Source organism: Synechococcus sp. MIT S1220 (genome assembly GCF_047303025.1).
Classification (GTDB): domain Bacteria; phylum Cyanobacteriota; class Cyanobacteriia; order PCC-6307; family Cyanobiaceae; genus Parasynechococcus.
On sequence record NZ_CP138939.1, the window covers coordinates 2,483,839 to 2,714,524 of the forward strand.

234 protein-coding genes, 6 tRNA genes and 5 pseudogenes (2 of these 245 running past the window's edge) are annotated in these 230,686 nt (G+C 51.8%); 112 read left to right on the forward strand and 133 right to left on the reverse strand.

Going from position 1 to position 230,686, the window contains the following annotated elements; all coding sequences use genetic code 11:
• From SIB64_RS12470 to SIB64_RS12480, 3 genes are all read right to left on the reverse strand, one after another.
• Positions 1-1,020, reverse strand: partial view of an iron-containing alcohol dehydrogenase family protein gene (locus tag SIB64_RS12470; RefSeq protein ID WP_413440517.1) — the 5' portion only. 81 nt of this gene lie to the left of the window's left edge; 1,020 of the gene's 1,101 nt are visible here — the first part of the coding sequence; the start codon lies at positions 1,018-1,020; its stop codon lies off the left edge, out of view.
• Positions 1,020-3,581, reverse strand: a complete 2,562-nt coding sequence (locus SIB64_RS12475) for an ATP-dependent Clp protease ATP-binding subunit (RefSeq protein ID WP_413440518.1) — start codon at positions 3,579-3,581, stop codon at positions 1,020-1,022. The genes SIB64_RS12470 and SIB64_RS12475 overlap by 1 nt, the downstream gene beginning before the upstream one ends.
• A 183-nt stretch (positions 3,582-3,764) precedes the next feature.
• On the reverse strand, positions 3,765-4,217 hold the full coding sequence (locus tag SIB64_RS12480) for a GNAT family N-acetyltransferase (protein WP_413440519.1): 453 nt from the start codon (positions 4,215-4,217) through the stop codon (positions 3,765-3,767).
• Between the two features lie 57 nt (positions 4,218-4,274).
• Here SIB64_RS12480 and lysA point away from each other — a divergent pair, with 57 nt between their 5' ends.
• Genes lysA through bioB form a run of 4 tightly spaced genes read left to right on the forward strand, consistent with a single transcriptional unit; the run spans position 4,275 to position 8,311 of the window.
• Positions 4,275-5,654, forward strand: coding sequence for a diaminopimelate decarboxylase (gene lysA / locus SIB64_RS12485; protein ID WP_413440520.1), 1,380 nt, complete (start codon positions 4,275-4,277; stop codon positions 5,652-5,654).
• A gap of 22 nt (positions 5,655-5,676) precedes the next feature.
• Positions 5,677-6,516, forward strand: coding sequence for a diadenylate cyclase CdaA (gene cdaA, locus SIB64_RS12490; RefSeq protein ID WP_413440521.1), 840 nt, complete (start codon positions 5,677-5,679; stop codon positions 6,514-6,516).
• On the forward strand, positions 6,513-7,295 hold the full coding sequence (locus SIB64_RS12495; protein ID WP_413440522.1) for an isoprenyl transferase: 783 nt from the start codon (positions 6,513-6,515) through the stop codon (positions 7,293-7,295). Before cdaA ends, SIB64_RS12495 begins: the two co-directional genes overlap by 4 nt.
• On the forward strand, positions 7,292-8,311 hold the full coding sequence (gene bioB / locus SIB64_RS12500) for a biotin synthase BioB (RefSeq protein ID WP_413440523.1): 1,020 nt from the start codon (positions 7,292-7,294) through the stop codon (positions 8,309-8,311). Before SIB64_RS12495 ends, bioB begins: the two co-directional genes overlap by 4 nt.
• Here the strand turns inward: bioB and SIB64_RS12505 are convergent.
• Positions 8,283-13,694: an Ig-like domain-containing protein gene (locus SIB64_RS12505; protein ID WP_413440524.1), complete on the reverse strand. Its 5,412-nt coding sequence runs from the start codon at positions 13,692-13,694 to the stop codon at positions 8,283-8,285. The genes bioB and SIB64_RS12505 overlap by 29 nt on opposite strands.
• Between SIB64_RS12505 and SIB64_RS12510 the strand changes: the two genes are divergently transcribed.
• Both SIB64_RS12510 and SIB64_RS12515 read left to right on the forward strand, forming a co-directional pair.
• Positions 13,693-14,076, forward strand: coding sequence for a hypothetical protein (locus tag SIB64_RS12510; RefSeq protein ID WP_413440525.1), 384 nt, complete (start codon positions 13,693-13,695; stop codon positions 14,074-14,076). The genes SIB64_RS12505 and SIB64_RS12510 overlap by 2 nt on opposite strands.
• Positions 14,077-14,645: 569 nt before the next feature.
• Positions 14,646-14,870: a hypothetical protein gene (locus tag SIB64_RS12515; RefSeq protein ID WP_413440526.1), complete on the forward strand. Its 225-nt coding sequence runs from the start codon at positions 14,646-14,648 to the stop codon at positions 14,868-14,870.
• Between the two features lie 947 nt (positions 14,871-15,817).
• On the opposite strand, the gene SIB64_RS12520 is transcribed toward SIB64_RS12515, so the two are convergent.
• The 4 genes from SIB64_RS12520 to SIB64_RS12535 form a co-directional block, all read right to left on the reverse strand.
• A complete protein-coding gene (locus SIB64_RS12520) occupies positions 15,818-22,591 on the reverse strand; it encodes an Ig-like domain-containing protein (RefSeq protein WP_413440527.1) in 6,774 nt (2,257 codons plus the stop codon).
• Positions 22,592-22,705: 114 nt separating this feature from the next.
• Positions 22,706-23,029, reverse strand: a complete 324-nt coding sequence (locus SIB64_RS12525; protein ID WP_413440528.1) for a hypothetical protein — start codon at positions 23,027-23,029, stop codon at positions 22,706-22,708.
• A 436-nt stretch (positions 23,030-23,465) separates the two neighbouring features.
• The gene (locus SIB64_RS12530; protein WP_413443017.1) at positions 23,466-26,324 is read right to left on the reverse strand and encodes an Ig-like domain-containing protein; all 2,859 of its coding nucleotides are present in this window, start codon (positions 26,322-26,324) and stop codon (positions 23,466-23,468) included.
• A 380-nt stretch (positions 26,325-26,704) separates the two neighbouring features.
• Positions 26,705-27,121, reverse strand: coding sequence for a hypothetical protein (locus SIB64_RS12535; RefSeq protein WP_413440529.1), 417 nt, complete (start codon positions 27,119-27,121; stop codon positions 26,705-26,707).
• A 1,029-nt stretch (positions 27,122-28,150) separates the two neighbouring features.
• Between SIB64_RS12535 and SIB64_RS12540 the strand changes: the two genes are divergently transcribed.
• Positions 28,151-29,143 (forward strand): rhodanese-related sulfurtransferase, encoded by a 993-nt coding sequence (locus SIB64_RS12540; protein WP_413440530.1) that lies wholly within the window; start codon positions 28,151-28,153, stop codon positions 29,141-29,143.
• A 268-nt stretch (positions 29,144-29,411) separates the two neighbouring features.
• Positions 29,412-30,704, forward strand: coding sequence for a hypothetical protein (locus tag SIB64_RS12545; RefSeq protein WP_413440531.1), 1,293 nt, complete (start codon positions 29,412-29,414; stop codon positions 30,702-30,704).
• A gap of 66 nt (positions 30,705-30,770) precedes the next feature.
• On the opposite strand, the gene SIB64_RS12550 is transcribed toward SIB64_RS12545, so the two are convergent.
• The 3 genes from SIB64_RS12550 to SIB64_RS12560 all read right to left on the reverse strand — a co-directional run bounded on the left by SIB64_RS12550 (position 30,771) and on the right by SIB64_RS12560 (position 32,758).
• Positions 30,771-31,508, reverse strand: coding sequence for a hypothetical protein (locus tag SIB64_RS12550; protein WP_413440532.1), 738 nt, complete (start codon positions 31,506-31,508; stop codon positions 30,771-30,773).
• Between the two features lie 426 nt (positions 31,509-31,934).
• On the reverse strand, positions 31,935-32,093 hold the full coding sequence (locus SIB64_RS12555; RefSeq protein ID WP_413440533.1) for a hypothetical protein: 159 nt from the start codon (positions 32,091-32,093) through the stop codon (positions 31,935-31,937).
• A gap of 254 nt (positions 32,094-32,347) precedes the next feature.
• On the reverse strand, positions 32,348-32,758 hold the full coding sequence (locus SIB64_RS12560) for an AbrB family transcriptional regulator (protein WP_413440534.1): 411 nt from the start codon (positions 32,756-32,758) through the stop codon (positions 32,348-32,350).
• Positions 32,759-33,381: 623 nt separating this feature from the next.
• Between SIB64_RS12560 and SIB64_RS12565 the strand changes: the two genes are divergently transcribed.
• On the forward strand, positions 33,382-33,606 hold the full coding sequence (locus SIB64_RS12565) for a hypothetical protein (RefSeq protein ID WP_413440536.1): 225 nt from the start codon (positions 33,382-33,384) through the stop codon (positions 33,604-33,606).
• A gap of 114 nt (positions 33,607-33,720) precedes the next feature.
• Here SIB64_RS12565 and SIB64_RS12570 read toward each other — a convergent pair whose 3' ends face one another.
• Positions 33,721-34,131 carry a hypothetical protein gene (locus SIB64_RS12570; protein WP_413440537.1) on the reverse strand — a complete coding sequence of 137 codons (411 nt, stop codon included), beginning with the start codon at positions 34,129-34,131 and terminating at the stop codon, positions 33,721-33,723.
• 95 nt (positions 34,132-34,226) lie between these two features.
• Here SIB64_RS12570 and SIB64_RS12575 point away from each other — a divergent pair, with 95 nt between their 5' ends.
• Together SIB64_RS12575 and SIB64_RS12580 are read left to right on the forward strand one after the other, a co-directional pair.
• Entirely contained in the window at positions 34,227-34,529 is a 303-nt protein-coding gene (locus SIB64_RS12575; protein ID WP_413440538.1) for a DUF3104 domain-containing protein, read from the forward strand.
• A gap of 135 nt (positions 34,530-34,664) precedes the next feature.
• Positions 34,665-34,892, forward strand: coding sequence for a hypothetical protein (locus SIB64_RS12580; RefSeq protein ID WP_413440539.1), 228 nt, complete (start codon positions 34,665-34,667; stop codon positions 34,890-34,892).
• Positions 34,893-34,951: 59 nt separating this feature from the next.
• On the opposite strand, the gene SIB64_RS12585 is transcribed toward SIB64_RS12580, so the two are convergent.
• Complete coding sequence (locus SIB64_RS12585) at positions 34,952-36,685, reverse strand: extracellular solute-binding protein (protein ID WP_413440540.1); 1,734 nt, start codon at positions 36,683-36,685, stop codon at positions 34,952-34,954.
• Between the two features lie 5 nt (positions 36,686-36,690).
• Here SIB64_RS12585 and SIB64_RS12590 point away from each other — a divergent pair, with 5 nt between their 5' ends.
• Both SIB64_RS12590 and SIB64_RS12595 read left to right on the forward strand, forming a co-directional pair.
• The gene (locus SIB64_RS12590) at positions 36,691-37,701 is read left to right on the forward strand and encodes a substrate-binding domain-containing protein (protein ID WP_413440541.1); all 1,011 of its coding nucleotides are present in this window, start codon (positions 36,691-36,693) and stop codon (positions 37,699-37,701) included.
• Positions 37,698-38,669, forward strand: coding sequence for a DUF952 domain-containing protein (locus tag SIB64_RS12595; RefSeq protein WP_413440542.1), 972 nt, complete (start codon positions 37,698-37,700; stop codon positions 38,667-38,669). The genes SIB64_RS12590 and SIB64_RS12595 overlap by 4 nt, the downstream gene beginning before the upstream one ends.
• Positions 38,670-38,906: 237 nt before the next feature.
• Here the strand turns inward: SIB64_RS12595 and SIB64_RS12600 are convergent, their stop codons facing one another.
• A complete protein-coding gene (locus SIB64_RS12600; RefSeq protein WP_413440543.1) occupies positions 38,907-39,215 on the reverse strand; it encodes a hypothetical protein in 309 nt (102 codons plus the stop codon).
• A gap of 41 nt (positions 39,216-39,256) precedes the next feature.
• Between SIB64_RS12600 and SIB64_RS12605 the strand changes: the two genes are divergently transcribed.
• Positions 39,257-39,784: a hypothetical protein gene (locus SIB64_RS12605; RefSeq protein WP_413440544.1), complete on the forward strand. Its 528-nt coding sequence runs from the start codon at positions 39,257-39,259 to the stop codon at positions 39,782-39,784.
• A gap of 37 nt (positions 39,785-39,821) precedes the next feature.
• Here SIB64_RS12605 and lipA read toward each other — a convergent pair whose 3' ends face one another.
• The 5 genes from lipA to recR all read right to left on the reverse strand — a co-directional run bounded on the left by lipA (position 39,822) and on the right by recR (position 45,945).
• Entirely contained in the window at positions 39,822-40,727 is a 906-nt protein-coding gene (lipA, locus tag SIB64_RS12610) for a lipoyl synthase (protein WP_413440545.1), read from the reverse strand.
• A gap of 141 nt (positions 40,728-40,868) precedes the next feature.
• On the reverse strand, positions 40,869-41,081 hold the full coding sequence (locus tag SIB64_RS12615; RefSeq protein ID WP_413440546.1) for a response regulator transcription factor: 213 nt from the start codon (positions 41,079-41,081) through the stop codon (positions 40,869-40,871).
• A gap of 194 nt (positions 41,082-41,275) precedes the next feature.
• Entirely contained in the window at positions 41,276-42,655 is a 1,380-nt protein-coding gene (locus tag SIB64_RS12620; protein WP_413440547.1) for a hypothetical protein, read from the reverse strand.
• A gap of 155 nt (positions 42,656-42,810) precedes the next feature.
• The gene (locus tag SIB64_RS12625; protein ID WP_413440548.1) at positions 42,811-45,252 is read right to left on the reverse strand and encodes a DUF6851 domain-containing protein; all 2,442 of its coding nucleotides are present in this window, start codon (positions 45,250-45,252) and stop codon (positions 42,811-42,813) included.
• Positions 45,253-45,366: 114 nt separating this feature from the next.
• Positions 45,367-45,945 carry a recombination mediator RecR gene (gene recR, locus SIB64_RS12630; RefSeq protein WP_413443018.1) on the reverse strand — a complete coding sequence of 193 codons (579 nt, stop codon included), beginning with the start codon at positions 45,943-45,945 and terminating at the stop codon, positions 45,367-45,369.
• A 100-nt stretch (positions 45,946-46,045) separates the two neighbouring features.
• Here recR and SIB64_RS12635 point away from each other — a divergent pair, with 100 nt between their 5' ends.
• On the forward strand, positions 46,046-46,687 hold the full coding sequence (locus SIB64_RS12635) for a hypothetical protein (protein ID WP_413440549.1): 642 nt from the start codon (positions 46,046-46,048) through the stop codon (positions 46,685-46,687).
• 107 nt (positions 46,688-46,794) lie between these two features.
• Entirely contained in the window at positions 46,795-47,349 is a 555-nt protein-coding gene (gene psbP, locus SIB64_RS12640; protein ID WP_413440550.1) for a photosystem II reaction center PsbP, read from the forward strand.
• A 454-nt stretch (positions 47,350-47,803) separates the two neighbouring features.
• Here the strand turns inward: psbP and SIB64_RS12645 are convergent, their stop codons facing one another.
• The 4 genes from SIB64_RS12645 to SIB64_RS12660 all read right to left on the reverse strand — a co-directional run bounded on the left by SIB64_RS12645 (position 47,804) and on the right by SIB64_RS12660 (position 53,427).
• Positions 47,804-48,769, reverse strand: a complete 966-nt coding sequence (locus SIB64_RS12645) for an LCP family protein (RefSeq protein ID WP_413440551.1) — start codon at positions 48,767-48,769, stop codon at positions 47,804-47,806.
• Between the two features lie 67 nt (positions 48,770-48,836).
• Positions 48,837-50,936, reverse strand: a complete 2,100-nt coding sequence (locus tag SIB64_RS12650; RefSeq protein WP_413440553.1) for a cation:proton antiporter — start codon at positions 50,934-50,936, stop codon at positions 48,837-48,839.
• 102 nt (positions 50,937-51,038) lie between these two features.
• Entirely contained in the window at positions 51,039-52,802 is a 1,764-nt protein-coding gene (locus tag SIB64_RS12655) for an ABC transporter ATP-binding protein (protein ID WP_413440554.1), read from the reverse strand.
• A 325-nt stretch (positions 52,803-53,127) separates the two neighbouring features.
• Positions 53,128-53,427, reverse strand: coding sequence for an RNA recognition motif domain-containing protein (locus tag SIB64_RS12660; protein ID WP_413440555.1), 300 nt, complete (start codon positions 53,425-53,427; stop codon positions 53,128-53,130).
• A 5-nt stretch (positions 53,428-53,432) separates the two neighbouring features.
• Here SIB64_RS12660 and SIB64_RS12665 point away from each other — a divergent pair, with 5 nt between their 5' ends.
• Positions 53,433-53,819, forward strand: coding sequence for a hypothetical protein (locus tag SIB64_RS12665; RefSeq protein ID WP_413440556.1), 387 nt, complete (start codon positions 53,433-53,435; stop codon positions 53,817-53,819).
• 28 nt (positions 53,820-53,847) lie between these two features.
• On the opposite strand, the gene SIB64_RS12670 is transcribed toward SIB64_RS12665, so the two are convergent.
• The 12 genes from SIB64_RS12670 to SIB64_RS12725 all read right to left on the reverse strand — a co-directional run bounded on the left by SIB64_RS12670 (position 53,848) and on the right by SIB64_RS12725 (position 70,384).
• A complete protein-coding gene (locus SIB64_RS12670) occupies positions 53,848-54,099 on the reverse strand; it encodes a hypothetical protein (protein ID WP_413440558.1) in 252 nt (83 codons plus the stop codon).
• Positions 54,099-55,916, reverse strand: coding sequence for a DEAD/DEAH box helicase (locus SIB64_RS12675; protein ID WP_413440559.1), 1,818 nt, complete (start codon positions 55,914-55,916; stop codon positions 54,099-54,101). Before SIB64_RS12675 ends, SIB64_RS12670 begins: the two co-directional genes overlap by 1 nt.
• A 92-nt stretch (positions 55,917-56,008) precedes the next feature.
• Positions 56,009-56,365, reverse strand: a complete 357-nt coding sequence (locus tag SIB64_RS12680) for a phosphomannose isomerase type II C-terminal cupin domain (RefSeq protein ID WP_413440560.1) — start codon at positions 56,363-56,365, stop codon at positions 56,009-56,011.
• On the reverse strand, positions 56,365-57,912 hold the full coding sequence (locus tag SIB64_RS12685) for an ATP-dependent DNA helicase (protein ID WP_413440561.1): 1,548 nt from the start codon (positions 57,910-57,912) through the stop codon (positions 56,365-56,367). Before SIB64_RS12685 ends, SIB64_RS12680 begins: the two co-directional genes overlap by 1 nt.
• A complete protein-coding gene (locus tag SIB64_RS12690; protein WP_413440562.1) occupies positions 57,909-61,502 on the reverse strand; it encodes a UvrD-helicase domain-containing protein in 3,594 nt (1,197 codons plus the stop codon). The genes SIB64_RS12685 and SIB64_RS12690 overlap by 4 nt, the downstream gene beginning before the upstream one ends.
• A 204-nt stretch (positions 61,503-61,706) precedes the next feature.
• The gene (locus tag SIB64_RS12695) at positions 61,707-62,501 is read right to left on the reverse strand and encodes a phycobilisome rod-core linker polypeptide (RefSeq protein WP_413440563.1); all 795 of its coding nucleotides are present in this window, start codon (positions 62,499-62,501) and stop codon (positions 61,707-61,709) included.
• A gap of 540 nt (positions 62,502-63,041) precedes the next feature.
• The gene (locus tag SIB64_RS12700; protein WP_413440564.1) at positions 63,042-66,275 is read right to left on the reverse strand and encodes an exodeoxyribonuclease V subunit gamma; all 3,234 of its coding nucleotides are present in this window, start codon (positions 66,273-66,275) and stop codon (positions 63,042-63,044) included.
• On the reverse strand, positions 66,269-66,946 hold the full coding sequence (locus SIB64_RS12705; RefSeq protein WP_413443019.1) for a metallophosphoesterase: 678 nt from the start codon (positions 66,944-66,946) through the stop codon (positions 66,269-66,271). Before SIB64_RS12705 ends, SIB64_RS12700 begins: the two co-directional genes overlap by 7 nt.
• Before the next feature lie 68 nt (positions 66,947-67,014).
• On the reverse strand, positions 67,015-67,359 hold the full coding sequence (locus SIB64_RS12710; protein ID WP_413440565.1) for a hypothetical protein: 345 nt from the start codon (positions 67,357-67,359) through the stop codon (positions 67,015-67,017).
• Positions 67,360-67,468: 109 nt separating this feature from the next.
• Positions 67,469-69,229: a hypothetical protein gene (locus tag SIB64_RS12715; RefSeq protein ID WP_413440566.1), complete on the reverse strand. Its 1,761-nt coding sequence runs from the start codon at positions 69,227-69,229 to the stop codon at positions 67,469-67,471.
• 88 nt (positions 69,230-69,317) lie between these two features.
• Positions 69,318-69,638, reverse strand: coding sequence for an MgPME-cyclase complex family protein (locus SIB64_RS12720; protein ID WP_413440567.1), 321 nt, complete (start codon positions 69,636-69,638; stop codon positions 69,318-69,320).
• Positions 69,635-70,384 carry a pyridoxine 5'-phosphate synthase gene (locus tag SIB64_RS12725; protein ID WP_413440568.1) on the reverse strand — a complete coding sequence of 250 codons (750 nt, stop codon included), beginning with the start codon at positions 70,382-70,384 and terminating at the stop codon, positions 69,635-69,637. The genes SIB64_RS12720 and SIB64_RS12725 overlap by 4 nt, the downstream gene beginning before the upstream one ends.
• Positions 70,385-70,411: 27 nt before the next feature.
• Between SIB64_RS12725 and SIB64_RS12730 the strand changes: the two genes are divergently transcribed.
• The 4 genes from SIB64_RS12730 to grxD all read left to right on the forward strand — a co-directional run bounded on the left by SIB64_RS12730 (position 70,412) and on the right by grxD (position 72,369).
• Positions 70,412-71,167, forward strand: a complete 756-nt coding sequence (locus tag SIB64_RS12730; RefSeq protein ID WP_413443020.1) for a lysophospholipid acyltransferase family protein — start codon at positions 70,412-70,414, stop codon at positions 71,165-71,167.
• Between the two features lie 29 nt (positions 71,168-71,196).
• Positions 71,197-71,730 carry a hypothetical protein gene (locus tag SIB64_RS12735; protein ID WP_413440569.1) on the forward strand — a complete coding sequence of 178 codons (534 nt, stop codon included), beginning with the start codon at positions 71,197-71,199 and terminating at the stop codon, positions 71,728-71,730.
• Between the two features lie 34 nt (positions 71,731-71,764).
• A complete protein-coding gene (locus SIB64_RS12740; protein ID WP_413440570.1) occupies positions 71,765-72,001 on the forward strand; it encodes a BolA/IbaG family iron-sulfur metabolism protein in 237 nt (78 codons plus the stop codon).
• Positions 72,002-72,096: 95 nt separating this feature from the next.
• Complete coding sequence (gene grxD / locus SIB64_RS12745) at positions 72,097-72,369, forward strand: Grx4 family monothiol glutaredoxin (RefSeq protein ID WP_413443021.1); 273 nt, start codon at positions 72,097-72,099, stop codon at positions 72,367-72,369.
• Positions 72,370-72,424: 55 nt separating this feature from the next.
• Here the strand turns inward: grxD and SIB64_RS12750 are convergent, their stop codons facing one another.
• The gene (locus SIB64_RS12750; protein WP_413440571.1) at positions 72,425-72,697 is read right to left on the reverse strand and encodes a DUF6761 family protein; all 273 of its coding nucleotides are present in this window, start codon (positions 72,695-72,697) and stop codon (positions 72,425-72,427) included.
• A gap of 74 nt (positions 72,698-72,771) precedes the next feature.
• On the opposite strand from SIB64_RS12750, the gene SIB64_RS12755 reads away from it, so the two are divergent.
• A complete protein-coding gene (locus tag SIB64_RS12755; RefSeq protein WP_413440572.1) occupies positions 72,772-73,539 on the forward strand; it encodes a response regulator transcription factor in 768 nt (255 codons plus the stop codon).
• Positions 73,540-73,881: 342 nt separating this feature from the next.
• Here SIB64_RS12755 and SIB64_RS12760 read toward each other — a convergent pair whose 3' ends face one another.
• The 6 genes from SIB64_RS12760 to SIB64_RS12785 form a co-directional block, all read right to left on the reverse strand.
• Positions 73,882-74,031: a hypothetical protein gene (locus tag SIB64_RS12760; protein ID WP_413440573.1), complete on the reverse strand. Its 150-nt coding sequence runs from the start codon at positions 74,029-74,031 to the stop codon at positions 73,882-73,884.
• A 27-nt stretch (positions 74,032-74,058) separates the two neighbouring features.
• The gene (locus tag SIB64_RS12765) at positions 74,059-74,583 is read right to left on the reverse strand and encodes a hypothetical protein (protein WP_413440575.1); all 525 of its coding nucleotides are present in this window, start codon (positions 74,581-74,583) and stop codon (positions 74,059-74,061) included.
• 5 nt (positions 74,584-74,588) lie between these two features.
• Positions 74,589-74,867, reverse strand: a complete 279-nt coding sequence (locus tag SIB64_RS12770) for a hypothetical protein (RefSeq protein ID WP_413440576.1) — start codon at positions 74,865-74,867, stop codon at positions 74,589-74,591.
• 71 nt (positions 74,868-74,938) lie between these two features.
• Positions 74,939-76,585, reverse strand: coding sequence for a S8 family serine peptidase (locus SIB64_RS12775; protein WP_413440577.1), 1,647 nt, complete (start codon positions 76,583-76,585; stop codon positions 74,939-74,941).
• A 65-nt stretch (positions 76,586-76,650) separates the two neighbouring features.
• On the reverse strand, positions 76,651-78,207 hold the full coding sequence (gene crtH, locus SIB64_RS12780) for a carotenoid isomerase (protein ID WP_413440578.1): 1,557 nt from the start codon (positions 78,205-78,207) through the stop codon (positions 76,651-76,653).
• A 23-nt stretch (positions 78,208-78,230) separates the two neighbouring features.
• Positions 78,231-78,503 (reverse strand): cytochrome C551, encoded by a 273-nt coding sequence (locus SIB64_RS12785; RefSeq protein ID WP_413440579.1) that lies wholly within the window; start codon positions 78,501-78,503, stop codon positions 78,231-78,233.
• Between SIB64_RS12785 and SIB64_RS12790 the strand changes: the two genes are divergently transcribed.
• Positions 78,502-78,639 carry a hypothetical protein gene (locus SIB64_RS12790; protein ID WP_413440580.1) on the forward strand — a complete coding sequence of 46 codons (138 nt, stop codon included), beginning with the start codon at positions 78,502-78,504 and terminating at the stop codon, positions 78,637-78,639. The genes SIB64_RS12785 and SIB64_RS12790 overlap by 2 nt on opposite strands.
• An 11-nt stretch (positions 78,640-78,650) precedes the next feature.
• On the opposite strand, the gene SIB64_RS12795 is transcribed toward SIB64_RS12790, so the two are convergent.
• From SIB64_RS12795 to SIB64_RS12810, 4 genes are all read right to left on the reverse strand, one after another.
• Positions 78,651-79,016 carry a cation transporter gene (locus SIB64_RS12795; RefSeq protein WP_413440581.1) on the reverse strand — a complete coding sequence of 122 codons (366 nt, stop codon included), beginning with the start codon at positions 79,014-79,016 and terminating at the stop codon, positions 78,651-78,653.
• Positions 79,013-80,395: an FADH(2)-oxidizing methylenetetrahydrofolate--tRNA-(uracil(54)-C(5))-methyltransferase TrmFO gene (gene trmFO / locus SIB64_RS12800; protein ID WP_413440582.1), complete on the reverse strand. Its 1,383-nt coding sequence runs from the start codon at positions 80,393-80,395 to the stop codon at positions 79,013-79,015. The genes SIB64_RS12795 and trmFO overlap by 4 nt, the downstream gene beginning before the upstream one ends.
• A 200-nt stretch (positions 80,396-80,595) precedes the next feature.
• Positions 80,596-80,718, reverse strand: coding sequence for a photosystem II protein Y (locus tag SIB64_RS12805; RefSeq protein WP_413443022.1), 123 nt, complete (start codon positions 80,716-80,718; stop codon positions 80,596-80,598).
• A 120-nt stretch (positions 80,719-80,838) separates the two neighbouring features.
• The gene (locus tag SIB64_RS12810) at positions 80,839-81,402 is read right to left on the reverse strand and encodes a gamma carbonic anhydrase family protein (protein WP_413440583.1); all 564 of its coding nucleotides are present in this window, start codon (positions 81,400-81,402) and stop codon (positions 80,839-80,841) included.
• An 82-nt stretch (positions 81,403-81,484) separates the two neighbouring features.
• On the opposite strand from SIB64_RS12810, the gene SIB64_RS12815 reads away from it, so the two are divergent.
• A tRNA-Lys gene (locus SIB64_RS12815) sits at positions 81,485-81,556 on the forward strand.
• Between the two features lie 470 nt (positions 81,557-82,026).
• Here SIB64_RS12815 and katG read toward each other — a convergent pair.
• Positions 82,027-84,213, reverse strand: a complete 2,187-nt coding sequence (katG, locus tag SIB64_RS12820; protein ID WP_413440584.1) for a catalase/peroxidase HPI — start codon at positions 84,211-84,213, stop codon at positions 82,027-82,029.
• A gap of 116 nt (positions 84,214-84,329) precedes the next feature.
• Between katG and SIB64_RS12825 the strand changes: the two genes are divergently transcribed.
• The 9 genes from SIB64_RS12825 to SIB64_RS12865 all read left to right on the forward strand — a co-directional run bounded on the left by SIB64_RS12825 (position 84,330) and on the right by SIB64_RS12865 (position 90,066).
• Positions 84,330-85,484 carry an NAD(P)-binding protein gene (locus SIB64_RS12825; RefSeq protein ID WP_413440585.1) on the forward strand — a complete coding sequence of 385 codons (1,155 nt, stop codon included), beginning with the start codon at positions 84,330-84,332 and terminating at the stop codon, positions 85,482-85,484.
• 11 nt (positions 85,485-85,495) lie between these two features.
• Positions 85,496-85,569 (forward strand) — tRNA-Pro (locus SIB64_RS12830).
• A gap of 693 nt (positions 85,570-86,262) precedes the next feature.
• Positions 86,263-86,604 carry a DNA-binding protein gene (locus SIB64_RS12835; protein ID WP_413440586.1) on the forward strand — a complete coding sequence of 114 codons (342 nt, stop codon included), beginning with the start codon at positions 86,263-86,265 and terminating at the stop codon, positions 86,602-86,604.
• A complete protein-coding gene (locus SIB64_RS12840; RefSeq protein ID WP_413440587.1) occupies positions 86,601-86,816 on the forward strand; it encodes a hypothetical protein in 216 nt (71 codons plus the stop codon). Before SIB64_RS12835 ends, SIB64_RS12840 begins: the two co-directional genes overlap by 4 nt.
• On the forward strand, positions 86,816-87,019 hold the full coding sequence (locus SIB64_RS12845; protein WP_413440588.1) for a hypothetical protein: 204 nt from the start codon (positions 86,816-86,818) through the stop codon (positions 87,017-87,019). The genes SIB64_RS12840 and SIB64_RS12845 overlap by 1 nt, the downstream gene beginning before the upstream one ends.
• A gap of 150 nt (positions 87,020-87,169) precedes the next feature.
• Positions 87,170-87,352 (forward strand): hypothetical protein, encoded by a 183-nt coding sequence (locus SIB64_RS12850; protein ID WP_413440589.1) that lies wholly within the window; start codon positions 87,170-87,172, stop codon positions 87,350-87,352.
• Between the two features lie 300 nt (positions 87,353-87,652).
• The gene (locus SIB64_RS12855) at positions 87,653-88,270 is read left to right on the forward strand and encodes a hypothetical protein (RefSeq protein ID WP_413440590.1); all 618 of its coding nucleotides are present in this window, start codon (positions 87,653-87,655) and stop codon (positions 88,268-88,270) included.
• Positions 88,271-89,554 carry a hypothetical protein gene (locus SIB64_RS12860; RefSeq protein ID WP_413440591.1) on the forward strand — a complete coding sequence of 428 codons (1,284 nt, stop codon included), beginning with the start codon at positions 88,271-88,273 and terminating at the stop codon, positions 89,552-89,554.
• 185 nt (positions 89,555-89,739) lie between these two features.
• Positions 89,740-90,066, forward strand: coding sequence for a hypothetical protein (locus tag SIB64_RS12865; protein WP_413440592.1), 327 nt, complete (start codon positions 89,740-89,742; stop codon positions 90,064-90,066).
• Positions 90,067-90,109: 43 nt separating this feature from the next.
• Here the strand turns inward: SIB64_RS12865 and SIB64_RS12870 are convergent, their stop codons facing one another.
• Both SIB64_RS12870 and SIB64_RS12875 read right to left on the reverse strand, forming a co-directional pair.
• Complete coding sequence (locus tag SIB64_RS12870) at positions 90,110-91,150, reverse strand: hypothetical protein (RefSeq protein ID WP_413440593.1); 1,041 nt, start codon at positions 91,148-91,150, stop codon at positions 90,110-90,112.
• A 15-nt stretch (positions 91,151-91,165) separates the two neighbouring features.
• Positions 91,166-91,726: a J domain-containing protein gene (locus tag SIB64_RS12875; protein ID WP_413440594.1), complete on the reverse strand. Its 561-nt coding sequence runs from the start codon at positions 91,724-91,726 to the stop codon at positions 91,166-91,168.
• A 375-nt stretch (positions 91,727-92,101) separates the two neighbouring features.
• On the opposite strand from SIB64_RS12875, the gene SIB64_RS12880 reads away from it, so the two are divergent.
• Positions 92,102-92,674 carry a hypothetical protein gene (locus SIB64_RS12880; protein WP_413440595.1) on the forward strand — a complete coding sequence of 191 codons (573 nt, stop codon included), beginning with the start codon at positions 92,102-92,104 and terminating at the stop codon, positions 92,672-92,674.
• Positions 92,675-92,897: 223 nt separating this feature from the next.
• The gene (locus SIB64_RS12885; protein WP_413440596.1) at positions 92,898-93,128 is read left to right on the forward strand and encodes a hypothetical protein; all 231 of its coding nucleotides are present in this window, start codon (positions 92,898-92,900) and stop codon (positions 93,126-93,128) included.
• A gap of 72 nt (positions 93,129-93,200) precedes the next feature.
• On the opposite strand, the gene SIB64_RS12890 is transcribed toward SIB64_RS12885, so the two are convergent.
• The gene (locus tag SIB64_RS12890) at positions 93,201-93,638 is read right to left on the reverse strand and encodes a thermonuclease family protein (protein WP_413440597.1); all 438 of its coding nucleotides are present in this window, start codon (positions 93,636-93,638) and stop codon (positions 93,201-93,203) included.
• Between SIB64_RS12890 and SIB64_RS12895 the strand changes: the two genes are divergently transcribed.
• Together SIB64_RS12895 and SIB64_RS12900 are read left to right on the forward strand one after the other, a co-directional pair.
• A complete protein-coding gene (locus tag SIB64_RS12895; RefSeq protein WP_413440598.1) occupies positions 93,632-93,877 on the forward strand; it encodes a hypothetical protein in 246 nt (81 codons plus the stop codon). The genes SIB64_RS12890 and SIB64_RS12895 overlap by 7 nt on opposite strands.
• Positions 93,878-93,974: 97 nt before the next feature.
• Positions 93,975-94,220 carry a hypothetical protein gene (locus SIB64_RS12900; RefSeq protein WP_413440599.1) on the forward strand — a complete coding sequence of 82 codons (246 nt, stop codon included), beginning with the start codon at positions 93,975-93,977 and terminating at the stop codon, positions 94,218-94,220.
• A 41-nt stretch (positions 94,221-94,261) separates the two neighbouring features.
• Here SIB64_RS12900 and SIB64_RS12905 read toward each other — a convergent pair whose 3' ends face one another.
• Together SIB64_RS12905 and SIB64_RS12910 are read right to left on the reverse strand one after the other, a co-directional pair.
• Positions 94,262-94,543: a hypothetical protein gene (locus SIB64_RS12905; protein ID WP_413440600.1), complete on the reverse strand. Its 282-nt coding sequence runs from the start codon at positions 94,541-94,543 to the stop codon at positions 94,262-94,264.
• Positions 94,544-94,678: 135 nt separating this feature from the next.
• Entirely contained in the window at positions 94,679-95,260 is a 582-nt protein-coding gene (locus tag SIB64_RS12910) for a tetratricopeptide repeat protein (RefSeq protein ID WP_413440601.1), read from the reverse strand.
• A 291-nt stretch (positions 95,261-95,551) separates the two neighbouring features.
• Here SIB64_RS12910 and SIB64_RS12915 point away from each other — a divergent pair, with 291 nt between their 5' ends.
• Positions 95,552-95,776 (forward strand): hypothetical protein, encoded by a 225-nt coding sequence (locus SIB64_RS12915; RefSeq protein WP_413440602.1) that lies wholly within the window; start codon positions 95,552-95,554, stop codon positions 95,774-95,776.
• Positions 95,777-95,924: 148 nt separating this feature from the next.
• Here SIB64_RS12915 and SIB64_RS12920 read toward each other — a convergent pair.
• A tRNA-Met gene (locus tag SIB64_RS12920) sits at positions 95,925-96,004 on the reverse strand.
• A 282-nt stretch (positions 96,005-96,286) separates the two neighbouring features.
• Between SIB64_RS12920 and SIB64_RS12925 the strand changes: the two genes are divergently transcribed.
• Positions 96,287-97,138, forward strand: coding sequence for a hypothetical protein (locus tag SIB64_RS12925; protein WP_413440603.1), 852 nt, complete (start codon positions 96,287-96,289; stop codon positions 97,136-97,138).
• Between the two features lie 228 nt (positions 97,139-97,366).
• Here the strand turns inward: SIB64_RS12925 and SIB64_RS12930 are convergent, their stop codons facing one another.
• The 5 genes from SIB64_RS12930 to SIB64_RS12950 form a co-directional block, all read right to left on the reverse strand.
• On the reverse strand, positions 97,367-98,044 hold the full coding sequence (locus SIB64_RS12930; RefSeq protein WP_413440604.1) for a tetratricopeptide repeat protein: 678 nt from the start codon (positions 98,042-98,044) through the stop codon (positions 97,367-97,369).
• Between the two features lie 273 nt (positions 98,045-98,317).
• Positions 98,318-99,265: a calcium-binding protein gene (locus SIB64_RS12935; RefSeq protein ID WP_413440605.1), complete on the reverse strand. Its 948-nt coding sequence runs from the start codon at positions 99,263-99,265 to the stop codon at positions 98,318-98,320.
• Positions 99,266-100,396: 1,131 nt separating this feature from the next.
• Entirely contained in the window at positions 100,397-100,630 is a 234-nt protein-coding gene (locus SIB64_RS12940; protein WP_413440606.1) for a hypothetical protein, read from the reverse strand.
• Positions 100,631-100,681: 51 nt separating this feature from the next.
• Positions 100,682-100,879, reverse strand: a complete 198-nt coding sequence (locus SIB64_RS12945) for a hypothetical protein (protein WP_413440607.1) — start codon at positions 100,877-100,879, stop codon at positions 100,682-100,684.
• 608 nt (positions 100,880-101,487) lie between these two features.
• Positions 101,488-102,612 (reverse strand): site-specific integrase, encoded by a 1,125-nt coding sequence (locus SIB64_RS12950; protein WP_413440608.1) that lies wholly within the window; start codon positions 102,610-102,612, stop codon positions 101,488-101,490.
• 543 nt (positions 102,613-103,155) lie between these two features.
• On the opposite strand from SIB64_RS12950, the gene SIB64_RS12955 reads away from it, so the two are divergent.
• Positions 103,156-103,443, forward strand: coding sequence for a hypothetical protein (locus tag SIB64_RS12955; RefSeq protein WP_413440609.1), 288 nt, complete (start codon positions 103,156-103,158; stop codon positions 103,441-103,443).
• A gap of 190 nt (positions 103,444-103,633) precedes the next feature.
• On the opposite strand, the gene SIB64_RS12960 is transcribed toward SIB64_RS12955, so the two are convergent.
• Positions 103,634-104,074 (reverse strand): thermonuclease family protein, encoded by a 441-nt coding sequence (locus SIB64_RS12960; RefSeq protein ID WP_413440610.1) that lies wholly within the window; start codon positions 104,072-104,074, stop codon positions 103,634-103,636.
• A gap of 105 nt (positions 104,075-104,179) precedes the next feature.
• On the opposite strand from SIB64_RS12960, the gene SIB64_RS12965 reads away from it, so the two are divergent.
• A complete protein-coding gene (locus tag SIB64_RS12965) occupies positions 104,180-105,157 on the forward strand; it encodes a hypothetical protein (RefSeq protein WP_413440611.1) in 978 nt (325 codons plus the stop codon).
• Here the strand turns inward: SIB64_RS12965 and SIB64_RS12970 are convergent.
• Positions 105,126-105,446, reverse strand: a pseudogene (locus tag SIB64_RS12970) (carboxypeptidase M32); the annotation flags it as partial. The gene SIB64_RS12965 and the pseudogene SIB64_RS12970 sit on opposite strands and share 32 nt — an antisense overlap.
• A 115-nt stretch (positions 105,447-105,561) precedes the next feature.
• Between SIB64_RS12970 and SIB64_RS12975 the strand changes: the two are divergent.
• The 3 genes from SIB64_RS12975 (at position 105,562) to SIB64_RS12985 (ending at position 106,980) form a co-directional block, all read left to right on the forward strand.
• Positions 105,562-106,203 (forward strand): AAA family ATPase, encoded by a 642-nt coding sequence (locus SIB64_RS12975; protein WP_413443023.1) that lies wholly within the window; start codon positions 105,562-105,564, stop codon positions 106,201-106,203.
• Positions 106,196-106,549, forward strand: coding sequence for a hypothetical protein (locus tag SIB64_RS12980; protein ID WP_413440612.1), 354 nt, complete (start codon positions 106,196-106,198; stop codon positions 106,547-106,549). Before SIB64_RS12975 ends, SIB64_RS12980 begins: the two co-directional genes overlap by 8 nt.
• A gap of 119 nt (positions 106,550-106,668) precedes the next feature.
• Positions 106,669-106,980: a hypothetical protein gene (locus SIB64_RS12985; protein ID WP_413440613.1), complete on the forward strand. Its 312-nt coding sequence runs from the start codon at positions 106,669-106,671 to the stop codon at positions 106,978-106,980.
• 55 nt (positions 106,981-107,035) lie between these two features.
• On the opposite strand, the gene SIB64_RS12990 is transcribed toward SIB64_RS12985, so the two are convergent.
• Positions 107,036-107,491 carry a calcium-binding protein gene (locus tag SIB64_RS12990; RefSeq protein WP_413440614.1) on the reverse strand — a complete coding sequence of 152 codons (456 nt, stop codon included), beginning with the start codon at positions 107,489-107,491 and terminating at the stop codon, positions 107,036-107,038.
• Between the two features lie 320 nt (positions 107,492-107,811).
• Complete coding sequence (locus SIB64_RS12995; protein ID WP_413440615.1) at positions 107,812-109,308, reverse strand: hypothetical protein; 1,497 nt, start codon at positions 109,306-109,308, stop codon at positions 107,812-107,814.
• A 390-nt stretch (positions 109,309-109,698) separates the two neighbouring features.
• Here SIB64_RS12995 and SIB64_RS13000 point away from each other — a divergent pair, with 390 nt between their 5' ends.
• On the forward strand, positions 109,699-109,857 hold the full coding sequence (locus SIB64_RS13000) for a hypothetical protein (protein WP_413440616.1): 159 nt from the start codon (positions 109,699-109,701) through the stop codon (positions 109,855-109,857).
• 38 nt (positions 109,858-109,895) lie between these two features.
• Here the strand turns inward: SIB64_RS13000 and SIB64_RS13005 are convergent, their stop codons facing one another.
• Complete coding sequence (locus SIB64_RS13005) at positions 109,896-110,786, reverse strand: hypothetical protein (protein WP_413440617.1); 891 nt, start codon at positions 110,784-110,786, stop codon at positions 109,896-109,898.
• A gap of 412 nt (positions 110,787-111,198) precedes the next feature.
• On the opposite strand from SIB64_RS13005, the gene SIB64_RS13010 reads away from it, so the two are divergent.
• Positions 111,199-111,873, forward strand: a complete 675-nt coding sequence (locus SIB64_RS13010) for a hypothetical protein (protein ID WP_413440618.1) — start codon at positions 111,199-111,201, stop codon at positions 111,871-111,873.
• Between the two features lie 252 nt (positions 111,874-112,125).
• Here SIB64_RS13010 and SIB64_RS13015 read toward each other — a convergent pair whose 3' ends face one another.
• The gene (locus tag SIB64_RS13015) at positions 112,126-112,920 is read right to left on the reverse strand and encodes a transposase (RefSeq protein WP_413440619.1); all 795 of its coding nucleotides are present in this window, start codon (positions 112,918-112,920) and stop codon (positions 112,126-112,128) included.
• Positions 112,921-113,185: 265 nt separating this feature from the next.
• Here SIB64_RS13015 and SIB64_RS13020 point away from each other — a divergent pair.
• The 5 genes and pseudogenes from SIB64_RS13020 to SIB64_RS13040 form a co-directional block, all read left to right on the forward strand.
• Positions 113,186-113,326, forward strand: a pseudogene (locus SIB64_RS13020) (Nif11-like leader peptide family natural product precursor); the annotation flags it as partial.
• Between the two features lie 378 nt (positions 113,327-113,704).
• On the forward strand, positions 113,705-114,376 hold the full coding sequence (locus SIB64_RS13025; protein ID WP_413440620.1) for a hypothetical protein: 672 nt from the start codon (positions 113,705-113,707) through the stop codon (positions 114,374-114,376).
• Between the two features lie 890 nt (positions 114,377-115,266).
• Entirely contained in the window at positions 115,267-115,944 is a 678-nt protein-coding gene (locus SIB64_RS13030; RefSeq protein ID WP_413440621.1) for a hypothetical protein, read from the forward strand.
• Positions 115,945-116,249: 305 nt separating this feature from the next.
• On the forward strand, positions 116,250-116,537 hold the full coding sequence (locus SIB64_RS13035) for a hypothetical protein (protein ID WP_413440622.1): 288 nt from the start codon (positions 116,250-116,252) through the stop codon (positions 116,535-116,537).
• A 12-nt stretch (positions 116,538-116,549) separates the two neighbouring features.
• The gene (locus SIB64_RS13040; RefSeq protein ID WP_413440623.1) at positions 116,550-116,732 is read left to right on the forward strand and encodes a hypothetical protein; all 183 of its coding nucleotides are present in this window, start codon (positions 116,550-116,552) and stop codon (positions 116,730-116,732) included.
• Positions 116,733-116,773: 41 nt separating this feature from the next.
• Here the strand turns inward: SIB64_RS13040 and SIB64_RS13045 are convergent, their stop codons facing one another.
• The gene (locus SIB64_RS13045) at positions 116,774-119,056 is read right to left on the reverse strand and encodes a S8 family peptidase (RefSeq protein ID WP_413440624.1); all 2,283 of its coding nucleotides are present in this window, start codon (positions 119,054-119,056) and stop codon (positions 116,774-116,776) included.
• A 1,219-nt stretch (positions 119,057-120,275) separates the two neighbouring features.
• Between SIB64_RS13045 and SIB64_RS13050 the strand changes: the two genes are divergently transcribed.
• From SIB64_RS13050 to SIB64_RS13060, 3 genes are all read left to right on the forward strand, one after another.
• On the forward strand, positions 120,276-121,292 hold the full coding sequence (locus SIB64_RS13050) for a hypothetical protein (RefSeq protein WP_413440625.1): 1,017 nt from the start codon (positions 120,276-120,278) through the stop codon (positions 121,290-121,292).
• Positions 121,293-121,700: 408 nt separating this feature from the next.
• Positions 121,701-122,498 carry a DUF192 domain-containing protein gene (locus tag SIB64_RS13055; protein WP_413440626.1) on the forward strand — a complete coding sequence of 266 codons (798 nt, stop codon included), beginning with the start codon at positions 121,701-121,703 and terminating at the stop codon, positions 122,496-122,498.
• A gap of 288 nt (positions 122,499-122,786) precedes the next feature.
• A complete protein-coding gene (locus tag SIB64_RS13060) occupies positions 122,787-123,368 on the forward strand; it encodes a hypothetical protein (RefSeq protein ID WP_413440627.1) in 582 nt (193 codons plus the stop codon).
• Between the two features lie 198 nt (positions 123,369-123,566).
• Here SIB64_RS13060 and SIB64_RS13065 read toward each other — a convergent pair whose 3' ends face one another.
• Together SIB64_RS13065 and SIB64_RS13070 are read right to left on the reverse strand one after the other, a co-directional pair.
• Positions 123,567-123,821, reverse strand: a complete 255-nt coding sequence (locus tag SIB64_RS13065; protein ID WP_413440628.1) for a hypothetical protein — start codon at positions 123,819-123,821, stop codon at positions 123,567-123,569.
• Positions 123,822-124,348: 527 nt separating this feature from the next.
• Positions 124,349-124,567, reverse strand: coding sequence for a hypothetical protein (locus SIB64_RS13070; RefSeq protein ID WP_413440629.1), 219 nt, complete (start codon positions 124,565-124,567; stop codon positions 124,349-124,351).
• Positions 124,568-124,703: 136 nt separating this feature from the next.
• On the opposite strand from SIB64_RS13070, the gene SIB64_RS13075 reads away from it, so the two are divergent.
• From SIB64_RS13075 to SIB64_RS13085, 3 genes are all read left to right on the forward strand, one after another.
• Positions 124,704-125,156 carry a hypothetical protein gene (locus SIB64_RS13075; protein ID WP_413440630.1) on the forward strand — a complete coding sequence of 151 codons (453 nt, stop codon included), beginning with the start codon at positions 124,704-124,706 and terminating at the stop codon, positions 125,154-125,156.
• Positions 125,157-125,705: 549 nt separating this feature from the next.
• The gene (locus SIB64_RS13080; RefSeq protein ID WP_413440631.1) at positions 125,706-126,056 is read left to right on the forward strand and encodes a hypothetical protein; all 351 of its coding nucleotides are present in this window, start codon (positions 125,706-125,708) and stop codon (positions 126,054-126,056) included.
• Positions 126,057-126,134: 78 nt separating this feature from the next.
• A complete protein-coding gene (locus SIB64_RS13085; protein WP_413440632.1) occupies positions 126,135-126,392 on the forward strand; it encodes a hypothetical protein in 258 nt (85 codons plus the stop codon).
• Between the two features lie 191 nt (positions 126,393-126,583).
• Here SIB64_RS13085 and SIB64_RS13090 read toward each other — a convergent pair whose 3' ends face one another.
• On the reverse strand, positions 126,584-127,867 hold the full coding sequence (locus SIB64_RS13090; protein ID WP_413443024.1) for a cupin-like domain-containing protein: 1,284 nt from the start codon (positions 127,865-127,867) through the stop codon (positions 126,584-126,586).
• Between the two features lie 427 nt (positions 127,868-128,294).
• Between SIB64_RS13090 and SIB64_RS13095 the strand changes: the two genes are divergently transcribed.
• Entirely contained in the window at positions 128,295-128,993 is a 699-nt protein-coding gene (locus tag SIB64_RS13095; protein WP_413440633.1) for a hypothetical protein, read from the forward strand.
• A 263-nt stretch (positions 128,994-129,256) separates the two neighbouring features.
• Here SIB64_RS13095 and SIB64_RS13100 read toward each other — a convergent pair.
• Positions 129,257-129,832: pseudogene (locus SIB64_RS13100) on the reverse strand (transposase).
• Positions 129,833-130,211: 379 nt separating this feature from the next.
• On the opposite strand from SIB64_RS13100, the gene SIB64_RS13105 reads away from it, so the two are divergent.
• From SIB64_RS13105 to SIB64_RS13120, 4 genes are all read left to right on the forward strand, one after another.
• On the forward strand, positions 130,212-130,508 hold the full coding sequence (locus tag SIB64_RS13105; protein ID WP_413440634.1) for a Nif11-like leader peptide family natural product precursor: 297 nt from the start codon (positions 130,212-130,214) through the stop codon (positions 130,506-130,508).
• A 453-nt stretch (positions 130,509-130,961) separates the two neighbouring features.
• Complete coding sequence (locus SIB64_RS13110; RefSeq protein WP_413440636.1) at positions 130,962-131,603, forward strand: hypothetical protein; 642 nt, start codon at positions 130,962-130,964, stop codon at positions 131,601-131,603.
• 36 nt (positions 131,604-131,639) lie between these two features.
• Positions 131,640-131,852 (forward strand): hypothetical protein, encoded by a 213-nt coding sequence (locus SIB64_RS13115; RefSeq protein ID WP_413440637.1) that lies wholly within the window; start codon positions 131,640-131,642, stop codon positions 131,850-131,852.
• A 20-nt stretch (positions 131,853-131,872) separates the two neighbouring features.
• Entirely contained in the window at positions 131,873-132,049 is a 177-nt protein-coding gene (locus SIB64_RS13120) for a hypothetical protein (RefSeq protein WP_413440638.1), read from the forward strand.
• Between the two features lie 447 nt (positions 132,050-132,496).
• Here the strand turns inward: SIB64_RS13120 and SIB64_RS13125 are convergent, their stop codons facing one another.
• Positions 132,497-132,745: a hypothetical protein gene (locus tag SIB64_RS13125; protein ID WP_413440639.1), complete on the reverse strand. Its 249-nt coding sequence runs from the start codon at positions 132,743-132,745 to the stop codon at positions 132,497-132,499.
• A gap of 3 nt (positions 132,746-132,748) precedes the next feature.
• Positions 132,749-132,997 carry a hypothetical protein gene (locus tag SIB64_RS13130; protein WP_413440640.1) on the reverse strand — a complete coding sequence of 83 codons (249 nt, stop codon included), beginning with the start codon at positions 132,995-132,997 and terminating at the stop codon, positions 132,749-132,751.
• A gap of 56 nt (positions 132,998-133,053) precedes the next feature.
• Between SIB64_RS13130 and SIB64_RS13135 the strand changes: the two genes are divergently transcribed.
• Entirely contained in the window at positions 133,054-133,284 is a 231-nt protein-coding gene (locus SIB64_RS13135) for a hypothetical protein (protein WP_413440641.1), read from the forward strand.
• A 165-nt stretch (positions 133,285-133,449) separates the two neighbouring features.
• Here SIB64_RS13135 and SIB64_RS13140 read toward each other — a convergent pair whose 3' ends face one another.
• On the reverse strand, positions 133,450-134,532 hold the full coding sequence (locus tag SIB64_RS13140) for a calcium-binding protein (RefSeq protein ID WP_413440642.1): 1,083 nt from the start codon (positions 134,530-134,532) through the stop codon (positions 133,450-133,452).
• 47 nt (positions 134,533-134,579) lie between these two features.
• On the opposite strand from SIB64_RS13140, the gene SIB64_RS13145 reads away from it, so the two are divergent.
• Entirely contained in the window at positions 134,580-134,927 is a 348-nt protein-coding gene (locus tag SIB64_RS13145) for a hypothetical protein (RefSeq protein ID WP_413440643.1), read from the forward strand.
• A 27-nt stretch (positions 134,928-134,954) separates the two neighbouring features.
• Here the strand turns inward: SIB64_RS13145 and SIB64_RS13150 are convergent.
• Positions 134,955-135,034: transfer RNA gene (locus SIB64_RS13150), tRNA-Met, on the reverse strand.
• A 75-nt stretch (positions 135,035-135,109) separates the two neighbouring features.
• On the opposite strand from SIB64_RS13150, the gene SIB64_RS13155 reads away from it, so the two are divergent.
• The gene (locus tag SIB64_RS13155) at positions 135,110-135,382 is read left to right on the forward strand and encodes a DUF1651 domain-containing protein (RefSeq protein ID WP_413440644.1); all 273 of its coding nucleotides are present in this window, start codon (positions 135,110-135,112) and stop codon (positions 135,380-135,382) included.
• An 854-nt stretch (positions 135,383-136,236) separates the two neighbouring features.
• On the opposite strand, the gene SIB64_RS13160 is transcribed toward SIB64_RS13155, so the two are convergent.
• The 10 genes from SIB64_RS13160 to SIB64_RS13205 form a co-directional block, all read right to left on the reverse strand.
• Positions 136,237-136,533 (reverse strand): hypothetical protein, encoded by a 297-nt coding sequence (locus SIB64_RS13160; protein WP_413440645.1) that lies wholly within the window; start codon positions 136,531-136,533, stop codon positions 136,237-136,239.
• Positions 136,534-136,786: 253 nt separating this feature from the next.
• On the reverse strand, positions 136,787-137,266 hold the full coding sequence (locus SIB64_RS13165) for a pentapeptide repeat-containing protein (RefSeq protein WP_413440646.1): 480 nt from the start codon (positions 137,264-137,266) through the stop codon (positions 136,787-136,789).
• 130 nt (positions 137,267-137,396) lie between these two features.
• Positions 137,397-137,594: a hypothetical protein gene (locus tag SIB64_RS13170; protein ID WP_413440647.1), complete on the reverse strand. Its 198-nt coding sequence runs from the start codon at positions 137,592-137,594 to the stop codon at positions 137,397-137,399.
• A 586-nt stretch (positions 137,595-138,180) separates the two neighbouring features.
• Positions 138,181-138,252 (reverse strand) — tRNA-Met (locus SIB64_RS13175).
• Positions 138,253-138,534: 282 nt separating this feature from the next.
• Entirely contained in the window at positions 138,535-138,858 is a 324-nt protein-coding gene (locus tag SIB64_RS13180; RefSeq protein WP_413440648.1) for a hypothetical protein, read from the reverse strand.
• Positions 138,859-139,076: 218 nt separating this feature from the next.
• On the reverse strand, positions 139,077-139,574 hold the full coding sequence (locus SIB64_RS13185) for a hypothetical protein (RefSeq protein ID WP_413440649.1): 498 nt from the start codon (positions 139,572-139,574) through the stop codon (positions 139,077-139,079).
• A 114-nt stretch (positions 139,575-139,688) separates the two neighbouring features.
• On the reverse strand, positions 139,689-140,240 hold the full coding sequence (locus SIB64_RS13190) for a rhomboid family intramembrane serine protease (protein ID WP_413440650.1): 552 nt from the start codon (positions 140,238-140,240) through the stop codon (positions 139,689-139,691).
• Complete coding sequence (locus SIB64_RS13195; RefSeq protein ID WP_413440651.1) at positions 140,237-140,518, reverse strand: hypothetical protein; 282 nt, start codon at positions 140,516-140,518, stop codon at positions 140,237-140,239. The genes SIB64_RS13190 and SIB64_RS13195 overlap by 4 nt, the downstream gene beginning before the upstream one ends.
• A 234-nt stretch (positions 140,519-140,752) precedes the next feature.
• Positions 140,753-141,217: a hypothetical protein gene (locus SIB64_RS13200; protein WP_413440652.1), complete on the reverse strand. Its 465-nt coding sequence runs from the start codon at positions 141,215-141,217 to the stop codon at positions 140,753-140,755.
• A 257-nt stretch (positions 141,218-141,474) separates the two neighbouring features.
• Positions 141,475-141,798 carry a hypothetical protein gene (locus SIB64_RS13205; protein ID WP_413440653.1) on the reverse strand — a complete coding sequence of 108 codons (324 nt, stop codon included), beginning with the start codon at positions 141,796-141,798 and terminating at the stop codon, positions 141,475-141,477.
• Positions 141,799-142,464: 666 nt separating this feature from the next.
• Between SIB64_RS13205 and SIB64_RS13210 the strand changes: the two genes are divergently transcribed.
• The 3 genes from SIB64_RS13210 to SIB64_RS13220 all read left to right on the forward strand — a co-directional run bounded on the left by SIB64_RS13210 (position 142,465) and on the right by SIB64_RS13220 (position 148,093).
• On the forward strand, positions 142,465-143,082 hold the full coding sequence (locus SIB64_RS13210) for a hypothetical protein (protein ID WP_413440654.1): 618 nt from the start codon (positions 142,465-142,467) through the stop codon (positions 143,080-143,082).
• Between the two features lie 237 nt (positions 143,083-143,319).
• A complete protein-coding gene (locus SIB64_RS13215) occupies positions 143,320-147,438 on the forward strand; it encodes a hypothetical protein (RefSeq protein ID WP_413440655.1) in 4,119 nt (1,372 codons plus the stop codon).
• 391 nt (positions 147,439-147,829) lie between these two features.
• Entirely contained in the window at positions 147,830-148,093 is a 264-nt protein-coding gene (locus tag SIB64_RS13220) for a hypothetical protein (protein WP_413440656.1), read from the forward strand.
• Positions 148,094-148,261: 168 nt separating this feature from the next.
• Here the strand turns inward: SIB64_RS13220 and SIB64_RS13225 are convergent, their stop codons facing one another.
• Entirely contained in the window at positions 148,262-149,821 is a 1,560-nt protein-coding gene (locus SIB64_RS13225; RefSeq protein WP_413440657.1) for a hypothetical protein, read from the reverse strand.
• A gap of 390 nt (positions 149,822-150,211) precedes the next feature.
• Here SIB64_RS13225 and SIB64_RS13230 point away from each other — a divergent pair, with 390 nt between their 5' ends.
• The gene (locus SIB64_RS13230; RefSeq protein WP_413440658.1) at positions 150,212-150,343 is read left to right on the forward strand and encodes a hypothetical protein; all 132 of its coding nucleotides are present in this window, start codon (positions 150,212-150,214) and stop codon (positions 150,341-150,343) included.
• A 64-nt stretch (positions 150,344-150,407) separates the two neighbouring features.
• A complete protein-coding gene (locus SIB64_RS13235) occupies positions 150,408-151,085 on the forward strand; it encodes a hypothetical protein (RefSeq protein WP_413440659.1) in 678 nt (225 codons plus the stop codon).
• Between the two features lie 211 nt (positions 151,086-151,296).
• On the opposite strand, the gene SIB64_RS13240 is transcribed toward SIB64_RS13235, so the two are convergent.
• The gene (locus SIB64_RS13240) at positions 151,297-151,803 is read right to left on the reverse strand and encodes a hypothetical protein (RefSeq protein WP_413440660.1); all 507 of its coding nucleotides are present in this window, start codon (positions 151,801-151,803) and stop codon (positions 151,297-151,299) included.
• 556 nt (positions 151,804-152,359) lie between these two features.
• Here SIB64_RS13240 and SIB64_RS13245 point away from each other — a divergent pair.
• Positions 152,360-153,211 carry a hypothetical protein gene (locus SIB64_RS13245; RefSeq protein ID WP_413440661.1) on the forward strand — a complete coding sequence of 284 codons (852 nt, stop codon included), beginning with the start codon at positions 152,360-152,362 and terminating at the stop codon, positions 153,209-153,211.
• Between the two features lie 228 nt (positions 153,212-153,439).
• On the opposite strand, the gene SIB64_RS13250 is transcribed toward SIB64_RS13245, so the two are convergent.
• The 5 genes from SIB64_RS13250 to SIB64_RS13270 form a co-directional block, all read right to left on the reverse strand.
• Entirely contained in the window at positions 153,440-154,120 is a 681-nt protein-coding gene (locus tag SIB64_RS13250) for a tetratricopeptide repeat protein (protein ID WP_413440662.1), read from the reverse strand.
• 812 nt (positions 154,121-154,932) lie between these two features.
• Positions 154,933-155,016, reverse strand: a complete 84-nt coding sequence (locus tag SIB64_RS13255) for a DUF1651 domain-containing protein (protein WP_413443025.1) — start codon at positions 155,014-155,016, stop codon at positions 154,933-154,935.
• Positions 155,017-155,019: 3 nt separating this feature from the next.
• Complete coding sequence (locus SIB64_RS13260) at positions 155,020-156,147, reverse strand: DUF1254 domain-containing protein (protein WP_413440663.1); 1,128 nt, start codon at positions 156,145-156,147, stop codon at positions 155,020-155,022.
• A gap of 146 nt (positions 156,148-156,293) precedes the next feature.
• Positions 156,294-157,436, reverse strand: coding sequence for a site-specific integrase (locus SIB64_RS13265; protein WP_413440664.1), 1,143 nt, complete (start codon positions 157,434-157,436; stop codon positions 156,294-156,296).
• Between the two features lie 208 nt (positions 157,437-157,644).
• Complete coding sequence (locus SIB64_RS13270) at positions 157,645-157,995, reverse strand: hypothetical protein (protein ID WP_413440665.1); 351 nt, start codon at positions 157,993-157,995, stop codon at positions 157,645-157,647.
• Positions 157,996-158,151: 156 nt separating this feature from the next.
• On the opposite strand from SIB64_RS13270, the gene SIB64_RS13275 reads away from it, so the two are divergent.
• From SIB64_RS13275 to SIB64_RS13305, 7 genes and pseudogenes are all read left to right on the forward strand, one after another.
• Positions 158,152-158,340: a hypothetical protein gene (locus SIB64_RS13275; RefSeq protein WP_413440666.1), complete on the forward strand. Its 189-nt coding sequence runs from the start codon at positions 158,152-158,154 to the stop codon at positions 158,338-158,340.
• 131 nt (positions 158,341-158,471) lie between these two features.
• The gene (locus SIB64_RS13280; protein WP_413440667.1) at positions 158,472-158,642 is read left to right on the forward strand and encodes a hypothetical protein; all 171 of its coding nucleotides are present in this window, start codon (positions 158,472-158,474) and stop codon (positions 158,640-158,642) included.
• A gap of 1,030 nt (positions 158,643-159,672) precedes the next feature.
• Positions 159,673-160,026: a DUF2834 domain-containing protein gene (locus SIB64_RS13285; RefSeq protein WP_413440669.1), complete on the forward strand. Its 354-nt coding sequence runs from the start codon at positions 159,673-159,675 to the stop codon at positions 160,024-160,026.
• 305 nt (positions 160,027-160,331) lie between these two features.
• On the forward strand, positions 160,332-160,526 hold the full coding sequence (locus SIB64_RS13290; protein ID WP_413440670.1) for a high light inducible protein: 195 nt from the start codon (positions 160,332-160,334) through the stop codon (positions 160,524-160,526).
• 596 nt (positions 160,527-161,122) lie between these two features.
• The gene (locus SIB64_RS13295) at positions 161,123-161,293 is read left to right on the forward strand and encodes a hypothetical protein (protein ID WP_413440671.1); all 171 of its coding nucleotides are present in this window, start codon (positions 161,123-161,125) and stop codon (positions 161,291-161,293) included.
• A 270-nt stretch (positions 161,294-161,563) separates the two neighbouring features.
• A complete protein-coding gene (locus tag SIB64_RS13300; RefSeq protein WP_413440672.1) occupies positions 161,564-161,776 on the forward strand; it encodes a hypothetical protein in 213 nt (70 codons plus the stop codon).
• 339 nt (positions 161,777-162,115) lie between these two features.
• Positions 162,116-162,262, forward strand: a pseudogene (locus SIB64_RS13305) (hypothetical protein); the annotation flags it as partial.
• Positions 162,263-162,278: 16 nt separating this feature from the next.
• Here SIB64_RS13305 and SIB64_RS13310 read toward each other — a convergent pair.
• Positions 162,279-162,476, reverse strand: coding sequence for a hypothetical protein (locus tag SIB64_RS13310; RefSeq protein ID WP_413440673.1), 198 nt, complete (start codon positions 162,474-162,476; stop codon positions 162,279-162,281).
• Positions 162,477-164,532: 2,056 nt separating this feature from the next.
• Here SIB64_RS13310 and SIB64_RS13315 point away from each other — a divergent pair.
• Positions 164,533-164,958 carry a cupin domain-containing protein gene (locus tag SIB64_RS13315; RefSeq protein WP_413440674.1) on the forward strand — a complete coding sequence of 142 codons (426 nt, stop codon included), beginning with the start codon at positions 164,533-164,535 and terminating at the stop codon, positions 164,956-164,958.
• Between the two features lie 697 nt (positions 164,959-165,655).
• Entirely contained in the window at positions 165,656-166,081 is a 426-nt protein-coding gene (locus tag SIB64_RS13320) for an AbrB family transcriptional regulator (RefSeq protein ID WP_413440675.1), read from the forward strand.
• A gap of 729 nt (positions 166,082-166,810) precedes the next feature.
• On the opposite strand, the gene SIB64_RS13325 is transcribed toward SIB64_RS13320, so the two are convergent.
• The 3 genes from SIB64_RS13325 to SIB64_RS13335 form a co-directional block, all read right to left on the reverse strand.
• Positions 166,811-167,020 carry a DUF1651 domain-containing protein gene (locus SIB64_RS13325; RefSeq protein WP_413440676.1) on the reverse strand — a complete coding sequence of 70 codons (210 nt, stop codon included), beginning with the start codon at positions 167,018-167,020 and terminating at the stop codon, positions 166,811-166,813.
• Between the two features lie 35 nt (positions 167,021-167,055).
• Positions 167,056-167,214 carry a hypothetical protein gene (locus tag SIB64_RS13330; protein ID WP_413440677.1) on the reverse strand — a complete coding sequence of 53 codons (159 nt, stop codon included), beginning with the start codon at positions 167,212-167,214 and terminating at the stop codon, positions 167,056-167,058.
• Positions 167,215-167,481: 267 nt separating this feature from the next.
• Complete coding sequence (locus SIB64_RS13335; protein ID WP_413440678.1) at positions 167,482-167,616, reverse strand: hypothetical protein; 135 nt, start codon at positions 167,614-167,616, stop codon at positions 167,482-167,484.
• 394 nt (positions 167,617-168,010) lie between these two features.
• Between SIB64_RS13335 and SIB64_RS13340 the strand changes: the two genes are divergently transcribed.
• Both SIB64_RS13340 and SIB64_RS13345 read left to right on the forward strand, forming a co-directional pair.
• Complete coding sequence (locus tag SIB64_RS13340; RefSeq protein ID WP_413440679.1) at positions 168,011-168,448, forward strand: hypothetical protein; 438 nt, start codon at positions 168,011-168,013, stop codon at positions 168,446-168,448.
• A gap of 187 nt (positions 168,449-168,635) precedes the next feature.
• Positions 168,636-168,890, forward strand: coding sequence for a hypothetical protein (locus SIB64_RS13345; RefSeq protein WP_413440680.1), 255 nt, complete (start codon positions 168,636-168,638; stop codon positions 168,888-168,890).
• Between the two features lie 474 nt (positions 168,891-169,364).
• Here SIB64_RS13345 and SIB64_RS13350 read toward each other — a convergent pair whose 3' ends face one another.
• Positions 169,365-169,532, reverse strand: coding sequence for a hypothetical protein (locus tag SIB64_RS13350; protein WP_413440681.1), 168 nt, complete (start codon positions 169,530-169,532; stop codon positions 169,365-169,367).
• Positions 169,533-169,783: 251 nt separating this feature from the next.
• Between SIB64_RS13350 and SIB64_RS13355 the strand changes: the two genes are divergently transcribed.
• The 3 genes from SIB64_RS13355 (at position 169,784) to SIB64_RS13365 (ending at position 172,250) form a co-directional block, all read left to right on the forward strand.
• Positions 169,784-169,978 (forward strand): LuxR C-terminal-related transcriptional regulator, encoded by a 195-nt coding sequence (locus SIB64_RS13355; RefSeq protein ID WP_413443026.1) that lies wholly within the window; start codon positions 169,784-169,786, stop codon positions 169,976-169,978.
• 101 nt (positions 169,979-170,079) lie between these two features.
• Complete coding sequence (locus tag SIB64_RS13360; RefSeq protein ID WP_413440682.1) at positions 170,080-170,601, forward strand: pentapeptide repeat-containing protein; 522 nt, start codon at positions 170,080-170,082, stop codon at positions 170,599-170,601.
• A 734-nt stretch (positions 170,602-171,335) separates the two neighbouring features.
• Positions 171,336-172,250, forward strand: coding sequence for a histone deacetylase (locus SIB64_RS13365; RefSeq protein ID WP_413440683.1), 915 nt, complete (start codon positions 171,336-171,338; stop codon positions 172,248-172,250).
• A 17-nt stretch (positions 172,251-172,267) separates the two neighbouring features.
• On the opposite strand, the gene SIB64_RS13370 is transcribed toward SIB64_RS13365, so the two are convergent.
• Positions 172,268-172,531, reverse strand: a complete 264-nt coding sequence (locus tag SIB64_RS13370) for a hypothetical protein (protein WP_413440684.1) — start codon at positions 172,529-172,531, stop codon at positions 172,268-172,270.
• A gap of 38 nt (positions 172,532-172,569) precedes the next feature.
• On the opposite strand from SIB64_RS13370, the gene SIB64_RS13375 reads away from it, so the two are divergent.
• A complete protein-coding gene (locus SIB64_RS13375) occupies positions 172,570-173,133 on the forward strand; it encodes a pyridoxamine 5'-phosphate oxidase family protein (RefSeq protein WP_413440685.1) in 564 nt (187 codons plus the stop codon).
• Here the strand turns inward: SIB64_RS13375 and SIB64_RS13380 are convergent, their stop codons facing one another.
• From SIB64_RS13380 to SIB64_RS13395, 4 genes are all read right to left on the reverse strand, one after another.
• Positions 173,134-173,475: a hypothetical protein gene (locus SIB64_RS13380; protein ID WP_413440686.1), complete on the reverse strand. Its 342-nt coding sequence runs from the start codon at positions 173,473-173,475 to the stop codon at positions 173,134-173,136.
• A gap of 64 nt (positions 173,476-173,539) precedes the next feature.
• The gene (locus SIB64_RS13385; protein WP_413440687.1) at positions 173,540-173,974 is read right to left on the reverse strand and encodes a hypothetical protein; all 435 of its coding nucleotides are present in this window, start codon (positions 173,972-173,974) and stop codon (positions 173,540-173,542) included.
• A 296-nt stretch (positions 173,975-174,270) separates the two neighbouring features.
• The gene (locus SIB64_RS13390) at positions 174,271-175,254 is read right to left on the reverse strand and encodes a hypothetical protein (RefSeq protein WP_413440688.1); all 984 of its coding nucleotides are present in this window, start codon (positions 175,252-175,254) and stop codon (positions 174,271-174,273) included.
• A 999-nt stretch (positions 175,255-176,253) separates the two neighbouring features.
• A complete protein-coding gene (locus SIB64_RS13395) occupies positions 176,254-176,838 on the reverse strand; it encodes a hypothetical protein (protein ID WP_413440689.1) in 585 nt (194 codons plus the stop codon).
• Between the two features lie 53 nt (positions 176,839-176,891).
• On the opposite strand from SIB64_RS13395, the gene SIB64_RS13400 reads away from it, so the two are divergent.
• The 4 genes from SIB64_RS13400 (at position 176,892) to SIB64_RS13415 (ending at position 181,463) form a co-directional block, all read left to right on the forward strand.
• The gene (locus SIB64_RS13400) at positions 176,892-177,617 is read left to right on the forward strand and encodes a putative 2OG-Fe(II) oxygenase (protein ID WP_413440690.1); all 726 of its coding nucleotides are present in this window, start codon (positions 176,892-176,894) and stop codon (positions 177,615-177,617) included.
• A gap of 412 nt (positions 177,618-178,029) precedes the next feature.
• Positions 178,030-178,284, forward strand: a complete 255-nt coding sequence (locus tag SIB64_RS13405) for a hypothetical protein (RefSeq protein ID WP_413440691.1) — start codon at positions 178,030-178,032, stop codon at positions 178,282-178,284.
• A 718-nt stretch (positions 178,285-179,002) separates the two neighbouring features.
• Positions 179,003-179,137, forward strand: coding sequence for a hypothetical protein (locus tag SIB64_RS13410; protein WP_413440692.1), 135 nt, complete (start codon positions 179,003-179,005; stop codon positions 179,135-179,137).
• Between the two features lie 157 nt (positions 179,138-179,294).
• Positions 179,295-181,463: a hypothetical protein gene (locus tag SIB64_RS13415; protein ID WP_413440693.1), complete on the forward strand. Its 2,169-nt coding sequence runs from the start codon at positions 179,295-179,297 to the stop codon at positions 181,461-181,463.
• A 1,168-nt stretch (positions 181,464-182,631) separates the two neighbouring features.
• Here SIB64_RS13415 and SIB64_RS13420 read toward each other — a convergent pair.
• From SIB64_RS13420 to SIB64_RS13430, 3 genes are all read right to left on the reverse strand, one after another.
• Positions 182,632-183,396 carry a metallophosphoesterase gene (locus SIB64_RS13420; RefSeq protein ID WP_413440694.1) on the reverse strand — a complete coding sequence of 255 codons (765 nt, stop codon included), beginning with the start codon at positions 183,394-183,396 and terminating at the stop codon, positions 182,632-182,634.
• Positions 183,371-183,604, reverse strand: coding sequence for a TIGR02450 family Trp-rich protein (locus tag SIB64_RS13425; protein WP_413440695.1), 234 nt, complete (start codon positions 183,602-183,604; stop codon positions 183,371-183,373). Before SIB64_RS13425 ends, SIB64_RS13420 begins: the two co-directional genes overlap by 26 nt.
• 77 nt (positions 183,605-183,681) lie before the next feature.
• Positions 183,682-184,407, reverse strand: a complete 726-nt coding sequence (locus tag SIB64_RS13430; RefSeq protein WP_413440696.1) for a LuxR C-terminal-related transcriptional regulator — start codon at positions 184,405-184,407, stop codon at positions 183,682-183,684.
• A 61-nt stretch (positions 184,408-184,468) separates the two neighbouring features.
• Between SIB64_RS13430 and SIB64_RS13435 the strand changes: the two genes are divergently transcribed.
• Positions 184,469-184,921, forward strand: a complete 453-nt coding sequence (locus SIB64_RS13435) for a Fur family transcriptional regulator (protein ID WP_413440697.1) — start codon at positions 184,469-184,471, stop codon at positions 184,919-184,921.
• A gap of 58 nt (positions 184,922-184,979) precedes the next feature.
• Here SIB64_RS13435 and SIB64_RS13440 read toward each other — a convergent pair whose 3' ends face one another.
• Positions 184,980-185,375: a hypothetical protein gene (locus tag SIB64_RS13440; RefSeq protein ID WP_413440698.1), complete on the reverse strand. Its 396-nt coding sequence runs from the start codon at positions 185,373-185,375 to the stop codon at positions 184,980-184,982.
• A gap of 3 nt (positions 185,376-185,378) precedes the next feature.
• Positions 185,379-185,645, reverse strand: a complete 267-nt coding sequence (locus SIB64_RS13445; RefSeq protein ID WP_413440699.1) for a DUF3721 domain-containing protein — start codon at positions 185,643-185,645, stop codon at positions 185,379-185,381.
• Between SIB64_RS13445 and SIB64_RS13450 the strand changes: the two genes are divergently transcribed.
• Positions 185,636-185,923 (forward strand): cell division protein SepF, encoded by a 288-nt coding sequence (locus tag SIB64_RS13450; protein ID WP_413440700.1) that lies wholly within the window; start codon positions 185,636-185,638, stop codon positions 185,921-185,923. The genes SIB64_RS13445 and SIB64_RS13450 overlap by 10 nt on opposite strands.
• On the opposite strand, the gene arsS is transcribed toward SIB64_RS13450, so the two are convergent.
• Positions 185,914-186,861, reverse strand: a complete 948-nt coding sequence (arsS, locus tag SIB64_RS13455; protein WP_413440701.1) for an arsenosugar biosynthesis radical SAM (seleno)protein ArsS — start codon at positions 186,859-186,861, stop codon at positions 185,914-185,916. The two genes, SIB64_RS13450 and arsS, sit on opposite strands and share 10 nt — an antisense overlap.
• Entirely contained in the window at positions 186,852-187,013 is a 162-nt protein-coding gene (locus SIB64_RS13460) for a hypothetical protein (protein WP_413440703.1), read from the reverse strand. Before SIB64_RS13460 ends, arsS begins: the two co-directional genes overlap by 10 nt.
• A gap of 1,235 nt (positions 187,014-188,248) precedes the next feature.
• On the opposite strand from SIB64_RS13460, the gene SIB64_RS13465 reads away from it, so the two are divergent.
• On the forward strand, positions 188,249-189,268 hold the full coding sequence (locus tag SIB64_RS13465) for a hypothetical protein (protein WP_413440705.1): 1,020 nt from the start codon (positions 188,249-188,251) through the stop codon (positions 189,266-189,268).
• Between the two features lie 25 nt (positions 189,269-189,293).
• On the opposite strand, the gene stpA is transcribed toward SIB64_RS13465, so the two are convergent.
• The 3 genes and pseudogenes from stpA to SIB64_RS13480 form a co-directional block, all read right to left on the reverse strand.
• Positions 189,294-190,514, reverse strand: coding sequence for a glucosylglycerol 3-phosphatase (stpA, locus tag SIB64_RS13470; RefSeq protein WP_413443027.1), 1,221 nt, complete (start codon positions 190,512-190,514; stop codon positions 189,294-189,296).
• A 136-nt stretch (positions 190,515-190,650) separates the two neighbouring features.
• Positions 190,651-190,926 (reverse strand): annotated as a pseudogene (locus SIB64_RS13475) (pentapeptide repeat-containing protein).
• A complete protein-coding gene (locus tag SIB64_RS13480) occupies positions 190,927-191,109 on the reverse strand; it encodes a pentapeptide repeat-containing protein (RefSeq protein ID WP_413440707.1) in 183 nt (60 codons plus the stop codon). It abuts the pseudogene before it with no gap.
• A 386-nt stretch (positions 191,110-191,495) separates the two neighbouring features.
• Here SIB64_RS13480 and SIB64_RS13485 point away from each other — a divergent pair, with 386 nt between their 5' ends.
• Positions 191,496-192,833: a Rieske 2Fe-2S domain-containing protein gene (locus SIB64_RS13485; RefSeq protein WP_413440708.1), complete on the forward strand. Its 1,338-nt coding sequence runs from the start codon at positions 191,496-191,498 to the stop codon at positions 192,831-192,833.
• 1,356 nt (positions 192,834-194,189) lie between these two features.
• Here SIB64_RS13485 and SIB64_RS13490 read toward each other — a convergent pair.
• Entirely contained in the window at positions 194,190-194,381 is a 192-nt protein-coding gene (locus SIB64_RS13490; RefSeq protein WP_413440709.1) for a hypothetical protein, read from the reverse strand.
• A gap of 249 nt (positions 194,382-194,630) precedes the next feature.
• Here SIB64_RS13490 and SIB64_RS13495 point away from each other — a divergent pair, with 249 nt between their 5' ends.
• A complete protein-coding gene (locus SIB64_RS13495; RefSeq protein ID WP_413440710.1) occupies positions 194,631-194,921 on the forward strand; it encodes a hypothetical protein in 291 nt (96 codons plus the stop codon).
• A 54-nt stretch (positions 194,922-194,975) separates the two neighbouring features.
• Here the strand turns inward: SIB64_RS13495 and SIB64_RS13500 are convergent, their stop codons facing one another.
• The 4 genes from SIB64_RS13500 to SIB64_RS13515 form a co-directional block, all read right to left on the reverse strand.
• On the reverse strand, positions 194,976-195,203 hold the full coding sequence (locus tag SIB64_RS13500; RefSeq protein ID WP_413440711.1) for a hypothetical protein: 228 nt from the start codon (positions 195,201-195,203) through the stop codon (positions 194,976-194,978).
• On the reverse strand, positions 195,200-196,189 hold the full coding sequence (locus SIB64_RS13505) for a hypothetical protein (protein ID WP_413440712.1): 990 nt from the start codon (positions 196,187-196,189) through the stop codon (positions 195,200-195,202). Before SIB64_RS13505 ends, SIB64_RS13500 begins: the two co-directional genes overlap by 4 nt.
• A 417-nt stretch (positions 196,190-196,606) precedes the next feature.
• Positions 196,607-197,122 (reverse strand): hypothetical protein, encoded by a 516-nt coding sequence (locus tag SIB64_RS13510; RefSeq protein ID WP_413440713.1) that lies wholly within the window; start codon positions 197,120-197,122, stop codon positions 196,607-196,609.
• A 43-nt stretch (positions 197,123-197,165) separates the two neighbouring features.
• On the reverse strand, positions 197,166-197,750 hold the full coding sequence (locus SIB64_RS13515) for a glutathione S-transferase family protein (RefSeq protein ID WP_413440714.1): 585 nt from the start codon (positions 197,748-197,750) through the stop codon (positions 197,166-197,168).
• Positions 197,751-197,807: 57 nt separating this feature from the next.
• Here SIB64_RS13515 and SIB64_RS13520 point away from each other — a divergent pair, with 57 nt between their 5' ends.
• The 7 genes from SIB64_RS13520 (at position 197,808) to SIB64_RS13550 (ending at position 205,210) form a co-directional block, all read left to right on the forward strand.
• Positions 197,808-199,322, forward strand: coding sequence for a hypothetical protein (locus SIB64_RS13520; protein WP_413440715.1), 1,515 nt, complete (start codon positions 197,808-197,810; stop codon positions 199,320-199,322).
• A gap of 71 nt (positions 199,323-199,393) precedes the next feature.
• The gene (locus SIB64_RS13525; RefSeq protein WP_413440716.1) at positions 199,394-200,557 is read left to right on the forward strand and encodes a phosphotransferase enzyme family protein; all 1,164 of its coding nucleotides are present in this window, start codon (positions 199,394-199,396) and stop codon (positions 200,555-200,557) included.
• Between the two features lies 1 nt (position 200,558).
• Positions 200,559-201,140, forward strand: a complete 582-nt coding sequence (locus SIB64_RS13530) for a DOMON-like domain-containing protein (RefSeq protein ID WP_413440717.1) — start codon at positions 200,559-200,561, stop codon at positions 201,138-201,140.
• A gap of 36 nt (positions 201,141-201,176) precedes the next feature.
• A complete protein-coding gene (locus SIB64_RS13535; RefSeq protein ID WP_413440718.1) occupies positions 201,177-202,199 on the forward strand; it encodes a transglycosylase SLT domain-containing protein in 1,023 nt (340 codons plus the stop codon).
• Positions 202,200-202,262: 63 nt separating this feature from the next.
• The gene (locus SIB64_RS13540; protein ID WP_413440719.1) at positions 202,263-202,931 is read left to right on the forward strand and encodes a hypothetical protein; all 669 of its coding nucleotides are present in this window, start codon (positions 202,263-202,265) and stop codon (positions 202,929-202,931) included.
• A 42-nt stretch (positions 202,932-202,973) separates the two neighbouring features.
• On the forward strand, positions 202,974-204,299 hold the full coding sequence (locus SIB64_RS13545; RefSeq protein WP_413440720.1) for an O-acetylhomoserine aminocarboxypropyltransferase/cysteine synthase family protein: 1,326 nt from the start codon (positions 202,974-202,976) through the stop codon (positions 204,297-204,299).
• A gap of 17 nt (positions 204,300-204,316) precedes the next feature.
• Entirely contained in the window at positions 204,317-205,210 is an 894-nt protein-coding gene (locus SIB64_RS13550; RefSeq protein ID WP_413440721.1) for a homoserine O-succinyltransferase, read from the forward strand.
• 14 nt (positions 205,211-205,224) lie between these two features.
• Here SIB64_RS13550 and SIB64_RS13555 read toward each other — a convergent pair whose 3' ends face one another.
• Genes SIB64_RS13555 through SIB64_RS13565 form a run of 3 tightly spaced genes read right to left on the reverse strand, consistent with a single transcriptional unit; the run spans position 205,225 to position 207,109 of the window.
• Entirely contained in the window at positions 205,225-205,821 is a 597-nt protein-coding gene (locus SIB64_RS13555) for a DUF819 family protein (RefSeq protein WP_413440722.1), read from the reverse strand.
• Between the two features lie 43 nt (positions 205,822-205,864).
• Positions 205,865-206,170 carry a hypothetical protein gene (locus tag SIB64_RS13560; protein WP_413440723.1) on the reverse strand — a complete coding sequence of 102 codons (306 nt, stop codon included), beginning with the start codon at positions 206,168-206,170 and terminating at the stop codon, positions 205,865-205,867.
• Positions 206,171-206,230: 60 nt separating this feature from the next.
• A complete protein-coding gene (locus tag SIB64_RS13565; RefSeq protein ID WP_413440724.1) occupies positions 206,231-207,109 on the reverse strand; it encodes an SGNH/GDSL hydrolase family protein in 879 nt (292 codons plus the stop codon).
• A gap of 20 nt (positions 207,110-207,129) precedes the next feature.
• Between SIB64_RS13565 and SIB64_RS13570 the strand changes: the two genes are divergently transcribed.
• The gene (locus SIB64_RS13570; RefSeq protein WP_413440725.1) at positions 207,130-207,723 is read left to right on the forward strand and encodes an alpha-ketoglutarate-dependent dioxygenase AlkB family protein; all 594 of its coding nucleotides are present in this window, start codon (positions 207,130-207,132) and stop codon (positions 207,721-207,723) included.
• Between the two features lie 395 nt (positions 207,724-208,118).
• On the opposite strand, the gene SIB64_RS13575 is transcribed toward SIB64_RS13570, so the two are convergent.
• Entirely contained in the window at positions 208,119-209,066 is a 948-nt protein-coding gene (locus SIB64_RS13575; RefSeq protein ID WP_413440726.1) for an AEC family transporter, read from the reverse strand.
• Between the two features lie 49 nt (positions 209,067-209,115).
• Between SIB64_RS13575 and SIB64_RS13580 the strand changes: the two genes are divergently transcribed.
• Together SIB64_RS13580 and SIB64_RS13585 are read left to right on the forward strand one after the other, a co-directional pair.
• Positions 209,116-209,313 (forward strand): hypothetical protein, encoded by a 198-nt coding sequence (locus tag SIB64_RS13580; RefSeq protein WP_413440728.1) that lies wholly within the window; start codon positions 209,116-209,118, stop codon positions 209,311-209,313.
• A complete protein-coding gene (locus tag SIB64_RS13585) occupies positions 209,303-209,488 on the forward strand; it encodes a hypothetical protein (RefSeq protein WP_413440729.1) in 186 nt (61 codons plus the stop codon). Before SIB64_RS13580 ends, SIB64_RS13585 begins: the two co-directional genes overlap by 11 nt.
• Here SIB64_RS13585 and SIB64_RS13590 read toward each other — a convergent pair.
• From SIB64_RS13590 to SIB64_RS13605, 4 genes are read right to left on the reverse strand one after another with little or no spacing between them, the layout of a single operon-like run.
• Positions 209,472-210,212, reverse strand: a complete 741-nt coding sequence (locus SIB64_RS13590; protein ID WP_413440730.1) for an amino acid ABC transporter ATP-binding protein — start codon at positions 210,210-210,212, stop codon at positions 209,472-209,474. The two genes, SIB64_RS13585 and SIB64_RS13590, sit on opposite strands and share 17 nt — an antisense overlap.
• On the reverse strand, positions 210,209-211,183 hold the full coding sequence (locus SIB64_RS13595) for an amino acid ABC transporter permease (protein ID WP_413440731.1): 975 nt from the start codon (positions 211,181-211,183) through the stop codon (positions 210,209-210,211). The genes SIB64_RS13590 and SIB64_RS13595 overlap by 4 nt, the downstream gene beginning before the upstream one ends.
• Complete coding sequence (locus tag SIB64_RS13600) at positions 211,183-212,073, reverse strand: ABC transporter permease subunit (protein WP_413440732.1); 891 nt, start codon at positions 212,071-212,073, stop codon at positions 211,183-211,185. Before SIB64_RS13600 ends, SIB64_RS13595 begins: the two co-directional genes overlap by 1 nt.
• Positions 212,073-213,134 (reverse strand): amino acid ABC transporter substrate-binding protein, encoded by a 1,062-nt coding sequence (locus SIB64_RS13605; RefSeq protein ID WP_413440733.1) that lies wholly within the window; start codon positions 213,132-213,134, stop codon positions 212,073-212,075. Before SIB64_RS13605 ends, SIB64_RS13600 begins: the two co-directional genes overlap by 1 nt.
• Before the next feature lie 90 nt (positions 213,135-213,224).
• Between SIB64_RS13605 and SIB64_RS13610 the strand changes: the two genes are divergently transcribed.
• Entirely contained in the window at positions 213,225-213,557 is a 333-nt protein-coding gene (locus SIB64_RS13610; protein ID WP_413440734.1) for a hypothetical protein, read from the forward strand.
• A 9-nt stretch (positions 213,558-213,566) separates the two neighbouring features.
• On the opposite strand, the gene SIB64_RS13615 is transcribed toward SIB64_RS13610, so the two are convergent.
• Positions 213,567-215,126 (reverse strand): SulP family inorganic anion transporter, encoded by a 1,560-nt coding sequence (locus tag SIB64_RS13615; protein WP_413440735.1) that lies wholly within the window; start codon positions 215,124-215,126, stop codon positions 213,567-213,569.
• Between the two features lie 32 nt (positions 215,127-215,158).
• The gene (locus tag SIB64_RS13620; protein ID WP_413440736.1) at positions 215,159-216,340 is read right to left on the reverse strand and encodes an FAD-binding protein; all 1,182 of its coding nucleotides are present in this window, start codon (positions 216,338-216,340) and stop codon (positions 215,159-215,161) included.
• Between SIB64_RS13620 and SIB64_RS13625 the strand changes: the two genes are divergently transcribed.
• Together SIB64_RS13625 and SIB64_RS13630 are read left to right on the forward strand one after the other, a co-directional pair.
• Complete coding sequence (locus SIB64_RS13625; RefSeq protein ID WP_413440737.1) at positions 216,339-217,493, forward strand: sirohydrochlorin chelatase; 1,155 nt, start codon at positions 216,339-216,341, stop codon at positions 217,491-217,493. The two genes, SIB64_RS13620 and SIB64_RS13625, sit on opposite strands and share 2 nt — an antisense overlap.
• A gap of 389 nt (positions 217,494-217,882) precedes the next feature.
• The gene (locus SIB64_RS13630) at positions 217,883-218,146 is read left to right on the forward strand and encodes a DUF2811 domain-containing protein (protein ID WP_413440738.1); all 264 of its coding nucleotides are present in this window, start codon (positions 217,883-217,885) and stop codon (positions 218,144-218,146) included.
• Here the strand turns inward: SIB64_RS13630 and SIB64_RS13635 are convergent.
• Positions 218,127-219,770 (reverse strand): GMC oxidoreductase, encoded by a 1,644-nt coding sequence (locus tag SIB64_RS13635; protein WP_413440739.1) that lies wholly within the window; start codon positions 219,768-219,770, stop codon positions 218,127-218,129. The genes SIB64_RS13630 and SIB64_RS13635 overlap by 20 nt on opposite strands.
• A 153-nt stretch (positions 219,771-219,923) precedes the next feature.
• Between SIB64_RS13635 and SIB64_RS13640 the strand changes: the two genes are divergently transcribed.
• Positions 219,924-220,619 carry a response regulator transcription factor gene (locus SIB64_RS13640; RefSeq protein WP_413440740.1) on the forward strand — a complete coding sequence of 232 codons (696 nt, stop codon included), beginning with the start codon at positions 219,924-219,926 and terminating at the stop codon, positions 220,617-220,619.
• 120 nt (positions 220,620-220,739) lie between these two features.
• Here the strand turns inward: SIB64_RS13640 and SIB64_RS13645 are convergent, their stop codons facing one another.
• The 7 genes from SIB64_RS13645 to SIB64_RS13675 form a co-directional block, all read right to left on the reverse strand.
• Positions 220,740-221,963 (reverse strand): mechanosensitive ion channel family protein, encoded by a 1,224-nt coding sequence (locus SIB64_RS13645; protein WP_413440742.1) that lies wholly within the window; start codon positions 221,961-221,963, stop codon positions 220,740-220,742.
• Between the two features lie 2 nt (positions 221,964-221,965).
• Entirely contained in the window at positions 221,966-223,408 is a 1,443-nt protein-coding gene (locus SIB64_RS13650; RefSeq protein ID WP_413440743.1) for a hypothetical protein, read from the reverse strand.
• Positions 223,409-223,501: 93 nt separating this feature from the next.
• A tRNA-Met gene (locus SIB64_RS13655) sits at positions 223,502-223,578 on the reverse strand.
• Between the two features lie 49 nt (positions 223,579-223,627).
• Positions 223,628-224,605, reverse strand: coding sequence for an asparaginase (locus tag SIB64_RS13660; protein WP_413440744.1), 978 nt, complete (start codon positions 224,603-224,605; stop codon positions 223,628-223,630).
• Between the two features lie 19 nt (positions 224,606-224,624).
• On the reverse strand, positions 224,625-225,119 hold the full coding sequence (locus SIB64_RS13665; protein WP_413440745.1) for a CGLD27 family protein: 495 nt from the start codon (positions 225,117-225,119) through the stop codon (positions 224,625-224,627).
• Between the two features lie 28 nt (positions 225,120-225,147).
• A complete protein-coding gene (gene rsfS / locus SIB64_RS13670) occupies positions 225,148-225,501 on the reverse strand; it encodes a ribosome silencing factor (RefSeq protein ID WP_413440746.1) in 354 nt (117 codons plus the stop codon).
• On the reverse strand, positions 225,494-226,129 hold the full coding sequence (locus tag SIB64_RS13675) for a DUF3318 domain-containing protein (RefSeq protein ID WP_413440747.1): 636 nt from the start codon (positions 226,127-226,129) through the stop codon (positions 225,494-225,496). The genes rsfS and SIB64_RS13675 overlap by 8 nt, the downstream gene beginning before the upstream one ends.
• A gap of 118 nt (positions 226,130-226,247) precedes the next feature.
• Between SIB64_RS13675 and carB the strand changes: the two genes are divergently transcribed.
• The 3 genes in view from carB to SIB64_RS13690 are tightly spaced (at most 56 nt apart) and all read left to right on the forward strand, a layout consistent with a single transcriptional unit that may run on beyond the window.
• Positions 226,248-229,571 carry a carbamoyl-phosphate synthase large subunit gene (gene carB / locus SIB64_RS13680; protein WP_413440749.1) on the forward strand — a complete coding sequence of 1,108 codons (3,324 nt, stop codon included), beginning with the start codon at positions 226,248-226,250 and terminating at the stop codon, positions 229,569-229,571.
• A 37-nt stretch (positions 229,572-229,608) separates the two neighbouring features.
• Positions 229,609-230,286, forward strand: coding sequence for a DUF3386 domain-containing protein (locus tag SIB64_RS13685; protein WP_413440750.1), 678 nt, complete (start codon positions 229,609-229,611; stop codon positions 230,284-230,286).
• A gap of 56 nt (positions 230,287-230,342) precedes the next feature.
• A protein-coding gene (locus tag SIB64_RS13690) for an alanine/glycine:cation symporter family protein (protein WP_413440751.1) crosses the window boundary here: on the forward strand, positions 230,343-230,686 show its start. Its footprint extends 1,009 nt past the window's final position; the window shows 344 of its 1,353 coding nt (coding positions 1-344); the start codon lies at positions 230,343-230,345; its stop codon lies off the right edge, out of view.

The following is a 230,686-nucleotide window of genomic DNA, read 5'->3' on the forward strand; positions in this document are numbered from 1 at the left end:
GTGAAGATCGGAGCCATCCCGACAAGCGAAGGCGCAGACCTGCTGCAATTCACGTAGAGAAGCCTCGGCAAGGCCGAAATCTTCAAGGCAGACCGGCAGCCCGAGGGACTGCAGGAGGGGAAGGAGCTGTCGGTGAGCCTGGGCGGCAAGACGATTCGCGCCCAGGCGCTCCTCCAAACGCAACTGCACCAGGATTCCGAAACCCACTTTCTCGCCGTGAAGGGAACTGTGGCAGGCCTCCAGCTGAGTCAGTCCGTTGTGGACGGCATGGGCCGCAACGGTGCGGCATCGGGCACCACCAAGACCTCCCATCACTCCAGCGGTAAGGGCGCAGGCTTCCGCCACCCGCACCCAGGCCTCGCCTGAAGAATTCTGGAGAGCCTCAACACTGTCGATCATCAACTGATCGCGAAGCACCCTGGCCATCTGCACAGCCTGCTGCACAAGACCATCAGGACTGTCCCCGCTGCTAACAGATGCTTCGTACCACTTCGCCAATGCATCAGCAATTCCACTGGCCAGCGTCCGGGCTGGAGCCTGACGCACGAAGGCGTGGTCAAACAGCAGAAGGTCGGGACAACGATCGAGGACAACATCCTCCTGAAAGGCCCCAAGTGGTGTGTACAAATTGGATAACGCTGTCCAGCCAGCACAGGTGGATGCACTGAGTGGAACCGTGATGCAAGCAACGCCAAGGCGATCGGCCAACAGCTTCCCGGCATCAAGAACCTTTCCACCACCGGCGGCGATCACGGCATCACAGGTTGAACTTTGAATTTCAAGTCGCTGCAGATCCTGTTCGCAGCAATCGAACTCCAATAGGCCAACAAGGGGGTCGAGGCCAGCAGCGCGCAGATCGCAATGCATGGCATCACGATGCACGGCTGTGGCGGCGCTACGGCCAAGCAGCAGCGGACGAATGCAAAGGGCTGAAATTCTGTCGAGTGAAGCAGTCCAAGCACCTTCTCCCCTCACCACCGCGGCTGGCGCGATGGTGTGAGAAAAGATCGTGTTGATCATCAGACGCTGGCACCGGCGAGTTGAGGAGTGGCTTCTGCACGACCTTTGTGGCGTACAACCACCTTTTTGTTCTCGTCTACATCCACCTCAGCGTGATCGCCATCCTTCACGCGACCAGACAGCACCTCTTCGGCCAAGGAGTCTTCCAAAAGCCTCATCACAGCACGACGAAGCGGACGAGCTCCGTAAGCAGGGTTGTAGCCCTCCTCAACAAGCCGCTCCTTGAATGCATCGGAAACGGTGAGAGTGATGCCCTTGTCGCCCATGCGACCAAAGACCTCCTTCAGCATGATCTCGGCGATCTCCTTCACCTCGTCGCGACTGAGCTGACGGAACACGATAATTTCATCGAGACGGTTGAGGAATTCAGGGCGGAAGTACTGCTTGAGCTCCTCATTCACGAGGGAACGAATTCGTGTGTACTGAGAATCCTCAGCGCTCTCTCCGGAAAATTCAAAACCAAGGCCACCGCCTCCTTTTTCGATCACCTTCGAACCGATGTTCGAGGTCATGATCACGAGAGTGTTCTTGAAGTCGACCGTCCGGCCCTTGGAGTCGGTCAGACGTCCATCCTCGAGCAACTGAAGCAAGAGGTTGAAGACATCGGGATGAGCCTTCTCAATCTCATCGAACAGGACAACGGTGTAAGGACGGCGGCGGACGGCCTCGGTCAATTGACCGCCTTCGTTGAAACCGACATAGCCCGGAGGCGAACCGATCAGCTTGCTGACGGTGTGGCGCTCCATGAATTCAGACATGTCGAGGCGGATCATCGCCTCCTCACTTCCGAAGAAATATGCCGCAAGCGATTTGGTGAGCTCGGTTTTCCCAACGCCGGTTGGACCAGAGAAGATGAAGCTGGCGATGGGTCGGTTCGGATTTTTCAGACCAACGCGTGCACGGCGCAGAGCCTTGGAGACAGCTTTGACAGCCTCGTCCTGGCCGATCAGCCGCTGGTGGAGGGTCTCTTCCATGTTCAGCAATTTCACAGACTCACTTTCTGTGAGCTTCTGAACGGGCACACCTGTCCAGGAGGCGACGATCTGAGCGATGTCTTCCTCGTTGACCATGGGTGAGCTGTCCGGTGCCTCCGATGGGGTTGACGATTCAGAGGTCTCAGCAGGCGTATCGCCACTTGGCTCAACAGCAGCAGCTGGAACGTCGCTGCGATTGTTCTGCAGAAGGGAACGAATCTGCTCACGCAGTTCGACTTCCCTCTCGCGCAACTCTCCAGCCTTTGTGAAATCCTGATCACGAACGGCGACTTCCTTCTGCTTCTGGACAGAACGCAGCTCCTTATCAACCTCTTTGGCCTCAGGAGGAAGCTTCGAATTCAGCAAGCGCACTCGCGAACCCGCTTCATCGATCAGATCGATGGCCTTATCCGGCAGAAAACGATCAGAGATGTAGCGGTCACCAAGGGTGGCAGCGGCAATAAGGGCGTCGTCTGTGATCTTCAGCCTGTGGTGCTGCTCATACCGCTCGCGAAGACCCTTGAGGATCTCAATGGTGTCGTCGATAGAGGGCTCCCCAACGTTGACCGGCTGGAAACGACGCTCAAGGGCCGCATCACGCTCGATGTGTTTTCTGTATTCGTCGAGGGTGGTGGCACCAATGCACTGAAGCTCACCTCGGGCCAGAGCAGGCTTGAGGATGTTGGCCGCGTCGATCGCACCCTCGGCAGCACCGGCCCCGATCAAGGTGTGGACTTCATCGATCACAAGGATGACGTTTCCAGCGGACTTGATCTCTTCCATGATCTTCTTCAGGCGTTCCTCGAATTCACCTCGATATTTCGTTCCGGCCACAAGGAGTCCGATATCGAGGGTGAGGACACGCTTTTCTTCCAGGATGTCTGGAATTTCGCCCTGCTGAATGCGTTGCGCTAGTCCCTCAGCGATCGCCGTCTTACCGACCCCTGGTTCGCCAATTAAGACTGGATTGTTCTTAGTACGTCGACCCAGGATCTGGATGACCCGGTCGATTTCGTTATGACGGCCCACCACGGGATCAAGTTTGGCTTCGGTCGCCAACTGCGTGAGGTTGCTGCCGAACTCATCGAGGGTCGGGGTCTTGGTTGACCCCTTGGCACCGCCACCGCCCCCACCACCTGCCGTGACTTCGGCGGTCTCACCGAGCATGCGGATGACCTGGGTACGAACCTTGGCGAGATCAACTCCCAGGTTTTCAAGGACCCGTGCAGCTACTCCTTCACCTTCACGAATCAAGCCAAGTAGAAGATGCTCAGTGCCGATGTAGTTGTGGCCAAGTTGACGGGCTTCTTCTAGAGACAGCTCAAGGACCCGCTTGGCCCGTGGTGTAAAGGGAATTTCAACAGCGACAAATCCAGATCCGCGGCCGATGATCTTTTCAACCTCGACACGGGCATCTTTGAGGTTGACGCCCATCGACTTGAGGACTTTGGCAGCAACGCCCGTACCTTCACCGATCAGTCCAAGCAGAATTTGCTCAGTGCCCACAAAATTGTGACCCAGTCGTCTTGCCTCTTCCTGGGCAAGCATGATCACCTTGATGGCCTTCTCGGTAAACCGTTCGAACATCGTTGAGGCCGATGCGTAGATGAAACCACGCTATCAGGGTTAACAGCGTGATGCGATGGTTCGGTCTGTTCGGTCACTCTCCAGTCACAGACTGGGAACACAAGCAGGTAATTATCAATGAACGATCAAAAATGTGGCGTTATTTTTGTTTCCTGTGGGGGGTTAACCGAACACATCAACCCGTCACACTCGGCCCGCCATTGAGCTCAGGTTTAGCCATTTGATCAGGGCATCGCCGCCATTGCTGTAGTAACCGCTGCGGCAACCGGCAGTCCTGAATCCAAAGCGCTCATAGAGCGCAATGGCAGGGTCATTGCTGGCATCCACCTCCAAGGTGGCCTGGGTGGCCCCGTTGAGCAGGGCACGCTCCAACAGAGCCCGCAACAGCGATGCTCCGTGACCCAGGCACCGATGACTCGGATCAACTGCCAGCACAGTGATGTGCAGCTCATCCACCACCAGCCACCCGCAGGCTATGCCGAGCAGCTGATCCGCATCGGCAAGACCGATACAAAGGCGACGGGGATCGACCAGTTCCCGACGCCACTGCTCCTGACCCCAGAGCCCACCGGTGCTGCTTTGATCCAAAGCGATGCAAGCGGCTAGCCAGCTGACATCGAGATCGAATGGGCGCATGGCTGCGGAAAGTCCTGTGGACCGACTTCCTAGATTGCCCCTCTACGCCGGTCCGTTTTGACTCAGACCATCACCAGCCAGCGTCCCTTCGAGGCGAATCGAGATCTCCAGAGTCCCAATCGAAATCTCACTCCGCTGACCACTTGCCTCGACGACAAGGACCAACTCAGCGTTGGAGGCTGTGGGCTCAGCGACCTGGCACAACGATACGGAACACCTTTATATGTCCTTGACGAGACCACGCTTCGAGCCACATGCCGGGCCTATCGCGAAGCGTTGAAACGTCACTACCCCGGCCCATCACTGCCCATTTACGCCTCGAAAGCAAACAGTTCGCTGTTGATGAGCAGCCTGGTGGCCTCGGAGGACTTCGGTCTGGATGCTGTTTCAGCATGTGAGCTGATGACCGCGCTGCAGGGGGGCATGCCTGGCGAGCGAATGGTCTTGCATGGCAACAACAAGTCAGACGACGAACTGCTGCTTGCTTACAACAACAATGTCACCATCGTTGTCGACAACCAGCACGATCTCGACCGACTGGCTGTCCTCGTGCCAGCTGGAGACTCCCCCGCACGCCTGATGCTGCGGTTCACCCCGGGCATTGAATGCCACACCCACGAGTACATCCGGACCGGCCACCTCGACAGCAAGTTCGGCTTCGATCCCGACCAACTCGAGCCAGTGCTGAAGTCTCTCGCCGGTCAAGCGTGGGCCCGACTCACCGGGCTTCATGCCCACATCGGATCACAAATTTTCGAGCTGGAACCCCACCGGGACCTGGCAGCGGTCATGGCCGATGCCCTGAAACTGGCCCGCAGCCTGGGCCATCCGGTTCAAGATCTCAACGTGGGCGGGGGCCTGGGGATTCGTTATGTGGAATCCGACGATCCACCAAGCATTGATCAATGGATTGAGGTTGTTGCGCAAGCGGTTACGACAGCCTGTCGCGAACGCGCGCTCGAGCTTCCCAGGCTGATGTGCGAACCCGGCCGTTCCCTAGTGGCCACCGCGGGGCTGACGCTCTATTCGGTTGGTTCACGCAAGACGATTCCCGGCGTCCGTACCTACGTGGCGGTTGATGGTGGCATGAGCGACAACCCACGTCCCATTACCTACCAATCGCTCTACACCGCTTTGCTGGCAGACCGGCCGTTGGCCGAAGCCGACGAAACGGTGAATCTCGTCGGCAAGCACTGTGAGTCGGGCGATGTGCTTCTAAAGGATCTGCCGCTGCCCACCACCACAAGCGGAGACGTGGTGGTGGTGTTCGCCACCGGTGCCTACAACGCATCGATGAGTTCGAACTACAACCGCATTCCAAGACCAGGCGCTGTGATTGTTCAAGACGGACAGTCAGAGCTGGTTCAGAAACGCGAACAGCCGGATGATCTGCTGCGCCACGACGTCTTACCGGAGCGCTTCAGGGCGGTACGTTGAAAACAGCGGGGGGCGGGACTGAGTGAACGCATTGGCGGGCATTAACCCGCGACTGGTTCTTGTCGTTCTCGATGTCCTCTTCGCCTCCGCTGTTGGTTTTCTGCTGTTTTCAAGGGTCAATGAAGCCAGAACCCTCTGGCTTCTGCGTGGCTACCTGTTGCTGGTGGCCACGGCCTGGTTCGTTCAGCGGTTCGCCAATCTTCCCCTGACTTCGAAGCTGGTCGATGCTCTCGTCCTCGCTTGTTCGCTGTCCCTCGCCATTCTCTGGCAGGGAGAGCTGAGGCGCTTGATGGAATTGCTCGGCACCGGACGGCTTGCTGTTCTCCTGGGCAACCCACAGAAAGAATTCCGGGCAACGGCTGGGACCGTGGCGCAGATCACCGAAGCTGCCGGCAGGCTCTCCCAATTGCGGCGGGGAGCGTTAATCGTTGTGGACCTCGGCAGCGACCTGCGTCCTGAGGACTTTCTCAACCCGGGAATCGGCATCGACGCCCAGCTGAGCCGAGAGTTGTTACTGAACCTGTTTGCCGTCGATACCCCTTTGCACGATGGAGCTGTGCTGGTGCGCGGCAACCGAATCGAAGCCGCCGGCGTGATTCTGCCTTTGTCACGACACAGCGTCAGCCGTTACGGCACCCGCCATCTCGCGGCCCTTGGCATCACAGAGCGATTTGACCGATGCATCAGCATCGTGGTCTCCGAGGAAACAGGAACCCTCTCGCTGGCCAACCAGGGGAAGCTTGAACGGCCGATCACCAGCAGCCGATTGCAGGAACTGCTGCGCGAACTGTTCAGCACAGCCGAAGCCCTGCCACCCGGCAGGCGTAGCGTGGGCAACTCACCGTCTGAATCGCTGTCTTGAGCCGACCACCGGCAGCCAGCACCGACGCAGCTGTCCGTTCCACCTGCCCAACTGAACTGGATCCGCAGCGACTGCCTGCCCATGTGGCCGTGATCATGGACGGCAATGGCCGCTGGGCGGAATCCCGCGGTCTACCAAGGGTGATGGGCCATCGGGCTGGAGTGGAAACCTTGAAATCAACCCTGCGCTTATGCAGCGACTGGGGAATCTCGGCGCTGACCGCCTATGCCTTCTCCACGGAGAACTGGTCTCGCCCGGGAGATGAAGTGAACTTCCTGATGACCCTGTTCGAGCGCGTTTTGCAGAAGGAACTCAAAGCCCTTGAAGCCGAACAGGTGCGCATTCGTTTTCTTGGGGATCTCAATGGGCTGCCGCACAAATTGCAGGAGCTGATCGCCGATGCAACCCAACGCACAGAGGCCAACAGCGGCATCCATCTCAACGTCTGCACCAACTACGGCGGGCGGCATGAACTGGTGCGTGCCGCCCGCCGCCTGGCCGAACAGGCTGCTGCCGGACAGCTTGATCCAGAAAGCATTGATGAAAACCGCCTGGCCGGAGAACTGTTCACAGCGGGAGAACAGGATCCAGATCTCCTGATCCGCACCAGCGGCGAGCACAGGATCAGCAACTTCCTGCTGTGGCAACTCGCTTATGCAGAGATTCACGTCACGGAAGTGTTCTGGCCGGACTTCAATGCCCAGGCTCTAATTCAGGCCCTGAAGGATTATCAAAGCCGTATCCGTCGTTTCGGCGGTCTCGATCCGATCACACCATGACCGTTGCGATCCGCCACGACTGGACAACAGCTGAAATCCAAACGCTGCTGGAACTGCCGTTGATGGAACTGCTCTGGCGGGCCCAAACCGTGCATCGAGAAGCGAATCCTGGATACAACGTGCAACTGGCTTCGTTGCTGAGCGTCAAAACCGGTGGATGCGAAGAGGATTGCGCCTACTGCTCCCAATCCATCCACAACAGCAGTGATGTCAGTGCCTTTGAGGCGCAGATGCAGATTGAGCCGGTGCTGAAACGCGCCAGGGCCGCGAAGGATGCTGGCGCCGATCGGTTCTGCATGGGATGGGCATGGCGAGAGATTCGCGATGGAGCACCCTTCGAAGCGATGTTGGAGATGGTGCGAGGGGTGAGGGGCATGGGGATGGAGGCCTGCGTCACCGCCGGCATGCTCACCGACCAACAGGCGGAACGGCTGGCCGAAGCGGGTCTGACCGCCTACAACCACAACCTCGACACCAGCCCGGAGCACTACGACCGGATCATCACCACCCGCACCTTTCAGGAACGGCTGGAAACTCTTGAGCGTGTTCGTCGCGCAGGGGTGACGCTGTGCTGCGGAGGCATCATCGGCATGGGGGAAACGCTGCGGGATCGAGCCTCGATGCTTCAGGTGCTGGCAACCATGAACCCGCATCCGGAAAGCGTTCCTGTGAATGGGCTGGTGGCCGTGGAAGGCACCCCTCTGGAGGGACAGGACGCCTTTGAACCACTGGAACTGGTTCGAATGGTGGCCACGGCTCGGATCCTGATGCCGCACTCCAGGGTGCGCCTCAGTGCAGGACGAGAGTCAATGAACCGTGAGGCGCAGATTCTCTGTTTGCAAGCGGGTGCCGACTCAATCTTCTACGGGGATGTACTGCTCACCACCGGCAATCCTGACGTCGAGGCCGACCGACAACTCTTGGCGGATGCTGGAGTAAACGCCTCGTGGGCGGAACAGTCACGAGACGCCAATCTCGCGACCACGGCTATACAAACTCAACCAAATCGGCGGTGAGCACTGGGGATGACTCAAAGATTGCGAGCACCCCGCCGTCACCACCCAGGCCACGACCGGGTCCATTTTGGTTGAAGTAGAGCAATCCTGGTTTGGACTGGTTCTTGTTGGCTCGATAAATAAAGTCCACATCTGAGCGTCGCAGCTGATTAAACCGCTTTTTATTGATCGCCACGCCAAAATCTGGTGCTGATTGGAGATCAAAACCCTCCGCTTGAATTTTCAAACGATCAACCAAAATATCAAAGGCCGTAATCAAATCAGCGCTAAATTGATTGTATTTCTGTCTTGACTTCACAAGAACATCATTTCCTGAGGGCTTCGGCAAATCAGGGCCAAGTCCACCTATCGGTGCGGCATCATCAAGAGATGATTCATCAATGTTCTTGATGCTTAATTGAACCCGCCTAGAAGCGATATTACCAAGGGCATCAACCGCAGAAACAGTGAATAGGTAGCGCTGTTGGAGCTCATAATCCGGATCATCGAGCAAGGTCACCGCACCACTGAGGGAATCAATGGAGAACCGGCTAGAATCATCGTCCGCAGAGGCGTCCAAGCTGTAGGTCACTGCCGTTGCATCGCTGGCTTCAGCTTGATAAACAATCAATCCGTCGCCCGAATGCTCAGAAAGCCTTGGAGCCTTCCCCCTCGATACAAATACTGGGGCCTCATCATCAAGATCATTCACCCTAAAGCGCACTTTTCGCGTTGAAGAATTACCAGCGACATCAGTGGCGGTGATGGAAAATGAATCCGGCATATCCTGATCTTCAAAATCAGGATCTGAGAGAAAACGCACGACCCCAGTTTCAGGATTAATCAAAAAATGAATAGAATCATCAATGCCATAAACAACCGGAGATATATCATCGCTCAGAGCGGTGTAAACGATTTGATTATTACCACTATTTTCGTCCAACGCTGTCGACTCCGTGGGGGAGATGAACTGCGGCGACACGGTATCCAATGTGAACGTTAGGGGGTCAGACAAGGGTGAGCGATTATCAGCAAAATCAATGGAACGAACTGTCAGTTCATAGTCTGAATCGTTAGTGATCGGTTCAGAGATAGCAAACACCCAATCACCTGAATCATCCACAACCTGACGCCCAATAGAAGAACCATCAAGAAACAGTTGAACAACCGTGCCAGGTTCGGCAGTGCCGATGAATTCAGGTGTATCGACATTCGTGATTTGATCCGCACCGCTAACCCCAGAGTCGGAAGGTGAGGACATCTGCGGGATAGCAGGTGTGGCCGGAGGATTCGTGTCAGGAATCACCTTGATGGTGTAGGCAGTTCCAAGGGTTTCACCAGCACCTTTTGAATCCTCCACGCGCAGAACAAGCGAATGCGTACCAAGATCCGCATCGGAGGGATTGCCCTCTAAGAGGCCCTTCGAATTCAGACGCAACCAACTTGGCCCCTCCTCGATGGAAAAGGAGAGGGGATCGCCATCGCCGTCAAAGGCCAAATCAGCAATCGACGCTGAATAGGCTTCAGATGCATACGCAGGATCCAACACCCAACTTGTCGACTTCCAGGTCGGGGGCAAATTCGTTGTGCGCTTTCGAACAACACGAAAACCCCAATCAAAGGATTGCTCCGCTGGCGCCTTTGGGGTTAAGGGAGACAATGCACCCATCGAGCGCTGAGTGGCCGGCTGCATAAAACTGCCCCCTTTCCGGTAGCGCCCCGGCATCCCTGAAGAGAAAGTGCCAACATCATCCAGCCATTCCCAAGCATTTCCTGCCTGGTCAAAGGTTCCATAGGGACTGGGCTTGTTATAAAGACCAACGGGTGATAAGCCATCAAAGGTGGAACCAAGAATGTTGGCCTGATCTGGAGGCAGAAGCTCTTCCTGATTCGGGAACAGGTTTAAACCAGGATCTGGACTCTCGCGGTAAAGGGCTGCTTTAACCCACTCAGCATGGGAGGGAAGTGCGTAATCGCCCTGATCAAATGATTGCTGATTGCGCTCAATCACCGCAAATTTATTATCACCTTGGCGTGGCTTCATGGTGTACACACCATCTTCGGTACTACCGGTCGACAGCCAGTTCACATAACGAGCAGCATCCCAGAAACTGACATAGGTCACTGGATGATTGGCCAATTCAGGAACAACCGAGTAGGTGTAATCTCCAGAAACACCATTTCTAACGATCCCACCCAAACCTTTTGACAAATCGGTATCAGCCATCTTTTCGTTATAAAGCTGATAATCATCAACCGATGCAACAGAGCTCAGGAACTGGGCGTATTGTTCATTGGTAACTTCATACGTACCAATATAAAAATCATAATCAGGCAAAGGATCACCAGAGACTGCATCGATGGGAGCATCGACTCCCGGGAGAGCACGAACCAGAACACTTGGCATCACAGGCAAAGCTTCAGCCACCTGAAATGACCAAAGGTCACCTTCGATGATGGAACCACTGGAGGTTTCCGTATCAATCCTCCAGTAATAGGTACGGCTGGGAATCAAATCCTCAGGTGGTATATAAATGTTTTTGGCTTGCGAACTGACCAACGTGAGGTTGCTTGAATCATCACCAAGGTAGACATGATTTAGGACAACATCCTGCCCTTCAAGCCACATCAAATCAGCATCAGGCTTAACAGTGGTTGAACCATTTGGCGCAATCGGGGTCCTCGCTTTCTTTGTACGGTGGCCTGGAATCCAATAGGAATCAGCACCAAATTCATAGGCGCCACTATCGGGGGCATTTCCCTGATAACCGTCAGTGACACCAGGGAGATGCATACCAAAATCAATAAGAGGTGAACCTTCCCGTGGCCTGAAATCAAAATTTTCTGGGTCACGCAACTCTTCTTTGATTAAGGTTGAGCGTATATTTTGATGCTGGCCTGAATTGCTTAAAAAGGAATTGCCAATCGCCTGATTCGGTGAACCAACGCCAAAGGCACCAGGCATACGGTCAAAAGCATTGTTATAGATAGTTGAATTGACATGGCCAAGGCGCCGGTTCTTATCCTTCCCATAAACCGATGGTTTGTATCGACACTCCCACTCCAAGCAACCAGGAGTGGAATCCAAATAACCATAAAACTTGCCACGTTCAGCACTTAAATCGTAGGCGAAATTAGAAACCAATGTGTTATTCATGATCTTGTGCTGATCACCCTTCATTCTCATCCCACGGCGCGTTTGCCTTGCAACATTGTGACGAGCGGTGCCGCGAATGCCAGCGGGGCTTCCATCAAATCGAATGCCATTGCGGCCTGGAGCGTCGTGGATCCAGTTGTAGGCGACCAAAGCTCCTTCTTGAGATGACGCTGGCACCTGAATACCTGAGATATCCCCATCGCCATGGAACGAGTGAATGTGGTTGTATCGCCATACAGAAGAATCACCGATTTTTCCACCACCACCGAAGCCAAAGGTATGAAATGTATTTCTCTCAACATTCATACGAGCAGCCGCGGTGACCCTCAGGGCTCCACGATCGCGAACATTATGCAAATAACTATTCTTCAATTCCAATCCAGGGCCTGCAGCACGCAGAAAACCACTGATGCCATTGGCAAATTCGGAGTTGATAAAACTAATATTGGAATCAGGAATGCTTTCCAGTTCCGGCCGACCTTTCAGGCTGACTGGTTGAATGCGGTTATCATAAAGAGGGCGTTGTCCATCCTTCAACATCCGACCGTCATAGGTTGGATAAAGAAAGCGCATCTGATCAAAATTCAAATTCGTCGATCCATCAAGTTCAAAAACTCCAGTATGAAAGGAGATCCCATTAAAGTTTAAATATGATGAGTTCTCGATCTCAAGTAACAAGTGATAATCAGCATCTGGATATTGATCAGGATCAGCGATATAGGAAGTTGAACGATCCCAGGCACGTGCCTGCAAGTCACTGAGGTTGGGATCCTGCTGATCAGGCAGCCAGACGTAGAGGTCTCCTGATTCCTTGTCGTAATGCCATTCCTGAGGGCGATCCAGAAATCCCAAGTGGCCCTCGAGATGATAATGAAACTGCTTAGTTCCCTGGACAGGTCCATTTTTGGTGGGCCAGAGATCTGCAGTCTCAACAGAACCATCGTTGCCACTGGTCCAGTTGAAATTGTTCAGGGCCTTCTGGCCAGGACTGCGTAGCCACAATTCAAAGTTTGGATCAATATCAAAAGATGATTCACCAGCCTTGTGATTGATAATCTCACCAGAATGAGTCAGGCCAAAACTCTTGTGAGGCACCAGCATGGCGCCATCGACACTGAAGCCAAGATCAGACAAACGTTGTTGACTTTCATAATTGGTATACACATTTGGCAACTCAGAATCAACGAGGCCGAGAGCTCGCGTTCCGTCAATATCCCAGTAACTATCTGGTGTTGCATTTCGGCGATCAGAATCATCAAACCGATCCCATTCCTTCGTGATATTCGGCCAACGAGCCGCTGTTAACATCTGGCCATCCAGATAGAGCTGAGAAACATCAAAATTTAAATTCGTCTTCCAGATGTTGCCGTCATGCTTGATCCAAGGCGTGTTGATCGCCTCAGCACCAGTAATCACAACATCTTCATCATCAAAGCTTTTAAATGTAATCGGAGCATCAACTGCACCATGGACATCTTGAAAACGAAGACGCTCTCGATAAGTACCGCCGCGAATCGCAACAACATCACCCGGCCGAACTACATCAATCGCCTGTTGAATGGTTTTAAACGGCTGAGTCTCTGTTCCCGGAGCCGCATCATCCCCACTGTTGGAAACAACATAAGTGCGAGATGTTTCCACCAGGGATTCAGCGGCAAGACTGAGCTCGGCTGTTGCTGTCGAAGCAGATGTGAACTGCGGCGCGCTGCCATCTACGACCAGGGACAAATCCTCTGATATCGACAACACCGAACCATCCGCATCCAGCTCGCGTACAGAAATGCGATATGCACCATCAGTGAAAGCCGACGCCTCAGGCACACTGAAGCTCCAAATCCCATCACCATCGGTTCGGGTCTCGGCCAACACCGCACCATCAACCAATAGCTCCAGCCGTGCATCAGCACCCGCTTCACCGCTGAGTTGCGGCGTTCTGGTGTTGATCAAACCCTCGCTATCGGAGATTCCGTTCTCTGCCTCGCCGATGAGGAAAGGTGCACTCAGACGCTCAACCGTTGCAGGCTCAGCAGAACCCTGAGGTTCAGAACTATCTGGGAAAGAATCGCCTGAACCGGGATCGCCCAAATCTGAAGCATCTGAATCCGGAACAACTAAATCAGTAGGGTCTGAATCTGGAAGTTCTGAACTAAGAAGTTCTGAATGTGCGGCATCTGCATCAGGACCATCTGACTCCAGCGGTGCTATGGACGGCTCACCTTGTTCATCGACAGGTGCATCCGTTCCCATGACAGATTCATCCTCAGCCACCAATGGATTGCCTGTGATGGAGTCCGGCTCCTCCAAGACGGAGCCCAGTCCAATGACATCGCCCGCAGTATCAGCTTCACCGGTGGGAGCGTCGTCAGAGGCAAAACTCTCCTCGACACTTAACGCACTGATTCCAGCTTCACCATTGAGATCAGGGTCCGGATCGCTGGTCACCTCCCATGTCAGGGACACATCAACGGGCAATTCACTGCGATTGCCCGCTGCATCCGTTGCCGTCACCAGAAATGACACGGATTCCGGCAACTGCCTCGCCATCTCTGCACTCAATCGCACCTCTCCCGTGCTCGCGTCAATCGTTAAACCAGTCAGTGGTGCATCTCCAGACGCCTCAAGCCCATAGGTGAACGCAGACGCATCGGTGGCAACGGCCGAATAAATCAACTGGCTGGCTGCGGCGTCTCGCTCTTCAACCGATGCCGCCTCAAGCGCACCCGAACCACTGGAATCTGCAAGCAACAGACCACGAAAACGGGCATCCCAGCCTGCGAACAAGGCCTTCGACCCCTTCATCCATTTGGAACGCCGTGTGATCGATCCATCGAGATTCACATCCAGCTGACGAAACCGCTCTCCTTTTTTTCGCTGCCCTTGCAACAACACCTGAAAGCCGTCCTTGACCCCAATCGCCTTGATCGCGTCCCAACGTCTCGAGCTGACGCTGGACAGGAACTTTCCAGATCTTGAACGCAACGGCACCACAGCGTCATCCGCTGTGATCAGGTAATCCTTGCGATCATCGACAAATCCATTCCCATCAAGATCAACGATGGGGCCTTGGACCCCATCCACACGGATCACATCACCAAAAATGTCCTCCCAGCCTGATACCAAGGCATCCTCAAGGGATGTCCAGGCAGACTTGGAGTTAATGCGACCGGCTGAGTTAGCAGCCAGCATCCGAAATTGCCCATGCTTGGACCCATCACCCTCAAGGAGAACGTCGAAACCTCGACGATGTGGCACAGCCTGGACAGCATTCCATCGAGGGGAGGAACGATCGGAGTAACGACGCCCCCCCCATTCCTGAAGGAGCAAACCACCATCGTCGGTAGCGAGCGTGTAAAACTTGGCTCCATCAACAAAGCCGTTACGATCCTGATCAGATCCTGGATTGTTCAACGACAAGTTGGATGACATAGAGCCCTCAAGCCATTAACGAATTCTGGCCCAATCGCAAGAAAGATGAAACAGCAGATTGAGCCCGTATGTACGCATTGAAATAAAGCACCAGAAACTATTGCAATCGAAAATAGTTGGGCGCAAGTGAAACTCAGCAAAGCAAGCTTGCAAAAGAACGTCTACAATTAAAACTTCGAACTGCCAATAATTTCGACGTCTTGAACATCATTCTTGCAAAAACAGAACGCATCTTTTCGTCTAATACGACTTGTTGAAAAAGTGCAGGCCAAAAACTCGAAGCCAGCCCAACTGAAACAAGGTCACGGAAAACATATGTCCAATCGCATAAAGGGATCAAACCCTTATCTGAAACAAAGCATATTTACATGAATTGCAAACCAATCGATTTGTGTCGACATCAGCCGTCAAAGGCATCTATGGCCGATCCACTGCAAGAAATAGAAACCAAACAAAGGAAAGCCCATGCATACACATTTAAAGCAGTAACGGCAGCCCCTCTGGCATTTTAGGGCACTACAAGCTCAAACAATAGAAGTAAACCAAAACAGAATGATTGTCCCAAGGCAAGGTCATTGTGACCAACAAACGCAGACAGGATTGAGGATTGGCTGGCTCGACTGACTCGTCCCAGCAACAAATTCCATAAGTGCGATTTCGCCTTCAGCAGTCTCTCCCACGCTCGTCAGCTAAACAAAGAGCTCAACAATCGGATTTTTTAGCTCATTCAAGTGGATTTACAAAAACAACTTTATTTGAATCGTTCAGGTGCCCGTTTCGCAAGATAGATTTTTGAGATTGCTGATGCCATTTAACCGTCTGGTCTTGTAATGCATCTTGTTGTACAAAGATAGCGGGAAAGCCGCTTGTCAAGGCATATATATTCCTCATCAACAATTTTATGAAGTGGGAGTACGACGACTCCCACAACGATCATGGCTAAGTTAACCAATCACTCCGTTGGGTTGAATGATGTCACCAAAAATAGTCTCCCAATCGTTTTTGAGAGCAAAAGGTATTTTTTTCCAACCAGTATTGCCCGTGATCATGCCCGAGTCATCTGTGGACCAAATCAAGAATCTGCCTCGATTCTTTTTACCACTTCCTTTCAAAAGCACCTCGAATCCATCATCCTCAGGCACGGCTTTCAAGATATTGTAGCCCCACTTACGATTTTTCCAATTGGATTTGACACGACCACGACGGTCCGTGATGGGAAGGCCTATGTTGTCATCAAGAATTTGAGATTGGTTCGTACCATCAACTAAACCATCATTGTTCTGATCGGTCGCCGCAGGGATGCCGATGATGCCGTCTGGCTTGATGAGATCGCCGAATTGATCTTCCCATCCATCTGCAACAGAAAAATTAGACGATTTCCACCCGCTGTTTTTTATAATGGCGCCATTTTTATCAGTATTCCATCGTAAAAACATACCCTTCGTACGGGATCCTTGCCCTTTTGATAGAACTGCAAATCCTTGGTCTGTGGAAACCGCCTTGATCACTGTGTAACCGGTCTTTTTACTGCTCGAATGTCCTTTAATCCTTCCAGATCGACTTTTAATTGCAATCCCTGATCCGGCAACAAAAATGAGTGGTTCCCTGAGGCCATCTACCAATCCATCATCATTAGTATCCTCAGCTGGTGGAAGTCCTACATTTCCGTCGACTTTGATGATGTCACCAAATTGGCTCTCCCATCCATTGGAAACTGCGAAATCAGTAGATTTCCAACCACTGCGTCCTGTAATTACACCGTCAGAATTTGTGTTCCATTTCTGATACTTGTCTTGATTCTGTTCTCCATTTCCTTTGAGCAGCAGAGCAAAGCCAGATTCTGAAGGTGCAGCCTGAATGACTTCATAACCAAGCTTTAAATCCTTGAAATTACCCTTGAGTGTTCCATTTTTGGTTCGAATTGGTATGGCTCGCTCCTCATGATAAATCTTTGATTGATTAGTTTCATCAACGATTCCATCACCATTGGCATCAATCACAGGTGCATTTCCAACAAATCCATCTTTTTTGATAACATCACCAAAATAATATTCCCAACCTAGATCTACAGCAGGGCCCGGTTTTTGCCATATGCTTTGTGCAGTGATATTCCCTGATTGATCAGTCCTCCATTGTCGGAATTTGCCAATATGATCGGTACCTGTGCCCTCAGTGAGAATCCGAAACTCATTGCCATCCTCCACAGCTTTGATGATTTTGTAGCCAGTCTTTGCACTCTGATGATTGCCTTTAGGCTCACCACTTTGGTCTCGAATCGCGATAACATTTTCATTAAGGAAGATCTTAGATTGCCCACTACCGTCCAGTAAACCATCAAGATTCAAATCTGTTTCTAGACTGTCATTGACTGGTAAATCAATTAATTGAGCATTAATATTTCCAGCCAGATCCAATGCCTCAATTCGAATTGAATATTTGCTCTTCTTTTCAAAATTAGGATCTGGTATCAGTCTGAGTTCACCTGTAGATGAATCTATAGAAAATAACGATGCATCATTCGTATTCTCCAAGGGAATACTATATGTTAATACTGTGTGATCAGTGGTTTCGACTTGATGGACAACTTGTTCCGCACCACTGTTTTCGTCGATGGCTGGAAGTATTTCTGGCGATGTAAATACTGGGGCTGTCGTATCGATCGTAATGACCAGTGATTGGGAGACTGCCGAGGAAATTCCATTGGCCGACGTTTTTGCCGTAATGGCATAGGTGCCGTCTTGGAACGGAGTATCTTGTGGCACTGTGTATGTCCAGATGCCATCACTCCCTACTTTGGCAGTTCCCAAGGCATTGGAATTTTGAAATAATTGAATTGTTTCACCTGAATTGCCTTTACCAGAGAATGTAGGGGTATTAGTACTGATGATTCCGTCAGAGTTGGATGCACCACTCTCAGATCCTTGATCCAAGATGGGAGCACCTGGCGCCTTGGGCGTGTCAACATCGACAGGTGTAAACACCCATAGATCTCCGGGAATTGTTTTGTCTTCAGTGACTGTATCAATACGCCAATAATATGTTTGTCCTGCTTCTAATGGCTCACTCGGTGTGAAGATATTGTTGCTCTGGTTTCCCTGGAACTGTAAAGCAGATGGATTTGATCCTAAGTAAATATCATTGGATACACCATCACGCCCTTCTAACCAGATCAGATCCGTGTTGATTTTGGCATTTGTAGCTCCATCTCGCGGAATTGGTGTCTTTGCTTTTTTGGTCTGATAGCCAGGAATCCAGTAATTTAAGTCACCATACTCGTAAGCTCCAATGTCAGGCGCACTGCCCTGATAACCATCTGTAAACTCCGGAATATATGTACCGGCATCGATTAATGAGGAACCGGCCTTGGGTCGAAAATCAAAATTATTGATATCGCGTAGCTCTTCAATAAGTAAACGACCACCACGCGAATCCTTCGACATCGAGTTGCCAGTTTTATCGATTGGATTGGCTACAGGAATATAGCTATCCTTGTCTCCTGCATTGTTGTGAACGACTGAATTAATATTTCCGGCATTGCGAATAGAATTTGGATTGTTCGGATATAAAGCACAATACCATTTGCCGTTTCTTTGCATTTGATCAGATGGAGCACAATTACGCCCCTCACGCCAACCATAAAACTTATCTCCACTCACACGTACATCATTATTCGAGTTTTGGAAGGCAATGTTATTAATAACATTATGATGATCGCCTTTAATCCTAAAGCCACGGCGATTATTAAAACTTACGTTGTTGTTAACTGTTCCGCCAAAGCCAGATGGGTCACCATCAAATCGTATGCCATTTCGTCCAGGGAGGTCATGGAACCAGTTGTTCTTAAATGTTGTATTAAAAACTTGGGCTTGATTAACCTGAACCCCAGAGTCATCCCCATGCCAAAAGGGATTGTAAATCCGCATGAGTTCAAATTGAGATGTGGGGTAGTTGCTCTCCTTACCATATTCGTAGTCTTCATAACTTCCCTGGCCAATCCTGCCAATCCCTCCCCAGCCAAAAGTGTGATACTCAAGCCTATTAATGTTGTTGTTGTAAGAGTTCCTGCCAATTTCGAATGCAGCGTAACCTCCTACTTTATTTCGGAAGTAAACATTTTCAAGCGTATTTCCTGATACTCCTTTGCCCCATGTCAGGAACGAGCCCCCATAGGTTGCAATGAACTCACTATCTTTTATGGTTAGGTTGTGATCCATTTCATATATTTCTTTTCCTCGTTCTCCACCGTAGCCCATTTGATTGACCATTGTATCAACACTTTTTCCGTTACTAAAAATGGGGAAGCTGCCAATATGTTTGTCACCTATCATATGGAGGTGGTGGCCTGAATGTATAAACTTTGAATTTTGGATGGTTGTGTCTGTTGTGCGCATGAGATGAATATCTCCGGCCTTGAATGTCAAGCCATCAACTTCAATATGAGATGCATCGGTGATTTCAAGAAGCCTATCCTCTACCCCTGGGTCTCCGTAGGTCTTGTTATATGTTCGGACTTCAATATTTCTATTATTCGGATCGTCCCCATCAGGCAGCCAGACGTAGAGATCATTGTGGAGTGGTTCCCAGACGTAATCCTTCCCGTAACTTGTTTTTACCGGCTTTAATTCGTCACGCATTTCAACATGCCATTCTCCTGGTTGGTCCAAGAGATTGAGATGACTTGTTAAGAAAAATTGCTGTGGGACCGATGATCGAATGGCTCGCCCAGTCCGTCCGCGTTGGTGGTCGTAAGGTTCATGACCACTGGCATAGGGTGAGAGTGTAAATTCGTTGGAATCTGCAGCTTTTTTATCAATCCAGCTGACATGTGCTCCTCCATCGTCGGAGAGCGGAACGAGAACGGCACCATCGAGTTCGATGCTTGGTAGATCATCTCCCTTTTTGATCCAACTGTCTGGATGCCAATAACTGCCGGGTGTTTTGTTGTTCGAATTGGATTCATCATATTCATGCCAGTTTTTTGTGATATTTGGATAACGTGCCCCGGTCAACATCTCTCCATCAAGGAAGAGCTGGGCAGGCCGATCATAAATTTTCGTCTTCCAGATATTACCTTCGTGTCGGACCCACTTGTTTTTGGGTTTTTGTGCTCCGGTAATAATAACTTCTTCACCTTGATAACTTTGAATACGAATGGGATGATCTTTCGTTCCCTGCCTGTGATTGAGAGATATCACTGAATGCTCAAGATTTTTCTTTTGTCCCATCTCTCCATAATCCTTACACTTCAGCTCACCTTTCCCCTGTCCGCGACCAACAAGTCGACAGCCTTTCCTTGGGCGAATAAAGTAATGATGACTGTTGTACTTTCCAGGGGCTAGACGGTAGGTCCCTCCTCGGATGTTCAGAGTGTCGCCCGGCTCACGTAGTTGTTGAGCACCCCATGAGATTGTCTTGAAGGGTTGATCAATCGTTCCAAGGTTGTTGTCGTCACCTTCAGGTGCCACGAAATAAGTATTGGTCTTGAAGGCAGTGATCACTCCATCGCCATTGATCCAATCCCCGCTAAATGTTGACTCCCACCCATTTCGTAGCGCCTCTCCAGGTTGAGTCCAAGGTAAGGTCTTGGTAATTAATCCTTCTTCATTAGTGGTCCAGATGCTGAATTTCCCTCGATGATTTGACCCAGTGCCTTTCAAGAGAAGTTCATATCCGTTGGTTGAAGGGATAGCTTTAAGTATTTGGTAACCCCATCTGCGATTGATTGAATTTCCTTTTGTTACCCCATTCGAACGCGTGATTTTGATTCCAGCACCCTTGTGCAGGATCTGCGACTGATTGGTGCCGTCTACAAGTCCATCATTGTTTTGATCGAGTGTCCCCTTAGCTACCAAGATTTCCGCTTCTGCTGTACTGTTCGACGTCAACTCCGGTGCTTGGGTATCCACAGTCAGTGTCAATATCTCTGAGGGCTCTGACGCTGAATCCTCCTCAAGACTGGTTTGCGCAGAAATAGTGTAGGTACCATCGTCCAGGGCCTCACCACTCTGCACAGTGAATGACCAGTTGCCTTCACTGTCTGCTGTTGTTGTTCCCAGGACTCCTTGTTCTGTTTTCAGTTCAACAGTTGCATTCGCACTAGCGGTTCCGATCAGAGTTGGTGTATTGATGTTTGTGACACCATCAGACTGTGAGTTTCCACTATCTGAATCAGTGTGAAGTGCGAGTGCTGACGGCTTTAAAATATCAAGCGTTTCTGCTTCTGGATCTGCATCAACATCGCTGATATTGTTAATACCTTCATCATTGATCGTTTCTGGATCGTCAGGATTCGGTTCTGAGATTGTTGTGCCTTCAGCAATTTGGGTTGGATTATCTTCGTTAATCGTTTCTGGATCGTCAGAATTTGGTTCTGAGATGGTTGTGCCTTCGGCAATTTGGGTTGGATTATCTTCATTGATCGTTTCTGGATCCTCAGGATTTGGTTCTGAGATTGGTTCTGAGATGGTTGTGCCTTCGGCAATTTGGGTTGGAGTGTCGTCATTGCTTGTTTCGTTGACAATTTCCTCTTCTTTTGAAACAAGGATCTCCTCTGAGTCACCATTAGGTCCGTTGATCACATTGGTAGGTCCATTCTCTTCACCCTCGGATGTTGGTCCATCGTTCTCTCCTAACGAATCATTCGGTTCTGGATCGGATTCGTCTGATGGGTTCACACTCAGGGAACTGATACCGCCTGCGGCACCTGCCCCAGCGTCCTGTTCATTGTCTTCCGTCTTCTCTCTCAGACTCAATGCCACGGTGACGGGCCATTCACTGCTATTTCCGGCTGAATCAGTTGTGATCAAAATGAAGGAAATATCTTTGGGAATATCTGTCAATTTGTCCGCATTAAGGCGCACTTCACCGCTGTCTTGATCAACAGCCAAAACACCATCAAAGCCTTGGCCTTCATCCTTCAATGCATAGGTCACATTGGAGGAATCGTTTGCTGTCGCGGTATAGATCAGTTCACCAACAGGGCTGCCTCCATCTGTGGACGCGGCTTCTACTCCAGCTCTTGAGTTCTTGCCAAGCAAAAGAGTACGAAACTGCGTATTCCATCCAGCAAACAAAGCTTTGGCACCGTTCATCCAGGGTGTTTTCTCTCTCACCTGGCCATCAAGGTTCACATCCAACACTCGGAAGCGTTGTTGTTTGCGACCTCTAGAACCGATCAGCACCTGAAATCCGTCATCGATGCTGATTGCTTTCAGTGCATTCCAGCGCCCGGATGTCCTCTTGGATAGTTTTTTCCCATCCTGGGCTGTCAGAGCAACTGACGTCCCATTGGTATAGATCTGATAGTGAGGATGCTTATCAAGAAAACCATTGCCATCATTATCTGATGCCTTGCCGATCACCCCATCCTTTTGAATCACGTCTCCAAAGATCCGCTCCCACCGCTGAGTGCTGGGATCGTTAGCGGCTTGCCACCCCGATTGACCATTGATCCGGCCATCGGCATTGACCGACATCCAGCTGAATTGTCCTTCCCTCTTTCCTTCTCCCTCGCAAAGCACCCTGAATCCATCCTCGTGCTTCACCGCCTGAATGGCGTTCCAGTGCGGAGTTGAGGTATCGGAGTAGGTACGCCCCTTCCAGTTCTTCAGCGGTAATGCACTGCCGCCGTTGATGGCCAGCTTGTACTGCTTGCTGGAGTCCACCAGGCCATTGCCGTCACGGTCGTTAGGGCCGGAAGCGGAGCGGACATCAGCCATGGTGATCCAGAGTATCTATTAATGCTGGTCGAAAGGCACTGTTCTGTCAGTCCCTGCGCGAGCCCATCAGTCCGTACCTCTCAGGCTTGGTCTTATCATCGCTCTCCGCATCAATCAGCTGAGCGTCTGACGCATCGTCACCAACCGATGCAGCCTGAAATCCACCAACCGAGCCACCAAGAAGCAATCCACGAAATCGCGCATCCCAGCCAGCGAAGAGAGCTTTGCCGCCATTGATCCATGTCGACTGCTGGTGACCTCTCCATCAAGGTCAGGATCTAGACCCCTGAATCGATCCTGTTTTCGACCCACCGAGTGCAGAAGCTCCTCAAAACCGTCTTCAACGTTGATCGCCTTGATGGCATCCCAACGCTTCGAACTCCTAAACGAGAAAGCCTGTCCCGATGAGGAACGCCAGGCCACCGCTTCGTCATCCACCAGGACTGATAAGCCATTCGACCGTCCAAAAATCCATCAACATCAACATCACGGTCAGAATTCAAACCAACAACGCCATCCACCTAAACAAGATCACCAAACACACTCTCCCAACCCCGTTGAACAGCAGAGCGACTGTTCAACCACTTGGAGCAGCCATTGATCCGTCCAGACTTATTAATCTCAAAAATCTTATCTTTTCCTACTTTTACACCCTTACCTCCAAGAAGTACTTGATATCCAGAGCCAATTAAACAACCTTTAAGGCACTTCCAGCCGCAGTTGGAGTCGCCTGGAAACTGACGACCTTTCCAATCGCGAAGAGGAGCGTACCTTCATCCGAAATCAATGCCTATTTATTTGAACTGTGACATATCTATTTTGATCAACCATCGCGAAACGGGATTGATTAATGGTTGGATCAATTCACTCGCCCCTACAACAGATTCCTCAAGTGCGGTTGCGCGTTCAGCAGTTCCTCCACGCTCGTCTCCTCAACAACCATCTCCATGCTCGGCATTGCCGCACTCAGCAGAAGATCCGATCCTCGCTGTTCAATCCTCACATCCTCAGCTCCTTCAATCCGGATCCGATCTCCCTCATCCGCTCTGTAATCAACAACCCGATCGAAACCTGCTGTTAACCAAAACTGATCAGCTCCCGGTCCACCCTTCAGAACGTCGTCACCGGCTCCTCCATTCAAGCTGTCATCACCCTGATGACCGTAGAGACGATCCGCTCCTGAACCTCCCATCAGTGAATCGTCTCCAACGCCACCGCGCACAGAATCAACGCCAACACCACCATGCAACACATCCGCCCCGCCTCGGCCTCTCAAAAAATCATCACCGCCTTGGCCCAATAACAAATCATCTCCAAGTCCACCGGTGAGTGAATCACTCCCATGTCCTCCCCTCAACGTGTCATTGCCAGAACCACCATGGGCACTGTCATCCCCGCTCCGAGCTTTCAATAGATCATCACCTTTGTCGCTCCTTAAGTAATCCTCACCCGAACGACCCACCAGCGTGTCATCACCCGTTCCGCCGTACAGCGAATCATTCGCGCGGCGGCCACGTAAATAGTCATTCCCCTGAGAACCGTGCAGAGCCGTATAGGTCTCACGGCCAACAAGCACGTCATCGCATCGGCTCCCCAGAATCCGGTAACCGTGATACTTGGCCTGCAGGGGTGCGGCTTTGCAGCGGTCCTCGACGGATCGCCTCGACGGAATCGTGATCAGAAGATCAAGGGCGTAGGGATCCTCTCGACTGTCGCTGCTGATCAAAATCGTCAGAGGATGCCGCTGCATCCCGTCCGTTTGAACAGCACGATTTGGCCGATATGACAACAATCCAGACTCACTGATCGTAAATAAATCCCTCGACGAATCGGATCCGATCGCATACGACAAAGATTCACCGGTGACCTCGCGATCATCACCCGTCGCCTTGTTATTTAAATTGACAATGGCCTGACATTCATCTCGCCCTGATCGAATCGCATAGCGGTATTGTTTTCTTTGCGCAGGTGCACGCAATTCTGGGATTGGCTCCTCCAGATCGACAAACAACCGCGATAAAAATGAAACCGCTTCCGATGCTTGCACCTTCAGAGGCGATGCCAGCTCGGGCATAACAGGCCATGGTGTCTGTTCCGATCCGGCAGCTGGATCAGAACCAGATGACGGGCTCGGATTCACCGCATCAACAGGTTCAGGTGTCGGTTCCGGCTGGATCGGTTTGGACAGCTCAGGGGTAAGGGGTCTTAACGAATCAGGCCCGATCGGCTTGGGGCGATCCCGAACCGGCTTCTCTCGTCCTGGCGTGGGACGCGATGGCTTTCCCTTACCAGGAGCAAACGATCCTGGTGACGGGGTTGGAGATGGATCCGGCGATGGGCTTGGATCAGGCGATGGAGCTGGTGGTGGTGGCCGTGTATCAACAGCGAGCGTGACAGTGTTATCAGCATCGGCTGCGTCTTGGTTGGCATTAAGGGCAGCGTTGGAGAAAGCATCATTCCCAACCGAGATCACCCCATTGGCTTGGCTATTCGCCGTTGGGGTGAAAGTGGCGGAGTATGAGGTGGCGGAGGCTGGGTTCCAGTTGGAGAGGGAACCTCCCGTGACGGAGACGTCAGATTCAATAAAAAAATTATTGGAGGGAGCTTCTGAGAGAGTGAAGGTGATGGTGGTCGTATCACCAACGCCCAGGGAGTCATCTTCATCGTCATCGTTGATCGCGATGGTGGGACGGATGGTATTAACAGCGAGTGTGACGGTGTTATCGGCATCAGCCTCGTCGTTATTGGCATTATTGGCAGCGTCTGTAAAGGCATCGTTCGCGACAGAGATCACGCCGTTGGCGTTGCTGTTGGTACTTGGGGTGAAAGTGGCGGAGTACGAGGTGGCGGAGGCTGGGTTCCAGTTGGAGAGGGAACCTCCCGTGACGGAGACGTCAGATTCAATAAAAAGATTATTGGAGGGAGCTTCTGAAAGTGTGAAGATAAATGTGGCAGTCTCACCAGCCTTCAGGGAATCATCAAGATCATTTTCAGAGATAGCGATGGTTGGCCTAATCCCATCAATGTTGAATGTTTTATTGGCACTGAGTGAATTTGGTTCTCCTGGTGTAATAAGAGTATTTGAGCTGTTATTCGCATATCCAGCACTGGACCGAATCGTTCCACTATTAAGCGAAAGAGCTGAGGTCGAAGTGTATCGCAAAGGGTCTGAAGTGTCTCCCTCTTGAACCGTATAAGTAAAATTTAGGTTGCTTGTTCCTGTTCCTGAACTGTAAGCAGCAGTGCGATCTGTGCCCCCCGTTTCCAGCTCGAGTGTTGGAGTGCCACTCGTCGTATTAACATTGACGGAAGAAGAGAAGTTCGCCGTAATTGTGATGGAGCTCCCAATACCAAAGGTGCCGTCAGCGGATGATGAGGTAATGTTGGTAATTGTCGGCCCAATACCAGGGATAGCCAAATCGCTTAAAAAGCCTGTATCGAAACTGGTACCGTTGGCAACCAATAGATCTGTGACAGTATTATTTCCTCCATAAATATGGTTATTAATTCCACTCCCAGATGATCTAAGTTGTTCTGCCTGCGTCATACGCCATGAGCTATCTCCAAACAAATAAACCCGTGTAGCAGAGCTTGAGTCATAGTGCTTGCTAGTATTTCCATTGTTGAGTAAATCTTGAGGGGTAAATATTCCGGAGGTTCCATTATTTTTTGTTGGCATCCGGTAGTTATTGCCATTTTTGTTTTCAATCCAGAGCGCAGGATCAGTTGTCATATTGCCAATCTCTTCTGCATCGGGCAGGTTGACATTGATTTTCAGTGTCGTGAAAACCAGTGAGGCAATATCTGCACTCAAGCCTTTGCCGCCAGATTGGCCGGCACCGATATAAATATTGCCGCCTATAACCGCTGTTGCACCATCACCATTGGCCGTCCATGTTCCGTCAAGATCTTGTGCGCTGCCATCAGCCAAGGAGACTGTTTTGATGCGAAACCGTTGAGCATTGACATCTTCATCGTTCGTACGGCCACCGTTATAATCAATATATAAACCAGTCCATTCGTTTAGAGGAATTGCATTCGTTGATTCAAAACTTAATTTATTTCCAGACCAATCTCCAATACCAAATTTAAGTTTTCCGGCGTTGTCTAATGTTAAATCGACGTGGTCATTACTTCCGGCGACTCTGCCACCCTGCCATAGGAATTGATCATCGCTGTGCGGTGATAAATTTCTACGAAAGACGATTGTGCTCGCCCATGGCTGGCCTCTGTTGGCTGTTTTGCCAATGGCAACGTTGCTTCTGAGGCCAAAGTGAACATGCCTGGCAAGAGGACTCCAAAGAGGGTCGTTGCCTGCTGCAGAAACAAGGTATCCCGTTGGAGCGGCCCCATCAAATCGAACTGCCTTGCGGTATCGCGTTGTGGTAGATAAATTTGTACGTGAAAATTCAACATCAATGGTTTCTCCGTCCAGCTCGATCTGAGCGCGATCGTTAACGTTTTTTGGGATGGGCCGTCTGCCATGGGAGAGATTCCCGGATAAATGCTCGGAAAAAAGACGCCCTTCATCACCGAATGTATCTTGATCACTCAGCAATGCATCAAGATGGTGCCCTAACTCCTCATTCAGGACCCGAATTATGTCTATTGGTAATGCATACCGAATCCAGTCTTCGTTGAGATAAATGGCACGTTTCGACGCTGCATACGCTCCTTGAGCTCCGGTGATGATGTCATCCGGCAAAAGGTGAACAGCTGGCAGGGCGCTGAAGTCGTCATCAGCCAACCGCGAAATAAATTGCTGAAGACGCTTGGCTGAAACACTAGAACTTGGCTTCAACGACATATTAGCCGCTGAAAGCAAACGGCCATCAGAAGCTGAAAGGTGCAGCTTCTGGCGCCAATCTTGGAGTAGCCGATCAAGCTCTATCACAATATATATAGTACTCCTTCGACACGGATTTAACCAAAATTTCGCAAAAGTCTAAAAAAGAGACGGAATGAAGAAAAAAATAATTCCAAGAAGTCGACCCATAGAGCTCAACAAAGCGGAGTCAAAGAAAAAGCCAACACAAACAAAACGCATAAAAAAACCCAGTGGCTCTAGGCCTTTCAAATGAAGATCAAAACGCAGCAGGAAGGAACATAACTGACAACGGCGATAGGCTTGATCTTGATTAGCAAAATCCACAAAAAATCTATACAGTCAAATCAGCAAATACTCGACCAGCAAAGGCAAAGTTCCCTTGAAACCTCAATCGTTGCAGGGGTTTAAGCGGCCCAGAGAAGTCAACAAATTACAAATAATCCACGTAAAAATACAAAAGCAAACGCATATGAGGCTTTGGCCTTATGATTGTCAATGATCAACATCCATTGGAGACATTAACCAATGAGGCTGGCGCCAAACAAACAATGAAGAGCGTAAAGATAGCAGTTAGCGAATCCATAACCTTTCTGCTCCGAAGGGTGCAGCAACTCTTGTCAGACTCTCAATGACTGAACCATCATTGCAGTTTCAAAAAGCAAGCTTGCGTGAGGGGCCCCTCAATCTGTTGAGCTGCATAGAGCCTGGCCTCGGGGTTGATGGGGTTGAAGATGATCGGCGAGAATCAGTTGAGCCAGAGCGGGACGGTTGAGCAACCACAGCATACAAATGAGGCTCTGATTGTGAACAAGAGCATTCTGGTGGCAGCGTTTTATGCCTTCACGCCACTGCGTGACGAGCAGCGTGAGACATTACTAAGCCATTTATCAACCCTCGCCAGCGATAGCGATGTCGTTGGCTCTGTTTTGGTTGCAAGCGAAGGGGTGAACGGAACGATCAGCGGCCCGGAGGCCGGCGTGAATGCTGTTTTGGCTCAGCTCCGCAGCAACTTGAACTTGGAGGAGCATCACTACGCCCGTTTGGAGGTGAAACGCAGTTGGGCCAAGAAGCCGGTGTTCCGCCGCTTCAAGGCGCGGCGCAAAAAGGAGATCGTGACCATTGGCGTGGGAAGCGTGGATCCACGCGCCAGCGTTGGAACCTACGTGGAACCAGACGACTGGAACGCCCTGGTGGATGATCCCGACACACTCGTGATCGATACGCGCAACAGCTACGAAACAGGAATCGGCAGCTTTGAAGGAGCGATCGATCCCGGCACCGACAGCTTCCGGGAGTTTCCGGAGTGGGCCGAGCAGACGCTGCGGCCACTTATGGAGCAACAGTGCAGCAAGCGAATCGCCATGTTCTGCACTGGCGGCATCCGCTGCGAGAAGGCCAGCAGCTACTTGCAGCAGCAGGGCTTCGGGGAGGTGCATCACCTGCGCGGCGGCATTCTCAACTATTTAGAGCAAGTGCCCGCACACGAGAGCCGCTGGCAGGGCGAATGCTTCGTTTTCGATCAGCGGGTGGCCCTCAATCATCAGCTGGAACCTGGAAGCCACAGCCTGTGCCATGCCTGCGGGATGCCGGTGTCAGCCGAGGAACGAGAGCTGCCGAGCTATCGAAAGGGTGTGCAGTGCGTTCATTGTGTGGATCGCTTCAGCGATGCCGACCGTGAACGGTTTGCGATGCGCCAGCGGCAAATGGAGCAGGCGAAATCATAAGAGCATGATCGCTTCAGGATCTTGAACATTTTTTCAGCTTGAAATCACAGAGGCGTCGCAACTTAGTGAGCCTGGCCGATCTTGAGCGGATCACGACAGTTCCCATCGAATTTGAGTCCAAAATCTTGAGCAAAAGACATCAAGACAACCCTACTTATGTAACATACGAACAAATTAAAAACGCAAAAGCTGTACAAATATGGAGGGTCTTTAGTGCGTATCGGTTGATACAGTTCAAGCCTGATGGCGTTTAAACAATAGTGTTGCAATGACAACATCGACTGTGCTTCCTATAGAGAGTGGCTCACTGTTTGATCGAACGTCGTCCTTTACAGCGTTCTTTGGCGATGGAAGCGATGACGCATTCAATTCAGGCAGAGGGCCTCTGTCCCGCGCTACGGGTGGCTTAATTCCCGAAGGTTTTGTTAACAACGGCTTACGTGATTACACCGTTGTTAACGACAACATCATCACCAAAAAAGAGGTCAAGCAGGCGTACAACGCCTGGACCGATGCTCTCGTGAGCATCAGCCAAACCTATGCTGAGGACGGGTTGATCGGTGCAGAAAAACTTGCCAAAAAAGTGATCCGTGATGCCTATGGATATAACTTCGGTGCTGTGGCCTTCAAACCCACATGGGGCGAGGCAATGACCTCATTCCGGCCAACTCGCGAAGGAGCGTTGTCCTATTTCGTTGGTGGGAACAATGCCTACGATGATTTGGGCTTTGGAATCGGCACACATCCACCCAACTCCGATTGCATCACCGGTGAACGGTCACCTTGGGTCAAGTCGAAATTCTATCCCTCTGTCATCCGTCTGGATGGCGATACAGCAACCACGCAAGGTTTCTTGCATACCTACGGAGAGGACGGTTATCACGGTTTTGTCGATAAAACGTTCGCCTATCAAAAGGACGACAACGGCGATTTGCGGCTGATTGCTCACCACTCATCAGCGAATTACGATCCCAGCTTCAAAGCCGAAGACCTCGACAAACCAAAGCTTGAGGTGGTCAAATTTGAAGACTTCAAGCTGGACAACACGATCACGCTCGAGGATGTGGAGATGGCTCAGGATCGATGGATGGGAGCTCTCGTCAGCATCAGTCAAACCAACAAAAACGATGGCTATGAAGCGGCTGTAGAGGAATCGAGTGCTGTGATTGACCTGGCCTACGGCTATCAATATGGTGCCGTTGCCTTCAAGCCGACATGGACCACTGGTAATACAACCTTCCGCCCCGACAAGGAAGGTGCCATGTCTTACTTCATGGGTGGCATCAATAACGAGAAGTACCCAGATGACATCGGTTTTGCCAAGGGAAGTAATAACCCGGGCAAAAAACGCAGCCCCTGGGAATACGCCTGGTACGAGAATTCCGTGGTTCGTCTGAACGGCGACACAGCCACAACCATGGGCTGGGTCCATTTCCAGGACGAAGCAGGAGATAGGTCAATTGTGGACAAAACCTTCGAATTCAAGAAAGATGATGATGGAGAAATCAAGATTGTGACGCATCATTCATCAAGCCCATACAAGAGCGCCTGCGAAGACTGATCGGGTCCATCAACATTGATCAACAAGGGCGGCTTAATGGCCGCTCTTTTTTTGAACATCAATCCTTTAACTGTTCCCCAAAGCATCACGCAAGAGCTGATCCAATTCATCCAGTTCTCGCGCCAGATCAACAGTCATCGGGTCCTGACGAGGGTCACTTTGAGCTTCAAATGCATCTAAGGGATGATCTGGCAAAGCTGGAAGCACCGGTTGCCGCAGGTCCACCTGCATCGCCTGCAGATCACCAGCCACACTCTCGAGATGCTCCGATACCGCCATCACCCGCAGGCTTCCGGCTTCCTTGCCTTGTCGGGCCAGATTGAGATTGCGTTCCAATTGCTGAATCAACCGTTCCCGTTGACGTCCAAGCGCCGATCCCGACTCCCTGCCTAGACGCTTTCGTTCCTGACGGAGACGTTGTTCAAGATGACTCACAGAAAGAAGAGACGATGAACGTTTGGCATGGTCACCTGCATGGAGTTGTTCCAACGTGGATGGCAACTCCTGCACCCGTTGACAGCACAATTGGATGGCCGTCAGGCGCCCCATCTCCTGGGCTTGAAGCAGGCGCTGGCCAGCCTCTTCCGCCACGGCATCAGCACCACCTGCCAATTGCAAACTGCGACGGATCAGATCCGGCAATGTGGCCTCACGCCGGCGGGCCGCAACGACGTATGCAACGAGTGCTGCCAAAGGAAGAGCCAAAAACCAACCAAACGGCAGCACTTTGACGCCAATCACCAACACCAGACCTGCGCAGGCCATGGCGAGGGGATGACGAAGAGGATCAGTCAGAGGAAGCATCGACGACGCAGCATTCAAAGGGTCTTTCAGACCCGATCCTTCCGATGATGACAGTCGGGATCCATTGATGAATCAATGAGACCAATGGATTGGAAGAAACAGCATCGAGCGACAGAGTGATCCTTTGAATTGTTGTTGGTCAGTACAACCACTCAACAGATCACACCGGACGTGCCGAACCAATCGGCGGAAGTCTGAAGTCTTTCCGTGATCAAGGGATGAGAGCTGTTCTTCCCAACCCTCAATCCATACCCTTGATGCATACGTCGTAAGACAGCAATGATTGTTCAATTCAGTGGATCAAAAGCGATGGGAACGTTGATTGTCGAAGGCAAGCACAGACCATTCCGTGCCTTGGCATGTCCTTTAAAAATCCAGACGATTCAAAAACAAGCCACAAGTCGCTGATTCGCGGAGCTTGGAGCGTCAACCGCGACGCTGAAGCATCCATTCCGCTGTTAATGCATCAACGTCACCTTGACGGCCTTCGACAATCAAATCGATCACGCGGTCGCGATACCACACGATGGATGAGTCTCCGGGTGCTTGCCGCCAACGGCTTTCCAATTCATCGGGATCAAGCATCTGAAAACAACACAACAAAGACTGCTGAAATGGGAAGCAGGCAAGACCAGTCCCCAGCACAAATACAACGTGAGAAAATGAACTGCCCAGAGGGGCTTTGCTCAATCACGGCTACAACCCATTGATCTTGGCAACCGAAACGTCTGGCTGTGGCCCACACCGCGGAAACAAGACAACCGTTGATCCTCCATAAAAAAACCCCGTCTTAAAGAGGACGGGGCGCGCGAATTTAAGCGTTTCGTCAGCTTGACGAATCACTCATCAGCATCGCCTTCACTCAGCTCAGGGGCTCCACTGGATTCGCTGTGCTCCGCGGCTTGACCAGTCGGCAGGAGACGAATGGCTTTTTTACCGAGTTTGATCTGGAACTCGTCTCCAGGTTCAAGATTGAGCATGGCGGTATAGGCCTTGCCAATCAGCAGATTGCCGTTGCCTTGAACAGTTGCAACGTAGCTGAGTTTGCGTCCACCTTTACCAATGGCAGCACCACCAGAAGACAGGTTGACGCCCTTCGCTTCAAGCAGAGCCTCGTAGAAGGCAGTGAAGTTAAGGCGTTCGGCGCCATCCTTCTTTTCACTCACATAACCGCAAGCGCGTACCAGGTCAGACTTGGAGACGTCACCCAGGTCCTTCACCTTGTTGAGCAGCTCAGAGCCAGTCAGCATTGATTGTTCCCCATTGGATGACCACTTCATAGTAGATAGTTGTGCAAGTTGTCAACAGAAATCAATGCATCCAATGATTTGTTATGGCCAAAAATCTTGCCGTATACGGAGAGCTGGCGCGCCAATTGAGTGAATGCCAGCTGGAGCATCTATTGGCCATGACATTTCAAAACCCAGTGGCGACAAGCGTTTCCAGGGGTCTTCAGCAAGGCCACGATCATGGTTTCAAAGCGGTAACCTTTCAAACTTGAATCTCAGAGCAGAGTGGCATCGCAGGCCCACCAAATCGCACAAGCGTGACAAGCAGGATCAACAGGATTAGCTGTGCCAGGTAGGGCATCTTTGAGCTCCAAGCATTCCAGCGAGCGCCAACCCAACCAATCAAGCTCTGGGCCTACATCCAATCGAATCGGTCACGATCCCAGATCATCGATCGTTGGCTCAGAAAACGACCCACAACTGGAACTGAATTTCTCGCTGAATACGAATGTGCTGCGATCACGATGTCAAGTTGATCGCCGCACCGAACAAAGCTTGGCTCCCCCTTATCGCGACTAAACGCTTGGGAGAGCAGCAGCGTTTTTTCTTCGTAAGACATTGCCTTGAACTGCTGATTGCAGGTCTTGCCTGCGCTCAAGATGCACATCACAACGTCCCTTCAGCATCAACCCGGGACATCAACGGCTGGGTTTGACGACTCCATCATTGACAGCGGCTTGAAACAGCCCTTTTCATCCCAGGACCTGTGCATGGGATGGGTGAACACCTTTGGTTGCAATAGGGAGCTTCTTCACCAGGGAACGGCTCACCATTCGTTCTTTCTTGGCCCGCTGGAATGCATCGCTTAAACACACTCTCGCTCAACAGAAAGATCAACGTCAATCAAGGGCGGGTAACGCCTCATACACAGTGCCCGACAAACCACTTAGGAGGGACTACACCAGGGTTGTGGTGCCGGTCATTCAGCTGCACGTCTGCCCTGGCGCAAGCATGCATGAAACGGGATTCTGGTCGGGGATGATGCTGAAATTGAAAAAAAAGCCCCCGATGACAGGAGGCAGCATCCGAGAGATCCCCATCACCCGGCCTTGACGAGATTGTAGTGGCATTATTTTTTTCAACTTGAAAAATCCACTACAAGCAATCGGATTTCCATAACGGCTCAATGTTTCATTGATTGACACTTTGCAGACACGTGCAGAGTGATCAGCCATGCAATCGGGCTTATCACCCAAAAACCATTGCAGTAGCAAAACCTGCCAGGTAAATTTCAGCCACCCCATCACCCAGCCAGCAGTCACTGCTGGCTTTTTTGTTGTCCAGACCGTGATTTCAGCACCAGCGGGCGGGAGATCTTGAGTGATCAAATTCACGAAAAAGCCATGGAGCTAGGACAATCTGCTGATTGCACACAGCCTGTCCTGACCTAAAACAAAAGTAACGGCTGCCTTCGGCGGATTCTCGGGGAGTGAGAGACAAACCAATCGCCTGTCTCATCATGCATGCTGTCACCAATGACTCATCCGCACTTCTTGATTTCAAAGAGGGAGATCTGGTGCTCGTGCAACCGAATGGACGATCGGATCCAAACAATTCAACGGATTGGTGGCTGGGATGGATCATCCAAATCGACGCGGCTGACGCCGATGCATCCAGGCCGGTGTTGATTCAAGTTGCAGATTGCGATTCAGGCCAGGTGCAATGGATCCCCATATCGATCTGTACACGCCTCGTTTTGCCCTGCTTCAACAACGTCGTAAGCATGTTCTGACGCTCAGCTGCTTTGCATGCAGGCATGTATCACTATGAACGCCAGGGAAGGATCCCGAGGGTTTAAATTTTTGTAGTAGTTGATCTACAACCAACGTTCACCTCACCGTTTGTGAGGCGCAGTTCGACTCAGGCCATGGAACGGGGACCTGAGCTTGCTTCGGAGAACATTATGTCCACGCTTCGCTATCGCGGTGTTGAACTTGAGCGTCATGGAGTTGCGGGTAGCAGCGCCGCAGTCCAGCTCAAGTATCGCGGCAATCGTGCGTCCCTCAAGCCGGCTCACACGAGCCAATTGATGTACAGGGGCATTGCTTACTCCCACGGCGTGTCCCACCAGGCCATGCGCGAGAACTGGATTTGATCTGATCACCAACGCTCTGACCAGCGCAAGCGACCCAGGGATGGGTCGCTTTTTTGTGTTCAGAAGGACAGCTGCATGTTGTTCATCAGATCGCGAATCGTTTCCGGTGTTCCCTGAACAAATTCACCACCGTTGCCTTCAGCCAAGGCCTGCAGTGTTGTGGCATCAAAATTGCCGCTCTCGCCATAGCCCACACTGAACACTGCAATACGTTCATCACTTTCAAAGCCAGTTCGACGCAGTTCCTGAAGTAACTGATCAAGAGATGCTCCGGCTCCGCTGTCTTGCCCATCGGTCAGCACAACGACAGCACGAATCTCATTGGCCTTGCCAGAGCTGGCCAACCAATCACGACCAGCGAGGACAGCGTTGTGGAGTTGCGTTCCACCATCAGCGACCAAACCGGCAACAAATGCTTGTCCCTTCGCTTTGCTTTCCGGTTTGCCATCCAAGACGACAGGGTTGCGAACCTCGCTGTCGAAATCAATCAGTGCAACGACATCCCGAGTGCCTAATTGATTGAGATACAGCCGCAGACTGTTCTGCAATGCAGCAATCTTCTCTCCATTCATCGAGCCGGAACTGTCCACCACCATCGCAACGCGCGATGGTTTTTTGGCCACATCCAACCAGGCCTGCATCATGGCCTGGACCACCTCAGGCTTGGGTGATCGCAGCGCTTCATAACGCGCCTTTGGATCCACCCCATTGGCTTTGGTGATCTGATTGGACTTCACAGCTGGATTGGCCGGACGTAACCCGATCTCTCCCACAAGACGCTGCACACGCTCTTCCAGGAGGAACGCCATCAACACTTCAGCGGCTTCTCGCTCACGCTCCGACACCCAGGGTGCTTGAGGAAGAATCAGCCGCATGGTGCTGGTGAAGGTGGCTTTCGGATAAACCGCCACGTATTGCTCCTGGCCAGCCGAGCGATTCAAATTGCTGCTGACAACCAACGACTCATAAAGCGATCCGATTGAAGCCCAGAAGGGGCCGTTGTTGACCATCGCTTTGGCCAGACCACCAGTAGAAGCGCCATAGCGGGTGATCTTGCTCTGAATCGCCTCCACCTTTGGTGTGTTGGCGCGAACGTCATCAAGGGTGAGCGATTCAGCGGGTTTCCCGCTCACGGCAACAAACTGAGCCACCAAGGTCTGCAACCCGCTGTTGGAACGGGTTGGAGCCGTATGGACAAATCGAATCGGAAGATCATCTGCGCTCGGATCGAGCTCTCGATGGTTGGTGGCCGTCGTCAAGGTTGTAAAGGGATCTGGCAATCCCTTCAAACCCTTCGCAATTGCAGGTGTTGTCATCAAAACCATCGGAGAGCTAGCGAACGCCGGGCTATCCGTGGGAGCTGGGATCCACTCCTGCTTTGGTTCAATCACCTGAACCTGATAACGCAGCTGGTCCTGTTCCAGGTCTCCATCAAGGGAGATCAAGGTGGGGATGGTGGGGTCATCCACCGGCCGCTGACCACTTTTCACCGCCTGGGCTGTTTCCACCATCTCCGTCACCACATCCCCACTGCCCATGGCGCGGCAGTTCAACCCGATCACCGTTCCATCCGACAGTTTCAACTGCTCCCTCACCACAAGATCAGCGGTCTGGTTGCAAACATCAGACAGAGCGCTGCCAACGAGCGCGGTGACTTCAACTCCAGGGAGAACCTGCCCACAGCTGCTGAGCAGAAGTCCTGAAATTGCCGTGCCGAAAACGAAGAAACGCATCGTGCTGGTCTCGATACCCGCAGTGTGACCGAACCAAGCAAAATCAGTAGTGATTGACATCCAAGATGCCCTTCAACCTCTCCCAGCGGAGGGTTCTATCCCTGGCGATTCTTGCGGCTTCGGTTGCGCTGGCCGCCGTGCCCTGGTCCCCCTTCCGCCGCAGTCTTTCCGTCGCGGTGGGGTCGGAACTGGAGCAGCCGATGCGGGATCTGGAAACCCGTTTCGAACAGGCCCATCCCGACATCGACCTGGTGTGGCGCGTGCAGGGCAGTCAGGACATGGTGAACCAGGCGATGGAGACGAGAGCCGATCGGCCGCGTGTTCTTATTCCTGCCAGTGGTGAACTGCTGCGCGGGCTCGCTGAACGCCTGAGCCGCCAGCAAACCGATACCGGCCTAAGCGATCCCGAACCGATCGCACGGACCGTGCTTGTGGCCGTGAGCTGGCCGGAACGCGCCACAGCCCTGTTCGGAACAGGTCCATTTCGCTGGGCCGCCTTGAAGAAGGCCCTGGAGCAAAGCAACTGGAAAGATCTGGGGGGGCAGGAGAGCTGGGGCAGGTTCAATCTTCGGGCGACGGATCCAGCCCGATCCAACAGCGGCCAATTGGCGATGCTCCTGTGGCTTCGGTCCCAGGGCGGGGATCAGGCGATTGACCTCTGGAGACGCGCTCTTTATCAACCACCACGCTCGACCGATATTTTGCTGCGGGAATTCATTGCAACGGGCCCGAATGACGGAGACGTGGCGTTTGTCTACGAAAGCATCGCCCTCAGCCGGATTGACGAGGCGCGCCAACGCCAAGGTTCTCCATACACCGTCCTGGCTCCAGACCCCAGCTATGAAACAGTCCTGGAGGCTGCCGTGCTGGAAGGGAAGGCCGACGGTCGCCCCGCCGACGGAGTCAGTTTCATCCGCTTTCTGCGCAGTGATGCCCAACAGCAGTTGCTGATGGATTGGGGCTTCCGCAGCTTTGACGGACGACGCCCGGCGAACGCCCAAACCATCCAAGTGCTGCCCTCCCCTGACCAGACGGAACGGGACAGGGGCTTGCGCCTCTGGACAGCGGCCCCATGACGCAGTTGCCTGTCCTCTACAGCTTCCGCCGTTGCCCCTTCGCCATGCGGGCTCGCTGGGCCTTGCTGCAAGCGGGACTGCTGGTGCAGTGGCGCGAGGTAGCCCTGAAGCACAAACCGGCAGAGATGCTCCAGGCCTCAGCAAAAGGAACCGTTCCCGTACTGGTTTTGGGCGATGGCAGGGTGATTGACGAAAGCCTTGAGGTCATGCACTGGGCATTGGCACAGGCTGATCCACGCGGCCTGTTGCAAAACCGCGACAGCGGAACCTTGATCGCCGAGAACGATGGCCCGTTCAAGCATCATCTCGACCGCTTTAAGTACACCGACCGCTACCCCGGCGAGACAACCGAGACCCATCAACGGGCAGGGCTCGCCATCCTCCGGGAATGGAGTCGCCAAATCGATCAGCACGGCTGGCTTTTGAGCGATCGAGCCTCGCTGGCGGATGGAGCCCTTTGGCCGTTCGTGCGTCAATGGCGCATCGCTAATCCTGAAGGGTTCGACCACGACGACCAGCTCAAGCCGTTACGCAATTGGTTGCGGCGTTTCCTAGAAGACCCTCTTTTCGAACGGTTAATGCAGCGTGCTGACCCCTGGGATCCTGCCGGCGCTCAACCGCACTTTCCAGCAGATGCGATCGCGGTGCCGCTAACTCAACCCCTGTTTCATCTGGCCCTTGAGGCCGATTGGCGCACCGCAACCCGAGATGGTGCTTATCGCATCTCGACGCGCGGGCTGAGGCTGGAGCAGGTGGGTTTCATTCACTGCTCTTGGGAAGAGCAGTTGTTGGGCACGTACGAACGGTTTTACAGCGATGCCGGTGACGTGCTGCTGCTGGAGATTGATCCCAAGCTTGTGAACGCACCACTCAGAGCGGATGCAGCTCCTACGGGGGATCTCTTCCCTCATCTTTACGGCGCACTGCCCCTCAAGGCAGTTCGTGAGGTGGCTCCGTTCAGGACTTGATCACCGGATCAAAACAATGCTGCTGGAGGCGAGCGCAAGGCCAAAGCTGCTAATACCAGACAGGGGCAACTCTCAAGCGATACAACCTAAGACAACGCAAGAATTCTTAGGACAGTTTAGGGGTTGCACAACTGCTCAGGGGCTCTATGACGTGTTGGTCGTTTGAGGCCGCTGCACTTGCTCCCCTCTCCATCACGACAGGAACCGACCGCCTGGTCGAGCCGACTCCTCAAGCAATTAAGCGAGCGATGCCCAAATCGCACATTGAGTCAAACAACGGCTCTGATGGAAGCCCATGACATTCGCATGTGCCGCAAATCGGCGAACCGCTGAAACCTGCCTCAACACGGATTCACGAACACAAACGCCGTACGCCTGGTGCTGAAACTGTTCGGCTTTTCCTTCCATGGCAACGCTGATCCAGGCTTGATCAGAAGTGAAGTGCTCCATTGCAGCCTGCGATCCAGCGAACTTGCTGTCCTGCTCCGCACGACCACAACGCTCCGCCATTGACGTCGATTGGTCATGTCGAGGATGGTGTTCCATGGGCGTACACACCCCTCACAACAACAGTCCTGAACTGACCTTTGACCTCAAGACTTGTGCGGCTGGATCAACTGGAAGGGCAAGCCAGGGAGCAGGGTTTGCTGCTTCGGCTCCAGGTCGGTCGTCCACTGGGGTTGTGGAGCCTGCGGTTGGCGGTGGCCAAGCCGATTGGCGATTCCCGCCTGCGCCTGCTTGGCGAGATGAAAGCATGGGCCTACGCCACCAGCCATGGGTTACAACTCGACACCATGCGGGTGCTGCCAAACGGTCCCATCGGCGTTGGTGATCTGATCTGGGCGGCAACAATGGCCTGGGCGATCGAAGCAACCCCATGCCGCTCCGCACGCCTTTTGGCCATTCGTGATGACGACCGGCAGCACCGGCGTTTGGTGCGCTATTTCCATCAACGGGGGTTCAGGTCCGTTCGAGAGGTGGAAGCAGCCCTGTGGGATCTGCCACTGCGGCTGATCTGGGGGGGAGCCGGTGCCTTGATGACGGGCTGCTGCGAGGAGATTCTGCTGCGAATGACAGATCGCTGGAAACGCTCTCGCGCCAGTCAGGAGATCTGATCAACCTCTCAAAACACATGAGGGCCAACGCATAGGTTCAGCTTGGATTGGCAGCGTGATAGCTACTGCGTACCAAAGGCCCACTGCGCACCTGCGCAAAACCAAGATCCTGGGCCACATCGGCCAACCGATCAAACTCCTCAGGAGTCCAGTAGCGAGCTACTGGGATATGGGCAAGCGAAGGCCTCAGATATTGGCCAAGGGTGATGCGCTGACAATCAACCGATCGCAGATCACGCATCGCCTCGATCACCTCATCCCGGTGCTCACCAAGGCCGAGCATCAAGCCGGATTTGGTGGGAATCGAGGGATCCAGATCCCGAGCTGCGGCCAGTAAATCGAGCGATCGGCGGTAGGTGGCCCCGCGACGCACCTCCCTTTGCAGACGCTCCACAGTTTCGATGTTGTGGTTGAAGCAGGCCGGCTGGGCAGCCAGCACCGTGGAAAGCCGCTCGCGCTGAGCGATCAGCGCCTTCTCCGGATTCCGCACACCACCCCAGAAATCGGGAGTGAGCACCTCAATGGCAATCAAAGGATTGCGTGCACGGATCGCCGCCATCGTTGTGGTGAACAGCGAGGCCCCGTGGTCGGCCAGGTCATCCCGAGCGACGGCCGTCAACACCACGTAACGCAGGCCCATCGACTCCACGGCTGAGGCAACACGCTCGGCTTCCTCTTGATCAAGCGCCATCGGTGCCCGGCCTTTTTCGACCTGACAGAACGCACAGCTGCGGGTGCAGATCGATCCGCCCAGCAGAAACGTGGCCGTTCCCGCGGCGTAACACTCGCCGCGGTTCGGACAGCGCCCCTCCTCACAGATGGTGTGCAATCGGTTCTGTTTGACCAGCGACTGCACGGTTTCGAGTTCTGAAGCTGCACCGATCGGGCGGCGCAGCCACTCCGGCAAGCGCTCCGTTGGGGCTATCGCGCTGTACTGACTCATCCGGCCATGGCCCCTAACACAATTCTGGCTCGCGATTCCGGAAGCGCGTGCCCCTAAAAGCAAATACACCCTGGCGTGGTTCACGGCAGAAACCTCGTGGCTTGTGGCTTGAGGCTTGTGGCTTGATCGAGAAACACTCCCTCAGCTGACCAGTTGGCGGCGGATACCTTCAACCGCGCAGGCCGTGCGGTTGCGGGCATTCATCTTGCGGATCAGGGAATGAACGTGATCGCGGGCCGTGGTTTCTGCAATATGCAGCGTTTTCCCAATTTCACGATTGGACAGTCCAGCGCAGATCAGCAGGAGCACATCGCTTTCGCGGGGTGTCAGCGGGGTCACAGGTTCCGGGGGCAAATTGAAGGGATCTCTCCCAGGAACAGCATCTCTTGATCTCCTGAGCAGCGCTGAAGTGCTTCTGAAGGATTCTCTGAGAGATTGCTGAGGAGACTGTCCTGAAAAAAACGCTCAGAAAAAACATCGCGAAGACACCGCCTCCATTCAGGAAGCGGTGCCGATGGCGGAAGCCTCGCTAACCCCGAATCAGATCATCAGATCAAGTTGATCTGCTCTGCGGTGAGGGTTGGAGAGCCTTTGAGGGCTGCAAGCAAGCCACCCTCACCGAAGCCGCCCTCACTACCGTTTTCGTTGTAATAGAGGTTTCCCTTGGGTTGGTAATAGAGGAAATCAACATCGCCCTCGCGTTTCAGCTGTCTGAAATCGCGACGGTTTTCAGCCACACCAACACTTCCATCACCGCCAAATTCATCGGAATCCAGCAGGATCCGATCCCCCTGCCTGGGACGGAAATCGCGGATCTGATCGGCCTGGCGACGGCCGCAGCCATCCGCATCGTTGAAAACGAAACTATCGGCACCTCGGCGCCCGATCAGACGATCCTTGCCAGGGCCAGCCTCGATCAAATCGTCGTCCTGGGTCCCGCGTACCGCCTCACGGCCACGCTCGCGATCGCCGCTGATCATGCCATCGAGCGAGACGTTGTAGCTGGAGAGCTGGAAGTGATTGACGCTGTTATCAACGATGGAATTAAACGAATCCTGAATGGTTGTGTTCGAAAAATCGTTGACGCTGTTGTCTGAGTTATCAACAAGATTCGAAACACTGTTGTCGATATTGATATTGTTCACGCTGTTGTCATTGACCACCATGCTTTGGTTGATGCTGTTATCGACATAGGTGTTATTGGTGGTGTTCTCAGTGATCGTGGTGTTGTTGATGGTGTTGAAGTAAAGCTCAAACAACTGCTGAACCTGGGCAAGGGTGAGCGTGTTGCCACCATTAACCATTTGATCGACTGCCGGATCATCAATTTCATCAAGAACCTCACCGAGATCCTCTGGATCCACCTCAAACTCCTCACCCTCGTAATCCTCCAGTAGCGCCACCAACGCCTCGTCTGGTTGATCCAGCGCCGGAGACTCCGGACTCAAAGCCTCAGCCGGATCAATCCCCTCAGCAACATCCACCTCAACAACGTCGATTGGCTCAGGTGCAATCACCGGCGCCAACGGCTGATCAACAAGCAAATCATCAGCCAAATCAACAGCCACCGGTTCAACCGGCAACACATCCTCCAGTCCGCTGCCGCCAACCGCCTGCTCGGACGGCCCGCCCCCATGCACACCACCCTGGTATGCAAAGTGTTCTGCCGAATGGTCTCCCAGAGGGTTTCCACGATGGTGGTGATGGCCACGGCCGCCGTGGTGACCGCCGCGCCCTCCCCTGCCGCCGCGTCCTCCGCGGGGACGGAACCCAAAACCACCAGCGAAGGCCAACACATCACCTGCCACATTCATCGGCAAACCACTGATGATCAATTCATTGGAGATGGAATCCACCACCTCCTGCTCTTCAATAGAGATTTCCGTTATTTTGGATGAGCGGGAGTGATATTGGCTGCTTTCAGCCATCAAATCAAAGAACGAAGGCATAACAGAACCCGGAAATGCAGCGACAAGCAAACCGCCTGACATCACAAGATTCACAGATAGGAGTGATCAGCACATCCTCAATCTGACGTGGTTGGACAAAAAACACGTCAGATGAAGGGGAGCAAAAAATATGATTAATTCAGAAAATTCTCCACACTTTGGCTGAGATTCAAAGCTGCATTCAATGCATCAGAGGCAGCCAACAATCCATCTGATGCTGTTGTCAATGCACCATCAAGGGTTGACTCAACGCTCTGAATCACCGGCTCAAGCAGATGATTTCGTGCTGCACGTCCTGACCGACCTCGACGACGCGGCCGCCTGCCAAGCTTGGCGGTGAACAACGCCTCACTCGCCTGCCAGGCCACCTCAGCCACCGCCTTCCCCATAGCCCGGGCACGCAGATCGCCATCCTGAATATGGATTCCGCCATACAGGCGTGAACGACCGGCCTCAGCAGCCGCATCCCAAACCGTGTCCCATTGCAGGGAAATCGGTTCGCCTTCGTACTGCTCGAAGGCCAGTGTATCGGTGCTGTAGGACCCGATCAGATCCGGCTGTCCATCACGATCCAGATCTTGCGCGCCGCGGCTGATGCCGTCGTAAAGCCGATCCGAACCGGTAAAGGCCTCCAGCACTGAAGCGGCTGCATAGGAAAACCCGGAATGCCCTGAGGTGTATTCGGGGAAGGCCGGGGTCACGAAAGTGACATCTTGATAGGGCTGCCAGGTGCTGCCGGGAATCATCTGGGTTCCCTGGTTGGGCCCGCCCCAGGCCGCGATCTCCTCATCTGCAAAGAGGTAGCGGATCGCCGTCTGCGGACGGACGTAATCGTGGGCATATTTCGCATCCCAGATCGCAATGCCCGTGTCCATCAGGGCGTTGTTCAAGGCAAAGAACAACTTCACGTCCTGCTCAAGGCCGTGGTCCTCCCGCAGGGCGATGTCTTGAGCGAACTCATTCCAGTGGCCCGGCGGAGTTGAACTGTTGGGGCCATCCGCCCAGTACTCCGCGATCACCTTTTGCTCCGGGGTGAGGGCGGCGCTGAGTTGGGCCACCTCCGTGAACTGGCTCCTATAAGCAGCGTCGTTGCTGCTCACCACTCCATGGGCATCGGTGTAGGGGCTGAAATCGTCGAATTGCGGTGGAGCGACGGGCCTGAAATCACGGCCACTGCTGATCGCAAACGGATCCACCTGCCCCCAGTGGGGCGTGAGCGGCGTTTGGACGTCGTAACTGGAGGGATCCTCCGTCACGATCGGAATACCGTTCTCATCCACAGCTGAGCCATTGGGAACCTTCAGCGGCGTCCAGTAATTGGGATCGAGATCGGGATCATCCGGGTCATTCATCGGTGCATACCCCGAGTTGTCGGCGTAGTCATTCCGGGCGTTGGAGCCATCGTTGGCACGACGACGCAGCACCGTTCGGGCCGCCCGCAGACCAACGCGTGAGGCATGGTTACGACGCCCCCCATCAGCCCCGTAGCCGAGTTGATCCAGCAGCCCGTCAAAGCGATCGGTGTGAGATGGGAACAGCTGGGAGAGGGTGTGATGGGCCGCTGTGCTGACGGCACGCTCCTGGGTGTCCTCCGCCATGCGGCGTCTGGCACGGCGGTGCACGGGTCGGGGATTGAAATAAGCGCCGGCAGCGCCGGCATCGAATGCCGCCCAGGCGTCGTACATCGCGGCATGGGCAAGATGCAGCGACCGGGTGATCACGGTGGGAACGGGCTTGTCCTCGCGGATCGCCTGGAGGGCAAGCTCATTCCATTGGGCCACCACGGTGTTCTGGAGCTCCAAATTCTCCAGCTCCTGGTTCTCCGAATCCGGTGCTGGGAGCGCCGCCTCAGCGCTGGGCGGTTCGGATTCAGGTTCTGACGCCGCCGGCACCGGCTCCAGCAACGCTGGCGCATCAACAGGTGCCTCAGCGACCTGTGGTTCATCCACCGATTGCTCATCAACCGGTGTCAGATCGGCTGGCGGCTGATCAACAGGACCCGCTGGCAGATCGGACGGGCCATCCGCTCCAGCATCGTGCTCTGTAGTGCCGTTTCCTGGGGTATCGGGATCGGCAACAGCGGCACCCTCTTCATTTCGGTTCTCTACAGAACTGCCCTCTCCAGGCGCATCCGCGCCAGGTGCAGCATCCGCGCCGGATCGCCCATTGCTGCCAGAAGCAGATGGCTTGGGGGTCAGCCCCGGATCACTGGTTGATCCAGCCACAGCCGGAGCTGGATTCTGGCCACTGCCGAGCCCTGAGAGCAACGCGTCCTCAATGGGTCTCTCAGCCACCGGTGCCAAGGGCACGGGTGCAGCGGCTTCTGCCAGTTCAGACGCAATCGAAGCCGCATCGATCGCACTGGTGGTGCTGATCGCCGCATCAGCCACGGCCACGGTTCCAAGCTCCGAAGCCGGGCTTAGTTCAGCGGGCTTGGGACTGCCGAACGACAGCTCAACGGCACGCGGCTCTGAGGAACCCCGCAACACGGGTCTGCCCCTGCGCATGACGCGATGGCGACCAGCGCGGCCACCGAACCGGGCATGAAGACCTGCAAGGAGGTTCCGCGCGGGCATCGAATTCGGGTGTTTGCTTCAAAGCTTGCACCGATTCCCAGCATCTTCACACCACCATCTGTCGGGTTTTTCAGTGAACTCTTAGGTTCTTCTCAGGAAGCATTCAACCCTCCTTCAGTCAACGGGTCTGCGACCTTCTAAGGCGCGGCTGAGGGTCACTTCATCGGCGTATTCCAATTCACTTCCCATCGGCAATCCGTAGGCAATCCGGCTGACGGGACAGAACGGTTTGAGCAGGCGTGCCAGGTAGAGGCTGGTGGTGTCCCCTTCCACGCTTGGGGTCAACGCCAGGATCACCTCAGTGATCGATTCCTGGTCGAGACGCTGCACCAGGGGGCGAATGTTGAGCAGCTCCGGACCCACACCATCCATCGGGGAAATCAACCCGCCCAAGACGTGGTAACTGCCGTGGAACTCACGGGTGCGCTCCAACGCCAGCAGATCACGGGAATCAGCTACCACACAGATCAATCCGTTCGCCCGTTCCGGGTTGCGGCAGATCTCACAGAGCGGATCGGCGGAGAGGTGAAAGCAGCGCTGGCACTGCCCAACCTGGCTGCGGGCCGCAAGCAAGGCATCGGCGAACTGCCGGCTCTGCTCCTCCGGTTGGTTCAACAAGTGCAAAGCCAGCCGTTGGGCGGTGCGAGGACCGATGCCCGGTAGGCGTTCGAATTGATCGATCAACCGAGCCAACGGTCGTGTGAAGCCGCTCAGGGATCTGCCGCCAGTGGGCGAAATGTAGGAGTTGCTGCCAGCAGCCGCCCCTTCAGACTGCAGAGGTGTGGAGACATCCATGGCCGACTTACCCCTTCAGAGAGGCGAGGGATTTGAGTTCCAGGTGGAGCACAACTTGCAGAGCGAATCGCAGCAGTTGGCCCTGCAGGAACTGGAGCGGTTGCTCGCATCTGAACGGAACTGGCCGGGATGCTTGGGCACCGTTGGCCCCGATCTGATCGACGCGAATGCGCCGAATCGTTTCATCACAAGAACCCACTGGAGGGATGTGGACTGTTTCGTGGAGTGGATGGTGAGCAGCGAACGGAACCAGCTGCTGAAAGCGATCGAGGAGCTGGGCTACAGCTACTCAGCAGCAACCAATTGGCGGGGCTATGCCTCATGGATTGCTGGAGAAGCGGAGAGTGATCCTCCGCCAACCTGGAAAGTGAATCTGCTGGTGCTGCTCTGCCTGTACCCCACGGTGCTCATCCTCAACAGCCTGATCAACCCGCTGGGGATGGGCTATTCCAGCTCGCTGCTGCTGGGAAACATCTGTTCGGTGGCTCTCACGGGATGGCTGTTAGTACCAGCAGCCCAACGCTGGTACACCCGCTGGCTCAACGGACGCAGCAGTCGGCGAGGCAGCCAGAAGGCCCTGCTCTCGATTGCAGCGCTGCTGCTGCTGAGCTGGGCGATCAGCCGGGGCATTTCGGGCTGAGAGCACGCAACGGAACGCCAGGAGAGAACTTTGACGGGCTTCTGCCTGGGATTTCACAGCATTCAATTCGCACCGGCAGAATGTGGAGCGGAAAACCTTCACCGTCGATGCAGCTGTTTCGCTCCTTTGCCCGCCTGCTCGTCTGCGGACTGCTGGTGTTTGCCTTGGGGGCCTGTGCAGCCGGACCCACGGCCGGATTGCAGTCGTATCAGAGTCCGGACGGACGATTTGCCTTCCTGTATCCCACCGGTTGGACCCAGGTGCAGGTGAGCAACGGCCCGCGGGTGGTGTTCCACGATCTGATCCACAGTGATGAGACGGTGAGCCTGATGATCAACAACGTGGACGACAAGGATGCGCTCACGGATCTGGGCAGTGCCGTAGCGGTGGGTGAACGGCTACGGCGTGAGGTGATCGCCACCGCTGGCAGCGGACGAACAGCGGAGTTGGTGGAGGCGGGCGAACGGGAAGCCAACGGCCACACCTTTTATGACCTGGAATATGCCGTGCATCTCGAAGATCGCGACCGCCACGAACTGGCAACAGTTGTTGTGGATCGAGGCCGGCTCTACACCCTCGCAACCAGCACCAATGAAGAGCGCTGGCCCAAGGTGAAGGATCTCTGCAGCCGCGTGGTGCGCTCGCTTAATCTGCTCGTGTGAGCTTGAGATTTTGAGGTCGGCTACTGGTTAAACCCATAGGGTGAAGTCAATGAGTAATTCGCATTGTCACTGCGAACCTGATCTTTGAAAGGGGAGAGTTCTCCGGCACGATCAATAACCGCAAAATAAAAGATGCTTTTATTCTCTCAAGGGGCAAAGACTTCACCGAAGACTTTGAGCTCGGCCGAGACGGCATTGGCACTACTTAACCTCTCGATCGTAAATTCAAACAAAAAAGTGATGACATGAAGATTATAGGCAATGACAATGTGAAAACCTTGTTCTTAAATATCAACAAGGATGATTTCCTTGCGAACTACCCCAACAACCTCCAAGAAGTACCAGCTGTGGAAATTGATTTAATTTAATCAGCGTCCCCAAACCTCACAACACTGAACATTGCAACACCCCGCCTCGCGGGGTGTTTTTTTATGGCAACAGTCGAGGTTCAGGTTCAGAACATAAACCGTAACCTCTTGCTGCTCGCCTCATTCGCTTCCGCACCGCTGCTGGGCTTCGCAGGCCATTCCGTTTCGAGATAGCTGACGCCACCACGGCTGAACGGCCGTGCTTCCAAACGTTGGGTGTTGAGATCTGTTCCACGCATCGCTCTAATCAAGCCACCCAGCTCCATCAAATTCAGATCGGTTTGCAACTCACGGCCGGCCGCAGCCACCAACTCCGGCAGGCGGATCAGATGTTGTGGCTGCTTGATCCGTTCAAACAAGGCCTTCAAAGCCAGCTGTTGCCGTTCCAGCCGCCCGAAATCGCCGCGGCCGTCATTGCGCCACCGCAGGAACCCCTCCAGATCCTTGCCCCGCAACACCTGCTTGCCAGGTTGCAGATCAATCTGTAGGTCCTGGCTGCGATCCACGTAATAGAGCCGTTTGGGCACATCCAGCTCGATCCCACCCACCAGATCCGCCAGCCTGGCGATTCCATCCAAATTCACCAAGATGTGATGGCGGATCGGGCGATTCATCAACCGCGTCAGCTCCCGTTCCACAGCATCAGGGCCGCCCCGGGCCAGCAGCCCATTGATCTTCAGAGGGCCGAAGTCATCCGCATCGATGTAACTGTCCCGTGGAATCTGGGTGATCGATGTGCGCTCACCCTCCACTCGCACGGTGAAGATCGCATCGGTGTTGCTGCCGCTGGCATCGAGGCCGAGCACCACCACCTCCCGGCCCCCGAAACCGCTCCAGCTCTCGAAGGGATTGATGGGGAGCAGCGCCGGCATCTGGACTTCACCTTCAGGCTGAACAATGCGCGTCAGCGGCGCCGGCATCTGAACTTCACCTTCACGCTGAACAATGCGCGTCAGCGGCACCGACAACAACAACCCACCCACGAGGCCAACCGCTGAGGCGATCCAAACCGAACGGTTCGGCTTAGACGACGAAGAGTTGTGCCACGACATTCCCCAAAACTAGGCAGGCCCCACTGACCAGGCCCCAATTGCCAGGCTCAACAAGGCCAAACGCCCCTCAAACCAAGGGATCGCTGATCACCATCGCCGCGCATGGCAATTGACTGATCAATTTGCTGGTGCGATCGCTGCCGGGAATCGGCAGACCCGCCACCCGGCGGCGTTGGGTGCGCAGGATCACCAGATCATGTTCACAGCTCAGCCGATGGATTGATCCATCGATCCCCGGGCCGCGCACTATCACGCTGTGGAACTTCTCTGCTGCGATTCCTGCCGGCCGCCAACGAATCAACTGCTCTTCCATCCACTGCCGATCCTGGCGGCTGAAGCGGGGATCATGCACATGCAGCAACGTGATCCGGGTGCGCTGGTCTTCCGGAGCCGTGTTCATCACCCGTAGCGCCAGCTCGAACTGCTCCCGAGCGCTCGCGGAGAGATCCTTGATCGGCACCAGGATCCGATTCAGTTCGGCATCCCATCGCCGAGCCAGGTTCACCACCACCACCGGGCAGTGGGCCGTGCGGCAAACGCCATCAACGATGTCGCCCATCAGCCAGGCGCGCAGCTGATCCTGCCGGCCGGCACCGATCAGCAACAGGTCGGCCGCCTGCTCCAAGGCAGTGCGACTCATTCCACCCGCGATGTCTTCATCCAACCGCAACAGCGTGCGGGTGGGCACCGCCAGATCCGCACCGATCGCTTCGGCGGCCGACAAACGCGTGCGTGCAGCCGCCACCGCCCGGTTCAGACCACCGCGGATCTCCTCCAGGCTTGGATTCACCATCGCCAGTGGCAGCAGCAAACCCTCACCCCCGGCTGAACCCCGCACCAGCCGCGAGGCCATGCCCAGCAATCCCTTCTCGTTGCCGGGATTGGCAACGGGCACAACAATCCGCAGCGGCCGTTGCACCACTTCGCTGATGCCGTCCTGCTGCTGGGCCTGCTCACCGAAACTGGTGGGCACCAAACCCTGTGGGGTGTCGTTCAGACGGGTGACCGAACGCTCCGTCAGGATCGGGCCGAGGGTGGCGGTAACCACCATCACCGCCAGCACAGCATTAAGCACCATCTGATTGAGCAGGCCCGCCTGGAAGCCGATGAAGGCGGTGGCGAGCGTGGCCGCCACCTTCGGCATCGTGAGCGACCACATCATCAGAATTTGCGGCCTGCGGTAGCCGAACAAAGCACCGCTGATCCACGAGGCCAGCCCCTTGCCGCCAATCGCTCCCACCAACATCAGGGCCGTGAACTGAAATTTGCTCAGGCTGCGGCCCAGGCTGGCCATATCGAGCAGCAGTCCCAAATCAATGAAGAAGATCGGGATGAACAACACCCCGCCCACAAAGATCACCTGCTCCTTCACCCGGCCCTCCGGCAGCACCGAATTCACCGCCAAGCCGGCCAGGAACGCCCCAACAATCTTCTCCACCCCGGCCAGCTCTGCCCCAAGCGAGGCCAGAAACAACGCCACCAGCACCGCCAAAACCATTCGGTTCTCGTCATTGATGCCACGCATCACCAGCCGTTTGCCCAGCCAGCGGATGCCGAGCACCACCAGCAGGGCAAACAGGCCGATCTTCAACAGCAACAGCGTGATCCCCACACCGCTGAGATCCCCCTTGCCCAGGCCGAGCCCCACAGCCAGCAGCAACAGGGCAACGATATCGGTGAAGATCGTGCTGCCCACGCTCACCACCACCGACTCATCCTTCTGAGCGCCATAGCTGCGCACAATCGGGTAGCCGAGTGGCGTGTGGGTGGCCATCAATGCCCCGAGCAGCAGGCACGACACCGAGGCGAAGCCGGCCATCAGGCCGATGCTCACTCCGGTGGCCACACCGATCACCAGAATCAGCAGGCCGTAGATCAGGGAGCGGCGTTTGACCCGGTTGAACTCCTCCAGGTCGATCTCGAGCCCCATCGTGAACAGCAGATAGACCGCCCCCAGATCAGAGAGCAGCCGCACGGTTTCACTGCCGGTATCCACCCACTGCAGGGCATGGGGACCAATCAGCACCCCCGCCAGCAGCAAACCAACCAGATCCGGCAATCCAATGCGTCGCACCAGCGGTGGCACCGCTGCACTGATGGCCACAAGAATCGCGAACACCCCGAGCGGGTGATGCATCACGTGGCTGACCGAGGCCTCCATCGCCATGACCGGATGGCAGTGCCCGAAACAGCGCTCAGCATGGTCGGCCCGTCAGCTGCGGACAACCGTTGCTTCAGGAAGTGCAAGGGCGCTGGCAGCCAGACCTATTCAGCTGCGTTCGCCCGCCTGCACCTTCCAGAGATTGGTGTAAACGCCGTTCAAGGCAAGCAACTGGCCGTGGCGACCCTGCTCCACGATTTGCCCCTGCTCCATCACCACGATCCGATCGGCATGGCGCACGGTGCTGAGCCGGTGCGCAATCACCAGCGTGGTGCGATCGTGCGTGATCCGCTCCAGCGAACGCTGAATCGCCGCTTCGGTGTCGTTGTCCACTGCGGCTGTCGCCTCATCGAGCACCAGGATCGGCGCATCCTTCAGGATCGCGCGGGCCAGGGCGATGCGTTGGCGTTGGCCGCCGGAAAGCCGCTGACCGCGCTCACCCACAAGGGTGTCGTAACCCTGGGGCAGTTCAGCGATGAAGGCCGCGGCCTCTGCCCGCTCAGCCGCCTGTTCAATCAGCCTGATATCGATTGATTTGCAGCCGTAGGCAATGTTTTCGGCCACCGTGCCGTGAAACAGGTACACCTCCTGGCTAACTAGGGCGATGGCGCGCCGTAAATCCTCAAGCCTGAACTCCTCAATCGGCCGGCCATCCAGCAGGATCCGCCCCCCATCCCGCTCATAAAGACGCAGAAGCAGCTTCACCAGGGTGCTCTTGCCGGAACCGGTGGAGCCAACGATGCCGAGGCTGGAGCCTGCTGGCACGGTGAGATCGAAATGCTGCAGCAGCGCTACCCGCTCTGGATAGGCGAAATCCACAGCCTCGAAGCGCAACTCACCCCGGACCCTCCTCAGCTCAAGCGACTCGGAGCCGCCGCTGATCCCGATCGGGGTGTCGATCAGATCCAGCACCCGCTGGGTTGAGGCCATCGACCGCTGGTATTCATCCAGTGTTCGCCCGAGAGCCGTCAGCGGCCAGAGCAGGCGCTGGGTGATGAACACCAGCACGCTGTAGGTACTCACTTCCAGCTGACCGGACAGCGTTCGAAAGCCGCCGATCAAAAGGATCGCCATGAATGCGAACAGAATCGCGAAGCGGATCAGGGGAATAAAAGCCGCCGACAGTTTGATCGCCCGGGCATTGCTGTCCAGATAGGCCTGGCTTTCCCCCGTCAGCCTCTCCAGTTCAAGGGCTTCGGCGGTGAAACTTTTGATCGTGAGCATGCCGCCGAGATTGTTGGCCAGACGGGACGACAAATCACCGGCCCGGGCACGCACCTCCCGGTAGCGGGGGGCCAAGCGTTTCTGAAACCGCAGCGATCCCCAGAGGATCACCGGAATCGGCAGGTATGCGAACAACGCCACCTCCGGCGCCACCACAGCCATGCCGATGCCAACCACCAGAACCGTTGTGATCAGCTGCAGAATCTGATTGGCGCCCCGGTCGAGGAAGCGCTCAAGCTGATTGATGTCGTCATTGAGCACCGCCATCAGGCGGCCGCTGCTGTCCCGCTCAAAGAACGCCAGCTCGAGCTGCTGCAGATGGTCGTAAGCCTCGAGACGCAGTCGATGCTGCGTGGCCTGCGCCAAGTTGCGCCAAAGAACGTCGTAGAGATATTCGAACAGGGATTCCGCTGCCCAGATCAGAAAGGTGAGCAGCGCGAGCAACCAGAGCTGATGGAACGGGCTTGAGATTCCGAACGCCGCCAGAAGCGAATCCCGTTTCCGCACCACCACATCAACGGCGAGGCCGATCAGCAGCGGCGGGGCGAGATCGAAGAGCTTGTTTAGCAACGAGCAGCTGATCGCCGCCCACACCAAACGCTTCTGGGGGGCGAGATGCCTTAACAACCGCAGTAGGGGTGGCCGCATTTCTGAAGCTTTGCTGAGGGTTGTTTTTGTCACTGTTTCCGCACCGAAATCGGCCCTAGAACGACATCACAACCGAAAGGAGGTGCAATGAGCCGATCGAGGTCGTTCAACCGCTTTCATCGTTACCTTGCACGGCAGAAACGCCGAGGACTACGTACTGTTTTGCCACGTTTCAGAGATGACCATGAGGTGATGGGCTCACCAATCGATCATTCCAAACAAGTTCTTAACCGCTTACTCGGGCAGGAAATCAAACTCGATCTTCAGGAAAGCGAAGTGTGATTGATCTCTGCTCAGGCTCTAATTGATTCCGGACGATCAGTGGTCAGCGGTAATCACCTCGGTATCCACCGCCGCCGCCACCCCGGGGACCACCAGAGCGTTCACGGGGAGTGGCTTTACTCACGCGAATCATCCGTCCCATCCACTCGACGTCCTGCAAGTCGTCGATCGCCTTTTGCTCGTCTTCGTCGCTCTCCATCTCGACGAAGGCAAAGCCACGCTTGCGACCCGTTTCCCGATCGAGGGGAAGACTGCAATTCTTGACCTGGCCGTACTCACTGAAGAGATCGAACAAATGCTCCTGCTCGGCCTGGAACGAGAGATTGCCGATGTAGATGGTCATTGAACGTGGAACCGTTGGAAGCGCTCAGTCGCGTGAGCCGGTTCCGAGAAGGTTCGGAAAGGCCTGATGATCCGGACTTGAACCCACCGACGATACAGGGCAACGGCACGTTTCAACACAAAAAGCGGAAGGGAATTGGAAGGTCTTTCCCGAGCCGCAAGAATCTCGCTCATTGTCAGGAGATCCTGACGAGCTGGAGGCGAATGGAATCTCTGAATCTAAGCACCCTGCACTGGGCCGAAGACGGCGAACTGATCGCAGGCGATCGACTCATTCTTTTGAATTCCCTGGTTCCGCAAAGCATCCCGGACGTTCAGATCGAACTGATCAAAGCGGTCGAGTGCCTCAGCGTTCAACAGCTGGACGTGACCGCCCTGGTGAGCGAGTCCTGACATAGCGCCAACGCCGCTGCGGCTCTGATCAGTAGCCGTAGCGGCGAGCTGCCTCCTGCTTGCAACTGGTCTGTGCCGCATCAAAGCCAGCCCCTTCACCCAACTGATCAAGGAAGCAGCCGCAGGTGAATTCCCCCATCCCGGGTGGCGGCGTCTCACCGGCATCGTTCATGGCTGTCGAGAACGCCACCATGCACATCTTGCGGATCAGATTCTGGTCACCGCTTGCCAGGGCCGGACCGATCACGACCCCCAGCAGAACGGTCAAGAGGATGGGCATCAAGAGGCCTGACTGATCTGCAGCTCCCGGTTCATCACACGGAGACTCCGCAGGTTGTTGAACACATCCTCAGGCATCCCCTTGGGCAGATCGACAAGGCTGTGGTGATCAAAGATCTGGATCCGTCCGATCGAGCGGCCTTGCAATCCCGTTTCACCAGCGATCGCCCCTACCAGATTTCCTGGCTTCACCCGGTCGCGATGGCCGACTTCGACGCGGTAGCGCTGCATGGTGTCCTCCGGCGGCCGGCTGGGGCGCTCCCCACGACGACGGCCGTCGCCACGGTCACGGTCCCGCTCACGGCGCCGACCGCCAGCTGCTGCCTGTTGAATCCACTCCTCATCGCCCTGACAGAGGAACGGCGCCGGGCCGATGGCAAGGCTGAGGGCCGCCAACGCCAGCTGCTCAGCAGGCATCTCGAGTTCGGTGCCGATGCGCTGGATGAGCTCCTGGAGCAGAGCGGTCTCTTCCTCACTGTCGCGCGAGTTGCGCGCCGCATCGCTGAGCCTTGAACGCAGCCGATCGAGCCGACCCTGATTGATCGCTGCATTCCCGGGAATCTCCATCGGCTCAATCGGCTGGCCGGTGGCCCGCTCCATGTTGCTGATGAAGCGCCGTTCCCGAGGCGTGACGAACAGCACGGCCTCGCCACTCCGGCCCGCCCGCCCGGTTCTGCCGATGCGATGCACGTAAGCCTCGCTGTCGAACGGCATGTCGTAGTTGATCACCATGCCGATGCGATCCACATCCAGGCCACGGGCCGCCACGTCGGTGGCAACAAGGATGTCGACGGAACCGCTGCGGAGCCGCTCCACGGTGCGCTCCCGCTGGTTCTGTGGCACATCCCCGTTGAGAACAGCCACTTGATGACCACAGGCCTCAAGCGTTTCAGAAACGGTGAGGGTGATCGCCTTCGTTCGCGCGAAAATGATCACTCCTTCACTTCCACAGGCGTCGAGAACCCGCCTGAGCGCCTCGAGCTTGTGACTCATCGGCACTGTGATCGAGCGTTGGCGGATGCGTTTTCCTTCCCGATCCTTCGTCTGGATCGTCACCTCCGCTGGATCGTTGAGATAGCGCTTGGAGAGTCGGCGAATCTCCGGCGGCATCGTCGCCGAGAACAACACCACCTGACGCTCCTCTGGTAACTGCTCGAGGATCCACTCCACATCGTCGATGAAGCCCATCCGCAACATCTCGTCAGCTTCATCGAGCACAAGACTGCGCAGCTCGCTGGTGTCCAGGGTTCCCTGACGCATGTGGTCCATCACCCGGCCGGGAGTCCCCACCACCACGTCAACACCGCGGCGCAGTGCATTGATCTGGGAGCGGAAATCCGAGCCGCCGTACACCGCCAGCACCCGTAAGTGGGGATGACCAGCCGCATAGGCCTTAAAGGAGTCCGCCACCTGCATCGCCAGCTCGCGGGTGGGCGCGAGAACGAGGGCCTGAGGCTTGCGCTGACCCTCCTGCAGGCGCTCGAGCAGCGGCAGCGCAAAGGCTGCAGTTTTTCCTGTTCCGGTTTGCGCCTGACCCACGAGGTCGCGGCCCAGCATTAACTCCGGGAAGGCTGCGCGTTGAATCGGGGAGGGCTCGTCATAGCCCTTGGTCGCAAGGGTCTCCAGCAAAGCGTCGCTGAAGCCAAATCCTGAAAATCCGGATGGTGCAGTCGCCTCGGGCTCTGCAGAAGGCTCGATCGGCTCAGACTCGCTCGCGATCGCCTTGGTCTCCATCTCCTCCGGCGGAGTCTGTGTCTCTGCACTTATTGGCAGATCGACGGCGCACGAAGATTCCCCTTGCGGGTTCTGTTCGGTCATGTGTGGTAGGCCCAGGCCTGACTGATCTTTGAAATCAGGCTCACAATCTCCCCGCGATCGCAGATCGCTCTCCGGATTGCGCTGCCTACGCTTCAAAGGTTGGCTTCATATTGTAACACTCTCCCGAAATCATCCTGAAGGCGTTCGATGTCCTCTTCGCTGATCAAAGCACCGTGTTGCACTTCAAGAATCACCAGATCCGACTGGCCGCCTCGGGCACGGTGCACTTCCCCCAGCGGAATCTGAAGCATCAGACCCGGCGTGGCGTCGTACCAGGTCTCGCCGCAAAGCAACTGCCCATCACCAGCCACCACCGTCCAACTTTCACTGCGGTGATGGTGACGCTGAAGCGAAAGCTGTTTCCCTTGACGCACGAGCAGCCGCTTCACCTTGTAGCCAGGCGCCTCCAGAAGCTCCTCATACCAGCCCCAGGGCCGTTCAACGCGCATCAGGCCGAACCTGCCGTGACCAGGTCCAGGCTGGCACGGGCTCGTGTGATTGCCGTATAGAGCAGACAGCTCTCGAAATCGCCAGCATCCTGCAACGGCCAAAGCAGCATCACCGCATCCGCTTCACTGCCCTGGGCCCGGTGAATCGTGAGAGCAAGGGCCGGTTCAAGAGAAGTGATTCTCGCCGGATGCAAGCGGCGCAGCAGGGCAGAGCCATCGGCATCGATCACACGGAAGAGCAGGCGAGCAGATGCGCCACGGCCGATCTTCACGCCGAGATCACCATTGGAAAGCCCGAGGTCCGGTTGATTGCCGCCGCAGATCACCGGCGTTCCCTCCGGCCAAAGCATCGGATCATCCGCAGCAGCTGGGCCCAACAGTGTGCGGTGCACGTCCTCCAGGCTCCAGGGGCCCCTCCGGCGCGGACACAGCAGCAAATCACGCTCAAGAAGCTGCATCAACGGCCCCGCAGCCGTCTGAAGAGCAGCATCATCGAGTCGATCCAAATCCGCTGTCAGGGCCATCAGCCCTTGCTGGCGCTGATGCCAGTGATCGCGCACCGCGGTTGGCAGCCGCCGCAGGCTGTTCACCCGATGCGTGACGTTCGCCGTGGGAGGTAAATCTCCCAGTGACCGCCAAAAACAGTCCACCCCTCCCTGCCGCAGACTCACCGCCAGGTCCGCCAAAGCGCCTCGGTTGCGGTAGGTGCGGTTGAGCTGTATCGCAGCCGCTCCGAAACGCTCTCGGATCGCCGGCTCCTGCAACCGCTGCCACACCGCCCCGCTACCCACCGGTGGCAGTTGGGCTGGATCTCCGACCAGCACTAGACGACAGGCCGCTGGCAGGGCATCCAGCAACGCGGTCATCAGAGCAAGATCCACCATCGACATTTCATCGATTACCAGCAGATCCAGCTCCAGCGGCCGATCGCGACGCCGCCGGAACCCCTCAGCACCAGCTTCCAGCCAGCGGTGCAGCGTGAAACAGGGCAGTGGAGCCAGATGAGGGCCCACGGCATCACCAAGCCGTCGCGATGCCTTGCCGGTGGGAGCTGCCAAACCGATGCGGAGATCAGGATGGCGACCCAGCGCTCGACGCAACACCTCCACCACCGTGCTGGTCTTTCCGGTTCCCGGGCCGCCACTGAGCAACAGCACCGGTGCGTGATCGGGAGCCAGCACGGCCGCCTGTTGTTCAGGGTTGAGGTTGTCGCTGGGCTCAGCCACAGCCACTGGCGCCGGGAGGTCTGGTATCGCTCGCGCCAGCAAGGAGTGGAGAACGTCATCCATCGCCTCAAGCCAGCGACGCCAGCCGATCCGCTCTCCCTGCAGGAGCAATGGGGCTTCCGCACCGATGAGCCAACCACTGGCCTCAGCCACGGCACGGCGGTGCGCGGTGAGGGGAAGATCGAGTTCGCCCCGCTCAAGCGCCTCCACCAGCTCCTGAGAGAGAAGCTCCAAATCAGCACTGTTTTGCTCCGGGGCGATACGGCGCAGCAGGGTGCTGTGCAGCGCCTCTGCAAATCCACTTGGCCAGCTGCTGCTCATCCGGCCACACCCTCCAGAGCACGGTCGAGGGCGAGCACCCGTTCCAAGGGAGCCGGCTCCACCAAACGCCCCGGACCCACAACACCATCGCTCCAGCCTTCCCGCCCCGGCATGCCGCGCAGGAAGACGTACACATAGCCCCCCAGATGACACTCGGGCTTGTATCCCGGCAAGCGCCAGCGCAGATGCCGATGCAGAGCAACCAAATAGAGATGGGCCTGCAATGGGTAGTGATGGTGAAGCATCTGCGCGTGCATCGCCCCTGGGTCGTAATGACGGGGACCACAGAGATCGGCCACACCATCGACACCCCGCTCCCCCAGCCAGTTGCTCTTCCAGTCCGCCACCCACCAACGGGCCTGCTGGGGGTCGGGATCATCGGAGAAGACCAGATCGATCGAGCCGGTGAGAAAGCCCCGGCTGTTGATCGACAGACGGCTCAGCAGCTTGAGGTACTCACCACCGAAGCTCGCCTCCGGATTCCGCTGGAACGCCCGCACCAAGTCACCGGTGCGCACATGCTCCACCGGCAGATCAAAACTGAGTTCATGCAGGCGGCGCTCGGGGGTGAGATCGGCCAGCTCAAGGCTGCCCAAAATCCCGCCGAGGGGAGTGGTGAGCACCTGGTTCATTCCCTCCAGCACCGCCTGGGTCCAGTTCTCATCCAGACCGGCATGACGCAACTCTGAACCGATCACCGCTGCCGCTTGCTCCGAGGCCTGGAACGGAATCTGCTCGAGGATCCGGTGCAGACAATCCCCTGCGGCAGCACCCCGGGGAAAAGCAGCTAAGGGGCCTTGTTCAGACCACAACGCCGCATCGGAATCAGCGTCTGTAAGGCTGGCCTCTTCACCCTGAGGATCGCGATCCCGCCCTTGGTCAAGACGAGCCGGATCGAGGGGTGCCGCGATCCAGGCCGAATAGCTCGAACGCCCCCAGCTGCGGTCAATCCGCTGCGGTGTCGCACCGAGCCCGAGGGCCTCCTGATGCAAAGGAGCGATCCAACGCTGCTGCGTCGGCTCCGCTGGCAACGGCACGGCCGTGATCGGTAGCTGACGGATCTGATCCGCCGGACCCGCCTGGCCAAACAACCACCCCTGCAACGGAGGTGGCTCCTGACCTTTGCTTTTGGCCCAAACCAGCAGCAATTGGGAGCGAGCCCGCGTCACCGCCACATAGGTCAACCGTTCCGCTTCAGCTGCTGAGGCCCGCTGCTCCAACTGCGACAACGCGAATCCCTCCCCCCAGTGCCGGTCCAGGGCGATGGACCAGCCCGTCTCCCCCCTCTGACGCCAAAGCGGACCTTTGACCTCCCTTGGTCCTTGCCAGAGATAGGGACAGATCACAACCGGATACTCGAGCCCCTTGCTTCGATGCACCGTCACCACTGCAACGGCACTGTCAGCCAGATCGCTGTGGGGCTGGCGGGCATCGGGGACGGGAATCGGTGGACTGAGGCGCTGACGACGCAGCCAATCCGCAGCACTCGACAAATCCAAGCCCTGGGTGTGCATCGCCTCCTGCACCAACCGGGCCGCCTGCTGCAAATCACCCAGCAGCCGCCCCCGTTCTGAAAGATCCGCCATCAAGCGTCCCTCAAGCAAATCCGACAGACAACCGAGCAATCCCAGCTGCTCAATGCGATCGGCCTGCAAGCGCAAACGCTGTGCCAGCTGATCAAGGCCGCCGTCCTGAGCACCTGAGCGCAACTGTTCTGAAGTCCACCCCAGCAATGGGGAACAGGCCAGCAACCGCAGGCGCCGGTCATCCCCCGGCATGGCGAGGGCATCCAACAGCCACTGCAGAACCTGCGCAGCCTCACTTTCCAGCACATCCCCCTGATTCACGAGCCGAGTGGGTACACCGCGATCGGCAAGCGCCCGGCGCAGAACGGTGGCCTGGTCATGACGGCTCACAAGGAGGCAAAGATCGGCCGGCATCCGCTGCGGCTGATCAGCTAGCAGGCGCACAATGAGATCGGCAACCCGTGGCGGCAGGGCCTCTTCAAGGGCCGTTTTGGTGGAACCCTTCTCTCGCTCGGGCATGGAGAACACCTGCAACGGCCACTGGTTGTCCAGCAGGGTGGGCGCGGGTTCCCTACTGCAGGCCTGGACCACCGTTGCGGAAAGCTCAGAGAGAGGAAGGCCTGGTTCCATTAGCCGATTGAGCCCCTCCATCAAGGGGGCGGTCGTGCGGTGGTTATCGAGCAGATTGTCGATGCGTTGAACCTGCTGCCGGGCCTGCTTGTAGGTGTCCAGATCACCGCCTCTGAAGCGATAGATCGCCTGCTTCGGGTCACCAACCAACAGCAACAAATGGCGCTTAGCAGCACCGAATGCACGATGCAAAAGACGCCACTGCAGCGAATCGGTGTCTTGGAACTCATCCACCAGCACGGCCTTGTAACGCTGACGCAGCGGTTCCAGCCAGCGGGGATTGCCATCGCCTGGATCCAAGGCCGCCAGCAGGCCGGCAAAGGTGATCACCCCTCTGCGCTGCCGCCGATCCGCAAGCTGGGCAAGCCCGCGGCGCAGGGCATACCGCCAGACCCGCTCCACCGGACCATCCCAAAGATCGGCGATCGCCTTCTGCAGCTCGGGCATCGCCAGGGATGGCTCCCTCTCGCCAGCTTTTCGGGCGGCCTTGCACCAGGGTCCGGGGTGAAAGTAATCCCGCAACAACTTCTCTTGCTGCCGGATGCTGATCAGATCCGGCGGCTGCACTTCGGGCTGCTGCTCAAGCCAAAGGGTCAGCTGACCGCAGCGATCGGTGCGCGGTTTGACGCTGTAGGGCTTGGTATCGCTGCAGCCCGAGGCTTTCCATTGCTGCGCCGCGCTGCGAAAGGTGTGTTCCAGTGCGACTCCGTCCCGCCTCCAGAGCTTGCAGAAGCACTCCCAGCTCTTGGTCTGAAAGGCCTGGAGCTGTGGGGCCAGAGGCTGATCCGGGTCGAAGTCGGCTCCATCGATAGTCAGCCTTGGCCATGGATCAGCATCGATCCGCAACAACCCTTGCCGCAGCGCATCCGGGGAGAGTCCTGCGAGGCGCAGACCCTGGAGATGTCCAAAGGGGAGGTTGAGCAACTGCTGGTGCCAGAGGTCCTGCACCACCTCCTGCACCAGATCATGGGAATCGGTTTCCAGCTGGGGCTGCATGGCCGCACCACTGATCAGGGCCATTCGCCGCAGACTGCGCCGACAGAAACCATGAATGGTTGTGATGTCCGCCAGATCCAGCTGCTCGAGCGCGATCAGCAGCCGACTGATCCAGCTCTGCAACTGAGTGGAGCCCAGCGCCGAAAGCCACCAATCGATGAGCACCGCATCACCGATTGGCAATGGTTCCTCGCGCATCAGACACTCCAGACCACGCAGGGCGAGCTGCAGTCGGTTGCCGATGCGCGACCGCAGCTCAGCTGCTGCAGCCTCGGTGTAAGTCACCACCAGCAGTGCATCCACCGGTAGGCCCGACTCCGTGATCAGCCGTAGGCAGAGGTGGGCAAGGGCGAAGGTTTTGCCTGTTCCCGCACTGGCCTCAAGCAAACGCAGGCCCCCTGTGAGCGGGTAGGTGTTGGGGTCGAAGCGTTGGGCCATCGCGGCCGGCTAGCAGCCATTCACAAGGGAATCCACACTCTGACGAGTGGGCGATTGACACGCTTTTCGAGCTGGGCCACAACATGAGTACTGCGACTCATAGCCATGGCACGCCAGCTCACCTCTATCGGACTACTCGGAACAGCGATCGTCTTTCTTTATGTCGTCGCTCTGGTGAACAGTTCGGGGATCTGATTGCGACGATCAGAGACCGAGGAACATCGCGGGAATGCGATCGAGGGTGTGGATGCCCAGGATCTGTGTGGTGACATTGATCATCATCCCGCCGAGATGCGCTGCGCCCACCAGTGCAATCCCCCTCCAGAGCTTCTCGTAATTCGCGGGAGGCTTACCGCCGGACCATCTGGCCGATATTCCGACGTAATCGACACTGGCCGGACGCTTAATTGGCAGGGATGTTCCTGCGGCCAAGTTGTTCAGCAGGATGCTGGATGAGCCCTTGGCCCGATCGCTGCTATTGAAGCTTTGCTCCAAGGCGGCGATACGCACGAAATTCATCATCGACATCCCCCCTGCTGACGTCCAAGCCCGGGCATAAGGAACGGTGTCATCGCCGAAAACCTCGGTGTACTCAGCCGAGTCGACGAGGCTGTCAACAAGAGCGTCAAAACCCGATGCAGCCTGCAATGCAATGCTTCCAGCAACCTCCTCCTGACTGAGGGGAGGGCGTCCAAGCACGTGCTTGTACGTGAGCTCAACACCGCGGTTGGGTGCCACGCCGGCAAAAAAGCGGGACTTGTAGTGATCAGTCTTGGCGAGGCCACGGATGAACTCACGCACACACAAGCGTCCTTCTTTTAATTGCGATTCGAGCTCATCAGAACGCTCATTCGCCATCACATAGCAATTGCCGAAGACATGGCGATAGGCGGCTCGGATCACTACATCAAGCGTGTCGGAATCACTAGCTGAAAACCGATCAAAGGTGACCCGGTGTGGACAATCTTGATGCTCGCGAGGGCCTGTCCCCAAACGCATCTCAGCACACGACTGCCTCAGATAATCCCCATTACTAAGGGCAGCACCCGATGCAGTCCGTCCAGCCGAAGCATAGGAAAGAGAGGCATTTTTGGATTCAGCACCAAAAGACAGTTTCGGAGAAATAGATGCGTTCATCGGAATACGTACAACCTATGGGGCTGATCAGAAGTGGGCTTCTCGCGGAAACTACCCGGCACAAAAGCCAGACGAGCAATTAAACAAAATCGCGTAACAATTAATCTTTAAACTTAATCCAAAGAATATTTATTAATGTTTTAAGTTCTTAAGAAGATAAACATTGGCAGGGATTCATGCATCCCTCTCCCCCACCGCTCCAGTCCAAAACCGTTGTATTTGAGCCTCTCAAACGTGCAGTTTCAGTCTCCCAACTGCTCCGTAATCGCCAGGGTGAGCTCCGAACTGTTACGTCGGATCTTGTTCATCTCCTGGTATTGCAATCATGCGTAGGCGGCAGCCACTGCTGACCTCGACTCGAATTCGATGATGAGGGTGACGGCACCAAGTCAGGGCAGCATGTCAAGGCACGAGGGCCCCGAGCAGCGGCCGATACAAGGCCTCACAGGCCGATTCGAACCCATCGCTGTCCAGCAAGAGATCTGCGTCAGCAGCCAGGCCAAAACAGAGTTGTTGCGAAAGTTTCTCCCGCTCCAAGTCCCAGGTGCGCCGGAACCGATCCAAGCCGGAACCCGGTTTGCGCCATTCATGCCACATCAACGACCAGCCGCTGTTCGGCGGAACAGGCCAACACTGGCTTAGCCCCTGCCGGGCCAAGTGCTGGACCTGCAACAGCTCCGATCGGGCCGTCTCGGGCTCCAGCACAGACCAGGTGAGATGACGGGCTGCTCCATCACCACGGTCAGCGCGTGCCACCACAGCACTACCGCTGAAACAAACCGCGTCCGCACACAACTGCAGATGCTGCAACCAAGCGCGCATCACCCCATGGGCACTGAGCCGCCCGGGTTGCACCACCACCTGCATCTCTCCAGCAAACAGGCGATTTCCATCGCGACGGCACGGCCCCAACTGATCCAGAACCTGCTGGATCGCTTGCCAACGCTGCAACAAACCCCACTCCTCCAGCTCAGCTCCCGCCCCCGCCGGCAGCACCCCCTGGCCTGCCAGATCGTTCCGCCACCGCGGGGGCTCAGCCGATGGGAGATAGGCCTCAATTGCCTTCTCCAGCAATTGATGACGTTGGAGTGCGTCCAGCTCAAGATCCTCGAAATCAAGCACCGCCTCAATGGCTTCGCCGGTGTGAATCCCCAGTTGCCGCAACCAGCTCGCCTGGGGATTCACGAGCCATCGCTGCAGCTCCTCCATCGACACCTGATCAGCGGAAACCACAGCGCTCTCCGCGGACCACCGAAGCGGCAGGGCAAGTCCCAGAGTCTTTCCAGCGACCTCCCGTGGCTGGTCAAGCCAACGCCTTGCCTCCAGTTGGCGTCGATCACAACTCAAAGGATCCCTGCCTTTACCGGAAGAGAAGTTGCTGCGATCCAGCGGATTGGGAGCCGGCTCGAGCACAAGGCCCTCGCAAGCAGTCTCGCCGAGCTGCTGCCTGAGGTCTCCAATCCATTGCTCGACGGGCGCAGCCGGAGGTTGCACTTCCCCGGTTTGCTCATGGCGCCCGCACCAGCTGATCATCAGGTGCTGCCGGGCAGACATCAGCGCTTCGAGCAACACATAGCGGTCCTGATCACTGCAGCGGGGATCCCCAAGCCTGCGTTGATGCTCCAGCAGATGGAACCCCGGACGCTGGTCCCGCCGTGGGAACGCCTGGCCATCAAGGCCCATCAGCACAATCGCCTTGTGGGGAATCGCCCGCATCGGCTCCAGCGCACTGACCGTGAGCGCGCCACTGCGATGCCCGAAGCGCCCGCTGTCGACAGACAAGGCCTCCGACAGCACCTCCGCCGCCACCGTCACATCCAGCTCCGCCTCGAAACCCGCGGCGCGCACCTGCCAATCCGCAAGGGCTGCCGACCAGCTCTGCCGCTCCCAGCCCCAATCACCGCCGTCACCGAACCACTCCTGCAGTAACTCCTGCAACAGCACAACCCAGTCGGAACATCGACGGGGCTGGCGCAAACGCTGGAGCCAACGCACCACCCTGTCGAGCAGGGTCCACCACCGCACGAGGCGCTCCGGGTCCAACGCTTCATGGAATGGAGCCGCTCCGCCTGGTGCCAGCCCATCACGCTGCGGTAGAACCAGGCCGAGCAACCAGCGGTCCAGACACCAGCACAGGCTGTGGGTCTCATCGCCGCCACGCTCCCGTGCATCCAAACCCCAACGAAACCCACTGCGCTGGAGTGCACGGGTGCAGTTGGCCATCTCTTCGCTGCTGAATCCCTGCTGACGCTGCACGGCCGGATTGGCCAGAACCTGCTCCAGGCCAGAGGCGGTAAGCCGTCCACCCGCCAACTGGAGCAGGGCGAGCACAGCCATCGTGAGACCTGGCGAGGACTGCTGGGAGCGGTCGGTCAACCGCCAGGGCAACTCAACACCGATGGCCCCTGTGTCGTTAAGAACCGAGCTAAGTAACGGTGCATAGCGATCCACCTGAGGTGTCATCACCAGCACATCACGGGGCGTGAGATCGGGATCCGCTGCCAACCACTGCAGGATGCGATCACGCACCAGCTGCACTTCCCGCCAAGGCCCCGGAGCAGCCTGAAACAGTAGGGAGCTGTCGTTTGGAAGGCGCTGCAACGCATCAGCCCCATCGGGATCCACCAATTGATGCTGCAATTGCTCCAGGAGGGACGCGGAGCGACCAGCGCTCGCGGCGATGGCGCGCGGATCGAGAAACAAGTCCCCCTCGCGAACCTCCCCCAACTGGCTCTCGCCACTCCCTTCCAGCAACTGCTGATATTCCGCCCCCATCCGCCCCAGACACGCCTCAAGACGAGGAGCCTCCTGCAGCCAAGCCCCGTCAGGGGGGGCGATCCAGTCCTCACCGAGGCGCTGACGCCGGCTACCGCAGCGCTGCCATAGATCACGGCACGGGGTGAGCAGATACACCTGAACATCCACACTCCCCGACAGGGCCTGGATCAGCTGGACCTGCACAGGGGCCAAAGCACTGATCCCAAACATCCGCAGCCTGCTGGGCAGCATGGCTGGATCCACCTGTCCGGACCGCAAGCGTTCAATGGCCTCGCTCACTTGCAACCCAAAGGGTGGCGACGGCAATACGGTGATCAGCTGCCGAAACAGAAGGGGCTGCCAATCCTGCTCCTCAGATTGATGCATAGACGAATTCGATGAATTCGACAACTGCATCCACTGCAAAAGGGTCTCAGGCCTGTACAGCGCATAGTCATCGAACGCATCGGCAATCGCGCGAGCCAACTGCCAGCGATCCCTGCTGAGACGGGATGGATCTGGGTCCCGTCGATCTAGCCAAGTCCGCAGGGGCTGAGCAGCGGGTTGCTCCAGTAACTCCGGCAACAGCTCAAGCACAGACCACACCAATGTTGTGGCGCGCCAGGGATCCTCACCCTGTTCCGGAAGGTCCAGCAAGCGCCGCAGCAATTGCCGCAGACGACCTCCCGGGAAAGGAAATCGCACCAACGAACTGATTCCGTTGGCATGGGCCAGTTGCTCACCCAACCAGCGGCTCGTGGGCCAGGTATTCACGAGAACTTCCACCGTCTCGAAGGGGCCTGGACAGTCCTCGTGAAGCTGGCGAGCCAACAGTGCAGCCAGAACCTCGGCGCGGTTGCTGCGATACAGCGTTAGCAAGCGCTGGATTCCCCTGAGGGAACGGCCACGAGTGATTCAGACCGGTCAGACCGTGGCGAGGGTGAGGTCAAACGCGCCCCTTGCACCTGCACGAGCGCATCGGTTTCTGGGCAAAAGGCAGAGAGCCATCCCCCGTAGATCGCACCGGTGTCCACCATCACGATGTCATTTCTGGATTCCACGTCCGTCAGCGGGGTATGGCCGATCACGACGCGACCGAAGCGGCCGTCATAGTTGTTCCAAAAGGCATCACGAATCGATAAATCTGGCTGCCCCTCACTGTTGAAGCCGGCATGGGTTGCGCTCCAGCCATCAGCTGTATAAACGGAGGGTAGAAGCTCAAAGCGCTTCAGCCACTGACGCGCCAAGTGATCTCCGAGCAGGCGGTAGGTATCAAGGCGCTGAAGTCTGTTGTGAGCGCCAACACCTGCATCCTGCAGGGCATCGATTAGGTCCTGCTCATGGTTTCCGCGCAGCCAGGTGGCACGACCGATAAGAACGAGCTCCCACACCAAATTCATAGAGGCTTCGATCCCATCGCCCCGATTGATCAGGTCACCCAGAAAAACGAGGTGGTCTTGAACCGGTAAAACCCCGAGAAGCGTCTGCAGAGACTGAAAACAGCCGTGAACATCCCCAATGATCCAATGGCGTCTGTGGGGAGCGTCCAAGACCATCGCCGGAGACCTACTGATCTTGGATCGGCGAGGGGCTTTTGTCTTCCAAGTTGATGATTTGATCAGAACAAGCCAAAAAAACGTCGGCGCTGTGACGGCTCCTGCCGGGCATTCGCTGCTGATTGACTGGGGCTGGGCTTCTCCCTCTGGTATCGAGGCTTGGCATCGCCAACCGTGAGCAGAGGATCATTGTTCTTAAACCAGATCCAATCCCGGATCGGGGACGTTTCCGTCAGATCTCGCCGCGTCAGACCCAATCCAAGCTTTGCTGACGCACCCAGCAGGATGTCCACCATGGCGTCTCCATCGGGGCAGGTTGCAAGAGCCTTGTTGGTCTTCTCCGCACCATCAAGCGCCTTGACAAGCAGCGCGATGCGCTGTCTGACAGGAAGTGTGCTCGGGTCCACGTCCAGACCTAATGATGTTTAGAGCTTAAGAGCAAGAATAGAGGGAGCCGATATCGCGTTAGTTCCCTGGCAACTCTTGATAGAGAGTTGCCAGTTGCCGGATAGAACGTCAAACAAAATCAGCGTTTCGGATAGCTTTGTCGAGGGCCGAATCCCGCAAGCCAAGATCAGCTGGAATTTGTGCGATCAATTCGTCGGATCGATCCAATAAACCGTTCTGGTTGGAGTCGTAAACGATCCCTTGCCAGCCTTGCCCATTCTTCTGGCGGTCATCAACGAAATATTGATCAGCTTCACCATGCAATTGCATGGAATCCTGCTTGGGATTGAAGTCAGTGATTACTGCATAATCTTTTTTGCCGTTCTTCTTCTTCTTGCCGTCGTCGTACAAAACACCATCCTCAGTTCCGAGAACAAACGTATCTTTGTCCTTGCCGCCAGTCATTTCATCAATTTCCTTCCTTCCACCTCCTGATTCAGGGGCAGCACCAATAATTTTATCTTTACCGCCACCTCCATCAAGGGTGTCATCCCCAGAGGCACCGATCATCGTTTCACTTTTCTTTGAACCCTTCAACTTGTCCGAAGAGCCCGAACCCAACTCAAGGTCTTTTCGCTTATTGAACTTCTTCGCCAAGGACTTGAAGTCTTTTTTATCCAATTCACTGAATTCGATTTTTTCAAATTCAATCTCAGCTTTTTTGTCAACGTCAGTCCACTTCACTTCACCCCAATCGATATTTTTGCAGTCAGCGTCCTCACCCGCCCAATCGAGCTCCTCCCATTCGACTGATTCCCATTGAATCTGTTTGGCATCGGATTGTCTTCCTTCCCAATCCAGGTCTTTCCAATCCACGGCGCCCCAGTCGATTGCAGTCGCATCGGATTGTTTTCCTTCCCAGTCCAGATCACCCCAATCAACCGCTCCCCAGTCGATCGCTTCCGCATCCGCGTCCGGCCCATCCCAATCCAGATCACCCCAATCAACCGCTCCCCAGTCGATCGCTTCCGCATCCGCGTCCGGCCCATCCCAATCCAGATCACCCCAATCAACCGCTCCCCAGTCGATCGCTTCCGCATCCGCGTCCGGCCCATCCCACTCCAGATCACCCCAATCAACCGCTCCCCAGTCGATCGCTTCCGCATCCGCGTCCGGCCCATCCCACTCCAGATCACCCCAATCAACCGCTCCCCAGTCGATCGCTTCCGCATCCGCGTCCGGCCCATCCCAATCCAGATCACCCCAATCAACCGCTCCCCAGTCGATCGCTTCCGCATCCGCGTCCGGCCCATCCCAATCCAGATCACCCCAATCAACCGCTCCCCAGTCGAAGTTGTCCTCGACGGTGCTGTCGTCCCAGTTCACCGAATCCCAGCTGTAATCGCCCCAGTCCTGGTCGTCAGGCATTGGGGGCAGATACCCATCGTCCGGAGGCAGGAATGCAATGCCTGTTTCAGGATCGATCGCTGGCGGATAACTGCCCTCTGGCAGATCTTCAATGGGGCCATACCCAGTCTCTGGTGGCAGGAATGCAATGCCTGTTTCAGGATCGATCGCTGGCGGATAACTGCCCTCTGGCAGATCTTCAATGGGGCCATACCCAGTCTCTGGTGGCATGGGGGCCACGCCGGTTTCAGGATCGATCGCGGGCGGATAACTGCCCTCTGGCAGAACATCAATGGTGGGGACGTAGGGAGCAGGTGAAGGACTCACCATGGGACCTGGCGTCGGGTAATCCATGGGATCCGGATAACCAGGATCCGGCGTTGGCTCGGGAAGGCTCGGTTCCGGACTTGGTACCGGAGATGGATCTGGCGACGGGGGCGGTGCTGGAGCCGGTGTGTAGTCGTACATCCCTTCGTGAGACATCTGCTCCTCTCGGCTTCTCACCAAAACTTAAGTGCTCTTTATATCAACGACTGCTCTTCGCTTCGCTCAAAAGCCAAATCAATGCATCTCAGAGCTGACTAGCAAGGGGCTCAGGAATCTCAGCCGAGGGCGCCTCGAATTGCCCGGTCACCACATATTCCAGACGCAACTTCAAGAAGGTGATGAAACTGGGATCCGATGACACCACCGCAGCAGTGGGCTGGGGAATGAGTTGATTGAGTTCAGCAAACTGCGGAGCCGACAGAAAGGCCGGTTGTCTCACCAACCAGAAATCGACTGTTTTGTTGTTCTCCGCGTAGTTGCGAAGCCGTTCACGCAGCACCTCATCCAACGGCTCCTCTTCGATCAGAAACCGTTCGCTGGCCGCAATGAAGTGATACTGAGTCATCCAGGCGTCTGTCCAAACAGGGGGTCGAGGCGTGGATTCTGAATCAACGCCTTCATTTCACGCACCGCCTGTTGCAGACCGACGGCCAGGGCGCGGGCCACGATCGTGTGGCCGATGTTCAACTCCTCCATCCCTGGAAGAGCCGCAACGGGTTCCACGTTCTGATAGGTCAGGCCATGGCCGGCATTGACGCGCAAGCCAAGCTGACGTGCAATGACGGACCCCTCACTGAGCCGGGCCAGCTCTTGAGGTTGTTCAGTCCAACCCGCTTCGGCATAGGCACCTGTGTGCAACTCGACCCACTGCGCACCACAGAGTTTGGACGCTTCGAGCTGTCGCCCATCGGGGTCAACGAACAGGCTTACGGGAATTCCAACCTCCTGAAGCTGTGAGACCAGATCGGTAAGAGCCGCTTTCTGCGAAATGATGTCGAGCCCTCCCTCGGTGGTGACCTCCTCGCGCCGTTCCGGCACCAACGTGACCATGTCGGGCCTCACACGCAGCGCGATCGCCACCATTTCAGAGGTCGCCGCCATCTCGAGATTGAGTCGGGAACGGATGGTCTGACGCAGGAGTTCAACGTCCCGATCCTGGATGTGACGACGGTCTTCCCTCAGATGCACCGTGATGCCGTCAGCTCCCCCCAGCTCGGCGAGCATCGCCATGGGCACGGGATCCGGCTCGACCGTTCTGCGGGCCTGACGCACGTTGGCGATGTGATCGATGTTGACGCCGAGACTTGTCATGACGACGACGATGTCGAAGCGGATCCTATGCAGCGCTGGACAAGCGCCGTAAGTTCTCAGGGCCAAAAAATCAGCGTGACGGTGCCAGTGGCCCTCGCCACCCGCGAATCAACGCTTCAAGTTGGAATTGATCCCTTCTGGTCACCCCTTGCGATGCTTGTCACGCAGGACCTGGCCCTCAGGCTTCAGTTCAAAGAGCGGCTGGTTCTGCAGCATCACAATCTGCCCCGCTCTGGTCCGGTGCTGTTGGCACCGACCCATCGAGCCCGTTGGGATGCGCTGATGCTGCCAATGGCAGCAGGCCGACGGGTGACGGGACGCGATTGCCGCTTCATGGTCACGACAACGGAGATGTCGGGTCTTCAGGGTTGGTTTCTGCAGCGGTTGGGTTGCTTTCCTGTGGATCAGGGGCGTCCATCCCTGACGACGCTGCGTCTGGCGATTGATCTTCTGGCTGATGGCCAGCAACTTGTGATGTTTCCAGAAGGGCGCATCCATCGCAAGGACCAACCGATTCACCTGCACCAGGGGCTGGTCCGCTTGGCGGGCCTGGCCCAGAGCCGCGGCGTGCAGGTGCCTGTCATTCCAGTTGGCCTGGGCTACAGCCAGGCACCTCCCAAACCGTTCAGTCGGGCGGCCATCTGTTTTGGCAAACCGATCTACGTTCCCGAAGACCATGGCAGGGAAGCGCGGATCCAGTTCAATCGTGTTCTGGCACAAACGATGCATACGGCTGAACAAGCGGCCCGTGAAGCCGTGGGTCGGCCTTTGCAGTGCCTTTAATAAGCCCGACTTTTTATATTCCTGACACCATGGGTTGTCGCACCCTGCTGATGGCGTCGGCCCTGCTGACCTCCCTGGCCTTCGCCCCCTGTGAAGCCATCGCTCAGGGAGGCGGTGCGAACGACCGGGTCCTTGCTCAGAGTGAGAGCGGCTTCAACCCAGCTGCTGTTCAGGCCCTGATCAACCGTGGTGATGCGGCGGTGGCAGCGGGTGACTTGACCACTGCCAAAAAGGCTTACGACGACGCACGCAAAGCATCCAAGCAGCTTCTGGCGTTCTACAGAGATCTGAGCGGCGCCTTCCGAGGTCTGGACGCACGCATTCCGCGCGAAATGGACAGCAAAGGACGCCTGGCACTGGGGTTGCTTGCTGAATCCAATCTCCGCCTTGCCGCTCTGTTCCGTCTCCAGAACCAACCTGAGGTCGCCGTGCCGGTCCTGGTTGAAGTGGTGAAGTTGATGACGCCCTCCCAACCCCAGGGACAGAAGGCGTACCAAAGCCTGGTTGAACTCGGCTTTGTGGAAACAGAATTCAAGGGAGCATCACCCGCCGGAATCAACTGATCTGTCAACATCCAGTTCTGAGAACGCCCCTGAGATGGTTCAGCCGGACGCGGTCCAAGCCGCCATACAACGTGCCATTCCCGATGCACAAGTGACGATCGAGGATCTCACTGGTGGTGGAGATCATCTTCAGGTGAGCGTTGTATCAACATCTTTTGACGGCCTGACTCGGATCAAACAGCATCAGATGGTGTACGGCGCGCTCCAGCAGGAACTCGCCAGTGAAGCCATTCACGCCTTGGCTCTGAACACCTCAGTGCCCGCAGGCTGACTGTTGCTCTCTCCATTCACTCAACCTTCTGCAAGTCGCCACCAATGGACGCCACAACCCGCAGCAAAATCGAGGAGCTGATTGGTTCCAGCCCGATTTTCGTTTTCATGAAGGGCTCAAAATTAATGCCCCAGTGTGGATTCTCAAACAATGTTGTTCAAATTTTGCACTCTCTGGGGGTGAGTTTCGAAACCTTCGATGTGCTGTCTGACGGGGAGATACGTCAGGGAATCAAAGAATTTTCGAGTTGGCCGACCATCCCTCAGGTTTACGTCAAAGGGGAATTTATCGGCGGATCCGACATTTTGATCGAGATGTACAACGCCGGCGAACTCAAAGAAAAACTTGAGATTGCTCTCGCTAGCTGAAGTCAAAAAAGTCCTTAGGGAACAATTAGCCATGGAATTACTCCTCGGCTAATCCCTAATAACCCTGTGGCCGCCGCATATATAGGGTACTGACATCACCGTCCGGGCCGATAAAGCTTGAAGGATCCATGATCCAGCGGTCGATTAATTGCTCAAGTCGATGCTGCTGTAGACGGTCGAGGGAGCTTGTGCGTCTCAAAGCGTGGAGGTACCCATCGGCGTAAATACGCAACTCGGAAGGCGAGTGGAATTGGCTTGTGAGCTCTTGACAAGCGTCACAAAGGGACTGGAAGTGGCGGATAGCTTCCGGGTCTTCGAGTGACGTCATGAAATGAGACAGCTGCCTCTGTTACCAGCGTGCCAGGAATTTCCGCTTAGCGTAAGCGCGCCTTAGTCAGTGCTGTGACCTCCATCCCCCGCGATCTCACGGCTGACGCCTGCGATCAGAGCCTCACCACCATGACGATGGATAGCTCTGGCACGGGCCAGGAGCCGTCAAGGGTCCTCGTGGTTGAGCCCCACCCCACCCTGCGCACTGTGTTGGTGCAAAGGCTCCGGCAAGACGGCCACCTCACCGCAGCCGTGGGACGAGCCGGCGAAGCCTTGGAGATCTGTCAGGACCAGTCCCCCGACTTACTGGTCAGTGCGGAGATCCTTGAACAGAGCTCTGCGCTGCGTCTTGCCGAACAACTTCGTTGCCCAGTGATCGTGCTTACCGCACGAACCGGAGCAGACCCGGTCGTTGGATTGCTGGACGATGGCGCCGACGATGTGTTGCGCAAGCCCTTCGGCCTTGAGGAACTTGCGGCGCGATGCCGCACGTTGCTGAAACGGGGGCACAGCGGACTGCAGGAGCGCGTCACCGTTGGCCCTCTTGAGGTTCATCTCCTGCTGCGTCAGGTCACACTTCGTGATCAACCCGTTGAATTGAGCCCCCGTGAATTTGCCCTGCTATGCGCGTTGCTGATGCCACCTGGGCTGGTGCGCAGTCGTCAGGAACTGCTCCGCATGGCCTGGCCTCCCTTCAGTGGTGGCCCGCGATCAGTGGACACTCAAGTTCTCACCCTGCGCCGCAAACTCGAGCAGGCCGGCCTGGGAGAGGGCGGAGGCATCACCACCGTGCGACAGCGAGGGTATCGCTTCAGCCTCGACAACTTGCCTGCGGGCTGAAGTGTTCAAGGCTTGGCCTGCTGAAGCAGCTCCTAAAGCCCCTCCTGGAAACGCCTGTGAAGTTCGGCCTGAAATTCAAAACCAATCGAGACTGAATTAGGGATGATCTGAAGCTAAGCATCCACAATTGATTGGTAGCCGGGATCTGAGCAGAGCAGCCTCAGATTCTCAAGCTCGTTGGCACTGAAGTTAGTTTTATAAAGCTCGACAAATCGCTCTTGAACCATTGACCAAGACACCACATCCTCAGCGGTTTGCTTAAATACGGCTTAAATCTCCGCTTTCAGGCTTTCTGGTAAAGCAGCAGTTGAAGATGATGTATCGAATCCACGTTTGAACCCCTTATCCCAGCTGAGGGCGAACCGACGCTTCCGCCTTGATGCAAACCAGAAGCTCTCCGATCAGCGCGTCCATCGATGGCTGGGCAACTGCAGCGGAAAGTGCTGACAGCAGAAGGGCAATTAAACAACATCGACGCTTAAACGCTCGCATCTTTAATCCAACAAACCATCACGTTATTCAAGTCACGATTGTGGACATTCGCCAGAACAATGTTGCAACTTCACCGATCAGCATCAAGCCTGAGAGACACGCCAAAACCTGATACGTCCAAGGGGGAGTGAGGCGACCAATCCCGGTTGTGGCGACGCCACTGTTGGTTTGCAGTAATTGCAAAAAACGATCGAACCTTTCGATCCGCTGAGGTAAAAGTTGATGGCGCAAATCCGCAGACTTCACGTAATACACCGTGCCTCCCTGGCTGGTTCCCACGGGCACGAGGGCTTTGATGTCCTGCCATCGCATCGACCAACCGCGCCGCAGCAACCAGCGAATCCAGGCCGGATAACGCACGGTGATCCCCGCGTCATCCGTTTCAACCTGCTCGCTCAGCAAACCGAATACGAGCACCAGACCAAACACCAAGCCAACGCCCATCCACAACCGAAGCGACTGCGGCGCTAGCAGCGGAAGAGGGAGCACCAAAGCCAGATAAAGACTGAGCAGCGTGAAGCGGATCAGCGGGGACAAACCGAAGCGTTCCATGGTGGTTAACGATCGTCCGGGGAGCCTGGCAGAGGCTCAATCAACGCAGGGGGCAGATAGTCCCCTCCAAAGACCTCGGCTTCACGGCCCTCCCAAAAGCGACCAAGACGCATGAGATCGCCGTGCGCGTCATGAAGCCGCTCCATGTACTCATCGTGGGACAAGTCTTGACGCATCTCTTTCAGCTTTTGAAGCCGCAAGATTTGAAGATTCCAAGGCTTGCTGAGCTCGCCTCTTTGCTCAAAGTAATGCGCGATTTCCTCGGAATTAAATGAGTTGGCCAATACGTTTGATCGTTGCTCCCCAATGCTAGAAAAATCAACGGCTGGCACGTGAAGCCCTGGCATAGTTGATTTCAAGAAATAACGTCACCAACCTGAAGCGAGGCAACCTGTTGCATGGCTGCGAACAAATCAAGCTGGCGGCCTTCATCAACAAAAGGTTGATTAAGAGGATTTTTTGTTGCTGACTCAAGCAAAATCTGCTTCACCTCAGGCGCGGAGAGATCTGGCATGGCTGCCCACACAAGCGCGGCAGCTCCAGACACAATTGGTGCTGCCATTGATGTTCCCAGCATCCGCCCATAAGGATTTGGATCAGAAACGGGAAAGGTGCTCATTATTCCAAATCTCATCAAATCATACACCCGGGTTACATCGAGTTCTTGATCAAAATCATATTCAACTTCAAGTGTTCCACCAGGAGCCAAAATGTCAACAGTTTTTTTGCCGTAGTTTGAATACGGAGCTATTCGGCCGTTAGCGCCAACGGAACCTACAGAAATAATATTATCAAGCTTATGGCCAAGGCTAGCCCAGCCGGCGAAGAACCGATCATTATTTCCAACACCATCCCAATAATAAAGATCACCTTGCTGGCGCGAAGCCTCATTCCCCGCCGAAACAACTACCAATACATCATTATCAGCAGCATAACGAAATGCATCTTCAGCACGAAGATAAGCCTTACGCACTGCCTTGTTGAACCCTTTTTTAGTGTAACTTTCGGGAGAAATTTTTATATTATCTCCTAGAGATATATTAATTACTTTTGCGCCATTGTCAACCGCATAGCGAACGGCCTCAGGAATTTTACGATCAATTTGGTTTGGATCATATACAAGATTCATTAATTCAGCCTGCCAAGCCACACCCGCAACACCAATCCTGTTATTACCTTCAGCACCAATAATTCCTGCCACGTGGGTTCCGTGACTACAAAGCCTCGGAGCAAGGCAGAATTCAGCATTACCAGCTACATCATTTTTCGCACTAAAATTCCAACCGTGGATATCATCATCATAGCCATTTCCATCATCATCATGATCCGGAAGCCCTTCCAACTCTTGACGATTAACCCATAAATTGTTCTTCAAGTCGGGATGGGCGTAGTCAATCCCATTGTCAATAACGGCAACAGGAATTCCCTTGGCACTCGTGCCGTACAACCATGCTTCTGCCGCATAAGTGTCTGAGTTCAAAACCGAGAGTTTTGCAGTAGCTGACTCCTGAAAACTCCCATTAAAAAGATACCATTGCTGATCGAAAAACTCATCATTTGGCACATTAATGCGTGGATTATTTCCATGCTTATAACGAAGAAATTCGAGCGTAAATTTACTTACATCCTCAGCCAAGGGCTTCGTCAAATTTCTTACACTCAGGATGTACTCCTTACCTCGCCTTGCCTGAAAAAAAAGGTTTTCCTGTTTCAGGCCAGCTCGCGTCGATGTCACAAATGGATGTGCACCTTCCTGGAAGAACTCCTGAGCTGTGTAAACCTTCAGATCCGAATCTCGATTCATCCCCTTCAGCCGTACGTATACATCCTGATCGTGTTTACTCCTAAAAGCGAAGTAAGAACTATTCAAACCTTTATTAGCGCCCTGTATTGTTAAAACGCTTGAGGAAGCCTTCGATAAATACTTATTTAAATCATACAGATGCGTTATCCTTTCATAACTTTCATAGTTCAAATCACTAAGCTTCACTTTTGTTGGCATCTCTTCGCTTCACAAACTTGAATCAATCATGTGGATGAATTCAGCAAGAGTCAAGTTGGACCCTCTCATTGCGGTAACGCCCAGGGATTCAGACCCAAGTCAGCCCCGACGCGGTGGGCACAGGCAAACCCACTGAATGCCACAGCGTTAAGACCTTGGCCGGGAAAACACGAATCACCGACGCAGTAGAGATTCTCCACCCCAGTGCGGTTGAAGGGCATCGGCAGGAGACCGGGCAATTGCATGGCCGGAATCGGCCCATAGCTTCCCTGAAACCGACCAAGAAAGCGTCTGTGACTGCGCGGAGTACCGATTTCTTGATGAGCAATCGCCTCGCTGAGGCCCGGAAGAATCGCCTCAAGCCTCTGGATCAGACGTGCTGCATCAGCGCCCTTTTTCTCGCGGTATTGCTTCGGAGATAGCCCATGCCAAGCCTGCATCGAGGACGGCGTGAATGTATGCACGATGTGGTGGCCTTCAGGCGCGAGATCTGCATCCAGCAGCGACGGCATCGACACAAAGATCACGCCCTGCTCGTCCTCCATCTGCTCCCAGTCCTCCAGCAAAAGATGGTGGCAATGGGTGCCCTCCGGGATCAGATCGGCCCGTACCCCAAGATGCATCGACAAAAAGGACGGCGAGGGCACATAGCGACGCCGCCACACCTGTTCCTTCGACGGTGTGTGGGATGCATCAACGAGCTGCTGGCTGGCCGCCCTTGCATCGGGATCAGCATCGGAAAAAGTGTCCCACCGTGTGGCATTGGAAATGACACGTTTGGCACGGATCGTCTGCCCATCGGCCAACTTCACTCCCACGGCCTGGCCGTGCTCAATCAGCACCTCAGTGACCCGAGCTTTGTAGCGAATCTCCCCGCCGTGACGTTCCAACCCCTTGACAAGTTTTTCGGCAATGACCCCAACACCACCCTTTGGATAATTGATGCCACCGGCATGCCGATCCGAGAACACCATCCCCGCGTTGATCATCGGCGTGCGGTCCGCCGGCATCACGGACCAGCAGAAACACTCGATATCAATGAACTTCAGCAGTTGCTCATCCTTGATGTGTTGGCGTGCCACAGCGCCGACGTTGAACGGCAACCAGCGAGCCAAACCAAGGCAGGCCAACGGAGCCTTGAAGAACACCTTCGTTAAGTAGGCAGGGTCCTCCAAGGACAGCAGCGGCATCGCATCCAGGCAGTTGAACACCTGCCAACAGGTGTCGTAGAACCGCCTGATTCCAGTCGCTTCATGGGGGAAACGGGCCGAGAGATCAGCAATGAACTGCTCATAATCCCGGTCCACGGCGATCGTCAGACCGCCGGGCATGTGGTACTCCAATTGAGCAGGGTCGGGAATCGTTTCGCAGTGTTCGCCCACGTCGGCCAGGGCCCTTGTGAGCAGATTCGTATACCCCTTCTGACCGAATCCGAAGATCATCGAGGCGCCTACATCAAAGGTGTAGCCCTTCCGCTTGAAGGCGCCGCCGCTGCCTCCCGGTATCAGGTACCGCTCGAGCACCAACGTTTTGGCGCCTTTAGCCGCAAGCTGAGTTGCGGTCACCAGCCCGCCGATGCCCGAACCGATCACCACGGCATCCCAGTTCTGCTGCTCGCTCATGGCCCAACCTTGACCAATTGACGCTAAGGGGCGGTCTGCTCTTCGGGGTCACCCCAGTGGATCGGAGGCGACATCGTGAGAATCACCTCCGCACGCACCGGTCGCTGCAGTTCCATGCTGCAACGGGCATCGATGTGATGCCGCAATCCATCAATGGTGGCGCTGTTGAGGGGTTCCAACGGATTGATGTACACCACCACGAAGGCGGTCCGACCCAATCGCGGAACTTTGAAATCCATCATCTGGAGGAAGAGACCAGAAAGTTCCTGCGATAACACCTGCCGCGTGCGCTGCATGCCGCAATGCCTGAAGCGGTTCCCTCAGCAGCACAGCACTGACCAGCAACACCAGAAGCGCATCGGTGATCGATACCAATCGCGGAAATGGCGCCAGGACAGCAACCAGCAAATCGATGTCACCGCAGCGGTGTAGGCCGCAACCGGCTAGAGCGTGAGCGGCGCAATCTCCGCACCACGCCACCAGTCGATCAGGGTGCCAAGCGAACTGCTTAGCCCAAAACCGATCACCCCCAGCAGAACCAGAGAACGGAACAGCACATAGAGAGCTTCTTGGCCTTTATATCCGTAGGGCCAGGCGCGATCAGGCGGCCGAACAACGTTGCGACTGATGCGACTGGCGATCAAGGACGACCCTATAAGGACCGCGGAGTACAGACCATCGAGGAGCAGAGCTGAAGAGCCTGTGAGCACATGGGCCAGACAACCAGCCAGCGTCATCACGGCATTGGCCACGATCCCAAACCGGAGCGAACGCTGCTCAATCCCGCGGGCTCTGGCGTCGCTGGTCATACCGCCAGCGGTTGCGAATCTTGAGAATGGATCATCTCCAGATCCGCCAGTGCCCGATCGCGATAGGCGCCATAGCGGGCGCGTTTGTCGCGGATTCGTTCCGGCAGCTCCGGCATCAGGCCGAAATTCGGAGGCATTGGTTGAAACTTTGCCGTGGGGGCCTCACTCACGAAGTGCGTCAGAGCACCGCTCATCGTGGTCAACGGCAACGCGATCGGTGCCATCCCCAGGGCCAGACGAGCAGCGTTCGTCCCCGCCAACCAGCCTCCAGCCACAGCCGCCGCATAGCCCTCCGTGCCAGTGATCTGGCCCGCCGCGAGCAATCGGGACCGGCTGCGAAACTGCAACGTCGGCTCCAGCAACTGCGGCGATTCAAGAAAAGTGTTGCGGTGCATCACCCCGAAGCGAACGAATTCCGCCTTCTCCAGGCCCGGGATCATCTGCAGCACACGTTTCTGCTCACCCCATTTGAGATTGGTCTGAAATCCCACGAGATTCCAGAGCCGTCCATCCTTGTCCTCCTGGCGGAGCTGAACTACCCCATAGGCACGCTTGGCACGGCGTACATCCAGGTCATTCACATCACCCCAGCGGGGATCCCAAAGTCCGATGGGCTTGAGCGGGCCGTAGCGCATCGTGTCCTCCCCACGCCGGGCGAGCTCTTCAATCGGCAGACAACCTTCGAAAAACTTGGCCTCCTCCTTGTCAAAGTCTTTGAGCTCAGCCTGTTCCGCCTCAAGCAGAGCCTGGCGGAACGCCAGATACTGCTCCTGATCCATGGGGCAGTTGATGTAGTCCGCATCCCCCTTGTCGTAGCGGCTGGCCCGGAAGGCAACATTCAGATCAATGCTCTCGCCGTGCACGATCGGGCTGGCAGCATCGAAGAAATGACAATCAGCCCGACCGGTGAAGAGGCGCAAGTCCTCTGCAAGAGGTTCACTCGTTAAGGGTCCAGTGGCCAAGACCGTGATCACGTCATCGGCAGGGAGTTGCCGTTGCTCTCGGCGCTCAATGGTCACCAAGGGATGTTGATCCAGCGCCTCTGTGAGAGCAGCGCTGTAACGACCACGATCCACAGCGAGGGCGCCACCGGCGGGAACAGCATGGCGATCAGCTGTTCCAATTACCAATGAGCCCAACCGCCTGAGCTCTTCCTGCAACAGGCCTGCAGCTCGGTCACTGCTCAGTGCACCGAAGCTGTTGCTGCAAACGAGTTCTGCGAAATCACTGCTGTGGTGTGCAGGAGAACATCGCACCGGACGCATCTCCACAAGGGTGACGGCAACTCCCGCCTCAGCCACCTGCCAGGCGGCCTCGGTACCGGCCAAACCAGCACCAACAACGATCACCTTCTTTCCCGTACAGACACGAGTCGACATGAACGGGCTACCGCCGATGCCTTTTCATCATTGCCGAGGCTTTTGCCCTTCGTCAGGGAAAGGGCTCAACTTCGATTGGGGTTGGATGGAACCGAACAGTGCCTGAGTTCTTTGCAACGAAGGCTTTGCCGATCATCAAGAACCCGTAATCTGCCCTCCTCCGCCAAGGAAGACATTGAGAGGGCGAGGGGCCGAACCAATCAAGCTTGACTTCGTTTGATCAGCATCTGCAGCTGGCCAATGGCTGCACGGCCGATGTTGAAGGCAGCCCAGCTAACCGCTGCCAGAACCGGTGCCACCACAAGAAACAGACGGGCATCAATGCCGAGAACCTGGCCGGTGGTGATCACGCTGAAAGCGGAATAACCAACGATCCCGAGAATAAGGACGAGGCCAATGGCGACTCGGAAGGGGCTCATGGGTGAGGCTGAATTTGGGCGATCTTACGGACCATCCTTCAGATCTGGGACTTCAGAGGATGAAGCTGATCGAATTTGCAGCATTCCGTTCTGCGCGGCATGACGGGAAGCAAGCTTGGCGTAGCGACGCGCGTGAAGACGCTGCTGCTCAACGGTTTCAGAGCTCAATTCACGCTTGGGTTGAGCAGGGATCCCCATCACCATCGTTTGGGGTGGAACGTCCTTGGTGACAACGGAACCGGCCGCCACCAAGGCCCCCTCGCCCACGGCCACCCCATTGAGAACAACGGCACCGATCCCAATCAGGCAACCATCTCCAAGCCTTGCGCCATGGATCACAGCACGGTGACCAACCGTGACGTCGCGTCCAATTTCAACAGGCTGTCCAGGATCACCGTGCAGAACGGCTCCGTCCTGCACATTGCTGAATGCTCCGATTCGGATTGCATCGAGATCACCACGGGCCACTGCGGTAGGCCAAAGACTGCTCCCTTCGGCCATCACCACATTGCCGATCACAACCGCACTCTCCGCAACCCAGGCTGTGGCATCAATCTTTGGTGTTGGCCAAGGGGCTTCAGCGTTCATCAGAAGCGGGTGACAGTCTCCAGTTTCCCGGATGCTCAAGTGATAAATTCATCGTGTGCCGATCAGGCATGCCCAGGTGGGCGGGTCGCTAGCTCAGCGGTAGAGCACTCGGCTTTTAACCGATTGGTCCTGAGTTCGAATCTCAGGCGACCCATATTGATGCAGCAGATGTTCATTCACTGCGTGCTTGCTGAATCCAACTGGTCATAAGAGAGTCCTGTTCTGCGTGGTCGCTTGAATCACAAAAAAAGGTCTCGAACATCCCTGCTGTGCCAATCAACCGTTCATTGCAGTTGGTGTTGCAGCCCTGCGATCCGCTGTTATGACTCACAGGATTCATCGCCGGACAAGCCAAACAAGCGCATGCCTTACCTGATCTTCTTCGTTGTAACTCTGCTTCTGGCTCTTTTTGGTGGTCTGATTTCTCGGGTTGCGGCAGAGGAATACTGGATGTAAATCCGAGGTTGAAGGCGACAGGTTTGAACGATCCGGCCCTCATCGCTCAGGCACTCCCATCAAAGTGCCTGCAGGGTTTATCCGACATCTCTGTGCGTGCGCTGCTCCAGATGTCGGCCCCCATAACTATTCATCCTGGTAGATCGCCAAGTCTCCATTGCGTTCTTGCTAAGTCAGATCAAAGCGATCCAGATTCATCACCTTGTTCCAAGCGGCTACGAAGTCCTTGAGGAAAATCGCTTGTCCTCCCGCTTGGGCATAAACCTCGGAAATCGCGCGCAACTGTGCGTTCGACCCAAAGACAAGATCTGCTCGGGTCGCCGTCCAACGACGCTCGCCGCTTCCACGGTCCACTCCCTCGTAGAGCTGATTTTCCCCTTGAATCGCACGCCATTCGGTACCCATATCAAGCAGGTTCAGAAAAAAGTCGTTGCTCAGTTGTCCACAACGCGATGTCAGCACCCCGTGGGTTGAACCATCCCAATTGGTATTCAGCACCCGAAGACCGCCCACAAGCACTGTCATTTCAGGGGCACTCAGGGTGAGTAGCTGTGCTCGATCCACCAGCAGTTGCTCTGCGGGAACGGCAAGCCCGGAACGCATGTAATTGCGAAAACCATCCGCAATCGGTTTGAGGGGAGAAAACGATGTGGCATCGGTCTGCTCCTCCGTTGCATCCGTCCGGCCAGGCGTAAAGGGAATGACCAGGGGTTGACCGGCTGCTTTAGCCGCCAACTCAAGACCGACACCTCCGCCAAGAACGATCAGATCCGCCAGCGACACCTCCAAGCCCGCCCTGCATTTGGCGTGAAATGTGGACTGGATGGTCTGAAGTGTTCCAAGCACTTTGCTGAGCTGAGCCGGTTGATTCACTTCCCAGCTGCTCTGAGGAGCCAAACGGATTCGAGCACCATTGGCACCTCCACGCTTATCCGAACCTCGATAAGTGGATGCCGAGGCCCAAGCAACACCCACCAACTCTGAAACGGTCAGGCCACTGGCCCGGAGCTCCTGCTTAAGGACGTCGACATCAGCCGCATCAACCAAGTCGTGATTTACGGCAGGAATGGGGTCCTGCCAGATCAACACCTCTTCGGGAATTTCTGGTCCTAAATAAAGTGCACGTGGCCCAATATCACGGTGAGTGAGCTTGAACCAAGCTCGAGCAAATGCATCTGCAAAAGCCTGTTGATCCTTATGAAATTTCCGAGCGATTGGTTCATAGATCGGATCAAATTTCAATGAAAGATCCGCCGTCGTCATCATCGGCGGTGCCTTTTTTGAGGGATCGTGGGCATCGGAAATCAGATGCTCCTCCTTGACGTTCTTGGGTGTCCACTGCCAAGCACCAGCCGGACTTTTCGTCAGATCCCACTCATAGCTGAACATCATCTCGAAATACCCTCCATCCCAGCGCGTGGGATGGGGCTTCCAGGCACCTTCGATTCCACTTGAAATGGTATGCACGCCCTTTCCTGTCTCGAACTGACTGTGCCAACCGAGACCCTGCTGCTCCATGCCCCCCCCTTCGGGTTCAGCACCCACATGATCGGCATCGGCAGCACCATGGGCTTTACCGAAGGTGTGACCTCCAGCCACCAGTGCGACCGTTTCCTCATTGTTCATGCCCATACGCGAAAAGGTGTCGCGCACTTCACGGGCTGATGCCAAGGGATCAGGGTTTCCCTCCGGTCCTTCAGGATTCACGTAGATCAATCCCATTTCAGTTGCGGAGAGGGGTTGTTCGAGATCTCCCTGCTCGTTGTGCCGCTCGTCGGTCAACCAGCTGGTTTCCCTCCCCCAGTGGATATCGGCTTCCGGCTCCCAGATATCAACGCGTCCTCCGGCGAAACCAAAGGTTTTCAATCCCATGGACTCCAGGGCGCAATTGCCAGCAAGGATCATCAGATCTGCCCAAGAGATGCTGGTGCCGTACTTCTGCTTCACCGGCCAAAGCAGACGGCGCGCCTTATCGATATTGATGTTGTCGGGCCAGCTGTTCAACGGAGCAAAACGTTGGTTGCCGTGGCCACCGCCGCCGCGGCCATCAGCACTGCGGTAAGTCCCAGCGCTGTGCCATGCCATTCGGATAAACAGACCGCCGTAATGCCCCCAGTCGGCTGGCCACCAATCTTGTGATTTCGACATCAAGAGATGAAGATCTTGTTTCAACGCCTGAAAATCAAGACTCTGGAAGGCTTTGGCGTAGTCGAACTCTTCTCCGAGCGGATTGGCTTTGGGGTTCTGCTGGTGAAGGATGCTGAGGTCCAGCTGATTCGGCCACCAGTTCCTGTTCTTGGTGCCTCCAGCAGGAGTCACAGCACCGCTGCGGGCGGAAAACGGACACTTGCTCATGAATCAGTCAAATGTTGGCTGGACTTGTCATCAATGTGTTCCTGAAACTTGTCAAATCATTTTTATTCGGTGGATCTCTATGTTTCAAAAAGGTTTAAACGCTGACAGCGATCACCATGCGAAGCGTTGACCTCGCCGTGGTCGGCGGAGGACTCGCCGCTTGCAGCCTCGTTGCCCAGCTCCAGCAACGCCGTTTCCAGGGCACGATTGGATTGGTGGAAGCAGGGCGTGGACCTGGTGGCCGTTCCTCCAGCCGCGAAAGCCGCACTGCTCCTGGCTGGCGACTCGATCACGGTGCACCCAGCTTCAATCTCACAGAACCGCCACCGGATGAACTCCGATCGCTTCTGAACCAAATGGAAAGAGAGGGGTATCTCATCCGAGACGATCAACCGATCGTGGGACTGAACAGCGCAGGCCGCTTCACAGAGGCACCGCAAAACGCTCAACTCGAGGGAAAACGCTTTCGAGGCCAGCCGAGCATGGCCAGTGTCTGCGAGGGGCTTCTGAAGATGGCTGATCCGCTCCTGCAGACCTACTACAACAAGCGGATTTGTTGGCTCGAACGTGACCGCAACCACTGGCATCTATCCACAGACGACAAAGCCTGGACCTTGGCGGCTCGGCGGCTGGTTCTGAGCGGCAATCTGCTGGCGCACCCCCGAGGGAAAAGCCTGATGAGATGGGATGCGATTCCGTTGCGGGCCGCCGTAACGAAAGGATTCGACCCTCAGCTTGATGACGTGCTGAGCTGCGTCAGCGCTTCAAGCGCCAGCATCCGTTGGACGTGCATGATTCAACTCAGCAATACCCAGAGACCTGAGATCACAACGAACTGGCCAGGTCAGATCTGGCTGGATGAAGGAGCTCAGAACCGTTGGCCCGTAGAGCGACTTGTACTGCAGCCTCAACAGAACGGTGGACTTGGGCTGGTGATCCATGGCTTACAGGAATCGGAACCATGCATCACCCCAGAGGGAGGTGGCTCCCCTGCCGAAGCACGCGAAAGGATGTTTCTTGATGCATTGCCGGGTCTTCTTGCATGCATGCCCCGCGGCGAATCCCTACTGAAGGAGGCTCGGTCATGGGGAGTGATGCGCTGGGGCGCTGCACAACCACTTGATAATCCACTGCCGAGCTCACTTCAATGGTGCTCAAGCAGCGCCATCGGTTTCTGTGGAGATTGGATCGACACCCCCGGTTTCGGTCGAGCCGAGGGAGCACTCCGAAGCGCGGTAAACCTGGCAGGGACGCTGACCGCCAACAGCTAAAATCTTTTTACCGGGGAGTGGCGCAGTTTGGTAGCGCGCTTGCTTTGGGAGCAAGATGCCGCAGGTTCAAATCCTGTCTCCCCGATGCGTTAAGAAGTCAGTTCCCAACTGACATTTATACCGCTCCGCAAGGGGCGGTTTTTTATTGCTTCCGCGCAGGCGTGCGCAAAACGTGCGTAAAACCAGCTGACCGCAATCCTTTTTTACGCACGACTTTCCTGGACACCACCTGACATGTGGACAACGCCAGCTAGCGTTTAATCAAGCTCATTTGAGCCTGGACACAGGCAGCCGCATCAGTGCCCCTGGACCGGTGTCTTTCGTCGCACACGTCATTCTTCAGATCAATCTGCTGAAGTGCCGAGTCACGAGCCACCGATAGAAAACTCTCTGGAGTCCTATCTCGACAAGCCGATTGCTTGTAGACCCACATCACGTCTGGTCATACCCAAGGACTGTGATGCTGCGAATGCTCGTAGGTTTGTCAGGCGCAAAACCGCCGAATGTTGTCGTCTTGATGACATGAAGGGGGCAGGCCAAAAGGGCGATCCGTTGAATTTCAAGATCAATGGATTTCTCCGGGCACTTCAAATAGAAATTCTCGAAACTGAAGGATGGCCCTCTGCCAAAATAAGGCAGGAGGCTCGTGATGCCTTACAAGCATCCATGCCAAAAGACTCACCAGAAATCCGCGCCTATTTCGAGCGATTGTGGGGACCACTCAAAAACGCTGTCGTCACAGATCCATCTTGGCCACCAAGCACCAACCGAAAAATCGATGTCGGGGGACATTTCCCAGAACCCGACTGAACAGAACTGCGATTGGGTGAATGAGCCTGAAGCCGCAAAGCTTCTGCTGATTAAAAAGAACACCCTCCGAGCAATGCGTCGTGACGGCAGGCTTGTTCCTGGTGATCACTACATCTTTGCCACTGGAACCCATGGCGGTCCCGTCACTTACAACGTAACGGCAATCCGTGAATCGCTGGCGCAGCGCACCAAAGAAATGGTGGCGGCTGAAGCCAAGCGTCGTGCCGAGGCACAACAGCAACGCCTGCAAGCCGTCGAGACCTACGACGAAACGGGACTGGACAAACCTATCGCTGAGGTGCAGTCATGACCCTTACTGACATTGACGCCCACACCGCTGAGTTAATTGAGGCGGCGGCAGAACTCATGCTTTTAAGTCGCCGTTCACGCCCTGACGGTGGGTTTCACGAATGGCGTTCATTTGCCGCCACGGTATTACCCCTGCTGTTTGAAGACGACCTCAAGGAAGACGAAATCTTTAGCGCCATTGAGACCGCTGCACGGCAGGAGGGCCTCAATTGATGGCTATCCCCATTCGACGCATCGTTAGCGCCAGCAAAGACGACGCACAAACAGTGCTTTCAATCGGGGCGCAATGGGAAAGCCTTCGCGCTGCTTATTGGGGGCATCACGGGCAGCGGGCAAAATCCGATGAGTGCTTTTTAAGGGCACAGAAATACGAGTTAGAGCTAGAGGACTTTCTCGAGCAAAGCAATAACAGGTAGGAATTTCCACCCAACCTTGAAATTAGTTTCCGTTACCAAGTGTCAGCAGATGTTGCTAGCTGTCAAATGCAAATAGCAATACCGAGCTGGCACTTTGACGGGGCAAAATACCTTCTAATCTTTACTTACTTACCTCACTTATCAAGCTAAATGGCTGCCCCAGCTTCGACGACTTACATGCCGCCGCGTGTCGGGCTCTCTTGTGTAATCGAGCCCGAATTACGCCAATTCATTGAGCAATACCGCGAAGATCACGGTTTGCGGTCTGTCGGTGAATCCACCCGTCACCTGCTCACCATTGCTCGCGGTGTAGTGCTCTCAGCCGACGCATGAAAAAAGGCGGGCACCACCCCGCCTCAGGAAAAAACTTGCTTGTCCGATGAATACTAAATCAGGTCGGCTTTCCACCGACAACGCCCACATTCAATCCATCACAAACGCGGCAGCACAACGCCTCGCGGCTGTCCCGTATTACGCCCAACCCTTACCGCTACCGCATGAGCACGACTTCCTTGCGGACGTAAGGGCTGACCTCATATTGGCCGCTGTTATGTGCGCCGTTGCCCGTATAGCCAAACAACGCGGTAAATCATTTTCCGAACAAGTCGAAATCTGGACCACGGAGGTAGACGAATGAATGCCTCAGGTCGCAACAACCCGTGCCCTATATGCCAACGGGTAAAAGACGCTGATTGTCGATGGAATGACACCACCATCCTTTGCCATACAGGCACTGACCTAAAGCCAGGCGACACCCTCACCATCGCCGGGCAGAAATGGGCCTTCATTCATCACCACGGCGGGTTTAGTGGCATCGCAGCTGTCTTCAAACCTCACCGCGACCGCAACCGTGAGAAATGGAAACGCGACCTTCGACGGCCCACACCAAACAGCCCCGCACAACTGCTGGCTATTCAGCAGAAGCGCAGTCAGTGGTCTGACGTTCTTGACCAGTTTTTCGCCGCGTTTGACGCCGCATGGAACGTCCCTGACTTTTATTCAGCAACCCCAGACCAACTAACCGCTGCATTTGCCGCCATTGATGACGCGCAAAACAAAGCAGCAGCCCTGGCACCTCACCTATCCGCCATTTGGCATGAACACCCAGACCTAAAGCAACTACACCGCCTGCGCGTTAAGGCCTTCCTCAAACACATTGCCGATATGGCAGAAGACGTGTGTCGTTTCAAAGAACAAGACCTTGGCACACCTTGCCCCGTGGCTGTTCAAGCAATCGCGGAGGGCCTCTAAATGACTTTCGCCTCAGACCCACCACAGCTCGCTGACGTTTTTGAACTGCCTACCCAAAACGGTGTGGCACAAAACGAAGACGAGCTTTCACGGGCAGAACGCATCGACAATCACGTTCAAGAACTCCTAGACGCTCATCTGACCAACAACGCCAGCGACATTGACGCTGCTTTTGCCGAGCTTTACAGACTTGGCGTGAAAAAAGACCGCGCCATAGAACGAATCCTGATGCTTTGGGCTGACAAGCACCACCTAGACATTTCCACCAATGTCGGCGTTCGTCAAAACGTCAAAGGGCGCGTTATTGGTCAGGCCAAAGAAGGCAAAGGGCTACGGCAACAACTCCCAGGCTTTGGCATCGACAAAGACTTGCATTTACTCGTGTCCGACGCCGCCGCTGGCAAAACCACTGCCCTCTGTGAACTGGTCACGGTGATGACCGCCAGGGATAAAGGCTTTCTTGACCACCAAACTCCAAGGACTGACCCGGACGACGACCCACGCAAAACCGCCATTGTCATCGCGTCCGATGGTGAAGGTTCCGCCTTCTCAATGTGGGAGGACTACCTCAACAGCATTAACGGCCTTGACCGTGGGGCCAACGTCGAAATCTGGGCGCAAGACGAAGACACAGGCGAAACCGCGTGGAACGTCTCTCTGCACAACCTCGAACGCTTAATCAAACGCCTCGCAGAAGGTGATGTGTGCGTCGTTGTCATGGACACCGCAAACGCAGTCTTTAGAGGGGCTGGTATCAACACCGGCACTGGCCCAATTGAGACCTACTTGCGGTTACTTAAACAAATCGTCTGCCGTCATTGCAGCCTCTGGATTTCACAACACACCAACCGCAACAGCGGAAACACCATCAAAGCCATTGGCGGGCATCCCGCTTTTCAGGAAGTCCCCAGCGTTGTTCACCTAATCGAAGTCAAAGAACAGGCAGACGGCCTAAAACAACGCATTTGGCATGTCCTAAAGCTCCGCGGCAGCCCATATAGACGCTTCGCCTACGTGCTAGCCAACGGAGAACTAACAGTGACTGATGGGCACTTTTATCAAAACTGCCGTGAGCAAGTCCTAGTCACACTTCACAGGCAAATATCAGATGGTGGTTTCACTACACCAGGTGAACTCATCCGCCACACAAAACGCCCCCAGCAAAGCATCTACAGCGCATTAAACGAGCTTCGGGCAGCCAAGCTCGTTAAGCCAAGAGGACGCGGTTACAGGCTCACTGCGGCGGGGCAGCAACTGGTGGATTCACTACGCATCGCTTCCTAATGGCCGGCGCAAGAGGACAAAAGCCCGTTTTGCCCCCCTTACAGGTACACACACACATTTAAAAAACAAAACGCCACTTCACCAGTAACAGCAATGCTTTTAGTCCATTCATCTATGAATACACAACAACAGAGAGAGGGGGAGGGGTAAGAGAAAAAACACTTTGATTGCGCCATAATTGATAGATGGGGAAGAAGAGCGACAAAGCAGAAATTGACAGGCGTATTCATACCGTCGTCAGACTGTTGTCATCCACCAAAACATCTAGTTACATCCTTCGATTCTGTTCTGAAGAATGGGGGGTAACTAGCCGACAAGCCCAGACATACCTGCAACGCGCCAGAGAGATCATTAAGGCCGATTACTCAGTGGATCGTGCTGACTTCCTCGGCACTCGACTTGCCCTCCTAGACAAGATCATTCAGGCCAGCATCGACTCCAAGCAGCATTCAAATGCGGTGGGTGCTTTGAAACTGCAAGCGCAGCTGACACGGCTGCTGGAAGGCGGTTGAAGCAGTTCAACAGAAAGTCATGCGAAATAACCGACTTCTGCATTCAGGCATATCTCAACCTATTGCCCTCATAATTCTTCTGTAGAATTACTAGTCGCTCTGTTAAAGAGTCATGCCTTGCTGCGGCTGCAGAATTACTTGGATCGATTAGGTCAAATCTGGCGGTAGAAAGATATTCCAAAAAGTGCTTTGGCTCACACTTTGACCCTCTTCTGCTTTGCCAGCTATGGAAGTCTGCATGGATACTGCTTTCGAGAATCAAGATGTTTTCATGAAGATCCGCAAGATCTGGCCTGCTTGACTTGTTGAACAGGTGATGTCCGTCAAGAGTTAGCTGCCTTCCACGTGCTTTACGAGAGCCCGTCACCTGGCAGGTATCTCTGGCTGCTCGCTTGGCATGCTTAATCGCTTTAGTGATTCGTAAATCAGCACTAGACAGTCTTTTCAGCTCTTTTTTAAAACAGTCCTCAACCACTTCACCGACAGCCGAGACCCAAGCTCGCCTGGATTTGGTGATTGAAGAATTTACTTTCATATCCATGGCAATACTTGCTAGCCCTTTTTGGCTCCATGCTTTTTCGCCGCTCTCATCAAGAACAAAATGTTTTTCAATCTCAAGACCTTCCTGCCCGTAAAGAGAATCTGATTTCACAAGCCGATCAACAGCATTTTTAATGCCAAGACCATTGGTTTGAAGCACCTTGATAGAAGTGCGTCTGTCTACGAACAGCAACTCACCTGAAGCATGAACAATCCCATTAGCTTCAATTAACTCTTGGGTAATTCGACGTGAAACAAGCATCTGCTTGCGCTTTCTTTTTCGGTGAGTAAACATCTCCATAACCCTAGCGATTACTCCTTCTTTATCGCCTTCTAAGCACTTAGCAATCGCCTCAACGCCTTCTTCAGTAAAACGCCGCTCTTGATAATCTCCTGTACTTTGAACAAACTCAAAATGCTCACCCTCGATCAGTTCCCATGGGTCGTCGTCATACTTATCAAAGAAATCGACAGTGTCATAGAGCTGATTGATTCTGATGCCAAGGATTTTGGCAGATTCCCTGTCAGTAAGAAGTTCCCTCATAATTCTATTCCTCAATCAATTCATTAATGCGATCAGCGAGTCGCGCATCTTTTGAAGACGCTCAAAAACTTGTGCATCCCCTCCCATATCGGGATGATGTGTCTTCACAAGTTGCCTAAAGGAATCCTTGATGTCTTCTGTTGTCGCTGTGGAGGAGTTCAAACCGAAGACGTGCCACGGCCTGAAATTCTCAAGGACATCTATTCCGTTGATGCAGGTAGGACCCTTTTTGTCCCTTTCATCGTCAGGAACTGCAATCCATTTTCTATATTGCTTTCTCCAGTCGTCGGTCGTTTTCAAGCCAACTTTTTCTCCAGTAAAAGCCATTGCGAACATTTTATTTTTACGCAGTTCAGTTACTGTCCTGCATTCGAACTTCTCCAAGACAGCTTTTCTCATAGCCGTTGCAGTGAGGGCTTTTGGTTGTGCATGTTTAGGTGTCTTAAAAGGTCCTCGGTTGATCGTTTCTGCGAACATCAACAGCTGATCAGCATTTGGCGAAGCCGAGCTATTAAGGAAATCCCGAATGAGTTTCTCGACTTCAGGGAGAGTTAATTGCTTCCTTCTGGTTGCCATGACTTTTCTCGGTTACTTAAACTGGATTTCGTTTCCAATCCACATTCCTGCAATGCGGAAATAATCTCCATTGTCGCTGGAGGAAATTCTCCAATCTTCGTTGTAATTTGCTTGATCCTGTTCGTCGCAAATCAACTCACTGCATTCAGAATCAGTGGGCAAAGTAATGACAATGAACAACGCGATCAAAAATTCGACTGCTTCCATTGGTGGCTTTTCTTTTACACCAATAAGTTTCTTTCATTGATTCACTGCGGACATCCCCCGAACAGGTGATCTTTGCAGCTTCTCCTATCCCCCTTTTGAGGGATGTCATTCTAGATAGGTATATCGATGATTGGTTCATAGTTAAAACTCTCTTTTCAGGGCTTACCAATGACATTTCAAGTTGGACGAAGAAGGGGCAGCGTCTGGGATGACGTCAACACCATTGATGGAATCGTGAAAGCTGCCCGCTTCAACCTCACTGGCAAGACCGAGCGTGACTTTGAGATGCTCTTCAGTGAGCGAGTCCGTGCCAATGCTGACCGCCTCAAAGGCAAGATCATCAGTCAGGTGGACAAGGAGACTCACGTTCAGAGCGTTTACTGCTTCGGCAAAAAGCACAGGCCTGATCTGACAATCAATGACGATGGAATCGCAATCGAACTAAAGTTCATAAACAACAGTCTCAATGGTATAAAAGAAGCTATTGGCCAGAGCATCTTTTACCGAATCCGCTATCGCTTTGTAGTCAATATATTTGTCATCTCTGAGAAGCATAAGGACGTTTACTTAAAAGCTGCCAATGGCGAGGAAAAAGACTTAGAGGAAATCCTAAAAAACCTCAGCATTGACAATAACATTTTTAGCTATATCGTACCTGCTTTCACTCCAGGATCTAATGTCAAAACATGCCTTGGATTCAACGACATCAGGACATCTATTCTCGCAATGGCTATGTGTTGATTATGCTGACCTATCTCCCAAAAAAACCTCACCAAAACCCTGCCATCAATGACTGAAGTTTTTTAGTCAGTCCTTGCCCGATCATGCGATCATATCAGTAAATGTCATATGGAGATCTACTGGAAATCCCTCTATCGATGTCCAAGAACATGATAGAGGGATTTCCAGTAAATCTACGTATGGCTCTTGCATGCGTCAGAATCGTGGCCTATGGATTTTCCAGATGCAATTGCTGCTAGCAACTCTGCTCTCCTTAGCTACATTCGCCTTCGTGATCGTGAATCACGGTGCGGGGGATGGTGTTGGCACTGCTTGGACGGCAGATGGTTACACAACACACATCGGATCAAGAGTCCCTCCTGTCGAGGCCAATTGCATGCATATCGATGAGATCACAACAGATGAAGGCAAACAGCTGAGTGTCTATGCCTGCCCAACGAAGCATCTGGGCTGAAAAGATATATCTCTCAGACGAAAGCTGATGCATTTTGCGAATATGCAAAACACGAATAAAAAAAGACATCAGTCATCTAGTCCATGGGCATTGATGGGCGTATTTCCAATAGATCTCAGCGTGCCCACTCGCCACCATTGACTGCTGCACATTGGTCCCATTCAAAAACAGTTCTGCAACTGTGCGTCCATAGCGATCCTTTTTAATTCTGCGGATACCCACCGTTTGGTTCATCACCATTCCGTTGAGGTGGTATTTCGCTGCCATGGCAGGAGCTGGCTTGGCGCGCTTTCCCCGCAATTCAGGGGTATCGATGCAAGCAAGACGAATCTTCTCGCCAGTAAACGTCGTACAGGTATCACCGTCATAACAGTCTCGAATTTTCACCGTTGGGAGAGCTTCAACGGGCTTCGCAGATCCCAGCAAGAGGCCAAGAACAACCAAGACGGTTAAACCAAAAGCTGAGTAAACCGTGTTCCGTTGAAATCCTGTTGATTGCATCAATGCCATGGCCCCATAGCTACGAGATGGATAGTTACTCAAGACCGATGCACCGTTATCAGGTCTTTTACTGCGAGCTGCCCGACGGTGCAGCAGGTTACAAACCGATTCTCGCTGAAGACGCCTATGAAGCTAAACAAATTGTGGAGCGACTGCACCCAGGAGCTGTGATGGCATCCCTGGATGGAGAGCTAACGGATGGCGAGACCACAAGAAAGCTATTTCTTCATTGGCTAAGCATGGTTTAAAGATGGAAATGCACTGGCCATATTGCATCGATGCACATTCCGATCAGTGCTGAAACAATTCACGTTATATCGTGCTGCTTGAATCCATGAATCACGTTTGAATACTGCATCCAAGCCTGAACCAGAGTTTGCTGCTGTATGTCCATTCGGTGACGATCTAAGGACGATTGAAAGCCTGAAAAAGAAACCTAAAAGCCGAGAACCACGGGTCAGATTCACCGTTGATATGTCTGAACGTATGCACGCAAAATTACGGGCATTGTCGGCTGATAAGAACGTGCGAATGACCAAGCTGGTGCGGATGGCAGTTGCTGACTTGATCGCTCGACTGGAAGAAGACTGATCAAAAATTCTGCTCAGCAATTAACTTTTCGATAGATCAGTTTAATTCACCTTGGATTTGTATATCCAAACAGGTGGAGGACATTTATTAACCACGTGTGATTTCTCTGGATAATCTTCGATTGGTAATTTACTGTAAATACAATAACGGTAATGCAAGACTTTTTCCTCTAAGAATTCCATTTCTAATTTAAGAGAAATCCTATCGGGTGCATTAACTTTTTCTGCGGCACGGAACCGATATATCGCTTCAATGAGCTCGTTTTGTGCATCCTGAAGTTTGTGCTGCGGGGTAAACGAGTCAAAATTCTTACGTAGCGACATCAGAAGTCCAGATCTGTATAATGAATCATTCTTTTACTATGGCACAGATATTTGCCCTGGCTACTCATAAGTAAAAACCCGCCATTGCTGACGGGGGAATGCCTTGAAAGAGTTGAAATCAGACAGCATCAGATGTCAGCACTCATTTCTTACCCATTCAATCGGCCTGGTATCCCCTAGATCTACCGCTTTTTTCCAGTCCCTACAGGAGCCCTTCAGGTCACCCACTATTCCTAAAACAACTCCACGGTTGGTGTAGGCTTTTGCATAATTGGAATTGATTTGAATTGCCTTTGTGTAATCAGATATAGCTCCCTGATAATCTTTTAATTCATACTTGGCACCACCTCGATTGTCGTAGACGCCTGCATCGAGATCGTTAGGGTAGTACTTGATCGCTTTTGTGTAATCAGCAATTGCACCTCGATAATCTTTTAAGTCGTGTTTCACAACCCCACGATTATAATAAGCATCTGCATATTTAGGATCAATTTCGATTGCCTTAGTCCAATCAGTAATAGCTCCTTTTAGATTTCCACTTTTTGCTTTATCAAGCCCTGAATTGAACAGTTCAATTGCAGTCTGTGCAAACGCTGCCTGTGTCGTCAGCAACCCTGCGCCAATTCCAACGACAGGTGTCAGCCCTAACAGCAACGGGCGTCCTATTGGCATGAACAGGGCTAAGGCAGCAGCAAAGGCAGTTGTAACGCGAGTCATCCTGAGAGCTGCATGACTAGCCCATCTCTAGCCCTTATTGACGATCACTGTCTGTATCTGATCTGCAAACAGAAAACCCCCGCCATTGCTGACGGGGTAATTGGTTTGGCTTGTTCTGCCGGGGGATTGATCAGGAACCACACATCCTGCCCTGCCTTTCCCAATAGGGATTTTGTATGGCTTTCAGTTCAGCAGTTGAACTTCAGGCTCCCCGGCGTCTAAGTCACACCTCAACAAGCGTAAAGACTGCAGTGTGGTGTGTGGTTTGTGTCTTTGGGGTCTCCCCCGCCGATGCACACACCATCTCCGGAATCACCGGACCAGTTGATGAGCTGCGTCAAAGGTGCCTGTGATGTTGGTCACAGAGACCAAAACCCCTTTCATAGGCGGTCTTTCCACGACCCCCACTACCCCAAAGTGGTGCGCTACCCGGCCAGCCAAAGCTCAGCCGGTAGAGCACCTGCATGGCATGCAGGGGGTCAGGTTCGAACCGTCGATAGCCCTGCTCCAGGGTGATTTTTTCGGTACTTCACCCTCGATAGAAACGGAGAGGGTGGGATTCGAACCCACGAGCTCAAGCGCCCGAGCGGGAAGGACCAACCGGTTAAAAGCCGAATGGTCGACCTCAGGGTTATGAATCCTGTGCTCTAACCAGGCGCCTGATTCCAGCGGAGCAAGATCTGAACTTTCGACCTTCGGGTTATGAGCCCGACGAGCTATCGGACTGCTCTACCCCGTCGCTGGTTCTGTCTGAGTTCGTTTATTAGGAGTTGATTGATTCAATTTCTGCCCGCGCCGATTTCTTTCGGCGTGGTGCAACCTTCCGCAAATCCAAGGCGATTCGTGAAATGGTAAATATGGTGTGGCTGGGGAGTTCATATCTCTGACTTAAAAACCCCATATGTTGTCGACAACATATTGAGAGAGTTTTTCCTTTGGAGAGGAGTCTGTTTCGGCAGGTGATATAAATGATATTCTGTGGCACTTATGGTGTAGCTTGGGATAGCACACGTTATTTTTAGAGAAATGTTTTTTATCCTGCGATGTCTTGGTGTTTATCTTCTACTTTTTGGTTTTCCCTCTCTTTTTGCGGAACCATCAGGTTTGCCCCTCTTTGCGGCAGAGTTGGAGAAACATGAGTCGTTATATGATAAAAAACTTGCTGAGCTTCCTGAAATTAAAATTAAATATTCGGGAAGCCCACAAGACTTAATTGATTTCCTCACAACTTTAATTAAGATCGATCCTGAGCGTTCGGAGGGATATGTCGAACGAGCTGAAATTTATAATATAATGAATCAATATGATCGTGAATTAGAAGATCTTTCAATCGCTTTGACCCTGGAGCCTGAGAATCTAGATCTCTTGGAGTCACGAATCGCAACCAGCAGTTTTTTGCACACAGTAGCTCTAGAGAATACTAAGTACTTGGGTGGCTATCCAAAACACAGGGCAGAGGTTTATGGACAGGCGGTAATCCTTGATCGTGATCGTTTATCTGAATTGATGCCTGAGGATGCTCATAATGTTTATGAACGCGGCAAGATCAAAGTTCTGATGGGTGATGTTAATGGTGGGATACAAGACTTCAATCTTTCTATTGAGCTGTTTCCTTTTCCATTCGCTTATATGTCCCGATCAGAGGCTAAGGAGCAGCTTGGTGATCTACAAGGTGCTTTGAGTGACTATGTCGTGCTGTTGGCGGAATCTCCAGAAGATATTTACTATTATTTACAAGTTCAAAGAATCAATGTCTTGCTTGGAGATCTTAAGTCGGCTTGTAATATATACAACCAGGCCATTAAACGCTTTGGGAAAGATGTTCAAGGCTATCCAAACTTGATCCTTGTTGATCCTAACGATTGCAAAGCTGTTTAATTGGTGGGCACGAGTTCCTTTAGTAGTGAATGAGATTAACTAAGAAACCTCACCTTCTGGACGGCATATTGAAGTTGTGATTAACGAGGCGTCCCTAGCAGTGCGTGGCTTCTCCATCACTAGCCTTCATCAATGAGCACTGTCTGCGTCTGGTCTGCAAACACAGAAACCCCGCCATTGCTGACGGGGGAATGCCTTGAAAGAGTTGAAATCAGACAGCATCAGATGTCAGCACTCATTTCTTACCCATTCAATGGCATAGGTATGTCCGAGATCGGCTGCTTTTCTCCAATCAGAGCAAGCGCCTTGTGGATCACCCATGAATAATTTATTGGCGGCACGACCGCTATAAAAATATTTATTCAGAGGATCAATTTCTATCGCCTTTGTATAGTCATCAATTGCCCCTTTGTAATAATATAATTGACTCTTGGCAAACCCACGCAAGAAATACCAATCCGCATCGTTAGGATTGATTTCAATTGCCTTGGTATAATCAGCAATAGCTCCTTGATAATCCTTTAAATCGTCCTTGGCACCACCACGATAGTAGTAGAGATCCGCATCGCTAGGATTGATTTCAATTGCCTTGGTGTAATCAGCAATAGCTCCTTGATAATCTTTTAAATTGCGCTTGGCAAGCCCACGATTTAAATAGGCACTGGCATACTGAGGATCAATCTCAATTGCCTTGGTGTAATCAGCAATAGCTCCTTGTAAATCTCCACGTTCAAATTTTGCGACACCTGAATCGAACCAGTCTTGAGCACTTTGTGCAAAGGCTGCCCTTGTCGACAGCAGAGCTGCGCCAATTTCAACAACAGGTGTCAGCCCTACCAGCAACGGGCGTCCTATTGGCATGAACAGGGCTAAGGCAGCAGCAAAGGCAGTCGTGACACGAGGCATCCTGAGGGCTGCATGGCTAGTCCATCTCTAGCCCTTATTGAAGATCCCTGTTTGTATCTGATCTACAAACACAAAACCCCAGCCATTGCAGGCGGGGCTGATGTCCTTGTGAGTTGTTTTGTCGGGAGATCGATAGCGATATATCAACGCCGCTCTTCAGGTTTCCCGAATCGAACGGGAACAAAGATCAAACCGGATGACAGGGATAAATAGCTACCAAAGAAGATTAGTTTGACTGTGCTCGGAGGCTAATATTAATTAGCATAATAGAAATTATCTACGCAAGATAATCGCGTCGACAATATCGTCAGCAGTGATGGCTGTACCTTCCATTGATATTGTGGTGTTTCCTCTCTTGCCAAGATCAAGAATAAAGCCGGAACCCTTCGGTAAAATTCTAAGATTGGCCATATCCTTACTCCGCATCAGAAGTCGATCGCCTTCAGATGGATCGAAATCGATGATGTTGTGGTCTGCATCTTTTAGTAAACCGAAACGATCTGCACCTCTACCTCCCGATAAGTTGTTAATTCCTGGGCCGCCCATCAAAAGGTCATCTCCATCTCCTCCTATAAGAGTGTCGTCACCTTTGGCACCGTAGAGGCTATCTTTACCATCACCTCCAGACAAGGAATCGTCTCCTTGGCCACCACTTAAAACATCAGATCCATCATCTCCGAAGAGCAAGTCATCACCCTTGTAGCTATAAATTTTATCGTTACCATCACCACCTAACAAATTATCATTGTGGTTGGCGGATCCATGCATGTAATCGTCACCACCAAAACCATGAATCTCATTCTCTGCTGCATCTGTGCCTTGAATAAAATCGTCACCGTCCCATCCAGCCATGGCCCAGAAGTCAGTACTTGCCTGAGGAGCTGCAATCCAGTAATTAACAAATGAACGAGAAGATAGCGGTTCGTTTAAAGAATTTTTTGCCGACAAAAGTGTATGGTCACCCAAGCCAAATATATCTTCTAGAGGATTATCGTTGGACATGTCCAAGTAGACCCCTTTGTTCTGGATAAGGCCTCGTTTCGCCACATACTTTTTAAAGCCTTTTAAATTTGTGCGAACCTTGAATGGCATGCCGTTTTCAAGAAGCTTTAAAGCCATCGATCCAGCAATACAAATCTCTGTTACTGAAACATTAGCAAGCTGATGACTTGGAGCTGAATTTTTAAACTTACCAATAGATCCTGAAGGCATACCACCCATCTAAGCTAGTATTCATGTACTTTCAAAGGAGTGGTCATGGCTGAGGGCTGGTTGATTCATCAAGAAGGGTTAGTCGCCAGGTTCCCCTCAACAAACAACCTTCACCATTGCTGACGGGCTTAATTGTGTGAGTTGTTTTGTCGGGAGATCGATAGCGACACATCCAACGCCCCCTGCTTTTCCCTTGCGGGTCTTGTATAGCTTTCAGCCATCATCACTTGGTCTCAGATATTTATTCGTATGGGGCAATGCCGCTTGATCACTACCCTCGCCCTGTCATTCATCACCTCCTGAATCACACTTCGATCTTTAATAAGTCCCCCGAGTCATCACATAATGCCAACCCAAATTCAGCCATCGTCACGCTCTGCGCTAACCGCACTGTGTCGCCCTTTCGGGGATTCATGGCTGGCAATCCTTTAAGTAACCTTCAAACATATTGATTACTTGGTAGTAAGGGCTTTCCTCATCAAAAACATTGAAGTGTGCAGTCACTCTTTTCAGTGGATCTTCAAGCATGTAAGTGACAATCCATTGGGAATCTTTGCTCTGATCTAGGTATTTCAAGAGAATTTTAGCTCTCTTTGTAGCTTCCTCCGCGCATAGTCTTCCTCTGTTTATGTCTACTGAGTTTCTTCGATATTCTCTTCGATGACGAGGGGGCAAACCCAAGCAACTAAAAATTATTCTAAAAAACTTGTTGACGTAGAAATTCCGATATGGACCTTGGTACGTGCCCTTGTATGGACCTTGGTAATCAATAACATTGTTCAGAGAAGATAAAATCGCATTTCGACCCTCCTGGTGGTGCAAGATTAACTCTCTAATGATTCTGAATTCTTTGCCTAGGGGGTGTTTGTTCAGCATTTGATTCACATATGGGCGCACATAATTCATGTGGAAGTCATCCAATTATTTAATCTAACTCATTGTTTAGTAGTTGTCACCAAACCTCGGACACTTTCACCATCGCCGTTCTGCCTTCAGATCACATCACCCATGCGGGGGATCTTGCTTGCTGATCGTTCCCCTATTTGGGTGAATTGCACCAAGCAATAAAAAAACCCGCCATTGCTGACGGGCATATGTTGCTTTTAACAGAAAAAATCATTTGAATATATCAATAAATTTTCATTCATCACCATTCATGCCTTGTATACCTGCCTCTTTTCCTGCATCGTAAGCAGCGCGATCCCAGCTCTTGCCTGCCGCTATTCCTCCTGCCCATTTGCCATAAAATACGGCTATATTTTTAGCATCATCGTATACTTTGCCGGCAATATCTCCAAGACTTTTCTCGCTTTTACCTCCGGCAAGAGTGGCCAGCTCATCAATAGTCAGTTCGGCTTCAGTAAAGTGGTTCATGATTAAAAGAATGAAATAAGTTGTGAAAAAAGATTGGCTAAATAACTAAGGCTATTTGGGTCGTTGAGGATCATTAGCATTAAGAGATGACTCATCTTTAAAGAGCTGAGGCATTGGCCATTTGATGTCCTTAAAAATGTCTCCCAAGAGAAAAAAGTCACGTTCGGTGCAACCTTTTCCGTCAGGTCCCATCTGAACACCACCAGCGAGAATCCTCAATTGATCAAGGCTTAGTTCCGTGTTGTTCATTGTGTTGAGTGAAGTTATGGAGGTCGCCCTCCGTAAACACAACATCGCCAGTTCTCAGCTAACTCTCATTAATCTGGCTCACAGCAACTTGTGATCTTGCTCACAGCGTCTTGAGGTTTGAATTGTTCTGCCAAGAGATGGATAAGCCACTCACAAGAGCGCACTACTTTCCCCTGACGGATATTGTATTGCTTTCAGCTATCAATGGGGTCGGCCTTCTCGGCGTTGGATGAACCTATAACGACTGGTATGGCGTCCGGGCCGATGATCTCAGGCAGGGATAGCTGTGATTTTAGAAGGATCGAAGATAGATATATAAGTGAATTGAATTAGTAACCTCGGTTTTGGACTTTGAAGCCGGGATTTTGCTTGCGTTGCTGCATCTTTTAATGGAATGCAGAAGGGTAGTTCTGGCGCTGACGTTGGGTCTCCAATTGAGCGTTCTTATGTTGCAGTCGTAGATGGGCTTGTCTCTCAACTGCTGATCAGCCAAGGGGTTAACTATGTGCAAACGTTGCGCTAGGCCCATCTTTCCATCGGCAAGGGCGGCCTTCCTCTTTGCTGATTTTTAAATCGCTGAATTAGTCGAGGTCTACGGACAGAAGTAATCAGATGTTGACTGCCGCAACGATGTCTGCGGTGGCATTGGGTTTAAACCGCGCGTAGCTCTTCAGATGTACCTCAATGGTGTGGCCCATGGCCTCGCTGATGTTGGCGATGGGCACGTTGGCGGCGTGCATTTGCTTGGCATAGCGATGGCGAAAGGAATAAGGCGTGAGTTGCTCGCCCAAGCGTTTTGCCTCGCCCCGTAGTGCCATCCAAACCTTGCGACGGCGTAGGTATTGGTTAAGGGCTTGCCCGCCATCACCATCGCGGTTTAAGGGCGGCAGTTGTTCGCCTAACTGAAGGCGGGCCTGCAACTTCCAGTCAATAGCGGTGCCATCACCATCACGCAGGAAGAGGGGGTGAAGCCTGCGGGGTTCTGTTTTGGCTCCTTTGGTACCACCCATTGATTTTTGGTAGATGGTCCACAATTCCGGTCCGCTTACGCCGTCTTTGATGACGAGGTGCCGCAATTCCTCAGGACGTAACCCGTAGACGGCGCAGAGCTGAATTGCAAACCGCCAACGGGCATGCAACTCGCCTCCAGGCAGGTTCTCGAGCAACTGAAGGATTTGCGAATCGCTGAGGGGGTAGCCAATCCGCTTTGGTTTCAACGTTTCTGGAAGCGTTGCAGGAGGGAGGTAAATGCTCTTGAGGTAGCCCCTTCTCACAGCCCAGTTCAGAAAGCCATAGAGCTTTTGGCGGCTCGTCTGACGCATCCGTGAACCTTGTTCCCATTGCGCAAGGCAGACCATCGCCAATGCCACGCCATCAACCGGTGGCTTGCCTTCAAAGCAAGCACGCAGATTTTTCAGAACTGGCAGGTAGTTGTATCGCCATGTTGTGTCGCCAGCGTTGGGGACGAACTCCCGATATGTCTCAAACAGCTTGTTGAAATCCAGCTTCTGATGACTGCTTGAGGTGTCGGCTTTCTGTGCTGCAGCAGCAAGGGTGATCTGACCACCGTTCCACCGCTTGAAGATCTGCTGGATGCGAGGGAGGGCTGAACTAGCTCCCTCTTGAGACCAGGGGTAGATCAACATCACCGAACCATGGTCTTGAACCTCAAGGCGCATCCGCCCACGGGCATTGCGTACCTTCCATCCCGCGCCACAGGAGGTGCGGACCAAATCTCGAAATGGCTTGATCCAAGGGGCTGCATCGACTACGCGCGGCAAAACGACAAAGGCATCTCGCTATGCCAAGTGTGCGCATAACGTGCGTAAAACGCAAAATACCTGCCAACACCTGCTGACAGCTCACCACTTAGAAGCATTGCCATAACAGAGTCACAGACTGAGAAAAGCCAGGAAACGACTCAAGGGATCTCTCGCTTTGGGAGCAAGATGCCGCAGGTTCAAATCCTGTCTCCCCGATGCCTTAAGACGTCAGTTCCCAACTGACATTTTTACCGCTCCGCAAGGGGCGGTTTTTTATTGCTCACGCGCACTTGTGCCAAAGCGGTGCCAAAAGGCCATGGGTCAGCGGATGGTTTTGGCACGTCTTTCCCGGCACTAGTTGACAGGAATTGGCACTTTTACAACACTTGTATCGACAAAACGGATTCAGAGGTCGGTCACTTCAATTCTTCGTCCGTGGGGTCGAAGCGGCTTTCCCCGAGTTGTCGTGTAACGCCTGAGTCTGACGGGGAGGAAACCGCAGAAACTCAGTAGATGACTTCAGCTTCAAAGCGAATCAGGAAGCTGCACTATCGCGGCGACCTCATCTCGTCAACCCAACTTGCAAACGCCCGTCAGGCCAAGACTAATGCCTCTCGACAGGCTGTTGCCAACAACGCCCAGCGCCTTGCTGAGTCCTTTGGCATGAGCCCCGAAAAGGCATTGGCATCGGTGGACAAGCGCCGCAAGTGGGAGAAACGGAATAACTGGACAAAGATTCACACGGGACGCCATCATAATCAGCATCCAAATATCGATGCCCTTGCTAAAACCACTTCATAGCCTCTCTCCTATTACTGAGCCTAGAACAAGTAATGTCTCGTGAGCCTGTATACAGTGGGGGCCAAGCCTCAACCTCTTCGATCATTTCTTAATCGCCTTCATCTGCAAGCTCAGATCCATCAATAGTCTCAATAGTGCTATCACAAATCATCGGAGGAGCCACAATCAAGTCAGCTTTAAAGCTATCCATCTACTGCTGGTTATTCACATCATCTAATTCATCTTCAATAACTAATTGAGGATCACTGATAATCTCTTGGCTATTGGCAACTGGCATAACCTCAGTTGTGCCGCTTGGCACTTGAATAACAATGATAGGGTCCTGAATTTCGTTGACAGCTTGAGGAGGCTCAGGGAGCAGAGGAACATCAACATCATCCACTTCAAAAGGTGTATCATCTAAATCATTCCAAAGACCTTTCCTCTTCTTACGAGCCATATTCTGAAACTTTATCAATTTATCTCCATCACATTGAAAGGCATACTTTTCATAGATTTCAGCATACCCTTTCCTAACCATCATCAATCCAATATTCTTCTTACCATTTTGCTTGAACACTTCTGCGACTGTTCTTCCATATCGATCAATATCATGTTCTTGTATTTTTACCTTCGAGCCAAGCCGCAGCATGGCAAGGCGGTGGACAGCGCCGGGATCCTACGAGTAGGAGGCATGTTTGGACAGCACAGCAGACATCGCCCGTGCTAGCGAGCAGCAGGAATTGAGACGCGAAGAATGAAAAATTTGCCGATCTGGAGCGCCGCAGAGGCCCGGGTGTTCCTCCAAGCCATGAATGAGGTGGGCAGTTTCGGCGGCATCGCACCATTGGAGCCCATCACCCTGGAAATGATGCAGGCGATTCAGAAGCATGTTCTGCATTCCGATGTCGACATCTCTGAGCTCGAGATTTTGCATCCACCTGCCTATCCGGCCCTCCTTCCAGATCAGACAAAACGGGAGCAATTGATCCAGATTCTGGTCTTGATGCCCTACGCCGACATGCGCGTGGACCCCAAGATGGTTGCTCTCATCGATGAGTTTGCTGAATATCTTCAGGTCAGCCTGAACACCCTGAAGGATCTACATCAGGTTAGAGACAACCATCTTAAACGCTTACTGTTTGATTACACACGTCGTGCCCTGACTGATTTTCTAAGCCTTGATTCAGCACCAAAAGTTGTCAAAGGGATAGCCGCTGTTATACATCAATCTCTCGGCGACCCTATTCTTGCATCCAAATATCAAGCGCTGGAAACCTATCCGGAAGGCAGCCTTGGACACACGATCTTTCATTGGTATCGCGACAGAAAGTGGCCTCTGCCCGGCGAAAAGAAAAGCAGTCCTGAGCTTCTGGTGAATCATGACTGTTGTCATATCCTAGGAGGTTTCAATACAGACACCAAGGGTGAAATGGATGTCTCAGCATTCACAGCGGGTCTATTCCCTGACGGATTCGGATTCGAATCACTGATGGAAGTGATCCTGGATTTTCATCTTGGAAAAGCTTTCACCACTGTCGGAGACATTATTCCTCCAACCACTGGAGCTTTCATACCAGAAGAAGTTTTCGAAGGGTATGAACGTGGGCTTGCCTGCAACACCAACCTCATTAAAGATCTGGATTTTTGGGCTGTCGCTGACCAACCCGTCCAGGAGCTACGGGAGCGTTTCGGGATTCCCGCTATCGCAGGCCCCTTACTGCTTCAACCCTGACGGGCTCGGGAGCAATGGCAAGGGCTTCAAGTTTCGATCCCAAATAACGCAAGAACGCTGCACTGTTGAGTGGAGCGTCACACACACGCTGAACAAGACTTTCAGCATTGAGGCTTCTGCCGATTGGATGCACATGAATTCTGAGCCAGTACAACAAGGGCCGAACATCACCAGCCGTCACATGCTCCTCGGGTGGGCCGATCTGATCCGCCATCGTCTCACTCAACTGAGCGCTGATCAAATGTCCCAACAGATGCGAGGGGAAATAGCCAAATAAACCCTCGCTCCATCGGAATCAGGTTTTAAAAGGCGTCACGGTGTTGCACCGGGGATGGACTAAAGGCGTAACCGTCGATGGCTTGGTTCAGCAACTATTTGCTGAACTTTCCGCCTGCAATTCTTCAGTGATTATCGGCTCACTAAATCAGAAGGGAGGCGCTGGAAAGTCAACCACCGCAGTGCATCTCGCGCATAGGTTCCAGCTGAAGCAGGGCAAATCGGTGCATCTCGTGGACCTTGATCCACAAGGCACCAGCTCTTTCTGGTTGCAGGCATCAGATCTGGGAATCGAACACACGTTCCTTGCCGCCGATTCAGACGTTGTTCTGGAGCAACTCCCGGCAGTCGCCGAAACGGCTGATGTGGTCGTGGTGGACGGCCCTGCAGGGCTCTCCGATGCAACCAGAGCCGTTCTGCTCCTTGCTGATATGGCCTTGATTCCGGTTCAGCCCTCCGGTGCGGATGTTCGATCTGCTGTTGATGCAGTCCGGTTGGTTCAACAGGCCAGGCGGATCCGCGGGGGCCTCCCTGATGCGCGGTTGTTCATCAGCCGGGCAACGCGTGGAACAAAGCTCTTACAGGAGGCCCGTTCAGTGTTGATGCAGCTTGAGGGCATCCCGTTGCTGGATACAGCGATCACACAACGGCAGATCGTGGCTGATGCGTTCGGCCAGGCCACCAGCGTCCTCAATGCGAAGACCGGGCCAGGGCTGGAAGCCGGAAATGAATTCAACCGTTTATTCAGTGAGGTCTTCCCAAATGGCTGAGAAGCGCAAGCCGATGATGTCGGCTGAGGAATTGGAATTTCTCGGCAAGAAAGACAACGGTTTTCAGAAGGCTGCCAAACCCGCTGCTGCTGCGAAGAAACCTTCAAAACCTCAACCAGACAAGGTTGATTCGGATCCGGTTGATCCATTTGACGAGGATCTAGGAACGATCGAAAGCCTGAAGAAGAAACCCAAAAGCCGTGAACCACGGGTCAGATTCACCTTTGATATGTCTGAACGTATGCACGCAAAATTACGGGCATTGTCGGCTGATAAGAACGTTCGAATGACCAAGTTAGTGAGGATGGCAGTTGCTGACTTGATCGCACGGTTGGAAGAGGATTGACTAAAACCCCCGCCATTGGCTGATGGGTACTCAATCAAGTGCCAGAATTGGAATTCCAGATTAGATTCGTGAACAAAATAGTTGAGGTGATGAAAGGAATGAAAACATTGATCCCATTCTTGGCTGCCCTCCCTTCTCTCTTCTTTGCTACTACTGCTTTTGCAGATGAGTGTGAGAAAGGTTCGTGCAGAACAGCATGTGATGAAGATGGTGGATGCATTTATCTACATATCAAATCAATTAATTATCCCTATGTTGTTTTTACAACAACCTATGAAGGACACAAGAGCGAAGTGGATTGCTCACAATTTAGATTGAGATATATCAGTGATAATGGTTCAAGAACCTCTTGGGACTTATCACAGCCAGATTTTATAAAACAAGCAAAGATGTCTACTGCTTGCCACATAATGTTCCATCACCGAAATTGAGCGAGGTTCTAATGAATCTACAGGTTTCAATAAGCATAAACACAATGAGGGAGAGTCAGATGAAATCGTTAACGTCATTATTTAGAATTGTCGTTAGGCCTTGATCACTTTTAACAAGTACATCGCTGCCATCTTGCTCAAAGCTGACGTTGGTCAGATTTTTACCGATAGTGAAGCTATCACCTTCGCTAAAGTTGAAGTCCTCGACGATACTATTCCCTGAATTAATAAAGAACCTATCGGCTCCAGAACCACCATTGAGTCTATCGTTACCATATCCGCCGTTAATAACATCGTCACCGATGCCCCCGTAAAGATAATCATGTCCAGCTCCGCCGAAGAGTACATCATCTCCTGCGCCAGCCCTGATGGTGTCATTTCCCTGATCTGCAACGATCAAGTTATTACGTCTATTTGTTTGGATCAGATCGTCCCCTTGAGTCCCGCGGAAAAGACCTCTGCCTTTCGCCATCTTTTTTCCTGTATAGAAAGGATTAGGTTGAAAAGTCATGATTGGAAAGTGGATGTTTGCATTGCCTTGAGCTGTGTTGCCCTCGACATTCACAAGATCACAGCCGTTTTGGTGAGAAGTCCTATTCCTCTGTGGTGTGGATGAAGCGTGTTGGTGGTGAGTTGCTGGTGAAGCGGCAACGCTTTACTCAAATCCACTGCAGGACAATGGTTCCGATAAAAACCCCGCCTTGCGAGCGGGGTGAATGTTCTGCCGGGGGTTTGATCAGGAACCACACATCCTGCCCTGCCTTTCCCAAAGGTGGGTGTTGTATTGCTTTCAGTTAGGTGTTTGAACTTCAGGCTCCCCGGCATTTTCATTCAGAAGAAGTCAACACTAATGAGGGACAGGTCCTGGTCAATCTCGATTTCAGCGATGGCACCACCGGAGCCAAAGCCTTTCTTGGCTCCACTCGCATTGTGATACAGAACGCCTGCTTGAGAATTAAAGATGAATTCGGAGTCTGTTCTACCCATCTTTTTGGCTTGCCGACCATTCTCTGCAATTGACATTGACCCTAGGACTTCTTGAATCGCACGAGGGTTGATTTTTCCAAGTCGATCGGTCAGCGCATTGCCAGTGAATTCATCTGTATCGACATGATCTTGATCCCAATCAATTCGAGGATTAAAGCCCTTCAAGCCATTGTGTTCGCCGTTATAGCCTTGTCCTTTCTTTCCATCTGGGCCATAGTCAATTCGAGGGTTAAAGCCAATAAGTTCGTCGTGTTCGCCATTATAGCCTTGCCCTTTCTTTCCATCTGGACCGTAGTCAATGTCACCGCGGAAGCCGCGAAGACCATCATGTCTTCCGTCATAATCACTGGTGTCACCGTTATCATTCATTGGATTATCCATTACTTTAGCTCTAATAGTTAAGGGATCGTCAGACGCATCACTCTCGCTCTCATCATCACCAAATAACCAATTCACAAAATCATCCCATAGGCTACTCTCGCCATCTTGATTGGTGTTTTGGTTGTTATTGTTATCAGCTTCACCTTCAGCTTGATTCGGTTCATCCTCTACCTCGTAGTCGTCTCCAAATATTTCTTCATCCATAGCATCTTCTTCTTCCCGCATCTTGGTCAGATAATCCGCAATGCGTTGCGCTTTTTCCTCGTCGCTTAACTCTTCATCCTCGCCATCTTGTTGCTCGTTATTGGAGGGCACGTCAAAGTTCAAGGAATCATCAAATGAGCCTGAATTGCCTGTGCCTGAATTGCCTGTAACTTCAAGGTAATACGTATATTGAGAACTTTGATTGGCTTGATTGTTGGATCCTGGGTTTTGTGAAGTGACAATTCCAGCTCCGAGTTCAGCTGAAGCTTCAATTGTCGTATCTTCAGAGAAATAGTCAGCGATCAGGCTCTTGCCCCAGCTCCAGGAACCACCAATCACTGATGCCGTTGCGATACCTATAGCAGCTGTTGCTAATACAGGAGCAGACGAGCCAAGCAAAGCAGCCGCTGCCAAGCCTCCTAAATAATTGCCTCCAACGGTGAGTGCAACATCTTCAGCAAAATCTAAGTAGCCGTCTCCCCAGAAACCCTTTTCCTTGTCCTTTGAGACTTCAAGTCCTTCATTCAGCACCAATCCTGCAACGGACTCAATTGCAAGTTTCGTGCCCTCATAATACTTACCGTATTTTGTCCTTTTCATGGCGACCAATGCATCGTCCAGGATTTCGGTCGCTATTGATGCTCCAGTTCCATTTAACGCGCCCCACCCCGTAGGTGCCCAAAAATTGCTTTCGCTTGATTCTTCCTTGGCAGGTGATGTTTTTTTGTCTGAGGATTGAAAAGAGTTTTTGGACATTGTTCTTAGTGGTGTGTGGTTTGTGTCTTTGGGGTCGTCCCCTGCGATGTACACACCATCTCCAGAATCAACGGATCAGTTGATGACCTGCGTCAAAGGTGCCTGTGATGTTGGTCACAGAGACCAAAACCCCTTTCAAAGGCTGGTCTTTCCACGACCCCCACTACCCCAAAGTGGTCGCTACCAGGCCAGCCACAGCTCAGCCGGTAGAGCACCTGCATGGCATGCAGGGGGTCAGGTTCGAACCTTCGATAGCCCTGCTCCAGGTTGATTTTTTCGGTACTGCACTCTCGATAGAAACGGAGAGGGTTGGATTCGAACCCACGAGCTCAGTTGGGTGATAGGGATTCAGCCGTTTTCGGAGACGGTGGAAGCAGCAACTGAAAACTCATGACCAAGGACGACCTGATCAAGCTGGCCATGCCGGCATCGATCGCATTGCTGGCAATTTCAGTGTTCGCCGCTCCGATGATCGTGAAGGCTCAGCTCCAACCCGGCAATCTCATCAAGGTTGCGCAGTTCGGCACTTGGTCGATGTCGTGCGATTAAGCCCTGCCAACCCGGTTTGATCCGGGTGAGGCACCGCCTCAGGCAAACGGTTCAACCCCGGCAAGGCGGGCAACCAACTGCTCCCTCACCTCGGCTTCGATCGACCGTTGGCGATCCAGTAAATCCAGATCCATCTCTGCCGCGATCGACTCCCCAACGATCTGCTGCAACAGGTCAGGGGGGAGCGCTTCGGCCTGCACCGTGATCTCGTCATCGAAATAGGCCTTGCGTTTGTCTGTTTTCTTCGGTGGGGAGGTCTGTAGATCGAATTGGCGTTGTTGATCCGGGGTAACGGCAATTCGTTGCAGGATCAGCTCACCGCCCATTGCGGTGCAGAACGCCCCAACGTCTTCATTGAGAACGTTCCAGAGGGTCTCGCCGCTGGGGTCGTAATCACCAATGTGAAGCACTACCGCTGGTTTGTCCTGGCCTGCATAGAACCGAGCCAGATCATGCTTTGCAGTGACTGAATCAAAGCCACCGCCGGATCGGACCGTGACTCCATAAGGACCAGCGACACGGGCCAGCATCGGAACCATTCCACCGGCCTCGCAGATCACCTCGACGTATCGCGGCTGGACGTCCCAGGGGGAAAGCCGCATTGATTGCGCCCAGGCCTGGCAGGTCCGCAGAAAATCATCACCGCTACTGAACAGCGATGGGGCCTGGATGTGATTGCCGTCATCGCGGATGTGATCGAAGGGGATCACCCCGCCACGCCGGGCTAACACCAACATCTCTTGCAGACGGCTGTAGGCGTTTTCAGTCTTTTCGTAATCAAATCGACCCACAAGTCGATAAAAGATTTGCCGGCAGGTGAGTGGGAGCTGGTCGCGATATTCGGCCAGCACTAGATGCACTTGCTCGAGCAGCACCGCTTTGCTGCGTGGCCGGTAACCGTTGATGAATCCTCGAGGTCGCTTGGCCATGATTCAAGCCTACCCCGGCTGGCCGGGATAAGCAAGCAATTCAGCCAGATCCATTTGCAGGACTGGAGGATTTACTATTTAGTTATCAAGGTGCGCAAAAATATAGGTCAAAGATAATTTCTCTTACCTAAACCTATTATAGCACTTAAAAGTTAAGAATAGGTTAATATCTGATTAAGGTTTGGTTAATATTTGGTTGAGGCAAGTATTGCTCTCTTTTCTCTAATCCTCGCCACTATTTTACACCTAAATCAAGATCTGACAACTAAGCATTTACTGGCCTCTCCGCTGTCAAACCAGACAAGCTGATCGTCGCAATGATCGTTACGTAATCAGCAGTGCAGCATCGGGAACGGTCTTCAGGCTGGATCACTGAAACTAAGCTAGAAAAGCTTATTGCGTATTAATCGTCATGGCTAAAGGGCACGACCACGACCATGGCGAAGTGGTTGTTGAGTTCTCAGCCAAGAGACCGGCCAAACTCAAAACCCTCGATGCTGATGCCCTGATCCTTGTCGATGGCGTCGAGGACGGATCCTTCGCAGTTGCTTCCAGCAAGAAGGAACTCAAGCAGCTGATGAAGTCTGATGCGGATGTGGTCTACGACGAGAAGAAAGGCAAGCTCTACCTCAATGCCAACGGTGAGGAGAAGGGCTGGGGCAAGAAAAAGGTGGGTGGCTTGATCGCCCGGTTCAAAGGCAAGCCTGAATTGAGTGCTGAGCAGTTTGAGGGGATGGAGGCATTTGATGCTGTTACGGGCGACCATGATCATGAGCACGGCCATGATCACGAGCACGGTGTTGACACCAAAGAGCAGATTGCTGGGTATCGAGAAACACTGACGGATTCAGAAGAAGCTGAATTGTTGGTTGTTTACTACACCAAAGGATTACAGAAAACACTCAAGCGTGTGATCAAGGATGGCAAGAAAGAAGGTTATGTTTTTGAGCGTGATGAACTCGCAAAAGAGTTGGACGAGATGAATAACGGTGGGGCATTTGATGATATTGAATTAGATGCAGCAGCGATGGAAGTACTGTTCTCCCAGGGTGGTGAGCAGGAGCAACAAGCTCCAGGGGAGAGCTAAGGCGAGATTGAATTGGTTTGTAGCTCCCACCTAACCCCTAACAACCTAACCACCCAAGACCCTTGCAGCAGGGGGGTTTAATTTCTTTAATCTGGCCAATAATCCCCCAAATCAGCTTTCAATACCTGGCACCACTGCCAACAAAATAGTCATAGCTGTCACCCGCTCAGTCGCCTAATCCATCCACCGAACAACGCAAGGCACAGCAAAACAAGCCTAAGTATCTTTAGCCCTACATCGACTCATATTCCCTCAACGCAACTGCCAAAACCTTCGCTCTCGATCGCCATCACGGATTCCATTCGCCCGTCGAAATCTCACCGCAACTTGATGCCACTCCTCTGGGATTTGATTGAGGCGACAATCAAAGGCAAAAGGGAGTTGCTGTTGCCCTGGCGAGACACGCTTGCTCTTGCTTCTGTTGCTGCCGCTGCTCTGAACCAATCGCTTCAGCATCCGTGAGCCCCAATGGCACTTAGCCCCTCCCTTGGAGTGATGGCGATACGTCTGGCAGAACCGCTCATATCGCCTGGAGCATCCCTTCAGGCTTGATGCCAGTTGCAGGAAACTTGGGTGCCACTCGCTGATGCCATCACACGCCAACCTTCCGTAATGCCCATAATTGGAATAGGGGTCATAAAACCCTTTTCTGATTCCTGCTGCCTTTGGATTGGCGTGGATATACCGCAACGTATTCAGCACTCGTTTGTGGTCTTTAGCCGCAATCGCAGTGGCGTAAGTCCGAGCCTCCCAGAAGTGCCCGCAACGACCCGATAAACGATTGAGTGCCATCGCTGAATACCAGCCAAACCAATGCATCAGCTTTGGCAATTCACTTGCATCATCAGGACGTAGAAGCAAATGCAGGTGATTTGCCATCAAGCACACGGCATACAACCTATGGGGCACCCTGGCTTGTGCCTTGGCGAGCACTGCTAGCAGCACATCCCGCCTCAATCCCTTGGCAATCAAAAACTGACGGCTGTTGCACCTCAAGGTGATGTGAAACGAATAGCCCTGCGGAAGCTGGCGTGGTGAGCGTGACATTGCGGCTGCTCAGGCTGACACTTTCAACTTGATGCTCTGCCCTTAGCGGTCTTAGCGTTTCACCAACCTGCAACCCACTAATTCAGGTCCCACCACCGCCGCTGGATGGTAGAAGAAAGAGTGAGGCAGGGCTGGGGAATGCTTGGTGATGGACTTGGTGGCTGTGAAAGTGGCTCAACAACAGAACTTGCTGACTGGTGTTACGGCAGGAACATCACCTGACAAATGATATTGCTACTTACAGCACATACACCCTCCATCAACATTGTCAGAAGAACAACTACAAGCCTTTCTAGAGAAGGTCAAAGACGACACTGAATTACAGGAGAAATTCAATGGCGCAGCAGATACCGATGCAGTTCTTGCAATTGTGAAAGAGGCTGGGTTTAGTATCTCTACTGCCGACTAGGAGTGTGGAACGAATTTGTTGAAAACTCCTGGCGTTGATCCTAAATGCTACAAATCAAATCAAATACTGGAATTCCTGGCGATGATCCTAGAACGCGGTTGGTAATCATCTATGCCGTGACTGAAATATCACAACAAAGGCAGAATATAATATTAGAAACCTGAATCGCCTGCCGCCACAGTGGATTCTTATTGCTTAAATAACCTGACTAATCCCAGAAATCAGCCTTCAATACCCGGCACTATTTTGCATTCAGCCTCGCTCTTTAGGCGGGGTTTTTGATGCGCTGATCAACTATCAACAGCAAAAGCGTCACTATCCTCAGGCTGGATCACTGTAACTAAGCTAGAAAAAGCTTATTGCGTATTAATCGTCATGGCAAACGAGCACGACCACGACCATGGCGAAGTGGTTGTTGAGTTCTCAGCCAAGAGACCGGCCAAACTCAAAACCCTCGATGCTGATGCCCTGATCCTTGTCGATGGCGTCGAGGACGGATCCTTCGCGGTTGCTTCCAGCAAGAAGGAACTCAAGCAGCTGATGAAGTCTGATGCGGATGTGGTCTACGACGAGAAGAAAGGCAAGCTCTACCTCAATGCCAACGGTGAGGAGAAGGGCTGGGGCAAGAAAAAGGTGGGTGGCTTGATCGCCCGGTTCAAAGGCAAGCCTGAATTGAGTGCTGAGCAGTTTGAGGGGATGGAGGCATTTGATGCTGTTACGGGCGACCATGATCATGAGCACGGCCATGATCACGAGCACGGTGTTGACACCAAAGAGCAGATTGCTGGGTATCGAGAAACACTGACGGATTCAGAAGAAGCTGAATTGTTGGTTGGTTTCACACTGGAGCCCAGCAAAACACTCAAGCGTGTGATCAAGGATGGCAAGAAAGAAGGTTATGTTTTTGAGCGTGATGAACTCGCAAAAGAGTTGGACGAGATGAATAACGGTGGGGCATTTGATGATATTGAATTAGATGCAGCAGCGATGGAAGTACTGTTCTCCCAGGGTGGTGAGCAGGAGGGCAGAGGTTTTGCTGTCTCTTGAATTTGAGTACCTCTTTGGACAGGATGTGGAGCAGGAACAACCGCTTGATCACCCCCGTCAGCAATGGCGGTATGTTGATAAACTGATTAACGGCGATCGCTTCGAGGAACGGTGCATTGGAGATGCTGAATCAACTAACTCGACTGCACCTGAAGCCGCGGCTGATAGGTTCGTGCTCTAAGCCGATGTAACTTTGAAGCTGGTTGCATCGTTAAGTATGTTCAAGAGTTCCCATATTTCTCAGAGCTACCCAATACGTAAAGAAGTCGAGACAAAAAGCCATGCCTACTTACAACCATAGCTGGAATCTGATCTAACAACCACAAAGAAAGACCATACCCTCGACCAACGGTTACCGACAGCCCTTGTCCCAAAACAGATGGTAAGAGACCTATTCAACCATTCTGAGATGGGAATACTAAGCCTTAAAAGGTACGATCAGAAGTAGAAAGCGGGATGGGGACAAGCAGTATACTGCTGATATGTAGTGAGGGCTCAAACATCCTTTTGGTTTTACTAGGACATATGCACAGACGCCTCTATAAGCCTCTTTAAAAATCTCCAATGTATTTTAGTTTTCAGGTATAGATGACTGCACAAGCCCCACCCCCCCCCAAGCTCCTGACAGTGGAAGGAACGGAAGAAAATCTAGAGCATTAAAGACAACAAATCAAAGAATAGTTGCCTACAAAAAACCACTTCTTATAAGCGTCACTCGCTAGATTTAGTGGAGTTGGTGGAGCTATTTTACAATTCATCTAGCACGCAGATATAACAAATGGGCTTTCTTTGGTTTCCAAAGCTTTTTTCAATTCAATTCCATCGATTTAGCAAAGATTTCAAATTTCAAACAGCTGTAGATTTAGGACACAGCACAAAGAGATTAAGCGATGCCTCAACTTTATGGTCATTCAGTTCACACTCACCCCAAAGGCGATGCAGATCTCGACTACCTTAAAGAACAAGACAGCCAAGGCTTGTTAGTCAAATCAACCGACTCCAAAGCGACCTTCGATCTATCCTTGGCGGACGACCTTGACTATTACTATCTTGATGACAATATCTTAAAAATTTTTATCGATAAAAAAGCTACAATAGGTACCGAGAAAATCAGCAGGAATGAACTTAAGCACATTAATAAGCAAATTAAATCTGTCAAAGATTTAATTGAATTCGACATCAAAGTTGTCAAGAACGCAGCCAAGGCTGATATCGGTATGGCCAAGTTCAATAATATGGTCGATGATCTTGGTGAAGACAGTGTTGGGGCCTGGGATCCTGTTGACAACTTCGATCTGGGCCTTCCATCGATCTGTTGGGAAGACACCATTATCAAAAATGATAAGAAGCTCGCCAAGTTCGATACCAAGTCCACGATCTCTCACGAAATTGGACACATATTCGGACTTGAACACCCCTTGACCGACTTCTTCGACGATCATCCAAATACGATTATGGGTGGCGACGAACTCATTGAAAAAGATGGACCCTTCTTGACGAAGCAAGATCTCAATCTGATTGCTCAAGGCTGGGATGTCTATGAATCGAATCCCAACATCTATGGCTGATGTTGACTTTCCAATCAGTCGTTTACCCCGAAGACATGGCGTTTTAAGGATAGATGACCTGAGCTTGTGGCCCTGGAGGAGTGATTAGCAGTGGACAGGGGCACTGGTACCTTCTTTGCCCCCAGCGAATACATAGAGGCTAGAAGATCTAAATATTCATCGACTTGGGTTAATACAATGGCTGAGTTCAATGCCAAGAAGATCTCCAAGACCACAGAGATTGATCCTGATCCCAGCTACAGCGATTAAGGCGCTGAGGGAGGATCCTTCGCGGTTGCCTCCAACCATAAGGAACTCAGGCACTGATGACGTTTGATGTGGACATCGTTTACGACGAAAGCAAAGGCAAGCTCCTCTTGAATGACAACGGCACAGCTCAAGGCCGGTGCAAATGGAAGGTTTCTGGGATGATCGCCAAGTTCAGAGAAAAGCCAAAACTGACTGCAGATCACTTCGAAAGTCTTTCAGCTCACACCGGGTCCGACACCAGTGCAGGTGGTAGCAAAAGTTCTGGTAGGAAGGATGATGACACTAAAAAGCAGATTGCTACTTATCGAGAAACATTGACGAATTCAGAGCAAGCTAATTATTAGGTTGGCTACACGTTGAAGCTAAAGAGAACCCCGAAGCATGTGATCTATGAGAGCAAAAAGGACGACTCTGTTTTCGATCACGACGAACGAGCAGATGAGCTTGAAGAGATGAACAACTGTGGTACTTTTGCTGATATTAAATTAGATGCTGTAGCGATGGATGCGATGCTCCCCCAAGGTAGTGAACAGGAGTAAAAGGGGAAGGCGGGTTTCTAATTCTGCGCTACGTATCTTATTCAAAGGAAGACACTCCAGGCATGATTTATAGCATCATAATCACTGCTTGTTATGCCAACGTTGTCTGCAATCTCATTTGATAGTGGCCAAGCTGCAATCGAATCCTCAAATGAATAAATGCCTTTTGACTTCTCTGGCAAATATGCTACTCCAAGTGCCATAGCAATTTCAAAGGCCGCATTGTAATGATTAAGTACATTATCTGTTGGCTTAGAGCTAAAATCAAAACCCGCCGAAAGCCCCCAAGACATCTCATTGATGCCAACATATTGAGATTTTTTACTAGCTCCAATCACAAAATCTGCCTTGGCATGAGATACACTATCAAAGTTCAAAATTGTATTTTGATCCAACAACTTAAATGTATTTTCAATATATTGAAACAGGTCCCGATCCATAGACGCATGATTTTCATGCAATCCTTTGTGATCAATAAAAATGTTTATCTTAAAATCTCTGCCTGATTTTTTGAATAAATACTTTGCAGAGTTTGTATCGCCAACATGTTGATCCAATGGTATTGATCGGTTAGGGCTCGAGCTGATAGAGCTGCTCTTTCTGCTAGCTACCAACGAAATCATACTTTCACTCAGATTTGGTTTATCTATAATATTCACCAATAAGCTACTTTCTTTACCGCTATCACTCCAACCTTTGCTTTCTTTGTTTTGATTAAAGTAAAGATTGCCCGAACTCCGATCATAAACAAGGTCAGAGTTTGTCTCAGACTGTTTTTTAAGATTTTTCTTATTATTAGCCTGAGAAAACGAGAAGGTATCCGAAGTGAAGCCTGGCAAAACTTTTCGATGAATTAATATTTTATCGCCTTGACTTGCGTTGAATTGGATTAAAGATGGAAAATCACCTGATTCGGAAAAATTATTTTTATTCACTTCAAACAGATCTTCGGTGGCGGTGCCATAGAGAAATTTATATCTGAATTGCTGATCATTAATAGTAGAACTATCTTTCATTTTGGAATTATATTTGCCTGCGATTTTAACTGCCAGGTCAATTGCTAAATACCCAGATGATTTAACAAATCTCTTGAGCGATTGATCCTTGGTAGAAGTTTCATCTAAAATCCATAGGATATCTTCGGGGAGTAGATTTTTGTTCTTCTCTAACATTAATGCTACTGCTCCAGACACAATTGGAGCTGCCATACTTGTTCCAGGCATTCCGCCATACAAACCTTTATCGCGTGGCAAGGTACTGAATATTGTTGTCTTATTGCTAATGGAGGATCCTCCAGGGGCAGCAACTGAAACTAGACTGCCAAAATTAGAATAGTCTGCAATGCTTCCTTCATCAGTTATCGCCGCAACTGATATAAAACCAGGTACCTCGGCTGCAAAAGCCGCTGGCAAGCTTAAACTATTGAGATCATCAGAATTATCATTCCCAGCTGAGGTTATCAGAGTAACCCCACGATCAACTGCATAATTCAATGCATCAATATATCCTCGATACAAATCAGGAGACAGTTCCTTGAATCTCTCAAGAGTAGCAAATGGAACCGTATATCCAATTGACATATTGATAACATCTGCACCATTGTCTACTGCATAATGAATTGCTTCAAAAAGATCTTCACTGTCATATTTCGTGTTATCCCCAAAAATATCAAGTGACATCATATTAACGTCCCAAGTAAGGCCAGAAACGCCAATATCGTTGTTTCCTTCTGCGCCAATAATACCTGCCACATGCGTGCCATGTTCGCTTGGAATGACTGAAGGAATATTCTCCACAAAATTCCAACCATTTATATCATCGATAAATCCATTCTTATCGTCATCAATCCCATTTTTGGGAATTTCTTTTTGGTTTGACCAGATATTATTAACCAAATCCGGGTGCTCCACATCTATACCACCATCAATCACTGCTACTGTGATATTCGGGCTAGCTGATTGTCTTTTCCAAGCCTCAGGTGCACGAATATCAAGATCTAATAAACCTAAGCTTTGACCTGTGTTCAGTAGGTGCCATTGAGAATCAAATAATGGATCATTTGGAAGTTTCATTGTTTGAGCCAAATATTTTGCATCAAAACTCACTTTATATTTTGAAGGCAGCTCTTCACTGGAGAATGAATTCATATGCTTAAGCTCCAACAAGTACTCGCCTGAAGATAATAAGGCAAAGATATATTCATCTGTATTTCCACTATTCGCAGACTCGGAGATATAACTCCAATTATTTTTTTTGTTGTTAAATTTCCATAGATTTATGTCGATATTGTCCTGCATGTTCCATACATCAAAGGCAATAGGCACCCGACTGCTATCTTTTATACGAAAGATATATTCATGGACCTTATGGGGAGACAGCGTGTCTTTGAATTGGATATACTTTCCTGACGGTATTAGCTTAAGATTTTTCGTGAAAGAAGTAGAAAAGTTCTTTGCCAATCTCTTAATGAATGTTTCTTAACTCAGTGTAGCCTGTCATCGACTGCTTGCAAACTCAGCATCGGATACATGTTGACCTCTTATTCGCTTCCGAGATCATATACTCTCATATGCAAGATGTAATCCTTCAACTGTTCTAGATGCAGCCAAAAAAACCTAAGCAATAGAGCCGCGCGCATTATTGCCCACTTCGCTACCAACTTTATCCTTATTATTTGCTTCAAGAAAATTATCCACTACAGAATTTTGGGATAGAGTTATTCTAGGGCGTTCGCCACTCCATATCTGTGAATGAGAACTCGAGCCTGCCATTAAGGGCAAAGCATGGCAAGTTTTCAAAGCGCACGAAGAGCTGATCATTTAACACGGTAACGTCATATTTCAGAGGCTCAAATGACGTCACTACAGAGGGGAGGAGAGGTGCGACGTGTTGATAACTGATAGGGGTGACAATGATTTCACTATTAGCTTTGGAGATAACCGCATCACTGATTCCAACATCGGTGAGGAGTTGGACCAACTTGTCCACTACTCAAGAGATTAAATGATTGGCTTAATGGTGAAAATCTACCTACATGATAGTTGCTTTTAGTTACAGCCAATAAAGGTTAAAACCAATATTAAAATACAAATTTAAAACGAATAAATCATCAGCGAAGGCAGCAGAGATTACGTGGAATAAGCTATTGCTATCTTGAGCTGTAAGACTTTGGTTTCAGGCGGAGGCCTTGATTTCCGGTTTGCCGCAAATGATCAATTCATCAGGCTATAGACGAGAATGCATTGAAAATTTAGATAGTGGCTGTATGTTTGGATAGAAGATTGTTGACTGTTCAACGAACCTAATGATTTGCAATAACAATGACTCTAATTATGTTTCTCAATCGAATCATATCAATTATTTGTTAGCTTATGCTATGAATCGCAATAATCAAGAAGAGGGTCTCGAATCCACCGGTCAACTATTCCCCAGAACCATATGAATTATTTCAACTGCAGACCTTTCGTCGTGTCGGGCAGTCTCGCTCAACCTAATGTAGAGGGTAGGGCTTGATAACATTCACTAACAACAGATTAACCAAAAATGGTTAAGCATTCCGCCAATATTGAGATGATTCATTTCAAGACAGCCCGCCAGTGGAAAGGTCTGCTTTCACCGCTACTTCGTAATTATCTGGACGAACTTGCGCCAGGGCCGACATACAGTGAAGGGGATGTGATCGGCTGGTCTCTCAATCTTCAAAAAAACGGTAACCAAAGGGCTTCAAGTGATTGCGGCGTACTACTTGCAAAATTAATCACATCCTTCAACCCTGAAGGGCAAAAAAGAACTCTTCTTAGTATTTTGTGTATCTCTATTGGAGGTGAATGCGATAAGTCTGAAATTGGTTTCCTTTTTTTGGAACATATAACCAATTTCAGCAAAACCATGTCATGGGATGGTTTTCATATTGGGTGTCCAATTTCTGGCTCGTATAGTCAATTCATTCATTCGCTAACCGGAAATACAGGTCATTGGATGAAGTACCCCGGGGAAATTGTTGTTACGCTTTCCAACCTCAAGAAAGTAGGACCTCTGTTAAAAAGACTGGAAAGATCCACAAAACGAATGCATCAGCCAGCAAAATGGTCGATCGAATCTTACAGCATGATTGAACTTGATCAATGGAAAGAACGAGTTAAGTATTCTGAGCAGAACGATTTCGGTGTCCCATGGAATCCAGAAGACGATTCTATCATTTGGAAACCGTCTGTAAAATACAGCAGAGTTCTAAAATCCAATGGGCAAATCATTGGATGGTTAATATGCCATTTCATATCAAAGGATTTGCTGCGCTACGGAAAATTATGGGTTGACCCTGGCTGGGAATCAACGGGTGCACCTTTAGCGCTTCTTTGTGATGTAATACGGTCAGCACATTTTAAACACTTTGATGAATCATCCAACATCCATCAAACTGGTTCACCAGTGAAAGCAGGTTGCTTCATCTCTCATCCCACAAATCAACGTCTACATCGTTTGATGACCCAAAAATTCAAGCCAGTTTGCGATAGTTGGATAGAATTGAAAAATTACTTCCAGTATTTTGATCAAGTTTGATCAAAGAGCTGAAAGTAAACGCATTACTAATTGGACAACATTGACTGATAAGGTGATTGTCGAGATACAACAAGACACCGATTACAGAATCATCTTGAAACCAAACGAGCCAGTGATTCTTGCACTGATGTAAGAGTTTTATGGCAAGGTTGCCAACAAACGCTAGACACTTCCAAGTCTTGGGGAAGTGAATAGTAGAGTAATAATATGCTGAGTAAGAAACGGGTATCAGCCTATATCAGCTTGACTCGTCGAACTGTTGGCCCAAAAAATATCTTAGGTTGTTTCAGCAAATAATTACCGATTCATTGTTGCAGGGATTTGTGTCAAGTAAAAGACATTTACTTATAGCTATAGAAACATGTCGAATGCTTGCGGTCCGCCTCTGAACATCTTAATGAGCTAAAATTGGACAGTATTGATATTGTCATGGCACAAGCTTTTTGGTCGTCCAAGCGTATACGGGTTAAGTCAGGGCAAAAAACGAAACTCAGAGGAAGCAATTCTCCTGATTATTTGATCGGTGGTAAAAATAAAAACATACTGCTGGGAGGCCCTGGAAGTGACATTCTAGATGGAAGAGGCGGGAGTGATACGTTGACGGGAGGTCGGGGAGCTGATTATTTTGTGATTAGTGAGGGTGATGATGTTGTCACTGATTTCAATTCGAATGAGGGGGATCAAATTGTTCATACAACACATGATGACATCATCAGATTTCCTTACAGTGGAGGAACTTTGTTGACGACAATTCAGCGGGATATCTACACAATAATTGAAACAGTCAGCCCAAGCGAGGTTTCTATACATTCGCAACAGAGATTAAAGCCTACTTTTAAAGTTGTTTTTGCAAACGGGAAAAAGATCAAGCTTGAGTCGGCTAATACTCCATTTCAGCGATCACTTGGCATGATGCAAAGAGAGCCACTCCCCAAAAAAAGAGGGATGATGTTCCCCCTCGAAAAAATTGATCAGGCTTCTGTCTATATGTTTAATTGTTTAGCTCCTTTGGATATTGTCTTTTTGAAGCAGGGGGCCATCGTTGGATTGTCGGAAAAGACGCCGATTTGCAAAAAATCCGACCCGGATCTTTGTCCCCTTTATGAATCGCCTGAAAAGGTTGACCATTGGCTTGAGTTTCGCGAAGGAACAATCCAGAGAATGGGTTTGGCGGTAGGTGATCTTGTTGAGATATCCCCGCTTTAGTCATTTCTTCCCACGTTTTGCTGGACTGCTGAATAATTGTTGGTGCAATCAAACTTGGATCTTTGGTGGTTACTAAGTTTCTCTTTTAGTTGGTTATTGTTTGACTTTATAAAACCTACAGCTGTTTCCCGAATGCCCTTTTTTGCTGCAGGCCCGCGATTGTGATGTGATCGATCCTGCTCGCTGGAGCTGACTTTGACGTCGATCTGATTCAGATCGGTTATCTCTGAGTCTGCCGTTGCTGCAAATCTCATGTAACCGGCTCATCATGGACATCGTGTTGAAAGCATGAAGTCCTTGTTCCGTTGCCGGCGACGGCTGATCGGTCTGCTCATGGCCAGTGTGCTCGCAGTGGTGTGGCTGCCTCTGGTCAGTCAGGCTTCACTGCTGGACCTGGTTCCTCCCTTACAGCAGCAGACGGACCTTCCACCGAGTGGAGATCAGACGATGGAGGGCCGCTACGAACTCGCAAAGGTCCGCATCCTTGGAGTGCCGGCCATCAGCATTGCCAGTGCAATTCCTCTGGGAGGCAATGAAGGGATCGCCGCCTCAACCAGGGCACGGGTCATTGAAGGCAATTTAAGAGCGTTGTACGACCCAAACCAGCTTTGCAGTTTCAGTGAACGGGGCAGCGAATGGATGCTGGATTCCCTGCTCAGCACCGAAGGCCATGTCTGCACCGCCGGCCAGCGCCTTAGAGTTTGCATTTTGAAGCCGTACCCATCACTTGGTGATGTCGGGAGTAAGGCTGAAGCTATGGATGATACGAATGAATACTTGTACTCATTCCTTACTGCAACAACTAATGCAAGCGCAGAGAAACAGCTAGACGCTCTTGAGCTGATGCACACAGAATGGTCAACTGCTTGAGTGACGAACAATGAATGACGTTAATCAACAGGCAACAGTTGAGGCGTCAACTTTTTCAGGCTTGAACACCGAAAACCATCTAGAAAGCCATTTCTTGAATTGATCATCATGACTAAGGGGGGCACAACAAATGGTGAAGTGCTGCTGGAATTCTCAGCCAAGAAACCCAACAAGCTGAAAAGCATGGGCACCAATACACTAATCCGAACCAAAGCCCTTTTTCACGACTTCAACAATCTTCTTTGGTTGTTTGCTGGTCTCTGTTGGTTGGAGTGAACCATCCTTAAAGATCCGGCCTTCTAGCCAGACCGTGATGGCATAGACGAGCAGAAGTGCTGGGACGAGAACAAGCCACTCATTTTCAAATTGATATGGAATCTGCCTCACCCCAAAAACGGTCAGGTATCCAGTCGCCAGCGTGAGGATCAGGCATCGTATCGAACCAGACTTCAATTTGCTTCGCGGCGTCAGCAGTCGTATTCAAGCTCAGATCGCTGCTGCCGCTTCAAGGCATCAGCATCTTTCATCTGAGATTCTTCGTAGGCAGATGAACCGTAAATCGTCGATGGCACAAAAATCTTTTGAGACCGAAGGGTGGCGATTCGTTTGGCAAGTAGATCGAATGACCACTTGGCGACTGAAAGGACTTTGCTCATGAGGGCCCTTGACTGCTAACCATCTGATAGCGGAACTAATAGATTCAAGCAACGGCACACATACCTGTTCACACTTTCTCAATGATCGAATACTTAATCCAATGGTTGCCAACGACTTAAGAATGAATGGCTTGCTCGATCAAGTCGCAGATCGTTGCAGCAAGATGTTTTAAATGATGCAAAATACCAAATCAATTCAGGCACATATGAGACTTTGGGAATCAATGCCAGAGCACCATCTCGAAAAAAACGATGGCTTCCATACTCAAGATCGGTTGCGACGTTGCTCAGACTACGGCTACACGGAGAGGACGGCATGCACGATCAACCCGCAACATGTCCGGACAATGGTGTAAACCCGGGTGCCATTCTTGTGTAGACATAAAGCACGAAAACAAAGCCATATGCAATAATTAAAACTGAAGACTGAATCCTCAACCAGAACTTATCCCACTTGTAGGCCAACTGCAATAACTGCTGAATACAAAAGAGCAGCGCATAAAGGGTGATCGAGAGCTCGGCAGCAACTTTAAGCCGCACCAACGTTAAAGCATGAATGACAAAATTTGCAATCGCTGCGTAGGCAATGATAGAACCTATTTGGAATTGATATGAGTCGTTTACGCTTTAGATCTTTCTTGGCATTCTCACCTGATTGATCAAGATCGAATCTTACAGCATGAACGAACTTGATCAATGGGAAGAACGAATTTATTATTCTGAGCAGAACGATTTCGGTGTACCATGGAATCCAGCTGACGATTCTATCAATTGGAAACCATCTATAAAATACAGCAGAGTTCTAAAATCAAATGGGCAAATCATTGGGTGGTTAATATGCCACGATATATCAAAGGATATGCTGCGCTACGGAAAACTATGGGTTGACCCTGGTTGGGACTCAACGGGCGCACCATTAGCGCTTCTTTGTGATGTAATGCGGGCAGCACATTTTAAACACTATGACGAATCTTCCAACATTCATCAAACTGGTTCACCAGTGAAGGCTGGTTGCTTCATCTCTCATCCAACAAATCAACGGCTAAATCGTTTGATGACCCAAAAATTCAAGCCAGTTTGCGATAGTTGGATCGAATTGGTGAATTACTTTCAGTATTTTGATCAAATTTGATCCAAGGACTGAAAGTAAGCGCATTAATAATTTTACATTATTGAGGGACAAGATGATTGTCGAGATACAATAAGACACATATTACAGAATCATCTTGAAACCAATCAGGTTAGTGATTCTCGCACTGATATCAGAGTTACATGGCAGGGTTGCCAACAAATGCTAGAAAATTACAACACTTTGAGGAGAGGATAACAGTGAAATAATAAGCCAAGTTAGAAACGGGAATCAGCCTATACCAGCTACAATGGAATAAAGAGATGCAGCCAAAGTTATTCGGAAAGCAATCAAAGCTAAGATACCAGTAATATAAAAAATACGACCTACGATAGATAAATCAACGGAATCGCCTTAGATCAATTGAAATAAAGAATCAATAGAGATTGCGATTAATGCATTAACAATACCAGCGTCGAAAATGCAAGTGGATCAACAGAGAAAACAATCTCAGAATCATTTTCCATTAAACAGACTCATCGCGAAGAACCGGCATCAATGGAGAAATTGTATTGCTGATGCTATGGATCATGCTCAATATCTGCAAGATTCATGGCTGCCGAAAGAATGAACGGCAAGAGACATAGCAATACCCATGGCGATGCAAGAGGCCGGGGCGAGAAGAAAGTGGGTGAATTGATCGCCCGGTTCAAAGGCAAGCCAGAACTGAGTGCTGAGCAGTTTGAGGGGATGCAGGCATTTGATGATGTTACGGGCAACCATGATCACGAGCAAGGCGACTATATAAAAGAGCAGATTGTTGCTTATCATGAAACACTGACGGAATCAGAGGAAGCTGATCTGTTGTTTGACTTCACATTGGAGCCCAGCAAAACCCTCAAGCGTGTGATCAGGTCCGATTCGGCATCGTCTACGACGAAAGCAAAGGCAAGCTGCATCTGAATGGACACGGCACAGCCAAGGGCTGGATTGCCAAGATGATGTGCGGCTTGCTCGCCAAGTTATAAAGGCAAGCCTGAGTTGAGTATTGAGTACCTTGAAGTGGTTTCAGAGCACAACAATGCAGCCTCTACTGATGGCAGCAAAGGAGATGACATCAAGGATCAGATTGTATCCTTGCGCGAGGGCTTGAGTGATGCGAAGTTCTCAGAGCTATGTGGCGAGACATTGATTGACCCCAAGAAGGGACTCAAAAGCGTCGCTAGGGTTGGTAAGAAAGAGAGCTACAAGTTCGATAAAGCTGAACTGGGCGCTGCACTTGATGAGATGAATGAATGATGCAGGCGCTTTCTTCATTATGGACTTGCATGATTCATGACCTAACATCTCCGATTGGAATGGGTGGAGTTCTTCGGTAGTCTGATGGTGGTGCTTCTTGAATTAAGTACACTTTTCTTAGCTCTCTGTCTCAAGTCTTAGTCTCTAATCCACATTATTGCCTTTTCGACATATCACCTCATTTTTAGCTTTTAGTATTTTGATTTGATTGACCACGCTTCTCTTGCGACATGTTTGATCCTACTGTGGTATTGATCATGCGAAATGAAATCGTGAAGACGGTTATCCATATTTCTTTTGTGTGCATTATCAAAAAGACTTTTTATTGAATTTGAATGATTTGCAATTTTTAAGCGTGCTGCAAAAGATCGCATGTTCTGCAGTAGAAGCGAATATAGATAATTTGTATTTAGATTGCTGTCAGCATGCTGCCATCGAGTAGCGATCCCTACGGATGTGCTCGACAAATTTTCCACAGAGTGGTACCACCATTGTGGTACCAAAAGCACGTCTCCAGGGCCTAACGTTGCTGAATAGCGCGGGCAATGAAATACAAGCGGAAACTTTTCATAGTGCTCGTCGGCAAGAGGAAATGGCACGGCACTGCCTTGGAATTCATTCATGCTTGTTAGGGCAGGGTAAACAAGATGTGTGTAATTGGGATGAATTAGGGTCCACCTCTTTTCGCCTTCGATCTGGTAAAAAACATTGCAGGATGGTGCGCAATGTAAGGGTGAGCCACTGCCCTGAAATGCTCCTAGATTAAGGTCAAAAACTTCCTTGCATCTCCAATATTCAAGAGTATCTTTCATTAAAGCTAGGCTTAATCCGGCTTCAAAGTCTTCATGGTGCAATATTCTGGCGCAATTGTGGGCGTAAAAGCTTAATCTTTCGCGCCTGATTCTCCCCAAGAGGCTCAAAGGTGCCTTAAAATTTTCACCAGTAGAATCTGTAAAAATGATTTCACGATTTCCATGCGACTTGATAAAGTAATCAAGATTCCATTGTGAGGCTGCGTGAGGAAAGTTTTTTATTATTACAGGCCTCTCTTTGCAAAGAAAATTGTCCCTTAACTCCTTTATTGTATTAGAGTTATAATCCCATTGCGGCAATGGCTCGGGGTTTTTCTTCGAGATATTTTTCAGGGTATAGACAGTTAGTCGATTCAAGCTCTTTGCCGCTAAGGATCGCAAAAGTTTGTTGTTGTGCGTAATTCCCCTGACCAGAAGTATAAAATTAAGGGTCCTTATCGAGCTTGCTGGAAGGCTGATCTCAGATGGACTTGCAGGAAAATCGCTGAGATGTTTTTTTAGTATAACGTTAAGCCCGAAGCAGCTTTTGAGCCACGTACAGGCAAATTTCTTTGTGATGTAATAAGAACTTATAAATTTGAATATTTTTATTGCGAACCAGGCTTTAATTCTCTTCATTCTTGATTTTTCAGAATTTATCCAGCAGTTTACTCGAAAAAGCATGGTCAAGCAAATGGGTTACATTATTGGTAGTGCGTGTTGTCTTTTCGGAGCTTTCTAGTTTTGAGGTGGGCTGGTTTATGGATCATGGCTGCTAATGCCTTAAATATAAGCGTGTGTTGTGCGATATGTCGGCATCGAATTCAAGTTCTTTGGATACATCGGTTCGCTTTGGTCAAGGGAAGATGAATTAGTTGGATTTGGCTTTAAAAAGAACCAGTTCACGATGGTCTCGACCAATTAGTAGTGAGCATTATCTAACTCCTCCGTTATAGATGTTATGCCCCATTGTAAAGCGGTGTTTTTACAGGGTCACTTAACCTGAGCTTCTGGCACTGGAGACAATCAAGAATCGAATCATATATCGGCATTGCCTTATACCGCCAGCGAATAGATTGCAGCTAGAAAGAATTCTCTTGCATTGATCGTCATGGCAAACGAGCACGACCACGACCATCACGGTCATGACCACGGACACGACCATGCTGAGGAGGTGCTGGAGTTCTCAGCCAAGAGACCGGCCAAACTCAAAACCCTCGATGCTGATGCCCTGATCCTTGTCGATGGCGTCGAGGACGGATCCTTCGCGGTTGCTTCCAGCAAGAAGGAACTCAAGCAGCTGATGAAGTCTGATGCGGATGTGGTCTACGACGAGAAGAAAGGCAAGCTCTACCTCAATGCCAACGGTGAGGAGAAGGGCTGGGGCAAGAAAAAGGTGGGTGGCTTGATCGCCCGGTTCAAAGGCAAGCCTGAATTGAGTGCTGAGCAGTTTGAGGGGATGGAGGCATTTGATGCTGTTACGGGCGACCATGATCATGAGCACGGCCATGATCACGAGCACGGTGTTGACACCAAAGAGCAGATTGCTGGGTATCGAGAAACACTGACGGATTCAGAAGAAGCTGAATTGTTGGTTGGTTTCACACTGGAGCCCAGCAAAACACTCAAGCGTGTGATCAAGGATGGCAAGAAAGAAGGTTATGTTTTTGAGCGTGATGAACTCGCAAAAGAGTTGGACGAGATGAATAACGGTGGAGCATTTGATGATATTGAATTAGATGCAGCAGCGATGCAATCGCTGTTCTCACAAGGTGGTGAGCAGGAGCAGATGGACGGTGCCGAGAGCTAAGCAGGAACGAAGCGTCCAGACAGGAAGTTCAAAGCTCCCACCTAACCCCTAACAACCTAACCACCCAAGGCCCTTGCAGCAGGGGGTTTTTATTTCTTTAATCTGGCCAATAATCCCCCAAATCAGCCTTCAATACCTGGCACCATTGCCAACAAAATAGTCATAGCTGTCACCCGCTCAGTCGCCTAATCCATCCACCTAAAAACGCAAGGCACAGCAAAACAAGCCTAAGTATCTTTAGCCCTACATCGACTCATATTCCCTCAACGCAACTGCCAAAACCTTCGCTCTCGATCGCCATCACGGATTCCATTCGCCCGTCGAAATCTCACCGCAACTTGATGCCACTCCTCTGGGATTTGATTGAGTCTGATGTCAAAGGCAAAAGGGAGTTGCTGCTGTCCTGGCGATACACGCTTGCTCTTGCTTCTGTTGCTCCTACTGCTCTGAACCAATCGTTTGAGCATCTTTGAGCCCCAGTGACACTTGGGTGCTGTTTGGCGTGATGGCGATACGTCTGGCATAACCGCTGAATAGGGGTCATAAAACCCTTTTCTGATTCCAGCTGCTTTGGGATTGGCGTGGATGTAGCGCAACGTATTCAGCACGCGCCTGTGGTCTTTAGCTGCAATCGCGGTGGCGTAAGTCCTGGCTTCCCAGAAGTGACCGCAGCGACCCGATAAATGATTGAGTGCTATCGCTGAAGTCCAACCAATCCAATGCATCAATCTCGGCAGCTCGCTTGCATGATCAGGACGCAGCAGCAAATGCAGGTGATTAGCCATCAGGCACACCGCATACAAGCGATGTGGAACCTTCTGCTTCGCCTTAGGGAGCACAGGTCACAACACATCACGCCGCAAGCCTTTGGCAATCAAGAACTGACGGCTATTGCAGCGCAAGGTGATGTGAAACGAATAGCCCTGCGGAAGCTGGCGTGGTGAGCGTGACATTGCGGCTGCTCAGGCTGACACTTTCAACTTGATGCTCTGCCCTTAGCGGTCTTAGCGTTTCACCAACCTGCAACCCACTAATTCAGGTTCCACCACCGCCGCTGGATGGCAGAAGAAAGAGTGAGGCAGGGCTGGGGAATGCTTGGTGATGGACTTGGTGGCTGTGAAAGTGGCTCAACAACAGAACTTGCTGACTGGTGTTACGGCAGGAACATGACCTGACGACTGATATTGCTACTTACAGCACATACACCCTCCATCAACATTGTCAGAAGAACAACTACAAGCCTTTCTAGAGAAGGTCAAAGATGACACTGAATTACAGGAGAAATTCAATGGCGCAGCAGATACCGATGCAGTTCTTGCAATTGCGAAAGAAGCTGGGTTTAGTATCTCCACTGCCGACTTGGAGAAGGCTCAATCAAAACTTTGGTTTAGTATCTCTACTGCCGACTTGGAGTGTGGAACGAATTTGTTGAAAACTCCTGGCGTTGATCCTAAACGCTACAAATCAAATCAAATACTGGAATTCCTGGCGATGATCCTAGAACGCGGTTGGTAATCATGTATGCCGTGACTGAAATATCACAACAAAGGCAGAATATAATATTATAAACCTGAATCCCCTGCCGCCACAGTGGATTCTTATTGCTTAAATAGCCTGACTAATCCCACAAATCAGCCTTCAATACCCGGCACTATTTTGCATTCAGTCCCGCTCTTTAAGCGGGGTTTTTGATGCGCTGATCTACGAGCAACAGCGATAGCGTCACTATCTTCCAGCTGGATCACTGTAACTAAGCTAGAAAAAGCTTATTGCGTATTAATCGTCATGGCAAACGAGCACGACCACGACCATCACGGTCATGACCACGGACACGACCATGCTGAGGAGGTGCTGGAGTTCTCAGCCAAAAAACCCAGCAAACTCAAATCCCTCGATGCTGATGCCCTGATCCATGTCGATGGCGTCGAGGCCGGATCCTTCGCGGTTGCTTCCAGCAAGAAGCAACTGATGAAGTCTGATGCGGATGTGGTCTACGACACCAAGAAAGGCAAGTTGTACCTCAATGCCAACGGTGAGGAGAAGGGCTGGGGCAAGAAAAAGGTGGGTGGCTTGATCGCTCGGTTCAAAGGCAAGCCTGAACTTTCAGCAGACCACTTCGATGGTCTGACAGCTCATGAGAGTGATTCTGTGATTTCTCGTGTGATTTTTCCTGGTAATGGTGAGTTCGATGAGGGGTTATATCAAATGCAGGACGGTACCCTCCTGTTTGCTGAGCCGGATCTCGATCCCGGTGATTCGCCTTTTAATGATGAGGTGATCTATGGAAAAGATGGTAAGCCTCTCGATATTCCAAATGTTGTTGGAATTTATCCGATTAGAAGCGGTTTCTCTTTGGTGCAAGTTGATGATAAAGGTAAATATATCGAACAGGGTTTCAAGTACGGCAGGAAAGGGCCACAACCTTTCGGGAAGCCGAGGAAAATTAAAAGTATTGATAAAACTGAAAAGAGGATTCAATTTGATATCAATAACGATCAGAAAATCGCCGGTCAGCAGGTGGGTGGATCAGGTGATGCATTTTCCGACGGACCGAGCCTTCGGTCCATCAATCCGATTGATGCTGAGGCATTAATCGATCCACTGGCCTGAGTTCAGTTCTCTGGCGAAGAGTTAGGCGATGAAAAAATGTCTGAGCTTTACGGCGATACGCTGATTAACCCCACAAAAGGACTCAACCGCATCGTTAAAGCAGGCAAGAAAGAGGGTTATTCATTCGATAAGGATGAACTAGGTACAGCACTAGATGAAATGGATCAAGCCATAAGAAAAGCCCAGCAGGCGACCGGGCTTTTCATAGGCGGGGATACTGAAAAGGATCTATATCTGACGCCCTTCTAATTTGCCGATCCTCAGGCACAATGAAGGACATGACAAAGGATAAAAACCAGATTCTTGCCCATGCTTCTTTGGTCGCATGGGGCGATGGCATCCAAAAAAAGAACCCCCGCGCTCCAAAAGCACTAGGGGTTTCTTTGTCGCATCAGTTGGTCGGACTGGTTCAGTTGTTGGAAATAGTGTCTGAATCAACCGGCTGAACAGGCATGTTGTGCCGGTGCCAATCAACCAACGCTTCAACCATTGAGCCAACTGAACGCCGTTCTTTACGCGCCAGTTCTGTGACCCAAGCAAAAACCTCAGGCGTGAAATAGATCGATGTTCGTCTTGTTGGTTTTGAGAAGTGCTGGCGGCTCATGGGGTGAATGGAAATAGTCATTTTGAGGAATGATTTGGAGAATTTCCATAATGATATTTTCCATTACGGGAATTTTTGATAACAGATTCAAGCCAATCTTGCTGTTTTTGATTCCAACGAGAAATCCTAATTTTGGGGCAATCTTCAATATCATCATTTTCATTACATGATTCAAGGGTTTCTCGAATTACCTTAAGTAACTCTTCTAAAGTAAGATTTTGACCTATAAATTCGTAATATCTGTCACCTCCAATGTCCCAAGTTGGTGCGGGTTTAGTGGAGTTAGTAATTAGATAGGAAAATCGTTAGTACGGTTAGGTTCAGCCTTTTCTTTTTTTGGCTGTGATTGGGCGATGCAGAGCACATAATCAGGATCAGAATCCTTTTCTTTGAAGCCGTTCGGGAAAATCATCAGACGAGCACCACCGAAGCTGCCCGCCAGATAGGTTTTGCCTCCCTTGCCTTCATTGCGCCAGAGGCCACCAAGGCGCACCAGGCTGTCAGAGTTTGGGCCATTGCTGTTTCTTGAAAATGCCATAGGTCACTTTTCAGGGGTCATGGTTGGTTCTTCAAATGAGATGGTCCATCTGATTTCTGAATCGCCACGTGATTTTTTCGAGAGAATTTCACGCTGAAGAAATTGATACGCCTCAAGCTGCGTTTTGAAAAAGGCTTTGCGCTCACTACCGCTAATCATTCGGTTAGAGGCACTCATCACCCACCAGCGAACGCAAGTCTGCTTTTTGCTTGTCGGTCGAATCACTCTGACCGGACGAGCTTTCTGCTTCATTGATGCGCCCCACTCTCAAGCGCGTAGGCCATCTTTGAGACCTTTTTCATGTGGAGATGGAGCTGCAGAGCGTCGTGATACGCGGAAAGCAGCTCTTCTGGGATCTGGGTTGGATCTTCGATGCAGGCGGTTGCGATGAGGCCAGCGAGCTGCTGAGTCGCACCGTTGATATGTCTGAACGTATGAACGCAAAATTACGGGCATTGTCGGCTGATAAGAACGTGCGAATGACCAAGCTGGTGCGGATGGCAGTTGCTGACTTGATCGCTCGACTGGAAGAGGATTGAATAAAAATCCCGCCATTGCTGACGGGGCTACTGATCGGTGTTGGTCTGCCGGGGGATTGATCAGGAACCACACAACCTGCCCTGCTTTTCCCTTAAAGGGTTTTGTATGGCTTGCAGCTGGAGCCTTAAAGGGACACCCAAACATCAGGCGCCCCGGCAGTATCTTCAACACCAAATACCCCTGCTGCAACCTGAAGCAAAGCCATTCACTGCAATCTCAGCAAAGTGGGTTTCGGTATAATTAAAAATACGATCTAATCCTGGCTCATTTCCACCAAAGGAGAACAACTGGCGTGAGCTAATTCCAACCTCCCCCATTGTACCTCTGACTTCAAGAATATCGATATTAGTTACGCCACTTCTAACGAAGATCTTCCCTTGGTCCAGATCTTCCCTGACATGTAAATCGAGATTTTCAAATGTGTCAGGAAAGACAATTGTGTCCCAACCATTCCCAAAATCTTTGATGGTATTTTGATGGAAGTGCATCAGTGGATTGCCTCCGAATACAAACACATCTTCACCTTCTCCGCCGGTCAAAATATCATCACCAATTCCTGCAACAAGAATGTCCGATCCTTTGCCTCCGAAGAGTTTGTCGTCATTCTGCCCACCCATCAAGATGTCCCAGCCTTGGCCCCCATAGAGGAAATCGTTGCCCTCATTTCCTTCAATGAAGTCATTACCACCGGCTCCGTAAGCAGCATCGCTGCCACCACCAGCTTTGATGTAATCGTGATCTGAATCATGTGTGTAGCTTCCCCCTTCAAGGAACGCTTGCGTTGCTCCAAAGATATAACTATCTTGGTCGTTTCCAAAAATGGCATCATTACCCCTAAATGCCTGAATGGTTAATGATGAGCCTCTGAAATTCCCGTGGTAGTTGGTGCGCGTGGTCTGGCTGCTCACATAGATGTGGTTGTCTTCATAGTTACCGAAACCCAAGTCACCATCCTCAATCATGACCAAGCCCATGCCATTAAGGGTTGTGTCGTTATGGTGATGGTTGAGAGCAGTTTCGACGTGTAAGAACTTCAGCTCCGCAAATGAATAGTCCGTCGTAGGGATAATTTTCAGTTCTTGATCTTTGTATTCGTTGTAAATCTCAAGTGCTTCGGTGCCAGCCCATTTCTCTTGAGCATTTTTTTCACCAAGTTCTGGATTATCTGCCTCTTTGATATCTTTGATAATGAAGCGGATGGAATCAATCGTTACTGGGTCGAGTTCGTTGAATAGTGCGTTGGACATTGTTCTAAGGAGTGTGTGGTTTAGGTCTTTGGGGTCGTCCCCCGCCGATGCACACACCATCTCCGGAATCACTGGTCGACTCGATGACCTGCGTCAGCAGTCCCTGTGAGGTTGATCACATGGGAGCAAAACCCCTTTCAACGGCTGGGCTTTCCACGACCCCCACGACCCCAAAGTGGTGCGCCATCTGGCCAGCCACAGCTCAGCCGGTAGAGCACCTGCATGGCATGCAGGGGGTCAGGTTCAAACCGTCGATAGCCCTGCTCCAGGTTGATTTTTTCGGTACTGCACCCTCGATAGAAACGGAGAGGGTGGGATTCGAACCCACGAGCTCAAGCGCAAAAGCGGGAAGGACCAGCCGGTTAAAAGCCGAATGGTCGACCTCAGGGTTATGAATCCTGTGCTCTAACCAGGCGCCTGATTCCAGCGGAGCAAGATCTGAACTTTCGACCTTCGGGTTATGAGCCCGACGAGCTACCGGACTGCTCTGCCCCGTCGCTAGTTCTGTCTGAGCTCATTTTACTTAGAAACGCTGAACTACTCCACGATTCAGTTGGCTGGTGGCCAAGCTCCAGCAATGCCGAACAAGAACCGCTCACTGCGGCCACCAGAGGAGAAACCCAATGGCGTGGGATGGCTGGTGAACGATCAACAACAGCTGGTGTGTCAGTTCAGGCCCGATACACCATCAGCCCATGGCCAGTGGGTCGCAGTAAGGACTTATCGATGGGTGCCACCTCACCCTCCAGTGCCACAAACACGGAGGCGAATGCTGCGCCACAACGCGATTGAGGCATGGCAATCAATGCTGAAAACGGGCTGGCGGCGATGCGCACCTCCACTCCGTTGAACAGCGAGCCCCAAGCCAGCGGAGCCTTAGTAGAGCGCAGCGATGGGACGTTCTGACTTCAGCGGCTGTTTAGACCCAAAAAAAGGTCAGCCAGCCAGCCACTTCCTGAAGGCGTTGGCGCTATAAAATAGCGAAGCCATTGGCATACTCCAACAGTTGGCGATCTGTCGCTTCTGAACAATGGTTTTGGACATAGATCCCCACAAATTTAATGATCCTGTTGCTCTGCAGGTGGACTGTTCACCTATTGAAGATGAACTATCAGCACTTCGCTTGAAACGTCGAATACATAACAACTCTCCCACTCTCACTTTCAATATAAATTATACAGTCCTCATTGGCTGTAGTTTGGTGATCATTTTTTTTGGAGGAACACTCATTACGTTCACAATAGGATTTATATCATTAATCATTCAGGTAGATTTTTATAGCATATCACAAGCTTGGATTGGATTTCTAATCATCTGTGGAATGTCACTGATATTTCTCTTTATGAGCATCAGAGAGCTAAGGCGGCAAAGAACGAAGAAATCTAGCTTTGACCTCAGATCTGGTCATTACATGCAGGGAGGACGTTGTTATCCAATCAACAAGATTCACGCTTTGCAGTTAATCACCAGAGTTGATCGCGGTCCGAGGAGGACTATTGTTGCGCATGAATTAAATCTGATCCTCACGGATGTAAGACGCCGCAACGTGAATGATCATGAGAACCTTAAATTGATACGCAAACAGGCCTGCATCCTTGCTGACTACCTAGAAATACCCATCTGGGATGCAGTTGACGAATGAAAAGCCCCTGCAATAAAAAACCCCGCACTTGGCGGGGCTCGATTTAAGAATCATTCAACGACTTACATCCAACGCATCATTGAATCGGTAGGTATGTCTGCCATCTGACTGACATAGTCAGGTCCTGGAAGGTAGGGACCTGGAGAACCACCACCATTCATGACATCTTTTAAAGTCAGGGGCTTAACAGGCTTGATCTCTTTTTTCTTTAGCTTGGGCTTTTGGAGTTTCGCATATGGATTCTTTGGCGCTCCACTACCGCTGACTCGGCTCAACTGAGACAGGGTGAGTTCAGCATTCATCATTGATCTTTGTTGAGGTGAAGTGAAGTGGAGGTCTCCCCCCGATGCATTCATCATCTCCGGATCCAGCGCCTGACCCGATGACCTAGCTCAACGTTTGCTGTGATCTTGATCACAGAGATGCGCAGGCAATAAAAAACCCCACCATTGCTGACGGGGTTGCAGATCAATCCCAGTCAAGTACTTCCTTCAGCAGTTCGTAGGTACGCCCACATTCAGGGGTGCTGCGTAACTCGTCGGTTTTCACAATGCCGGAAGGTGTGGCCTTGATTCCTTCGCCTTGGACCACCAGCCCAGCAGAAATCAGAGTTCAGCGAAATTCACAGCTATCTCGAATAATGTCACCATTCGGCAGGGTGGTATTCAACAAACAGATTCCATAAGGCTGATCAGCCATGACCTTGCTGTAAAAGCTGGCATCCACCTTCGCCCCGCGCAGATCAGCACCCTCAAGGGTTGTAATCAACCCCACATTGGCCCCTCGTAGATCAGCTCCACGAAGGTCTGCATCGGTAAACCAAACATCATGCAGATTTGCTCCACGAAGATCTGCACCTCGAAAGTTGGATGATCGAGTAAAAAAGGTATGTCTGAGATCAGCACCACGCAGATCCGCTCCCTGCAGGTTAGTGGTGAGCATGTACATATTGCTGAGATTGGCTCGGCGAAGATCAGCTTGCGAAAAATTGGAGTCAATAAAACGCTTATCGCCCATACTCACTGAATTGAAATCAATGCCTTGCAAGTTGCACCCCGGACAAGTCATTGGCAATTCAGAGGGTTGGGCCATCGCTGCAAGCGGCACAAAGCACAGCAATGCTTGGCTGGTTAGGTGAATGAATCGTTCCAGCACAATCCTTCTTATCGAGCTACAAGAGATTAATCAATATCAGGGTTTTGTCATCACGTCAGCCGACTGCTCAGCCGGTAGAGCACCTGCATGGCATGCAGGGGGTCAGGTTCGAATCCTCGATAGCCCTGCTCCAGGTTGATTTTTTCGGGGCTGCACCCTCGGCATAAACGGAGAGGGTTGGATTCGAACCCTCTCCTTTCGGGTTATGAGCCCGAAGAGCTACCGGACTGCTCACCCCGCGCTGCAGAACAGGTCTGAATTTCAACGTAGCAGAAGGGGCTTCAGCACACTGGTGGCCTGCAACGTCTCCACCCTGTCTTCAATATCGTTTGCCACGCCTCGATGGCGTTATGGGCCCAACATTCATCTAACCACCGGTTGTCTGTTGCCCCGCAGGGGTCTGGTCTTCAGCTCGATCTATTTAGCACCCGCCAAGGGAAGTAAATAATGGAAACAAACGTTGTCAACATTTACAGCGTTTTGAAGCGGCATGAAGCATCTGCCTTGTCCTTAACCTTTCTCCCGTTATAAACTTTCTTTGTATCCCTATCGATCAATATTGAAATGTCTGGATCTCCTTCAAGTTCAAGGACAAAGCGACTTGGAGTTAACTCGACGAGAATAAATTCAGGCTCGCTCACATAACCGTCTGACAACTTAACCTGTTTAACATTAACCTCCGACAAATTGGGGTCGATAGTCCAAACACTCCGATAAGTGCGTCCTGGACAGTACATCTCAAACGGCTCATTAGACTTCAGGTCATGAGCAGAGTCATGCCCAGTGCTGCATGATGCAAGTGCTAGCAGCGATATAAGGGGCAGTAGCTTTCTCATATCCTTATAGTGCGCTACCGAGAGCACTGGCTCCTTGAACTCCCGACCTTCGGGTTATGAGCCCGACGAGCTACCGGACTGCTCTACCCCGTCGCTGGTTCTGTCTGAGTTCGTTTATTAGGAGTTGATTGATTCAATCCCGGCTAGGCGGGCGACCAACTGCTCTCTTACCTCAGCCTCGATCGCCCGTTGGCGATCCATTAAATCCAGATCCATCTCTGCCGCGATCGACTCACCTACGAACTCGGATATAAGGCAGACGGTTCGGGTGTTCTTCAAAATGAGTTGATTTCCCCTCTCAATATCCCCACAAACCTTGCCTCTCTCCCACTAAAAGGTGGGTGTAGATATTTAGAGATTAATTTCTGATTACTTTGGTATGCCCAGTTCTTCTAGAACCGCTAATTTCTCATATGTACTTTCTTTGCCATCTTTGATTCTCTGCCTTTCGCGTTCAAGTTTCTCTCTTACATGTTCACCAGCCTGTTCTAGCGCTTCCTTTCTCATGGCGTATAGATATTCCAAGATTGTTTCTAGTTTGCCAAACTTTTGGAGTTCAATACACATCTGGACTATCTCGACCAAATTCCAATGATTATCATCCAATCCATCATGTGTTGAATATTTCATTCCACCAACTGGTTCAACTCTGTCTAGGTTTCTACATCTCCACTCAATTTGAGCAATCTCCATTGCCAAACGTTCGCTAGAACCTGAATCAGTTCTGCCTCATTTGCCTTTGACTGAGCCAAGAAAATATTCTCCCATTAGCTGATAGTCTTGGAATCTAAACCTTACAGCATTATTGCACGACATGGAGAAAACTTTGCATTTACTGTGCTTACATCTTCACCCGTTAGCCATGCCAAACGGGCTACAAATAGCTATGTTATTTTTACCAGCAAAAGCAATTAGATCCCGAATTTATAGTAATAAACTCTATAGGCAACGTTGTTTATATGATTGCCATCGCTTTTGAATAACGGTTGTACACAGTTGTTTCCATATATATAGCCGTAGCTTGCTGGACGACTTGCAATATTCTCAGGCTCATTTCCATATCCATAACCCACTGCCGATAGAACAGGTCCACCTGATGATCGCCAGTGCATTAAGAAAACACCGTTATGGCAACCATTCATCGAACTTGGAAAACCATAGATCTGCTCCCATTTATCGTTTCCATATGTACGGAGCTGTCCTGTCTCATTGATTGGCTTACCCCACCAGGAATAGCCTTGTGTTCGGATATATCCATCAACTACAGCTGATCTCAGGCTTGGTAGATCTTCTTTGCTATTAGCTGGGTAAGCACGCGGAGGATAAAATTCTCTTGGCCATTTCCCTGCTGCATGGACTGATACGGCCAGAAGGAGAGTTGTGCCTAGTAATCCAGCAAGTAATTTCACTTTGTCGTTGTCACTGCAGATACTGTGACACGTCACACTCCCCGCCATTGCTGACGAGGAGTGGAGTGTGAGGTTTTGTCGGGAGATCGATAGCGACACATCCAATGCCCCTCATCAAGTTTTCTTGTGCTCTTCGCGAAACATTCCTAATGCTGCAAAAACCCCACCCGTGAATCCCGTGAAGTGTCCGATCCAGCTAACCCCTGGCGGCGAAACCCAAGGAAGAAGTGTTGGCACAAAGTGCGAATAGGTAGCAAAGGCAAAAACGGTCAATGCAACGGAAAGAGGTCGGCGCTCCGCAATACCAATGACCAGTAGGTAACCAACCAAGCCATAAACAACGCCTGACATACCGTGCCCGCCGCGCGGCCAAAAGAGCAGTCGGAACAAATTGAAAAACACTACGCAGCCCCATACGGCCACATAGTGGCTCAACCCATTTACAAGGACTAGATAGCTAAGGGGTAGAAAATAAAGAGTGTTGCCAATTAAATGCCCCCAATCGGCATGGCTAAATGGAGCAGTCAAAATCCCCCAAAGCGGCCCGCCAGGCTGAACAGGTAGATTGCATGTACCGCCACAAATAAACTGGTCAATTATTTCTTGTATCCATGCACTCCCAACCAAGATAATTGGCAGCAGTAGCTTTAAATGAATATTCTTCATCCGTTCTTCCTTCTTCCCACTGCGTAACCAATCAACAACCCGCTGGCAGCTCCAATACTTCCAGAAGTTAATACGGTGACCTGGTGCTTTTTGAGTTGGCTCGCAAACCCAATGGCAAGCCCCAAGATAACAAGCATTCCTGCACCTGTTAGCACCGCATCAAGACTTTGGTTTTTAGTTTGTTGAGTAATCTCACCATGGCATACTTTCTTTACGTCAGCTCTAGCTTTATCCATTTCTTGCTGAAGCTGTTGAATGTCCTTTTTGGGATGATTCATTGAAATAATCTTGCTTGAAGGTTTCCTCCCGATGCACATACCATCGCTGATTCACTTTCAGATTCCATCACCCATCCGGGTGATCTTCCTTGCGAATCGTTCCCCTATTTGGGTGAATTGCACCAAGCAATAAAAAAAACAGTACTTGGTGTGGCTGTTATCCCTATGAGTTGTTTTGTCGGGAGATCGATAGCGACACATCCAACGCCCCCCTTCAAGCTTGCCAACACACTGTCACCAAGGGCTGAAACAACTCATTGATGCACCATCTGCGCGTCGCAATTGTAATCGTGCCCCACGATGTTCATTCAAATCCCAAATATTCCCACCATCGTCGCGATAAGAGCCGTTTGCCATTCGCACAAAATTTGTTGTACCCCCATCTCCCCAATTAATCCAAATGTTGCCCATGGCTCCATGCACTTCCGCAGATTGAACGATGGTTTTTCCGGAAGTCTCTTTAAAAGTACAGTTTCCTTTGGCTTCTGCAGAGCTGGTAGCAACAAAAGAAGCGCCGATAACAGCAGAGGCGGCAGCGATTGAAGTGAATAGTTTCATTTGATTGATTGGATGTGAGGAGGTAATTCCATTCGTGACCATAACTTCAGAGAGATGAATTGAAATTCCATCACATAAGCGGGTGATCTTGCTTCCTGATCGTTCCCCCAGAAGTTCTAAAGGCTCACCCCCAAGTGCCAAGCCACCAGCCTGTCTCGTTCATCTTCATTCAGGAATGGGGCAAGCCAATCCAGAAGCAGCTCCTCCACTGCAGGCTTACCAAGGTCTTGCACCCCGCCACACAATCAACGCTTGAACTGTCAGGGGCATTGGCTCTTAGTGCCGAGACCAGTTCATTGAGCAGGAACATTGCGTTGCGGGCCGATGGTCACGGTTCAGACGTGACTATCTGAAGTGTTCCACTCTCTGTTCAGGCAACAAAAAACACCGCCATTGCCTTAGTAATGACAGATTCCGACTTGAGTCCGAACAAGCCGGGTATCATCCGCACCTCCTACCCAAGCGCCACCTTTGTCTTCAAGAAATTCAAAGCGCTTTGGCTGGGGACGAGGGAAAAACTCCCAACTCGTCTCACTCTCTTTTAAAACCTCGTTAAATATAAATAAGCCATTTTCCTCAAGTTCCACATAACATTTAAAACTTGTTCCTGGCTTTGGCCACCAAGACTGTTTAAGTCTTGACTCATAATCTTGTTCAGGCGTTACGGCAATTGCAGGCGCGACTGCGATCAACAAAGCTCCAATGGTGGATAGGTATTTCATGAATTCAAGTTCGTGGAAAATCCAAGGTTGATTTCATTATATCCTCCACTCTGATAGGCTCCATGTGATTTCTAGGTGCTGAGCTTCTCTTTCATAGCAAGCAATCTAGCCACTAGAAAACCCCGCACTTGGCGGGGCTGCTGTTCGTGTGAGTTGTTTGGTCGGGAGATGGATGGCGACACATCAACACCCCCTGCTTTTCCCTGTCAAGGGTCTTGTATAGCTTTCAGCTCGAGTGTGAGGAGACGCTCCAGCATCAGGGTTACCGACGAGTTCTCAAAAAGCTTCCTTTCCGCAGTTTCAAGCATCAATTTGAATAGCGATGCTCTCTCTGAGCATCCCAAATGTCTGAACGCCTATCCAAGCGCCGCCTAAATTCAGACAACGAAACAGATGGGTCATACCCCCGCCTAACATCCCGTTCTGCGGCTCGTTGCATGCGATCAAGTTTTTTTTCCACGATGTCACTGAAAACCTTGGCTGATGTCATAAGCGGGGCGACCGCGCACACCTGAGCCGTCGACGTCTTCTTGATCGCGGTGCTGTTAGTAATGGCCAACGAATGTATGCAGTGCTACTCTGATGGAATAGAAAACATTAAGAAAGATAAAGGAGCTACTTGCCGTCATTCGGCTCTTCGCATAATGAGGTAATTACTGTTAAAAAATGACAGACACAAAACCTACGATATTAGAGGTTACAAATAACTCAGATAATAGTCCTGGTGAGTCAGTTATTCCCGGTAGCTTAAGGGACGCTATCAATAAATCACAATCGACAGACGGTGGCAAATATAACATTAGATTCAAAGTTCCAAGTGGAAGTGAAGGCGATCCACTTCTTGGAACTGGGTATTTTACAATTAGGCTAAAACAGCCATTGCCTAATATTTATAGGAATGAAGTTTTATTCAACCCAGAGAATGGCCCTGTTGCTTCAGTAACTCTTCTTCCTGGTGAATTTAAAGACAGTGTTAAGACGCCTCAAGCTCAAATACAAAATGAATCTTCTGGCATAGGCGATCCAAGTGGCAGTTTAATGTATATTGGTGATGTAAACCTAATTCATGATAATCAATTATCAAAATCATATAGCGGACAGCCTCCGGTAGTATCCATCAATAATTTTAATTTTGTAAAAAATATTGCAAAAGGTGGCACGGGAGAAAGAGGAGCTGGTGGTGCTGTGGGTGTAGGAGGAGGAATAACATTCTCCGCAGGACACTTGACAATTAAACGATCGATTTTTCAGGATTTAATTGCTCAGGGTGGAGGAGTTTCTTAACCGGCGAAGGGAGCTATCATCGTTCCACAAGGTGTACCTACAGAAAAAACTGATGACGGCAATGAAACGTGCTACAACAACTTCTGGAGTAGTGAACGTCCTAGCGTAGGTTTTTGGGATGCTGACTATACTGCAGCGGAGCGTGGAGGAACAGCTACGTCTCCGTCGATCCCATATAGAAAAGGAAATGCTAATGGTGGATCTGCTGAAACTGATTACGTTAGAATCTATAATCCAATGGGTAGTACCCCAGGATTAAGTGGAAGTTTTACAAGATATTCATATACAAACAAGGGCTTTAGCTTTAGTTATGACAACGCCGCTTGCGAACAACATTTTTTAGGTGGCAGCTTAACAACACAAAATAGTACCAAGGGGGAAACACCAGTTCAACCAACAACATATAGTGGAATATATGGAGGAGGTGGAGCAGGGGGCAGTGGTGGTGGTGCCCCAGGCCTTAGGCCGCCAGGATGGATAGGGAGCAGCGTAAATAAGACAAACGCTAATGCTGGTGAAAATCCAAACACCTGGTTTAGCGTTAAAGGGCAAGGAGGTCCGGGTGGTCTCACGATTCACGGTGGTGGATCTGGCGGAACAGGTAATAGTGGATATGCTCATACATCTAATGCCGATCCCTCTACATTAACTACTTGGGGCGGGGGCACTTATGGAGAGGGCGGCTATGGAAAGGGTGGTGCGATAGCTATTATTAACAGGGGAGTTGATACAAAATTAACACTTCAAGGAGTTGATTTCTTTAATAATGTCTCTTATGGCCGTGAAGACCCAGATTCCGGATGGGGACTCTGGAAAGGCCCGGCTGGAAATAATATATATGCAGAGACCAATAAAAATCTAGAAAAAGCAAAAGTCTTTATTTATGATACATATTCTGAAGTAGACCAACAGCATAAAGCCCTTGTTACTTTGACAAGTGATGGAGATGTGGAATCTACATTTATGCCTGGCTACCAACTGTTTAATACTGGCGGTAAAAGCATAAGTAATGATCCCGACCAGCCCAAAGACGGTGTTTTAGAAGGCGCTCAATATATTCAGTTGACTAAAGATCAAGTGATCAACAATGATGATGCAAAACCTTACCTTTATGGCGTATCAACGCCAAGAGTTAAAACTGTTGCAGACATTAGAGATTACAATCTTAGAGGCATTGATGGCAGATCAGATGTTTTTGTAATTTCAGTTGAAGATTCTTCAAATTGGGTCGGTGTTACTTCAAATTTCAATGATCCTCAGAATCCTTTTAATAAATTATGGCGCGCTGTAAATCCTGATCAATCATCCAAGTTGCAAAAACAGCTTTCCGAAGTACAAGCGAAACAATTTGCAGCTGAACATTCCCATGCAAGAATTGGAGATGTACTTAAGAACATTTTTAATCCCGAAAGTATTGCCAAAGGCATTACTGGTGCGGCAATGGGATCATTTTGTTCATGGGGTGCAATCGGCTGTGCGGGTATAAATGTAGTAGAAGATAATTTAAATTCCTATATTTTTGATGGCCTTGGTGGACAATCAAGTGATTACGCAAATACTATTCAAGAATTGCAGGGAAAACTCGATGACAACAATAAGAAGCAAGCAGATTTAAAGAAATACTTGAGAGAAAATAGTGCTGCAACGATTGGAAGTGTTAACATTACTAAAGAGCGCTCTCCGGTTGTTATTGAAAATTTCGAGCTTGGCAAGGATACACTTTCAATACCTTCCATTGACGATCATGGAATCATTCTTTTAAATCAGCAGGTTGACGGGAACGATAGGAGTAAAGATATTTTGAGTTTTTCTTATGATAAGCAGAATAATGATCTAGCAGGTTTCCTTAAACTACAACTATCAGATTCTTCTTATGATAAAGCAGCCTCTAATAATGTTGACTGGAAAAGTCTTGTCACGCAAATGTTCATTAAAACGGATACTGATTGGACGCTGACCAATAGGAATTTGCAGAAAATAACCATCAAGCGTCCAGGAGTTCGCGATGGTACATTAGTAGGCGATACAATTCATGTAGATAGGTCAGATAATAATTTTATTCCCAAGGATGATCCAGCTAAAATTTACAGTTATGGCGGAGATGATTATCTTATCGGGAGCAATGGCAATGAATTGCTCGTCGCTGGAGAGGGGGATGATATTGTTTTGCCTGGTTTTGGTGAGGATACGGTTTCGGGGGGGTATGGTATAGATTCTGTGAGTTATGCTGTAACCAAACAGGCTGTATCAATCAAGCCATCCGATGTTGAAAATACACTTTCAGTTTCTAAAATAAATACTTCTACTGATGTTACTGAGAAAAAGAGGGTGTCATCAAACTCAGTACGAAGATTAAAAAGAAACTTAGAATCAAATGTCATATCTTTACCGTCCAAAAAAACTAGCCTAAACGAAAATTTATCGGTCAATTTTGAGCGGAAGGATTCTTGGGTTGGATCAACAATTGTAGGTCTATCTATTGAAAATATTTCCAACGAAACTTTGAAACCAGGTTGGTCTGTTTCATTCACGAGTGATTCAGAACCTAAAGACTCATATTTTTCAAACATCCAACTTGAAAAGAAACAAATTTCAGATGATAAATGGCAAGTCATTTTAACTGCTCCAAATGATCTCAATAATAGTAGTTTAGAGCAGGGCTTTACGCTCCAAGGGGAATTCCAGCTTTCTGATGACTTTCAATCGACCTCGGATTTAAATTTACATTTATCAGATTTGTCCATAAAAACTTCAATTTCAGATCCTTTACAAGAATCACCTGATGAAAATATAAATACTTCCCAACCTGCAGACTCTAATAATCCTTCTCAGCAGGATCCAGTCGACAACACACCTGCAGACTCTAATAATCCTTCTCAGCAGGATCCAGTCGATAACACACCTGCAGACTCTAATAATCCTTCTCAGCAGGATCCAGTCGATAACACACCTGCAGACTCTAATAATCCTTCTCAGCAGGATCCAGTCGATAACACACCTGCAGACTCTAATAATCCTTCTCAGCAGGATCCAGTCGATAACACACCTGCAGACTCTAATAATCCTTCTCAGCAGGATCCAGTCGATAACACACCTGCAGACTCTAATAATCCTTCTCAGCAGGATCCAGTCGACAACACACCTGCATCATCAGACACATCTACTGCAGATCCAGAACAAGTGTCACTTCCTCCTAGTTGGGTGCAAGAAAGCGAGTTGAATACATCTATCAATTCTGTAGAAACTTTTGAGCTATGGTCTAAGAGTAGTGTCGATTTATCAGACTACCAAAATATTGATCAAGATAATAATCTGTTGCCTATTCTCGTTAAGGCCGGTGCAGGATCAACGATAGTTGGTTCTAAGGCAGATGATAAATTCGTTATATCTCACAAAAAGGCATATAACTCCGAGGATGCAATTCAGAATGGTAGCGTGTATGATTTGAAAACAGTAGTAAGAGGCAATGAAGGCTGGAATAAGCTAATTTTTAATTTAGAGGATGCTCCGTCTGGCACTAATTTTACTTTCAAAAAAATTGCAAACACTGAATACCAAATTTTTAATGGAGATTCAATGATAATTGATGCTTATGATGTTGACAAAGTCGTTAAGAATTGGACAGACGGTGATGATTATATTTCTGGGGATTCTTCAAATGAGAAAGGTCGAGTTGCACAAAAAAGTGTCAAACATAAAATGAGAGCGCAAAAACAAACAACAAAGTCGGAATTGGTCCAGGCAACATCATTTGTGCATGACTTAGGAGATGGTGATGATTACTTCAAGGTTGATGCTAATGAACAAAAAGTTTTTGGCGGTAAAGGTGATGATATGCTTATAGGTCAAGGTGCGAATGAATTGCTTATTGGAGAAAAGGGTGATGATACTATCGTGACAAAAGGCAGGTTTGATTTGGCAGTAGGTGGACGTGGGGATGACTTATTGGTCGCTAAAGGTAAACAAAATTATTTGGTTGGCGGAGCTGGGGATAACGTTTACGATTTATCAAAAAGCAAAGGGAAGAGCTATGTCATTGTTAGAAATGGCAACGACTCAATACAAAGCTTTGATCCGGAGATGGATAAAATAGTTTTTTCTGGTGTTAAGCGAGATTCACTCAAAATAGCCAGAAACAATAGAGATCTTAAGTCTTTGATGGATGACCAAAAAATTAAAATTATATCACACAATGGTAAAATTTACTACAAAAACAAAAGAAGACATTCTTATTCAGTCGTCAACGTAAACATCCTTGGCAACGAGACTCTTGATGAAAATTCAATACTTAATCGGCGCCAGTTTACCGATAAATCACATCAAGAATGGGTCTACGAAATGAGCGATTATATTTGATTTACCTAAATTCAGGATTAAAGCGTCTTGAACTTCTAGATCTTTTTTACAAGTGTCGATAACTTAAATTTTTATTTATTTGTCATTGATCAAAAAAAATGCTTTCTGTTCAGTACATTCTGGTAAGGAGGTAGAGGCATTTTCTGTACCTGAGCATCAAGGCCTAAGGCAGCTCTCCTCCCCTTTCAGTTCTTCGATGACCCAGTCCATGACCTGGTGGGCCAGGACCATACCTGCTTAAGTTTCTGATCACTATCCTTGTCTGATCGGCATAGGTAAGTAGCACAGCACGCTTGGCGATGTCCTTCAGACTCTTCTTCGGACTTGAAAGGGGCAAACCAGTGCAGAAACAGCTCCTTCACTGCTGGTTGTGTCATCAGAATTTGCGCCAGTGACGAGCATCACAGGACGCGTTGACTTACTTCAGCACCTGGGTACGACGGCACAGCGAGGGTGCAGTCACCGGAGAAACACCACCATGGACCGCAACAAGAACATCAACTGCCTTTGCAACCTGCTCGAAGCTTTGAAGCAAACGAGCGATGTCACAGCGCGCTTGCGAATCTGCCAATCGATTTACGTCTACGGGATTGTTGATGCTGTTCTGACTGAGCGCGTCAACCTGCTGCCGGAAGCTTCATTCGCATCCCGTTGAGGCAACTGTCATTGAAAAAGACCCCGCCATTGCTGACGGGGCTACTGATTGTTGTTGGTCTGCCGGGGGATTGATCAGGAACCACACAACCTGCCCTGCTTTTCCCTGAAAGAGTCTTGTATGGCTTTCGGTTCATCGAATGAACTTCAGGCACTTCGGCTTTACGAATCACATTGAAAGTGTGTCTGCTGCCATCGTTTCAATCAAGAAATCAGAGACTACATTCTTATTGGTGTCCATGAAGCCGGTGACGACTTGTACCATATCTACCTCATTCTTTTTGGCAGAAGAGGCCTTTGAATATCCGTCAAGATCAAAGAAGAATTGGAAATCACCATGCTTGTTTTGTCGAGCTCCAGAGATGATGGCGTCATCATGTCCTGTTTCTTGCAATTGTCCGAGGACAGTATCTGCTTGGAAATCCATAATTTGATCATAAATCTGCCTTTTCATCATTCCTTTCAATGACTTTGCATTAGGTCCATTGACCCCCCAATCATCTTCAGGGTTAGGCAAATAGTTGTCATCAAATCCACCACCCGAATCTCCAAAGCCTCCTTTTTTGGGAGGTAGTTTAAAGAAATTCCACCTAATATTCCCTTCAGTACCGCCAGAATTATCTGTAGGACCATTGACAGGATCACAGCCATAATCATCATCACTGTTAATACGCGAACCTAAATCCCACGGTCTTGGTCCATCGGGCCCATCGCCATTGTTGCTGTCAGGTGATGGCCTATAGCCCTGACTAGAGCCTGGGTTTAAAATATCAAAGTACTTGCCCCCAACATCTCCAGGGGGTTTAGCTGGGATCTTAGGTCCATCAGAAGAGTTTTGATCCTCCGGATTTGTTGATGAATCTCCACCGAGATCTCCCCGGTAGTTATCAATGCTGCACTGTCTACCCCAATCTGTGTATTCCCAGTCTGTGCAATTACCATCACTTTCGGCCTGTTTATCTGGTCCAGGATCTTGATCTTGTCCTCCTGATCCGCCGCCAGGATGAGTGCCGCCTTCAGAATTAACTGGTGGTGCACCAAGCTCATATCCGTACCCTGCTCCACCGTTTGGTTCCCCGTGTTGACCAGTTGTTGAATCTGTATTGGGATTTGTAGTTGGATTGTCTTTTCCATTGCCTGCAGTAGAAGAATAATTAGCGGTATTTTCTTCATTTGGAGTACCAAAAAATTTGTCTTTAAACCAGTAGTAACCATATCCCAATCCGGCCGCTACTCCTGCTCCAATAACAATTGGAGCTGCCGCAAAGCCTCCAGCAATACCCACACCAGTAACAATCGCGTCAGCTAAAAGGCTTGAGCCAATAGTTACAGCTAAATCCTCGCCAAAATTGTCATTCTCTTCTTCTACAGACGATTGCCATCCCTCGCTAGCAATGTAGCCTGTGCCAATTGCCACAACAGTTGAAATAAGTTTTACTTTGCCAGTTGAAGGAACGCTGCTAACAGAGAAGGCTCCTGCCGTATTGCCAATCGCTCCGTTTAATGTTCCCGTCGCCATGCTGTAAAGAGCACTTGCAGTTGCACTTGTTTTTGCCTGCTCGGTTTTGGCATCACCTTTTATATGGATGGGTGGGAATTCAATGTCTGACCCACTATCTGGCTCAATAAAATAAATATCGTATTGATTCTTTCCTGATTTTGAGCCGGTAATTATGGCTCCACCCATTTCAATGTCTGTGGATGAACCTGGTTGCTGTTTTGGAGCCATGGGCCTGAGAAGTCTGTTGATTGGATGTTTGGGGTCGTCCCCCTCCGATGCACACACCATCTCCGGAATCACTGGCTCACTCGATGACCTGCGTCAACAGTCCCTGTGAGGTTGGTCACAGAGACCAAAACCCCTTTCAAAGGCTGGTCTTTCCACGACCCCCAGTACCCCAAAGTGGTGCGCAATCTGGCCAGCCACAGCTCAGCCGGTAGAGCACCTGCATGGCATGCAGGGTGTCAAGTTCGAACCTTCGATAGCCCTGCTCCAGGTTGATTTTTTCGGAGCTGCATCCTTGACATAAACGGAGAGGGTGGGATTCGAACCCACGAGCTCACCTGAGCTCCAACCAGGCGCCTGATTCCGGCATAGCAAGGAGACAACAGCCATGTCGTGGAACTGCAGCACCTGTTCAGGCCTCCTTACGACACACCACCAGCTGAAACAGCCCATCGATACGACCAGCTCACACCACATCAATTCTTTGGTGCAGGCGACGTCTCCCACTACAGCTGTTGGTCATGAGCTGCAAGCATCAATCAATCACACTGAATAAACTAAAGATAGTGATCGCCAAACTGCGCTAAACATGCTGCAACAACTTCGAGGTTTATTCAAAGACAGACGCGAGTTTTTTGACCTAAATACTCTTGATGACCCCGTAGCCCTGAAAACACGTTGGAGTCCGCTTGTATCCGGCGGAAGCAGTTTCTGTACCCACCGGCTGTTGTCAAGTAGGGGCATCCAGGCCATCAACAGCCCAAGCACTTCATTACAAATGCAAGTGTCCCCCGCCGCCAAGTTATTTTGTTTTTTATTTATCAGCATAGGAATTGTCTTTTCAATAATGTTGACGAGCTTCTTTAACGAACCATCTACAGTCACCAGCGGAAACATGCCTCCTGCGATAGTCCCCTTTTTCCCCCTACTCTTCTCAGTCTTCGGGGCTGGATTATTGTGGTGGTTGTATCAAAAAAATGTTCTATTCAACAAGAATGAAGGAATTTACACCAGCAAGGGCACAAATTTCCCTCTCAACGAAGTACATGCCATTCAGCTGATCAGTGAACGCGTGGCAGGATCAGAAAATTCGTACTACAGCTATGAGATGAACCTGGTTCTCAACAACGCCGAACGATTCAACGTTACAGACCATGGATCCTTTAAAGCGATTCGTCACGACGCTGAGAAGCTTGCCAGCTACCTGAGCATCCCCGTTTGGGACTTAATTGATCACCATGTTCAAACATTTTCACCATGGAAATAATCAACATAGACCAAAATTAACCCCAATCCAAAGGCATGCCAATAAAGACTGAAATGACGCATAAAGCAACTAACAAAATTTTAAATTACAATATTCGATGCTTTTATAATTGTTTGATTAATCAATCCATCGCCTAGCAGTTTCGTCTACAGTTCTTCTAGAATCAACCAAAGAATTGGCTACGCTTCCTCTTCAAGAACAAACTGATCAGTCATCGAGTGGTCAGGTTCGAAACCCACCCTGTTGTCATTGCACGGAATACTTCAGCTAAAGCTTGATTTGCAACTTCGATCTGCTCACCGGCTAATTGATCGGCCAATTGAATTTCAGAAAATAACTGCAAATCAAAGTGGATGATCGCCAGTTTGCTCATTGCTTCCGCATAAGGATCACGTTGCTCTGGCTCGGCCCTTTTCCGCTTGGAATTGGCAGCCAACACCTTGTCGGCTTCGCGGATCGCAAGTTTGGGATTGGCCTCTCTGGCATCGGAAAAAGCCTGTTCGTTCCACCGCTTGGCGATGGTCATAAACCGCCCTGCATTGCGTGGGGACAGATCGCAATCGGTTTGCAACCAGTCGCCCCATAAACGGCCCGCTGCTTTGACTGCAGCCTTGGCTTCGATCAATAGATCACCAAGGGTTTTGGCACGATCTAGAGCGACGGCCTCCGGCGCCAGAGAGCGGATCTGTTGCGAATAGTGGTTAAGCGTCTTAGCCATAAACCCATCATACCTTTTCCGCCACGCGTGGCAAATAATTGCATGGATTTAACAGGCTGCGCACTTGGCATAAACGGAGAGGGTTGGATTCGAACCCACGAACTCAAGCGCCCGAGCGGGAAGGACCAACCGGTTAAAAGCCGAATGGTCGACCTCAGGGTTATGAATCCTGTGCTCTAACCAGGCGCCTGATTCCAGCTGAGCAAGATCTGAACTTTCGACCTTCGGGTTATGAGCCCGACGAGCTACCGGACTGCTCTACCCCGTCGCTGGTTCTGTCTGAGTTCGTTTATTAGGAGTTGATTGATTCAATTTCTGCCCGCGCCGATTTCTTTCGGCGTGGTGCAACCTTCCGCAAAATCCAAGGCGATTCGTGAAATGGTAAATATGGTGTGGCTGGGGAGTTCATATCTCTGACTTAAAAACCCCATATGTTGTCGACAACATATTGAGAGAGTTTTTCCTTTGGAGAGGAGTCTGTTTCGGTAGGTGATATAAATGATATTCTGTGGCACTTATGGTGTAGCTTGGGATAGCACACGTTATTTTTAGAGAAATGTTTTTTATCCTGCGATGTCTTGGTGTTTATCTTCTACTTTTTGGTTTTCCCTCTCTTTTTGCGGAACCATCAGGTTTGCCCCTCTTTGCGGCAGAGTTGGAGAGACATGAGTCGTTATATGATAAAAAACTTGCTGAGCTTCCTGAAATTAAAATTAAATATTCGGGAAGCCCACAAGACTTAATTGATTTCCTCACAACTTTAATTAAGATCGATCCTAAGCGTTCGGAGGGATATGTCGAACGAGCTGAAATTTATAATATAATAAATCAATATGATCGTGAATTAGAAGATCTTTCAATCGCTTTGACCCTGGAGCCTGAGAATCTAGATCTCTTGGAGTCACGAATCGCAACCAGCAGTTTTTTGCACACAGTAGCTCTAGAGAATACTAAGTACTTGGGTGGCTATCCAAAACACAGGGCAGAGGTTTATGGACAGGCGGTAATCCTTGATCGTGATCGTTTATCTGAATTGATGCCTGAGGATGCTCATAATATTTATGAACGCGGCAAGATCAAAGTTCTGATGGGTGATGTTAATGGTGGGATACAAGACTTCAATCTTTCTATTGAGCTGTTTCCTTTTCCATTCGCTTATATGTCCCGATCAGAGGCTAAGGAGCAGCTTGGTGATCTACAAGGTGCTTTGAGTGACTATGTCGTGCTGTTGGCGGAATCTCCAGAAGATATTTACTATTATTTACAAGTTCAAAGAATCAATGTCTTGCTTGGAGATCTTAAGTCGGCTTGTAATATATACAACCAGGCCATTAAACGCTTTGGGAAAGATGTTCAAGGCTATCCAAACTTGATCCTTGTTGATCCTAACGATTGCAAAGCTGTTTAATTGGTGGGAACGAGTTCCTTTAGTAGTGAATGAGATTAACTAAGAAACCTCACCTTCTGGACGGCATATTGAAGTTGTGATTAACGAGGCGTCCCTAGCAGTGCGTGGCTTCTCCATCACTAGCCTTCATCAATGAGCACTGTCTGCGTCTGGTCTGCAAACACAGAAACCCCGCCATTGCTGACGGGGAAATACCTCAAAAGAGTTGACATCAGACAGGATCAGATGTCAGCACTCATTTCTTACCCATTCAATGGCATAGGTATGTCCGAGATCGGCTGCTTTTCTCCAATCAGAGCAAGCGCCTTGTGGATCACCCATGAATTCTGTACTTAAGGCACGATTGCTATAAAAATATTTATCCAGAGGATCAATTTCAATTGCCTTTGTATAGTCATCAATTGCCCCTTTGTAATCCTCTAATCGACTCTTTGCAGACCCGCGAGAGTTATATAAACCCGCGTCGTTAGGATCAATTTCAATTGCCTTTGTATAGTCCTGAATAGCTCCTTTGTAATCCTTTAAATTTTTCTTGGCATCACCGCGATAGAAGAAGTAGAGATCCGCATCGTTAGGATTGATTTCAATTGCCTTGGTGTAATCAGGAATAGCGCTTTTAAAATCTCCTGATAAACTTTTTGCAAACCCACGACTGTAATAGGAATCTGCATACCGAGGATCAATCTCGATTGCCTTGGTCCAATCAGCAATAGCTCCTTGTAAATCTCCACGTTCAAATTTTGCGACACCTGAATCGAACCAATCCTCAGCAGTCATTGAATAGGCTGCCTGTGTCGTCAGCAACCCTGCTCCTATTCCAACAGCAGAAGTAAGCCCAACCAGCAACGGGCGTCCTATTGGCAATAACAGGGCCACGGCAGCAGCAAAGGCAGTTGTAAGACGAGTCATCCTAAGGGCTGCATGGCTAGTCCATCTCTAGCCTTTATTGATGATTCCAGTTTGTATCTGATCTACAAACACAAAAACCCCGCACTTGGCGGGGCTGGTAACCGTGTGAATTGTTTTGTCGGGAGATCGATAGCGACACATCCAACGCCCCCTGCTTTTCCCTTTTGGGTCTTATATTGCTTTCAGCCTGTAGGCATCAGGCTTCCAAACATTTTTTAATAGCTTTGATAGTTCATGTAAAAATTGAAATTGGCCTTGCATCCTCATTTCTCCATCTTCCCGGACCTTCGCCTGGTTGAAAAATGTCGACTCCCCTCCATACAATAGTTCCCCCCTCTTCCTTGCATTGATATTTGAATTCTTTCGCGTCATCTGCTCGAACATAGCTTATCGAAACAATGTCTGCTGTAACTTGACCGGTAAGCATGATGTTTGGGTCTCTACCCATAACATCATCAACTAGCTGTTTGCAGTAATTCGTTAGGTCAGCACTTGAGACGGATTGGGTCGAGCACGCAGATGCGGCTAATACGAGAAAACCGAAAGCAACAGCCTTAGAGACACTATTAATCATTTGGTTGATACAAGCTGTGGGACTCTCGCCTCGTAAACACACCATCGCCGTCCCAGCGGGGAATCACATCCCCTATTCAGGGGAGTAGTTGGTGAGAAAAAGCTGAGATTGGTAGATGTTTCCCAACAAGTCTGAGCATCCATCCATCCCCCATCTGGTTAGAGGCTCACGCCCAGGTGCTAAACAATCGGCCTGTCCTTCTCTTCTTCAGTCAGAAACGGGGCAAGCCAGTTCAGCATTACCTGACTGGTGGTGAGCAACGACGCCAGCCTGTTTTGAGCATCTTGTGCCAGGCCTCCATGGCGTTATGCCGAAGCGTCAATTTTTAATTAACGTCAATAGCAGATTGTATTTCGGGAACTTTCCAGCTCCCATCAAAGTAAGGCTCTTGCGGAGAGTAGATCCGCAGAGTGGCATTTGCACCAGGGTAAATTTCTAGAAAATTTTCTTTTGTTGAATCTTTTCCGAAATTGAGCACATAGCTTCCTTTGTCGTCCTTCTTCGCGAAGGAGCTATTGATATTGTAATTATCTCCTTGAGCAAATCCATCTTTATCGTAAACAGTTACTGACCAAAAAGCATTATCAGCCATAGGGACATCTTTCAGTGTAAGCGTCAAGTCTTCGCCAGAGTCAGGGATGGAGATAGAGGGATAGACAGCTCCTTTTTTAGTAAGTGCTCCCCACCCAAAGGCAACCCCCATATTTCTCATCTCAGGACTGATCTCGCCTTTCTTGCCGAACAATTCTTCGGGATTAATACCTTTAGCCTCTTTCTCTTTTTGATAATTTGATCTCATTCTAAGCATTTGGTCCCTGTCCCAATTCTTTGTTTGCACGAATTCGCCGCGATCCTGTTGGCGAATTTTAATTTCATCTTGAATCACTCCAACTCTCTTGATATCAGCGGGGTCCTGCATATTTACCTGGGTACGAATGATGACATATGCGAAGCGGCTTCCAACCATTTCTTCTGTGATCTCGTAGCTTCCAGGCTTGCTCGATTCCAATGGAATCCAGGAATCTGCGCTAATGACTTCCAGGATTTGCAACCGATCGGAGGCTGGCAAGGATATCGTTGCTGGACTTTTCAAGTCAACAACAGCCATTGAATACAGTGTATCGAAGTTCGCTCTCAAAATAGTTTTATCTTGTGGATCCATTGCCTTGCGAAGATGCATGAAGACTCCCATGCCGTCTGAACATGTGGCCTTGGCAATTTTTTGAACATAATCACCAAGAATTATTTCCGTTTCAGCAAACGCATAGTTGTCAGCATTGATAATGGCTGTCGTTGAAGTTTCTTTTTTAAAGGCAGGTTTGATATCGGAACAATTTGAGGGCGTACTGCCAGCAAAAACAGGAGCATTGGCACTCATTGCCAAAGAAGCTCCAATGAAAGTGACAAAACAGACAGTAGGCACAATGAGGTCCTTTTCAATTTTTAATTTCATTTACTTTGTTCTAGTAACCCAAGTGTTCTAGGAGCAGAACCCACTTTTGCCAATAACATTTTGGCAGCTATCACTACCCGGTTTCTCTGGCGGGGGATTAGTGGCGCGGTCCTTGCTTGGCATGGGGTGGAGTCTGGCTGAGTCAACTAGGCGTTGACTGCTGCCACAAGGGCAGCCGTCGCGTTGGGTTTGAACCGTGCGTAGCTCTTGAGGTGAACATCAATGGTGTGGCCCATGGCCTCGCTGATGTTGGCGATGGGCACGTTGGCGGCGTGCATTTGCTTGGCGTAGCGATGGCGGAAGGAATAAGGCGTGAGTTGTTCGCCTAAGCGTTCTGCCTCGCCCCTTAGTGCCATCCAAACCTTGCGACGTCGGAGGTATTGGTTGAGGGCTTGCCCGCCGTCACCATCGCGGTTTAAGGGCGGCAGTTGTTCGCCTAACTGAAGGCGGGCCTGCAACTTCCAGTCAATGCCGGTGCCGTCACCATCACGCAGGAAAAGGGGGTGAAGCCTGCGGGGTTCGGTTTTGGCTCCTTTGGTGCCACCCATTGATTTTTGGTAGATGGTCCACAATTCCGGTCCGCTTACGCCGTCTTTGATGACGAGGTGCCGCAATTCCTCAGGACGTAACCCGTAGACGGCGCAGAGCTGAATGGCGAACCGCCAGCGGTAATGCGTTTCACCTTCGGGCAGGTTGTCGAGCAACTGAAGGATTTGCGAATCGCTGAGGGGGTATCCAATCCGCTTTGGTTTCAACGTTTCTGGAAGCGTTGCAGGAGGGAGATAAATGCTCTTGAGGTAGCCCCTTCTCACAGCCCAGTTCAGAAAGCCGTAAAGCTTCTGACGGGAGGTCTGACGCATCCGTGAACCTTGTTCCCATTGCGCAAGGCAGACCATCGCCAACGCTTCACCATCCACTGGTGGTTTGCCATCAAAAGCCCTGGCGCAGTTGCGGAGTACTGGCAGATAAAAGGACTTCCAGGTGGTGTCACCAGCGTTGGGTACAAACGGCCGATACTTATCAATCAACCAATATGAATCCAGCTTCTGATGACTGCTGCTGGTGTCGCTGGATATCGCCGCAGAAGCGAGGGTGATGCGACCACTGTCCCAACGTTTGAATAGCTGCTGAATAAACGGGAGGGCTTGAGTTGCACCCCGTTCGGACCAGTCGTAATTCAGCGAGTGGGTGCCGTGTCCTGGGACGTTGAGGCGCATCCGTCCACGGTTGTTGCGGACATACCAACCATCGCCACAGGTGATTTTTACCTGACGTCTAAAGGGCTTCACCCAGCTCTCTTGCTCCGAAAGACGAGGCAAATCGACAGAGGCATGTTGCCACCCAAAGTGAGCCAAAACCGTGCCAAAAACGTCAAGTATCTGGTGTCACCTCTCGACACAGCATGGCATCAGAACAAAGGCACATCAAAGGCTAGGACTGATTTCTTCCAGTCAACGACTTAAAAACAATGTTGATTGGGAGCATGATGCCACAGGTTCAAATCCTGTCTCCCCGATGCCTTAAGACGTCAGTTCCCAACTGACATTTATACCGCTCCGCGAGGGGCGGTTTTTTATTGCCTGTTGGCTTTATCGCTTCGACGAAGCTGGCTTGTTTGAACCCTCTCGGGCTCGCAACCCAACCGTCAAGGATTCGAGCCCTGCCATCTCTGCTCAGTTTTCCGCCGCTGAGCATCGGGTAGACGCGCCAGTTACAGGTGCTCGCGAGCGCACCACTCTGGGGACGTGGGGCTCGTGGATTCGCTGTTCTCAGCCGCTCTGCTGCATCACACCAGATCCTCGCCAACAACCCGCTGCTTCCACACCACAGAGGGATAGAACAGGCCACCAAACGGGCTGAGATCTTGTGGATGTCGAGGACAAAACAACCTCACACCACACACAATCACACCACTTTCAATCATGGCCTTTTTCACCGAAACAAATCCACTGTGGGAAGCATCAAACTTGCACCTTGGATTCTAACCCAACCCAACCTCAAAAGGTGCTTTCAGAACAGAAAGCGCAACAGGAAGTTAAAGCAATTAAACAGTCAAATCAAACTACTCAGGGGCTTAAATTACCAAGCGATAGGAAAGGTCATTATAAGACAATCAACAGCAATGAAAAAGAGGAGGCATATAAAAAAGTCGTTAATGATCCGATGACAGAGACCTACCGCAAAGAAGCCTAGGAGCGTGACAATCTGATGTTCCGAGGTGATGATCTAATTAATGGAGACCCTTCTATGAGCAGAGGTAAGAAATAGGTTTTTCCGAAGCACAGGATAAATTAGGAACAGAATCCTGCTCTGGATTTCTCTTTATGCGAGAAGACGGTGAGATCGTTGGAATCTTGCCATTGATGTCTGATTTATTTTGTCCTGTGCTGAACTTACCAATTGGTCCTGGACAATGTGGCAATGAACCAACTCTGGATAATGAGTTTGGTTTCACTCCTGCAATGGGAGAAATGGAGACCGCAAATGTTGTATGAGTACGATCAACGAGTCATTCAACACCAATTAATGCCGTCAACCCTTAAGCAATGACGGGGTTTTTGGGTGTATCTCGATCACAGGAATCTGAAGCCAACGCGAAGGATGAACAGAAAGCGCGCGCACTGCATAATCGATACTTTGAGACGCTACAATCATGACTTGAATGCACATAAATACCAAACCAATTATTGTCCAGTTGACTACAGGAAATATTCGCCACTTTCAAATCATCGACTGAGGCAAGGGCATCCAAAATAGGATTTCACACTGTCAACATCATTAAGCATTCGAAGGGCGCAGACGTTTCGTCAGAGCTGATGATTCAGCACTTACTCATGGTCCAATATTCACTTCTTCAATACGAAGAGAGCTCCCTCTTAAAGCTGTAGTCAGCAACCAACAAACCCAAACCCCCATTCATAATCTCACAGCATCCACATAGACAATCAAAAAAGGAAAACTTTCACAAAAGAGAAGAGTGAATCAATCGCTAACATATAGGTCGCCAATCATCTCAGAACCATTTGGTTAAAATCCCAAAAAGCCGGGACCAGACTAAACCAAAGCCGTACGCTAAAAGCAGAAGATTTCACATTGCTTTTTAGGAATGAATAATCGGATGTTAAAATTAAAAAAAACCGAGTATTCACCATCCAGGCAAATTGAGCAATGAAATTTGAGTACAACTCGATGGAATAAAATTCACAGCAATTTTGGCGATCACGGCTACAGCTAGCTGCCCCAAGACACAACTAATCAATGCAACATATGCGAAATAAACGAGAAATGAAAATTTTAAGACTGATGATCAACGTCCGTTCGCCACTGCGTCTAGACATCAAGGCAACGATGAGACTGGTTCAGCGCGAAACTCAACCTGGCACCAACTGTATTTCTTGGCCGCCAAAAATAACAAAGCAGAAATCGATGCAATCATGAACAGCGGCAATATAAAACAAAAAAAGTATCAAAAAACACGTAACCTTTGGAAATACATGGGAAAATCAACGGAATCAATTTGGTCTAATGAAAAACATACGCCTAGCTCTTTACGCACTTCTCTCAGCGGCAGGTGTTGGATGGCCTTGGTACTTCATCTATCAATTCATTGGAGAAACGGAACAACTTGGACTCACTGATCCAATCGAAATCATCAATCTATTTTCAGCTGGAGTTTGGGCAAATGCGTCGGCAGGATTTATTGCAGCAGATCTCACACTCGTACTCATAGCAAGCTTTTTTTTCTACGCAGCCGAGGGAATACGATTGGGAATGAAACGCTGGTATCTATACATTCCAGCCACATTTATGCTTTCTTTCGCATTTAGTTTTGGGCTATTCATGTTCAACAGGGAACGGCTGATAACGAATGAGAACTAATCAAACGGATGCAAAAATCGTGGATCCATCTGATCCAAAGCATTGATACACGACCCGGGAAGGAAGCATTGAAAGGAAAAGGTCAGCTTTGCGATACATATAAGCGATTAAGCACTCATGTTTTACGTCATAAATTGCAGCAGCCAATACAAAGCTTTCCGCAATAGATCACAATTGCTTTATTATAATTTAGAAAAATTGAACCGAATTCACTCAATAAGTTAGAGCCTAGATTCTCAACGTTAAAGGTCACAGTTCCCTCACATCATTGATTAAAGTGTTTAGAGTTAATCTAAAGCCATGCCATGGCACGAACAGACGAAAGAGAAAGGCGATATGAGATGGCCATAAAACTGGTAGAAGCAGAAAATCTTGTTCATGCTGAGCGCCTAAACGGACGAACGGCAATGTTGGGCATTGCGATCGGCATCGCAACTGAAGCACTTACAGGTCGTAGTATTCTCAATCAATTAGCCAATGGATTGTTTGGCTTCAATTAATCAGTCTCAAGTACTATCCCATGTGAATTAACAACAGCAAATAAGATAAATAACATGTGCCGGGCAATTGCATATCGCCCCTTAATCATAAGAGCAAATATTTGAGTTTATCACAACTTTAAACTTTCACTGTCCAACCAAGACTTACAAGCGAAGAGCATGGCTCAACTAAATGACAAAGAATCAATAGATCTACGGACATCAAATGGCCCCAGAAAACAACCAAGCATTATCAACGAAATGTCGCCCAAGAAGATCCTTAAAGAAAAATCCACAATATTAAAAATCACACGCGAAGAAGTGGGCAGCACATGGCACTCAAAAGTTAATCATTGACTTATTGACTTATTGACTTATTGAAAAATAACGGCAAAGAGCATCCATCAAACCAATACAATCAAGGCACAACAAAGATTTAAATGACCAAAAACATTAAGCAGCAAAGTACTACCATTCAATTGCTCTTTATCGCAAAAACCGTCAAATAATGAAAAACTCACAAGCAATACACTTAAAAGAATAGAATGATCTGACAGGCTGGGAATTAGACCATCAAACCGCCATAATAGTTTGGCCTGGAAGTCAGCATCTCGATCATGAACATCATCCTTGGTATCACACTTGGCAATCTCGAATTGGATCCCATTACAGCCTCTATTCTTGGTTTTGCAACGATTTTATTTTTAGGAAGTTTTATATTTATAGCTCGAAATAATGACATGAAAGGAGCTTTGATGTCACTACTACCTAAGCGCAATAAAAACTAAAAAAGAACTGCGCATTGATATTTAGCTGAAGCGATAGCTGAATATGATATCAATCAACCAACAAAATTTAATCAATCAATTGGATCGAAACACACCAAACCATCTAACAGTTCTCCACAACTGAACTTAAGACCATTCACAAAAAAGAAGCAATTGAACATCGTCAGTCTCTAGAAACATGTTTGTCTTATGAAGATATAGGATTCAACAAGAGACCCAGCAGGGTAGAATAACTAAATATTGATTTTAGAACTACTGAAAGGAAAATCTATGAGCTTCAAGGAACTCGTTGCCAGCTACGACAAAGGTGAAACAAGCTTCGAAGAACTGATCCTTGAAATCAGGTGCGAATCATGTTATGTATCTGTTTATGATGAGGTACAGAAGCAGCTTGGAACAACAAACAAAACGCTTGAAAGTCTGGCAAAAGAATTTCCCACACACCATATGAAGCTCGTCAACGAGCGAGGGCTTGACTTTTAGGTCGACAAATTGAACAGGGCCATGATCTAGATGAGAATTCTTCATCCCCTTAATCCACAGAGGGATACTTTAAAATGTATATTGGTTAAACCATAACAGAATTAAACACTAAGAGCGCATGTCAGAAAAAGTATCATGTAAAAATCAAGTTTGTATCACTCTTGTTTTTGTTCTAAACTCTTTAAGATGAAAGTTCATCCCCTACTCACATATCTGCCAGTTCTAGAAATCCCCCATAAAGGTAATGCAGTAAAGCAGGTCGGTCAGAACTGATCTATGACAACGGAACTGTAAAATTGATCCATACAAACACTTGATTAATCCCGCGCATGTAAGTCATGCGAATGCAACGTTGCCATCCAAATAGCCATCGACAAAGATGAACATTTGTACTGTTCTCAGCCTTGCGCGGATGGCCACGCAGGACTTGAAGAGTGCTGTAGCAGCTGTAAATACAGCAGAGAATTAAAGATCAAAAACTTCTGAACTGTAAAAATACAGTTCAGTCGTCTTTAAATTTTTCAACCGAAGAGTCAATTAAACCTTGTGTATCGGTATTTAATGAAGCAATGACAAAAAATACAACAGACACAACACCAGTTAGCAAGATGGCAAAAGCGCTCAAGTTGCTCATTTCAAGATTTCCGTACTGGAAAAGGAAGTACATCGTCGTTACTGCATGGTGACTGATGTTCATCATTCTGATTTAAGGCTCTGCACACCCCAAACATGCTTGCATGCAGCAGAAAGAAGGGAACTGGACATCTGTGGAGTGGAGCACATGGCAGAAGAACCGAACAGAAGCGAACAGCAAAATGCCCCGGGATGAACCGGGGCATTAAGCAGTCCTTGGACGGGATGAACTCTTTCTAAACCTTTTACGGAAGAATTGCGAACCATTACGACAAAGCCTGATCAAAAGCTACATCGAAGGGTCCATCTGCCCCAGACCTACAAACCTGGAGCAGATGTGCATTAGACCCGTCGATCCCGTCCAAGGACGACAACACGATCATGACTCCGCAATCGCTTATTGAAAGTGATAAACGTTCGCAATAGGCGTAGCTTTTGGTCATTTGTCCGAAATCCTGCTGCAACTGCGACGCACCCGTTGCCAGCAGGGAAGTAAGGCAACGAACAAAAGGTCGTGGCTGGCCTGCCATCAAGCAGAAGAAAGCCTCACATCAGCGTCATAGGACGTTGCAAGGGACCAAGCATTGACTGTGAGATATCGAGTTTTGAGACAACTGGTGTGGTACTGGGCCGAATAAATCTGCAAAGAGAAGTGATTCCAGAACGAAGAATCGCCGGTGCTTTGTCGGGGCCAGTGATAAAAAAAGATTGAAAGGGTCTTAAAAAGGAACCAACAACAACTTGTAGAGATTGCAAAGCGGTCAAAAAAGATCAAGAGGGGGTCAGAAGTAGATGTGATACAGAAAAAGCGAATTGGAAATCAACCTATAAGAATGAATCCATCCAACTAGATCATTTTCTCAAAAAACAAAACGACAGGCCGACCAAGACCATGTATTCATGAAAATCTTAAATCATTTCATGCCAATTGCAGAAGCACATAGACCAACACATTACAGAGCAAAGCAAAAAAGTTCCAATGACATTTTTAATTCGTGGCAAGAGCATGAAACACGTTAGCGAAGCTATTAAGGGGACGAATCATCAGGCGACACCTGGCTAGATAGTTTCGAATAGAACACGTCCTGAGGTCACAGACAATTAGTCAAATCAATACAAAGAGGATTGAAACAGCAAATCAAAGCCAAGTCCTCTCTCCATTAATGACAGGACATTAGCCATGAATTTTAAAAGATTATTTGTTCTCAGATTTCAAAAAGAAGGTACCCTCATGTTTCTAAGCCAAAATGACTTTCAAGTAAGAGTCAAACACATGGCTGATGCTTGGGCCCAAATGGATCGACAACACAGCTGTGATGGAGAGCAAAATGCCCCGGCATAAACCGGGGCATTAAGCAGTCCTTGGACGGGATGAACTCTTTATAAACCTTTTTGGGAAGAATTGCGAACCATTACGCCAAAACCTGATCAAAAGCTACGTAGGAGGGTCCATCTGCCCCAGACCTACAAACCTGGAACAGATGTGCATTAGACCCGTCGATCCCGTCCAAGGACGACAAAGACATTATGACTACGCAACGGCTTATTGAAAGTGATAAACGTTCGCAATAGGCGTAGCTTTTGGTCAATCGCGGAACTTCCGCCCTTAAGTGACTGGCAAAGCAGAACCATAGAAATCATCTTGAGAGGTCTAAAGCGCAAGGAGTCTCAAAATGTGCCCCAGCATATGGACATTCCCTCAACCACGCGCTTGAAAGAACGAGAGGAGAATACAAGGCTGCAATCCAACCCTTGCTTGATCCGATCCAAGACCGAGGTCATGCCAAAACATCGGAATTGAGACAAATGGGAGCTTGACTCAACAAGTGCAACAACGAACGACAAATGATGCAGCAATGTCAGATAAAAAACCAACAACGAATGCATCTCTTTTAAAATAGTCCTTACAACATCGCCAAGATGATCCCATCCCGACGTCCTCTCTCTGACGGTCCTGACGAACACACCACTCCACGTCAATGATGTTGTACAGCCTCATCCCTTATCCGACACACGAAGCCCAATAGAAATGGACGGAGCGACCGCCGAACAGCACTGGAATAATGTAACAGTAGATACGGCATGGCGCTTTTCGTCTCTCGATAATTAGGGAATATTGAATCATGTCAATGCGTCAATTCCTCGCTTCTGTCATCGCCTTAGCAATTTTTGTGCTAACGCCAAATATTGCCATGGCAGAGCCTGTGAACGTCACTGAAATGTTCACATCATCAACTACAATTGATGGTGATGCATTCAAGTATCCCTCTGGCAAAGCGGAGATGCGACTGGTTCGGGTTGCATTTGAAGAAGGGGCTACTTTCCCCATGCACACTCACGCGACTCCACTGCTGGGCTACATCGAAAAAGGCCAGCTAACTCTGGCTAAAAAAGATGGATCAAGCGAAACATTCAAACAAGATGAGTCCTTCATACTTGGCCCGAAGACACCAGCCCATACTATGGGAAACTCAGGTGACAGCGATGCAATCATGTGGGTGACATTCGCAGCGGCAAAGGGCATCCCAAATCTTGATCTTGCATCATAAATTTCTTAAAATCATTTATTAATTACAAGAAAATCATTTGGCTGATCAATTTAATTATTGGTCGGTTTTTTTATTCCAAGTCATATCCACTAGTTCAGGGGAGATGTCTCGCAACATTCACTAGCCAACTAAAATCGAAGCTCCGAAACTCTTACCACTTGCATCAAGACTTGATAAAAACAATAATAAGAGAAGAAAAACTGGCATGCGAATTTATCAGAACCAACCAATGGAAACATAAATGCATCTTTCAAACATATTGAAGCAAGCATTAAAGAAACAACGTTAAAAAATTGATCTTGTCGTAACACACAAGAATTATTGAGAGTGGGATGGCAAACATTTCTTTATCGATTGCAAATCAAGCCAACCCTGAAACATCAATTTCATATCGAGAAGGCAAAAAACTTATAACAGACGTGTATAGAGGAGCCAAAAACGTTCAACACGTAGGCTTCGGCATGGAGAAGATTTCAATATGGATAAGGGAATTGCATTAAAATGTGTCAAGAAGGAAATATGACATCAATTTAATTTTCAGCTGGGAGACTGGTCTGTCCCGTACGCCACATGTAGCGGTTTCCACGCAAAAAAGCGGCGCTTTCATTGAGAATACGCCACATATAGTGTCAAAAGCTTGCCAGAAGGGCATTATTTGTGTCAGTTTTAAATAGACCCACATCACTTCACTTATCCCATGCTCACCGGAGCCGACCTACTGAACCGAGTCAAAGAGCTTGGAGATTGCGCCAAAACTGACCTGGCCCGGGGTTGTGGATACGTCGTCACCAAGAAAGACGGTTCTGAACAAGTCAAGTTCACAGACTTCTACCTGGCGCTTCTGGAAGCCAAGGGTGTGTCTGTTGGGGGGACTGGTGCAGGAATTGGTAAAGCCGGACGCAAGCTGTCCTTTAAGGCAACCGTTCAGGGAAACGGCAACCTGTTAATCGGAAAGGCTTACACTGCGATGTTAAATCTTGAACCTGGTGATGAATTCGATATCAAGCTAGGAAAAAGAGCGATTCGTCTCATACCAACTGGATCTGCAGCCGCTCATAGCGAAGGAGCAGAAGGTGTTGAGGATGGTGGAGATGCGAGTCAGGAATCTGCAACTGAAGACTAGTCTTCCGATCAAAGGTAACATCGATACATTGGGTCCTGAAATTCTCAGGCCCTTTTTTTTGTTGAGCCAAGACCCACATTTCAACAAATAAAATCACAGCGCCATTAAGCCACCTGCCAAAAACATTACAGGCCGTCCTAGGTTTGTGAAAAAATCTTGAGCGGAGATCAATCAAACAGATCCAATCAAAACCAAAGATCATATAAATATGATCTTAATTAAAGACGTGAATTCAAACAAAGCACTCACAAAGCAACCAGAGAAAATAGAAAGTGTGATGAACAATATGATTTCCATGGAATCAGTCCATCTGCATTGACTGAAAACACGTCAATTGAATCAGTCACTTCGTTGTTGATCTGCTGAAAACTCATATCGGCACGCATAAAAAAGCCACCATTACTGGTGACTTCAGCTTATTCAGGAGACAAGAAAAATTTATCAAGATATGGATTCATACCATTAATACAGCCGTAGCATTGGCTGAATATTTCATGAGAATCGATTAAAAAGTAAAGCTCTACAAAAAAGCAGATATTATCAACACTGACGAAGACCTACAGACAAAACCCAACTTAAATACATCAAAGCACTTTGTGACAAGTCAACCCAACCAAGAACTTAAGCAGCACAATTGACCTAGCGGAAAAAAAGACTAAAAGATCCATCAACATCAAAATCAATCAACAGGCTTAGAAAAAATATTCCAAAAGATTGTTTGATCATTCATTAGCGCACAGGTGGGGAACAACGTCTCCATCCTGTCTTGAGCATCGTTTCCCATTCAGCTAACGCATGGTGACGCAACATGCGACGTCGTGATTGTGGTATCGGATAGTCCGGTTTTCTCCAATGAAATGTACGAATAGTGACCCACTCTTCTTGAGCGGAAGCCCCTTCATGTCGAAACTGGCAAACCAGCTTCTGCTGATCACTCAAGAGCCAGCCTTCCCCGGCCGAGTGACCAAAAGGAGTTAACGGGTTGATGGAGCCAGCTCCTGGGAATCGGTTTCGGCTTCAGAACGGAGAAAGCGTCGATGCTGGGCGGAGTCGTAACCAGTCAGATCAATCGGGCTGGATCGAAACCGCCATGGTCTACTCTCCCTTAGGGGAGAAAGATGGCGCTGGGTCATTGGTTCAGAGTTTATGGATCTCGCGCAGTGAACCCTTTTAGGAGCCCTTTGGCGTAACTACACAATCGCACACTGCGAGCTAATGGGGGGGGGCATCAGGCCAGATCATGCTCAAACTGAAACGAAGCTGGTTAGGCCACCCTTACGAAGTTTAGCGGAATCAAAGAGGGGAAAGGCAAAAAAACGGACGAAAAACCCAAATCATGAAAGCCATCAAAGGAAAGTATCAGGACATTTTCAACTGGAGTGGAATGCATGAATCGAATATCATCTATCACTTTGAATTAAAGAGCGATCAATATTTCGATTGATTGCACAGCCTTCATTCCAGAGACCCCGGCGCGCCAGGCAGGCAATCGCATAGCAAAACAAAAATCCTTTATCGATAATCAATCGCACCATCGATGGAGGTCAAGTACAGCAAGGGAGCATATAACTCTTTAATTGAATTCGTTAATTTCAAGTTACGAAGATCTCACTCGAGATTTTTGAATCAAAAATCTTGACTCCTTCGCAGAATAATCCTACGGTCAACAAACGCTTTTATCGCCATGCGCTGGATCCCCACTGCTTTGTTCATATTCTCAACTCTGGGTCCCGGAGCCTCAGCTGCGATCTTCACCGTGAAAGCAGGAACGATCTTCTATTCGCAACCAAAACAAAGTGAAAAATTTCGCCTTGACCTTCCAGAAGTTCGTGTTCATGTACCACCCCTCCGCGACAGCCTAGGGTTCTGCCAATTCAAATTGATATACAAGCGTGCTGACCGAGGCAATCCCCAGCTCCCTAGCCATGGATGGGCGAGATGCGTGGCCACAGATCAATTCATTTCTCAATGACATGTCAACGACCAACTGTCTTCATGCTGGTGAGAATGCTCGCAGCCACAATCACCCTCTTTGACATCGTCGCTACTGGTCACGCCGATAGCCAACCCAAGGCAACAAAATGCTTTGTCAATAAGAAGCTAAACATCTGCAGCGTGACAATGGCAGGAGACAATCTTGAATTACAGGTTGGCAACACTCAGAAAATCAGTGTTGAGCGACGTGGACACTGCATAACGCGGCGCCAGAATGGTTTGATCAGCAAAAGCTGCAACGTCAAGCTCGGCTTGGAGAATGATTTTGTCTATGGCTTGATCGTCCGAAGCAGCACGACAGGAATCACGATCAGCTCACCACGCCTTGAAATAAAAATTCCAGAATTCAAATTCTCAGCGGAAGGCATGTAACACCTATACACAAATAGTGACGAATCAGTCAGTGCTCCTGGCGCTCGATAAGCGAGAATCATCATTAGGGGCTTGAGACACCCCTCACACACGGACGTAAGGCTCTTGGCTCAGCTGAGAGCCTTTTTTTTGAGCAAGGGGAGCGACCGTTCCCAACATGAGACAATTAAGAGATCCTTAAGAGGTCATGATGGGGAGCTTTGATTCCGCGCTTGATCAACAACAGATCCGCCATGGCTATTCATTGCTGGAATTAATGGAGAATCTTGATCATGAAATTGAATATCTCAATAGGAAGCGCATTGGTGCAACCGTAAATGAAGAAGAAAAGGAACGAATTACACGTGTCAAGAGAAGCCACTTGCGTAAAATCCAAGACTGCATCCAAGAGCTCGAAAGCAGTGGCTTCAATCAATGGCTAATGGAACGACAGCTCGCTTAATGAATAAGAAAAGGATCAGAAACGTCAAAAAACGAAGTTAATCCTCGCTGGGGAATCGTTTTTCCCAGACCATAAGAAGAATCACGAACACACCTCCAAAGACGAGAAACGGAGTCAAAATTGTAAGGATTGACTGGGAATCCATCAAGAAAAAGCTTTAGAATCTAAGTTAACATCAATACTTAAATATCTCATCATATGACAACAAACAACACATTAATGAATAAAAGAACCGGAAGCGGTCAAATCCGAGACCAAGTCAAGCCCGGCAGAGTGCGCCGTGATGGTCAACTCATCTCGTCACATAGACAATTAATATGAGATAATTCGATCATAAACGTTTTTCTATAGATAAAAATGAGCCCATGGCAAGGATTGCCCCCCATAAATGAGCCAATAAAATGATCATAATCCTAAAACTATTGAGCATGAAAGCTCATCATTGTGAGGAGAATCAACACTGAATCATGATCGTCAATCTTGCGAGAGGAGAACATGTAAATCATCCAAATCAATTTGCATGAGTCGCCGATAGATTACATCGAAATCATGATTTAAATGCAAATGACTCATCGAGATCAGCAGGAATTCAGAGGCCATCATCCTCAATTGTTGCTGCTGATTTCTAGAAAGCTCTTCCATCGCAATCGCTTTGCAGTAATCAAATAGTCACTGATCAAAGCTGAAAAATCCTCACCCGAATGGGGGGTTTTTGCCAGTCTTGCTTCATTTCAGATGACCTTACTCTCACCCAAGTGGGTGACATGGCCTTGGGGTTAAGCGTGTGAGGAAGATCACACAAGCCTGTGATCCTGATCAAAGCTCAATTGAATCAGGTCGATAATAATTATCAAAGAACAAAGTTGATTCCTAATTGAGTACCAATGACCATGATGAATTTATCTCCTCGGGAAAAAGATGTCCTGCAGCTTGTCTGTAACGGCATGTCTAACCGTGAAATCGGCCTGAACCTCCATATTGCCGAAAGCACTGCGCGTGGCCATGTGTGCACTGTGATTCAAAAACTAAACACTCGCAATCGAACTGCATGTGCCGCCGAAGGGATCAGGCGAAAGCTGGTTGTATGAACAGTTGAAGTAATCAATTTTCAATGACAACTTAAAAATAGAATCAACTACACAAGAATTGGTAAGAAAAAGTCAATTTTTTAAACCTCGAAAGCGACAACATGGTTATTCTACCTACAGGTATCGCACTTTTACAAAGGGCTAAGCCAACATGGCATTCAATCAAAAAAAATAAGCTGGGAAGACAAATTAGTATTTGTGGTACCACACTTCTGATTGTCTTAGCTACAAGCAATAGCGCCATTGCAAATCCCTTCAATTGTGGGAATTGCAATCTGAAGCGCTTTGACCTTTCTTCAAAACAGTACATTGGTGCGAAACATGCCAATCTGGAGGGAGCAGGTCTACGCGCAGTCAGAATGAACGGTATGTTTTTCACCAACGCAAATCTCAGAAATGCCAATCTGCGTGGCGTTACACCGATCAAAATTAGCCTTGAGGGGGCAGACTTAAGAGGTACCAAGGTAGACCCAAATTTTTTTCCGCCACGACACATTCTCATCAGACACCATTCTTCTGAATGGGAAGCGAGTCAGCAGCCAAAAGGAGTCAGCGCCTTTAAGGAAAATGAATTACATCACATCCAGATGCCAGCTGACCTCAAATCAGCAATCCAAATTTAAAATCGCCTTCAACGATACCTTCACGACTAATTCACGCATTAATGATTTTTACGTCGGTCAATACATGGATGGCACAGGAGTGTTTTACATCGCAAACAATGACTTCAGCAATGCATCCCGTATTCCAATATCTAGCATCCAAGATCAATTCTTCAGCGATATTAAGCGAGTGAAGGGTGAACCTATCTACAAATTCAACATCCGTGCTGGCAATGGAATGAATGTACCGGTTACTCGCTATCGTCTACAACTTCGAGACCCCAGAAGCCCACAAATGAAAGCAATTGATCGCTGGATTGACAAGATCAGATAACCATCTAAAACAACATCCCATGAGAGGATTAACAAACTTAAAAACAACAACAATCAGAATTCGGCTAACAGGTAAAATAGTGATCTATTATTGATATCGATCGCCATTTGATTCAAACTTGGATGAGAAGCGCCTACGGAGAACAACCAACGGCGAAGCTGCGATTATGGCTTCCGCTACCACTGATTTATTTGCTCGAGAAGAGTGATAACGCCGAGAAATAAGCGCACTGAGAAATGATTGCGCTTTGAATCGCGTTGCCAATTGGCGGCACAACGCCGGCTGCGGTTCTTAATCTTTCCTAGAGGCATGACCGCGACAGCCTGCTGCATCGATGCTCCTAGATCTCTGCCTGCTGCATGCAGCCTTGAAATCCTGCAGGTTCGCCTTCAGCTCATAACAGCGCAAAACGGAATCCCTAGTGCCGCTCCCCGTTGTCTACCACCCGCTTTACTCGGCACCACTGCCATCAACGCATCGGTTTCCGATGGCGAAATTCAGCATGTTGCATGCCCTGCTTCGCAACAAGCATTGGATTAACGAAGACCAAATCCATACCCCGATCAGCATTCCCAGAAAGGACCTCGAACGGATCCATCAAAGGCACTACCACCAAGCTTTCAGCTCAGACCAACTCAGTCGCGCCGAACAGCGCCGTATCGGTCTGCCTGCGACACGACCGCTTGTGCAACGCACTTGGATCGCCGTCGGCGGGACCTTAATGACAGCACGACTGGCACTGGAGAGAGGGATCGCTGCTCACCTTGCCGGAGGAACCCATCACGCCCACCCTGCCTTTGGTAGTGGGTTCTGCATTTTCAATGATTGTGCTGTAACGGCTCAGGTGCTTCTCGATGAAGGCGCTGTTGATCGAATTCTGATTCTTGATCTAGATGTTCATCAAGGGGATGGAACTGCAGCCTGCTTCCGGAATGATCCCCGCGTCTTCACGGCGTCCGTTCATGCTGCCAGCAATTTCCCCCTGCGCAAAGTTCCCAGCAACCTTGATATCGCTCTTGAGGATGGCACCAATGATGCTACATATCTTGAGTTCATCGCGGATCGTCTTCCTAATTTGCTGGATCAGCTCAAGCCGCAGTTGGTGCTCTACAACGCAGGGGTTGACCCGCATCAAGACGATCGATTAGGGCGCCTCGGCCTCACTAATCAAGGTCTCTTGATGCGCGACCGGCTGGTTCTTGATGCATGTCTGCGACGCATGATTCCGATCGCGACGGTGATCGGAGGAGGCTACGACGCGCTTGAACCGCTTGTTGGCCGTCACGCCATCGTGTTTCGGGCGGCGAGCGAACAAGCTCGTCTCTACTCGATTTGATGACGATTCACCCCGACTCAGACCTGGCAAGCCATGTTCAGACATGCCGTCAACTGTCGGTTGCGATGGTCCATGAGTGCTGTCAACCATGATGCAGCTTCGACCGGTGCAATGCTGCGATCCCTTAATCCATCGCAGATCACACGATGCAGAGATTCATCACGATGGTTGAGGGCCATTCGCTCATCAAGCGCCAGAAGATCCGCAGGATCACTGCATGCCCTCAGGTCGGCAATCACACGTTCATTTCGTCCAGCTGCCATAGCGGTTGAGGAAGCCATTACATGTCCATCGTGACAGTCAAGATTTTTCAACGGCCATGACAATTCCCATCTGGAGACAACGCCTGCGAGCAGCCCAGAAACGGGAAGGAGCCGTTGCCCAGGCTCGCTGGGTTCAACTGGCGACGGTCAGCCAAAATGGGAGCCCACGGGTTCGAACTCTGGTCTTCAGAGGTTGGATTGACGAAACGCAAGTCGAACTGTTTAGTGATGCCCGCAGCGATAAATTCAGCGAACTGAATCATCAACCTGAAGCCGAAATCTGCTGGTTGTTCCCAAAAGCAAAACAACAGTTCCGCTTGCGTGGTGTGATTGAAATCCTTTGCCCCAGAAGTGATTCAGTCGCTTGCGATCAGGCCTGGAGAAATCTGACGCCCCGCGGCCGTGCCGTCTGGACCTGGCCACAACCTGGAGCGCCCTTCATTGGGAATGACTCCATGGCCATCAACGTCGACGACAACCACCCCTTGCCCGACCATTTCAGAATTTTGCGCCTTGCCACCCTTCGCGTGGAGTTATTGGATTTGAAAGGAGATTTTCACCAGCGCTTGCTCTGGACGCGATCCAATCAGATCTGGATTGAAGAAAGACTCAACCCCTAATTACCACCAACGTTCCACACGTCCTACCGATGGTTTGCCTGGATCCGATGGAACGGTGACGACCGAAAGCGTCTGCTGCTCTCGGACGTAGTCGTAACGGCAAAACCCCACTCCACTGCCCGAACATGCACTCAGACTGGCCAGAGAAACGCTTGCAATAGCTCGCTCCTGTGGAGATGGAGTCTGTTGGGGAGCTGGTCGCCAGCCATCAGCGATCAGATATCGATTGGCCTCAAGAATCGTTTGACGCTGATTCAACTGAGGTCGCGGCAATGCATGAACCATCGCACTGTTCAGGCTTAAAAGCGCCGCAGAGACGGCAATCGCAACGGAGCGTCCCATATCGAGTCTCGTCTATCTACGACTTAGCTATGAATCTCGAAAGCGACCACGTCACGCAGAACCATCAACGGGCAGCCGGCCCTTGAGGACTCAACAGATCCTCGGAATAGGAAATGGTGAAGCCCATCTCCCCTTCCCAGGCCACCGAATAAGTCCAGTACCCAGTCTGAAGCTCTCCCGAAGGGAGACGCATTGGAGCAACCCAGCAGGGAGGGGCAGCATCGATGACACCTCTGCGATCACCACGTTTGTTAGTGACAAGATCTCCCTTTTTGAAATGCGGCCGTGGACATGGACGCTGCTGAAGAGTGAGTAGCTCAGAATCTTGATCCACCCCTTGAGATCCGCCGACGCCCTTTGGAGACGATGAATCGACAGCTTCAGCTGGCGACGAATCGCTGTCATTGATCAGGGTGGCGGTGGATGGCAACCAACTTGGATCAGGCAGCGCACCCTTCAGAAGATGGCCGATCGCACGACCTCGACCGATACCGTACAAAGCGCAATAGGCATCCAGACGCTGAATAACATCCGGCTTGAGCCAAACCTGAACTGGCCGCGCTTTCGGCTCTCCGTTTGAACGAAAACGACCGCTGGTGTCTCGGGAGGGAGGGGATGAGATAGCTAAGTGGTGAAAGGGAGAGGGACAGGATGAAGGAGGGAACGGACAAACAATTTCTTTCTCCTTAGCCCATATCTAAGGTGTTCCTGCATCATCGGAGTGATCTGCGCAACATTCATCTGTTGTGTGCTCCTAAGAAAGCAGTCCAAGAGGACTCGATTCAGAATTGAGCTTTAACTCCCAATGAAGCTGGCAAGAGGTTGAATCACGATGGCAATGAGCAAGCTAACGACCAGTCCAATGAACGCTTTAAAAAGATCATTTCCGAGCACCTTACTAAGACTGCCGCTTGCATGATTCGCAAAAACATATTCAAATTCTTGTTCCTTAATACGAAGAGCAATTTCCCGCCCCCCAAGCAAACCAAGGAAGACCCAAGTCGTGCTGAGGGGAAATGTCGAAAGAAACGCTCTATAAAGCAAACAAAGGCCAAAAAAAAAGTCAATCACCGTCGCCGATCGGAGATCAGATGTGTTGGTCTTCGAGCGAAGCACTGACTGAATCGGACCACCACCATTCGCCACAAGAAAACAAAGACCTACACACAAAATCAATGTACAAAACAACATTGAAAACAAATTCATTGTGCGAGGAAGAAACACAAAGATATTTGCCAGATCCTGAACCAACCACATGCTCCAGAGGAAACCTGTCGAGCACCACTGCAACAAATACCAGACTCGGCTTAAATTATGGTCCTCCAATGTGCTGCGATAAACCCTCCGCTCCAAGAGCCACATTCCCAGCCCATAGGCAGCCAAACCAAAGACAAAAGCAAGGCAATAGCCGCAGAAAGAACTTGTTATAAGTTTGTCAATATTGCCAGGTTTAAATGACGAAAGAACCAGGAAGGAGGTGCTTACAGGTGCTCCCCACTGGGTGAGAACAAGAACAGCAATCGGGGGAAGAACGTAGACCCATGAAAAATCCTCAGGAAGCGGAAACTCCCGACCAGGAACAGTAAGGCGCCCCCAAGCCGGATCGCCCCCATTCAGAAACCAACCCAACAAGAGGACAATGATCGTGATGCCACAGACAAACGCCATCTGCACCAGCTTGGAAGTGCGTTGCCTGTTCGAAGAGAGATAGGTACCCAGCGTCTGCAACGAATCATTGGCGACGACTGAGTACGCCGCCAGAAGAAAGCCGATCGCCATCCAGATGTTCATATCGGCCATCATCAAAAAGAAGGTTTGGTCATCGATGATCTAGTACTTCAAACAACGCATGTCGGTGCTGCAGAAGACCTCGGGTGGGTGCATTGCTGTCACGATGATTTGCAAGAACGCAGTGGAATGATCAACCACAGCACAATGGAGACCGCCCCTGAAGCTACCAAGAGAGAGAATCTTTGGCACAACCCACATCCTTCCCACAAAGTCTTCCACAACAAAAGCACAGGAACATCCACAATTGCCGCAATCCCATCCCAAGATCAATTCGGACAACCCGCTAAAAACAAATCGTGCTCGGGCAGTACTGTTGAAGGAGAATCAGTCGGGTCCACTCTGGAACAGAATGATCTCTAGCAGCTTCTTTAGCGTAAAGCATCATGACTGCATGAAAGATAAAAGCACCAATCCTAAATCAATTCCCAAAGAGGGTTAAGACAATTGCCTCATAAAACCAACCAAACAAGAATCGTGAAAAGTCCGCCATAAAACCGCAATTCATCATGAAAACATTTCGGCCTTTCATTTCCATGTAACACCGGGCGTTCAGTTCGGGCGGGCTGGTTGAGTTCAGTCTTCAATAAAGTCGACATAATTTTCCTAGCGACACTCTCAAGATCACTGATTATTGGGTGAACATCGGTATCCCGCTGCGGTGAAAATCGGCTGGATCTCCTGTGAAAATCGGGTGAGATTCAGTGGCACTCCCGTCCGAACACTCCAGCAGGGCCAAGTTCATCAATCAAAGCCAAATCAGTGCGAGTACTGGCCTCCTTACAGATCCCGCAACCCGTAGAGCAGCTCTCCGTCGATTCAGACAATCAACCTCAGCCATCAGCAAGGTTCAATTGGCTGACCAACCAAGCTCCATCTGTGAGAGAACAAGGGGTCACATATCAATTGGACAGCGCTGAAGACGCAAGGGCTTGAGACCGTTTTCAGGACAACTTCTTGATCCACGGAACGGAACGGAACGGAACTGAGTCAATTCAGGACCGTGAGTTGAGCCAATCCAGATTCCCTCACCCATGCAGCAAGTGCCTCAATGGCATCACGGTTTGGAATGCAAAGGCAACCAGTTCCGGGATAGCAGCGATGGATCCCTAGGGCGCTTCGGGTGGTCGAGAACCGAGGAAGAAGATCAAACCAGAGATCCTCGCCCCAGGGTTCCGGTTGACCCAGGCTGTAAACACCCGGAGGCAATGGGGATGCATTGCCTGGGGTCCAGAACCGATCAACCTCCTGCCGTGCGGCATGACCGCTCACTGCGTCCCAACTGACGATCACCTCTCCATCCCCATGAAGTTCCACTGTCCATAAGCGGTTCCCGCCTTGGTCAAGCTCCGATGTACGCCGCGCTGTCAAGCGCAATGTGGCGAGGGAGCCCGCATCATCTTTTGGCCCCGTTGCCTCTGAAGCGGCTGGGATCAGGGACGGACGCTCCCGTACCTGAACAAGCTTCAGTTCAGATTGCACTGAAACACGTTTTGTGGGTTCCCCGCGTGATGCGCATCCGCTCAACAGAAGGCCTATGAGAAACAGCACCCGGGGCACCATGACGATCGGCATGAACGACGTACCCACTTTGGTGCTGGCACGATGAGTTGCAGTGCAGAAGGCTCATGGACGTTCTCGATCTCTTCCCCCGATCGATCCTTAAGGGAACGCTTCCGACCCCGCTCCTTGAAGCGTTGCTCAAACTGGCTGGCGGTGTGCTGAATCGACCGAAAGATCATCCTGATGCCTCACGCAAACTGGCAGGCCAGCTGAGCGAACAGCGTGAACTCAGACGCGATCAACCGGGCATGGAAACCCTTTGCGCTGAACACCTGCTGCCGGCTTGCCACCGCTGGATTCGTCACGTCGTTGATCGACAGCCGCCTCAAGGACGGGGGCCATGGGTGGAAGGCCGCTATCACCTTCAAATGATTGATCTTTGGTTGAACTGTCAGCGTGCTGGGGATTACAACCCGATGCATACCCACGGAGGCAGTTTTTCTGGGGTGATTTTTTTAAAAGTTCCCCCTCAGATCAAGGCATCAAGTTTCGATGGCCAGCTTTGTTTTCATGGGCCAGAGGAGTGGCATCTTCAGTCATTTCGGATGGGGATGGCGGAATATATGCTGCCAGTTCCAGGGGAGTACTTCGTTTTTCCGGCTTGGCAGCCCCATTCCGTGATGCCCTACCGCGGGGAGGGGGAACGCTGGTCAATCGCCTTCAACGTGGTGGCTGTTCCAGGCCAGCCCAATCTTCCCTCCAGCGCCGATCAAACCAGTAGTCGTCGACCCGCACGACAACCTGCCAACGTTTCATTGTCTTCGCAACGTCAATCCGCGAAGGGTTTTTAATCCGATTGCCTGACAACAATGAACCGCGCTGAGCGAATAAAAGCACCCGTTCACAATTGAACATGGCAGCCAAGCGCAACGAAACGACTTCGGTCAAATCTGATCAATCCGCCCTCACACACAACTTTTAAAGCAACGCGGCTACTCCTACAAGCTGATCATTACGTCAAAGCTCAACAAGCCAAGCCATCACACGATTGTGCAGTCAATCGTTACACTCTCATTCGCTTCTAACAGGGGAAATCAGTCGTGCTCCAGGCTTAGGTAGAGCAAGTAATTTAAAAGCGAGATGAATTCAAGAACCATATTGATTTTTACAATGCTCTTCCAGGCTTCGCGTTCACCCAGATGAACCCATCTGACCGATTGCTGACCTGACGGAACAGGCAATAAAATGCAGTGAGATTTGTTGATGAGACACGTGGACGAGCCCACCGCCTTGAGCCAAGCGACGCAACTGGCCGACGCCATTGAAGATCTGGCAGAGAAACTCGTACCGGAAGTGATTCGCGCAGCACGGAAAACAGAGCAGGGGCGTCGTGATCTTGATCGAATGGAGTACGCCCTTGGCACCATTGGTAAAGCACTGATCCTTACCGATTACGCCATCGACCAAGAGAAAGACATCGACAAACTCAAAGCATTCCGACAATCCCAGGCAAACTGAGACGAAAACAAAGTCACAGCAAGAATACTGGCTTGGTAAAACGTTTTGTCTACTGCTGTGAACATGGCACCATTTGCCGAATCAAGCTGCCATGCAGAACAGGCTTTTAGTTCCAACACAATTGATCTGCAGATCTAGGAAAAACCATCGATCAATCCCTATGAAGAATGGAAGGTTGGAAATACGTTCAAGAAGCCAAACAGGACCCTCTAAAAGCTCTTGCCAATACCGAGGAGATACTGCCAGCTTGAGAGGTTCGGTCTTGTCACAACACCACTGTTCAAAAACCGCTTAGGCAGCGTCCAAGACAGGATAAAGCAAAATTTGGAAACTCAAGGCAAAAGCTTATGCCGCAAAAAGAATCAACGTAGATCGATGCCAAGCCAGAAGATAAAAAATTAAGCCCTCTTACAAGACTTTCTATGCCAATTTGATAAACATTTAGAAGCAAAAATAAATCAATAAAAACAGCCTATGTGCACTAGTTAATACAAGTCTAGTCATCAAGAACAATCAAAACTGTCGACAGCACAACGCCGACATCACGGTCTCCAACATTGTCAATACCTCTAGGTGCTCCAGCTTTTTCTGTACATGCGTGAGCTTGGGCTTTTCATGAGGTGCACATCCAGCAACAAGAGCCGCAGCTTCGGAAGCCTCAGCCTTAACAAGCTTGATACAGCGGTTTTAGCCCGGCATCTAGGGCATCCTCATCCCTGTGGTTTCACTGCTTCCCGAGGGAAAGGGCAGTCTGGGGATGTTTCAGTGCCCGTCTTGTCCTGTCTCTGCTCGATTCATGGCTCAATTGATCAAGCCTGATGCTGATGCTGATGCTGATGCTGATGCTGACTGAAGTAAGCAGATTTTGGCATCGAACAACAGGCAAGACCCCCAGCAGTATGAAGAAACAATTTCGCTAGCGAATCTAATCAAGAGGTTTTCTCCCTCCTAGCCCAATTTGATCTAGTCTATAGAAGCTAGATCAATGAACTAAACGTACCTAAATCCCAATGTCGAATAAAAAGCAACCTGTTAATGATTTCCAGCTTACACTCAACAAAGACTCTGTAAAACAGGGAGGTTCATTCAAATCCTTCCTCGAGTCATCAAGCTCGTATGCAGACGATGAAGTGTTCTGGAGCTTGTCAGGAAATGACATTTCACAAGAGGATGTGGTCGGAGGAAAGCTACAGGGTAAAGCAACACTTAAAAAGGACGGATCATATAAGCATGTTTTTGAAGTAGCTAACAACAATGAATTAAACCAAAATACTGAGCTCAGCGTTAGCTATTACTTAGACCCGATCTTTGCAACTCCAGTCGCGTCGAGTTCCATTGAAATCATTTCTACACACTCTGATCCAAATAATGACCCATCAAAACCCTGGCTGTTAAGACCTACACGAACACAAGTCAAAGAAAATGTTTCAGTAGAGTTTCTAATTCAAAACGGGGAACCCGGGAAGACAGTCTTTTACAAACTAAGTGGAAGACGCATTGATCAAGATGATTTTAATCTGTCTTATGCACGCATGTATGGCCAAGCAAAAATTGACCCAAGCGGATCAGCAAATATCCCGATGATGGTTCGTGCTGACCACAAGACAGAAGGGGAAGAAGAAGTTACTATCACCATTTATAAAGACAATTCTTACAAAAAGAAATTATCTTCTGCAAAGATACCAATTCTCGATACATCAATTCAAACACAGGAGCAAGGCCCTACAAAAACAAAAAAACCTTCTGGGAAACAGCCTGTTTGGAGCGGCAAAGAAAAGAATGGGAGCTGGTTCACTCTTTCCCCAAGTCGCGTCGACATTCGAGAAAACACATCAACCCGTACCAGAATTGATTCGAATAGCAAAGGTGGAACTGTTTTGTATTACAACGTTAGCGGTAAAGGTATTGATCAAAATGATTTCGACCTAACATACGCCAGAACATCAGGCGAAGTAATTTTCAACAGCAATGGCGCTGCTTTCATACCGCACTTACTAAGAAATGACAACAAAACTGAAGGGATTGAACAGCTAACAATCTCTTTATATCGTGATAAAAAGTTTAAAAACAAGGTTGCTTCCACAACACTACCAGTACTTGACACTTCGGTTCAAACCTCTGAACAAGGTCCAACAAAATCAAGTGCGCCCAATACCAAACAACAACAGTGGAGTGGCGGAGTACTGGGGGGAAGCTGGTACACACTATCTCCAAGCCGAAGTGCCTTTCAACGCGGAGAAACAGTATCAACTCGCGTAGATTCTAATTCTCTACCTGGCGAAATACTCGATTGGGAACTTACTGGTTCGGACATTAGTAGCAATGATCTTGATCAATCAGCAGGAAGTGATGGAATGAAAGGCACAACTGAAATTTCCAAAAACGGGTTTTCGTCGATTCAACATATTTTCAAATCAGACAATAACACTAGCACTAACACCGAAGCAACCATTAACCTTTTCAGGAAAAATAGCAAGACAATAGTGGCAACCACATCATTCCCATTAATTGCCACGCCACCCGAAATCGAGCCCAACAAAATCACCATTCATGAAGGAAAGTCTATGAAATTCAAGGTTTTTGTAAGAGGGGTTCCTTCTGGGGAAAAGGTTTATTGGGACGCAACCGGAGTGAATATTACAGACAGCGATTTTTTAGGTCCGCGCTCTGGAGTCGTCGTGCAAGATTCCTCACAAAAATTTCAATTGAATTTTGAAGCATCCAAAGATTTACTAACAGAGGGAACAGAGTTCTTTAAATTAAATATTTACACTGAACCTGGGCGGACCAACTTAATAGGATCATCAGACGTGATTACAATTGTCGACTCATCAACAACACCAGAACAAACCTATGAAGTGGAGTCGAATGCTGAAACAGTTCAACAAGGAAAGGGATTCAAAATGAAAGTTAAAACAAAAAATATCGACCCTGGTGATATCATTCATTGGAAAGGTACTGGTCCAGCAGCGGATGCAAATATCGCCTATTTTGAAGATACTGGTCTAACCAGCGGGTCCATGGCCCTAAACAATGAGGGAAAAGCAACCCTACAGTTCAGAACAACCAAACAAAGCATGATAAACAGCTCTGCTGCATTCAACTTTGCACTATACGAAACTTCCAATTACATCACTCCCATCAGCGGCACGGCCAGCATTACCGTCCTGGCGAATTAATCAATGATCTCCAGGGCAACAAAACACCGACTCTTTCTAGCCTTGATTTAATGATTTTGGATGGAATTATTAATCTATAACAGGTCAAATTTTACCTCTAAATTTTCTAATTTTTCGTTTCCTTGGTCCTTCTTCTATTGTATGGGAACTCAATTAATTGACCTCAATAAAGACTTCAAGGATGAGGCCATTCATTAAACCAAACCAAGGCTTGCTACATAGGGATGCAACATCTCATGCAATGGAAATTTTGATCACACAGCGTTCAATATACATTTTAATGTAAAGACGATTGGATTGACAAGGCAGGTCCTGCAAACACAAAAAGGTTGACTCTACTTACGACAGCGACAGAAAAACAAGCGAGGCTGAACAACCAATTCTTAGATCCAATTGATACTCTTTTGAGATTTAAGGCCGTGGAGGCTTAACTTTGAGCCAAACTTTTGCCCCCAGGGCATGAATACTTAATTCAACTCAAGACTACAATCTTCCATCGCATACCATGCACTTTGAGTGAATCTTTGCCGTACCCTTTCTGCTTTCCTCCATCTTCAAGTGCTAGTTTCGTCAGCTCCACTGCATCTTTGCGAGATACTTAACCCTCTTTACGTAGACCGTAGACCGTGCTTACTTGCACTTGGCCTGCAAGATATTGGCAGTTTTTATTATGCGTGCTTTTACTACACATTTTCTTGGCAGCTTCTTCGTATTGATTGCCACCTGCAGCTACTGCAAAAAGCAGCATGTGCTTCACAGTAGAAATACTCGCGATTGGCATTTCATATTTTAATTAGTTCTAACTCAATGCATGCGTCAATATTGATAGCCCTGCTGCTGCTTCACGCACCTGAGCAGCATCTCTAAGGCCATCCATACAAGCAGCACTACCGTTGATGATCTCTTCACCCCAAGGCAGGCAAAAAGAACCCTGTTATTTACATCTACTCCAAAACATCGTCCACAACCTCACCAGCAATCAACAGGGAACAGAACGCTCAATGAGCCTCACTGCAAATATTGAAGCGAAATTCTCTTCATACTCAATATCCATTTTGTCTATTGCATCAGCCTTTTTAAGGGCAGCAGGTGATGCTCCTGACTTGAAATCCGAGTCAACACGAAGAAAAAAGACTTTTTACAGCTCCAGACGAACTGTTGGCCTCAGTCAGTCTGCTGGCCAACGCAACAGCGCATGGGTTAAGGCGCCGCTTCGATCAATCTGGATCAAACGTCCTCCAGGATCCCCGGCGCGATTTACAGGACAAGATTGAACATGTTCAAATCCAATCAAGGTGGAAGGACATCCCAAAAGTTGAACGTCTGGGCGTTCTGGCCAGAACCCCTGCCAATGCTGGTGCACATGTCCGAAAAGGATGCCGATCAACGGTCGACAGTTGATCAGAAGATCTCTAAAAGGCCCGTTATCGACCAAGTTCATGGTGTCGAGCAGTGGATGTCCGATCAGCAATGGGGGGTGATGCAACGCGATCACAATTGGCATCGCTCCGATACTGGGGTCGTTCAAGCGCTCCCTGAGCCAATCGAGCTGTCGCTTGCCCAAATGGCCAGCGGATCGTCCACTGCAGTGGCTGTTCAGCAACAGGATCCGAACCCCATCCATCAGCATCTCGCCGGGTGCCGTGGTGCAGTGACGTCCAAGAACACAATTGAGAAGGAAGGGATGGTCGTGATTTCCCGGCAGAACCCCCACAGGACAGCTGAGCTGTCGCCGCAATTCAACCTCCAGACGCCTGTATCCACCCCAGCTCTCGTCTTGACAGAGATCACCCGTGATCAACACACAATCAGGCTGGTGGAGGGTTGCCTGCTCGAGCGCCCGCTTCCAATGCCTGAGCGCTGGACACCCCCGCACCAAACCTGCATCCGATGCCACCAGATGAGGATCACTCAGTTGGAGGATCTTCATCATCTTTCGGTAGCTGCTGCCAACCACTCATCCAACGTGTGCGGTCCTTAAGTTCTGTCCAAAGCACCCGTTCCCGCTGAGATGGCGCCAGGACCGGTGCCAATTCCACCCAGCGTGCAGCGCCTTTTCCACCTTGCATCACCAGCTCAAAGTGGCGATAGCCCGCCACCGGCTGCTGACTGGTCCATGCGCTGGGAAGAGGGTTGGTCATCGCGGGATGGGACGGCTTGGCGGCTGGGTCATCACCGGGAGCAACGGCAGTTTGTTGGGCATCAAGTCGTCACCTCGTTAGGGAATCAGGGAACCGCCGTGGCGAATCGCAAACACTGCAGCCTGCGTGCGATCACGAACGCCAAGTTTGCCGATCACCGCACTGACATGGCTTTTCACCGTTTCTCCAGAAACAATGAGCTGATCAGCAATTTCGCGATTGGACAAGCCTTCCGTCAGGGCGGTCAACACATCGCGTTCCCGCTCTGAGAGGTCCTGAATCAACCGAAAAGCACGTTCATCATCGGGGCTGGCCTTCCGCGCCAGCTCCCTGATCGACTCCGGGTAATACACACCCCCGGCACTGGTGCACTGCAAAGCCATAAAGAAATCCCCACGCTTGCTGCCAATCGAGGAGATGAACATCACTCCATCTGCACCGGCTTCTAGAGCCTCATTCACCACAGCAGCGTTCTCACGACGCAGAAAGATCAGCGTTCGCGTCCCAGCGTCTAGGGCTTTCACCGCCTTCACCAAGGCGATCCCGTAACCCTGTTCAAGATCTTCGGTAAGAAACACCAGATCCGGTTTGAGACGGCGAACCCGTTCCAGCCCCTCGTCCGCAGTGGTGACGGAGCTGAGCAGGCGACTCCAGATTGGAACAGCGAGGCTGAAACTCCCAAGGGTCAGCTTGTCTCCCATACAGGCGACGATCGACGAGCTCCCCAGCAAACCTTCCACCTCCTGTATCCGGCCATTCCGTTGTCCGGGTTGAAGGTTGAGATCCACAAGCCACAACTCCACTCCAATGGATGGTAGTGACTCTCATTAGTGGTTACTGTTGAGAAGAGTTGACCGGTTCTTGGTGTCGAGTCCTGCGCCCCCAGTCAACGAAAACGGAACCTTGCAGAAGGGGCTCCACCAGGACGGCCGTCGCCTGACCCCACAACGCAAGCGAGTTCTGGAATTGTTTGAACGGTTGGGGACCGGCAATCACCTCAGTGCAGAGGACGTGCACCAACAACTGGTGCAGCTGGAGATGAAGGTGTCACTGGCAACGGTGTATCGCACACTGCGCCTGCTCGCCGACATGGGTTTTCTGCAGGAACTGGAGCTGAGTGAAGGCGGCCGTCGTTTTGAACTGAGTGGGGATGGTCACCGGGAGCATCACCATGTGGTCTGCATCCGCTGTGGCCGGACAGAGGAATTTGAAAGTGAACCGGTTCTTGCCGCTGGAGCGAAGGCTGCTCAGGGATTCGGCTTCAAATTGATCGAATCAACGCTGAATGTGAGAGCCATCTGTCCCAACTGCCAATAACAGGACGTCCCTAATTTCAGATGTTTTGTTTGATTTGTGACCCACAGCCGAGCGCAGCTCAGGGATGCTCCTCACAGGGCATCCAGTAGCTGCCCATCTGATGAGCACCCTTACAGCCCAAAGCTTCAGCTTGCTTAATGGCTTCTTCGCGTGTCGGGTAGGCCAAATAGCGGCGATCAGTGCCCTCAAGCTGAATCAGCCCCATGCTCATCGGCCCTGCGGTAATCACTCCCATGGTGTTCACCCCGACGGAGAACAGTCCCATTCCAACGATCGAGCCAGTGATCACTCCCATGGCCACCACCCCAATGGAGATCACACCCATCGGAACGATGCCGATGCAGATCACACCCATCGGAACGATGCCGATCGAGACGGTACCCAGTGGTGCAATCCCGATTGCCAGACGCTTCGGCTTCGAACCGCAGTGCCCTCCCGTTTCTGACTGACTCATGGCTCAGTGCTTGCTTGAGCCATCTGCAAAGCCATGTTGGTCGCACACCATCCACATCTCGCCCATCTGGTGCGCACCACTGCATCCAAACCCTGGCGCCGCAGCCTCTGCTTCTGCCTGGGTTTTGAACATCGCCTGCTTGGGTTTCGAGGACGGCTCACCGGCAACAGCCGCTCCAGAAACACCAAACAAGAGCGCTGTCAAAGCGGACAGTTCACGCATGTCCCACAAAAGCGCTAACGGGATTCCATCATGACGGTATGGGCCCATCACCTCCCAACGGTTGGCACGACGTGCTCGTCTTCACGCCGGAGCAGTTCGAGGATGCACTGGAAGCCGTCCTAGCTGTGCGTGAGCAACACACCGTAGTTCTCAACCTCAGCCGCATGGAACCCGATCTGGCACAACGCACAGCAGATTTCGTTTGTGGTGGTGTTCATGCCCTGGACGGACATCAACAGCGCATCGGTCACAACGTGTTCCTGTTTGCCCCCGCCTCGGTTCAGCTCGCCTGGCTCACCCCAACCCCACCTGACAATCAGGACTGAAGCGCACCGCCGCAACTGGACCCAGCACCGGCCGTGCAGCCGAAACAATGCCGAGCCGTGCGGATTGGTGCACCCTCGATGCGTGTGTTGCTGTCCAGAAGATCCCTGAGATGCCGAACAGGGCCCATCAGCGGCAGATCAAGCTGTTGATTGAAATCACAATCAAAAAGATTGCCCCGCCAATCAACACTGATCAACTCACGACACATCACAGCGCGAAGATTTTGAGGGTTGTGAGCCTGTTCAAGCAGCGTCTGGTAGGCATCAAGCTTTCCCTGATGCTGAAGAGAGCGCGCGAAACGTTTGATCGGCATGTTGGCCAAGGTCAGCAAACGATCGAAGCGCACCCCCAGTTGGGCGAGCTCCCGCTTGTAATCCTCTTCAAGCGGCCCCTGAGGAGGAGGCAAAACAGCGGTCTGAGGGTTGTAGACGAGGTGCAACTGCAAACGGTCGTTCCCAGCTCCATAACCGAGAGCATTCAGTTGACGTAGACCTTCCAAACTTCGATCAAAAACTCCATTCCCACGCTGTTGATCAACGTTGGCGGAGCTGTAACACGGCAATGAGGCGATCACGGTGACGCCTCTCTCGGCCAGAAACTCAGCGAGATCTTCATGCCCCGGTTCCGTGAGGATGGTGAGATTGCAGCGATCCATCACTTCAACCCCCAGATTGGATGCAGCATCAACGAGCTGTCGGAAACCGGAATGAAGTTCTGGAGCTCCGCCCGTGAGATCCAAGACCTGGATCTGCTGTGTGCGCAGCACAACAGGGATCAGTTCAAGCGTGGCCGGATCCATGCTTTCGGTCCTCCAGGGGCCGGCATTCACATGACAATGGGAGCAGCTCTGGTTGCAGCGATACCCGAGGTTGACCTGCAGGGTGCTGAGGTTGGACCTCTGCAAAGCGGGAAAACCTTGAACCGCCATCAAAGGCATGAAGAGGGGTTTGGATCGTTGCGGGTCAGAGTCTGGAACTTAAACGGCCAGATCTGAATCCGCAGCTTGAACTCAATCATCACTCCGGCCCGATAGCCGGTCAACAGCTCAGACCCGCCTGGGAGTGTCGCGCCATTCAGGAGTGGGTGCATCGCTTCGCCGCGATGCCCAGGAGGGGTGAGTCTGGCTCCAAAATGCGAGGCTCCTGCATCAGCACAACCAACAAACGTTTGCGCTCAAAGCGGAGAAACAAACAAGAACAATTCGATCGAGTCACACGTTTCGACTCACATCCGAAGTTTGCTTCCAAAAGACGAATCAAGACATTACCGACGACTCAATAATGGCTGAATATCCGAATATAATACAACAGAGCAACGATAAAATCACTTTTTGAATGAAAATAGAAATGAAGCACCCCTCAACCGCTTTTGCCAGCTCTATCGCAGCGGTCGTCTCCTTCGCGCCTGAAGTCACTGCCCGCTGTCCGCTTGGCTTTACAGGCTGTGCGGGTTCTAACTATTGCGTTCCAGAGAAACAAAATGATCGGAAGATATGGCTTGAATACAGCAACGAACAGAGTCTCCTGGGCTTGACCGACGTCAGCCCATGCATCTCAGAACAACAGCGCATCAGATTAATTGACAACTACATCATGTACTGCAGAAAAAGCAAGCTTCCCCATCTGTACAACTAGTCTCCCAGATCCTCACAGCATTGGGGCAGAGCTTCTTTCAGCGCAGGAACCCACTCCACAGAATGCAGACAAATTGCTGCATGCAAGCCTGAAGCGGTGATACGTTGACGAGTGAAGCCAAGCAAAAATGCAAGAAACAATGGATTGCAGAAAACGATAGAAGCTCAGCCTAAATACACCGAAGTCCATTGACATCTCAGTTTTGCCCAATACAGACATTGAAGACAGCATGGCGGCGGCCTTCTTGTGCATCTTTGCGCTCATTAATGCAAAAGCAGAGCCCCGAAAAAAATGCATCAAAATGTAGACATTCATAAACGCGATCAACCACAAGAAGTCTCAAACAATTCCTGCTTTCATTGTCTTTGATACTTACATAAATTTCCCCATGACTTCCCGAAAAGCATTCACTATTCTGATCTTCACCGCAAACATGCGTGAATGCTCGAGGCCTCGGCCTGAGAGTCTCGTCTTACCCATCAGCCCATCACCAAAAAGGTGGTGATCGATACAAATTGCCGGTGAACAGTGTGATCTTTACGGACATGGATCGCGAGACACGATTCTTCCCTCTTTTGCTTTGTTCGCTTCATCCATTTCTTACAAGAGAAGACCATCCACACGCACGATTGCGTTCAATCTCTTCATCCTTCAGACTGATTCGGTCTTTTTGGCATCACCTTCTTCGCCTTGCGCTTTTCTCGCCTGGTGTGCGCGTGTCTGGCCTGTGGATGCCTGGGGGGAGCGACGGCCTGGTGGATTCACGCCGATGCTGAGCGAAATGGAGCCTCACCCATCGCGCTGACGGAGCTGCTCCCGGAACCGGAGCCGGAGCCGCCACCACCGCCACCATCAAAAGAGGAGTTGGTTCAGTTCCAACCCGATCAAACGCTTGAGCTGATCAGGGACGACGGCACCACCACAACGATCGGTTACCACAGCGCCATCGTTGATCCCCGTTGGGTCTCCATCGAATTCTTTGGGGGCTGGAATCGAGAGATGGAAGCCAACCAGGATGCGAAAGCACTCCTATTCACCTCTGGCCCCACCTTCGCTCGCGGCTTCGGGAATGGAGATTTGGGCATGGTGCTGCACGGTGATCTGATGATGGCGAACGGCACCTGGCGCGCTGGCAATCTCACGGCTGCCCGGCAGCGGGCCTGGGTCGGAATCAGCAAAGACGGAAACCTGGAATTCGGCTATGGCCCGCTTACTCCCGAGCTGGAGGAGGAGCTGGAACTGTTCATCGGCGGTCTGCACGCCTTCACGAACACGATCAAGGCGCCGCCCAGCTCCTATGAGGGGGTTTACGGCGAGATGAATCTCGCTGATGTGCGGATCATTTACGGCCTGCGTCGCGACGGAAAACTTGAACTTGTGGAGACAGCTGATGGGGTCTACTTCCCTGACCTCAAACAATTTGTGGATCAAAAAGGGTTCCTGGCCTCCTATCTGCCGGATCACGCTTCCAAATCCCGGCTAATCATCCCCGGCAAGCGCCATTGGAGTGAAGAGCAGGCTGTCTGGGTCAGCGGGGGCAAGCCTTCCATCACCCAGATGCCATTTCTGCTGAAAATCACCCCTTCAGCGGAATGGACAGCGCAGCAACCTGAGGATCTCCTTGACGCTCCGGCAGATGAACCGATGGGGGATGAGGCGAACGATCCGTTGTCCTCCCAGAGCAGCCGATCCGGCGTCAACAACAGCTGAACGCCAGGACGCCCCCTGTCACCGATCAAACAGGCCCCTGGGCGAGGGGGCGTCGTCGGGCCAACTCCTTGAACCAGCTGACATAGGCCCTGGGTCCCTCCGGCATCACCACATCGAGCTTGAGGGGATCGTCGGGATCGGTCACACCGGCATAGCGACCATCCGCAAGGTTCGGCCGATCCACTTCCCCATGGCTGGAATCCACCAGAACCACCCGACTTCCCTGACCCGACCAAGCCCCTATCTCTTGAAGCAATCTGAGAAAACCACGGTCACTGCCGCCCCTCAGCCAGCCTGAGCCATCCGAAGCGGCGGTTGACGTCACCGTGTCTCCGACACCAACAAGCATCGGAATCTGCTCTGCGGGAATCGTCGTCTTCACCAGATCCAGAAGATCCGCGTGGTTGCGTGGAGCATTTCTGACATGGAAATCGTCACCCAGAGGCGCCTTGCCCCACCGGGCTGCGATGCGGCGATTCAACAAAACCAGCAGCCCTGCTTCCTTCAAAGAGCCCGTGAGCATGAACTGGATGTCGGTTGAACCGACATCGCCTGGCTCCGCAGGTTTGAGTCGTTCATGGCCATCAGCATCACGCCCGAGATTCGGAGCCACGTGCAGAAAAAAGGATTGATCGAGCCCTTCAACTGCCGCTTCGCTGAGCAGCTGGTCCATCACCTGCTGAAGCATGTCCTGCAAAGCCCGCTGACGATCGACGTCATCTGGAACCAGCGAGAACACTCCGTTCAGGTTGATCGTTGGCGACACCTGGGTATCGAGCACAGCCGCATGGGCAACCTCCCGCAGCTGTTGCTCCTCACACTCGGGAAGGAACTCGGGCAAACGCTGCAGGAACAAATCCTCCATCCTCTCTGGTGCCTTGGCCAGGTATGCCATCTCGTTGGAGGTGACCCCAGGATGGCTGAGCTGGCCATAGCGATCCTGTAGCTGAACACCACCTGCAGCCAGGCCTGGAAGATAGAGGCCATCGCGTGCAGGGCGACTGACATCACCGAGCGCCTGCTCCACCAGGCGGTTCACACCCCGGCGCCCTTCGTGTTCGCCATTGGTGAGCACAACAAAGCACTCTGCCAACAGTGCAACAGCCTCCACATAGCTCCGATCGATCTGGCGGGTCAACGGATCCTTGACCAGCTGCATGCAGACCCCGTCCAGGTCCTGAACGATCAACAACTCTGGGACATCAACAAGATCGTTCAGGAGCTGTTCAGGTGTGAAGCGGGCCACGAAGAATGGGTCAGACAAGCAGAGGCGTCCGAGACGGTTCGCCGCGAGCAGTGTTGCGCGAAATGGGCTGATCTTGAGGTCGTGATGTCAAAGACAGCCGCTTCAAGATGTGGGAAGGCTGAAGCCGGCCTCGACCTCAGCGAAATTCACAACTCGCGACAGCTCTGTCGCCATTCGGCAGGGTGGTGTTTCCCAGGCAAATGCCGTAGGGCTGATCGTTCAAAACAACGATGTAGAAACTCTCATCCACTAAGGCTCCCCGCAGATCCGCGCCCTTAAGCGTGTGAATGGCCTCAACGTTCGTTCCGCGGAGATCAGCCCCCCGAAGATCAGCATCGGTGAATCAGACGTGATTGAGATTGGCTCCACGTAAATCTGCGCCTCGAAAATTGGAGTGACTTGTAAAAAACAATTAGCTGAGATTGGCTCCACGTCGGTCGGCATTGGCGAAATTGGAATCAATGAATCGCTTCTCACCCATCACGGCAGCGTTGAAATCAAGGCCACGAAGGTTGCAGCCTGGGCAACTGATCGGCAGTTCAGATGTCCCAGCGATCGCCATGAGGGGAACCAGTCCCAACATGACTGGAGTCATCAATTGAGTGAATCGTTCCAAAATATTGAACAATTCTTTTACAGGATCGCTTGTTAACACTTAAGCTCACAACGCGCGTGATCATCACCAAAAGACGGAACCAGATCGAATTCCTTCCAAAATGCGCGAATTGAGCCTCATCACTTTTTCATGAAAAAAATCAGCTTGAAATCGGCCTTGAGAACGCAACATCTGAGCCATTCAGTCAGCAATCCATGGCGACAAATCTCCCCTCACAACGACCAAGACCAGGCCTGAAATTAATCCAATTCCAAAACAACGTGACCACCCGCCCATGAGCTGAACGCGAAAGGAGCGCAACGGGCAGCGGGATGGTCCGCAGCAAATGACAAACCTCGCGATCATGGGTTCTTTGCGGTCACCTGATGCATCCCACCTGGACCGAGCAGTGGTGGCCTGTGGCCTACCTGCAGGACCTGGACCAAGCGAAGCCAAGCCGCTTCACCTTGCTGGAGAGAGATCTGGTGATCTGGTGGGATGTTGCAGGGGGTTGTTGGCGCGTGTTCCCCGATGTGTGCCCGCACCGACTGGTGCCTCTCAGCGAGGGCCGCATCAATGCCGAGGGACTCCTGGAATGCCCTTACCACGGTTGGAGTTTTGACGGAGAGGGACAATGTCACTCGATCCCCCAGGCCAACCAGAACACCCGTCCGAACAGTCGACGTTCCCGGTGCGCCAGTTTGCCGACGGCTTTAGGGCAAGGCCTCTTGTTCGTATGGATGGGAGCCCCCGATGCCGCTGACCCAGCGCAGCTGCCGCTGGTTCCCGTCCTCGACGAGAACCCGAAGAGCTGGACCATCCAAGACACCTTCCGCGATCTGCCGATGGATGCGGTGACACTGCTGGAAAACGTGCTCGATGTGAGCCACGTGCCCTTTACCCATCACAAGACGGTGGGCAAACGGGAAAACGCCTCACCGGTGGAGGCATCAATCATCCGAGAGAGCGCTGAAGGCTTCGAAGCCTTTTGGGAGGAGGGCCCGCGTCGCGGCAAACTCGGCTCCCAGTCCACAACCTTCCGTGCCCCGCAGCTGATGTGGCACGACCTCACCGCCAAGGGCTTCGCCAGGATTCTGACTGTTGTCTACGCCGTGCCGATCCGCCGAGGCGAATGTCGACTGTTCGCCCGGTTTCCCTTCCAGTTCGAATCAGCCGCACCACGACTTCTGATCGGCCTCAGACCCCGATGGCTGCAGCACATTGGCAACCACAAGGTGTTGGAAGACGACCAGATCTTCCTGCACTGGCAGGAACGGGTTCTGGAGGCCTCCGGTGGAAGCGCCGCCGCAGAACGCGCCTTTTTTCTTCCCACCAGCTCCGACCGCTACGTGAGCGCCCTGCATCGCTGGCTTAACCAGAACGGAGGCGAACCCTTCGCGGGACGACCTCTGCCGGCCAGACAAGCAACAGAAGTGCTCATGGATCGCTACCGGAGCCACACCCAGAACTGCCGCAGCTGTTCTCAGGCACTCGAACGCATTCGTCAGATCAGACCCTGGCTGTGGGGAGGCCTCTGGGGATCGGCAGCAATGGTCGGCTCCGACTCCCTGAGCTGGACTGGCCTTGGCCTTGCCGCACTCACCGGGCTAGCACTGATCCAAACCGCACGATGGCAACAGGGACTCACGACCGGCAATGGGCAGGCGCCGCGCAATCAAATTGTGCGATCAACCGCCTTGAAACGGGACGCCGTTGCCCCTTGACCGACTCTCCTTAGAAATCGAAAGGCTGCATGACCAATGTGAAGCCTGTCATTGCGCATGCTGGAGACGCTTAAATACCATTGCCTCCACAATTAAAAATGGTTTTGCACAGACTTGAATGCAGCCATCCTTGAAAACTGCAATATCACTTTTTTACAAATTTAGATACCCTCAAGTTGGAATACTTTCTCAATCTCACGCACTTATTTGTTCGCCGATCCGCAAATGCATGAAAGCTCGCCTAAGACTTGAAAGCTGTCAGATAGAGCGCTGCTCCCGTCGAACAGATATGCATCCGAACGGTTAGCCGTTCGGATCACCTGCTGACCAACCAGTGCTTTACAGCGAACTACCGCTTTCTCAAGCGAGGACGCCTTCCCAATGGACAGCAGATGAAACTGAGGCGCGAGGGCTGGAGGCGGGCCTAAGCCGCCTCAACCCAAGACTTAACCGACGCGCCTGGAGTTAAGCTTTATTAAGCATTGTATTCACTGATACCAAAAAATCCCTTTGTTACTGATTTTTCATGAAAGACCGTAAACAGGTGCGTGCGAAAATCGATTTACGTAAACGTTCTAAATGTTGGAATTACTGATTCCCTTTAGATTCTTTGGAGCGTTGCTCGTGGGCTCTGCCCTACTTCCGATGGCTCAGAATCGCAAAGAGCTGGCTCTCCTAGGTGGAACCTTTCTTTTTGGTCTAGGCACCTTGGAACTCTGCCTTCGATTTGGTGGCTTTTAACCCGAGCAGACGACAACATCTGCTCGAAATCACGGCGGCTGCGCCTTGATTTGTGTCTGTTGCCTAAGGCAACGGCGTCTTCTGCCAGAGCAACATCTCAAGAAACGCTGCGAACACTTGCGTAGGATGTGTCAGCGCATGGAAATCGCGCGAGAATTTATTTGATTCACCATAGAAATGTCAGAGATACGGGAGGGGAAAGCGATCTTTTGGCAGAGAGCAAACCATCGCCAGTCCTTTCGGTTTATTGTGTTGATATGGTTCGGCTATCTTTACTATTTTGGAAATATATTCCTAGGTCAACTACATCCTTACCGCTAGTGCCGCTTTTCATTCAGGCAGCATATTAAGTTGACATTTTATTTGCTAGAAACAAGACACTTGTGAGGGTTATCTTGCTTTCAGCTTTCTTTAGCTACATAGTTTATAGCGCGTTTGCTTGCTTTGATGTGAGCCACGCTGAAATCTATTTCGTCTTGACTTCAGCCTTCTACTTTTTTAGCTCGCGTAAACATGATCCATCATTAGATCAATCCGTTCGAATGCCGATTCTCCAAGATCAAAATAATCTATAGCCTTGCAACCAGGCGTTACCTTGATGCATTTACGAAGGATTTAATTTACTTCACTAGCATTCTGTCCGACTATCTGTGAGGCTCTTTTTTCAAGGGTTATAATGACATCACTTAAAAGCACCTTCTTTACAAAAAATACAAAGTCATTGTTTAAAGCATGTCCAGTCCTTTCATTGTAATCATTGGCTTTCAAAAACTTGGCATAGCCAGCCTTCTGTGATTGTTTTTTCATCTATCAAGTTGTTCTTTGTATTTTCGGTATTATCTTATTATTAGGATAAATAATTCGAACCAAACTACGATGATTATAGGCAGGCAAGCGGGGACATTCGATGTCCAGGCATCATGCCTTGTGCGCTTGTATTTTTAGTTGTCATTTGATATTGAAGATACGCTCATAGAAGAGTCCCTCCTCTTCCTGCAAGACCTATAATACCGAGAATTAAACTAATCTCCAACATTGCAATTAACCAAGCGAACAATGAAAGTCAAAGCTTTTGCCATTGCAGGTGCGTTATCAGTCCTCTCGATCGCTGTTTGCCAGAGCGCAAAAGCTCAAGCTCCATACGAATTCTGGTATGCGTATTCCGGTGGCGCTTTCGCAACATTATGTGACCTACATATGAACGACGAAATTTCAACGAACACCCTGCAATTAGTTCAGAAGAACTTCATGGGGAATGGTGCGGGCCACCCCGCAGCCAAGAAGGAAGCAGTCAACGCTGTTCTGGCTCAAGAAGTCTTCAAGGATTGCCCATTGCGTCGTTATTGATTGAGCGACCAGCCATCTCTTTCATCTCAGCTACTCCAGTCTGCTCATTCAGGTTTATAGTGCTAGAAGCTTTTGTTTCCAGTCGAGGGCATTGTCCAGGGTGTTATCAGAAATATTTAGTTCATAAGCCAGAGCGCCCCGATATTTCCTTCCGTATTGGCTGTCACGAATGGTGACAAGGATTATCTCAAGGATTGCAAAGCGACCTTCTTCAATCTGCCGTGCTGAACAGCTTGCAAATCTCAATCCTGATCTGATTTGCCAGAGGACAGGGCGGCTCATATAGTTTCAGCTTTAGATAGGTCAATTTTCCCTTTTAACCTCACGGTCTCAAATCCATCGCTGTCATAGATGTAGGTTTTACCTTTCTTAATTTCCCAATCAAAATTTGAACTTAAGCCTGTTATATCAAGCCTGTCATCCAGCACCTTGAAGTCTTTAATAAATGCCCAGTAGCCTTTTTTTATCACGAATGTATCTCTGCCCTTTCCCCCCTTAATAACATCAAATTTGCCGCTGGTCCAAAGACCGGGGTCAATCAAATCGTCACCTTTTTTACCATCAATCTTATCCGCACCTCCGTCGCCTGAAATATTGTCGTCTCCGTTAGTACCAATGAGTTTATCTTTTTTTGGAGTGCCATTAATATCTCTCGGACGAGCTTCAGGACTCGAGAAAAATGGCTCACCATAGAGGTACTTTATGAGCTCTGTGTCAAAAGCATAAAGACTGTTTCCACCCATAAATGGCTCCTTAGGTGAACACTTATCCTCCTGAACGCTTTGAATATTATCTGAGCAGATAATATCACCCAATCCAAGTATGTTTCCTATCTCATGAATAATAATCTTACTCTGCAGGTCCGGAGATTGATCCAAAAGTTTGTCCGCATTCAGCTTGACCCGTCCCGCCTCGATATACCCTGTTGAAGCAGGAATTTTGCGAATGAATACTGCAAAATTATTTCCAGTGTCGGAAGATGTTGCAAAGGTAATATCAGCGTTGTTTCCCTGATCCGTTTCAACAAAATAGATGGATTCAAGCGCCTCATCCCACAAATAAAATGCGTGAGCTATTTGATCATTAAATAGCTCGATCCTGCCGTCAACTGGAACAAGTTCACCCTTGAATAAAAGCTCACTATCGGTGGTGCTCCATTCGATTCTCCTGGGAACACTGTAATCTTTTGTATTCCAAATAGCAGGCATACCATATCCCTGAAAATCGTCATAAAACAGGTCGTTAAGATCACCGAATGCAAAGGACAATTTACGATTTCCAAGCTTCTACAAGCATATTGGCCTAAAAGGCGTCGTCCCTTAATACAACTGTTTTTGTTGTATTTTTTGTAAATTATGGCTAAATCTAGCAGTGATCACACCTCAACAGCGCATTGAATCTCTGCTGACGTTCAAGCCCAATCTTGAGCTGATTCTTTTTTGCTTCAGCATGGATTTCATCAGCTTTGACAACTCATGAATTGGAGCTGATAGGACCACGATTCACCCTTCTCAATTCACTAGGCACAGGCAGGAATCGTCACGTACCAGCCTGAGCGACCTTTCCTCTGTTTGACCTGCATGACCTAATTGCATCACAAGCCTTGCGGCTAGATGACGTCAAAACCCTAGACATGGATTGGTGTCTAGATGTATGGGAGGCCGATCAACGCTCGTCCGGTTTGATCAGAAGCCGATGCGCGTGCCGACCTTGCCATCAATTCCAACCTTGCCTTCCACGTCCACGTCCACATCACCCTTGACCGTGACCGGTTCCTTCACAACCACCGAACCATCCACGGACACCGGAGCCTTCAGATCAACAGCGATCGGCGTATCGCTGGCGGAGACACGGGCATGGGCATCCACCGCACCACGCACCTGAACCGGTGTCGTGATTTTTTGCACCGTGATCGGGCCGCGAATCGTCAGCGGAGCGTCATTGGCGATCTGCACCTGTTCCTTCACGCCCACCATTCCCTCAACGGGAAGGGGCTGATCCGCGCGAATCGTCAGCGTCGGCGGCATCACCAACCGATCAACATCCAGCCCACCCTGGATCCGGATTGGGATGGGTTGGCTTAAAAAACGTATCGCTACCCAGGCAATCACCAACGCTGAGCCAGACAGCACAAGACTGGAGATCAACAGAGCTGCAGGCCATCGATAGGCCATTAACAACTCGGAGCGGTTGTAAGCCATGGCCTGAACGCTTTGAACTGCATTACACCGTGAGTTTGCCCGCTCAGTCCATGCCCATCACCTTGCGGTAAGCGGATCGCTGTCGGGTCGATGTGATCAGGGCCTGAATCGATGGATAGGGACTGAGATCCTCCTGGGGGAAAAAGATCGGCAGATAAGCCAGATAGGCACTCACTGCACAGTCAGCGGCCCCCCAGCGGTCGCCCACCAATGGCCCTCCCGACGCCATCTGGCGATCCAGCTCCTGCATCAAACGCGGGAACTCCCGCTCGCGATTGCTGGGCACAAACAAAGCGATGGCGAGCGTGGCATTGGCGAAAAGAAGCCACTGCGCTGTCAGTGAGCGTTCCGCAGCACTGCGTTGTTCACCACTGTGATGGTCTTCGAGATGCTGCAGGATCGCGCCGGACTCAAACAATTTCAGCGGCTGCCCATCCAACCCTGAAACACTGTCATCCTCAAGCGCAGGCAGCTTGCCGAAGGGATTGACGGCCAGGAAGTCGGGCTGGCGATTGCCCTGCGCCGCCAGATCGAGCATCACCAGTTCATAGGGGATCCCCTTTTCCTCCAGGTACCAACGGGGCATGGACACCCTCGTTTTGGGAGCCCCATACAACGTCAATGTCATCGAGCCGGCGCATCGCCTGTTCAGTCTCACCTCAACAGGGATCCGTAGGCTCTCTCCATGCTCAATTCCTTCTTCGATCACAGCCTCGACCCCCAGGCGATCCGAGAGAGGGTTCTGGAGGTCGAGTCTGGAAAAGTCGGGTTTTACAGCGTGGGGCTCTACCCAGCCTCACTGGCCTACAACTGCGCTATGCAGAACGAAGCCGGCCGACTGATGCTGGCCGCTCGACCGGGTCGAGAACTGCTAGGCGCCTTCGACGATGAAACCCTGGCGACCATGGATCGGGGCCACGTGGCAACAGTGCTCGAGATGGGCAGCCATCTCGTCGAGGGGGAGCGGGTCTCCAACCTGCTGGCCGATCTCATCCTCAACTGTGAGCTGGTGCTGCTGAGCGCCAACAGCAATCACGTTGAGGAGGATCTTCTCGAGGCGTGCCGTCTGCGGCAGGAGCTCAACCGCCCCCAGGTTGTTCTTGCCTGCCTTGCAGGATCGTTTAACCACGATCCGATCAGCAACAGCGCCTACGTGCTCTGTGAGAAGCAACCGAGCCTTGCTTTCTTCTCAGGGTTTCACCGCCATGGCGCCCTACGGAATCCCTTCGACAGCTTCACAGCGAACTTCTGCCATCCGGACGCACTCACAGCCATGCTCGGCGCACAGCTTCTGGATCGTCTGTCACCCAACATCCAGGTGTCCGCAGGCGTCCACAACGTTGAAGGGCAATACATCAAGGCGGCCAAGAACATGGCGTCGGTTTTCGCTGGATTCGTTTACGCCTTCCACCAGGACAACCCCGGTGTCCTTCCCACAGTGCTCACCCTGTTGTTGAACCAGTGTCTCGACCAGGCCGCAACAGTATCGATGGCCCGACGCGATCGCCAAAAGCTTTACCACCGTCAGCCGATTCCACTCACGGAACTCGGCTACGCGGTTCCAAGAATTGAAGCGACCCTAGTGCGGGACGGCGATTTCGAAAAAGTCAGGGACCACACGTTTACGCAGCTCACCGCGATGGTTGCTGATGTACGAGGCAGCATGATGCTGCCGGTGTCAGGCCGGCCGACCCGAAATTTCCAAGCCGGCCAGGTGCTGGCGCAACAGATGTGTGAGCACGGCCGCTGCCCCAACTCTATGGAGGAGCTCGAAGCGTGGTGTGAAGACGCAGGCTTGCGCAAGGGGGCCCTGGAAGGCCTCAAGGCTCTGCGGTATTGGCCCCAGATAGCGCGTCGGTACGCGATTCCCGTGCATGACTGTTCGATGGTGAACCTGCTTTACATGGCGGTTTACGGACGAGCGAACGTCAAAGAGACCGCCTATGAGGTGATGACCAAGAGCCGGGAGCTGTCCAATTACTGCCAGGAATCGGTGCGGCCAACCCACAGCCGTCGCTATGCGGAGGCTCTGCAAAACCTGGAGATCCCTGAAGCCCTCGATCTTGTCGTCAATGCTGTGATCGCCGACAACGCCCGTCGCGCCATGCGCTGCGACATGGATTTGGACGAGATCGACCAATCGGGAGTGCCGGTCTATCTGCAGCTGATGAATGCAATCGAGAGCAAGCTGGACACCTGAGTCGCCTGCTTTTCCGCACACCAAGCTCTGGTCTCGACAGCGACCACCGGCATGGTTCTGAAATGAGATCGATGCGACTGCCGATGACTGAGGCTCTCGAAGCCATCGCCGATCGCTTTCATCCCCGCGAACGCATCACGGCGATTCGTTCTCTGGGGTCCGGCAATGTCAACGACACCTTTCTGGTAACCCACAACGGCACATCCAAGGACAGCCGCGGGGTTCGGGGAGCCTTTGTGATGCAACGCTTGAACACCCAGGTGTTTCACAGGCCCGAACTTGTGATGCAGAACCTGATCGCCCTGAGCTCCCATGTGGAACGGAGACTGGCCTCTCCACCCCCTGAGCTGCACGGTCGTCGCTGGGAGATCCCGCGCGTGGTGCGCTGCCGGCAGGATGCCCATTGGGTGGAGCATGAAGGCCAGTTCTGGCGATCGATTTCCTACATCGGCGCTGCCACGGCAACGGATGTGATCCGCAACGCCGACCATGCCCGAGAAGTGGGCTATGGACTTGGAATGTTCCACAGCCTGATCAGCGATCTTCCCGCCGATCAACTTGCCGACACCCTCGAGAATTTCCACGTCACTCCGGTCTATCTGCAGCATTACGACGCTGTGATCTCCGATCGAACGATCGCTGCAGACAACGAGGCTCTGCAACAGGCCTGTGATTTTGTGGCCTCACGCCGAGAGGGCATCGACGTGCTGGAGGCGGCGCGGGCGCGCGGTGAACTGAGGCAACGACCGATCCATGGAGATCCCAAGATCAACAACGTCATGATCGATGACGTCACCGGCCAAGCCGTTGGCCTGATCGATCTCGACACTGTGAAGCCGGGGTTGGTGCACTACGACATTGGAGATTGTCTGCGCTCCTGCTGCAACCCCGCCGGGGAGGAAGCCAAACTTCCGCAGGATGCACACTTCGACATCGCTCTGTGTGAAGCGATCCTCACCGGCTATCTCACAGTTGCCCGGGGCTTTCTGAGCGACTGGGATCTCCATTATCTGCCGGACTGCATCCGGCTGATTCCACTGGAACTCGGATTGCGCTTTCTCACAGATCATCTCGAAGGAGATGTTTATTTCCGGAGCACAGCACCGGGGCATAACCTTCATCGCGCCGCCGTGCAGTTCCAGCTGACTCGCAGTATCGAAGCCCAGATGCCCGCCATCCGCTCACTGGTTGATCGTCTGACCAGGGAGCTCAACCCTCAAACGGCCCAGGTCTGAGATGGCCCGTCCTGCAGTGATGCTGCGTCAGGCATCGCGTCTGCTGTCGTTCGAACCAGACGCCTTCCCCGGCATCCGCGTCAGCGGCGAGATGATCTGGAACTGCGATGGATGGTTGGAACTCAGCTACGGAATTCTGATGACCGCTTCGGGTGGCATCAGTGATCTCCTGCTCCCGAGTGGATTGTTCGATGGTCTGCAGTCTGGGGGTGAAAGACGGGATGAACTGTGGACTTCAACCTGCTGTGAAGCCTTCATCGCCCTTCCGGGTTCCGATCGTTACTGGGAAATCAACTTTGCACCCAATGGCGATTGGGCGGTCTATAGCTTTGAGGGGTACCGCCGCTCCCAACATCCGCAGGAGCTCAGCTCAGCGCCTCAGGTGCGATTGCGCCGCTGGCATCACCAGGTTCGTCTCGATGCCCGGCTGCCCCTGCGCCCCTGGTGGCCCGCGGGAGTTTGTCCCGAGCTAGCCCTCACCTCAGTCCTGAATCTGCGCACCCATGGGCTGAACTACTGGGCGCTACGCCATGGGCCAGATCATCCCGATTTCCATCTCCGTTCCACCTTCCTGCAACCCTGATCGCTTTAAGGTCAGGCGTCAAACTCCTCTCCCTCAATGCGAACGCGGCCCGGTCTGCTGATTCCAGGAGTGGTTCTCGGGCTTGGACTCACCGTTGCTGCCCTGGCGGGTTTCCGCGACACAGCATTCCAAACAACCATCACGCGCCCGATTGCGACTGGCCTCGAGCCAGATCAGGCATCTCAGGACAAAACGCTCCATAGCAGCGCGTCCTCACCGATCCTGCCCTTCCGCAGCGACCAGCCGAAGACGGCAGCTGGCCGACGCTACCCGGTGGTGCCGACCAATCCGCAAACGGCGGCAACCCTCCTCGCTGCCGTGGAGATGGCACTGCGCGACCCATCCACACCGGACCAGGACCTGCCGGATCTCGGGCATCAGCAACAGGTGATCTATCGGGTGTTGTCGGCTGACATCCGCCGATCTCAGCTCGTCCTCGCCGCTCTACCCGAGCGCTGGCGCAGCGTCGCCGAACGTCACCTCGCAGCACGCAGAGAGTTCCTGCGCATGAGCCGCGGCCGACGACCGACTCGCCTGCCGGCCTGGAGGATCATCCAACCCGAACCCGCTGATCGGCTGCTTCAGCACTACCGCAAAGCCGAAGCGGCGACAGGAATCGAATGGGAAGTGCTGGCGGCAGTGAATCTTGTTGAAACAGGTATGGGCCGAATCGACGGCATCTCTGTGGCCAATGCTCAGGGACCCATGCAGTTTCTTCCGACCACCTGGGCCGAATCGGGAATCGGGGAAGGCAACATCCGTGACCCCCACGATGCGATCCAGGCAGCAGCCCGTTATCTCGTGCGGCGAGGTGGTTTACGCGATATCCGTCAGGGACTCTGGGGCTACAACAACAGCGACTATTACGGCAAGGCGGTGTTGCTTTACGCCTCGCTGATGAAAGAGGACCCGATGGCCTACCGCGGGCTTTACCACTGGGAGATTCATTTCAACGCCGACGCCGGTGATCTCTGGTTGCCCATTGGCTACAACCAGCCTGAGCGAATCACAGTGACCGAATACCTTCGGCTCAATCCCGCCAGTGCAGCGCCCAACTGATCCCGTTCGAGCCATGGTTCAGCCGCCAACTACGCTGCAAAAAACGTAGGACCACTGCAGCGCGTGCCCAAGGAAACCTCCCATCGCGGCGATGAACTCAAGACCCTCGGCTGGTCTGAGCATGACGTCAGCCGTTACGTCGAGCTTTGGGAATACCGCCAACGCTGGGGTGCCATGAACCTGGAGCGGGAGGATCGCCAGTTCCTGAGGAAGGCGGAACATGCTCTGCCTGCGATTCCCACTGGCCGGGCCGCTGCCAAGAAGGCAATCAACGAGAAGACCTACTACAAATGGATTCGCTTCCACCTCGATGCCATGAAGGCGGCAGAAGCCGACATGGCCCTCGCTGAAGGGCAGGAGGGAGCCTGGCCCGTTCTGCTGGAGGTAGAGCTGCGGCTGCTCGATCATTACCAGCCTGTTCTCGGACTACCAGACACGCTCAAAGCCAAGGCGATTGGCCCGGTGCGCGAAACCCTGGCAACCCAGGCGGCCGCTCTTGGAACGACGCAGCCCTATGACTTCCAGGCCGCACTGAATGAACTGAAAAAGACAGAATCCAGCCGATGGCGACACTTGCGTGATAACGATGGCAGCGACCGCACCTACCCATTGCTCAACGCCGAAGCGGTTCCGGGTTTCCGCAATGAGGCCCATCGTGAAATTCAAGCGGTAATGCGGGGAACCTTTCCATCACTGGCGGAAACGGAGAAGGAGGAGCTTCCAGAGGAATGAACCACGGTTAGAACGGAGACAACGAGGCCCCGACACAGCCTGATGTCCTTGCATTTCGAGACCCTGCAGCTGCACGCCGGTCAGTCTCCTGATCCCTCCACCAACGCTCGGGCGGTCCCGATCTATCAGACCAGTTCCTATGTGTTCAATGACGCCGAACATGGCGCCAATCTGTTCGGCCTGAAGGAATTCGGGAACATCTACACCCGTTTGATGAACCCAACCACGGATGTCTTCGAGAAGCGGGTTGCCGCTCTTGAAGGCGGTGTGGCAGCCCTTGCCACCGCCTCAGGCCAGTCGGCTCAGTTCCTGGCGATCACCAACTGCATGAAGGCCGGAGACAACTTTGTTTCCACCTCTTATCTCTATGGCGGCACCTACAACCAGTTCAAGGTTCAGTTCCCACGCCTGGGCATCGATGTGCGCTTTGCGGAGGGAGACGATGCTGAGAGCTTCGCGGCACAGATCGATGCCAACACCAAAGCGATCTATGTCGAAGCGATGGGGAATCCACGGTTCAACATTCCTGATTTCCAGGCGCTCTCAGCTTTGGCGAAGGATCGAGGAATTCCTTTGATTGTCGACAACACGCTGGGTGCCGCCGGTGCCCTACTGCGACCGATCGACCACGGTGCCGATGTGGTGGTGGAAAGCGCGACCAAATGGATCGGTGGCCATGGCACCAGCCTCGGAGGAGTGATTGTGGATGCCGGAACGTTCAACTGGGGCAATGGGAAATTTCCACTCCTCAGTGAACCCAGCCCCGCTTACCACGGACTGGTCCATTGGGACGCGTTCGGATTCGGGAGCGATATCTGCAAAATGCTCGGCGTTCCAGATGATCGCAACGTCGCTTTCGCCTTGCGGGCCCGGCTGGAAAGCCTCCGGGACTGGGGCCCTGCGCTGAGTCCTTTCAACAGTTTCCTGCTGCTTCAGGGTCTCGAGACCCTGAGTCTGCGCGTGGAGCGACACACCGAAAATGCCATGGCCCTCGCCACCTGGCTCAGCGAACATCCGGCTGTCGCCAATGTCAGCTACCCAGGCCTGCCGGATGACCCCTACAACGCAGCTGCTAAAAAGTACCTGACGGGCCGTGGCATGGGATGCATGCTGATGTTCTCCCTTCATGGTGGCTATGACGATGCCGTGCGTTTCATCGACAGCCTGAAACTCGCCAGCCACCTGGCGAATGTTGGCGATGCGAAGACGCTGGTCATCCACCCCGCCTCCACCACCCACCAGCAACTCAGTGAGACCGAACAGGCGTCTGCTGGTGTGACGCCAACCATGGTTCGGGTGTCCGTCGGTCTCGAACACATCGACGACATCAAAGCCGATTTCGAACAGGCCCTCGCCGTTCTCACCTGAATGCCGATGCTGCCGTCATGGCACTGATTCTTCCTCGCAACTACCACAAGATCGCGGCGGTTGAACGCAACCGGATCTCCTGGATTGAGCCTGCTCAGGCCGAACGCCAGGACATCCGGCCCCTGCGCATTGGCATTCTCAACATCATGCCGCTGGGGAAGCAGTACGAATTCAATCTGCTCCACCCCCTCGGGCTATCTGTTCTGCAAATTGAGCCCATCTGGATCAAGCTCAATTCCCACGCCTATCGAAGCTGGGATCAGGACCACCTGAACACGCTGTACATCAGTTGGGATGAGGCGCTAGCCAAGGGGCCTTTGGATGGCCTGATCATCACAGGTGCTCCCGTGGAACATCTGCCGTTTGAACAAGTCAATTACTGGCGCGAACTTGTGGAGCTGGTCGAGGAGGCACGGCGCCAGTGCGCCAGCACGCTTGGGTTGTGTTGGGCTGGTTTTGCCCTGGCTTATCTCGCTGGGGTGGACAAAGTGCCGTTTGATCAGAAGCTTTTTGGGATCTACCCCATGCGCAGCCTGGTCCCAGGCCATTCCCTGATGGGAACCCAGGATGATCGCTTCGTCTGCCCGCAGAGCCGTTATGCGGGACTACGGGATGCCGATATGGAATCCGCCCAGCGCCAGGGACGACTACGCCTGCTCGCGCATGGTGAACAGGTCGGCTACACGATCTTCGAAACACCGGACCAGCGACAGCTGATGCACCTTGGTCATCCGGAGTACAACGTCGGCCGCCTGAGAGCAGAGATGGAGCGTGACCAAGCGCGTGGAGATGTACCCCCTCCTGAGAACTTCAACCCCGATCAACCCCAAACACTCTGGCGCTCACATCGCAACCTGCTGTTCCAGCAATGGCTTTGGTTCTGCTACCAGCGGGTGAGTTTTGGCCAGTGACACCTGAGCTTCGCTTAGAGCGCGGAAAGCACGGCCGCAGCCATCAATCCGAGATAGGTCCCTAGCAGATAACCCAGTAGGCCGATGGCCACACTCGGCAACGCCAGAGCCCCACGCCCCATGGATGACGCCAAGGCCAAGGCTGTGCTGGGCCCTCCGATGGCGGCCTGGGATGCCACAAGGGTTTCTGCCAGAGGCCAATGTCGCCAACGCCGCAGCCCAAATACTCCGATGCCGTGAACTGCCACAACAACAGAGGCGTACGCGAGCACAGGCCACCCCTCCCCCAACAATCCAGCCAAAGGTGAACTGAGGCCGATGACCGTGAACACGATTGCCGCAGCAAACGGAACCACCAACCGGCGCGCATCGGGCCACAACCGCCGCAGATCAACAGCCAACAGCAACTGCGTAATCGCCAATGAGGTCAGGGGGCCACTGATCCAGCCGCTGGCCTCGTCGTCTGGCTGCCAGCCGAACAAATTTGTTACCGAGAAGCCAATCAAAAGCACCACCATCGTGGTGCCGAGTTGACGTCCAAACTGGAATCGCTCGCTGATCCACCACCCGAGCACCGTCAGAACAACAACCAGCACCAGGGAAACGAACATCTGCATTCGCCAGGCACCCCGATGGTGACCTCAACTGCTGCGATCAACCAGAGACAGGCACCGGAATGTCGTTGCCTTTGACGACGACTTCAGGACGCTGGGCATGCTTGCGGTTCAGTTCACGCTCCAGGGAAGCGACTCGCCGTTCACGCAGGCAATGTCGGCAACCGCCAAGGGTTTGCAAATGCTTTTCAGGAGTGATGCAGATCACCTGAACAGGGTGTTTGCGACAGCGGATCTTCACTGGGCTTTTGTAGCTGCGCCAACGGATTTCGCTGTAATCGAATTGATCGCCAAAACGCTGACGTGCCCGTTTCAGGAATTCATCCTGTGTGATGCGTGCTCCCATGGCAAAACTCTATGAGTGATTTCACTGAGCCCGGCGGCCTCCTTCATCCCTCGTCACGGATCAAGCGAAGCCAAAGCTGTTGAGCTGCTCCATAGCGATAGGAACCGCAAGCTCCGCAATGGCGCCGCTGGTCTGACTGGTGGGATGCAGGCCATCCAGGAGAACGGGATCGTCAACGGAACGCCACAACGCTTGCCCATCAAGAACAACCACAGAGAGATCATCGGCAAAGGCCTGTGACAAACGGCGCTGGAGCTGCGAACTGACAGCATCAAGAAGATCAAGCACGCCTTCAGCAGAGGCGTTTTTGACCTTGGACGCCAGCTTCTGGGCCCGGGTTGTTGCGCTGATCGGCATCGCACCGAGAACAACAACCTCATCGACCAGTCCTGTGATCTGGTCCACAGCACGCTGGATGTTCCTGCTGATCGGACGGCTGATTGAACGCATCAGCCGTTTGTCGTCGCGCCGGCGCCGCGTTGAAAGCGCACGTTCGAACGGCTCCAGGTTTTCGAGGGCGGTGAGCAGATCATTGCCGCCGGCCGACAGGAGCACATCCACATCCGAGCCTGCCCGATAAAAATCGGCGCGGCTCTTCATCGCCTTCACCTGAGATTTAAGGCCGATCCCGATGTTGAATCCAAGAAACGACTGGCTGGGCTCCGTATCGGACCGCGCTCCACCATGGGCGTAATTGTGAACGTCTGCCTGCCGTGCCGCATCGGTCGACAACACATTGAACAGCTGGCTGTCACTGGGGTCTCCACCCATACGCGCAACCAGACGTTCCCCCAGGACGGGCCCATCCGATGCACGAACGTGATCTCCTTTCGCGTACATCGGATCGGCAAATGGCTCCTCACCGGTGATCGCGAGCAAGGACGCAATGTTGCCCGCATCCATAAGGCTTGCCCCCAGAATCACCAGCGTTGACGTCATGCTGCGACCGCAGGAACTCGATGCAGTCTGACGATCTCCAGAACCTGCCTTGGACCTTGCACATCGGATGGATGCCACCGCAGCGGGCAGATCGGTTGCGCGCGAAGCTCAGAACAGCTCTCGACTGGCAGCAGCCTTTGGTTCAGGTGTACGGCAAACGGCACGCCGTTCCCAGGCTCACCGTTTTTCTCGCTGACCAGGGGATTCAATATCGCTACAGCAGCACACTCCATTGCGGCGAAGGCTGGCCGGAATGGTTCGAACCACTGTTGCAACAAGTCGGTGAAGCCAGCGGGACCCGCTTCAACGGCTGCCTTCTGAACCTTTACCGCAATGGAGACGACCGCATGGGCTGGCATGCGGACGATGAAGCTGAGATCGATCAGGCCAAACCGATCGCTTCGTTGTCGTTGGGAGCGACGCGGGATTTCTGCCTGAAACATCGGGTCGATCCACAACAACGACAGACGCTCCCCCTTGCCGATGGCGATCTTCTGATCATGCATCCGGGCTGCCAGCAAAACTGGATGCACGGTGTGCCGACCCGCCGACGGATCAGCACACCACGGATCAATCTCACCTTTCGTTGCTTTCTCCGGTCCAATGCTCACTGAACTGGAGCCTCAGTGCGTCGATCAACTCCTGCGCCAAGGTCCCAATAAGACCGAGAAACACATTCCAGGCTGATCCCAGCAATGATAACGCCTACTTTTAACAAAGATCACAACCTGTCCAAACGATGCACCTGGACAAATTCTCTACATCAAACAACGTGATTGATTCGATAACCGAGAACTGTTAACGCAGCAATCAACAAAAGAATTCCAAGAGAACCAAAAACATCAACCTGACCCATCCCTGCCTCCATGCCCTACACAACCAATGTAACGACAGCTGAACCACTGTCACAAGGCGGAATCCCGACCAAGCAAAGGCTTCTTAACAAAAATTATTTACTTTGGTAAAGGTAATGCCTTTCCGTTGGCTAGTTTTTATATTTCAGTTGCAATTATAACTGAATAGCAACAAGATCTTTCAGCAGATAACCCCAAAGGGGCGAAGTCAAGACAGCAAATATTGTGCTCCAGAACACAAGCCCCGCTGCAATCTCTTGATCACGATTCACCGCCTCCGCAATCAGCAGTATTGAAATTGCTGTTGGGGCTGAACCTTGCAGGGTGAGCGCTTGCACCATCAGTGGGTTCAACCGCAGCAGCAGACCGATCAACAGCAGCAGCAACGGGAACAAAACAAGCTTGCTGATCAGAGCCGGAAGCAGGGAGCCAAGACGCCCGGTCACGCTCCGGTTGCCACGGGCGAGGCTGCCGAGCCGCATGCCAACCACCGCGAGGGCCATCAGGATCACCAATTTGGATGGCCACCAGAGAATCTGAGTGATTGGATCACTCCACGGCGTGGCCTGAATCAGCAGCGCACCGATCAGTCCAGGCAAGGCAGGGCTGCTGCACAGGCCTGCCCAGACCCGTGACAACCAACGGCCGTCATCGCTGGCACCTCCACCGCTGATCAACAGTGGACCAATGCTCCAGGCCAGAAGCGTGGCCCCAAGGTCGTAACCGATGCTGATGGACAGAGCCTCAGGCGGGAGCAAGGCCAACGCAACAGGCACTCCGAAATAAGCGGTATTGCCAACACACACCCCCAGCTGTTCACAAGGACCCGCCAAGCAACGCCGCGCATAAGGAATCGACGAGCTCAGCAGAACGGTGATGCCAATGGTCAACGCGGCTATCACAGCAGCAAGCAGCACGTCTGAACTCAGCCCCCCCTTCAGGAGGAGTCCCATCACGCTCACCGGGATGCCGTAGCGCACCAGGGGCGCAGCCACCCGCCCAGACAAACCGGGGGAGCTCCCGCCGACCCAGTAACCGATCAACAAACAGGGCAACAGCTCCAGGAGCAGCGGAAGCAACAAACCCACCAACGTGACCGACAACTTTAAAGACGATGTGCCAGGCTTTGCACTGTCCCAAGCAGGCGGTTAGATGCTGACGAGTTCAGTGCGTGGCCTTCGGATCCTTCAGCTCCGTCGCGGCCTTGATCTGCGCCTCGAACAGCTCAGGATGCAATTGGCGGAGCAGGTGCAGAGTCTGCCGATCGGGAACGAAAGCTGGTTGGACACCGAACGGGAACTGGCTGCTGTTGAACAGGCCCTGTCACGCATTCCAGCCCGTGAAGCCTGACCACGAAGACCAACAAACCTTTCACCTTGCCCGCACAGATGGTCATGAAGACCAGATGACCCGTCGTCGATTCCTCAGCTACGACGAGGCCTACGACGTTCTCGAGCGCTATTACGGCGACTTCTGCTGCTCGGATGATGAGCGGGTCGACTACAACATCACATCATCTGACTGAGAAACCTCCGACTTCGCTCTTCCCTGGCGCTGGTGAAGAAGGTCTGGGGATCAGAGGTCTCGACGACCTGACCCTGATCCATGAACATAACGCGGTCCGCCACCTCACGGGCAAAGCCGAGCTCATGAGTGACCACCACCATTGTCATTCCCCGTTTCGCTAACTGACGCATCGCATCCAGCACCTCCTTCACCCGCTCGGGGTCCAGGGCACTGGTGGGTTCATCGAACAGCATCACCTCCGGGTCCAGAGCCAAAGCCCTGGCGATGGCAACGCGCTGCTGTTGTCCGCCGCTCAGTTGCGCGGGGAACTTATGGGCCTGCTCACCAATGCCCATCTGATCCAGCAGCGCGATGGCCCTCGCCGCCGCATCAGGCTTGGATCGCTTCTGCACCTTGATCGGCGCCAGGGTGATGTTCTCGAGAATCGAGAGATGGGGAAACAGGTTGAACTGCTGGAACACCATTCCAACCCTGCGCCGGATCGCCCGAACCTGCCGCTCTTCATGCGCTGCGTCCAAGCGAACGCCGAGCACATCAAGCTCTCCGGAATCCAGGGTCTCAAGCCCGTTGAACGTGCGAATCAAGGTGCTCTTGCCGGAACCGGAAGGGCCCATCACCACCAGCACCTCGCCGCTTGTCACCTGCAGGCTCACCCCATCCAGGGCACGCAGCCCCGGGGTGTAGCTCTTGACGAGATCACTGGCAAGGATGGCGACGGTCATCGGCTTGAACGAACGGGATCGAGCTGGAATTCCAGGTGACGGGCCAGCAGAGCCATCGCCGTGCACGCCAGCCAGTAAACCGCAGCCAACCAGAGATACACCTCGAGATAGCGGCCGATGAAGGCCGGATTGGCCAGCAGACTGCGGCTGATACCGAGCAGTTCCACCAGGCCGAGAATCGCCATCAAACTGGTGTTCTGCAAAAGACCAACCGCCTGGTTGGTGAGTGAGGGAAGAGCGATCCGCAGAGCCTGGGGGAGGACCACAAGCTGCAGGGTCTGCACGGGCGACAGCCCCAGCACGGCTGCGGCTTCCCGCTGGGTGGGCGGAATCGCCTGCAGCCCTCCGCGCACATCCTCTGCGATGTACGCCGCTGCAAACAAGGCGAAGGCCACAACCGCCCGCAGTACCCGATTGATCTCAAGCCCTGGCGGCAGGAACAACGGAATCAGCAGTTGTCCAAAGAACAGAACCGCAATCAACGGCACAGCCCGCATCAACTCGATATACCCAGCGCTGCTCCAGCGCAGCACCGGCAGATCACTACGGCGGCCCAGAGCCAGAAGGATCCCCAGTGGCAGAGCCAGAGCGCCGCTGCCTCCCGTGAGCAGGAGTGTGAGCGTGAGACCGCCCCAACTGCGCGTTCCCACCGGCAGCAGACCCAGACCTCCTGCCAAGAGCCAGAGCCCCAGTGGTGCCATCGCAATCCAGGCAAGCGGCAACCAGCGGCGAACCCAGCCACGCTTCGGACCAACGAGGGTCAGCAGCGTGAGCGTGATCAGAACAGCCATCCACAACAACGGACGCCAGCGTTGATCCGCTGGAAAACTGCCCACCGCATACAGCGGCAGATTTGTGGTCACCACAGACCAGTCGGCGCCGACCAGCAGCCAGTGCAACAGCGACCAGCCGGCCCAACCGATGAGAGCCAATATCAGCAGGGTGATCGAGCGATCCAACCAACGGTTCATCAGCGGCTCCTGTTCAGACGACCCAGCACCGCACTGTTGAAGGCGGCCATGCCACCGCTGATCAACAAATTCAGCAGAAGAAAGCTGAGCAAGAGCAGCAGGAATCCCTCTATGGCACGGCCCGTTTGCGTGATGGTGGTGTCACTCACTGCGTAGAGATCGGCATAACCCACGGCAATCGCCAGGGTGCTGTTCTTGGCGAGATTGAGGTATTGGCTCGTCAGCGCGGGGAGAATCGCCGGCAGCGCCTGCGGCAGGACAATCCGACGCAGCCCGAGGCCTTCTGCAAGCCCAAGGCTGCGGAAGGCCTCCCACTGGCCTCGGGGCACCGCATTGATGCCACCACGAACGATCTCGGCAATGGATGCGCCGGTGAAGACAGTGAGGCCGACGAGAACAGCGCAAAATTCAACACTGAGATTCAGGCCAAGCAGCTGGATGCCCTGATTCGAGAGCTTGATCAAGCCCCCCATCGGTGCGGCAGGAAGCCCCAGAAAGGCAACGAAATACCAGAACAACAGCTGCAACAGCAACGGCACCTGGCGAATCAGCGCCACGTATCCACCAGCCAGGCTGCTCAGCAGACGGTTGCCGCTGCTGCGGGCTGCACCGGCAGCCACTCCCAAAACGGTGGCGAGCACCAGGCCAGCCACAATCACCTTGAGGCTGTTGAGCCAGCCGATGGTGAGAGCCCAGAGGTAACTATCGGAAGGCGTGAACGGCAGCGCTGATTCGGCCAGTGCAAAGCCTGCTGGCCGAGCAAGCCATCCGAACCCCAAACCGAGGCCGGTGCGGATCAGATTCACCGCCAGATTGTTGATCAACAACCCCAGCAAAGCGAGCAGCGCAATGCTGATGCCGAGCTGGATAAAGAGATTGCGGCGCCGCATCAGGTGAATGGCGGGGCAATCATCAAACCGCCGTCTTCCGCCAGCCGATTGGCGCCACGGGGAATCGCCACTTCGGTGTCTGGACCGAGATGGCGGTCGTAGATCTCGCCATAGTTCCCCGTGGCCCGAATCGCCTTCACAACAAAGTCATTGGGCAGTCCGAGCTTGCTGCCAAGGTCACCATCCACGCCCAGGAACCGCCGCAACGCCGCCTGGCTGGGATCCGCTTCCGCTTTCTTCACCATGGCGTCAACATTCGCCTGGGTGATGCCCCGCTCCTCCGCCTCGATCAGGGCATAAACCACCCAGGTCATCGCATCGGCCATCTGCTGATCGCCGCCCACCACACCAGGTGCCAAAGGCTCCTTGCTCAAGCGATCAGCCAAGATCACGTGCTCTTCAGGATCTGCAAATCCAGACCGCGCCGCCGCCAGTTGAGAACGATCGGAGGTCATCGCGGCACACCGACCCTGGAGGTAGCCCCCCACCACCTGGTTCAGGTCCTGATACTTGATAGGGGTGTAAGGCAATCCGAGAGCCGCGAATGCGTCATTGAGGTTCTGCTCAGTGGTGGTACCAGAACCCACGCAGATCGCCTTGCCGCTTAAGTCCTGCAGGGACTGCACGCCACTGTCTTTGGGAACAATCAATCCCTGGCCGTCGTGAAAGACCACGGGAGCAAAGCTGATTCCGTTGCCTCCCGCTGCATCACGGCTCAGCGTCTGGGTGGTATTCCGGGACAGCAGATCGATCTCTCCAGAACGCAGAGCTGTGAAGCGCTCCGGCGCGGTCAATGGGCGATATTGGACCTTGTCGGCATCGCCAACAAATGCAGCGGCCATCGCGCGGCAGATGTCCACATCCAGGCCTGTGTAAGTGCCTTCCGGACTGAGAAAACTGAAGCCGGGAATCTTGCCGCTGACGCCGCAGAACAATTCACCGCGCTGCTTAACGAGATCCAGCCTCGAGGTCTCCGTGGTTCCGAGGCTGGCACAGCTTCCAAGCAGGGTGACCAGCACGCCAAGGGCCCCGAACAAGCTGAAATGTCGGCAAAAGCGCATGCATCTGGTACAGATCGACTGGGATTTTCCCAGATCCTGAAAAGACCAGGACAACATTCCTAATCTCTATTGAATTTCAATCGATCGTTGATGTCGATCGCCGCGGCGCTCGCGGGTGTGCTTTTTACAGCCCTGTTCACCCTCTCCCCGGCCGAGGCTTGGCAGGAGAGTGATCGACAGGCATACAACAACAAAATGGCTCTTCTCAAGGTTTTGTTAGACGGAGCCAAACATCGAGCCACAGACAGCGGTGATCTCGAGACCCTTTGCCTGCTAATGAGCATCGGCAACGATGTCACCCTGCGCTATGTGCAACTCAATCCTGATGATCAGCAAATTCAGAAGCGACTTACCGGCATGCGGGATGACCTGACCGTGTGTCTGGCCTTGCTTTATAACCCCGCCATGCCGCCCAAGCGCTGAATGAACTTGTCAGGCATGGGCAGTTTCCTGGCCGCCAATGCGCTCAAACAAATCCAAACTTTCCTCATTCAGACCAACGAGCTCCACGAGGGAACCACCCGAGCGGAACTTGCGCATCACCTGATCGAGGGCAGCGACACCGCTTTGATCCCAGATGTGGGCACCTGACATATCAATGGTGATTCGCTGCGGATGATCATGCAGATCAAACCCTTGCACGAAATACACCTTGCTTACAAAGAAGAGCTGACCGGTGACGCGATACAACCGTTCATCCTCATTGGGATCAATGGTCTCCACATGAATCACCTTGGCGACTTTTCGGCTGAACAGGATCCCGGCTAGGGCTACACCGGCAAGCACGCCGAGGGCCAAGTTATGGGGAGTGGTGAGCATGGTGACGGCAAAGGTCATCAGCATCACGGAGGTATCGCTCTTGGGAATGCGGCGCAGGTTCCGCAGTCCATTGATGTCTGCGGTGCTAACGGCGATGCTGATCATGACGGCCACGAGGGCTGCCATCGGGATCTGCTTAAGCCAGGCACCGGCAAGCAGGATCATCGCCAGGAGGCTGACACCTGAAAAAAATGTGGAGAGGCGGGTCCGGCCACCGTTCTCCACGTTCATCACCGACTGCCCCACGAGAGCGCAACCGGCCATACCGCCAAACAACGAGGAGACGATGTTGGCCACCCCCTGCCCTCGGGCTTCAACGTTTTTGTTGGTTGTGGTGTCCGTCTTGTCATCCAGGATGTCCTGAGTGAGGAACGTCTCCATCAGCCCCACAAGGGAAATGGCCATGGCAGTGGGCAACACCATGCCGAGGGTGTCGAGGTTGAACGGCACCCCTGCAGGGCCAAACGGAAGGCTGAACGTGGGCAGTCCATTAGGCAGGGTGCCAAGACTGCTCACTGTGGGGATGTCAAAACTGAATCCCACGCTGATCAACGTGAGCACGACGATCGCCACAAGTTGGGAGGGAACGACCTTGGTGAGCCGCGGCAGTCCATAAATGATCACCAAGCCCAGCAGCACCAACCCCCAGACGACGGGGATCTGAGCGCCGTGGGGAAGAAGATCGGCCCCGTGGCTTCCATCGCCGGCATGCAAGTTGAGTCCCAGTTGGGGCAACTGCGCCTGAAAAATCAGCAGCGCCAGTGCATTGACGAACCCGCTCAGCACCCCCTGGGGAACGAAACGCATCTGATAAGCCAAGCGCAGCCAGCCCCAGAGGATCTGCAGGACACCCGTCACCAGGCCGGCCACCATGAGGTACTGCACCCCCAGGCCGGCACCCTTCGCTTCACCTGCCGCCACCAGACCTGTCATCAACAGGGCTGTTGAACCCGTGGCGGAGGTGATCATCGCCATCCGACTTCCCACCACCGCAATGGTGAGGGACAGACAGAATGCTCCGAACAATCCGACCTTGGGATCCACCCCAGCGATGCCGGAGAAGGCAATCGCCTCTGGAATCATCGCGAACGCCACAACCAGACCAGAAAGGAGGTCTTTGGTAGGGCTGGAGAACCATTGGTTCAACAACGATGGACTGGACCGTTTGGCCATGACGGCACGTCGCGGGCAGCGGCGACCGTAGATCAGAGGGAGGGAAGGTTGCCTGCTGGATCCCGCTCCCGTTTCAGGGTACGCAACTCAGGCAGGTACGCACCGAAAGCCTGTTGAAGGACGCGCTTGTGCCAGGGCAGATGTTCATGCAGCTGGGCCAGATGCACACCCGGACAGATGGGGGATAAGAGCGACCAGACCTTCTGAAGCCAGCCAAGACTGCTTTGCCGCTGATCAGCATCGCCGGCGGCCCATGCAGCTGTGATCCATGGCTTCCAGACAGCATCGCGATGGATGAAGGCGCTAGCTTGCCATTCAACCCGTCCAGTCTGACCACCGAGCTGCTGGCCAGCCAAGCTGCAGGACGGATGGGGCCGCTCACGCATCAAGGCAGTCAGCTCGGGCAACACCTCTCGCCATCGGGGCGCTGCAGCCGGTCCGAGCAAGCCCAGAACCTCGCTATGGATGCGGGTGTCGTTTGCAGACTGACCGCCGAGGGGAGGCAATTGATGCTGACCATCAATCGCATGGCTGCCCTGGAATGGCTCCTCTGACACCTGCAGCAGATCAACGGTGGCGTTGTATCGCCAAGACCACTGCAATGAACGACTGTTTGGCCAGGCTTCCGCTTCAGCGATCCAGACGGGCAACTCCGTAAGTTCAATCGTGTCTTGACGGATCCAGAGGGGTGCCAGGGGCCATGTGGCCAGTGTCACATGGGTGATGACTGCAAGAAACGGAGCAGCTCCACAAAGCCCTCTCCACTCTCGATCAACCGATGGTCGGAGATTGAACGACTCTCCGTTTCCCCAGACCCCCTCAATCTGCGTCAGCTGATCAATCGCTAGGCCATGGCTGCGGCTGAGTGGCCCGACACCTCCAGTCAGCACGTAACCCACCCCCGGCAAACAGGACAGTCCAGCCCCAACGGTGCGGCCTCTGGCGGCGAGATGGTCCAGAACAGAGCTCATGCGACACCCTGCAGCAATCCGGATGGCGCCCTGCTCACCCAACTCCATCTCCTGAAAGCCTGGTCGCATGTCCAGGGTCCAGTGGCCGGGCGCTGCACACCGAGTTGTGGTGCCACCACTACAGACCAAGAGAGGTTTCTGTCCAGTCCAGTCACGCAGCAGTGCCGGCAAGGTGTCCCATGTGGGAGCGATCAGGCCTGCGGCGGCAGCATCCGCGGCAAGGGGATTCAACAGGTCAGCCATGGTGCAGCCAGTACCAGCTCGCCGAATAGGATCTGACCATTCGATCAGCGAACACACCCCTTTGGCAGCATTCAGCACGGATTGCCCCGATGACCGCCTCGGTGTTTTGATCTGCGGCCACGGCAGCCGAAACCGTCTTGCGGTGGAAGAGTTCGCCCAGATGGTGGACTCGCTCCGGCCAAGGCTGCAACCTCTCCAGGTGGAACACGGCTATCTGGAGTTTGCCCGGCCGATTCTGAGGGATGGTCTCGATGCGCTTCGCGCCAAGGGTGTGACCCGTGTTCTGGCCATACCAGCCATGTTGTTCGCCGCTGGACATGCCAAGAACGACATCCCTTCCGTTCTCAACACCTACACCGCCGAAACGGGTCTGACGATTGACTACGGCCGGGAATTGGGGATCGACCGATTGATGGTGGCCGCAGCAGGAGCCCGGGTGCGCGAAGCGCTCACTCGGGCCAACGACGATGTCCCAAAAGCTGAAACGCTGCTGGTGGTCGTGGGTCGTGGTTCATCGGATCCCGATGCCAATTCCAACGTCGCCAAGGTGACGCGGATGCTCGTGGAGGGCTTCGGGTTCGGATGGGGTGAAACGGTGTACTCGGGCGTGACATTCCCACTGGTTGAGCCTGGTCTTCGCCACGTGATCCGCCTTGGATTCCGGCGGATCATCGTTGTTCCCTACTTTCTCTTCACAGGGGTTCTGGTGAGCCGGATTCGCCAACACACCCAGCGCGTCGCCGACGATCACCCGGACGTGGAGTTCCTCTCAGCCGGATACCTGGGAGACCATCCGCTGGTGGTCGATACCTTCCGGGAACGCGTTGAGGACGTGTTGCGAGGTGACACCGCGATGAACTGCTCCTTGTGCAAGTACAGAGCCCAGGTGCTGGGGTTCGAACAGGACGTCGGACGCGTTCAGGAAAGCCACCATCACCATGTTGAAGGCCTGGCCGAGAGCTGCACTCTCTGTGAACTGGAGTGCACCGGTGCCTGCCAGCCCGACGGCATGGCTGCCGCCCATCACCACCAGCACAGCCACGAGCATGCCCATAGCCACGGGCATGGCCATCACCATCCTCCCTATCCACACGCGGACCATCCGCTCGGCCCTTCAACCCTCGGCTCGTCAGACCTCCCTCAAAAGCCTTAAGAGAATCCATCGATCTCACCCTGCGATACCACTCGGTCTTGGGTCGGACCCATGGGACTCCCCCTGATCAGATTTTTTTATCACTTGATCGACCCAGGGGTTTTCAGGTCGTTTTCCACAGACCTGCACCCCTTTTCCACAACGTCTCGATCAACCCCTCCCCTCAAGACATGAACTTGTGAAGATCGGGCCATCCCTGACAAACCCCTTGACAGGCATGAGGGTGATCACCCAAGAGCAAGCGAAGGTTGCACCTTGACATCAAAACCTATTGCAGCGCAACGAGTCTCAAATCAAGAATTCATCAGAGCCTTGCAATCTGGCCGCTTTGACGTGTCCCCTGGTTCTGTGGCTTTCTTGGGGAGGGATCGGGTTACGCCAAGACGCTTATGGATCGAAATCATCTGGAGCGATGCCATGACGTGGGTGTCACCACGCAAGGCGATTGCACGCCTGCCTACGTCAGCCTCGAGGCAGAAATTCCGGAGGTTTTGTACCGAGGGATGAAGGAGTTCATCGTCAACCATCCGAACTGGGACCAGTACCGGGTGATGAGTTCAGCCCTGGCCCACTTCTTGTTCCAAAACGGATGCGGAGAACGCGCCGTCACAGACCACTATCTTGACGATCTCTTCATTCGGCCGGAGAACTGAGCGCGATCCGGCAAGCCCGGCGCGACACCGCCATCATTGTCAAAGTTGGACTTTGCCAGGCCGATGTCGGCCAACAAGCTCCATCAACCACCAGCACATTCGGAGCACGCCAGAGTCGGTTGTAGGGGTCGAGAACGCTCGAGAGTTCAGATGAGCCCATCGGAGCACCCCCCAACTCGTGGATGTAATAACCAGGCGGAGCCGCGCCAGCGGCCAGAGCGATAGCTCCCTCCAGAAAAGGCTCGATTAAGGGGAGATGGAACAAATCCTTGATGGGAAGGGCCCGACCAGCTGCTGCATCAATGCATGCATGCATGGTGCGACGCATATGACGCACCATCGCCAGTTCGTTCTCTCCCCAGCCACAGGCGATATGAGGCACAGCGAGTCCCCATCGATCGACCCGACTGCTTAAACAAACGCGGTTCTCTGCACGGGGGAGCACCTCTCCATGACCGATCAAGAACCCAGTGCTGCTCGATGGATCGCGCTTAAGCCATGACGGCGGATCAAAACGGCTGATCCCCCCCCAGAGTCCGTAACCGCCTTGGAAGTCTGGAGAATCCAGCACTCGGCCAAAGGGAACAAAGAAACTTCCAGCACCACTCAGCGCAGGTTGCGGCTGATCAGGGGCCACCGCCAGTGAAAAGAACTGACTGGTGGAGACATGATCCATCAGCCGGGTACCGAGCCTTCCGGATGGATCGATCAATCCGCCGGGCTGTTGATCCTCCCTGGACCGCAGCAGCAGCGCCAGAGACTGAATCGTCGACGCGCAGATCACAATCCGATCAGCCTCGAAGCAGTGGCGACTGCCGCTTGTCTGGTCAACCGTGATCACACCGGTCGCGCGGGCAGCATCAGCGGACATGGTGAGACGATCGACCATCTGATCGCTGAGCAGGGAGACACGCCCCGTAGCCAGAGCGCGGGGCAATGTGCTGCCGCGACTGCTGGATCGCGGCCATGGGCCGTCCTGCGCAGGGTTATGGGGTGCGAATCCTCTGGAATGAATCAAGGAGAAGCCCAGACGTTCCCGAACGGCCGCGGCGAATTGAGATTCGGCTTCGGTCAACGGCAACGGACCGGTGCCCTCGCCATCCGGCAGCTGCTCGAGCCCATCCCGAGAACCATGGATGGCGAGGAAACGCTCCAAAAAGGAGTAGTGCGCGTTCAGATCTGAGGAGCGAATCGGCCAACTGGCCCACTCCCCCTCCACCTCGACCCCCGCGAAATCTTGATCCGAGAGGCGGAGCGTGATGCCGCCCCAGGTGAGGCTGCGGCCTCCCACCTGCCAGCCGCGGGTCCAGAGGAAGGGGCGATCTGGGGGATGGTCGTAAGGATGCTGCTGCTCATCGATGTACAGGCGCGGATTGGCCTTCCAGTAGCCGGGATGCTGGGCCTGGCGTCGATGGCGGCCGCTGCTGATGCCTGCGATGCGACGCAGCATGTTGGCCGGCGCGGAGCCAATGGCTTGCGTACTGGAGAGATCAGGCCCGGCTTCAATGACAAGGACTGTGGCGCCTCCCTCTGCCAGGGTCATCGCAGCAACACCGCCACTGGCACCTGAGCCGACCACAATCGCGTCCCAGTGTTTCTTGAATTGCTCCGGTCGGCCGGCCATGGATCGGAGAGAGTTCGAGCAACCATCTCCTGACGGAGATCGCTGAATTCAATCAGATCGATCGTGGAGCGCTCAGGTGATGAACATCGGCCTCAGGCTCAGCAACAGAATTGAACAACACAGCTAGGGTGATTGGACTGCAAATGTCTACCCATGACAGATGGCGAGACAACGATTCTGATTGCCGACGATGAAGCCAATATCTTGATGCTGTTGGAAATGGAACTACAGGCAGATGGTTATCAAACAATCTGCTGCAATGACGGTTCGGAAGCTTTGGCAAAGATCAGAGAGATGCCGCCGTCTGTCGCACTGCTTGATTGGAATATGCCGATCATTAGTGGGTTGGATGTTTGCAGACGGTTGCGTGATACGGGAAGCTCTTTGCCAGTGATCATGATCACGGCACGGGATGAAATGGACGACAAGATTGCCGCACTGGAATCTGGGGCGGATGACTTCATCTCCAAGCCATTCAACATTCGTGAAGTTCTGGCGCGCGTGAAAGCGTTGGTGAGACGCAGCTCACCAACCACAAGCGACGTGATCACAGCGAAGGAACTAAGTCTTAATTGTGCCGAAAGACGCTGCACTTATCATGGCCAAGACATTTCATTAACGGTGCGTGAGTTCGACCTGCTGGAATGCTTTATGCGCAACCCCAGGCAAGCACTCAGCCGGGGTCAGCTCATCCAGAATGTGTGGGGTGAGGACTACTTTGGCGACGACAATGTGGTCGACGTTTACGTTCGATATCTGAGAAAAAAACTGGAGTCAACCCATCCAGACAGAATCATTCAGACCGTTCGCGGCATTGGCTTTGCTCTGCGCTTTGAGCCTGTCGAATAAGCGAACCTTGAAGACCGAACATCCAATCATCTGAACATCCAATCAACTGAACATTCAGATATGCCCACAGGCTCGAACTCTTTTCTGCTGGGAATTAAAGCTATTTTTTGCAGACTGGCTTCAATCAGTTCTCTGTCGCCTCGAGCTTTGAATGATCTGCTTGGGCAGGGGAACTTCAATATCATTGTCTTTGAAACATGTCCATACAGCCTGTCGCACACTACTTGTAGCGGTTAGGCTTTTCAGTGGGTCATCAAGAAAATACCTCAAACTATATTCAATACTCAATGCATTTTGATCAACAACAAAAGCAGTCACTGTAGATTTCTGGCAAACGCCTTCAATCGAACCAGGAATGCTTTCTAAAAGCTCAATAATATGATCAGGCTGGTAACAGGTTGCTGTATAGATTCTGATTTCACAACGTCGCTTACGGCCAAGCCTGCTGTAAGAGACTGTTTGATTCGAAAAGAATTCATTGTTTGGGATAAAGAGCTCTGCATTATCTCTCTGTCTCCACAATCGTGCTGCACGTGGAGACAATGCCTCAACGCGACAAGCATCGCTATCAACAACGATAACATCACCAGGACGGATCGAGCCCTCGAGCATCAACCAAATTCCACTAATGAAATTAGCAGCAAGATCACGCAATCCAAAGCCAAGGCCCGCCGAAAACGAAGCCAAGACAGTGAGCAATATTGTTGACCTAATACCCAACGAGACAAGAATTAAAACAAACACAACAGCGACAAAAATATAACCAAACAAGTTTGCAATGATCTTCGCCGATTGAGCCGTCGATTGAAGGACGATACGAGCGAAAAACGAAACAGCAGCATCAACCAAAGGCAGAGAAATAATCGCAGCGTAGATCAATCCAACGGACCTTACTAATTCAGCAATTGACACAACACGAATCTCCCCCTCGCCAACCTTATAATCCCAAACTTTAATACTCCAAAGTGGCTCAAATCCACTGGCTTTAATAATTAAAATCAGGGAAACAACGATGACAGCCGGCCGGGCAAACACCGTCATAAAATGCCTAATGCTTAAGGCTCCAAAGATTTTACCCGCTAAAATTTCACTCAGAGCCAAAATCGATATTGCGCCCAAAATGGCACCATTCACCACGAGAAATCGATTGGGCAAAGCGAACAAATAAATGGCCCCAGCCAATGCAAAACTGGACAAACAACCAAATGGGATGAGATATCCAGAAGAGATTTTCCTAAAATAAATGCGATGCAAAAGCGGCACTAAGCCATACAAGCTAATGAGAAATAGAATTTGAACGTAGAGCTCAGGGCGCTGAAGAACAGAAGAAATATAGTTCAGCATTATCACTCTCCCGAATCGTCTTGCAATACATGTTCAGGATCAAGCTGATGCTCAACTTCGGCATCCATACGAGCAGGGAGTTTTGACAGACGACTTCGAAGTAAACTGACATACTTGCGAATTACTTCTTCATCAGTCTTAGGCTGTGAAGCAAAGAAATCACTAAAGAATTCATGATATTCCATATTCACCCTATCATCCCTAAGCAACGTCGATGGCAAAATATTTCCATGGGAAGATGCATCAAGAATTGCTTCGATGTCTCGAAACAATTCCAACTCAGCACGTTCATGCAATTCAAACTGTTCTAAATCAAGATACTTAGAAAGCTCGGAAAATTTACCATTATTCCTCAACCAAAAAGAGGAGTCAATCAACTGATTGATCCATTCAAAAGCATACTTCTGTTGGCCCCTCGAACTCTGCCGACCCATACTCACAACCATCACATTTGGATTGCCAATCGCTGGAACTCCTTCTTTCACACCTGGCAACAAAGACACCATTAAGTCCGACCCCATGGTGCGATCGAGTCGCTCTATGGAACTATTCCGGCAGGGCATCCAGCCGATCAGTCCATTCTCAAAATCTTTTAATCGCTGGTTACCAAATCCGCGATCGTAATATTTTTTTGACGGCTTTACTCTCCACTTCACACTTTCCTCTGGAGTTAAAAGTTCATTTTCTTCACCTCGAGCATTTCTAGCAAACTCAATAAAATTTGGGATTATTTTCTCATCAAAAGAATAATCATCCGCGAAAATCATCTTTAACTCTTCCTGGTTAATTTCGCCAAACGCACTTCCGAAGTAAGAAAATTCAGACCACCTCATCAACACAGCCTGAAAGGGTGCCTTGAGCTCAGCAGAAGGGAGTTCAGCAAAGCTGGCAGGCATTGACTGAATTAACGTCTTGTTTCCACAGGCGTATTGGCTCTCAATAAAAACAGGAAGTGAATAGTAAGTGTTTTGCTTAACAGATAATATGCCGGCAACAATTTTATAGCGCTCACTCCAAGGCAAAGGTTTTTTGATTTCAAAGGGTTTTAACATCTTTCTGGCTCTCATCTTCCTAGCAGTCAATTCCGAGGACACAATCAAATCAGGCCCCAAGCCATATTGATTGCGTTCCTCAACCAAATCAGCAAGCTTGCTTTCCGGCAAAGCACTTAAACGAACATCTGCGTTTTCAAGCCACCTAGGTACTTTTTGAAGGATTATCTCTTTCGACACATCAAACTGCTCGTTTTGTGCATCGTCTTTGGCAAATCCAGGGATGCCCACATAAACAGTAATGACCGGCCGAATCCCCATTGGATTTATCGCTTGGCTGCAACCTGTCAAGGCAAGGCAAGGAAGGCAAGCCAAGATCCAACAAACTGAGGGCCGAAATACGATTTTTTGGAGACGAGTCTGGATTGTTCTGACCAGCACCGCGTCAGCCATCCAATTGCTTGGACCTTAGACAGATGATGACGACTTGTCCGTCAACGTCGACAAAAAAAAGCCGCGGAAGCGACTTCTTAGAACGATAAAAGTTGGTGGCGGGGGGGAGATTTGAACTCCCGACCTTCGGGTTATGAGCCCGACGAGCTACCAGACTGCTCTACCCCGCGGCAGCTCAACGATCATACACAGCGGTGTCGCTAAACACACTGGGATAGATCAACTCTGCTGGAACTGCAATGCACCATTGACCTCCAGATGCACGCCAGGATTGACGATCAACACCTGCTCCTCAAGTTCCTGCAGACCCATCGGCGTCAGCCATTCGAGCTGATGCAGCAGATGCAAGGCGACAGCCTGCTTGGCACGGCGGGAACCATCCTCCACTTTGATCGCAACACCGAGTCCCTCACCGATCCGGCTGAGGCACTGAATTCCCTCGGCACCACCTTTGCTGAGCACTTGCCCATGGCTGCGGCGCATTAATTCGGTATCAAACCTGCCCTCCCCTGCGATCAGATCGGGATGGGCCAGCATCGCGCGACTGATCTGTTCGAGTTCGGCATGGCGCGACGCCCCGAGATGGGCATACAGCAGTGCCATCTGAGCCAGTTGAAGCCGCAAGGTTGGTGCTCCGCAGTCATCACGCGCTGCCACCAGCTCCTCAGCGGGCAATCCCAGCAGCTCGGCAACGCGGCGATTGATTTCCACCTGCACAGGATGCTCGCTCTGCAGATAGGTCTCCAGAGGCCAGGCCATCTTGCGGCTGGTGGCCAGAAACGCCGCATGTTTCCCAGAGCAGTTGTGCTGCAATGGACTTTCAGCATTCAGCGGGACTGGACATTGCAGCTGAGAGGTCTCCAACTCTCCCTTCCACAGCAACTTGAAGGCCTCGCGCGCATGAACATTGGTGCCGGCATGGGAGGCACAGCTGATGGCGACGCCTCGATCCCCCACATCCATTTGATCAGCCGCCCCGCTGCTCAGGAATGGCAGGGCCTGAAATGGCTTTAACGCCGAACGGATGAACGTTTCATAGCCCGGATCACCCGCACACATCAGCACCCGGCCGCGTCCATCACAAACCACGGCATGCACCCGATGCACCGACTCGCTGATGCAGCCGCGCCGCAAAGTGACCTGAAGCGGCGGCGTACTGGAGCGCGGTCCGGCATTGAACCCGGAGGAGAGGGTCATCCTCGTTTGCGACCTGGCTTCAGAGAGCCTGACAGAGGCTTGAACCCACAAGAATCACACCGGTCGCCAAGGCCATCGCCCGAGCCAAGCGCCCCAAGATTGGTCGCACTTCGTGCCGTGCAACCAGAAGATCACGTTCTCGCCAGGAGAGCGGTTTTTCCCAGGTCTGCCCGTCGTACCAGCCGGATTCTTCGTAATCCACGCTTTCCGACAGCAGTCGTTTCATCACATAGGTCCAGCCCAACCACTGCCGCATCAGGAGAAACAACGGCAACACCACAGCCGCCACACCACCTGCCAACACCAACCTCAGCGGGTCACGGCTGAGAACGAGGCTTCCGCTGGCGACCAGCGTGCTGACGGGCAACATCATCAACCAGCTGATCAGCAGACTCCTCAGAAGGGATGGGGACGTCCCAGCCGGCCATGAAAAGAACCAGGACTGTGAGAGTTGTTGAAATTCGTCGAGGGGACGTTGCTCAGGCGGAACGGGACAGACAACGGTTTCGACCATGGCTTCAATCCAGAAAACCGCGTTGTGTTCAGTCCGAACTTAGAAACGAGCGGATCTCACCGTGATTCCAGAACGCCTCAAGGTCGTAATAGCCCCGTTCTCCAGGCTGAAGAACATGAACAATCAGTTCGCCGTAATCGAGCAGGGCCCAGCGTCCTTCATTGACCCCTTCCTTGCGCAGCGGAAGTCGCTCCGCTTCCGCTTCCAGCCGATCCTCAACTGACCCGGCAATCGCCCGGACCTGCACATCTGAATTGCCTCCAGCAATCACCATCCAATCGGCAAGGCTTGAGACCTCATCAACCCGGATCAAACGGATATCCGTGGCCTTGCGGTCGTCACAGGCATCGGCGGCAAGCTCGGCCAGCTGATCACTATCCATAAACATTCTCACTGGTCACGGAACTGCGGGACCCTTCCTGCTGTGCCATTTCAGCCCGAGCCTTGCTGGCACTCTTGCGCAGCGCCTCCAGACGGTCTTCATAAAAGCTGCGGCGCCGTTTCTTCCGCGTCTGCTCCACAAGTTCCTTCAAAGCACCACCGAGGCTGCGATAAGCATTGGGGACGCTGTAGCCAAAGCGGCAGGCCAGATCAATGGCTCGCTCGTCAGCGCTGATGGCGTCCTGCAACCGTTTCTCGGAATTGTTCTTCAGATACAGCCGATATCCGGCGAATCCAGACAAGCCGAGGGCCATAAGCAGAAGCAACCCGTCCTGAACCCAGAGTTCGCCGATCGCACCGCCCAAACCAATCGCCAGAGCTGCCATCTCCCAACCATCCCGTGGGATGGTGTCGTTCTGGATGCGACCAACCTCGTGCCAGAACAGCAGATTGCGATGGTCGAGAGCCAATTGATCCCAGTGATCCAGGTCAACCTGGATCTCCACCTCATCGCGACCGATCTCCTCAAGGGTGATCAGTGGGGGCTCGACCGCAGCGGCGGACTCGACGAACACCCAGCTCTGCATCTCCGGTGGCAGCAGCCCCTTGAGGCGCTGGAGCTCACTCATCGCGTCCTGATCAGATCACTGTCTTAACGGTAGCGAGGCCACCAAGCAGAACCGCATGGACAACAGACCGTCGCAGCTGCGTGGGAAGCTGATTGGGTTTGGCTGAACACGAGCGCTCATGCCACGGCGGACCGATCTGAATCGCATCCTGCTGCTGGGATCTGGGCCGATTGTCATCGGTCAGGCCTGTGAATTCGACTACTCAGGCACACAGGCCTGCAAAGCACTGCGGGCCGAGGGATACGAAGTCATCCTGGTGAATTCCAACCCCGCGTCGATCATGACGGACCCGGGGATGGCAGACCGGACCTATATCGAACCGCTCACACCGGATGTCGTGAAGCGGGTGATCGAGACCGAGCGACCCAATGCTCTGCTGCCGACCATGGGCGGGCAGACAGCCCTCAACCTCGCCGTCACCCTTGCTGAGAACGGAACACTCGAACGGTTCGGGGTCGAGTTGATCGGCGCGGATCTCAAAGCCATCCAGAAAGCTGAAGATCGACTGCTGTTCAAGCAGGCCATGGAACGAATTGGGGTGAGAGTCTGTCCTTCGGGGATTGCTTCATCCATGGAGGAAGCGGAAGCCGTTGGCGCCGCAATCGGCAGCTTCCCAAGGATCATTCGCCCTGCCTTCACCCTTGGTGGCAGTGGTGGTGGCATCGCTTACAACCCTGAGGAATATGTCGCGATCTGCAAAAGCGGTCTTGAGGCGAGTCCCGTCTCACAAATTCTGATCGAACAATCCCTGCTGGGCTGGAAGGAGTTCGAGCTGGAGGTGATGCGCGATCTCGCCGACAACGTCGTGATCGTGTGCAGCATTGAGAACCTCGATCCAATGGGCGTGCACACCGGTGATTCGATCACCGTTGCACCGGCGCAGACGCTCACCGATCGCGAATATCAGCGACTGCGTGATCAATCGATCGCGATCATCCGAGAGATCGGCGTGGCCACCGGAGGCAGCAACATTCAGTTCGCCATCAACCCTGCGGACGGAGAGGTTGTGGTGATCGAGATGAATCCCCGGGTGAGCCGTTCATCCGCGCTTGCCAGCAAAGCCACAGGGTTTCCGATTGCCAAGATCGCTGCCCGCCTCGCTGTTGGATACACCCTCGACGAAATCCTCAACGACATCACCGGTAAGACGCCGGCCTGCTTCGAGCCAACCATTGATTACGTGGTGACGAAGATCCCACGCTTTGCCTTTGAAAAATTCCGCGGTAGTCCTGCTGTGCTCACCACATCGATGAAATCGGTGGGTGAAGCGATGGCGATCGGCCGCTGTTTCGAAGAATCGTTCCAGAAGGCGATGCGATCCCTAGAAACCGGTTTGTCCGGCTGGGGAGCGGACCGCCCAGAACCTGATCTCACCGACAGCGAGATCGATCGGCTGCTGCGAACACCATCACCTGAGCGGATCCTGACCGTGCGGACCGCCATGCTGCGCGGGCGCAGCGATGCGACCATCCATGCCCTCAGCAGCATCGATCCCTGGTTCCTCGCCAAGCTGAGACTGCTGATCACAACTGAGCAGGAGCTGTTGAGCAATCAACGCCTAGAAGACCTCGATGGCTCCGCACTACTGACACTGAAACAACGGGGCTTCTCCGATCGGCAGATCGCCTTCACAACCGGGAGCGATGAACTCAGCGTGCGGAGTCATCGACATGCTCTTGGTGTCCGCGCAATTTTTAAAACAGTCGACACCTGCGCTGCAGAGTTTGCCTCGACGACGCCGTACCACTACTCGACTTACGAACGGCCGCTCCAGCGGATCAACGAGCGAGGCGATCTGGTCAACCTGGCTCCGGCAAATGAAGTGCACCGGGTCAACACCGGCCGGAAAATGATGATTCTGGGAGGGGGGCCTAATCGAATTGGTCAAGGAATCGAATTCGATTACTGCTGCTGTCATGCCTCATTCGCAGCACAAGACCAGGGCCTGACCAGCGTGATGGTCAACAGCAATCCCGAAACGGTCTCAACCGACTACGACACAAGCGACAGCCTCTACTTCGAACCCTTGACGCTTGAAGATGTTCTCAACGTGATCGAAGCGGAGCGCCCCGATGGCGTTGTTGTGCAGTTCGGCGGACAAACCCCTCTGAAACTCGCCATCCCCCTTCTGCGCTGGCTGAACAGCGACGACGGACGCGCCACCGGCACTCAGATCTGGGGGACATCGCCGGAATCGATCGACCGCGCTGAAGACCGTGAACAATTCGAATCGATCCTGAGTGATCTCGACATCCGCCAGCCACGCCATGGGCTTGCCCGCAGTGAAGAAGAGGCCCGGGCGGTGGCCTCCAGGGTGGGCTATCCGGTCGTGGTACGTCCCTCCTATGTGCTGGGTGGACGGGCCATGGAGGTGGTTTTCGATGAAGCTGAGCTCAACCGCTACATGCATGAAGCGGTTCAGGTTGAACCCGACCACCCCGTCCTGATCGATCAATACCTCGAGAACGCGGTTGAGGTGGATGTGGATGCATTGTGCGACCACACCGGTACGGTCGTGATCGGTGGCCTGATGGAACACATCGAACCTGCGGGGATTCACTCCGGGGATTCGGCATGCTGCCTCCCGGCGGTCTCTCTCGGAGAGCATGCCCTGAACACAATTCGCGAGTGGAGCAAGGCACTGGCCCTCGCTCTCGAAGTGAAGGGCCTGATCAATTTGCAATTCGCCGTCCAGCGTGACCTGGATGGACGTGAAATCGTCTACATCATCGAAGCCAATCCGCGGGCATCGCGAACGGTCCCCTTCGTTGCCAAGGCCACGGGCAAGCCCCTGGCACGCATCGCCACACGGCTGATGGCCGGTGAAACCCTGACCGAAGCAGGGCTGTTGCAGGAACCTCAGCCACCACTGCAGGCGATCAAGGAGGCTGTGCTCCCGTTCAGGCGTTTCCCTGGTGCCGACACCGTGCTCGGACCTGAAATGCGCTCAACGGGTGAAGTAATGGGTTCCGCCGACAGCTTCGGCATGGCCTATGCAAAAGCGGAGCTGGGTGCTGGCGAAGCTCTTCCCACCAGCGGCACGGTGTTTCTCTCCACCCACAACCGTGACAAGCCGGCACTGGTCCCTGTGGCAGCTCGGTTGATCGAACTGGGGTTCCAGGTGATCGCGACCACCGGTACAGCCCAGGCGCTGCGCGATGCCGGACTCAAAGTCCAGTCAGTTTTGAAGGTGCATGAGGGTCGTCCCAACATCGAAGACCTGATCCGCTCCAATCAGGTTCAGCTGGTGATCAACACCCCGATCGGTCGTCAGGCCGCCCATGACGACAAATACTTGCGCCGTGCCGCACTGGATTACGCCGTTCCAACCGTGACGACCCTGGCGGGTGGCCGTGCAGCAGTCGAAGCGATCGCAGCTCTGCAGCAACAATCCCTTCTCTCCATTCATGCACTTCAGGACATTCATGCTCAGCGGGTCTGATCGGTAGGGTTGAAAGCCTTTCCTGTGCTGTCCCGCTGTGACCGTTTCAGCCTCCCCTTCCAACGCGGCAAAGCCCGGCAGCGATTGCAGGGATTCCTTCCGGCGTGCCTACGAGAACCGCTACACATGGGCTCCCGGTTTTGGTGGCTACACGGGCCGTTGCATCTGGGAACAGGATGATCGTCGAGTGGAGGGCCGTTTTCAAGTTGGAGCTGATCTGAAAGCAAGCGTTGAGGGCATCGACGATCCCGACGTGTTGAAGGCGATGAATTCACAACTTTGGGAGGTGGCGATTCACCGTGTTCGCCGCAGCTTCGAACAGACCCATGGCTCGAACACGTTCACCGCTGGCGAGACAGATGCGGTGGGAACCGAAGTGATCATCGGCGGAAAAGGCGAAGGGGATCGCTACCGCATCAAGGACGATGTCGTCACGATGGTTCACCGCCACATCCACGGCACCGTCGTCACCATCTACACCACTGAGGTGACTGACACGGGGGCTGGCTACCTGAGCCACACCTACACGAGTCAATACGCCGACCCAGCCACGGGAGACGCGCGCGGTGGACGCAGCAGCTTCAAGGACACCTTCACTCCCCTGCCAGGAGAGGGACCCTGGGTTCTATCAGAACGGGTGATCGCCACCGAAGCCCACGGCGACACACCCGCCGGCTCCCAGACCTTCCGCTTCGAAGATCTCGAAGCGCTTTGAGATGATTGCCGGCGCCTGCCAGCTGTGAGACCATCCGCGCAAGTTGCGCTTCAAGGATGGACGGTCTGGAACAGGCCATCAAAGCGGTCAATGGGCCAATCAACAGCGTTGTCTGGGGTTGGCCCACTGTCATTTTGATCGCCATCACCGGCATCGTTTTGATGATCGGCTTGCGGTTCATGCCCCTGCAGCGCCTGGGGTATGGCGTCTCAATGATGTTCAGGCCCAGCGAGGCTGGGAACGACGGTGAGATCACTCCCTTCCAGGCGTTGATGACATCGCTCTCGGCGACGATCGGCACCGGAAACATCGCCGGAGTTGCCGGCGCGATCGCCGTCGGTGGTCCAGGTGCTGTTTTCTGGATGTGGGTGATCGCCATCTTCGGGATTGCGACAAAGTA

Coding starts and splice junctions, on each gene's coding strand:
- SIB64_RS13480 (WP_413440707.1), bottom strand. CDS start 191,109: ATGACTCCAGTCATGTTGGGACTGGTTCCCCTCATGGCGATCGCTGGG.
- SIB64_RS12785 (WP_413440579.1), bottom strand. CDS start 78,503: ATGCAGCGCACGCGGCAGGTGTTATCGCAGGAACTTTCTGGTCTCTTC.
- SIB64_RS13645 (WP_413440742.1), bottom strand. CDS start 221,963: ATGCTGAACTATATTTCTTCTGTTCTTCAGCGCCCTGAGCTCTACGTT.
- SIB64_RS12915 (WP_413440602.1), top strand. CDS start 95,552: ATGCACACACCATCTCCGGAATCACCGGACCAGTTGATGAGCTGCGTC.
- SIB64_RS13215 (WP_413440655.1), top strand. CDS start 143,320: ATGGGTAGTACCCCAGGATTAAGTGGAAGTTTTACAAGATATTCATAT.
- SIB64_RS12535 (WP_413440529.1), bottom strand. CDS start 27,121: ATGAAGGGCGTCTTTTTTCCGAGCATTTATCCGGGAATCTCTCCCATG.
- SIB64_RS13390 (WP_413440688.1), bottom strand. CDS start 175,254: ATGGCGATCGGCTTTCTTCTGGCGGCGTACTCAGTCGTCGCCAATGAT.
- SIB64_RS12740 (WP_413440570.1), top strand. CDS start 71,765: ATGGTTCAGCCGGACGCGGTCCAAGCCGCCATACAACGTGCCATTCCC.
- SIB64_RS13665 (WP_413440745.1), bottom strand. CDS start 225,119: ATGGTCGAAACCGTTGTCTGTCCCGTTCCGCCTGAGCAACGTCCCCTC.
- SIB64_RS13450 (WP_413440700.1), top strand. CDS start 185,636: ATGGGCCCATCACCTCCCAACGGTTGGCACGACGTGCTCGTCTTCACG.
- SIB64_RS13190 (WP_413440650.1), bottom strand. CDS start 140,240: ATGAAGAATATTCATTTAAAGCTACTGCTGCCAATTATCTTGGTTGGG.
- SIB64_RS12670 (WP_413440558.1), bottom strand. CDS start 54,099: ATGCCCATCCTCTTGACCGTTCTGCTGGGGGTCGTGATCGGTCCGGCC.
- SIB64_RS12530 (WP_413443017.1), bottom strand. CDS start 26,324: ATGACAACTGATCCTGCGCTCTGGATTGAAAACAAAAATGGCAATAAC.
- SIB64_RS12810 (WP_413440583.1), bottom strand. CDS start 81,402: ATGAACGCTGAAGCCCCTTGGCCAACACCAAAGATTGATGCCACAGCC.
- lipA (WP_413440545.1), bottom strand. CDS start 40,727: ATGAGTCAGTACAGCGCGATAGCCCCAACGGAGCGCTTGCCGGAGTGG.
- SIB64_RS13495 (WP_413440710.1), top strand. CDS start 194,631: ATGAAAGTCAAAGCTTTTGCCATTGCAGGTGCGTTATCAGTCCTCTCG.
- SIB64_RS13555 (WP_413440722.1), bottom strand. CDS start 205,821: ATGTTCGTTTCCCTGGTGCTGGTTGTTGTTCTGACGGTGCTCGGGTGG.
- SIB64_RS12590 (WP_413440541.1), top strand. CDS start 36,691: ATGCCCTTCAACCTCTCCCAGCGGAGGGTTCTATCCCTGGCGATTCTT.
- SIB64_RS13110 (WP_413440636.1), top strand. CDS start 130,962: ATGAAGTCTGATGCGGATGTGGTCTACGACACCAAGAAAGGCAAGTTG.
- SIB64_RS12965 (WP_413440611.1), top strand. CDS start 104,180: ATGAAAAATTTGCCGATCTGGAGCGCCGCAGAGGCCCGGGTGTTCCTC.
- SIB64_RS13595 (WP_413440731.1), bottom strand. CDS start 211,183: ATGAACCGTTGGTTGGATCGCTCGATCACCCTGCTGATATTGGCTCTC.
- SIB64_RS13310 (WP_413440673.1), bottom strand. CDS start 162,476: ATGATGAACATCAGTCACCATGCAGTAACGACGATGTACTTCCTTTTC.
- SIB64_RS13060 (WP_413440627.1), top strand. CDS start 122,787: ATGAAGTCCTTGTTCCGTTGCCGGCGACGGCTGATCGGTCTGCTCATG.
- SIB64_RS12510 (WP_413440525.1), top strand. CDS start 13,693: ATGACAGATTCATCCTCAGCCACCAATGGATTGCCTGTGATGGAGTCC.
- SIB64_RS12560 (WP_413440534.1), bottom strand. CDS start 32,758: ATGCTGACTGGCTCTGAGCTGCTCAACAAGGTGAAGGACCTGGGTGAC.
- SIB64_RS12545 (WP_413440531.1), top strand. CDS start 29,412: ATGACAACATCGACTGTGCTTCCTATAGAGAGTGGCTCACTGTTTGAT.
- SIB64_RS13295 (WP_413440671.1), top strand. CDS start 161,123: ATGAACATCATCCTTGGTATCACACTTGGCAATCTCGAATTGGATCCC.
- SIB64_RS12875 (WP_413440594.1), bottom strand. CDS start 91,726: ATGGCAACCAGAAGGAAGCAATTAACTCTCCCTGAAGTCGAGAAACTC.
- SIB64_RS13135 (WP_413440641.1), top strand. CDS start 133,054: ATGGAGCTGCAGAGCGTCGTGATACGCGGAAAGCAGCTCTTCTGGGAT.
- SIB64_RS12865 (WP_413440592.1), top strand. CDS start 89,740: ATGGGGAAGAAGAGCGACAAAGCAGAAATTGACAGGCGTATTCATACC.
- SIB64_RS13145 (WP_413440643.1), top strand. CDS start 134,580: ATGCACACACCATCTCCGGAATCACTGGTCGACTCGATGACCTGCGTC.
- SIB64_RS12995 (WP_413440615.1), bottom strand. CDS start 109,308: ATGTCCAAAAACTCTTTTCAATCCTCAGACAAAAAAACATCACCTGCC.
- SIB64_RS13280 (WP_413440667.1), top strand. CDS start 158,472: ATGCGAGAAGACGGTGAGATCGTTGGAATCTTGCCATTGATGTCTGAT.
- SIB64_RS12825 (WP_413440585.1), top strand. CDS start 84,330: ATGCGAAGCGTTGACCTCGCCGTGGTCGGCGGAGGACTCGCCGCTTGC.
- SIB64_RS13580 (WP_413440728.1), top strand. CDS start 209,116: ATGCTGACGAGTTCAGTGCGTGGCCTTCGGATCCTTCAGCTCCGTCGC.
- SIB64_RS12720 (WP_413440567.1), bottom strand. CDS start 69,638: ATGACTCAGTATCACTTCATTGCGGCCAGCGAACGGTTTCTGATCGAA.
- bioB (WP_413440523.1), top strand. CDS start 7,292: ATGACCGTTGCGATCCGCCACGACTGGACAACAGCTGAAATCCAAACG.
- SIB64_RS13395 (WP_413440689.1), bottom strand. CDS start 176,838: ATGCCGATCGTCATGGTGCCCCGGGTGCTGTTTCTCATAGGCCTTCTG.
- SIB64_RS12540 (WP_413440530.1), top strand. CDS start 28,151: ATGATCGGCGAGAATCAGTTGAGCCAGAGCGGGACGGTTGAGCAACCA.
- SIB64_RS13330 (WP_413440677.1), bottom strand. CDS start 167,214: ATGACCCAGCGCCATCTTTCTCCCCTAAGGGAGAGTAGACCATGGCGG.
- SIB64_RS12725 (WP_413440568.1), bottom strand. CDS start 70,384: ATGACAAGTCTCGGCGTCAACATCGATCACATCGCCAACGTGCGTCAG.
- SIB64_RS13015 (WP_413440619.1), bottom strand. CDS start 112,920: ATGTCACGCTCACCACGCCAGCTTCCGCAGGGCTATTCGTTTCACATC.
- SIB64_RS13160 (WP_413440645.1), bottom strand. CDS start 136,533: ATGATGAATGCATCGGGGGGAGACCTCCACTTCACTTCACCTCAACAA.
- SIB64_RS13590 (WP_413440730.1), bottom strand. CDS start 210,212: ATGACCGTCGCCATCCTTGCCAGTGATCTCGTCAAGAGCTACACCCCG.
- SIB64_RS13350 (WP_413440681.1), bottom strand. CDS start 169,532: ATGGAAGAGCTTTCTAGAAATCAGCAGCAACAATTGAGGATGATGGCC.
- SIB64_RS12735 (WP_413440569.1), top strand. CDS start 71,197: ATGGGTTGTCGCACCCTGCTGATGGCGTCGGCCCTGCTGACCTCCCTG.
- SIB64_RS13205 (WP_413440653.1), bottom strand. CDS start 141,798: ATGAAATACCTATCCACCATTGGAGCTTTGTTGATCGCAGTCGCGCCT.
- katG (WP_413440584.1), bottom strand. CDS start 84,213: ATGAGCAAGTGTCCGTTTTCCGCCCGCAGCGGTGCTGTGACTCCTGCT.
- SIB64_RS13500 (WP_413440711.1), bottom strand. CDS start 195,203: ATGAGCCGCCCTGTCCTCTGGCAAATCAGATCAGGATTGAGATTTGCA.
- SIB64_RS12980 (WP_413440612.1), top strand. CDS start 106,196: ATGGCTGAGAAGCGCAAGCCGATGATGTCGGCTGAGGAATTGGAATTT.
- SIB64_RS12845 (WP_413440588.1), top strand. CDS start 86,816: ATGGCTATCCCCATTCGACGCATCGTTAGCGCCAGCAAAGACGACGCA.
- SIB64_RS12880 (WP_413440595.1), top strand. CDS start 92,102: ATGACATTTCAAGTTGGACGAAGAAGGGGCAGCGTCTGGGATGACGTC.
- SIB64_RS12695 (WP_413440563.1), bottom strand. CDS start 62,501: ATGCGTTTGGGGACAGGCCCTCGCGAGCATCAAGATTGTCCACACCGG.
- SIB64_RS13675 (WP_413440747.1), bottom strand. CDS start 226,129: ATGAGTGAGCTCCAGCGCCTCAAGGGGCTGCTGCCACCGGAGATGCAG.
- SIB64_RS13340 (WP_413440679.1), top strand. CDS start 168,011: ATGGGCGAGATGCGTGGCCACAGATCAATTCATTTCTCAATGACATGT.
- SIB64_RS12685 (WP_413440561.1), bottom strand. CDS start 57,912: ATGAGCAGCAGCTGGCCAAGTGGATTTGCAGAGGCGCTGCACAGCACC.
- SIB64_RS12790 (WP_413440580.1), top strand. CDS start 78,502: ATGCCGCAATGCCTGAAGCGGTTCCCTCAGCAGCACAGCACTGACCAG.
- SIB64_RS13565 (WP_413440724.1), bottom strand. CDS start 207,109: ATGACGTCAACGCTGGTGATTCTGGGGGCAAGCCTTATGGATGCGGGC.
- SIB64_RS12795 (WP_413440581.1), bottom strand. CDS start 79,016: ATGACCAGCGACGCCAGAGCCCGCGGGATTGAGCAGCGTTCGCTCCGG.
- SIB64_RS13320 (WP_413440675.1), top strand. CDS start 165,656: ATGCTCACCGGAGCCGACCTACTGAACCGAGTCAAAGAGCTTGGAGAT.
- SIB64_RS13125 (WP_413440639.1), bottom strand. CDS start 132,745: ATGGCATTTTCAAGAAACAGCAATGGCCCAAACTCTGACAGCCTGGTG.
- SIB64_RS12910 (WP_413440601.1), bottom strand. CDS start 95,260: ATGACTCGCGTTACAACTGCCTTTGCTGCTGCCTTAGCCCTGTTCATG.
- SIB64_RS13080 (WP_413440631.1), top strand. CDS start 125,706: ATGGCTGCCGAAAGAATGAACGGCAAGAGACATAGCAATACCCATGGC.
- SIB64_RS13375 (WP_413440685.1), top strand. CDS start 172,570: ATGACAATTCCCATCTGGAGACAACGCCTGCGAGCAGCCCAGAAACGG.
- SIB64_RS13300 (WP_413440672.1), top strand. CDS start 161,564: ATGAGCTTCAAGGAACTCGTTGCCAGCTACGACAAAGGTGAAACAAGC.
- SIB64_RS13035 (WP_413440622.1), top strand. CDS start 116,250: ATGACGTTTGATGTGGACATCGTTTACGACGAAAGCAAAGGCAAGCTC.
- SIB64_RS13030 (WP_413440621.1), top strand. CDS start 115,267: ATGCCTCAACTTTATGGTCATTCAGTTCACACTCACCCCAAAGGCGAT.
- SIB64_RS13545 (WP_413440720.1), top strand. CDS start 202,974: ATGTCCTTGCATTTCGAGACCCTGCAGCTGCACGCCGGTCAGTCTCCT.
- SIB64_RS12660 (WP_413440555.1), bottom strand. CDS start 53,427: ATGACCATCTACATCGGCAATCTCTCGTTCCAGGCCGAGCAGGAGCAT.
- SIB64_RS13460 (WP_413440703.1), bottom strand. CDS start 187,013: ATGCACCCACTCCTGAATGGCGCGACACTCCCAGGCGGGTCTGAGCTG.
- SIB64_RS12940 (WP_413440606.1), bottom strand. CDS start 100,630: ATGAACCACTTTACTGAAGCCGAACTGACTATTGATGAGCTGGCCACT.
- SIB64_RS13360 (WP_413440682.1), top strand. CDS start 170,080: ATGGTTATTCTACCTACAGGTATCGCACTTTTACAAAGGGCTAAGCCA.
- SIB64_RS13660 (WP_413440744.1), bottom strand. CDS start 224,605: ATGACCCTCTCCTCCGGGTTCAATGCCGGACCGCGCTCCAGTACGCCG.
- SIB64_RS13075 (WP_413440630.1), top strand. CDS start 124,704: ATGAACGAACTTGATCAATGGGAAGAACGAATTTATTATTCTGAGCAG.
- arsS (WP_413440701.1), bottom strand. CDS start 186,861: ATGCCTTTGATGGCGGTTCAAGGTTTTCCCGCTTTGCAGAGGTCCAAC.
- SIB64_RS13525 (WP_413440716.1), top strand. CDS start 199,394: ATGCGACTGCCGATGACTGAGGCTCTCGAAGCCATCGCCGATCGCTTT.
- SIB64_RS13260 (WP_413440663.1), bottom strand. CDS start 156,147: ATGAAATTAAAAATTGAAAAGGACCTCATTGTGCCTACTGTCTGTTTT.
- SIB64_RS12935 (WP_413440605.1), bottom strand. CDS start 99,265: ATGGGTGGTATGCCTTCAGGATCTATTGGTAAGTTTAAAAATTCAGCT.
- SIB64_RS13245 (WP_413440661.1), top strand. CDS start 152,360: ATGTTTTTTATCCTGCGATGTCTTGGTGTTTATCTTCTACTTTTTGGT.
- SIB64_RS13615 (WP_413440735.1), bottom strand. CDS start 215,126: ATGGCCAAACGGTCCAGTCCATCGTTGTTGAACCAATGGTTCTCCAGC.
- SIB64_RS13400 (WP_413440690.1), top strand. CDS start 176,892: ATGGACGTTCTCGATCTCTTCCCCCGATCGATCCTTAAGGGAACGCTT.
- SIB64_RS13425 (WP_413440695.1), bottom strand. CDS start 183,604: ATGACCAACCCTCTTCCCAGCGCATGGACCAGTCAGCAGCCGGTGGCG.
- SIB64_RS13180 (WP_413440648.1), bottom strand. CDS start 138,858: ATGGAGATTGCTCAAATTGAGTGGAGATGTAGAAACCTAGACAGAGTT.
- SIB64_RS12595 (WP_413440542.1), top strand. CDS start 37,698: ATGACGCAGTTGCCTGTCCTCTACAGCTTCCGCCGTTGCCCCTTCGCC.
- SIB64_RS12645 (WP_413440551.1), bottom strand. CDS start 48,769: ATGTCGTGGCACAACTCTTCGTCGTCTAAGCCGAACCGTTCGGTTTGG.
- SIB64_RS13000 (WP_413440616.1), top strand. CDS start 109,699: ATGACCAAGGACGACCTGATCAAGCTGGCCATGCCGGCATCGATCGCA.
- SIB64_RS13570 (WP_413440725.1), top strand. CDS start 207,130: ATGCAGTCTGACGATCTCCAGAACCTGCCTTGGACCTTGCACATCGGA.
- SIB64_RS12835 (WP_413440586.1), top strand. CDS start 86,263: ATGTCGGGGGACATTTCCCAGAACCCGACTGAACAGAACTGCGATTGG.
- SIB64_RS12870 (WP_413440593.1), bottom strand. CDS start 91,150: ATGAGGGAACTTCTTACTGACAGGGAATCTGCCAAAATCCTTGGCATC.
- SIB64_RS13440 (WP_413440698.1), bottom strand. CDS start 185,375: ATGAGTCAGTCAGAAACGGGAGGGCACTGCGGTTCGAAGCCGAAGCGT.
- SIB64_RS13225 (WP_413440657.1), bottom strand. CDS start 149,821: ATGGCTCCAAAACAGCAACCAGGTTCATCCACAGACATTGAAATGGGT.
- SIB64_RS12520 (WP_413440527.1), bottom strand. CDS start 22,591: ATGGCTGATGTCCGCTCCGCTTCCGGCCCTAACGACCGTGACGGCAAT.
- SIB64_RS12860 (WP_413440591.1), top strand. CDS start 88,271: ATGACTTTCGCCTCAGACCCACCACAGCTCGCTGACGTTTTTGAACTG.
- SIB64_RS13210 (WP_413440654.1), top strand. CDS start 142,465: ATGACAGACACAAAACCTACGATATTAGAGGTTACAAATAACTCAGAT.
- SIB64_RS12890 (WP_413440597.1), bottom strand. CDS start 93,638: ATGGCATTGATGCAATCAACAGGATTTCAACGGAACACGGTTTACTCA.
- SIB64_RS12585 (WP_413440540.1), bottom strand. CDS start 36,685: ATGTCAATCACTACTGATTTTGCTTGGTTCGGTCACACTGCGGGTATC.
- SIB64_RS12885 (WP_413440596.1), top strand. CDS start 92,898: ATGCAATTGCTGCTAGCAACTCTGCTCTCCTTAGCTACATTCGCCTTC.
- SIB64_RS13005 (WP_413440617.1), bottom strand. CDS start 110,786: ATGGCCAAGCGACCTCGAGGATTCATCAACGGTTACCGGCCACGCAGC.
- SIB64_RS13600 (WP_413440732.1), bottom strand. CDS start 212,073: ATGCGGCGCCGCAATCTCTTTATCCAGCTCGGCATCAGCATTGCGCTG.
- SIB64_RS12550 (WP_413440532.1), bottom strand. CDS start 31,508: ATGCTTCCTCTGACTGATCCTCTTCGTCATCCCCTCGCCATGGCCTGC.
- SIB64_RS13290 (WP_413440670.1), top strand. CDS start 160,332: ATGGCACGAACAGACGAAAGAGAAAGGCGATATGAGATGGCCATAAAA.
- SIB64_RS12905 (WP_413440600.1), bottom strand. CDS start 94,543: ATGTCGCTACGTAAGAATTTTGACTCGTTTACCCCGCAGCACAAACTT.
- SIB64_RS13605 (WP_413440733.1), bottom strand. CDS start 213,134: ATGCGCTTTTGCCGACATTTCAGCTTGTTCGGGGCCCTTGGCGTGCTG.
- trmFO (WP_413440582.1), bottom strand. CDS start 80,395: ATGTCGACTCGTGTCTGTACGGGAAAGAAGGTGATCGTTGTTGGTGCT.
- SIB64_RS12945 (WP_413440607.1), bottom strand. CDS start 100,879: ATGAACAACACGGAACTAAGCCTTGATCAATTGAGGATTCTCGCTGGT.
- SIB64_RS13635 (WP_413440739.1), bottom strand. CDS start 219,770: ATGGCCGGCCGACCGGAGCAATTCAAGAAACACTGGGACGCGATTGTG.
- SIB64_RS13490 (WP_413440709.1), bottom strand. CDS start 194,381: ATGAAAAAACAATCACAGAAGGCTGGCTATGCCAAGTTTTTGAAAGCC.
- SIB64_RS12650 (WP_413440553.1), bottom strand. CDS start 50,936: ATGGCGATGGAGGCCTCGGTCAGCCACGTGATGCATCACCCGCTCGGG.
- SIB64_RS12600 (WP_413440543.1), bottom strand. CDS start 39,215: ATGGAACACCATCCTCGACATGACCAATCGACGTCAATGGCGGAGCGT.
- SIB64_RS13140 (WP_413440642.1), bottom strand. CDS start 134,532: ATGTCCAACGCACTATTCAACGAACTCGACCCAGTAACGATTGATTCC.
- SIB64_RS13285 (WP_413440669.1), top strand. CDS start 159,673: ATGAAAAACATACGCCTAGCTCTTTACGCACTTCTCTCAGCGGCAGGT.
- SIB64_RS13370 (WP_413440684.1), bottom strand. CDS start 172,531: ATGGCTTCCTCAACCGCTATGGCAGCTGGACGAAATGAACGTGTGATT.
- SIB64_RS13620 (WP_413440736.1), bottom strand. CDS start 216,340: ATGGCTGACCTGTTGAATCCCCTTGCCGCGGATGCTGCCGCCGCAGGC.
- SIB64_RS13095 (WP_413440633.1), top strand. CDS start 128,295: ATGGCAAACGAGCACGACCACGACCATCACGGTCATGACCACGGACAC.
- SIB64_RS13610 (WP_413440734.1), top strand. CDS start 213,225: ATGTCGATCGCCGCGGCGCTCGCGGGTGTGCTTTTTACAGCCCTGTTC.
- SIB64_RS13130 (WP_413440640.1), bottom strand. CDS start 132,997: ATGAAGCAGAAAGCTCGTCCGGTCAGAGTGATTCGACCGACAAGCAAA.
- SIB64_RS13355 (WP_413443026.1), top strand. CDS start 169,784: ATGAATTTATCTCCTCGGGAAAAAGATGTCCTGCAGCTTGTCTGTAAC.
- SIB64_RS13640 (WP_413440740.1), top strand. CDS start 219,924: ATGACAGATGGCGAGACAACGATTCTGATTGCCGACGATGAAGCCAAT.
- SIB64_RS12990 (WP_413440614.1), bottom strand. CDS start 107,491: ATGACTTTTCAACCTAATCCTTTCTATACAGGAAAAAAGATGGCGAAA.
- SIB64_RS13345 (WP_413440680.1), top strand. CDS start 168,636: ATGATGGGGAGCTTTGATTCCGCGCTTGATCAACAACAGATCCGCCAT.
- carB (WP_413440749.1), top strand. CDS start 226,248: ATGCCACGGCGGACCGATCTGAATCGCATCCTGCTGCTGGGATCTGGG.
- SIB64_RS13165 (WP_413440646.1), bottom strand. CDS start 137,266: ATGGCCCAACCCTCTGAATTGCCAATGACTTGTCCGGGGTGCAACTTG.
- SIB64_RS13010 (WP_413440618.1), top strand. CDS start 111,199: ATGGCTAAAGGGCACGACCACGACCATGGCGAAGTGGTTGTTGAGTTC.
- SIB64_RS13380 (WP_413440686.1), bottom strand. CDS start 173,475: ATGGGACGCTCCGTTGCGATTGCCGTCTCTGCGGCGCTTTTAAGCCTG.
- SIB64_RS12895 (WP_413440598.1), top strand. CDS start 93,632: ATGCCATGGCCCCATAGCTACGAGATGGATAGTTACTCAAGACCGATG.
- SIB64_RS13485 (WP_413440708.1), top strand. CDS start 191,496: ATGCATCCCACCTGGACCGAGCAGTGGTGGCCTGTGGCCTACCTGCAG.
- SIB64_RS13025 (WP_413440620.1), top strand. CDS start 113,705: ATGGCAAACGAGCACGACCACGACCATGGCGAAGTGGTTGTTGAGTTC.
- SIB64_RS13405 (WP_413440691.1), top strand. CDS start 178,030: ATGAGACACGTGGACGAGCCCACCGCCTTGAGCCAAGCGACGCAACTG.
- SIB64_RS12715 (WP_413440566.1), bottom strand. CDS start 69,229: ATGTCTCACGAAGGGATGTACGACTACACACCGGCTCCAGCACCGCCC.
- SIB64_RS13195 (WP_413440651.1), bottom strand. CDS start 140,518: ATGAATCATCCCAAAAAGGACATTCAACAGCTTCAGCAAGAAATGGAT.
- SIB64_RS12555 (WP_413440533.1), bottom strand. CDS start 32,093: ATGCTTGATCCCGATGAATTGGAAAGCCGTTGGCGGCAAGCACCCGGA.
- psbP (WP_413440550.1), top strand. CDS start 46,795: ATGCAGCTGTTTCGCTCCTTTGCCCGCCTGCTCGTCTGCGGACTGCTG.
- SIB64_RS12680 (WP_413440560.1), bottom strand. CDS start 56,365: ATGCGCGTTGAACGGCCCTGGGGCTGGTATGAGGAGCTTCTGGAGGCG.
- SIB64_RS12760 (WP_413440573.1), bottom strand. CDS start 74,031: ATGCGAGCGTTTAAGCGTCGATGTTGTTTAATTGCCCTTCTGCTGTCA.
- crtH (WP_413440578.1), bottom strand. CDS start 78,207: ATGAGCGAGCAGCAGAACTGGGATGCCGTGGTGATCGGTTCGGGCATC.
- SIB64_RS13650 (WP_413440743.1), bottom strand. CDS start 223,408: ATGGCTGACGCGGTGCTGGTCAGAACAATCCAGACTCGTCTCCAAAAA.
- SIB64_RS13510 (WP_413440713.1), bottom strand. CDS start 197,122: ATGGCTTACAACCGCTCCGAGTTGTTAATGGCCTATCGATGGCCTGCA.
- SIB64_RS12515 (WP_413440526.1), top strand. CDS start 14,646: ATGCTTGGACCCATCACCCTCAAGGAGAACGTCGAAACCTCGACGATG.
- SIB64_RS12580 (WP_413440539.1), top strand. CDS start 34,665: ATGGAACGGGGACCTGAGCTTGCTTCGGAGAACATTATGTCCACGCTT.
- SIB64_RS12955 (WP_413440609.1), top strand. CDS start 103,156: ATGACTTCAGCTTCAAAGCGAATCAGGAAGCTGCACTATCGCGGCGAC.
- SIB64_RS12505 (WP_413440524.1), bottom strand. CDS start 13,694: ATGGGAACGGATGCACCTGTCGATGAACAAGGTGAGCCGTCCATAGCA.
- SIB64_RS13420 (WP_413440694.1), bottom strand. CDS start 183,396: ATGATGAAGATCCTCCAACTGAGTGATCCTCATCTGGTGGCATCGGAT.
- rsfS (WP_413440746.1), bottom strand. CDS start 225,501: ATGGATAGTGATCAGCTGGCCGAGCTTGCCGCCGATGCCTGTGACGAC.
- SIB64_RS13445 (WP_413440699.1), bottom strand. CDS start 185,645: ATGGGCCCATACCGTCATGATGGAATCCCGTTAGCGCTTTTGTGGGAC.
- SIB64_RS12960 (WP_413440610.1), bottom strand. CDS start 104,074: ATGCTGCGGCTTGGCTCGAAGGTAAAAATACAAGAACATGATATTGAT.
- SIB64_RS12675 (WP_413440559.1), bottom strand. CDS start 55,916: ATGACCGAACAGAACCCGCAAGGGGAATCTTCGTGCGCCGTCGATCTG.
- SIB64_RS13050 (WP_413440625.1), top strand. CDS start 120,276: ATGGTTAAGCATTCCGCCAATATTGAGATGATTCATTTCAAGACAGCC.
- SIB64_RS12635 (WP_413440549.1), top strand. CDS start 46,046: ATGGCCGACTTACCCCTTCAGAGAGGCGAGGGATTTGAGTTCCAGGTG.
- SIB64_RS12620 (WP_413440547.1), bottom strand. CDS start 42,655: ATGGCTGAAAGCAGCCAATATCACTCCCGCTCATCCAAAATAACGGAA.
- SIB64_RS13415 (WP_413440693.1), top strand. CDS start 179,295: ATGTCGAATAAAAAGCAACCTGTTAATGATTTCCAGCTTACACTCAAC.
- SIB64_RS13530 (WP_413440717.1), top strand. CDS start 200,559: ATGGCCCGTCCTGCAGTGATGCTGCGTCAGGCATCGCGTCTGCTGTCG.
- SIB64_RS13120 (WP_413440638.1), top strand. CDS start 131,873: ATGAAGGACATGACAAAGGATAAAAACCAGATTCTTGCCCATGCTTCT.
- SIB64_RS13515 (WP_413440714.1), bottom strand. CDS start 197,750: ATGACATTGACGTTGTATGGGGCTCCCAAAACGAGGGTGTCCATGCCC.
- SIB64_RS12840 (WP_413440587.1), top strand. CDS start 86,601: ATGACCCTTACTGACATTGACGCCCACACCGCTGAGTTAATTGAGGCG.
- SIB64_RS13115 (WP_413440637.1), top strand. CDS start 131,640: ATGTCTGAGCTTTACGGCGATACGCTGATTAACCCCACAAAAGGACTC.
- SIB64_RS13155 (WP_413440644.1), top strand. CDS start 135,110: ATGCCGAACAAGAACCGCTCACTGCGGCCACCAGAGGAGAAACCCAAT.
- SIB64_RS13335 (WP_413440678.1), bottom strand. CDS start 167,616: ATGGTGCGATTGATTATCGATAAAGGATTTTTGTTTTGCTATGCGATT.
- SIB64_RS13560 (WP_413440723.1), bottom strand. CDS start 206,170: ATGGGAGCACGCATCACACAGGATGAATTCCTGAAACGGGCACGTCAG.
- SIB64_RS12850 (WP_413440589.1), top strand. CDS start 87,170: ATGGCTGCCCCAGCTTCGACGACTTACATGCCGCCGCGTGTCGGGCTC.
- SIB64_RS12475 (WP_413440518.1), bottom strand. CDS start 3,581: ATGTTCGAACGGTTTACCGAGAAGGCCATCAAGGTGATCATGCTTGCC.
- SIB64_RS12730 (WP_413443020.1), top strand. CDS start 70,412: ATGCAGCGCTGGACAAGCGCCGTAAGTTCTCAGGGCCAAAAAATCAGC.
- SIB64_RS12930 (WP_413440604.1), bottom strand. CDS start 98,044: ATGCCTCGTGTCACGACTGCCTTTGCTGCTGCCTTAGCCCTGTTCATG.
- SIB64_RS12690 (WP_413440562.1), bottom strand. CDS start 61,502: ATGGCCCAACGCTTCGACCCCAACACCTACCCGCTCACAGGGGGCCTG.
- SIB64_RS12925 (WP_413440603.1), top strand. CDS start 96,287: ATGTTTTTTATCCTGCGATGTCTTGGTGTTTATCTTCTACTTTTTGGT.
- SIB64_RS13090 (WP_413443024.1), bottom strand. CDS start 127,867: ATGCTTTTTCGAGTAAACTGCTGGATAAATTCTGAAAAATCAAGAATG.
- SIB64_RS13240 (WP_413440660.1), bottom strand. CDS start 151,803: ATGGCTAAGACGCTTAACCACTATTCGCAACAGATCCGCTCTCTGGCG.
- SIB64_RS12750 (WP_413440571.1), bottom strand. CDS start 72,697: ATGACGTCACTCGAAGACCCGGAAGCTATCCGCCACTTCCAGTCCCTT.
- SIB64_RS13520 (WP_413440715.1), top strand. CDS start 197,808: ATGCTCAATTCCTTCTTCGATCACAGCCTCGACCCCCAGGCGATCCGA.
- SIB64_RS13625 (WP_413440737.1), top strand. CDS start 216,339: ATGGTGCAGCCAGTACCAGCTCGCCGAATAGGATCTGACCATTCGATC.
- SIB64_RS13235 (WP_413440659.1), top strand. CDS start 150,408: ATGCTGCAACAACTTCGAGGTTTATTCAAAGACAGACGCGAGTTTTTT.
- SIB64_RS13535 (WP_413440718.1), top strand. CDS start 201,177: ATGCGAACGCGGCCCGGTCTGCTGATTCCAGGAGTGGTTCTCGGGCTT.
- SIB64_RS13315 (WP_413440674.1), top strand. CDS start 164,533: ATGTCAATGCGTCAATTCCTCGCTTCTGTCATCGCCTTAGCAATTTTT.
- SIB64_RS12655 (WP_413440554.1), bottom strand. CDS start 52,802: ATGCGGCCACCCCTACTGCGGTTGTTAAGGCATCTCGCCCCCCAGAAG.
- SIB64_RS13250 (WP_413440662.1), bottom strand. CDS start 154,120: ATGACTCGTCTTACAACTGCCTTTGCTGCTGCCGTGGCCCTGTTATTG.
- SIB64_RS12625 (WP_413440548.1), bottom strand. CDS start 45,252: ATGCCCGCGCGGAACCTCCTTGCAGGTCTTCATGCCCGGTTCGGTGGC.
- SIB64_RS13630 (WP_413440738.1), top strand. CDS start 217,883: ATGGATCGAAATCATCTGGAGCGATGCCATGACGTGGGTGTCACCACG.
- SIB64_RS12480 (WP_413440519.1), bottom strand. CDS start 4,217: ATGCGCCCATTCGATCTCGATGTCAGCTGGCTAGCCGCTTGCATCGCT.
- SIB64_RS13550 (WP_413440721.1), top strand. CDS start 204,317: ATGGCACTGATTCTTCCTCGCAACTACCACAAGATCGCGGCGGTTGAA.
- SIB64_RS12765 (WP_413440575.1), bottom strand. CDS start 74,583: ATGGAACGCTTCGGTTTGTCCCCGCTGATCCGCTTCACGCTGCTCAGT.
- SIB64_RS12855 (WP_413440590.1), top strand. CDS start 87,653: ATGAATGCCTCAGGTCGCAACAACCCGTGCCCTATATGCCAACGGGTA.
- SIB64_RS12775 (WP_413440577.1), bottom strand. CDS start 76,585: ATGCCAACAAAAGTGAAGCTTAGTGATTTGAACTATGAAAGTTATGAA.